This is a genomic window from Paraburkholderia sp. MM6662-R1 (assembly GCF_050436245.1).
In the GTDB taxonomy this organism is placed as follows: domain Bacteria; phylum Pseudomonadota; class Gammaproteobacteria; order Burkholderiales; family Burkholderiaceae; genus Paraburkholderia; species Paraburkholderia tuberum.
Window position 1 is genome coordinate 1,545,045 of record NZ_JBNDLV010000004.1, and the last position, 230,686, is coordinate 1,775,730.

203 protein-coding genes, 2 tRNA genes and 4 pseudogenes (1 of these 209 running past the window's edge) are annotated in these 230,686 nt (G+C 62.6%); 128 read left to right on the forward strand and 81 right to left on the reverse strand.

Going from position 1 to position 230,686, the window contains the following annotated elements; genetic code table 11:
* From OKW39_RS37015 to dhaL, 3 genes are all read left to right on the forward strand, one after another.
* Positions 1-1,323, forward strand: partial view of a M81 family metallopeptidase gene (locus OKW39_RS37015; RefSeq protein WP_429564880.1) — the 3' portion only. It extends 168 nt beyond the left edge of the window; only the last 1,323 of its 1,491 coding nucleotides appear in the window; the start codon falls outside the window, past its left edge; its stop codon occupies positions 1,321-1,323.
* A 78-nt stretch (positions 1,324-1,401) separates the two neighbouring features.
* Positions 1,402-1,478 (forward strand) — tRNA-Val (locus OKW39_RS37020).
* 283 nt (positions 1,479-1,761) lie between these two features.
* On the forward strand, positions 1,762-3,465 hold the full coding sequence (dhaL, locus tag OKW39_RS37025) for a dihydroxyacetone kinase subunit DhaL (protein ID WP_429564881.1): 1,704 nt from the start codon (positions 1,762-1,764) through the stop codon (positions 3,463-3,465).
* Between the two features lie 76 nt (positions 3,466-3,541).
* Here the strand turns inward: dhaL and OKW39_RS37030 are convergent, their stop codons facing one another.
* The 4 genes from OKW39_RS37030 to selD all read right to left on the reverse strand — a co-directional run bounded on the left by OKW39_RS37030 (position 3,542) and on the right by selD (position 7,037).
* Complete coding sequence (locus OKW39_RS37030) at positions 3,542-3,676, reverse strand: hypothetical protein (protein ID WP_143037237.1); 135 nt, start codon at positions 3,674-3,676, stop codon at positions 3,542-3,544.
* A 36-nt stretch (positions 3,677-3,712) separates the two neighbouring features.
* Positions 3,713-4,768, reverse strand: coding sequence for a permease (locus OKW39_RS37035; RefSeq protein WP_429364938.1), 1,056 nt, complete (start codon positions 4,766-4,768; stop codon positions 3,713-3,715).
* Between the two features lie 25 nt (positions 4,769-4,793).
* On the reverse strand, positions 4,794-5,861 hold the full coding sequence (gene mnmH / locus OKW39_RS37040; protein ID WP_429364939.1) for a tRNA 2-selenouridine(34) synthase MnmH: 1,068 nt from the start codon (positions 5,859-5,861) through the stop codon (positions 4,794-4,796).
* 117 nt (positions 5,862-5,978) lie between these two features.
* Positions 5,979-7,037 (reverse strand): selenide, water dikinase SelD, encoded by a 1,059-nt coding sequence (selD, locus tag OKW39_RS37045; protein ID WP_187613812.1) that lies wholly within the window; start codon positions 7,035-7,037, stop codon positions 5,979-5,981.
* Between the two features lie 248 nt (positions 7,038-7,285).
* Here selD and fdnG point away from each other — a divergent pair, with 248 nt between their 5' ends.
* The 8 genes from fdnG to OKW39_RS37085 all read left to right on the forward strand — a co-directional run bounded on the left by fdnG (position 7,286) and on the right by OKW39_RS37085 (position 17,550).
* Positions 7,286-10,354: a formate dehydrogenase-N subunit alpha gene (fdnG, locus tag OKW39_RS37050; RefSeq protein ID WP_429333004.1), complete on the forward strand. Its 3,069-nt coding sequence runs from the start codon at positions 7,286-7,288 to the stop codon at positions 10,352-10,354.
* Between the two features lie 9 nt (positions 10,355-10,363).
* The gene (gene fdxH / locus OKW39_RS37055; RefSeq protein WP_090808548.1) at positions 10,364-11,287 is read left to right on the forward strand and encodes a formate dehydrogenase subunit beta; all 924 of its coding nucleotides are present in this window, start codon (positions 10,364-10,366) and stop codon (positions 11,285-11,287) included.
* Positions 11,284-11,940, forward strand: a complete 657-nt coding sequence (locus OKW39_RS37060; protein WP_090808550.1) for a formate dehydrogenase subunit gamma — start codon at positions 11,284-11,286, stop codon at positions 11,938-11,940. Before fdxH ends, OKW39_RS37060 begins: the two co-directional genes overlap by 4 nt.
* 121 nt (positions 11,941-12,061) lie before the next feature.
* Positions 12,062-13,063: a formate dehydrogenase accessory protein FdhE gene (fdhE, locus tag OKW39_RS37065; protein WP_429333002.1), complete on the forward strand. Its 1,002-nt coding sequence runs from the start codon at positions 12,062-12,064 to the stop codon at positions 13,061-13,063.
* Between the two features lie 46 nt (positions 13,064-13,109).
* Positions 13,110-14,558 carry an L-seryl-tRNA(Sec) selenium transferase gene (gene selA, locus OKW39_RS37070; RefSeq protein ID WP_429564882.1) on the forward strand — a complete coding sequence of 483 codons (1,449 nt, stop codon included), beginning with the start codon at positions 13,110-13,112 and terminating at the stop codon, positions 14,556-14,558.
* Between the two features lie 13 nt (positions 14,559-14,571).
* Positions 14,572-16,485, forward strand: a complete 1,914-nt coding sequence (gene selB, locus OKW39_RS37075) for a selenocysteine-specific translation elongation factor (RefSeq protein WP_429564883.1) — start codon at positions 14,572-14,574, stop codon at positions 16,483-16,485.
* Positions 16,486-16,534: 49 nt separating this feature from the next.
* Positions 16,535-16,627, forward strand: a tRNA-Sec gene (locus tag OKW39_RS37080).
* Positions 16,628-16,794: 167 nt separating this feature from the next.
* The gene (locus tag OKW39_RS37085) at positions 16,795-17,550 is read left to right on the forward strand and encodes a tyrosine-type recombinase/integrase (protein WP_429564884.1); all 756 of its coding nucleotides are present in this window, start codon (positions 16,795-16,797) and stop codon (positions 17,548-17,550) included.
* A gap of 160 nt (positions 17,551-17,710) precedes the next feature.
* Here the strand turns inward: OKW39_RS37085 and OKW39_RS37090 are convergent, their stop codons facing one another.
* On the reverse strand, positions 17,711-18,697 hold the full coding sequence (locus OKW39_RS37090) for an aldo/keto reductase (protein WP_429564885.1): 987 nt from the start codon (positions 18,695-18,697) through the stop codon (positions 17,711-17,713).
* 324 nt (positions 18,698-19,021) lie between these two features.
* Here OKW39_RS37090 and OKW39_RS37095 point away from each other — a divergent pair, with 324 nt between their 5' ends.
* Together OKW39_RS37095 and OKW39_RS37100 are read left to right on the forward strand one after the other, a co-directional pair.
* Positions 19,022-20,308, forward strand: a complete 1,287-nt coding sequence (locus OKW39_RS37095; protein WP_429564886.1) for a methyltransferase — start codon at positions 19,022-19,024, stop codon at positions 20,306-20,308.
* 119 nt (positions 20,309-20,427) lie between these two features.
* Complete coding sequence (locus OKW39_RS37100) at positions 20,428-20,775, forward strand: hypothetical protein (RefSeq protein WP_176078868.1); 348 nt, start codon at positions 20,428-20,430, stop codon at positions 20,773-20,775.
* 92 nt (positions 20,776-20,867) lie between these two features.
* Here the strand turns inward: OKW39_RS37100 and OKW39_RS37105 are convergent, their stop codons facing one another.
* From OKW39_RS37105 to OKW39_RS37120, 4 genes are all read right to left on the reverse strand, one after another.
* Positions 20,868-21,173 carry a panthothenate synthetase gene (locus OKW39_RS37105; RefSeq protein ID WP_429564887.1) on the reverse strand — a complete coding sequence of 102 codons (306 nt, stop codon included), beginning with the start codon at positions 21,171-21,173 and terminating at the stop codon, positions 20,868-20,870.
* 406 nt (positions 21,174-21,579) lie between these two features.
* Positions 21,580-22,014, reverse strand: coding sequence for a hypothetical protein (locus OKW39_RS37110; RefSeq protein WP_429564888.1), 435 nt, complete (start codon positions 22,012-22,014; stop codon positions 21,580-21,582).
* A 72-nt stretch (positions 22,015-22,086) separates the two neighbouring features.
* On the reverse strand, positions 22,087-22,425 hold the full coding sequence (locus OKW39_RS37115) for a hypothetical protein (RefSeq protein WP_429334476.1): 339 nt from the start codon (positions 22,423-22,425) through the stop codon (positions 22,087-22,089).
* Between the two features lie 34 nt (positions 22,426-22,459).
* A complete protein-coding gene (locus OKW39_RS37120; RefSeq protein ID WP_429564889.1) occupies positions 22,460-22,780 on the reverse strand; it encodes a hypothetical protein in 321 nt (106 codons plus the stop codon).
* Between the two features lie 989 nt (positions 22,781-23,769).
* On the opposite strand from OKW39_RS37120, the gene OKW39_RS37125 reads away from it, so the two are divergent.
* Positions 23,770-25,257 (forward strand): RICIN domain-containing protein, encoded by a 1,488-nt coding sequence (locus tag OKW39_RS37125; RefSeq protein WP_429564890.1) that lies wholly within the window; start codon positions 23,770-23,772, stop codon positions 25,255-25,257.
* Positions 25,258-26,824: 1,567 nt separating this feature from the next.
* On the opposite strand, the gene OKW39_RS37130 is transcribed toward OKW39_RS37125, so the two are convergent.
* Positions 26,825-29,140, reverse strand: a complete 2,316-nt coding sequence (locus OKW39_RS37130) for a LamG-like jellyroll fold domain-containing protein (RefSeq protein WP_167368749.1) — start codon at positions 29,138-29,140, stop codon at positions 26,825-26,827.
* Positions 29,141-29,417: 277 nt separating this feature from the next.
* On the opposite strand from OKW39_RS37130, the gene OKW39_RS37135 reads away from it, so the two are divergent.
* The gene (locus tag OKW39_RS37135) at positions 29,418-29,663 is read left to right on the forward strand and encodes a hypothetical protein (RefSeq protein ID WP_425199364.1); all 246 of its coding nucleotides are present in this window, start codon (positions 29,418-29,420) and stop codon (positions 29,661-29,663) included.
* A 721-nt stretch (positions 29,664-30,384) separates the two neighbouring features.
* Here the strand turns inward: OKW39_RS37135 and OKW39_RS37140 are convergent.
* Together OKW39_RS37140 and OKW39_RS37145 are read right to left on the reverse strand one after the other, a co-directional pair.
* Entirely contained in the window at positions 30,385-30,648 is a 264-nt protein-coding gene (locus tag OKW39_RS37140; RefSeq protein ID WP_429564891.1) for a hypothetical protein, read from the reverse strand.
* Between the two features lie 305 nt (positions 30,649-30,953).
* Positions 30,954-32,015, reverse strand: coding sequence for an IS110 family transposase (locus OKW39_RS37145; protein ID WP_090812806.1), 1,062 nt, complete (start codon positions 32,013-32,015; stop codon positions 30,954-30,956).
* Between the two features lie 755 nt (positions 32,016-32,770).
* Here OKW39_RS37145 and OKW39_RS37150 point away from each other — a divergent pair.
* From OKW39_RS37150 to OKW39_RS37160, 3 genes are read left to right on the forward strand one after another with little or no spacing between them, the layout of a single operon-like run.
* The gene (locus tag OKW39_RS37150) at positions 32,771-35,950 is read left to right on the forward strand and encodes a bifunctional diguanylate cyclase/phosphodiesterase (protein WP_429564892.1); all 3,180 of its coding nucleotides are present in this window, start codon (positions 32,771-32,773) and stop codon (positions 35,948-35,950) included.
* A 56-nt stretch (positions 35,951-36,006) separates the two neighbouring features.
* Positions 36,007-36,276 (forward strand): hypothetical protein, encoded by a 270-nt coding sequence (locus OKW39_RS37155; RefSeq protein ID WP_429564893.1) that lies wholly within the window; start codon positions 36,007-36,009, stop codon positions 36,274-36,276.
* A gap of 43 nt (positions 36,277-36,319) precedes the next feature.
* Positions 36,320-36,667: an enoyl-CoA hydratase/isomerase family protein gene (locus tag OKW39_RS37160; RefSeq protein WP_429564894.1), complete on the forward strand. Its 348-nt coding sequence runs from the start codon at positions 36,320-36,322 to the stop codon at positions 36,665-36,667.
* Positions 36,668-36,674: 7 nt separating this feature from the next.
* On the opposite strand, the gene OKW39_RS37165 is transcribed toward OKW39_RS37160, so the two are convergent.
* The 5 genes from OKW39_RS37165 to OKW39_RS37185 form a co-directional block, all read right to left on the reverse strand.
* Entirely contained in the window at positions 36,675-38,255 is a 1,581-nt protein-coding gene (locus OKW39_RS37165; protein WP_429564895.1) for an AMP-binding protein, read from the reverse strand.
* Positions 38,252-39,100 (reverse strand): alpha/beta fold hydrolase, encoded by an 849-nt coding sequence (locus tag OKW39_RS37170; RefSeq protein WP_429564896.1) that lies wholly within the window; start codon positions 39,098-39,100, stop codon positions 38,252-38,254. The genes OKW39_RS37165 and OKW39_RS37170 overlap by 4 nt, the downstream gene beginning before the upstream one ends.
* A 48-nt stretch (positions 39,101-39,148) precedes the next feature.
* Positions 39,149-40,066, reverse strand: a complete 918-nt coding sequence (locus OKW39_RS37175; RefSeq protein WP_429564897.1) for an NmrA family NAD(P)-binding protein — start codon at positions 40,064-40,066, stop codon at positions 39,149-39,151.
* Positions 40,067-40,330: 264 nt separating this feature from the next.
* Positions 40,331-41,404 carry a phytanoyl-CoA dioxygenase family protein gene (locus tag OKW39_RS37180; RefSeq protein WP_244144845.1) on the reverse strand — a complete coding sequence of 358 codons (1,074 nt, stop codon included), beginning with the start codon at positions 41,402-41,404 and terminating at the stop codon, positions 40,331-40,333.
* Positions 41,355-41,783 (reverse strand): carboxymuconolactone decarboxylase family protein, encoded by a 429-nt coding sequence (locus OKW39_RS37185; protein ID WP_008917662.1) that lies wholly within the window; start codon positions 41,781-41,783, stop codon positions 41,355-41,357. The genes OKW39_RS37180 and OKW39_RS37185 overlap by 50 nt, the downstream gene beginning before the upstream one ends.
* A 229-nt stretch (positions 41,784-42,012) precedes the next feature.
* Here OKW39_RS37185 and OKW39_RS37190 point away from each other — a divergent pair, with 229 nt between their 5' ends.
* The 4 genes from OKW39_RS37190 to OKW39_RS37205 all read left to right on the forward strand — a co-directional run bounded on the left by OKW39_RS37190 (position 42,013) and on the right by OKW39_RS37205 (position 45,193).
* Entirely contained in the window at positions 42,013-42,912 is a 900-nt protein-coding gene (locus OKW39_RS37190) for a LysR family transcriptional regulator (protein ID WP_429564898.1), read from the forward strand.
* Between the two features lie 151 nt (positions 42,913-43,063).
* Positions 43,064-43,849, forward strand: coding sequence for an SDR family NAD(P)-dependent oxidoreductase (locus tag OKW39_RS37195; protein ID WP_429564899.1), 786 nt, complete (start codon positions 43,064-43,066; stop codon positions 43,847-43,849).
* A gap of 475 nt (positions 43,850-44,324) precedes the next feature.
* Positions 44,325-44,639, forward strand: a complete 315-nt coding sequence (locus OKW39_RS37200; protein ID WP_090808732.1) for a hypothetical protein — start codon at positions 44,325-44,327, stop codon at positions 44,637-44,639.
* A gap of 11 nt (positions 44,640-44,650) precedes the next feature.
* A complete protein-coding gene (locus tag OKW39_RS37205; RefSeq protein WP_429564900.1) occupies positions 44,651-45,193 on the forward strand; it encodes a nuclear transport factor 2 family protein in 543 nt (180 codons plus the stop codon).
* Positions 45,194-45,284: 91 nt separating this feature from the next.
* Here OKW39_RS37205 and folE read toward each other — a convergent pair whose 3' ends face one another.
* On the reverse strand, positions 45,285-45,920 hold the full coding sequence (folE, locus tag OKW39_RS37210; protein WP_187611726.1) for a GTP cyclohydrolase I FolE: 636 nt from the start codon (positions 45,918-45,920) through the stop codon (positions 45,285-45,287).
* A 194-nt stretch (positions 45,921-46,114) separates the two neighbouring features.
* Here folE and OKW39_RS37215 point away from each other — a divergent pair.
* Positions 46,115-47,093: pseudogene (locus OKW39_RS37215) on the forward strand (NAD(P)H-dependent flavin oxidoreductase).
* A gap of 87 nt (positions 47,094-47,180) precedes the next feature.
* Here the strand turns inward: OKW39_RS37215 and OKW39_RS37220 are convergent.
* Complete coding sequence (locus tag OKW39_RS37220) at positions 47,181-47,345, reverse strand: hypothetical protein (RefSeq protein ID WP_244168806.1); 165 nt, start codon at positions 47,343-47,345, stop codon at positions 47,181-47,183.
* Positions 47,346-47,668: 323 nt separating this feature from the next.
* Between OKW39_RS37220 and OKW39_RS37225 the strand changes: the two genes are divergently transcribed.
* The 5 genes from OKW39_RS37225 (at position 47,669) to OKW39_RS37245 (ending at position 53,531) form a co-directional block, all read left to right on the forward strand.
* On the forward strand, positions 47,669-49,600 hold the full coding sequence (locus OKW39_RS37225) for an AMP-binding protein (protein ID WP_429564901.1): 1,932 nt from the start codon (positions 47,669-47,671) through the stop codon (positions 49,598-49,600).
* Between the two features lie 19 nt (positions 49,601-49,619).
* Positions 49,620-50,831, forward strand: coding sequence for an acyl-CoA dehydrogenase family protein (locus OKW39_RS37230; protein ID WP_429564902.1), 1,212 nt, complete (start codon positions 49,620-49,622; stop codon positions 50,829-50,831).
* Between the two features lie 77 nt (positions 50,832-50,908).
* Positions 50,909-52,069: an acyl-CoA dehydrogenase family protein gene (locus tag OKW39_RS37235; protein WP_429564903.1), complete on the forward strand. Its 1,161-nt coding sequence runs from the start codon at positions 50,909-50,911 to the stop codon at positions 52,067-52,069.
* 19 nt (positions 52,070-52,088) lie between these two features.
* Positions 52,089-52,826, forward strand: a complete 738-nt coding sequence (locus tag OKW39_RS37240) for an enoyl-CoA hydratase (protein ID WP_429564904.1) — start codon at positions 52,089-52,091, stop codon at positions 52,824-52,826.
* A 69-nt stretch (positions 52,827-52,895) separates the two neighbouring features.
* The gene (locus OKW39_RS37245; RefSeq protein WP_429564905.1) at positions 52,896-53,531 is read left to right on the forward strand and encodes a hypothetical protein; all 636 of its coding nucleotides are present in this window, start codon (positions 52,896-52,898) and stop codon (positions 53,529-53,531) included.
* A 68-nt stretch (positions 53,532-53,599) separates the two neighbouring features.
* Here the strand turns inward: OKW39_RS37245 and OKW39_RS37250 are convergent, their stop codons facing one another.
* From OKW39_RS37250 to OKW39_RS37270, 5 genes are read right to left on the reverse strand one after another with little or no spacing between them, the layout of a single operon-like run.
* The gene (locus tag OKW39_RS37250; protein WP_429493317.1) at positions 53,600-54,376 is read right to left on the reverse strand and encodes an enoyl-CoA hydratase-related protein; all 777 of its coding nucleotides are present in this window, start codon (positions 54,374-54,376) and stop codon (positions 53,600-53,602) included.
* Positions 54,377-54,419: 43 nt separating this feature from the next.
* A complete protein-coding gene (locus OKW39_RS37255) occupies positions 54,420-55,184 on the reverse strand; it encodes a glucose 1-dehydrogenase (protein WP_429564906.1) in 765 nt (254 codons plus the stop codon).
* Between the two features lie 38 nt (positions 55,185-55,222).
* The gene (locus OKW39_RS37260) at positions 55,223-56,476 is read right to left on the reverse strand and encodes a CaiB/BaiF CoA transferase family protein (RefSeq protein ID WP_429564907.1); all 1,254 of its coding nucleotides are present in this window, start codon (positions 56,474-56,476) and stop codon (positions 55,223-55,225) included.
* A gap of 2 nt (positions 56,477-56,478) precedes the next feature.
* Positions 56,479-56,955, reverse strand: coding sequence for a MaoC family dehydratase (locus tag OKW39_RS37265; RefSeq protein WP_429334462.1), 477 nt, complete (start codon positions 56,953-56,955; stop codon positions 56,479-56,481).
* A 49-nt stretch (positions 56,956-57,004) separates the two neighbouring features.
* Positions 57,005-58,168, reverse strand: coding sequence for an acyl-CoA dehydrogenase family protein (locus OKW39_RS37270; protein WP_187611767.1), 1,164 nt, complete (start codon positions 58,166-58,168; stop codon positions 57,005-57,007).
* Positions 58,169-58,555: 387 nt separating this feature from the next.
* On the opposite strand from OKW39_RS37270, the gene OKW39_RS37275 reads away from it, so the two are divergent.
* The 16 genes and pseudogenes from OKW39_RS37275 (at position 58,556) to OKW39_RS37350 (ending at position 73,872) form a co-directional block, all read left to right on the forward strand.
* A complete protein-coding gene (locus tag OKW39_RS37275) occupies positions 58,556-58,921 on the forward strand; it encodes a Zn-ribbon domain-containing OB-fold protein (RefSeq protein WP_429564908.1) in 366 nt (121 codons plus the stop codon).
* 59 nt (positions 58,922-58,980) lie between these two features.
* Positions 58,981-60,132, forward strand: coding sequence for a thiolase (locus OKW39_RS37280; protein WP_090808764.1), 1,152 nt, complete (start codon positions 58,981-58,983; stop codon positions 60,130-60,132).
* A gap of 105 nt (positions 60,133-60,237) precedes the next feature.
* Positions 60,238-61,038, forward strand: a complete 801-nt coding sequence (locus OKW39_RS37285) for an enoyl-CoA hydratase/isomerase family protein (RefSeq protein ID WP_429564909.1) — start codon at positions 60,238-60,240, stop codon at positions 61,036-61,038.
* An 11-nt stretch (positions 61,039-61,049) separates the two neighbouring features.
* Positions 61,050-61,856, forward strand: coding sequence for an enoyl-CoA hydratase/isomerase family protein (locus OKW39_RS37290; RefSeq protein ID WP_429564910.1), 807 nt, complete (start codon positions 61,050-61,052; stop codon positions 61,854-61,856).
* Between the two features lie 17 nt (positions 61,857-61,873).
* Entirely contained in the window at positions 61,874-62,689 is an 816-nt protein-coding gene (locus OKW39_RS37295; protein ID WP_429334459.1) for an enoyl-CoA hydratase/isomerase family protein, read from the forward strand.
* A gap of 44 nt (positions 62,690-62,733) precedes the next feature.
* On the forward strand, positions 62,734-63,588 hold the full coding sequence (locus tag OKW39_RS37300; RefSeq protein ID WP_429564911.1) for an SDR family oxidoreductase: 855 nt from the start codon (positions 62,734-62,736) through the stop codon (positions 63,586-63,588).
* Between the two features lie 3 nt (positions 63,589-63,591).
* Positions 63,592-64,734, forward strand: a complete 1,143-nt coding sequence (locus OKW39_RS37305) for a CaiB/BaiF CoA transferase family protein (RefSeq protein WP_429564912.1) — start codon at positions 63,592-63,594, stop codon at positions 64,732-64,734.
* Positions 64,735-64,777: 43 nt separating this feature from the next.
* Positions 64,778-65,977 (forward strand): acyl-CoA dehydrogenase family protein, encoded by a 1,200-nt coding sequence (locus OKW39_RS37310; RefSeq protein WP_429564913.1) that lies wholly within the window; start codon positions 64,778-64,780, stop codon positions 65,975-65,977.
* 61 nt (positions 65,978-66,038) lie between these two features.
* A pseudogene (locus OKW39_RS37315) lies at positions 66,039-66,860 on the forward strand (acyl-CoA dehydrogenase family protein); the annotation flags it as partial.
* Positions 66,861-66,954: 94 nt separating this feature from the next.
* Positions 66,955-67,164, forward strand: coding sequence for an acyl-CoA dehydrogenase family protein (locus tag OKW39_RS37320; RefSeq protein WP_429564914.1), 210 nt, complete (start codon positions 66,955-66,957; stop codon positions 67,162-67,164).
* Positions 67,165-67,198: 34 nt separating this feature from the next.
* On the forward strand, positions 67,199-68,365 hold the full coding sequence (locus OKW39_RS37325) for an acyl-CoA dehydrogenase family protein (protein ID WP_429564915.1): 1,167 nt from the start codon (positions 67,199-67,201) through the stop codon (positions 68,363-68,365).
* Between the two features lie 16 nt (positions 68,366-68,381).
* Complete coding sequence (locus tag OKW39_RS37330; protein WP_429564916.1) at positions 68,382-69,188, forward strand: enoyl-CoA hydratase; 807 nt, start codon at positions 68,382-68,384, stop codon at positions 69,186-69,188.
* A gap of 22 nt (positions 69,189-69,210) precedes the next feature.
* A complete protein-coding gene (locus tag OKW39_RS37335; RefSeq protein ID WP_090808783.1) occupies positions 69,211-70,080 on the forward strand; it encodes a MaoC/PaaZ C-terminal domain-containing protein in 870 nt (289 codons plus the stop codon).
* 139 nt (positions 70,081-70,219) lie between these two features.
* Positions 70,220-71,428 (forward strand): acyl-CoA dehydrogenase family protein, encoded by a 1,209-nt coding sequence (locus OKW39_RS37340; RefSeq protein WP_184062012.1) that lies wholly within the window; start codon positions 70,220-70,222, stop codon positions 71,426-71,428.
* Positions 71,429-71,437: 9 nt separating this feature from the next.
* Positions 71,438-72,571, forward strand: a complete 1,134-nt coding sequence (locus tag OKW39_RS37345; RefSeq protein ID WP_429564917.1) for an acyl-CoA dehydrogenase family protein — start codon at positions 71,438-71,440, stop codon at positions 72,569-72,571.
* Between the two features lie 71 nt (positions 72,572-72,642).
* On the forward strand, positions 72,643-73,872 hold the full coding sequence (locus OKW39_RS37350; RefSeq protein ID WP_429564918.1) for a cytochrome P450: 1,230 nt from the start codon (positions 72,643-72,645) through the stop codon (positions 73,870-73,872).
* 141 nt (positions 73,873-74,013) lie between these two features.
* Here the strand turns inward: OKW39_RS37350 and OKW39_RS37355 are convergent, their stop codons facing one another.
* Positions 74,014-74,673 (reverse strand): TetR/AcrR family transcriptional regulator, encoded by a 660-nt coding sequence (locus tag OKW39_RS37355; RefSeq protein ID WP_429564919.1) that lies wholly within the window; start codon positions 74,671-74,673, stop codon positions 74,014-74,016.
* 1,210 nt (positions 74,674-75,883) lie between these two features.
* Between OKW39_RS37355 and OKW39_RS37360 the strand changes: the two genes are divergently transcribed.
* From OKW39_RS37360 to OKW39_RS37375, 4 genes are all read left to right on the forward strand, one after another.
* Positions 75,884-77,581 (forward strand): DUF1302 domain-containing protein, encoded by a 1,698-nt coding sequence (locus tag OKW39_RS37360; RefSeq protein WP_429334450.1) that lies wholly within the window; start codon positions 75,884-75,886, stop codon positions 77,579-77,581.
* 14 nt (positions 77,582-77,595) lie between these two features.
* Positions 77,596-78,945, forward strand: coding sequence for a DUF1329 domain-containing protein (locus OKW39_RS37365; protein ID WP_090810376.1), 1,350 nt, complete (start codon positions 77,596-77,598; stop codon positions 78,943-78,945).
* Positions 78,946-79,126: 181 nt separating this feature from the next.
* Positions 79,127-80,191, forward strand: coding sequence for a WD40/YVTN/BNR-like repeat-containing protein (locus OKW39_RS37370; protein ID WP_429564920.1), 1,065 nt, complete (start codon positions 79,127-79,129; stop codon positions 80,189-80,191).
* A 13-nt stretch (positions 80,192-80,204) separates the two neighbouring features.
* Positions 80,205-82,688, forward strand: coding sequence for an efflux RND transporter permease subunit (locus OKW39_RS37375; protein WP_429364974.1), 2,484 nt, complete (start codon positions 80,205-80,207; stop codon positions 82,686-82,688).
* A 128-nt stretch (positions 82,689-82,816) separates the two neighbouring features.
* Here OKW39_RS37375 and OKW39_RS37380 read toward each other — a convergent pair whose 3' ends face one another.
* Together OKW39_RS37380 and OKW39_RS37385 are read right to left on the reverse strand one after the other, a co-directional pair.
* Positions 82,817-83,599, reverse strand: a complete 783-nt coding sequence (locus tag OKW39_RS37380; protein ID WP_187611699.1) for an SDR family oxidoreductase — start codon at positions 83,597-83,599, stop codon at positions 82,817-82,819.
* Positions 83,600-83,630: 31 nt separating this feature from the next.
* Positions 83,631-84,641: a zinc-dependent alcohol dehydrogenase family protein gene (locus OKW39_RS37385; protein WP_429564921.1), complete on the reverse strand. Its 1,011-nt coding sequence runs from the start codon at positions 84,639-84,641 to the stop codon at positions 83,631-83,633.
* Positions 84,642-84,778: 137 nt separating this feature from the next.
* Here OKW39_RS37385 and OKW39_RS37390 point away from each other — a divergent pair, with 137 nt between their 5' ends.
* The 15 genes from OKW39_RS37390 to OKW39_RS37460 all read left to right on the forward strand — a co-directional run bounded on the left by OKW39_RS37390 (position 84,779) and on the right by OKW39_RS37460 (position 99,973).
* Positions 84,779-85,528: an electron transfer flavoprotein subunit beta/FixA family protein gene (locus OKW39_RS37390; RefSeq protein WP_184032221.1), complete on the forward strand. Its 750-nt coding sequence runs from the start codon at positions 84,779-84,781 to the stop codon at positions 85,526-85,528.
* Between the two features lie 2 nt (positions 85,529-85,530).
* A complete protein-coding gene (locus tag OKW39_RS37395; protein WP_429564922.1) occupies positions 85,531-86,463 on the forward strand; it encodes an electron transfer flavoprotein subunit alpha/FixB family protein in 933 nt (310 codons plus the stop codon).
* A 140-nt stretch (positions 86,464-86,603) separates the two neighbouring features.
* On the forward strand, positions 86,604-87,962 hold the full coding sequence (locus OKW39_RS37400; RefSeq protein ID WP_429564923.1) for an aromatic ring-hydroxylating oxygenase subunit alpha: 1,359 nt from the start codon (positions 86,604-86,606) through the stop codon (positions 87,960-87,962).
* A complete protein-coding gene (locus tag OKW39_RS37405; protein WP_429564924.1) occupies positions 87,962-89,671 on the forward strand; it encodes an FAD-binding protein in 1,710 nt (569 codons plus the stop codon). The genes OKW39_RS37400 and OKW39_RS37405 overlap by 1 nt, the downstream gene beginning before the upstream one ends.
* Positions 89,672-89,687: 16 nt before the next feature.
* Complete coding sequence (locus OKW39_RS37410) at positions 89,688-90,674, forward strand: thiamine pyrophosphate-dependent dehydrogenase E1 component subunit alpha (RefSeq protein ID WP_090808816.1); 987 nt, start codon at positions 89,688-89,690, stop codon at positions 90,672-90,674.
* On the forward strand, positions 90,671-91,663 hold the full coding sequence (locus tag OKW39_RS37415; protein WP_429364978.1) for an alpha-ketoacid dehydrogenase subunit beta: 993 nt from the start codon (positions 90,671-90,673) through the stop codon (positions 91,661-91,663). Before OKW39_RS37410 ends, OKW39_RS37415 begins: the two co-directional genes overlap by 4 nt.
* Before the next feature lie 43 nt (positions 91,664-91,706).
* Positions 91,707-91,937 carry a biotin/lipoyl-containing protein gene (locus tag OKW39_RS37420; protein ID WP_018425497.1) on the forward strand — a complete coding sequence of 77 codons (231 nt, stop codon included), beginning with the start codon at positions 91,707-91,709 and terminating at the stop codon, positions 91,935-91,937.
* A gap of 51 nt (positions 91,938-91,988) precedes the next feature.
* A complete protein-coding gene (locus tag OKW39_RS37425) occupies positions 91,989-92,804 on the forward strand; it encodes a 2-oxo acid dehydrogenase subunit E2 (RefSeq protein ID WP_429564925.1) in 816 nt (271 codons plus the stop codon).
* 33 nt (positions 92,805-92,837) lie between these two features.
* Positions 92,838-94,370 (forward strand): class I adenylate-forming enzyme family protein, encoded by a 1,533-nt coding sequence (locus OKW39_RS37430; protein ID WP_429564926.1) that lies wholly within the window; start codon positions 92,838-92,840, stop codon positions 94,368-94,370.
* A gap of 32 nt (positions 94,371-94,402) precedes the next feature.
* Positions 94,403-95,296: a crotonase/enoyl-CoA hydratase family protein gene (locus tag OKW39_RS37435; protein WP_429564927.1), complete on the forward strand. Its 894-nt coding sequence runs from the start codon at positions 94,403-94,405 to the stop codon at positions 95,294-95,296.
* 48 nt (positions 95,297-95,344) lie between these two features.
* Entirely contained in the window at positions 95,345-96,124 is a 780-nt protein-coding gene (locus OKW39_RS37440) for an enoyl-CoA hydratase/isomerase family protein (protein ID WP_429564928.1), read from the forward strand.
* Between the two features lie 77 nt (positions 96,125-96,201).
* The gene (locus tag OKW39_RS37445; RefSeq protein ID WP_429564929.1) at positions 96,202-97,404 is read left to right on the forward strand and encodes an acyl-CoA dehydrogenase family protein; all 1,203 of its coding nucleotides are present in this window, start codon (positions 96,202-96,204) and stop codon (positions 97,402-97,404) included.
* Between the two features lie 2 nt (positions 97,405-97,406).
* Positions 97,407-98,549 (forward strand): acyl-CoA dehydrogenase family protein, encoded by a 1,143-nt coding sequence (locus tag OKW39_RS37450; RefSeq protein ID WP_429564930.1) that lies wholly within the window; start codon positions 97,407-97,409, stop codon positions 98,547-98,549.
* Between the two features lie 15 nt (positions 98,550-98,564).
* Positions 98,565-99,398 carry an SDR family oxidoreductase gene (locus tag OKW39_RS37455; RefSeq protein ID WP_429564931.1) on the forward strand — a complete coding sequence of 278 codons (834 nt, stop codon included), beginning with the start codon at positions 98,565-98,567 and terminating at the stop codon, positions 99,396-99,398.
* Positions 99,395-99,973, forward strand: coding sequence for a nuclear transport factor 2 family protein (locus OKW39_RS37460; protein WP_090808832.1), 579 nt, complete (start codon positions 99,395-99,397; stop codon positions 99,971-99,973). Before OKW39_RS37455 ends, OKW39_RS37460 begins: the two co-directional genes overlap by 4 nt.
* Positions 99,974-100,110: 137 nt before the next feature.
* Here the strand turns inward: OKW39_RS37460 and OKW39_RS37465 are convergent, their stop codons facing one another.
* The 3 genes from OKW39_RS37465 to OKW39_RS37475 form a co-directional block, all read right to left on the reverse strand.
* The gene (locus tag OKW39_RS37465) at positions 100,111-100,431 is read right to left on the reverse strand and encodes a 2Fe-2S iron-sulfur cluster-binding protein (RefSeq protein WP_184050275.1); all 321 of its coding nucleotides are present in this window, start codon (positions 100,429-100,431) and stop codon (positions 100,111-100,113) included.
* 30 nt (positions 100,432-100,461) lie between these two features.
* Positions 100,462-101,715, reverse strand: coding sequence for an NAD(P)/FAD-dependent oxidoreductase (locus OKW39_RS37470; RefSeq protein WP_429334436.1), 1,254 nt, complete (start codon positions 101,713-101,715; stop codon positions 100,462-100,464).
* Between the two features lie 100 nt (positions 101,716-101,815).
* A complete protein-coding gene (locus tag OKW39_RS37475; protein WP_429564932.1) occupies positions 101,816-102,622 on the reverse strand; it encodes a TetR/AcrR family transcriptional regulator in 807 nt (268 codons plus the stop codon).
* 88 nt (positions 102,623-102,710) lie between these two features.
* Between OKW39_RS37475 and OKW39_RS37480 the strand changes: the two genes are divergently transcribed.
* From OKW39_RS37480 to OKW39_RS37505, 6 genes are all read left to right on the forward strand, one after another.
* Complete coding sequence (locus OKW39_RS37480; protein ID WP_429564933.1) at positions 102,711-103,955, forward strand: cytochrome P450; 1,245 nt, start codon at positions 102,711-102,713, stop codon at positions 103,953-103,955.
* A gap of 40 nt (positions 103,956-103,995) precedes the next feature.
* Entirely contained in the window at positions 103,996-105,597 is a 1,602-nt protein-coding gene (locus tag OKW39_RS37485) for a GMC family oxidoreductase (RefSeq protein WP_429564934.1), read from the forward strand.
* Complete coding sequence (locus tag OKW39_RS37490) at positions 105,594-106,364, forward strand: enoyl-CoA hydratase/isomerase family protein (RefSeq protein WP_429555650.1); 771 nt, start codon at positions 105,594-105,596, stop codon at positions 106,362-106,364. Before OKW39_RS37485 ends, OKW39_RS37490 begins: the two co-directional genes overlap by 4 nt.
* Before the next feature lie 37 nt (positions 106,365-106,401).
* Positions 106,402-107,568, forward strand: coding sequence for a serine hydrolase domain-containing protein (locus tag OKW39_RS37495; protein WP_429564935.1), 1,167 nt, complete (start codon positions 106,402-106,404; stop codon positions 107,566-107,568).
* A gap of 8 nt (positions 107,569-107,576) precedes the next feature.
* Positions 107,577-108,434: an FAS1-like dehydratase domain-containing protein gene (locus OKW39_RS37500; protein ID WP_429565489.1), complete on the forward strand. Its 858-nt coding sequence runs from the start codon at positions 107,577-107,579 to the stop codon at positions 108,432-108,434.
* Positions 108,435-108,496: 62 nt separating this feature from the next.
* Complete coding sequence (locus OKW39_RS37505) at positions 108,497-109,318, forward strand: HpcH/HpaI aldolase/citrate lyase family protein (protein ID WP_429564936.1); 822 nt, start codon at positions 108,497-108,499, stop codon at positions 109,316-109,318.
* A 74-nt stretch (positions 109,319-109,392) separates the two neighbouring features.
* Here the strand turns inward: OKW39_RS37505 and OKW39_RS37510 are convergent, their stop codons facing one another.
* Positions 109,393-110,298 (reverse strand): SDR family NAD(P)-dependent oxidoreductase, encoded by a 906-nt coding sequence (locus tag OKW39_RS37510; protein ID WP_429564937.1) that lies wholly within the window; start codon positions 110,296-110,298, stop codon positions 109,393-109,395.
* A 152-nt stretch (positions 110,299-110,450) separates the two neighbouring features.
* On the opposite strand from OKW39_RS37510, the gene OKW39_RS37515 reads away from it, so the two are divergent.
* Positions 110,451-111,653 (forward strand): cytochrome P450, encoded by a 1,203-nt coding sequence (locus OKW39_RS37515; protein ID WP_429564938.1) that lies wholly within the window; start codon positions 110,451-110,453, stop codon positions 111,651-111,653.
* A 33-nt stretch (positions 111,654-111,686) separates the two neighbouring features.
* Positions 111,687-111,857 (forward strand): rubredoxin, encoded by a 171-nt coding sequence (locus tag OKW39_RS37520; RefSeq protein ID WP_429364992.1) that lies wholly within the window; start codon positions 111,687-111,689, stop codon positions 111,855-111,857.
* 49 nt (positions 111,858-111,906) lie between these two features.
* Here the strand turns inward: OKW39_RS37520 and OKW39_RS37525 are convergent, their stop codons facing one another.
* The 5 genes from OKW39_RS37525 to OKW39_RS37545 all read right to left on the reverse strand — a co-directional run bounded on the left by OKW39_RS37525 (position 111,907) and on the right by OKW39_RS37545 (position 117,513).
* A complete protein-coding gene (locus tag OKW39_RS37525) occupies positions 111,907-113,103 on the reverse strand; it encodes an acetyl-CoA C-acetyltransferase (RefSeq protein WP_429564939.1) in 1,197 nt (398 codons plus the stop codon).
* 49 nt (positions 113,104-113,152) lie between these two features.
* Positions 113,153-114,445: an acetyl-CoA hydrolase/transferase family protein gene (locus OKW39_RS37530; protein ID WP_429564940.1), complete on the reverse strand. Its 1,293-nt coding sequence runs from the start codon at positions 114,443-114,445 to the stop codon at positions 113,153-113,155.
* Between the two features lie 13 nt (positions 114,446-114,458).
* A complete protein-coding gene (locus tag OKW39_RS37535; protein WP_429564941.1) occupies positions 114,459-115,646 on the reverse strand; it encodes a CaiB/BaiF CoA transferase family protein in 1,188 nt (395 codons plus the stop codon).
* Positions 115,643-116,629: an NAD(P)H-dependent flavin oxidoreductase gene (locus OKW39_RS37540; protein ID WP_429564942.1), complete on the reverse strand. Its 987-nt coding sequence runs from the start codon at positions 116,627-116,629 to the stop codon at positions 115,643-115,645. The genes OKW39_RS37535 and OKW39_RS37540 overlap by 4 nt, the downstream gene beginning before the upstream one ends.
* Positions 116,630-116,736: 107 nt before the next feature.
* A complete protein-coding gene (locus OKW39_RS37545; protein WP_429564943.1) occupies positions 116,737-117,513 on the reverse strand; it encodes an enoyl-CoA hydratase in 777 nt (258 codons plus the stop codon).
* 218 nt (positions 117,514-117,731) lie between these two features.
* Here OKW39_RS37545 and OKW39_RS37550 point away from each other — a divergent pair, with 218 nt between their 5' ends.
* Together OKW39_RS37550 and OKW39_RS37555 are read left to right on the forward strand one after the other, a co-directional pair.
* Complete coding sequence (locus OKW39_RS37550; protein ID WP_429565490.1) at positions 117,732-118,526, forward strand: crotonase/enoyl-CoA hydratase family protein; 795 nt, start codon at positions 117,732-117,734, stop codon at positions 118,524-118,526.
* Positions 118,527-118,574: 48 nt separating this feature from the next.
* On the forward strand, positions 118,575-119,816 hold the full coding sequence (locus OKW39_RS37555) for a CaiB/BaiF CoA transferase family protein (protein WP_429564944.1): 1,242 nt from the start codon (positions 118,575-118,577) through the stop codon (positions 119,814-119,816).
* A 355-nt stretch (positions 119,817-120,171) separates the two neighbouring features.
* On the opposite strand, the gene OKW39_RS37560 is transcribed toward OKW39_RS37555, so the two are convergent.
* Complete coding sequence (locus OKW39_RS37560; RefSeq protein ID WP_429334421.1) at positions 120,172-120,936, reverse strand: SDR family NAD(P)-dependent oxidoreductase; 765 nt, start codon at positions 120,934-120,936, stop codon at positions 120,172-120,174.
* A gap of 248 nt (positions 120,937-121,184) precedes the next feature.
* On the opposite strand from OKW39_RS37560, the gene OKW39_RS37565 reads away from it, so the two are divergent.
* Positions 121,185-121,979 carry an IclR family transcriptional regulator gene (locus OKW39_RS37565; protein WP_429334420.1) on the forward strand — a complete coding sequence of 265 codons (795 nt, stop codon included), beginning with the start codon at positions 121,185-121,187 and terminating at the stop codon, positions 121,977-121,979.
* A gap of 109 nt (positions 121,980-122,088) precedes the next feature.
* Here OKW39_RS37565 and OKW39_RS37570 read toward each other — a convergent pair whose 3' ends face one another.
* On the reverse strand, positions 122,089-123,510 hold the full coding sequence (locus OKW39_RS37570) for an MFS transporter (RefSeq protein ID WP_429564945.1): 1,422 nt from the start codon (positions 123,508-123,510) through the stop codon (positions 122,089-122,091).
* 235 nt (positions 123,511-123,745) lie between these two features.
* Here OKW39_RS37570 and OKW39_RS37575 point away from each other — a divergent pair, with 235 nt between their 5' ends.
* The 3 genes from OKW39_RS37575 (at position 123,746) to OKW39_RS37585 (ending at position 126,571) form a co-directional block, all read left to right on the forward strand.
* Entirely contained in the window at positions 123,746-124,942 is a 1,197-nt protein-coding gene (locus tag OKW39_RS37575) for an amidohydrolase family protein (protein WP_184050312.1), read from the forward strand.
* A gap of 75 nt (positions 124,943-125,017) precedes the next feature.
* The gene (locus OKW39_RS37580; protein WP_429403712.1) at positions 125,018-125,812 is read left to right on the forward strand and encodes an enoyl-CoA hydratase/isomerase family protein; all 795 of its coding nucleotides are present in this window, start codon (positions 125,018-125,020) and stop codon (positions 125,810-125,812) included.
* A 63-nt stretch (positions 125,813-125,875) separates the two neighbouring features.
* The gene (locus tag OKW39_RS37585) at positions 125,876-126,571 is read left to right on the forward strand and encodes an SDR family NAD(P)-dependent oxidoreductase (protein ID WP_429493357.1); all 696 of its coding nucleotides are present in this window, start codon (positions 125,876-125,878) and stop codon (positions 126,569-126,571) included.
* Positions 126,572-126,632: 61 nt separating this feature from the next.
* Here OKW39_RS37585 and OKW39_RS37590 read toward each other — a convergent pair whose 3' ends face one another.
* The gene (locus OKW39_RS37590; protein WP_429564946.1) at positions 126,633-127,784 is read right to left on the reverse strand and encodes an NADH:flavin oxidoreductase; all 1,152 of its coding nucleotides are present in this window, start codon (positions 127,782-127,784) and stop codon (positions 126,633-126,635) included.
* Between the two features lie 108 nt (positions 127,785-127,892).
* On the opposite strand from OKW39_RS37590, the gene OKW39_RS37595 reads away from it, so the two are divergent.
* Positions 127,893-128,357: a PaaI family thioesterase gene (locus tag OKW39_RS37595; protein WP_429334416.1), complete on the forward strand. Its 465-nt coding sequence runs from the start codon at positions 127,893-127,895 to the stop codon at positions 128,355-128,357.
* A gap of 33 nt (positions 128,358-128,390) precedes the next feature.
* On the opposite strand, the gene OKW39_RS37600 is transcribed toward OKW39_RS37595, so the two are convergent.
* From OKW39_RS37600 to OKW39_RS37625, 6 genes are all read right to left on the reverse strand, one after another.
* On the reverse strand, positions 128,391-129,089 hold the full coding sequence (locus tag OKW39_RS37600; RefSeq protein WP_260321262.1) for a TetR/AcrR family transcriptional regulator: 699 nt from the start codon (positions 129,087-129,089) through the stop codon (positions 128,391-128,393).
* A gap of 115 nt (positions 129,090-129,204) precedes the next feature.
* Positions 129,205-130,569, reverse strand: coding sequence for a hypothetical protein (locus tag OKW39_RS37605; protein ID WP_429564947.1), 1,365 nt, complete (start codon positions 130,567-130,569; stop codon positions 129,205-129,207).
* Positions 130,570-130,598: 29 nt separating this feature from the next.
* Complete coding sequence (locus OKW39_RS37610) at positions 130,599-131,450, reverse strand: oxidoreductase (RefSeq protein WP_429564948.1); 852 nt, start codon at positions 131,448-131,450, stop codon at positions 130,599-130,601.
* Positions 131,451-131,486: 36 nt separating this feature from the next.
* On the reverse strand, positions 131,487-132,872 hold the full coding sequence (locus OKW39_RS37615; RefSeq protein WP_429564949.1) for a hypothetical protein: 1,386 nt from the start codon (positions 132,870-132,872) through the stop codon (positions 131,487-131,489).
* Complete coding sequence (locus tag OKW39_RS37620) at positions 132,872-134,116, reverse strand: acyl-CoA reductase (protein WP_429564950.1); 1,245 nt, start codon at positions 134,114-134,116, stop codon at positions 132,872-132,874. Before OKW39_RS37620 ends, OKW39_RS37615 begins: the two co-directional genes overlap by 1 nt.
* Before the next feature lie 292 nt (positions 134,117-134,408).
* The gene (locus OKW39_RS37625; protein ID WP_429565491.1) at positions 134,409-134,789 is read right to left on the reverse strand and encodes a MarR family winged helix-turn-helix transcriptional regulator; all 381 of its coding nucleotides are present in this window, start codon (positions 134,787-134,789) and stop codon (positions 134,409-134,411) included.
* 84 nt (positions 134,790-134,873) lie between these two features.
* On the opposite strand from OKW39_RS37625, the gene OKW39_RS37630 reads away from it, so the two are divergent.
* A complete protein-coding gene (locus OKW39_RS37630; protein WP_429564951.1) occupies positions 134,874-136,013 on the forward strand; it encodes a phosphotransferase in 1,140 nt (379 codons plus the stop codon).
* Between the two features lie 22 nt (positions 136,014-136,035).
* Positions 136,036-136,989, forward strand: a complete 954-nt coding sequence (locus OKW39_RS37635; RefSeq protein WP_429564952.1) for an SDR family NAD(P)-dependent oxidoreductase — start codon at positions 136,036-136,038, stop codon at positions 136,987-136,989.
* 103 nt (positions 136,990-137,092) lie between these two features.
* Here the strand turns inward: OKW39_RS37635 and OKW39_RS37640 are convergent, their stop codons facing one another.
* Together OKW39_RS37640 and OKW39_RS37645 are read right to left on the reverse strand one after the other, a co-directional pair.
* A complete protein-coding gene (locus OKW39_RS37640) occupies positions 137,093-137,239 on the reverse strand; it encodes a hypothetical protein (RefSeq protein WP_167368751.1) in 147 nt (48 codons plus the stop codon).
* A 21-nt stretch (positions 137,240-137,260) separates the two neighbouring features.
* On the reverse strand, positions 137,261-137,605 hold the full coding sequence (locus tag OKW39_RS37645; protein ID WP_090808886.1) for a BON domain-containing protein: 345 nt from the start codon (positions 137,603-137,605) through the stop codon (positions 137,261-137,263).
* Between the two features lie 493 nt (positions 137,606-138,098).
* Here OKW39_RS37645 and OKW39_RS37650 point away from each other — a divergent pair, with 493 nt between their 5' ends.
* Together OKW39_RS37650 and OKW39_RS37655 are read left to right on the forward strand one after the other, a co-directional pair.
* A complete protein-coding gene (locus OKW39_RS37650) occupies positions 138,099-139,655 on the forward strand; it encodes a methyl-accepting chemotaxis protein (protein WP_429564953.1) in 1,557 nt (518 codons plus the stop codon).
* Between the two features lie 66 nt (positions 139,656-139,721).
* On the forward strand, positions 139,722-140,828 hold the full coding sequence (locus OKW39_RS37655; RefSeq protein WP_410451312.1) for a lactonase family protein: 1,107 nt from the start codon (positions 139,722-139,724) through the stop codon (positions 140,826-140,828).
* Between the two features lie 346 nt (positions 140,829-141,174).
* On the opposite strand, the gene OKW39_RS37660 is transcribed toward OKW39_RS37655, so the two are convergent.
* The 3 genes from OKW39_RS37660 to OKW39_RS37670 are packed head-to-tail and all read right to left on the reverse strand — an operon-like array spanning position 141,175 to position 147,020.
* A complete protein-coding gene (locus OKW39_RS37660; protein ID WP_090808890.1) occupies positions 141,175-142,683 on the reverse strand; it encodes an efflux transporter outer membrane subunit in 1,509 nt (502 codons plus the stop codon).
* 29 nt (positions 142,684-142,712) lie between these two features.
* Positions 142,713-143,852, reverse strand: coding sequence for an efflux RND transporter periplasmic adaptor subunit (locus tag OKW39_RS37665; RefSeq protein ID WP_429564954.1), 1,140 nt, complete (start codon positions 143,850-143,852; stop codon positions 142,713-142,715).
* An 18-nt stretch (positions 143,853-143,870) separates the two neighbouring features.
* Positions 143,871-147,020, reverse strand: coding sequence for an efflux RND transporter permease subunit (locus OKW39_RS37670; RefSeq protein WP_429564955.1), 3,150 nt, complete (start codon positions 147,018-147,020; stop codon positions 143,871-143,873).
* An 87-nt stretch (positions 147,021-147,107) separates the two neighbouring features.
* Here OKW39_RS37670 and OKW39_RS37675 point away from each other — a divergent pair, with 87 nt between their 5' ends.
* From OKW39_RS37675 to OKW39_RS37700, 6 genes are all read left to right on the forward strand, one after another.
* Positions 147,108-147,767, forward strand: a complete 660-nt coding sequence (locus OKW39_RS37675; protein ID WP_429334405.1) for a TetR/AcrR family transcriptional regulator — start codon at positions 147,108-147,110, stop codon at positions 147,765-147,767.
* Positions 147,768-148,091: 324 nt separating this feature from the next.
* The gene (gene pdhA / locus OKW39_RS37680) at positions 148,092-149,180 is read left to right on the forward strand and encodes a pyruvate dehydrogenase (acetyl-transferring) E1 component subunit alpha (RefSeq protein ID WP_429334404.1); all 1,089 of its coding nucleotides are present in this window, start codon (positions 148,092-148,094) and stop codon (positions 149,178-149,180) included.
* Positions 149,173-150,150 (forward strand): alpha-ketoacid dehydrogenase subunit beta, encoded by a 978-nt coding sequence (locus OKW39_RS37685; RefSeq protein ID WP_090808901.1) that lies wholly within the window; start codon positions 149,173-149,175, stop codon positions 150,148-150,150. Before pdhA ends, OKW39_RS37685 begins: the two co-directional genes overlap by 8 nt.
* A gap of 7 nt (positions 150,151-150,157) precedes the next feature.
* Positions 150,158-151,273, forward strand: coding sequence for a dihydrolipoamide acetyltransferase family protein (locus tag OKW39_RS37690; protein ID WP_187611658.1), 1,116 nt, complete (start codon positions 150,158-150,160; stop codon positions 151,271-151,273).
* A 374-nt stretch (positions 151,274-151,647) separates the two neighbouring features.
* Positions 151,648-151,851 carry a cold-shock protein gene (locus OKW39_RS37695; RefSeq protein ID WP_012428559.1) on the forward strand — a complete coding sequence of 68 codons (204 nt, stop codon included), beginning with the start codon at positions 151,648-151,650 and terminating at the stop codon, positions 151,849-151,851.
* 275 nt (positions 151,852-152,126) lie between these two features.
* On the forward strand, positions 152,127-152,351 hold the full coding sequence (locus OKW39_RS37700; protein WP_429352462.1) for a hypothetical protein: 225 nt from the start codon (positions 152,127-152,129) through the stop codon (positions 152,349-152,351).
* 501 nt (positions 152,352-152,852) lie between these two features.
* On the opposite strand, the gene OKW39_RS37705 is transcribed toward OKW39_RS37700, so the two are convergent.
* Positions 152,853-153,137: a hypothetical protein gene (locus tag OKW39_RS37705; protein WP_090810391.1), complete on the reverse strand. Its 285-nt coding sequence runs from the start codon at positions 153,135-153,137 to the stop codon at positions 152,853-152,855.
* Positions 153,138-153,673: 536 nt separating this feature from the next.
* On the opposite strand from OKW39_RS37705, the gene OKW39_RS37710 reads away from it, so the two are divergent.
* The 3 genes from OKW39_RS37710 to OKW39_RS37720 all read left to right on the forward strand — a co-directional run bounded on the left by OKW39_RS37710 (position 153,674) and on the right by OKW39_RS37720 (position 155,532).
* The gene (locus OKW39_RS37710) at positions 153,674-153,961 is read left to right on the forward strand and encodes a hypothetical protein (RefSeq protein ID WP_090810393.1); all 288 of its coding nucleotides are present in this window, start codon (positions 153,674-153,676) and stop codon (positions 153,959-153,961) included.
* 1,053 nt (positions 153,962-155,014) lie between these two features.
* A complete protein-coding gene (locus OKW39_RS37715) occupies positions 155,015-155,254 on the forward strand; it encodes a hypothetical protein (protein WP_090808907.1) in 240 nt (79 codons plus the stop codon).
* A gap of 62 nt (positions 155,255-155,316) precedes the next feature.
* Positions 155,317-155,532, forward strand: a complete 216-nt coding sequence (locus OKW39_RS37720; protein WP_018424494.1) for a hypothetical protein — start codon at positions 155,317-155,319, stop codon at positions 155,530-155,532.
* 332 nt (positions 155,533-155,864) lie between these two features.
* Here OKW39_RS37720 and OKW39_RS37725 read toward each other — a convergent pair.
* A pseudogene (locus tag OKW39_RS37725) lies at positions 155,865-156,052 on the reverse strand (IS3 family transposase); the annotation flags it as partial.
* Positions 156,053-156,226: 174 nt separating this feature from the next.
* On the opposite strand from OKW39_RS37725, the gene OKW39_RS37730 reads away from it, so the two are divergent.
* Positions 156,227-157,348, forward strand: coding sequence for a sensor histidine kinase (locus OKW39_RS37730; RefSeq protein WP_429564956.1), 1,122 nt, complete (start codon positions 156,227-156,229; stop codon positions 157,346-157,348).
* A gap of 291 nt (positions 157,349-157,639) precedes the next feature.
* On the opposite strand, the gene OKW39_RS37735 is transcribed toward OKW39_RS37730, so the two are convergent.
* The gene (locus tag OKW39_RS37735; RefSeq protein WP_090808911.1) at positions 157,640-157,903 is read right to left on the reverse strand and encodes a hypothetical protein; all 264 of its coding nucleotides are present in this window, start codon (positions 157,901-157,903) and stop codon (positions 157,640-157,642) included.
* Positions 157,900-158,445 (reverse strand): response regulator, encoded by a 546-nt coding sequence (locus OKW39_RS37740; RefSeq protein ID WP_429564957.1) that lies wholly within the window; start codon positions 158,443-158,445, stop codon positions 157,900-157,902. Before OKW39_RS37740 ends, OKW39_RS37735 begins: the two co-directional genes overlap by 4 nt.
* A 143-nt stretch (positions 158,446-158,588) precedes the next feature.
* Here OKW39_RS37740 and OKW39_RS37745 point away from each other — a divergent pair, with 143 nt between their 5' ends.
* The 3 genes from OKW39_RS37745 to OKW39_RS37755 all read left to right on the forward strand — a co-directional run bounded on the left by OKW39_RS37745 (position 158,589) and on the right by OKW39_RS37755 (position 161,273).
* Positions 158,589-159,260 carry a hypothetical protein gene (locus OKW39_RS37745; protein WP_429564958.1) on the forward strand — a complete coding sequence of 224 codons (672 nt, stop codon included), beginning with the start codon at positions 158,589-158,591 and terminating at the stop codon, positions 159,258-159,260.
* 463 nt (positions 159,261-159,723) lie between these two features.
* Entirely contained in the window at positions 159,724-160,650 is a 927-nt protein-coding gene (locus tag OKW39_RS37750) for a Na+/H+ antiporter NhaC family protein (protein ID WP_429564959.1), read from the forward strand.
* 149 nt (positions 160,651-160,799) lie between these two features.
* On the forward strand, positions 160,800-161,273 hold the full coding sequence (locus OKW39_RS37755; RefSeq protein ID WP_090808917.1) for a hypothetical protein: 474 nt from the start codon (positions 160,800-160,802) through the stop codon (positions 161,271-161,273).
* Between the two features lie 124 nt (positions 161,274-161,397).
* Here the strand turns inward: OKW39_RS37755 and OKW39_RS37760 are convergent, their stop codons facing one another.
* The 8 genes from OKW39_RS37760 to OKW39_RS37795 form a co-directional block, all read right to left on the reverse strand.
* A complete protein-coding gene (locus OKW39_RS37760; protein WP_429564960.1) occupies positions 161,398-163,698 on the reverse strand; it encodes a molybdopterin cofactor-binding domain-containing protein in 2,301 nt (766 codons plus the stop codon).
* Entirely contained in the window at positions 163,695-164,177 is a 483-nt protein-coding gene (locus tag OKW39_RS37765) for a (2Fe-2S)-binding protein (RefSeq protein ID WP_429564961.1), read from the reverse strand. Before OKW39_RS37765 ends, OKW39_RS37760 begins: the two co-directional genes overlap by 4 nt.
* Positions 164,174-165,481: a c-type cytochrome gene (locus OKW39_RS37770; protein ID WP_429564962.1), complete on the reverse strand. Its 1,308-nt coding sequence runs from the start codon at positions 165,479-165,481 to the stop codon at positions 164,174-164,176. Before OKW39_RS37770 ends, OKW39_RS37765 begins: the two co-directional genes overlap by 4 nt.
* A 186-nt stretch (positions 165,482-165,667) precedes the next feature.
* Entirely contained in the window at positions 165,668-167,257 is a 1,590-nt protein-coding gene (locus tag OKW39_RS37775) for an aspartate:alanine exchanger family transporter (RefSeq protein WP_429564963.1), read from the reverse strand.
* A gap of 97 nt (positions 167,258-167,354) precedes the next feature.
* Positions 167,355-169,139 (reverse strand): PTS glucose transporter subunit IIBC, encoded by a 1,785-nt coding sequence (gene ptsG, locus OKW39_RS37780; protein WP_429564964.1) that lies wholly within the window; start codon positions 169,137-169,139, stop codon positions 167,355-167,357.
* Positions 169,140-169,161: 22 nt separating this feature from the next.
* A complete protein-coding gene (gene ptsP, locus OKW39_RS37785; RefSeq protein WP_429564965.1) occupies positions 169,162-171,702 on the reverse strand; it encodes a phosphoenolpyruvate--protein phosphotransferase in 2,541 nt (846 codons plus the stop codon).
* A 521-nt stretch (positions 171,703-172,223) separates the two neighbouring features.
* Positions 172,224-172,592 (reverse strand): hypothetical protein, encoded by a 369-nt coding sequence (locus OKW39_RS37790; protein ID WP_429334388.1) that lies wholly within the window; start codon positions 172,590-172,592, stop codon positions 172,224-172,226.
* A gap of 12 nt (positions 172,593-172,604) precedes the next feature.
* The gene (locus OKW39_RS37795) at positions 172,605-173,396 is read right to left on the reverse strand and encodes a hypothetical protein (protein WP_429564966.1); all 792 of its coding nucleotides are present in this window, start codon (positions 173,394-173,396) and stop codon (positions 172,605-172,607) included.
* A 415-nt stretch (positions 173,397-173,811) separates the two neighbouring features.
* On the opposite strand from OKW39_RS37795, the gene OKW39_RS37800 reads away from it, so the two are divergent.
* Positions 173,812-175,050 carry an MFS transporter gene (locus OKW39_RS37800; protein ID WP_429564967.1) on the forward strand — a complete coding sequence of 413 codons (1,239 nt, stop codon included), beginning with the start codon at positions 173,812-173,814 and terminating at the stop codon, positions 175,048-175,050.
* A 66-nt stretch (positions 175,051-175,116) separates the two neighbouring features.
* On the opposite strand, the gene OKW39_RS37805 is transcribed toward OKW39_RS37800, so the two are convergent.
* The 3 genes from OKW39_RS37805 to OKW39_RS37815 form a co-directional block, all read right to left on the reverse strand.
* A complete protein-coding gene (locus OKW39_RS37805) occupies positions 175,117-175,455 on the reverse strand; it encodes a ribbon-helix-helix domain-containing protein (protein ID WP_429564968.1) in 339 nt (112 codons plus the stop codon).
* A 131-nt stretch (positions 175,456-175,586) separates the two neighbouring features.
* Positions 175,587-176,165 (reverse strand): DJ-1/PfpI family protein, encoded by a 579-nt coding sequence (locus OKW39_RS37810; RefSeq protein ID WP_184032364.1) that lies wholly within the window; start codon positions 176,163-176,165, stop codon positions 175,587-175,589.
* A 253-nt stretch (positions 176,166-176,418) separates the two neighbouring features.
* Complete coding sequence (locus OKW39_RS37815) at positions 176,419-176,904, reverse strand: MarR family winged helix-turn-helix transcriptional regulator (protein WP_090808939.1); 486 nt, start codon at positions 176,902-176,904, stop codon at positions 176,419-176,421.
* 222 nt (positions 176,905-177,126) lie between these two features.
* On the opposite strand from OKW39_RS37815, the gene mhpT reads away from it, so the two are divergent.
* Entirely contained in the window at positions 177,127-178,356 is a 1,230-nt protein-coding gene (gene mhpT, locus OKW39_RS37820) for a 3-(3-hydroxy-phenyl)propionate transporter MhpT (RefSeq protein ID WP_429564969.1), read from the forward strand.
* A 58-nt stretch (positions 178,357-178,414) separates the two neighbouring features.
* Here mhpT and OKW39_RS37825 read toward each other — a convergent pair whose 3' ends face one another.
* Both OKW39_RS37825 and OKW39_RS37830 read right to left on the reverse strand, forming a co-directional pair.
* The gene (locus OKW39_RS37825; RefSeq protein ID WP_429564970.1) at positions 178,415-179,314 is read right to left on the reverse strand and encodes an amidohydrolase family protein; all 900 of its coding nucleotides are present in this window, start codon (positions 179,312-179,314) and stop codon (positions 178,415-178,417) included.
* A 33-nt stretch (positions 179,315-179,347) separates the two neighbouring features.
* Positions 179,348-179,761 (reverse strand): MarR family winged helix-turn-helix transcriptional regulator, encoded by a 414-nt coding sequence (locus OKW39_RS37830; protein ID WP_429493396.1) that lies wholly within the window; start codon positions 179,759-179,761, stop codon positions 179,348-179,350.
* Positions 179,762-179,975: 214 nt separating this feature from the next.
* Here OKW39_RS37830 and OKW39_RS37835 point away from each other — a divergent pair, with 214 nt between their 5' ends.
* The 4 genes from OKW39_RS37835 (at position 179,976) to OKW39_RS37850 (ending at position 186,048) form a co-directional block, all read left to right on the forward strand.
* Positions 179,976-180,803, forward strand: a complete 828-nt coding sequence (locus OKW39_RS37835; RefSeq protein ID WP_090810398.1) for a p-hydroxycinnamoyl CoA hydratase/lyase — start codon at positions 179,976-179,978, stop codon at positions 180,801-180,803.
* Positions 180,804-180,841: 38 nt separating this feature from the next.
* Positions 180,842-182,293 carry an aldehyde dehydrogenase gene (locus OKW39_RS37840; protein WP_429564971.1) on the forward strand — a complete coding sequence of 484 codons (1,452 nt, stop codon included), beginning with the start codon at positions 180,842-180,844 and terminating at the stop codon, positions 182,291-182,293.
* A gap of 72 nt (positions 182,294-182,365) precedes the next feature.
* Positions 182,366-184,246, forward strand: a complete 1,881-nt coding sequence (locus tag OKW39_RS37845; RefSeq protein WP_429564972.1) for a feruloyl-CoA synthase — start codon at positions 182,366-182,368, stop codon at positions 184,244-184,246.
* Between the two features lie 17 nt (positions 184,247-184,263).
* Positions 184,264-186,048 (forward strand): acyl-CoA dehydrogenase family protein, encoded by a 1,785-nt coding sequence (locus tag OKW39_RS37850; RefSeq protein WP_429564973.1) that lies wholly within the window; start codon positions 184,264-184,266, stop codon positions 186,046-186,048.
* Between the two features lie 27 nt (positions 186,049-186,075).
* Here the strand turns inward: OKW39_RS37850 and ppk2 are convergent, their stop codons facing one another.
* Positions 186,076-186,891, reverse strand: a complete 816-nt coding sequence (ppk2, locus tag OKW39_RS37855; RefSeq protein ID WP_429564974.1) for a polyphosphate kinase 2 — start codon at positions 186,889-186,891, stop codon at positions 186,076-186,078.
* A 231-nt stretch (positions 186,892-187,122) separates the two neighbouring features.
* Between ppk2 and OKW39_RS37860 the strand changes: the two genes are divergently transcribed.
* The 18 genes and pseudogenes from OKW39_RS37860 (at position 187,123) to OKW39_RS37945 (ending at position 209,231) form a co-directional block, all read left to right on the forward strand.
* A complete protein-coding gene (locus OKW39_RS37860; RefSeq protein ID WP_429564975.1) occupies positions 187,123-187,803 on the forward strand; it encodes a hypothetical protein in 681 nt (226 codons plus the stop codon).
* Positions 187,804-188,086: 283 nt separating this feature from the next.
* Positions 188,087-188,674: a BPSL1445 family SYLF domain-containing lipoprotein gene (locus OKW39_RS37865; protein ID WP_429334378.1), complete on the forward strand. Its 588-nt coding sequence runs from the start codon at positions 188,087-188,089 to the stop codon at positions 188,672-188,674.
* Between the two features lie 929 nt (positions 188,675-189,603).
* Positions 189,604-191,064 carry a PAS domain-containing sensor histidine kinase gene (locus OKW39_RS37870; protein ID WP_429564976.1) on the forward strand — a complete coding sequence of 487 codons (1,461 nt, stop codon included), beginning with the start codon at positions 189,604-189,606 and terminating at the stop codon, positions 191,062-191,064.
* The gene (locus OKW39_RS37875; RefSeq protein ID WP_018424532.1) at positions 191,061-191,684 is read left to right on the forward strand and encodes a response regulator transcription factor; all 624 of its coding nucleotides are present in this window, start codon (positions 191,061-191,063) and stop codon (positions 191,682-191,684) included. The genes OKW39_RS37870 and OKW39_RS37875 overlap by 4 nt, the downstream gene beginning before the upstream one ends.
* Positions 191,685-191,846: 162 nt before the next feature.
* A complete protein-coding gene (locus tag OKW39_RS37880; RefSeq protein ID WP_090808964.1) occupies positions 191,847-192,233 on the forward strand; it encodes a response regulator transcription factor in 387 nt (128 codons plus the stop codon).
* A 216-nt stretch (positions 192,234-192,449) separates the two neighbouring features.
* On the forward strand, positions 192,450-192,842 hold the full coding sequence (locus tag OKW39_RS37885; protein WP_090808966.1) for a hypothetical protein: 393 nt from the start codon (positions 192,450-192,452) through the stop codon (positions 192,840-192,842).
* A 16-nt stretch (positions 192,843-192,858) separates the two neighbouring features.
* Positions 192,859-194,106, forward strand: coding sequence for an efflux RND transporter periplasmic adaptor subunit (locus OKW39_RS37890; protein ID WP_429334376.1), 1,248 nt, complete (start codon positions 192,859-192,861; stop codon positions 194,104-194,106).
* Between the two features lie 13 nt (positions 194,107-194,119).
* Entirely contained in the window at positions 194,120-197,353 is a 3,234-nt protein-coding gene (locus OKW39_RS37895) for an efflux RND transporter permease subunit (protein WP_429564977.1), read from the forward strand.
* A gap of 1 nt (position 197,354) precedes the next feature.
* Positions 197,355-198,870: pseudogene (locus tag OKW39_RS37900) on the forward strand (efflux transporter outer membrane subunit).
* Complete coding sequence (locus tag OKW39_RS37905; RefSeq protein WP_429564978.1) at positions 198,867-200,147, forward strand: paraquat-inducible protein A; 1,281 nt, start codon at positions 198,867-198,869, stop codon at positions 200,145-200,147. Before OKW39_RS37900 ends, OKW39_RS37905 begins: the two are co-directional and overlap by 4 nt.
* A complete protein-coding gene (locus OKW39_RS37910; RefSeq protein ID WP_429564979.1) occupies positions 200,131-201,744 on the forward strand; it encodes an intermembrane transport protein PqiB in 1,614 nt (537 codons plus the stop codon). Before OKW39_RS37905 ends, OKW39_RS37910 begins: the two co-directional genes overlap by 17 nt.
* Positions 201,741-202,340 (forward strand): PqiC family protein, encoded by a 600-nt coding sequence (locus tag OKW39_RS37915; RefSeq protein ID WP_090808975.1) that lies wholly within the window; start codon positions 201,741-201,743, stop codon positions 202,338-202,340. The genes OKW39_RS37910 and OKW39_RS37915 overlap by 4 nt, the downstream gene beginning before the upstream one ends.
* A gap of 178 nt (positions 202,341-202,518) precedes the next feature.
* Complete coding sequence (locus tag OKW39_RS37920) at positions 202,519-204,855, forward strand: DUF3141 domain-containing protein (protein WP_429564980.1); 2,337 nt, start codon at positions 202,519-202,521, stop codon at positions 204,853-204,855.
* 94 nt (positions 204,856-204,949) lie between these two features.
* On the forward strand, positions 204,950-205,939 hold the full coding sequence (locus OKW39_RS37925) for a phosphate acetyltransferase (protein ID WP_090808979.1): 990 nt from the start codon (positions 204,950-204,952) through the stop codon (positions 205,937-205,939).
* A gap of 4 nt (positions 205,940-205,943) precedes the next feature.
* Positions 205,944-207,119: an acetate/propionate family kinase gene (locus OKW39_RS37930; RefSeq protein ID WP_429564981.1), complete on the forward strand. Its 1,176-nt coding sequence runs from the start codon at positions 205,944-205,946 to the stop codon at positions 207,117-207,119.
* A gap of 12 nt (positions 207,120-207,131) precedes the next feature.
* The gene (gene fabI, locus OKW39_RS37935; protein WP_429564982.1) at positions 207,132-207,914 is read left to right on the forward strand and encodes an enoyl-ACP reductase FabI; all 783 of its coding nucleotides are present in this window, start codon (positions 207,132-207,134) and stop codon (positions 207,912-207,914) included.
* 20 nt (positions 207,915-207,934) lie between these two features.
* On the forward strand, positions 207,935-208,192 hold the full coding sequence (locus OKW39_RS37940) for a hypothetical protein (protein ID WP_090808984.1): 258 nt from the start codon (positions 207,935-207,937) through the stop codon (positions 208,190-208,192).
* A gap of 19 nt (positions 208,193-208,211) precedes the next feature.
* Entirely contained in the window at positions 208,212-209,231 is a 1,020-nt protein-coding gene (locus tag OKW39_RS37945) for a hypothetical protein (RefSeq protein ID WP_429334368.1), read from the forward strand.
* A gap of 15 nt (positions 209,232-209,246) precedes the next feature.
* On the opposite strand, the gene OKW39_RS37950 is transcribed toward OKW39_RS37945, so the two are convergent.
* Together OKW39_RS37950 and OKW39_RS37955 are read right to left on the reverse strand one after the other, a co-directional pair.
* Positions 209,247-209,834 carry a hypothetical protein gene (locus OKW39_RS37950; RefSeq protein ID WP_090808989.1) on the reverse strand — a complete coding sequence of 196 codons (588 nt, stop codon included), beginning with the start codon at positions 209,832-209,834 and terminating at the stop codon, positions 209,247-209,249.
* A gap of 18 nt (positions 209,835-209,852) precedes the next feature.
* Positions 209,853-210,326, reverse strand: a complete 474-nt coding sequence (locus tag OKW39_RS37955) for a glycine zipper family protein (RefSeq protein ID WP_090810400.1) — start codon at positions 210,324-210,326, stop codon at positions 209,853-209,855.
* A 330-nt stretch (positions 210,327-210,656) separates the two neighbouring features.
* On the opposite strand from OKW39_RS37955, the gene OKW39_RS37960 reads away from it, so the two are divergent.
* The 8 genes from OKW39_RS37960 to OKW39_RS37995 all read left to right on the forward strand — a co-directional run bounded on the left by OKW39_RS37960 (position 210,657) and on the right by OKW39_RS37995 (position 219,782).
* Positions 210,657-212,135 carry a DUF3300 domain-containing protein gene (locus OKW39_RS37960; RefSeq protein ID WP_244144883.1) on the forward strand — a complete coding sequence of 493 codons (1,479 nt, stop codon included), beginning with the start codon at positions 210,657-210,659 and terminating at the stop codon, positions 212,133-212,135.
* 9 nt (positions 212,136-212,144) lie between these two features.
* On the forward strand, positions 212,145-213,104 hold the full coding sequence (locus OKW39_RS37965) for a DUF2950 domain-containing protein (RefSeq protein ID WP_090808991.1): 960 nt from the start codon (positions 212,145-212,147) through the stop codon (positions 213,102-213,104).
* Positions 213,105-213,186: 82 nt separating this feature from the next.
* Positions 213,187-214,938: a SulP family inorganic anion transporter gene (locus tag OKW39_RS37970; RefSeq protein WP_187611506.1), complete on the forward strand. Its 1,752-nt coding sequence runs from the start codon at positions 213,187-213,189 to the stop codon at positions 214,936-214,938.
* A 16-nt stretch (positions 214,939-214,954) separates the two neighbouring features.
* On the forward strand, positions 214,955-215,383 hold the full coding sequence (locus OKW39_RS37975) for an RT0821/Lpp0805 family surface protein (protein WP_429334366.1): 429 nt from the start codon (positions 214,955-214,957) through the stop codon (positions 215,381-215,383).
* A 137-nt stretch (positions 215,384-215,520) separates the two neighbouring features.
* Positions 215,521-216,393 carry a VOC family protein gene (locus tag OKW39_RS37980; RefSeq protein ID WP_429564983.1) on the forward strand — a complete coding sequence of 291 codons (873 nt, stop codon included), beginning with the start codon at positions 215,521-215,523 and terminating at the stop codon, positions 216,391-216,393.
* A 360-nt stretch (positions 216,394-216,753) separates the two neighbouring features.
* Positions 216,754-218,487: a pyrroloquinoline quinone-dependent dehydrogenase gene (locus tag OKW39_RS37985; protein WP_429334365.1), complete on the forward strand. Its 1,734-nt coding sequence runs from the start codon at positions 216,754-216,756 to the stop codon at positions 218,485-218,487.
* A complete protein-coding gene (locus tag OKW39_RS37990; RefSeq protein WP_429564984.1) occupies positions 218,484-219,104 on the forward strand; it encodes a c-type cytochrome in 621 nt (206 codons plus the stop codon). The genes OKW39_RS37985 and OKW39_RS37990 overlap by 4 nt, the downstream gene beginning before the upstream one ends.
* A gap of 15 nt (positions 219,105-219,119) precedes the next feature.
* A complete protein-coding gene (locus tag OKW39_RS37995; RefSeq protein ID WP_187611501.1) occupies positions 219,120-219,782 on the forward strand; it encodes an ankyrin repeat domain-containing protein in 663 nt (220 codons plus the stop codon).
* A gap of 9 nt (positions 219,783-219,791) precedes the next feature.
* Here OKW39_RS37995 and gph read toward each other — a convergent pair whose 3' ends face one another.
* From gph to OKW39_RS38020, 5 genes are all read right to left on the reverse strand, one after another.
* Complete coding sequence (gene gph, locus OKW39_RS38000) at positions 219,792-220,484, reverse strand: phosphoglycolate phosphatase (protein ID WP_429564985.1); 693 nt, start codon at positions 220,482-220,484, stop codon at positions 219,792-219,794.
* Positions 220,475-221,296 carry an HAD family hydrolase gene (locus OKW39_RS38005; RefSeq protein ID WP_429564986.1) on the reverse strand — a complete coding sequence of 274 codons (822 nt, stop codon included), beginning with the start codon at positions 221,294-221,296 and terminating at the stop codon, positions 220,475-220,477. Before OKW39_RS38005 ends, gph begins: the two co-directional genes overlap by 10 nt.
* A 146-nt stretch (positions 221,297-221,442) precedes the next feature.
* Complete coding sequence (locus tag OKW39_RS38010) at positions 221,443-221,865, reverse strand: ExbD/TolR family protein (protein WP_429352421.1); 423 nt, start codon at positions 221,863-221,865, stop codon at positions 221,443-221,445.
* Positions 221,856-222,623, reverse strand: a complete 768-nt coding sequence (locus tag OKW39_RS38015) for a MotA/TolQ/ExbB proton channel family protein (RefSeq protein ID WP_429564987.1) — start codon at positions 222,621-222,623, stop codon at positions 221,856-221,858. Before OKW39_RS38015 ends, OKW39_RS38010 begins: the two co-directional genes overlap by 10 nt.
* A gap of 58 nt (positions 222,624-222,681) precedes the next feature.
* Positions 222,682-223,437 (reverse strand): TonB family protein, encoded by a 756-nt coding sequence (locus tag OKW39_RS38020; protein ID WP_429564988.1) that lies wholly within the window; start codon positions 223,435-223,437, stop codon positions 222,682-222,684.
* Positions 223,438-223,616: 179 nt separating this feature from the next.
* On the opposite strand from OKW39_RS38020, the gene OKW39_RS38025 reads away from it, so the two are divergent.
* Entirely contained in the window at positions 223,617-224,732 is a 1,116-nt protein-coding gene (locus tag OKW39_RS38025) for a beta-propeller fold lactonase family protein (RefSeq protein WP_244144885.1), read from the forward strand.
* A gap of 243 nt (positions 224,733-224,975) precedes the next feature.
* Here the strand turns inward: OKW39_RS38025 and OKW39_RS38030 are convergent, their stop codons facing one another.
* From OKW39_RS38030 to OKW39_RS38055, 6 genes are all read right to left on the reverse strand, one after another.
* Positions 224,976-225,995 carry a phytanoyl-CoA dioxygenase family protein gene (locus OKW39_RS38030; RefSeq protein ID WP_429564989.1) on the reverse strand — a complete coding sequence of 340 codons (1,020 nt, stop codon included), beginning with the start codon at positions 225,993-225,995 and terminating at the stop codon, positions 224,976-224,978.
* 506 nt (positions 225,996-226,501) lie between these two features.
* Entirely contained in the window at positions 226,502-227,167 is a 666-nt protein-coding gene (locus OKW39_RS38035) for a DUF799 domain-containing protein (RefSeq protein ID WP_429334358.1), read from the reverse strand.
* Between the two features lie 10 nt (positions 227,168-227,177).
* Positions 227,178-227,549, reverse strand: a complete 372-nt coding sequence (locus tag OKW39_RS38040; RefSeq protein ID WP_429564990.1) for a DUF4810 domain-containing protein — start codon at positions 227,547-227,549, stop codon at positions 227,178-227,180.
* Between the two features lie 69 nt (positions 227,550-227,618).
* Positions 227,619-228,299: a CsgG/HfaB family protein gene (locus tag OKW39_RS38045; protein WP_184061842.1), complete on the reverse strand. Its 681-nt coding sequence runs from the start codon at positions 228,297-228,299 to the stop codon at positions 227,619-227,621.
* Between the two features lie 57 nt (positions 228,300-228,356).
* Complete coding sequence (locus OKW39_RS38050) at positions 228,357-230,120, reverse strand: ShlB/FhaC/HecB family hemolysin secretion/activation protein (protein ID WP_429564991.1); 1,764 nt, start codon at positions 230,118-230,120, stop codon at positions 228,357-228,359.
* Positions 230,121-230,247: 127 nt separating this feature from the next.
* On the reverse strand, positions 230,248-230,535 hold the full coding sequence (locus OKW39_RS38055) for a hypothetical protein (RefSeq protein WP_429564992.1): 288 nt from the start codon (positions 230,533-230,535) through the stop codon (positions 230,248-230,250).
* Positions 230,536-230,686: the final 151 nt, after the last annotated feature.

Genomic DNA, 230,686 nt, shown 5'->3' on the forward strand with positions numbered 1-230,686 from the left:
GTGGATGCCGAAATCGTGACGCCGATCTCCGCCATGGCGAATCCGAGCGGGCCGGTCGACGCCGCCGCCTACGATACGATCTGCGACGCGATCGTGGCAGCCGCGACGGGCTGCGACGCGGTGATGCTCGATCTGCACGGCGCGATGGTCGCCGAGAACTCGACCGACGGTGAAGGCGATCTGCTCGGGCGCGTGCGTGCGTCGCTGCCGCACGCGCCGATCGCGGTCGCGCTCGATCTGCATGGCAACGTCACGCAAAAAATGATCGACAACGCCGACGTCATCGTCAGCTTCAAGACCTATCCGCACGTCGACATGTACGAGACTGGCGCACATGCAGCGCGCTTGCTGTTCGACATGATCGAGGGCCACGCGAAGCCGGTGATCGCGTGGCGTCAGCCGCCGCTGCTCACGCACACGCTGCGCAGCGCGAGCGTTGACGGCGCGATGAAACGCGCGCTCGATGCCGCGCGCGCCGCCGAGGCCGACGGCATGCTCGCGGTGTCGGTGCTGGCGGGCTTCTCGCTCGCCGATATCGAAGCGCCATGCATTAGCGTCGTCGTCGTGGGCAATGGCGAGCGCGCGGATGCGGAGGCGGTCGCCGAGCGCATCGCGCGGCAGATCTGGGACGAGCGCGACGATTTTGTCTATCGCAGCGCGCCGCTTGCCGAATCGGTCGCGCGGGCGGCGTCGCTGGCACGCGCCGCCGATAAACCGGTGCTAATGCTCGATCACGGCGACAACTGCATGTCGGGCGGCACGTGCGACACGATGGATTTGCTCGAGGAAGCGTTGAGGCAGGGCCTCGAAGGCATCGTCAGCGGGCCGTTGTGCGATCCGCAGGCGGTCGCGGCCCTGGCGGCCTCGGGCGTCGGTAGCAGGGTCACGCTCGCGATCGGCAACAAGCTCACAAACGATGCATTGCCTTCGCGTTCGCCGCTTGCCCTGACCGGCGTCGTGCGCGCGCTGACCGACGGCGAATACGTGATCAGCGGCCCGACCTACACCGGCCAGCGCGCGTACATGGGGCGCGCGGCAGTGCTCGACACCGGCACGGTGAAACTCGTCGTGACCGAACGAACGCATGAGCCGTGGGATCTCGGCGTGTTCGAGAGCGTCGGCATCGATCCGCGCCGCGCGCGTTTTCTGCTGCTCAAATCACGCATGTATTGCCGGCCGGTTTTCGTGCCGATCGCGGAGGCACTCGTCGAATGCGATAGCCGCGGCGTCACGAGTTCGGACTATGGTCTGTTCAGCTTCGAGCACGTGAAGCGGCCGGTTTATCCATTGGACCCTCACACCGAATGGACCGCGACGAACTGATCGACATGCATGCGTTTCGATAAGTCGCGGCAAGGGCTTGTGCAGTCCGCATTGAGTCTCTATAATTCGCGCCTCTAAAGGCTCGTAGCTCAGTTGGTTAGAGCACCACCTTGACATGGTGGGGGTCGTTGGTTCGAATCCAATCGAGCCTACCAACGCATCTGTGACGTAGACGAAAGCGGTTCCGCTTTCGTCTACGGTCCTGTCAAATCGATCCAGTCGTTCCCTCAGTTTCGCCGTTCGGCATCACGTCCCCTTCGTTGTTGTTGTCCGCTCGTGGCCCGAAGCTCATGCACATTCACGCGCGCTCTCGCCGTTGCGTCGTCGTTCGACAATGCGCGGTACAGTTAGACCTTCCGCTTTCGCCGCCGACCCGACTGCCGTTCCCATCGCATCTTCGATCATGCGATGCCGGCAGCATCCAACGGAGCTGACGCAATGAAGAAGCTCATCAACGATGTGTCCACCGTGGTCCCCGAGATGCTCGACGGGCTCATCGCGCTCAATCCCCAACTCTCGCTATTGCAAGGCGGCACGATCGTCTTGCGCGCCGATGCCCAGGCCGTGGCCGCGCGCGGCGAGGTCGCGCTGATCTCGGGCGGCGGCTCGGGCCACGAGCCCGCGCACGGCGGCTATGTGGGCCACGGCATGCTGAGCGCGGCGGTAGCCGGCGAGATCTTCACCTCGCCCTCCACCGACGCCGTGCTCGACGCGATACGCGCGGTGGCCGGCCCCGCGGGCGCGTTGCTGATCGTCAAGAACTACACGGGCGACCGCTTCAACTTCGGCCTCGCGGCCGAAATCGCGCGCGCCGAGGGCATCCTCGTTGAGATGATGATCGTCGCCGACGACGTCGCGCTGAGCGCGAGCGGCGATCACGCGGGCCGTCGCGGACTCGCGGGCACAGTGTTGGTTCACAAGATCGCGGGCGCGGCGGCCGCGCGCGGTTTGCCGTTGGCCGAGGTCGCGCGGCTCGCTCGGGAAGCGGCCGCGTCGCTCGGCACGATGGGCGTCGCGCTGACGCCGTGCACGGTGCCGGCCGCGGGCAAGCCGGGCTTCGCGCTGGGCGATGGCGAAATCGAATGGGGCCTCGGCATTCATGGCGAAGCCGGCGTGGCGCGCGGCGCGCTGGAGCCGGCCGACGCGATCGTCGGCAAGCTGCTTGCAAAGATCGTCGACGATCTCGCGTTGCAGGCGGGCGAGCGCGTCGCGCTGCTCGTCAACAATCTGGGTGGCACGCCGCCGAGCGAACTCAACGTGGTGGCTGGTGCCGCGCTGCGCGAGCTTGCCGGGCGCGGCATCGCAGTCGCGCGCGCGTGGGCCGGCACGTTCCTGAGCGCGCTCGAAATGGCCGGCGTCTCGCTGACGCTGCTGCGTATCGATGACGAACGGCTGAGCCTGCTCGACGCCGCCTCACAGACGAGCGCATGGCCTGCGCTGAGCGGCCGCGTCGCGCAGGTCGCGGTGCGTGCGGCGCCACCCGCGCCGCAAAGCGCGAGCGGCGCGACGCTCGCGCGTGACGCGACGCTGCGGCGCGCGCTCGAAGCGGTCTGCGAGTGCCTGCTGGCAGCCGAGCCGACATTGACCGAAATGGACCAGCGCGTCGGCGACGGCGACCTCGGCATCAGCCTCGCGCGCGGCGCACGCGCGGTGCAGCTCGAGCTCGATTCCTACGCGTGCGCAACCACGCCGGGCGCGGTATTGCGCGGCATGTCGGCGACGCTGCGGCGCGTGGTGGGCGGCACGTCGGGTCCGCTGTACGCGGTGATGCTGCTGCGCGCGGCGGCCGCGCTCGAACAGTCGGGCGGGACCACCGCACGGCAATGGGCGACGGCGTTCAGCGCCGGTGTCGATGGGTTGATGGAACTGGGGGGCGCGCGGCCGGGCGATCGGACGATGGTCGATGCGCTGAGGCCCGCTGCCGACGCGCTGCATGACGCGCTCGCTCAGGGAGCGTCGACGGATGCCGCATTGCAGGCCACCGTCGCTGCGGCATGCGACGGCACGTCTCGTACCGCATCGATGCATCCGCGGCGCGGGCGTTCGAGCTATGTCGGCGAGCGCGCGCTCGGTCATATGGACCCGGGCGCGCATGCGGTCGCGTTGTGGCTCGCGGCGATTCGCGACGCGCTTCCCGGTTAGGCGCAGCCTGACGCGAACGATACGGCGAACGCAAGGGACGAGCGCACTTTCGCAGCAGGGAAAAACTACGCCGCCGTCACGGCCGCAGGAGATCGAATCCCGCGAACGCCACGACGCCGCTCAGTGCGATCAGCGCCACCGAGTGCTGTCCAAGGTACAGCAGCCCGGCAGCGGACCAACACGTGACAGCGAATGCGGCAATACGTTTCATGCTTTCTTCTTCTACGACTCGAACTCAAAAACCGACTCAGAAGCCCAGCGTAACGGCCAGCAGTCCACTGACGACACCGCCCACCACCACTGCACAGGTCACCACCGTCAGCACGCGCCGCGGAAACGACCGCGCGAGCATCGCGAGCGACGGCACGCTGACGAGCGGCAGCGTCATCAGCAGCGCGCCGGCGGGGCCGGCGGCCATGCCGAACGACAGCATAGCCTGAATGATCGGCACTTCACCCGCGGTCGGAATCACGAACAGCGTGCCGGCGATCGACAGCGCGATGATCCACAGCAGGCTGTTGTCGACGTCCGGGCCGATGTGCGGAAACAGCCACGCGCGCGCCGCGCCGAGAATCAGCACGAGCGCGATGTATTCGGGCACGAGCCGCAGCGTCATGCGCCCCAGAATCGTGATCCAGCGCGAGAACGCGGTGCCTGGATCGTCGGCGCTGACCAGTTGCGCGACGGCCTCTCGCGACGCTTGCGCTTCCTGTGGCGTGACCATGCGATTCACGACGTAGCCAAGGCCGAGCACCATCACGATGCCGAGCGCGAGGCGCAGGCCCATCCACTGCCAGCCGAGCACGAAGCCCATGAAGATCAGCGTAGCGGGATTCAGCGCGGTATTACCGAGCCAAAAAGCAATCGCCGCGCCCGGCGCCGCTTCACGCGCGCGCAGGCCCGCGACGACCGGCGCCGCGCAGCAGGTGCACATCATGCCCGGCAACGACATCAGGCCGCCTTTGACGACGCTGTTGAAGTCGGCACGGCCGAGAGCGCGCGCGACCCATTGCGGTGGAATCAGCGCCTGTACCGCGGAGCCGAGCAGCAGGCCGAGCACCATCGCCTGCCAGATTGCCTTGCCGTAAGCGAGCGCGAAGTCGATCGCGGCCTGCCATGAGGCCGCCGGCGCGCTCGCGGACGTGCCCATCAGGATCGACTTGCCGATCGAATGCTGGCTCGCGGCGACGAACGCGCGGTTGTAGTACGGAAACCACTTCACATAGAAGAGGCCGACGACGGCGATCAGCAGGAACACGATCCAGCCAAGCGTGACGCGGGGTTGCCGAAGGGTTGATTGCATGATGGTTGTTGAATGTCGTTGTGGATCAACCGACGACTAGCGTGCGGGTATCGAGCTGCGCGAGCAGCGTTTTCGCCTGCTCGACGATGTCGGCGTCGTTCGGGCGGAAATCGAGTTGCAGCGAGTTGGGCAACTGCTCGAAATGCTGGCCGCTGCTGCGCGCGTATGCGGGATCGTAGTGCCGTTCGATCAGTTCGCGCGCGAGCTCGGCGCGCCGGTTCTCGTCGACGAGCCGCAGCCAGCCCGTGACCCGCTCGCGGCTGTGCAGACCGATCAACCGTTCCAGCTGTCCCTTGAAGTAATCGGGATGCTCGAACAGATGCGCGTAATCCTGCAAAAGAAACGCCGCGCGGTCCTCGCTGCTCGAGCGCACCTCGACGCACGCGCCGCGATGAAACGTTTCGAGCAGCGCGAGCGGCAGCGTGACGGAGCCGATGCGCCGGCTTTCCGCCTCGACGAACACCGGCCGGTTCACGTCGAAGTCGCGCAGCGCGGTGACGAGCAGCGTGTCGAAACGCTTTTGCGACGGCTGCGCCACGCCCGCATACGCGCCGAGCAGCGAGCCGCGATGCGCGGCGAGCGCCTCGAGGTCGAGCGTCTGCGCGCCGGCCTCATGCAGCGCCGACAGCAGCCGGGTCTTGCCGCTGCCGGTCGGGCCCACGAGCGCGATATAGCTGAAACGACGCGGCAGGGTTTCGAGCCTCTCCAGCGTGGCGCGCCGGTAGCTCTTGTAGCCGCCGTCGAGCTGCCGCGCCGACCAGCCGATCATGTTGAACAGCGTCGTGACCGAGCCCGAACGCTTGCCGCCGCGCCAGCAGTAGATCAGCGGGCGCCAGTTGCGCTGCCGGTCGGCGAACGTGGTTTCCAGATGATGCGCGATGTTGCGCGCGACCAACGCCGCGCCGAGCCGCGTGCCCTCGAACGGCGACACCTGCGTGTAGGTCGTGCCGACCAGCACGCGTTCCTCGTTGCTCAGCACTGGCGCGTTGGTCGCGCCCGGAATATGGTCTTCCTCGAACTCTAGCGGAGTGCGAACGTCGACGATTTCATCGAAATCGCCGGCTTTGTCGAGGCTGACTAGAAGACTTTTCAAGGGAGTAGGGACCAAACGGACCGCGGGAAGACCGAAATTATCGCATGGGCGGCTCGTTCGGGCCGGTTATATGCGTCCTTCCCGGGGTTCTCCAGTGACGTCCTTCGGCCGCCTACCTCAGATGACTTCGACCCGCGCTTCCCCGCTCACCAGCTCGCCGATCACCCGTGCGTCGGCAAAGCCATCGGCGCGGAACAGCGCGAGCACTTCGTCTACCGCTTCGGGCGAGCACGACACCAGCAGCCCGCCCGACGTCTGCGGATCGGTCAACAACGCGCGGCCGGCGGACGGCAAGGTGGCGGGCAGCACCACGTCGTGGCCGTAGGCATCCCAGTTGCGGCCCGATGCGCCGGTGAAAATGCCTGCTTGCGCGAGGCTCGCGACGTTCGGCAGCCACGGCAGGTCCGCGTAGCGCACACGCGCGGTCAGCTTCGAGCCGCGTGCGAGTTCCAGCGTGTGGCCGAGCAGGCCGAAGCCGGTGATGTCGGTCAGCGCATGCACGCCGTCGAGCCGCGCCAGCTCGGCGCCCGGCCGGTTCAGCTTGGTGGTCGCGCCGATCATTGCCGCGTAGCCGGCCTCGTCGAGCCGGTCTTTCTTCAATGCCGCGGACAGAATCCCGACGCCGAGCGGTTTGCCGAGGATCAGCACGTCGCCGGCCTGGCCGCCCGCGTTGCGCTTGACGCGCTTCGGATCGACGATGCCCAGCGCGACGAGGCCGTAAATCGGCTCGACGGAATCGATCGAATGGCCGCCCGCGAGCGGGATGCCTGCTTCCGCGCAGACCGATTCGCCGCCTTTCAGCACGGCCGCGATCACGTCGTGCGGCAGCACGTTGATCGGCATGCCGACGATCGCGAGCGCCATGATCGGCTTGCCGCCCATCGCGTAGACGTCGGAGATCGCGTTGGTCGCGGCGATGCGGCCGAAGTCGAATGGATCGTCGACGATCGGCATGAAGAAATCGGTGGTCGCGACGATCGCCTGGTCTTCGTTGAGCTTGTAGACGGCGGCGTCGTCGGCGGTGTCGTTGCCGACCAGCAGGTCGGGGAAGAATGGCAGCGGCGCGCTGCGCTTGAGCAGATCGGCGAGCAGGCCGGGCGCGATCTTGCAGCCGCAGCCGCCGCCGTGCGACAGGCTCGTCAGGCGGGGCGACTGGCTTGCTTGGACTTGGGTCATGGGGGCGAGAGTTGGGGTTCGTCGAATGACCGCATTATGAGGGTTGTTTTCACCCTGTGCAGCGTCGGCACGGGCACAAACCGGCTCTATGCCGAACCCGTTTCGCCCCCCGTTTTGCCGAGCGATAAACGGCCCCTTTCAAGTGACTTTCGCATGCCCCATCTACCGGGGTGGCGAATGCACTATGCTGCATGTCGCGAAACGGCATCTATAATCAATTTTGTCCCCAAAAGAGCCGAGGCCATGCAATGACGCAAATGACTCGGCGACAATTCCTGAAGGTCTCTGCCACGACACTTGCCGGATCGAGCCTGGCCCTGATGGGCTTCTCGCCGACACCCGCGCTGGCCGAAGTCCGTCAGTACAAATTGTCGCGTGCGACTGAAACCCGCAACACCTGCCCCTACTGTTCGGTGGGCTGCGGCATCCTGATGTACGGTCTTGGCGACGAGGCCAAGAATGTGAAGACGAGCATCTTCCACATCGAGGGCGACCCCGACCATCCGGTCAATCGCGGCACGCTGTGCCCGAAGGGCGCGAGCCTGATCGACTTCATCCATAGCTCGAGCCGTCTGCGCTATCCCGAGTACCGCGCGGCCGGGGCGAACGAGTGGAAGCGCATCTCGTGGGAAGACGCGCTAGACCGCATCGCGAAGCTGATGAAGGAAGACCGCGACGCGAACTTCGTCGAGACGACTGCGGACGGCAAGAAGGTCAACCGCTGGCTGACTACCGGCATGCTCGCGGCATCGGCCGGCAGCAACGAGGTGGGTTATCTGACGCACAAGACTATTCGCAGTCTTGGCATGCTCGGATTCGACAATCAGGCGCGTGTCTGACATGGCCCGACGGTGGCAGGTCTTGCCCCGACGTTTGGCCGTGGAGCGATGACGAACCATTGGGTCGACATCAGAAACGCGGACGTGATTCTCGTGATGGGCGGCAATGCGGCCGAGGCACACCCATGCGGTTTCAAATGGGTCACCGAAGCCAAGGCGCACCGCAAGGCGCGTCTGATCGTGGTCGACCCGCGCTTTACGCGTACGGCGTCGGTCGCGGACTACTTCGTGCAGATCCGCACCGGTACGGACATTGCGTTCCTCGGCGGGGTGATCAACTACCTGCTGACGAACGACAAGATCCAGCACGAGTACGTGAAGAACTACACGGACGTGCCGTTCATCGTGCGCGAGGATTTCGCGTTCAAGGACGGCCTGTTTTCCGGCTACCACGCCGACACGCGCAGCTACGACAAGGCCTCGTGGGACTACGTGCGCGGCGACGACGGCTTCGCCAAGGTCGATCCGACGCTGCAGGACCCGCGCTGCGTCTATCAGCTGATGAAGCAGCACTACTCGCGCTACACGCCCGAGCAGGTCGAGAAAATCTGCGGCGTGCCGAAGGAGAAGTTCCAGCACGTGTGCGAGATGCTCGCGTCGACGTCGGTGCCGAACCGCGCGGCCACGATCATGTACGCGCTCGGCTGGACGCATCACTCGGTCGGCTCGCAGATCATCCGCACCGGCGCGATGGTGCAGCTGCTGCTCGGCAACATCGGCATCGCGGGCGGCGGAATGAACGCGCTGCGCGGCCATTCGAACATCCAGGGCCTGACGGATCTCGGCCTGATGTCGAACCTGCTGCCGGGCTACATGACGCTGCCCATGGAAGCGGAGCAGGACTTCGACGCCTACATCGCGAAGCGCGCCAAACAGCCGCTGCGGCCGAACCAGCTGAGCTACTGGCGCAACTATCGCGCGTTCCACGTGAGCTTCATGAAATCGTGGTGGGGCGACAAGGCGACCGCCGACAACAACTTCGCTTTCGACTATCTGCCGAAGCTCGACAAGTCCTACGACCTGCTGCAGGTCTTCGAGCTGATGAATCAGGGCAAAATGACCGGCTACATCGCGCAGGGCTTCAATCCGCTTGCCGCCGCGCCGTTCAAGGCGAAGAACGGCGCGGCGCTGGCCAAGCTGAAGTGGCTCGTGATCATGGATCCGCTCGCGACCGAAACGTCGGAGTTCTGGAAGAACTACGGCCCGTTAAACGACGTCGACAGCGGCTCGATCCAGACAGAGGTGTTTCGTCTACCGACCACCTGCTTCGCCGAGGAACGCGGCTCGCTCGTTAGTTCGAGCCGGGTGCTGCAGTGGCATTGGCAGGGCGCGGACGGTCCCGGCGAAGCGAAGAGCGACCTCGATATCATGGCGGGGCTGTGGCTGCGTATTCGCGACGCTTATCGCAAGGACGGCGGCAAGTATCCCGATCCGATCCTGAACATGAGCTGGCCGTATGCGAACCCGGAAAGCCCGACGCCCGAAGAACTCGCGATGGAGTACAACGGCAAGGCGCTCGCGGACGTCACCGATCCGAAGGACACGACCAAGGTGCTCGCGAAGAAGGGCGAGCAGCTCGCGAGTTTCGCGCTGCTGCGCGACGACGGCTCGACCTCGAGCGGCTGCTGGATCTTCTGCGGCGCGTGGACCCAGGCGGGCAACCAGATGGGCCGCCGCGACAACTCGGACCCGACCGGCATCGGCAACACGCTGAACTGGGCCTGGGCATGGCCGGTGAACCGGCGGGTTCTGTACAACCGCGCGTCGTGCGATCTCAGCGGCAAGCCGTTCGATCCGACGCGCAAGCTGATCGCGTGGAACGGCAGCAGGTGGTCGGGCGCCGACATTCCGGACTTCAAGGTCGACGAGCCGCCCGAAGACGGCATGAATCCGTTCATCATGAATCCGGAAGGCGTGGCTTGCTTCTTCGCGCGCGAAGCTTTGGTGGAAGGGCCATTCCCCGAGCACTACGAGCCGTTCGAAACGCCGCTCGGCTACAACCCGCTGCATCCGGACAACAAGTTGGTCGTCAGCAATCCTGCGGCGCGCGTGTTCCCGGACGACAAGGCCACGTTCGGCACGCACGAGAACTTCCCGCATACGGCGACCACCTATCGTCTGACCGAGCATTTCCACTACTGGACCAAACACGCGCGTCTGAACGCGATCATCCAGCCCGAGCAGTTCGTCGAGATTGGCGAAGACCTCGCGAAGGAGATCGGCGTGGTAGCCGGCGACCGGGTCAAGGTGAGCTCGAACCGCGGGCACCTGGTGGCCGTCGCGGTCGTGACGAAGCGGATCAAACCGCTGATGATCGAGGGCAAGAAGGTGCAGACCGTCGGGCTGCCGCTCCATTGGGGCTTCAAAGGGATCGCGAGGCCGGGCTATCTCATCAATACGCTGACGCCCCCGGTGGGCGACGGGAATTCGCAGACACCGGAATTCAAGTCGTTCCTCGTCAAGGTCGAAAAGGCATAAGGAAAAGAGATGGCACTGCAATCACTGGACATCAGACGCGTTTCGGCCACCACCACGCAGCCGCCGGTGATTCGCGAGCCGGCCACGGGCACGGTCGCGAAGCTCATCGACGTGTCGAAGTGCATCGGCTGCAAGGCGTGTCAGACGGCCTGCATGGAGTGGAACGATCTGCGCGACGAGATCGGCGTGAACGTGGGCGTCTACGACAACCCGCCCGATCTCACCGAGCATTCGTGGACCGTCATGCGGTTTGCCGAGTACGAGAATTCCGCCGGCGATATCGAATGGCTGATCCGCAAGGACGGCTGCATGCACTGCGAGGACCCGGGCTGCCTGAAGGCCTGTCCGGCGCCGGGCGCGATCGTGCAGTACACGAACGGCATCGTGGATTTCCACCAGGAGAACTGCATCGGCTGCGGCTTCTGCATCGCCGGCTGCCCGTTCGACATCCCGCGTATGTCGAAGAAGGATCACCGCGTGTACAAGTGCACGCTGTGTTCGGATCGTGTGGCGGTCGGCCAGGAGCCGGCGTGCGTGAAGACCTGCCCGACCGGCGCGATCATGTTCGGCACCAAGGAGGACATGAAGCAGCAGGCCGAGGACCGCATCGTCGATCTGAAGGAGCGCGGTTTTCAGAACGCTGGCCTGTATAACCCGGACAAGGTCGGCGGCACGCATGTGATGTACGTGTTGCACCACGCCGACCGGCCGTCGCTGTATCACGGCCTGCCGGACGATCCGCGCATCAGTCCGCTGGTCTCGTTGTGGAAGGGCATCGCCAAGCCGATCGGGCTCGCCATTATGGGGATCGCCGCGCTCGCGGGCTTCTTCCACTACACGCGCGTCGGCCCGAACGAGGTGTCCGAGGCCGACGAAGCCGCAGCCGTCAAGGAAGCCGAAGAAGCACGCCGTTCGCGGGAGGGTAGGCAATGAACCACTCTGAGCACACCGACTTCACGGACGTAAAGGGCAACCGACTGATCGTGCGCTATACGCCGAACGAGCGCACGAATCATTGGATCACCGCGATCTGTTTCATCCTGCTTGCGCTGTCCGGTCTCGCGCTGTTCCATCCGTCGATGGCGTTTCTGTACGTGGTACTCGGCGGCGGGCAGTGGACGCGGATTCTGCACCCGTTCATCGGCTGCGTGATGTTCATCTCGTTCCTGATTCTTGCGTTGCGCTTCTGGCATCACAACTATCTGGACCAGGCGGATATCCAGTGGATGAAGCAGATCGGCGACGTGCTGAACAATCGCGAGGAACGCCTGCCCGCAATCGGCAGGTACAACGCCGGGCAGAAGCTGCTGTTCTTCGTGATGGTGATCTGTATGCTGCTGCTGTTGCTGAGCGGCATCGTGATCTGGCGGCGCTACTTTTCGTTCTATTTCCCGATTGGTGTGATCCGGCTCTCGGCGCTCGTGCATGCCGTGACGGCATTCCTGCTGATCGTCGGCATCATCGTGCATATCTATGCGGCGCTGTGGGTCAAGGGCTCCATAGGTGCGATGACGCGCGGCACCGTTACCTATGGCTGGGCGCGCAAGCATCATCCAAACTGGTTCAGGGAAATCATCGGCAAGTAAACGCTCCATAGACGCTGCTCCGATGCGGACTCTAATGCACTGGACGCAGCGCCCCTCGCACCGGGCCGCCGCGCCTCGTCGATGACGGGCGGCGGCCTTTCAGTTTTCAGAGGTCGATATCTTGACTCAACGCATTCTCGAAGCCGCCGACATCGAGTCGCTCGATCCCTCGGCAATACCCCGCATCCGCATGCCCGAGCGGCTCGCGGTGTTCGCGCCGCGCGCCGCGCGCCTGCGTCAGCTCGCCTCGCGCGGCAATCCGATCGCCGGCTACCTGCGGCTGATGGCGGCGCTCGCCGATGCGCAGCAGGCGGTGCTCGCGCACTTCAAGGCCCAGCCACCGAGCCCCGAGCTGATCGCGAGCGCGCAGCAGTATTCGATGCCGCTGATTCCGGCGCTGTCCGGCGCGCGCGATCCGGCGTGGCGCGACGTGCTGCTACAACTGCTCGACAGGATCGAAGCGGCGGCTCCCCCGTTGACGCCGCCGCTCGTGGCGTTGTTCGCGCGCCTGCGCTCGCTCGACGTCGCCGCGCTCGAAGCGCAGGCCGACGCGATCTTCGCGCAGCGCTTCGCCGACGTCGAGCCGGCGAGCGCGCCGTTCATCATGGCCGCGCTGCAGGTCGTATGGACCGACCTCGCCGCCGACATCGACAAGCGCGCCGTACCGTACCTCGACACACCGGGCCTGTGCCCGGTGTGCGGCTCGCATCCGGTGGCGAGCACGCTGCGCATCGGCGGCGCGTACGACAACTATCGCTATCTGCAATGCGGATTGTGCGCGACCGAATGGCATATGGTCCGTAGCAAATGCTCGAACTGCGATTCGACGAAGGGCATCGCGTACCAGGTAGCCGGCTCGCCCGACGCCGACGCAGCCGCGCGCGAAGCCGAATCGAAAAACGCCGCGCTGAAGGCGGAGTCGTGCGACGAATGCCATACTTATCGCAAGATCGGCATTCAGGCGAACGACTACGAGTTCGATCCATTCGCGGACGACCTCGCGAGCCTCACGCTCGATCTGCTGATGGGCGCGGAAGGTTACCGGCGCGCGTCGCCGCATCCATGGCTGTGGCCGGAGCAGACGGCCGGCGCGGCCGAAACGGAGGGCGACGAGTCGGCCTGACGGCGACCTGACCGGAGCCAAGTTCAAAACGACATAAGGATTGCTCGTGAGCGATGTGAGCAGCTCGGCATTGCGCGCGCTGATGGCGCGCGTGCCGTCGGTGGACAAGGTGTTGGCGTCGGAAGAGTTCGTGCCGCTCATCGGCGCATACGGCCGCACCCAGGTACTCAACGCGCTGCGCGACGCGCTCGATGCGTGGCGCATCAGCGCGCAATCGGGCGATGCGGCGGCCAACCCGGCGGTGAGCGCGCTCGATACCGCGCAGCTGCATGCGACGGTCGCCGCGGCGCTGCTCGCGCGTAATGCGTCGCGGCTGCGCAGCGTGTTCAATCTGACCGGCACCGTGTTGCACACGAACCTCGGCCGCGCGCTGCTGCCCGATGAGTCGGTGCGCGCGGTGATGAGCGCGCTCACGCAACCGGCCAACCTCGAGTTCGATCTCGCCACCGGCGCGCGCGGCGACCGCGACGATCTGATCGACGATCTGATCTGCGAGCTGACCGGAGCCGAAGCGGCGACCATCGTCAACAACAACGCCGCCGCGGTGCTGCTCACGCTCTCCGCGCTCGCGGCGAAGAAGGAAGTGGTGGTGTCGCGCGGCGAACTCGTCGAAATCGGCGGCGCGTTTCGCATTCCCGACATCATGAGCCGCGCGGGCGCGAAGCTGCGCGAAGTCGGCACGACGAACCGCACCCATCTGAAGGACTATGAACAGGCGATCAACGCGCGTACCGCGCTGCTGATGAAAATCCACGCGAGCAACTATGCGATCAGTGGCTTCACGAAGGAAGTCGGCATCGAAGAGATCGCGCCGCTCGCGCACGCGCGCGGGCTTGCGGTCGCCGTCGATCTCGGCAGCGGCACGCTCGTCGATCTCGCCGAATGGGGCTTGCCGCGCGAGCCGACGGTGCGCGAGACCGTCGCGGCCGGCGCCGATCTGGTCACGTTCAGCGGCGACAAGCTGCTCGGCGGCCCGCAGGCCGGGTTGATCGTCGGGCGGCGCGACCTGATCGCGAAGATCAAGAAGCATCCGCTGAAGCGCGCACTGCGGGTCGGCAAGCTGACACTCGCGGCGTTGGAGCCTGTGCTCCAGCTGTATCGCGCGCCGGAGAAGTTGACGGAGCGGCTGACCACGCTACGGCTCCTCACGCGGCCCGCCGAAGATATTCACGGCGCCGCGCAGCGCATGTTACCGGCGCTACAGCAGGCGATCGACGCGCGCTACACCGTGGCCGCGGAGCCGATGTTCAGCCAGATCGGCAGCGGCGCATTGCCCGTCGACGTGCTGCCGAGCTATGGCCTCGTCATCAGGATGAGCGACGGCAAGCGCGGCGGCCGTCATCTGCTCGCGCTCGAAAAGCAGTTGCGCGAGATGGTGCGGCCGGTGCTCGGCCGGATCGCGGACGACGCGTTGCGGCTCGATCTGCGCTGCCTCGAAGCCGCCGACGAGGCGCAATTGATCGCACAGCTGATCGCGCAACCGAAAAGCAACTGAAGGACGGGCACGCATGATCGTCGGTACTGCTGGGCATATCGACCACGGCAAAACGAGCCTCGTGAAGGCACTCACCGGCGTCGACACGGACCGGCTCAAGGAAGAAAAAGCGCGCGGCATTTCGATCGAGCTCGGCTACGCGTACGTGCCGCTCGACAATGGCGACGTGCTCGGTCTGATCGACGTGCCGGGCCACGAAAAGCTCGTGCATACGATGACCGCGGGCGCGAGCGGCATCGACTTCGCGCTGCTCGTCATCGCCGCCGATGACGGCGTGATGCCGCAAACGCGCGAACATCTGGCGATCGTCGAACTGCTCGGCATCCGGCGCGGCGCAATCGCGTTGACGAAAGTGGATCGCGTCGACGACGAGCGCCTGCGCGAAGTGCGCGATGAAGTGAGTGTGTTCGTCGCTGGCAGCGTGCTGCGCGACGCGCCGGTATTCGATACCTGCGCAACGCGCGCGGGCGATGCGGGCGTCGCCGCGCTGAACGCGCATCTGCGCGAGCAGGCCGCCGCATGGCGCATGAAGCGCGACGACGGCCTGTTCCGCCTCGCCGTCGATCGCGTGTTCACGCTCGCGGGGCAGGGCACGATCGTCACCGGGACCGTGGTGGCGGGCAGCGTGAGCGTCGGCGACACGATGCTGCTCGCGCCGAAAAACGAATCGGTGCGCGTGCGCAGCATCCACGCGCAGAATCGCCCCGCCGAAACCGGTCGCGCCGGCCAGCGTTGCGCGCTGAATCTGGCGGCCATCGAGAAGAGTGCGATCGAGCGCGGCGACTGGATCGTCGATCCGCGACTGTCGCAAGCGAGCGAGCGCATCGACGTCGCGTTGACGCTGCTCGCCGACGCGCCGCACGCGCTCGAACATTGGGAGCCGCTGCACGTGCATCTCGGCACGCAGCATCAGGTTGCGCATGTCGCGCTGCTCGAAGGCGACACGCTCGCGCCCGGTCAGCGCGCGCGCGTGCAACTCGTGTTCGAGCTGCCGCTGTGCACGGTGCCGGGCGATCGCTTCGTCGTGCGTAACGCTCAGGCCAATCGCACGGTGGGCGGCGGGCACGTGCTCGATGCGTTCGCTCCGGCGCGCAAGCGGCGCTCGCCGGAGCGCTTCGGCTGGCTCGACGCGATGCAGTCGCTGCTCGACACCGGCTCACTCGACGCGCTGTTCGCGCGCGCGCCGCACGGTTTGTCGCGGGCGTTGCTGGAGCGCCTCACTGGGATGCCGGCAGCCGCGCTCGCGTTGCCCACCGCGACACGCACGATCGAACTGCCGGGCCATGACGCGCTGCTGGTCGCGGACGCGACATGGCACACGCTCGAGGGGCGCCTGACGAGTGCGCTCGCGCAATATCACGAGCGCTCGCCCGACGAACTCGGCCCGGACGTGTCGCGCTTGCGGCGCATCGCGGCGCCACTGGTCGACGACGCGCTGTGGCGCGCGCTGGTCGACGATGCGGCGGCGCGTGGCGAGCTCGTCAGACTCGGACCGTGGCTGCATTTGCCTGGCCACGCCGTGACGCTCGACGCCGCCGATCAGGCGCTTGCCGCGACGCTGCTGCCCGAGATCGAGGCGGGGCGTTTCGATCCGCCGTGGGTGCGCGAGCTCGCGAACGCGCACGGTGTGCCGGAGGAGCGCGTGCGTCAGTTGCTGCGCAAGCTCGCGCGTCAGGGCGAGCTGTTCCAGGTCGTGCATGACCTGTTCTACCACCAGCAGGTGATTCGCGAACTTGCGTCGATCGCGGCGGCGGAGGCGCACAAGAACGGCGGCACCGTGGCGGCCGCGCCGTTTCGCGACGCGACCGGGCTCGGCCGAAAACGCGCGATCCAGCTTTTGGAGTTCTTCGACCGGGTTGGGTATACTCGCTTCCACCGTGGCCTGCACCTCGTGCGCACGGATAGCCGCTGGCTCGATCTGCCCTGATCTGGCTGGCGGTCTGTTTCTATCGGGCTCGCGTCATTCAATCACCGTAGGAAGGCATTCGTATCCGGTGGTGCGGCTGGGCTTCAAACCCAGTTGGGGGCGTCAGACGCTCTCGGGTCGGTTCGACTCCGGCTGCCTTCCGCCCCATAGGCCTTCCCGGGCATTCCGATATCTTCCGAAAACGTCCTCTAGGCGGCTGATTTTAAAGCGGTTTATGGGTAACGGCGTGCTTGCTGATTCCGGTAAGGTCCCACACAATTTACACACGAAGTATGGGTAGGAAGATGGGTAAGTGGGTAGGAGGGAATCATGTCAGGACGACAGTTGCACCGGCTCAGCGCACTGCGGATCGCGAAGGAGGTGGCCCCGGGCCATTACGCCGACGGCGGTGGTCTCTACATGCAGATCGCGGACAGTGGCGCGCGTTCGTGGGTGTTCCGGTTCAGGCTTGACGGCCGCCTGAGGGAGATGGGCCTCGGTCCGGTTTCGCGAGTCTCGCTTGGCGAGGCGAGGAAACTGGCCGCCAGCTACCGCGAGATGGTCAGGGACCAGATTGATCCCATCCTCGCGCGGCGCGAGCAGCAGCGCCGACAGTTGCTCGATATCTCGGCGGATGCCAACGTGTCGTTCCGTGAGGCAGCCGAAGCGTTCATCTGCGCGCGGGAGCCCGAGTGGCGAAACCGCAAGCATGTCCAACAGTGGGGTCATACGCTCAAGAGGTACGCATACCCGGTGATCGGCGAGGTCCGGGTGCGCGATATCGACACCGCGATGATCGTGCGGATTCTCCAGCCGATCTGGACGAAAAAGGCGGAAACCGCGCGCCGGGTGCGCGGCCGTATCAAGGCCATCCTCGACGCCGAGACTATCATGGGCCACCGCACCGGCAGCAACCCGGCACGGTCGGCTCGCCGACAGGCGAAGGTCGACCCTGAACCGACGTTCGACATGGCGAGCCATCTACGGCTCTTCCCCAAGGTAGAGCAGACGTTCACGGTGTACGAGTCAAGCACGCTTGGCCAAGGCTGCTATTTGCGTAGTCGCTCGTCAGGAGCGACTGGATGACCTGACGATCATCCAGCGCCAATGCATCAGAATGTGGAACTGCCGAAGGTACTACAAGGCGCTCAATAAAAACAAACCAAACCTCTACGACTGACGTCGACCGCCTGATCGCCACCCTCGAGGCTTGCCTCGCGGAGCTCGCCTGATCGTCCGCGCTGCGCTACCGATCGAGATTCGATAGCATCGCCGGCAGGTAGCGCGCACCCGCCGTCTTGTGCTGCGAGAGGAAAGCGCGAATGCTTTCCAGCTCGGCGGCCGTGAGCGTCACTGAAGCCGCCCCAAGGTTTTCCTCGAGGTACCTGCGCCGCTTGGTGCCCGGGATCGGCACCAGATCGTTGCCTTGATGAAGCAGCCATGCGAGGGCAATCTGGCCCGGCGTCACGGACTTGTCCTTCGCCAGCGCCTTGACGAGGTCGGCGAGCTTGATGTTCGCGTCGAAATTGCTGCCCTGAATGCGCGGATCGTTGGCAGCACGCCAGTCATCGGCGGGCAACTCTTCCGCCCGCTTCGCCGCGCCGGTTAGAAACCCGCGGCCAAGCGGACTATATGGCACAAAACCAATGCCGAATTCACGAAGCGCCGGCAAGACCTTGTCTTCGACACCGCGCTCGAACAGCGAATATTCACTCTGCAGGGCGGAAACCGGTTGCACCGCGTGCGCACGCCGGATGGTATCGACGCTCGCTTCGGACAAGCCAAAAAAGCGCACCTTGCCGGCCGCGATCGCATCCTTCACCGTGCCCGCAACATCTTCGATCGGCACATCGGGATCGACCCGATGCTGATACAGTAAATCGATGTGATCGGTCTGCAAGCGCTTTAGCGAAGCATCAATCACTGCCTTGATGTGCGCGGGGCGGCTATTGAGGCCGCGCACACCATTTTCAAAGGCAAAACCGAACTTGGTCGCTATCGTGACCTCGTGCCGGCGCCCCTTCAACGCACGGCCGAGCAGTTCTTCGTTGGTGAACGGGCCATAGATTTCCGCAGTATCGAGAAACGTACAACCCAGTTCGATCGCCCGATGGATCGTTGCGACCGATTCCTCGTCGTCCGGCGTGCCGTATGCAAAGGACATGCCCATGCAGCCCAGCGCGATCTCCGACACCACAAGTCCTTCACGTCCAAGCTTCCGAGTCTTAAGCATGCTGCTCCTCCATCGAAAAGTGCTCCGTTTACGATGGCACATGCAGGAAGGGGATGTTAGTCAGATCCTCTTGATTCGTTGCCTGATTGTTCCGGACAGGCGCGCAATGAGAGTCGTAACTTCTTCTCGACCAAGACAGACCTTAAACCCAGCCGGTGTTTAGCCTATCGACTCCGGCAGCGCACTCAAGCCGTGTGTTAACCGCGCGCGATTACATGCCGGCGTGCCTGCCTTGATCTCGGGGTAATCGTTCGATCAATGGCTACGAGTTACATGATGGCCGGCCGGCGAGCCTCCGATGTCCGGCTCCGAGCCGACATCCGAATGTCCGCCACGGCGCGCGGTCGAAGGGCTGAAGACGGCCGAACCCAGAAATTCGGGTTCCGGCCGAGACTAACGGAGCGCGCCAGCGCCACGAAATCGGGATTTCGCCGAATCCGCGCAGGCCCGCGGAGTGGCCGCTCGCCCCCGCTCCAATCAGAGGTTCGACGCGCAGCCATTATTCGACTAGGCTTATCAGAAGCCCCATGCTGCACAAACGCGTTGAAAACCGCCAAGAAAGATTCGATTCAAACACCTGTTTGCAGGGTATCTCACGATAGGCTACCGACCATGGACGACATCTCTCCGCAGGCCTTCGTCGATGCCGCGATGGCCTATCAGAAGACTGCCGCGGTGAAAGCCGCCGTCGAGCTCGATCTGTTCACCGCGATAGCGGACGAGCACGGCGACCTGAAGCGTATAGCCGAGCGGGTAAAGGCCGCCGAGCGCGGTGTGCGCATACTCTGCGACTTTCTGACTGTGCACGGGTTTCTGCAGAAGGAAACGGGACAGTACCGATTGACGCCGTCGACCACCGCATTCCTGACGACTTCCTCGCCGGCCTGGATGGGGAGCATCGTGGATTTCCTGGCGGCTCCTGAAATGACGGCACTGTGGCTGGACGACCCCGCCGCGTTCGTTCGCAACGGAGGAGCCGTGGGGCTGGGCAACATCGCGCCCGAGCATCCCGTCTGGGTGAAGTTTGCGCGTGCGATGGCACCGTTCGTGACACAAACCGCACAGAGCATCGCGCAACACGTGAGTGCGCGGCCTCAGGCACCGAAGCGCGTGCTGGACATTGCAGCCGGGCATGGGCTGTTCGGAATCGCGATCGCCGAAGCGATCCCCGGCGCGGAAATCGTGGCGACCGACTGGCAACCGGTTCTCGAGGTCGCGACGCAGAACGCCGCAGCGGCCGGTGTCAGTTCGCGTTACCGCACGGTCGCCGGCAGTGCGTTCGAAGTCGATTGGGGTACGAATTTCGATCTGGCGCTGATCACGAACTTCCTGCACCACTTCGATCCGCCAACCTGCGTGGAATTACTCTCGAAAGTCCGGAGGAGCCTCAGTCCCGCAGGGCGAGCGCTCGCGGTGGAATTTGTTCCCGACGAGGATCGCGTGTCGCCGCCGTTCGCCGCCGCGTTTTCCTTTATGATGCTTGCGTCCACGCCGCAAGGCGACGCGTACACCGCGCGCGAACTCGAGCAAATGGGCCGCGAAGCCGGCTTTTCCAACGTAACGGTGACGCCGCTGCCACCTTCGCCGCAAGCCCTCGTTGCATTCGAGTAGCGCACATCCCTCGCGCTCCAGGCACCGCATTTCGTAATGGAGACGGCGTTCAGACGATGTCGATCGCGACGTCGATGTTGTAGGTTGCGCTGCCGGCCGACCTGACGGTCGACGCCGAGGTGGATCTCGGCACGGGCGCGGGCGGCTATCTTTCGCCGTCGCGGACGCCCGACGACGTACGCGTCTTGCTGGTGTACAAAACCTTGTCGATCTTGCTCATCCTGCGGGTCGATGCCGCCCGCAGCCTCGTCGATACCGGGGAACTCTCACTTGCGGTGATCGCCAGAGAGACCGGATTTGGCGATACCGAAAGAATGCGCAGAGCATTCGTCAGGACGCTCGGGCACCCCCTCATTGCTTCATGGGATTTTCAGGAAGGGTTCCGCACCTTGTCCACGGCTCAGTCCCTGCACATGGTCGCCGCGCGATTGGTAGCGAACTTGTACTCGGCGATCCGTCAGCGTTAGGTTGGTAAGAGAGCCTGTTCTTGACGCGACAAGGCGGACCGCAAGGCTTCATTGGCGGTGCTGCGGCCTGGCTCCGCGGCATGCAGCGCCTGCTATTTCCACTTCGATCCGAGCATCTCCAACCCGGCTTTCTGCAGGTCTTCCGGTAGCAGCACAACGCGAAACTCGCAGTCGGCGTTGAACGTGAGAAACCACGGCTCAGCAAATGCGGGAATCTGCGATGGCTCATCAGGGTTGATGACGAGGATGACTTCGCGTCCTCCGCTTTGCTCCGTAAAATAGGCTGCTTCCGGTTTCATCGCTTCAAGTATCTTTGCCATCACTTCCTCGATGGTGCCATCGCGCACAAAAGCATTGAATGGCTCGTGGGAAATCCGTATGTTGAGAAGCATGCGCATGGTCATTCTCCTTGCCTAAGGCCCTGAAAGAACTCTTCAAGCATAAGAGATCTCCGATGTTGCTTTCGTGGGCTCGGCAATATTCCCGCGTATGGGTGCGGAACGGTACTGAGCATCGGAAACCAGTGAATTGACGCGGAGCGGCAACAATTGGCGACGGCAGCCATTCGCAACGGGCGCAACGTGTGCCAATCTCACCCTTCTGCGAATCCAACAAATTCGCGTCGCAAATCCGGCAAGTCCAATTTATTCGGTTCCGCGTCATCAAAGGTTTTATCGAATTCGTTCGCAAGTCTCTGAGCACTAGGCAGGCCGTTATGGGGCTGAGCGGCGAATCGCCTGAGCGCGAGACGAAGACTGCAAGCGTCCGCGCGTACGGCGCGCAGAACACCTTTCGCCGTAGGTTTTATGCGGCCACGGAGAGCGCGGCGTCCTGCCGGAGTGGCACGACGTTCGACGGGATATCCATCAGGAGTTCCAGGCGTGCGCCGAGCAGGCGCCATGCGTCCGCCTGTTCCTGCTGCCGGACCGCCCGTTGATAGGTGCGTTTGATCTTGTTCTGTTCGAGGTGGTTCAGGCACTTCTCGATCACGTGGCCATGGACGCCGAGCTCGCCCATCAGCGTCGTGCCCGTTCGGCGCAGATCGTGAGGGGTCCACCGTCCGCCTGGCAAGATGAGCGCGTCGATGTGCTGGCTGCGGTGCTGCAACGGCGTGCCGCTTGCCGCGCCTTGGCGGTCATAGATCTGCTTCGTAATGGACTTGGAACACACTGGCCCGTCGTGCCGGGCGGCCGGGAAGCGCCAGACTTCATCGCCGCCGAGTTCGAGCAGCGCCCGCATGTGGGTCTTGGCAAACTCGCTTAGGTAAATCGTGTGCTCCTTCGCGTTTTTCGAGTGGTCCGCCGGAATGATTCAGGTGCCCGCTGCCAGATCGATGTCGGCACGGCGCGCGCGGGTCAGTTCGCCGATCCGCGTGAGCGTCGCGAGCATGACCCATACAGCGTGCTGCGTCGACTTGAGCAGATTGGCGTCGGCGAGTCTGGCTGACAACGCGCGGATTTCGGCCTCCGACAGCACACGTTCGCGTTCCTCCTCCTGACCACCAACGTGTTTCTTTTCGATGCCGGTCGTCGGATCGGCCGCCACAATCTCGCGCACCAGTGCAAAGCCGAACATCTGCCTCAGTTCGGCGAGCAGCCGGTTGGCCAGACGCGCGGCACCGCGCGCCTTGACGGTATCCAGCACGGACATGATGTCGGCCCGTCGGATGCTGTCAGCGTGACAGTCACCCACCTTTCCCGGCCTTTGCGGCGTCTGTTGCACCGAGCGCCCGCAGCTCTTTGAACTGGATGCTGTCAGTGACGTTGGCGCGATCCTTTGCGCGGCGCCACATCGAATGAAGCCCGGTCTTCGAATACGCCCCGCCTTTCTGCGTGGGGAACAGGTATGGGCTGGTGATCAAGTACTTCTTCTTGATCGCCTTCGCGCGATCGATCACCGTGCGGATCTGCAGCGTGATCTCAACGTCCAGCACCTTGCCACTCGTGCCGGCCGTCTTTGACGGCTTGAATCGGATCGTGTTGTCGGTGATCTGCGTCTCGAGCAACATGCGAATGTCGATTGCCCGCTGGCGGAAAATGCCACACTGGACAACAGATCTGACAGGCCCAAACATCAAGATCGGCAACCACGTCGCCTTCAGACTTCGTGAGTGGCATGCTGTCTCCCGGCAACGTCGACACGGTCACCTGCGTATGACTGGCTCCCGGTACATCGCCGACTCGAACACTCACTTCCTGGATGCCATCGAGGTATCCAAACGTATGAATGCGCTATGCCAACGGAGGATTGCAGCGACCGTTCGTAGAATGGTTTTCTTTGGGTCGTCCGTCTATCTTGATTCCATGGACCTGTATCCAGTGAGAGCCACGATGAGCATGAACGCAAGAGATTTACTCGAGCTGCACCGAGATGATCCAACGTCGTCAGAACTGCGGAAGATGGCCGCGAACATCATCGCCGTCGGCGTCGCAGATCAACACGAGGGCTGCTGACATGAACGCGCTCGAACAGTGGCGCTCCCGACCGCTGCAGGTCAGTGTCCTGGATCGCTGCGATGAATGCGGCGAGTTGAAGGAAGACGTTCAGAAGCGCGTGAACTATTGGCCGAATATTACTGCCGTCTGCTGTGGGAAGTGCTTCACTGCAATGACCGGCCAATACAGCGGATCTTCAGCCCTATCAGGGGTCAGCGAGGAATGGCGCGCAACGCAATGCTGTCGCGACCGAGCCAGATAAATCAGTGTTTCCTTAGTTCCTTTGGAATTGACGGTAAGGCCGGCTGGGCCTGGGGGGCCGTTTTGGGTTTGCGTGGCATACATGCTCCTTGAGCTACATGTTATGCCTTGAACACAAAATTTATGAAAGGCCCCTCAAGTCCGGCCCGCGGATGACGATAAACCGCTTGATCGCGACGACGCATCAAGCACGAAGCATGGCTCTTGACGGTCCCAATCGTGCTCCTTCTCCTGGCCTCTTCTGCCGCCACCCCACGGCGCCTCCATCTCAGTACGTCGATTTTTTTCAGAACTCTCCATGAAAAGTGAACGATGGTCAATTAGTCTAGTAACGTCTCTGGCTCTCTCTGCTTTGTTGCCGACGCAGGGCGCGCACGCGCTGGACGCCACCGTTCAGCCCGGGCAGAGCATTCAGAGCGCGCTTCAATCGGTAGCGGCAGCGGGTGGCGGCACCGTTACGCTCGGCGCGGGCGTCTGGACCTTGAGCAGTTCGATCCAGATCCCGGGCAGCAACATCACGTTGACGGGCCAAGGTGCCGCAACGGTGATTCAAGGACCATCGACGCCCTATGTATGGAACCTGATCCTTGTGAATGGCCAGAGGAGCCTGCACGACATTACCATCTCGAACCTTGTGCTTGACGGACAGGTTCCGAAATCGGCGGCTTTTGATCCTAACAACGCCTACTCGGTGGCGGGCGGTGGCCTCAACGAAGCCGCGAAGGGTTTGGAGCTTGTCGACGCGAGCAACCTGAAGATTCTGAACGTCGAGGTGAGGAACACGGCGGAAGGAATGGCAACCGGGTCCATCAATGGACTGACCATCGATCGCTCCTACTTTCACGATAGCGGCATTATGGTGCACGGTAACGACGGCCTTGCCTGGCACAATGCGTATTTATGGGGCTCGACGAATGTGACGATTACCAACTCGCGCTTCTTGAACTCGTGGGCGGGCGATGGCTTGCATATCAACGGACCGGGGAGCAACGCGATCACTGTCGATAACTCGACATTCGTCGGCAACTATCGGCTGGGTATTCATGCCCAGCAAACTCCTGCCAATCTCACCGTCTCGAACAACGACCTGAGTTTCAACGGCTCGACCGCGCCCGGCACTGCGAACTACAACGGTCTGTCCATGAGCGGTCTCGACATGGAGTCCACGACTGGAACGATAGTCGGCAATACAGCCATCGGCAACACCAATGAAGGCATCATCACCCGCAGTGGAACCGGCACGCTCGCCGGCAATACGGCGCTCGCCAATAGCTGGTGGCAGATCGACAATTTCGGCTCCTACACGGTCGGTGCGAACTATTCAGTGCAGGGTCATGGTAGTGCACGAGGCGTCGGGCCGATTCCGGACGGGACATATCAGATCGTATCCCGATCGAGCGGGCTGGCGCTGGCACCGGCCGGCCAGGCAAACGGCAGCTTGCTGACGCAAACTCCTTATACGAGGTCGACAAGCCAACTGTGGAGCTTCGTCAATCTGGGCAATGGCGAATATGAGGTCGCCGCCGCCAGTAGCAGCCTGGCGATGGACGTGAGCGGAGCGGGTACCGGAGACGGGGCGCAGGTTCTGGTGTGGAATTACCACGGTGCCGCCAATCAGATCTGGCGTGTCATCTCGACCGGCTCGCAGTATTACCGTCTGTGTCCGGCCCACGCGCCCGGTTCGTGCCTCGATGTCAAGGGTGGCTCGACGGCTTCTGGTGCAAATGCAGACCTTTGGCAATACGAAGGTTTGCAAAGCCAGCAGTGGCAAGTTCTCGCCCCCTGATCGCAAGCTGCCAGGCAAATCTGAAGATGCGGGCGTTCCACGCGGGGCTTTATAGCTCCGCTGCCGGGTGAGTCGACACGGAAAGTTGTTGCAGCTTCCGTCTCCCCACCCGCATCCGATTCTGTCAGGACTCGTATTCGGTAAGCGTCAGTGCATCCCGTCTTGAATATGGCAAGCCCGAGTGTGAATGTATTGCTTTCGTGAGGATGACAGTGCGCCAACTCACGCTCATTGAACACGACCACCTCCGCGATGTAGGGCGCCCCCTGATACCAGTTCGGGTCGTCCTGACGTCGGGACCGCATTAGTTGAGAATCTCGCCGTACTCCGGACCCCATTCGATGAGAACGGGCCCACACTGGGTGAGAACAGCCCGATTACATCGGCGCGGAACCGCGTTCAGCAAGAATGTCCGAGCGGCTCAGCCAAGGTGCGTGTCAAAGTCAGCTAACGACCCACTTCTGCCCCTCGACCGACGGTATCTCAACGGGAGCTTTAGCTGCGGAGCAGACAGTCGGAAAAGTCGTTCGGAGGGAGGCGCGAGCGATGCGCCGGCGTGGGCGCTACACTCATATCTGTACTCCGACTGCGATGACGATGGAGACGGCGAGGATCCACAGCTCGATGGCGGTGAAGCGGGGGTATCCGATCTTTTTCATCGTCTTCCTCTCCTTATGACCCGCAGCCCGAACTTCATTGGGCATTCCCGGCCGGCAAGTACCTGGCTCTGGCCGTCGTCGATGTGCAACAAATCAACGGCTTGTACCTCAGCCGACGGTGAAACCTCGGCCCGAGGTCGAGGTCGACGCGCCGTACTTGGCCGGGGTCTGCGCCTGGCTACCGGTGGCAGGCGCGTTCCGCCGCTCGCTGACCGCTCGGTAAAAAAAAGCCGGCGGAAGCCGGCTTCGAAGCAGGTTCCGTTTTTCCCAGGGGTGCGGAGGTAGGAACCTGAGGAGACTCATTGTGTCAACGCGTTGGCCGGGTGATGTCCTACAACAGTTCACAAGCGTCCAAACTAAGACCTGCCGATTCGATCCTCGCCTCCTAAATGACAATCGCACCGTCCATGGAACCATGGTATGCGGATGCTCCCAAGACGGCCATTCTACGAACGGTTGCCGCAGTCGTACGCGAGCGTCGGGCTCTTATACTCGTGTATATCATCGAGACGATGAAGCGGGTCGGGCGTCGAACAAACATATTGCAGTACAACAAGACGGAGCGTGCCTGCCCGAGCGGCGGGTAATGCGGGGTAGCAGACGTCGGAACGTCCGCGAGAAGGTGCCGACCAACGTCAGTAGCTGGCCGAGAGCACCAGTTCAATCAAGGTCCTGTAGAGCGACCGTTGAAAATCGTCGACGGCCGCTTTCGGGCGGCTTCTGTGGATGAGTACTGTCGGCCAGGAAGCGCCGTTCGCCCGGTCTTGCACGAGGACATTCGTACGTCCGCTACTGTTTAGGTTTGTAGGATGCCTGCCCTCGACCACGGATATGAGCGCACGCCACAGGCGCATGCTCCTGAAGCCGATCGCACCGGCTCGCGAAAAGCCGGTGCGATGCTACCTACCTCAGGACGAGGCGAGCGTGACGATGTCGCTGGCGCTCATGGCGCCGTTATAGACACGGAAGTCGTCGATCAGACCGCTGAAATACGGGTCATTAGATTGTGAACGTCCGAGCCAGTTGTTCGTCGTACCTCGCAATTGGAACGGCGAAAGGAACATCGAGGCATTGGTTCCGACAACGGCTCCATTGACGTACAACGTGCCAGTCGCACCGGACAGCGTCACCGCGACATGCACCCATTGCGACATCGGCAGCGCCGCGGTGCCGTTGATACGTTGCTCGGCATTCCCAGTGCCGCTCTCCGTGATCGCAAACCGCACCGTGCCGAGATTGCTTCGCGGTGTCAAAAACATGTAACGAGTGGTGTTGTTGCCAAAGTCGAAAATACGCTGCCAATTCGAGGAGCCATTCCAGTACACCCAGGCCGCGATGGTGAAGTCGTTGATGTCTGAGATGAAACCGGCCGGCAGGGTGACATAGGCGCCGCTCCCGTTGAGCTGCACGGCGGTGTTGTGCTTGCCGGCCGCCCATGTTGCGCCGCCGAGCAGCGTGCCGTTATTGCCATTGCCCGTCGCATCGGAGGCGGTGGTGCCGCTCCCCTCGTCGAAGGTGAGGTTGGTATACATCCGCGTGCCGCTCACGCCCATCGCTTCGTTCGACTGCGTCGTTTCGCCGGAGGGCGTGATCGCGGTCACCACGTAGTAGTAAGCGCCTGCGGGCAGGTTGGCGTCGGTATACGTCAGAAGATCGGAAATACCGCTCGCGGCAAGCGTGTAGGGGCCGCCGGACGTCGTGCTCCGGTAGACGTTGTAGCTGGTCGCATAGGCGGTTCCCCACCAGGACAGGACGATCTGGCCGGCAATCGTTGGCGCGATCAGGCCGGAAGGCGGAGTCCCTTGAGCAATGGGGTCGCGCTGGAAGGTCAAGGTGCCATAGCCCAACTGATCAGAATTGCCGCCAGTGCCAAGTCCGCCTTCCGGTGAGTGCGACGTCGCAAATTTCTGGCAGTATGGAGCGGCTATACCTTTCCGGTTGACGTAATGGTTGTAAATGAGCGCCCACTGCGGCCGGAGGTTGCCCTGAGCGGAGGTCGAAAAGACGTTGTCGTACGCACCGGTGGTAGGGCAGTAATAGGGAGTGAACGGCACGGAGTAGTAGGTCGTGCCTGACTGGATGAGGTTGCCCTTCGCGACGTATTCGCTGGCGGCCAAGGCCCGGTTGTTGTCGTAGCCGTACAGATCGGTGCCCTGGTTCCACGCCATTTCACAGATCGAACCTAACAGGGCAATGCTGAGTGTATCGTGTCCCTGGTCGCGCCCAGCCTCCTGGGTCTGGCCCAGATAGCCAGGATGAAGGTGAACGACCAGATTCTCGATAGCGCCGTTGCCAAGGCCTTGTTTGAAATAGCTGATCGCCTGGTCGAAGATCGTCTGGTTGTCGCATAGGACACCCACCGCTAGAACCATTGCGGCGGTCATGAGATCCCAGTTTGAGTAGACAGCGAGAGCCCAGCCAGTCCCGTCGGCGATGCCCTCAACTAATTGCGCACCCGAAGCCACCTGCATCGGATAAAACACGTTGAGCATCATGTTCTGGAACGCCGAGAAGTCCGCCGGCGCCCAGCCCGGGTAGTCGCGCATCAATTCTGCGGCGTTAGCGAACGTGTAACCCTGGAGCCCCGCCCGCAAGAAACCGCCGTAGTTACCGTTGGACCAGGCGATTTGCGTCAGCTTCGACGCCCAGGCGTTCATGATGGCCACCGCCGTATTGGCAGCCGTCGTGTCTCCGGTAATCTTCCAGCGCAACGCGTTGGCATAGGCGGCGGCGATGTCGTTATAGAGATACCCGCAATTGTCCGAGTAGCCGGGCATGGCATTGTAAATGACCGCTTGGGGACTGGGCTTCCATGATGTGCTGGCGTACGGGCTTGTGAGCATCAAGTTCCAGGTGTCGATCCACGGCGAAGCCTTGGTTGCCACCTTCTGGGCCATCCGGTTCAGATCGTCCTGTGTGTGGAGCAGCCCGGGATGGACGAATGAACTGCTTCCAGACTGTGCGTTTACGATTGCCTGTGCGTTTGCGACTGCCTGCTGGCTGCGCGCTGCACTCGCTGCTCCCGTACCGCTGTCGGACCCCGAGCCGGCTCCGCATCCCGTCAGAGCAAGCGCTCCGAGTCCCTGCAGGAAGTTGCGGCGCGACATGTTGCTTTTTAGGGACGACAACACGTCGAAAAGCGCGCCTCCCTCGTCGCCCCGACCGATTTCTGCCGCTGCGTATTCCGTTATCGTTTGAGTCGCGTCTTGATTCGGTTTTTTCATAGACACCTTCCTTGTGGTGATGCAGTGGGACAGCGATAGATAGAGTTCAAAGCTCGCCTGGACTTTGATGTTGGAGCCGGCGCATGCCGGGCACGAAAGGACGTGTGAGACAAACCGACCCGAATGTTGACCTCACCAATCGACGCACAGCACGCACAAGCGCGCTTCTCGACGAGATAAGGCGCACATCGCGCGTGGAAAGATTTGATGGCGCTGATTGCACCGCACGCGCAAGCCTGGGCGAAGGGCCACCCCGCCGTTTGCCGTCGGAGCGTTGATGCGCATAAATGAGCACACGCCACTGAGCCCTGACGCCTATACGCTTAAGGAAGGCACGGCGGTTGATGCGATGCTGATTGCCACGCCGTGTTCGACGACGAACAAGGGCGGCGAGCGCGGCCCTGAGATGCATCAGACCAAGACCTGGCGCTTCGGCGCGACGTGCCGTATTGACGTGGACGCCGACTTGGGGCTGGCGCATACGGTCGTGGGCACGACTGCCAACGTTCGCAAAGCGACTTAAACTCATGCGCCGGTGCGGCGATGGTGCGCAGATCGCAGAATGACACCTCGCTTTGCTCATCGGCGCAAGGCGATTTCCGAGCGCGGCGCCAGGGGAGCCGCATATAACCGGACGGAACTCCAAGGAATGCTCTAAGGTTCGGTGAAGCGTTAAGCAAACGTTTGCATATGTGCTTACGGCACATTGTTACGTTTCTGAAGGTTTGCGGTTGTAAGGATTTCCTGCTTGTTGAGTAGCGTGCGGGATCGGCAGTGGGTGAAAGTGTCGGCGCCCATGTCCCCCTTGTAGCGCCACCGCTTGTGTCAAACCCTCCTGTCGCAAGATCTCTGCGCGAATCGGGTCGAGCTGCGTTTTGTGTGGAAACTGTATTTCATCGGGAGGTGATTACGGCATCGCTAAGCAACTGATTCCATTGGGTGCGTTGTGTCAGACTCTGTTGTTCGTTTACCTGAGTACGTAGCGAGGAATTCCTTGTGCAGTGTGCGACGAATTAGGTAGCCACATTCGACGCCGGCCGCGTAGAAGACGCTGGTCGCTACCGCCGACATCCGATCGTCTCGACGCAGCTGGACCAACTCTCCTTCCGCTCCTGCTCATCGTGAACTTCACGGGATACAGATGCGAAATGAAATCTCAAATTCCATGGAATCAAGGTAGACGGACGACGAAAATAAAACCATCGTACGAACGGTCGCTGCAGTCCTCCGTGGGCATAACGCGCTCATACTTCGGATGCATAGAGGCGTCCATGGGCGAGTGTTCGAGTCTTGGCGGCGATGTGACGGGAGCCGTCACGGTAAGCGTGTCGTACGCAGGCATGAGACAGCATTTCTAATGGTTGATGGATGGAGCGGCGGCGAGGTACTTTAGCGTCATGAGCGCCGAGCACTTGCCGTGCGACGAGACCGCGCACATGGCCGTTGTACCCTTCAAAGCTGCCTATAAGGACTTCCCTTTTTTTGCAAGCTGGGGTTGATTTATCCATCCATCCTCGTCCATCCATTCGATTGCCATGTCATCGGGGTACACATTCGGCATTCAGCGGCGAGACAGACTGCACACCTATAAACGGCCTTGTTGAGCACTATCATTGCGGGTGCCCGGGCCCGGATAGTAACCGCGCAGCAGGACTCCATCCGTTGGACGGCGAATACATTTCGTGTAGCGCCTCACAGCTTTTCGAGTTCGCCCGCTGCCGGTCTGACCTGTCGCTATCCTTGCCTTTGCGTCCTGGATTACGAAGTCACGCTTTTAGGTGACGCTGCGAATTTACCTGTTCATGCTGTTGTCCTACCGTGGCTGGGCCGGTGTTGAGGGAGTGGAGACATACGAGGGATCGAAGCGCTCGCCCTTGGCCAGAATTGCCCAGAGGATGCGCGCGTGCTTGTTGGCGACAGCCACCAGCGTTCGATACCAACCCACGCGTGCCTGGAGCTGAACGATCCAGCGCGAGAGCCGGTCGGTTCGTCGATGGGCGCTCGTTACTGCCGAGCGCGCGCCTTGGAACAGCAGCGTGCGCAGATACGTGTTGCCCTGTTTGGTGATGCGGCCCAGGTGGGTCTTGCCGCCGCTGCTCTTCTGTTTGGGCACCGTGCCGATCCAGGCGGCAAATTGGCGGCCGTTTTTGAACAGGCGAGCGTCGCCGACGGTAGCCACCGTGGCCGACGCGGTGAGCGGCCCGATGCCGATGACCGCCATCACGCGCTGCGCGTTGCTGTCGTGCTTCACGTGCGTGGCGACTTGCGCGTCGCACCAGGCGATTTGCTGGTCGAGGCCCTGCAGGTGCTCCCAGCCTCGCAGCAGCGCAGTGCGCGCGACACCGTTCAGTTCGGTGGCCCCGTCCTCCAGTGCCTCGACGAAGTGGGCACGAAATGCATTGATGCCTTGCGGCAGGAACACGCCGAACTCGACCAGCTCACCGCGCAGCCGGTTGACGAGCGCGGTACGCTCCTCAACGAAACCGTCCCGCATCCGGTGCAGCAGCAGCACGTTTTGCTGCTCTGCCGTTTTGACGGCCACGAAGCGCATGTGCGGTCGGCCCGCGGCCTCGCAGATGGCCTCGGCATCGAGCCTGTCGTTTTTCACGTGTTTGCCGCCCTTGCGGTAGGGCGCGGCGAGCTGCGGCGCGATCAGCCGAACCTCGTGGCCGAGCGCGCGCAGCTTGCGCCCCCAGTAGTGGGCTGCGCTGCACGCTTCCATTGCGACCAGGCACGGCTCGAGGTTGGCAAACCATTCGAGAAACTTCTGCCGTGAAATGGCTTTCCTGACCACCACGCGTTCCATGCTGTCCACGCCGTGTACCTGGATGATGTTCTTGGCCAGATCCACGCCGATACGAGTAATCTTGTCCATGACTTTCCCCTTCCCAGATGAGTTGTCTAGCACCAACCATCCTGGCATATCGCTATGCCACGAGATCGGGAAAGTCCTTACTAATTCGTTGAGATAACGCGGGATCCAAGGGCCGGAGTGGGTCGTTAAGACTCAACCGCGGTGCTGGGAAGCTGACATTCGACCGCACCGCTTCGCGAATGACAGCAAAGGGACGTGCAGCCGCCGCACGGTTCCTGAAGTACGAGCGTCGGCTTAAGCAGAGATTTTTTTGATTACCGATCGCGGACTGGCCCCGACCAGCCTGTACACGCGTCGGCAGCCGCGATCGCCAACCAAAAAATCTCTGCTTTATGGAAAGCTTCGCATAAGGCCGATGAAGGACCGTCCGTCTTTCACAATCGAACGTACGGAAGCAGAGGCGGATTCAACGTCCGAATGGTCGCCCCCTTGGCCGCGGAAGCGAAAAGTTCGCATATTGACTGCTGCCCTGCCAAAGGCACTCGCCATGACAAAGTCCTGGCACCATTGCACGACTGCCCAAAAGGCACCCTCCTTCGAAATGTTCGCACCGTGTTGCCGCTTTTCTAGCACCGTTATGGGGCGTTTTAAGCAAAGACTAAAGAAGTTCTTCAACCGGTCGATAGCTTGATCAGGGGCTCTTCCCGCCGTGGGATCTAAACCAGAGGTCCGACGTTCCCTGCACGGAGAAACTCAGTGAAACGCCTGGCTTGCCGCACGTGGGACGAAAACTTTGCGATAGAGCGACCACGCCCATGAAACGCAACCTGTTCTTCCGGTTTCTCGGACGTCTCCGCGTCGGCCGAAAGCTGCTGCTGATTTATCTGCTCGACTTGAGCGCAGTCCTTTACATCAGCGGCATCCTGATCCGCGAAAAGTACATCGCAATTGACTTCTCCGACAAGGAGCTGATCGGGAATGCCTACGTCGCGGCCGTGCATGACGCGCTTATCGACTTCGCACTCGCGGGGGCTGGGCAGCCGCAGACTGCGGTCCAATTGAAGAGCACTGCTAGCAGACTCGACGACGCAGAGCGCCGCTTTGGCGCGAACATGCAAAGCGCAGTTATTAACGAACGGGTCCGCGATGCACTCGAAGCAAGTTCGGCGCCGCATGCGAGCGCATCGACGGTGGACCTCGGCCTCGACGCGACGCGCGCACTGGTGACCCGGGTCGGTAACCAGTCGAACCTGATTCTGGATCCGGACCTGGACAGCTACTATTCAATGTCACTGTCGATTCTGCGCTACCCGGAGCTGCTCGGCGACGTCAACCGGATCGGCCGCCACCTGCACGATGCCGGCGCGAACCCTCACGCCGCATCGATGAGCCACGATGAGATGCGTACCCGCTACCTCGTGCTGGAGGGACAGCTCGACGCAGTATTGCAGGGGCTGCGCTCGGACTATGCGGAAGCTTCGGCCGCGAACGGCACACTGACCGGCACGATTGGACCGTCGGTCGAACGCATGCTCGCCGCCGTCGAAACGTATCGCCGCATGGCTGGAGCCGCAGTTGACGCTGGCGCGGATGCGGCCGCGCTGAACCGGCTCGATTCCGCACAGCAGCGCCTGGTAACGAGCGTAAGCGACGCGTGGAGTAACACCGGCAGCCAGCTCGAAAGTCTTCTGCATAAGCGCGTGCGCGGCCTCTTTGAGCGAATGTGGCTGCACCTTGGAACGGCATTCTTTCTGCTATGCGCGATCCTGAGCATGGTGTACTTCGTCGCGCAGCAGATTTCCCGCCCCTTGCGCCAGCTGGCGCGCGTGATGGATACCGTGCGCCGCACAGGAGACCACTCGCTGCGCGCCAGGTGGCATAGTCAGGACGAGATCGGCCAGCTCGTGAGCGGCTTCAACGACATGCTCGCGCAGCTTGACCGCGAGCGCGTCGTGCAGAAGGAGCTTGCCGCGACAGCGCGTGCGTCGGCCGCGCAATACGCTCTTGTAGAGGCGACTCCAGTGCCGATGGTCGTCACGTCAATCCCGGGGCATGAGATCCTGCACGCAAACCGGCCAGCGCTTGCCTGGCTCAACGGCTGCACGGTAGACCCCTGGGGCTTCGGTCTCGACTCGGAGGTACGCGCGCGGTTTTTCCAGCAACTCTCGGACCGAGATGCCGTAGACGAATTCGAGGTGCGCTGGAAGGCCGGCAGCGAACCTACGTGGGCCATGCTGTCGGCGCGACGCCTCGACTTCCAGGGGCGCGACGCAGTATTGACTGCATTCACTCCAATCAACCAGATCAAGCTGATGGAGCAACGCCTCGAATTGTGGGGCAAGGTGTTCGAGGCATCATCCGAGGCGATTCTGATTCTGGATGAGCAACGACGGCTCGTCACTGCCAATGCATCGTTCTATCGAGCGACTGGATATTGCGCTGACGACGTGGCGGGCAAGAAGCCTGCTTTCCTCTTTGGAACGCAGGAGCAAGATGACATTTTTCCGGCCGTCATCGATTCTGTCGATCGCCTCAGCGGGTGGCATGGCGAAGCGCAGGTGCGAAGGCGGGCCGGCAACGACTATCCGGCATGGCTAATGGTGAGCGCGGTGCGCGACCGGCGGGCGAACCTGTCGCACTATATCTGCACGTTGATCGACATCACGGACCGCAAGAAGAGCGAGGCGCGCATTCAGTTCCTAGCCGAACACGACGTGCTAACGGAACTGCCGAACCGCGAGCTGTTCACCAAGCGCCTTGGCGTCGCACTCGGCAATGCGCGCCACTCCGGCCAACGCGTCGGCGTGCTTTTCATTGATCTGGACCGGTTCAAGAACATCAATGATTCGCTTGGCCATCACATCGGCGACAACCTGTTGCGCTCGGTCGCGCGGCGCCTTCTGCAAGCCGTGCGCAGCAATGACACCGTCAGCCGCCTCGGTGGCGATGAGTTCACGGTAATCCTCAACGGTGTCAGCAATGTGGCGGATGTTACCCGTGCGATCGAGGATCGTCTGTTGCCGCTCGTTCGTCAGCCGCATGAACTAGGCGGCGCCGCATTGCCGGTGTCATGCAGTGTCGGCGTGGCACTTTTCCCGGACGATGGCGAGGACATCGATACCCTGATGCAGAACGCCGACGCCGCGATGTACCAGGCGAAGGCCGCGGGACGTAACCTCGTCAAGTTCTTCGCACCTGATATGGCCGAACGCGCGCGCTACCGGTTGACGCTCGAAGCGTGCCTGCGCACGGCGATCACCAGGCAGGAGTTCCGGCTCGCGTACCAGCCGTGTGTCGATGCCCGCACGGGCGAACCGGTTGCCGTTGAGGGGCTCTTGCGCTGGAACAGCCCGCAGATCGGCACGGTGTCGCCTGCGCAGTTTATTCCGGTCGCCGAAGACACACGACTCATCATTCCGATCGGTGCCTGGGTAATCGACGAAGCATGCCGACAGGTCGCCGCGTGGGACGCTGGCGGGCTGATGCATTTGCGCGTCTCGATCAACGTGTCCGCGATCCAGCTGCGCGATCCAGACTTGATAAGCTCGCTCGCAGACAGTCTCGAGCGGTACCGCGTGGCTCCCGATCGGCTCGAACTCGAGATCACTGAGACGGTGTTGATGGACAACGCGGAGAACTATCTCACCACGATCCAGGCGATCCGCAAGCTTGGAGTCAAGCTATCCCTCGACGATTTCGGTATCGGTTACTCAAGCCTCAGCTATCTGAACCGATTTCCGCTTGATCGCCTCAAGATCGACCGCGCGTTCGTGCAAGACATGCTCGATGCGCCGGCCGACCTCGCAATTATTCGGGCAATCATCGAGCTCGGCCACGAACTGGGCCTCCGAGTGGTCGCCGAAGGAGTCGAGAGCGAGCATCAGGCTCAGATCCTGCGAAACATTGGTTGCGACGAACTGCAAGGTTTCCTCTTCTCGAAAGCATTGTCGCCTACCGAATTGCGGTCCTGGAGTAGCGTACGCAAGGTGGCTTGAGCGCCGCAGTAGCTTTCTTCGCGCGATAGTATTCTCCGGGGCTGGAGCGGCCACGCGTGATCACAACTGGCTGCACTCGGACCCTCAAGCGACCTCCGAAAAACCTCGACCAACGGCGGAAATTAACGGGCGGATATACGGCCATCGAGCGAGGTGTCGATCGTGTCGGTTGCCATCCGCCGGTGCGCACGGCGCTTCGGGTGCTGGCTTTCATCGCGTTTTGCAACATATTGAATCTGGCCTACACGAGCGCGATGGGTGTGCACGCGGTGTATGCCGATCCGTGGCCGGCGGATATGCCGAGTTGGCTTGCTAACAACCGTTAGGCGAACAGTGCCCGCCATCGTCAAACGCCACAGCGGATAACCGATGACGCATTGCAAGCCGCATCGCTTCGCCGACGTCGAGTATCGTGTAGAAGACGAAATCGCTATCGTCACGATGAGCCATCCGCCAGTCAACGGATTAGGTCTGGGAATCCGTCGCGGACTCGTTGCCGCGTTTGAAGCGGCCCGGTGCGACGTGCGGGTTCGCGCGATCGTACTCAATGGCAGTGGACGCGGCTTTTCCGCGGGAGGTGATATTCGCGAGTTCGGCACTTCCGCTGCCACAGCTTCGCCGGCATTGTCGCTGCACGTTCATCCGGTGATCGAGGCGAGCGACAAGCCGGTTTTTCAAGTCGCGCCGGGACGGCTCCGCTCGATAAGCACCAGCTGATTTGCTACTACGCGGAAAGTTGCTTGCGCAGATCGCCTTTTCGCACCTTTCCCGAAGGCGTGCGCGGCAGCTCTGCAACGATGCAAAGTTGCTCGGGCGTCTTTTGCTTCGCCACGCCCGCGCCGGCAAAGTGGGTCTGGACTGCGATCAGGTCGAGCGACGTGCGTTCGTGCAAGACGACGATCGCACAGACTCTTTCTCCATATCGTGCGTCTGGCTGCGCCACGACGGCGACATCGCGCACGGCCGGGTGAGTGGCAAGTACTCGCTCTACTTCGAGCGACGATATATTTTCTCCTCCGCGAATCACGATGTCCTTCTTTCGGTCCGTGATGGTCAGGCAACCGTCTTCGTCGAGACGGCCGATATCGCCGGTCCGGAACCATCCGTCGTGAGTGAACGCGGCCGCATTGAGCGCCGGGTCGGTGTAGCCGACAAACAGCTCCGGTCCTTTGATCAGAATCTCGCCGTCGCGTCCGGCAGGCAGGTCGCTGTCCAACTCGTCGACAACGCGCACCTGCGAGCCGGGTTGAATGCGACCGTCCGTGCAGGCCCGGATATCAAAAGGCGAATCGGCCCAGCCGACACTCACTGTCGATTGCTCGGTCAGCCCGTACGCGCGGGTTCCCGCGAAGCCGGCCCGATCGGCCATGGCGACGTGCTCCGGCGTGACACCCGTGCCGCCCAGACTGTAAGAAGCGAGGGACGCCAGGCTGCGCCCGTCGCGGCGGGCGGCTTCGAGGAGCCCCTGGAGATGAAACGGTGTGCCGCCCGAAAGGCGCACGCGATACTCATCGACCAGTCGCGCGGCAAGCGAGGCGTCCCATCGGTCCATGAACACCATCTCGGTGCCTGTAATGAATGGACGCAACAGGAAATTGAAGCCTGCAATATGGCCAGCAGGGAAGGGCGTGAGATACGGCCCAGGCCCGTCGATGAACGGAATCTGCCACTCTGCGCCTACTGTGCGATGAGAGTGCTGCACGCCTTTGGGCGAAGCTGTCGTTCCTGACGTGTACAGCAGCAGGCAAATGTCTTCCGACGTTGGCGGGTCGGCAGGGCGGTGTTCATGCGTTGTCGCGGCGAGTCGTTGCAGCGCGCCAAACGTGATGCCGTTCGAGGGCGCCCGATCGCCAACGACGATCACGCGCTCGAGGTCGGGCGTGTCGCCGAGCGCGGCGACACGCTCCAGGTAGTCGGTTCGGGACCAGAAACCGGGCACGCACAGAACGCGGGCGCGGGATTGTCGAAGGATGAAGCCGACTTCGGCGGGACCGTAGATGTGTACGATCGGCACGAGTACCGCACCGATCTCCAGTGCAGCCAGATACAGAAGCGCAGTCTCGCGCTGTGTGGGAAGTTGTATCGCGATCACATCGCCTCGACGCAGACCGAGGGCTGTGAGTGCCTTGCCAATCTCTTGCGCGTCGTGCAGCAGGGACTCGGTGGTGCAAGTGTAGGCGCCGGCCTGGGTATGAAAATGGAGTGGCGTCGCGCCGTGCTTTGCGACGGCGCGCGCAATCAGGGCCGCAAGAGGCAAACCGCTCGACCACGGCGCAGTTTTCGATTCGCGCAGATTGGAATTCATGCTAGCAAGGCTCGCAAGAGACTCACCAGCGCGAGTGGCTGGTCAAGCATCATGTGATGGCCTGCGCGTGGCATCGTGATGGGACCCTTCGCGCCGGGAATCGCAGCTACGATGCGGCGCGCGCGATCGGCGCTGACCACGCTGCTGCACTCGGCGTGAACGTAGCTGACCGGAACCGCGATGCGGGTCAGCAGGTCTTCTTCGCCTTCGACCGGCTGGAGATTCCGCAACTTCGGGTCGAAGCGCCATACCCAGCCGTCGGCGGTTTGACGAAGTGATGTCCGCGCGAGATGCTCGAGCAGCCACGGCTCGCAATCTTGTTCCGGGATGAGTCGAAAGCGACTGAGTGCAGTATGCCAGTCCGGATAGGGGCGGGGCGGCGGGCGTCGTTCCACTGCAGGCAAGGTTTCGCCGCGTAGCATGAAATACGAATCGAGCACGACTGCATGCGAGAGACGATCGGGAAAGGTCGCGCACGCCTGGAGCAGACGCGATCCGCCGAAACTGTGGCCCACCGCGACGCACGGTCCAGAGCCGATTGCATCCACGACAGCGACGAGGTCGCGCACGAAAACGTCGGCGCTGTATTCCTGCCTGTAGGCGCTGTCGCCCATGCCGCGGAAATCCAGAGCAAAGACGCGAAAGCGATCGGTAAAGAAGGGCGCAATGAAGTCCCACCAGTGCGTGTGCCCGAGAAAACCGTGTGCGAAGACAAGTGGCGGCTTACCGGTGTCTGCGGCGTTCCACGAGACATAATGGACAGTCACCCCGCCGCCTTCGGTGAAGTGAGATCGACGCGGCTGGACCATGGCGTGATCGAACCATGAGGGGACACGATCATTCATTGCGGATTTTCCATTACTTGAGGCTTGCACACGCGGTCCACCGACCAGCTATACGAGTACGATGTGCTGTCGATTCGCATCGATCCAGTCCACCATCGGGGTGAGCTGGACACCACGTTTGGAAAGCGAATCGATATCGACGCGGTACCCGACCGCGTTGATCCATTCTTGTGCATTCACCCATCCGGGTGCGAGACCCTTTGCTCGGGCTTCATCCGGTGACACGTGCGAAACGTTGATCTGTGCGCCCAGAACGTTGTTCAGGCGATTCGCAACTTCAGACATCGTGAGCTTTTCCGACGCCAGCGGCACGGTCTCACCGTGCCAGCGTTGCGGATCGTTTAGCGCGCTGGCCGCGAGCGCGCCCACGTCGTCGGCGGCAATCCAGTCGAGTCGGGCGTCGGGTAGCAACGCGCTGAGCAACAAGCCTTCGCGCAGGTGCGGAAACATCGCGCCCGCTTTCGGCTCAGCGAGATTGTCCATCATGAATGCAGGCTGCAAGACCGTCCACGATTCGAAACCCGCGGCGCGAACGGCCTCTTCCACTTCCCATTTGTCCGTCCAGTATTTTCGGTTCCAACGTTTCTCACTCCAGCCAGGAAACGTCTCATGATTGCCGGCCTGCGCCACGGAGGTGTGAACGAACTGCGGGACCTCCGCGTTGCGCGCTGCGTTGACGAGCGCAAAACCCTGGCGGCGCTCCCTGTCGCTGCGATCAAAATCAGTCAGGAGAACGGAGAAGACGGAACCGACGCCCTCCATCGCTTTTGCGAGCAAGTCGCGGTCGTCCAGATCTCCCCGTAGCGCCTGCGCATCCATGTCGACGAGTGCCCGCGCAGCCGGCGAGTCTGGATTTCGTGTCAGGAAGCGTACCTTGCGTCCAGCCGCAAGAAGATGGCGAGCCGCGGCGCCTCCTTGTGCGCCAGTGGCGCCGATGACGAGTACCGCGGCGGATGAATCGATCATGACTTGTCCCGAGGTCGAATGTAGACGTTGGCCAGGCGTGTCACGCCTTGGCGGCTTGCGCGCGATGCCGCTAACCCTGTGACAGCCATTGCAGGCTCGCGGCCTGGTTGTTCACAAGCGTATCGTTCCGATATTAGCGCGATGTTCATAACGCCGCGAGCAAAGGATGCCAGTGATCGATGCTTCAGAGTTGCCAGGCCAAAGGGCAAGGCGAATGGCGCGAGGCGCAAAGACGAAGCTTCGTCTTTGCGCCTGACACCACGATCAATGCTGCGGGCGCAGCGTTTGAACGAGGCCGCCTTCATGTGCAACGATCACCTCGGATCCCGGCTGATAAACCCCGGCAATTTCGTCTGCGCGCAGGCGGTTGCCCTGGAGGCCGCGCAGATAACTCGTGTCGTCGAGTCGCAACACATGTTCACCATGCGCGTCGCGCACGACGATCTGGTCCGATGCCATCGACGTCAGCGTGCCCACATAGGGCAGGCGGGGCTCAAACGGGAAACTTCCGCCGTGCGGCAGGATGCGCGTGTCGAGTGACAGACGAAAACGGTCCGAATGATTGCTGAGACCAGAGTGCGGCGTGCGTCGGCTCATCAACAGGACGTCGCCCAAGCGGTAGTTCGTGCGGCGCCATGCGTCTTCTGGCACGCTCGCGAGATCGATGGGAACGATCTTGTCGCCGTCCTTCCTGTGCAGGCACGGGAGCTTATGCAACCCTTCCGCGATGGCCAATCCGCCGACTTGCGCATCGATATCGCTGAGCGGAATCCAGCAGATGATGAAATCGAGGCGGTCGCTGTAGATCGCATCTTCATGAATGAAGTCGAACCGTGTGCGGCTTTTGTCGATAGCGGGCGGCGACGTGCGGTATTCGGTGAAAGGTACCCAATAAAGCGGTACGCCGAAGAGCCGCTGAAAGAATGCACGAACTGCGGGGTCTTCCATCACGGTGCGTGCCGCACGCTGCTCGTTCATCGCCTTCACGGGAAAAAAGCTGAAATTTTCGCGGTCTTTGCCAGTCCATCGCACGTCTCGGTCGTTGCGGTCCACGAAGCCGTTGCTGTCGAGGTGATCGACAAGCAGACCGCGCATGCGCTCCAGCGGCTCGTGGTCGAGAACGTCGCGAAAGAACAGGTAGCCGTCTTCGTTCCAGCGTTCTTGCAACTCGGCGTGATTGTCGAGAAGGTCATTGGAAACGTTGAATTCGCGCATCGTCGGCACGATATCCACGCCTGGTGTGCTCATAAATTGTCTCCTTTGGTCGCGGGGGCGCTCTGATGTCGGCTCACAGCAATCCGCGTTCTTCCGAAGTGCGGGTCGTGGTGTCGATGCCAAGTTCCCGCAGTGTCTCCAGAACGGCCGTGGTAGCGGAGGCGACGGCTGGAAACCCGGCATACGGAAGCGCCTGAATCAGCACCCCTTCGAGTTCGCGTGCGCTCAGACCGTTGCGCACGGCAATGCGGACGTGGTTCTTCAGTTCGAGCGTCTGCCGGCTCGCGATGAGAATGCCCAGCGTGACGAGGCTGCGCTGCTTGCGCTCGAGTTTGTCGTCGCCCCAGACATCCGCGAACGCGTAGTTGATGGCAAGGCGTGAAATGTCGGATCCGAAGCCGGTGGACTCGCTTGCGGCCCGTAAGCCGGCTGCCTTGTCTTCACCCATGATTTCGCCGAATACCTTTAAACCATAGGCAAGTTTTTCTTCGAGGCTCTTCACTTGTGTCTCCTGTTTAACCGCGGCGGCGCGGCTATTGATAGCGGATGCGACTCACCCGAGCCGCCGTGGTCGGTATTCGTATTGTAGAACGACATTCTAAAATGTATGTTGAACGGTGCTGGACGTCAAGATAGTGCGCACCCGATATGACCAGGGTTCGTCCGTAGTGCACCGCAACGGGACAAAGGCAATATGCTGGGGACACCCGATATCAAAGCCATATCACGTCATGGAATTGCGGCATCTCAGACACTTCGTTGCGGTCGCGGAGACCCAGCACTTTGGCCGTGCGGCTGCGCGCCTGGGCATGGCGCAGCCGCCGCTCAGCCAGTCGATCATGCGGCTGGAGGAGCAGCTCGGTATCAAGCTGCTCGAACGTACACCGCGAGGCGTTTCGCTCACAGCCGCCGGAGCCGCGTTGCTCGCGGAAGCGAAGCCGCTGATCGCGCAAGCGGAGTTGGCCGAACGGCGCGTGCGGCAAGCCGCCGACGAACTGGCGAGCCTGAGCGTAGCGTTCGTGCCGATGTGTGCACTGCGAATCATGCCGCTAGCCATTCAGGGGCTTCGCAAGCAATGGCCGGGCGTTGACGTTCGGTTGATCGAGCGCGGCAGTGCTTTGACCGTCGCCAGCGTGAAAAACGGCAGCATCGACCTGGGCGTGGTAGTCACCAGTTCGGCGGACGTCTCCGGTTTGGAAAGCGTGGTCATCGAGCGTCTGCGTGTGGTGGCCGCGGTTCCGGCGAAGTGGCCCGTGGCGGCGCAGCCTTCAATTCGTATCGCGGATCTCGCGCGATACCCGCTCATCATGTTCCCTCAGCAGATGTCGCAGCCGCTGTTCGCTGCGTTCGAGACAGCGCGCCGCGAGGCGGGGCTGTCGCCGCGGGTGACCCAGCAAGCGCGCCATCCATACACGATGCTCAACCTCGTGTCTCATGAACTGGGCATCGGTCTGATGCTGGATTCGGCGCGATACCTGCCCGTGGAGGGTGTCGCCTTCGTCGACATCGAGGATGTTCCGGCTTCAGGCGAAACTGAGGTGTCGCTGGTGTGGGCCGATAGACCTCACAAGCCCTACCACCGTTCGATGCTCGACATCATGCGCGATATCGCGTCGCCGACGGCGGGGTGATACGCGCAATCGCACTGCTCGACAGCTTCGTCCATGCTGCTCCTTCCGTCATCCGCTTCTCGTTCATCTTGACACGCCAAAGTGGTGTGTTTATCTTTGCGAATGACGTTCAGAAAATAACCCGCTCGCGCGGCGAGCCAAAGGAGGAGCAATGAGCACGAATGTGGCGAGTCTTTTCAATCTCGATCAGAAAGTGGCGGTGGTAACAGGGGCAGGCTCAGGCATCGGCCGCGAGACGGCTTTGCTGCTGGCGTCGGCCGGCGCGGCGGTGGTCGCGGCGGACCTGAATGAGGAAGCGGCGCAGCAGACGGCCAGCCAAATCGAAAGTGCGTCTGGCAAGGCTATCGCGATCAAAGTGGACATCAGCGATGAATCGTCGATTCTTGCGATGTACGAAACGGTGCAGGCCAAACTTGGGCGCCTCGACATTCTCGTGAACAACGCGGGCATCTATCCGAAGACGAGATTCGTCGAGACGTCGGTAGAAAAGTGGGACAAGGTGCTCGGCATCAACTTGCGCGGCACCTTCCTCTGCATGCGCGAAGCGATCAAGCGAATGCAAGGTGCCAAAAACGGCGGTTCCATTATCAATATTTCGTCGGTGGCTTCGCTGCAGCCGGTGATTTTCGACAACGGTGACTACGGCGCGTCGAAGGCGGGCGTCAACAACCTCACCAAGGTGGCAGCGCTCGAATTCGCAGCAGACGGAATTCGCGTGAACGCAGTGCTGCCCGGCGGCGTGGCAACCGAGGGCGCGGCCGCATCGACGAAGGTTCATCAGGCTCACGGGCCGATCACCCAACCTGGCCGCATGCCGCTGGGCCGCATCGGCGTTGCCTCCGATATCGCCAGGGCAGTGTTGTTTTTCGCGTCGCCGGCATCGGACTACGTCACCGGTCAGCTTCTCGCTGTCGACGGCGGCTTCCAGGTCTCCTGATCACTCGTCTGCGTGTCATGTTCGAATCGCCAAGCTGCGTCGAGAACGCGGCTTAGCGCTGCCATTCCCTTTCCCCGATTGATTGCCGACCCGTTCGCACACACGTCCATGTGTGCCGCGGGCGCTCGCGCATGCGCGTCGGTCTGTGCCTTGTCGGGTAGTGAAAACACCGACGCCATTAATTGAACGACTTGTTGCATAACCATATTCCATGGCCTAGGATGTCCATCAAGAGGCGCCACGCAAGCGCCCGAGAGCATAAGCCTGATCGGAGACATGCGATGTACTTTCTCGACAGCGATTTACGTGGTCCTCTTGCAGACTATACGTACGACTATCGTCGCCAGCGCGCTGAAAAGGGCGCTCCGTCGTCGGACGAATCGGCTCGCGCAAAACAATCGAATTGGGCGGCGCGCGTGTTGGGCGCAGTGGCGCCTCGTGCTCTGGGCAAGCTGCGGACGGAGGGCCGGGCGCGATGAAAACGCTGACTCGCGAGAGCGCTCGGGAAGCGCGTAGAGTATGGCTCCCACTCATTCTCCTGTCGATTTCGGCGGCGGCAGTCTGGCTGCTGCAACGCGATCTGCGCATGGAAGAGCTAGGCCGGTCCGCACTCTTCGACATCGTGATGATGTTTGCCGTGCTCGGGGCGACGGCATTGGCGGGCATGATCGGATGTGCGATTGCGAGCCGTGCGCGAGCGCAGGAAGCCGATTTGTCGACAGGCGAGGGTTGTTGCTTCATTGGCGCCGTGATCGGTGCGGTCGTCTTTTTTGTCGCCATGACTATCTAACGGTAGAAGCCATGAATGAAGAACTGAGCGCGCGCGTCGAAGCACTGTTGGATAAGCAGGACATACTCGAATGCGTACACTGCTATTGCCGCGGGGTCGATCGCATGGACCGGAAGTTGACGCTGTCGGCGTACCATCCGGACGCAATCGACGACCACGGCGCATTCGTCGGGGATGCAGAGGAATTCGTCGACTGGGCCTTTGCGTATCATACCGAGCATCAGTTGTCGCACCACCATATGGTGTTCAATCACAGCGTCGAATTGCAGGGCGACGAGGCGCACGGGGAGACGTACTGGCTTTTCTTCGGAGAAAATCGCGTCAAGCCAGACACGCTAGCGGTGGGGCGCTATATCGACCGCTTCGAAAAGCGTGATGGCGTGTGGGCGATTGCCGCCCGTGTCTGCATCTCCGAAGCGATCAACGAACTGACCCCTGCGGAAGTGCCTACTGCGTGGCGAGAAATCCTGATGGGCAATGGCGTCAGTGCACGAAATCGTGAAGACGTCTCTTACGAACGGCCTTTAAAGACGCGCCAACCCAGCGAGGTTTAAGGCCAGACGCAAGCCGGCAACGACGCTTGCCACGGATACCAGCATCGATTTGCCATGAAAGCCAACGTCGGCAGCAAGCCGACGTTGGCATTCAGCTATTGGGTAATGGAGCAATCGTGCTGTGACCGACAATCGACAGAAACTCGCGGCGGGTGGAAGGATCGTCACGGAATGCGCCCAGCATTCGGCTCGTCACCAGCGATGCGCCGGGCTTGTGCACGCCTCGCGTACTCATGCACTGATGCGCAGCTTCGAGAATGACAGCGACTCCCTTCGGCTGCAGCACGGTGTTCAGCGCATCGGCGATCTGAACGGTCATCTTCTCCTGAATCTGTAGGCGCTTGGCATAGACATCGACGAGGCGGGCGAGTTTGGAGATGCCGACCACGCGATGCTCGGGCAAGTAGGCAACGTGCGCACGTCCGATGATAGGCACCATATGGTGTTCGCAGTAGCTCTCGAAACGGATGTCCTTTAGCACCACCATCTCGTCGTAGCCATCCACTTCGGAAAACGTGGTGGCGAGAATCTGCATCGGATCGGAGTCATAGCCCGAGAAGAACTCGCGGTATGCGCGCGCGACGCGTGCAGGTGTTTGAATGAGACCTTCCCTTTCGGGATCGTCACCGGCCCATCGGATCAGCGTGCGCACGGCTTGTTCCGCCTCGTCCGGCGTGGGGCGAATCGACACTTCCTCAGCGCCAATCTGATTGTCTCGCTTGTTCATCAACTCTCCTGATCATTCATGCCTCGTGCAATCGCATCGGCGTCCGCGAGTGCGGCACACGAGTGTCGGCGATGTGGAGGAAGTGTATATAATTGCACAGTGTTCGTAAATACAAACTACCGGCGCATCTTACACGCGGCGTTCGACCCATTGCCGGTCGAAAGATCAGGTTGCACTTACACAGGGATCAGCACATGAAAACGCGCATTACAGAGCTGCTTGGGATTCGATACCCCATTGTTCAAGGGGGCATGATGTGGGTGGGTCGCGCTGAACTTGCCGCCGCCGTCTCGAACGCCGGTGCGCTCGGCACCATCACTGCTCTGACGCAGCCCACGCCCGAGGCGCTGCGCAACGAGATCGCTCGGGTTCGCTCAATGACGGATCAGCCGTTCGCCGTCAACCTGACCATTCTGCCGACCATCAAGCCAGTGCCGTACGACGAGTACGTGCAAGCGGTCGTGGAGAACGGTGTGAAGATCGTCGAGACGGCGGGAGGCAATCCCGAGCCATATATGCCCGCATTCAAGGCTGCGGGAATCAAGGTCATCCACAAGTGCACGTCGGTGCGTCACGCGCTGAAAGCGGAGGCGTTGGGCTGCGACGCCGTGAGCGTGGACGGATTCGAGTGCGCCGGACATCCGGGCGAGGACGACGTGCCCAATCTGATCCTGTTGCCGGCCGCGGCCGCGAAACTGCATATTCCGATGCTTGCGTCAGGCGGCATTGCCGATGCGCGCGGCATGGTCGCCGCGCTCGCGCTCGGCGCGGATGGGATCAATATGGGTACGCGCTTCATGGCAACGCGGGAGGCGCCGATTCACGAGAACGTCAAGCGCAGGCTCGTAGAGCATGACGAGCGCAATACGGCGTTGATCTTCCGCACGCTGAAGAACACGTCGCGTATCTTCAGGAATTCGGTAGCGGAGCAGGTGTTGGAACTCGAGCAAAAAGAGGGTGTGACGTTTGCGGATCTCAAGCCGCTGGTGAGTGGTGAGCGCGGTAACGCGAGTGTACGAGACGGGTGACACCGAAGACGGAACGTTTCCGGCTGGCCTCGCAATCGGGCTTATCGAGGATATTCCCACCTGCGCGGAACTCGTGAGTCGGATGGTCGGCGAGGCGCGCGCACTCATTCATGGCCGGCTGGCCGCGCTTGTAGAAGAGAGCTGAGTCCGCAACAAGACGGCCGTCGAACAAGGCCGCCCGCGCCCTCGGTTTTAGCGGGCGTGGCAGCCGATGCATGCATGACGATCGCAATCAGGCCTGCGAAGTCGGACGACGTTGTTCGTCGAGTCGTTCGAGATGCGCCAGCAGCGACCGGGATGCCGCTGGCCAGAGCCTTTCGGGAACATCGGTATAAGCAAGACGCAGCCAGTCGTCGATCGAACCGGTCGGCAGTGTCAGCAAATCGCCATCGAGCAATTCCGGTGTCGTGTTTAACAATGAGAATGGCGTTCAGAAATTAGCGCAATTTTTGTTTTCTGTCCACGTTGTTGTGCGATGCGCAAGGCTGCGATCGTGCCGGACATTGCGCGCGTCATTCGCGCCAGATTGCGTGTGTGCTATCAGGCCTTCCTCGTGGGTGACAACGGATAGACGTGGTTGGGATTTCGCGTTATTCTGGTTCAGAAATATGATCGACGTTCAATTATTGGTTGAACTTGGCCCGCAACATTTCCAGGTATCGGAAGGCGATGCGAGCGCTCGCGGGACATGACTTGCCAGATAACAACAGGACGACTCAGATGGATGCAGGTACGGCTTCGCACGACGCCCTGATGGATGTGCCGTTTCGCCCGATTCGCGTCGGCAGCATGGATGCCATCGTCGAGCGAAGGCCAGACGGAAGCGTTGTGTATGAACTGAAGGAACCGCTCCAGGCGTATCCGATCCGCTTGACGGAGCGGCTCGAACACTGGGCGAGCGTCACGCCCGAGCGCGCGTTGCTCGCGCGGCGGACGTCGGACGGCAAGTCATGGGAGTCTCTGACCTACCGCCAGGCGTTCGACGGTGCGCGTGCGCTGGGGCAGGCGCTGCTCGATCGAGGATTGTCGCCGTCTCGTCCGTTGATGATTCTTTCCGATCGAAGCTTTGAACACGCGCTCTTCGCGCTCGCCGCATTGCACGTCGGGATTCCCTATATCCCGGTGACACCCGCGTATTCGCTGTTATCGCAGGACTTTTCGAAGCTCAGGCAACTCGCGGCGGTATGCACGCCCGGCCTCGTCTTCGCGGAGGACGGCGCGCAGTATGGCCGTGCATTGCGTGAGGTGTTCGGCGACGTGGAATGTGTCGTCGTCGGTCCGTTGCCGGAGGGTCGTGGCGGTTCGCGCGTCGCGGAGTGGCTGAAGACGCCGGTTACAGCCGACGTCGACAAGGCGTTCAAGGCAGTCGGCCCGGATACGGTGGGCAAGATCATGTTTACTTCGGGAACGACAGGCGCACCGAAAGGCGTGATCTACCCGCAGCGCATGTTGTGCAGCAATCGACAGCAAGTCGCCCAGGTGTTCGCGTTTCTTCAGGACGGGCCATCGGATCTCGTCGACTGGCTGCCTTGGCATCACACTTTTGGCGGCACGCATAACTTCGGCATGGTGCTGTACGGCGGGGGGACTTACTACCTGGACCCAGGCAAGCCAACGCCGGAGGAAATTGGCCCGACGGTGCAGGCATTGCGTGAAATCGCGCCGGCGGTCTACCTCAATACGCCGCAAGGGTTGGCTTCGCTCATTCCGCATCTGCAGGCGGACAAGGCACTGCGCGAGAAATTCTTTAGCAAACTCGCGCTCATCTACTACGGCGGCGCAAGTCTGCCGAAATACATCTGGGCTCAACTCGACGAGCTCGCGGTGCGTACCATCGGCCAGCGTGTGCTCATCATGTCGGGCATCGGCAGCACGGAAGCAGGCCCAACGCCGCTATCGGCGGCCTGGGATCCGCGACGGGAAGCGATTGCGGGGTTGCCCGTGCCCGGCGTCAAAGTGAAGGTGGCGCCGGTCGGCGCGAAGCTGGAAATCCGTTTCCTCGGCGACTGTGTGACGCCCGGCTATTGGAAAGATCCCGAGCGCACCGCCGCCGCGTTCGACGAGGAAGGCTATTTCCGCTCCGGTGACGCAGCAACGTTCATCGACCCGCAGCGCCTCGAACTGGGACTGCGCTTCGACGGACGCATTGCGGAAAATTTCAAGCTGTCCTCGGGCACCTGGGTCAACGTCGCCGAGTTGCGACTGTACGCGCTGAACGTGTTGGGCCCGTATGCGCGGGATATCGTGATTGCCGGGCACGACCGCGACTACCTGAGCGCGCTCGTCTTCCCTGACATCGAAGCGTGCCGTGCGCTTTGCGACGACCTTCACGATCCGACGCCGGGCGTCGACCAGATCATCAACAGCCGCGGCGTGCGCGCGTTCTTCCAGACCGGACTCGACCAGCTCGCCGCGCGGCCTGGCGGCAGCTCTACGCGCATTGCGCGCATCGTGCTCGAAAGCGAGCAGCCGACGCTCGATAACGGCGAGTTGAGTGCAAAGAGCGCAATCAGCCAACGCAATGTGCTCGAGCGACGGCGCGATGTCGTGGACGAGCTTTATTGCGTGCCGCCCACGCCGCGCACATTGGTCGGCAACGCTGGCGCAGCAGCGGGCGCAGATCGAGGCGCGCGCCGCGGTTCAACGTACTGAAAACGCTGGAAGCTAAACCATGGATTTTCGCGTAGATCCCGCGGACATCGCGTTCCGCAAAGAAGTTCGTGCGTTCCTCAACGAGCATTTGCCTGCCGACCTGGCCTTTCGCGGGCAGCAGGGCTTTCTGGCAGGTGACGACGATTCACAGCGCTGGACTCGCATCTTGCACGAAACGCGCGGCTGGTCAGTGCCGCATTGGCCGGTTGCTGACGGCGGCACGGGGTGGACCGCGATGCAGCGTTACATCTTCGAGGAAGAATGCTATCTGGCAGGCGCACCGATACAGAATCAGGCGGGCGTGTCGCTCGTCGGACCCGTGATTTGCGAGTTCGGCAACGAAGAGCAGAAGCGCCGCTTTCTTCCTCCTATCCAGCGTGGTGAAGTGTTCTGGGTACAGGGTTTTTCAGAGCCGGGCTCGGGTTCCGATCTTGCATCGCTACGTACGACGGCGGTTCGCGATGGAGACCACTACATCGTCAATGGACAGAAGATCTGGACCAGCTTCGGCGCCTACGGTCAATGGAATTTCGTGCTGGTCCGCACGGATAGCGAAGCGAAGCCACAAAAGGGCATTTCCTTCCTGCTGCTCGACATGTCGTCGCCGGGCGTTACCGTACGGCCGATCGCGTCGCTCGATGGCTGCCATCACCTGGCGGAAGTCTTCTACGACAACGTGCGTGTGCCCGCTGAAAACCTTATCGGCGAGGTCAACAAGGGGTGGGGATACACCAAGTTTCTGCTGTTTAACGAGCGGGCGTTTCTTGGCGCTGAAGCGCCTGCCCTCAAGCGCTATCTGCGCAAGATCCGGCACTACGCCTCGCGCGAACGGATGGCCGGCAAGCCATTGATCCAGGATCCGACGTTTGCGGCACGTTTGGCGCAGCACGAATTGGAGGTTCGCGCTATCGACATGGCGGTGCAGAAAATCCTGCATCAAGGGATCGACGAGCGCAGTGGCGGTATGGCGATCGGATCCATGCTCAAAGTGCGCGGATCTGAACTCCATCAGAAGCTCACGGAGATGCTGCTTGAGGTGATCGGCGATTACGGCGCCGTGTTCTATCCCGATCCGAATGAAGAGCGAGAGCTGCGCGAGGCCCGGTTCATCGGACCTGAATACGCGCCAGGCCTGGCGGCAGAGGTCTTCTATCGACGGGCTTGCTCGATCTATGGCGGGACGGCCGAAATTCAGCGAAACATCATCGCCAAAGCACTGTTCGATCTTTGACGCCGTATCGAGTCACGACGGTCTTCGATCCCCGAGACGTGGGATCGCATCAATTGCCGGCATAAAGAGGGTGCAGCATGGACTTCGAGTTGAGCGACGAACAGCGGATGTTGCAGGAAAGCGCGCAACGTTTCTTGCAAAAGAGTTATACGTTCGAACATCGCCGCAATCTTGCTTCGCAAGGAGGCGGATTTTCGCGCGAGACGTGGCATACGTTCGGCGAAATGGGTTGGCTCGGTGTCGCGGTGCCGGATGAATTGGGCGGGCTCGGTTTCTCGTCAGTCGAAAGCGCCATCGTGGCCGAGCAGATCGGGCGCGCGCTGGTGCTGGAACCATACGTGATGTGTGGTGTGTTTCCTGCGTCGCTTGTCACGCGCTGCGGGCGAGACGGGCAGCGCGAGGCGATACTTGGCGAGATCGTTTCGGGCGAGACTGTCTACGCAGTCGCGCACAGTGAACGTGAAGCGCGGGGTCAGGTGCATTACGTGACGGCCGCCGCGAAGAAGACAGAGGACGGGTCTTGGCGGCTGGACGGCTATAAGACGCTCGTGGTTGGAGCGCCCGTTGCAGACCGTCTGCTTGTTGTCGCGCGCGCGGCGGGTGCAGCCGATGCCACGGACGGCATCGGGGTTTTCGTCGTCGATCCGAAGCAGGCAGGCGTGACGCTGAAGACTTGCGCGTTGCTCGACGGCACGCCATCTGCCGACTTGCTGCTCGATGGTGTGATCGTCGCGGAATCGAATGTTCTGGGTGAGGCTGGGCGAGCGTTCGAAGGACTGCAGGCCGCCGTTGACGAAGCGGTCGTTGCGATCTGTGCCGAACTGGTGGGCGATATGGAAGACGCTATCGAGCTCGCGGCGGAGTACTTGAAAACGCGCAAGCAGTTCGGGGTGGCGATTGGCAGCTTCCAGGCGCTGCAACACCGGATGGCCGACATGGCGATCGAAGCGATGCAGGCGCGCGCAACACTGCACCGTGCGTTGCTCTCTATCAGCGAGGACAGGGAGAACCGGAGCGTCGAAATCTCGGGCTGCAAGGCACAGACCACTCGTGGCGCGAAGTTCGTCACGCAACAGGGTATCCAGTTGCACGGTGGCTACGGCATCACGGATGAATACAAGGTGGGCCATCACTATCGCCGTCATCTGGTGCTCGACGCATTGTTCGGCAACGCGGACTATCACCTGAATCGCTACGCACGCCAGATTCAGCACGAGGCAATGGTCGCGGCGGCGTGAACCCTTTCGAGGCATTGCCATGAACGCAAAAGCAACCGATCTGCTCGGCGTGCAGAGTGACGGAACGGTTCTCACGTTGACACTGAACCGGCCCGCGGCCCGCAACGCACTGAACCTCGCATTGACCGAAGCGCTGGTCGACGCATTGCATCGTTTCGAAGCGGACCAAAGTCTGCGCGTCCTTATCGTGACGGGCGCCGATCCGGCCTTTTGTGCTGGGCTCGACCTGAATGATTTTTCCGTGCCCGATGCGCCGCGCCCGCGGGTCGCGGACATGATCGATATGTGGCCACGCATCACCAAGCCGGTAATCGCGGCGGTCAACGGCGCTGCCGTTACAGGCGGGCTGGAACTTGCAATGGGGTGCGATTTCATCATCGCGTCCGAGCGTGCGCGCTTTGCCGACACGCACACGAAAATCGGCGCGCTCGCGGGGGGCGGCATGACCGCGAGGTTGCCGTATATCGTGGGTCCGCGGTGGGCGAAGCAGTTCAGCTTGACGAGCGATCCGATTGACGCGGCCACCGCGTTGCGCATCGGCCTCGTGAACGAGGTGGTCAGCCACGAGCAACTGATGGAGCGGGCAGCGTCACTAGCGAAGACGATTGCGAGCCGCCGACCCGAGCTCGTCGCGACGGTCAAGCGCGTGATCGATCAGGGTGCGCTAGCTTCGCTGGAAGAGGCGTTGCGGATCGAGAAGGCGGCATTGGCGCAAAGAAAGCAAAGCGGCGGCATGGCGTGGCAGGTGGGGAAATAATCGCTTGCCCGAGCGAAGCGCGCGACGCGAGGGCTTTCATCGACAAGCCTCCATTTTTGTGGAGTACGTATGCCCTCATCGCTTTTTGACCTCACGGACAAGGTCGCAATCGTCACCGGATCGAGTCGCGGCATTGGCTATGCCAGTGCGCTCGGCATTCGTCACCCGTTACTTTGCGGCGGTCTTGGGCCGCGCGTGTCCCACGCACGGTATGTCGCGGCAGTCGTCAACGCAGGCGGCGAGATCTACAAGACGAAAGATGCGCTGGTGCAGGAGAAGCTGGAACTCGTCTGGTACACGTGGGCGACGCGTTATAAGGATGGCAGCATCGACTTCGGGCACTTCACGCTCGGTAACGACATGTTCGGCTTCGCGATTCTCGGCAACGAGAAGGGCGAGGTGCGCTTTACCTATGACGTGACGGGCACCATCGATTTCGGCGCGAATGGGTATTGGCAGGAAGGCATCCGTTACTCAGCGTTCGGCGAAGAGTGGGAGTTCATGCCCGATCCGCGCGGGCGTCTGGTCGGTCTCGGGACGCTCAGGAATCCGCAGGTGGACGGCCGCTGGCGGCGCGTGGGCGACGCGCGCGAGCCTGACGTGTGGTTCGCATGGGGCGAAGCCGCCCCGGAGCATGGCAGCCGCCCCATCAACCGGCTCCCGGGGCTTGGCACGCGTGTCGGCGTGAACTTCCGCAAATACTGAACTTCGGCGCGCGTATGCGCAAAGGGCGACGCCGAAGCCGAGCGTCGCCCGGCCGGCATTTCCGCCGGTCACTTCACGTACTTGCGAAACTCCGGCTTGCGCTTTTCGCGGAACGCATTGCCGCCTTCCTTCGATTCGTCGGTGTCGTAGTACATCGCAAGCGCCTGCATCGCGAACGCGCCGATGCCGCGGATGTTCTCGGTATCGATATTGAACGAGCGCTTGGCGAGCGCAATAGCGGTAGGGCTCATCTGCAGAATCTCGTCGCACCACTTCTTCGTTTCGGCGTCGAGTTGTTCCGCGGGCACGACGGCGTTGATGAGACCCCAGTCGAGCGCCTGTTTCGCGCTGTATTTGCGGCACAGGTACCAGATTTCGCGCGCGCGCTTCTCACCGACGATGCGCGCGAGGTAGGCGGTGCCGAAGCCCGGATCGACCGACCCGACCTTCGGGCCGACCTGACCGAAGACCGCGGTCTCGGCAGCGATGGCGAGATCGCAGAGCGTCACCAGCACGTTGCCGCCGCCGATTGCATAGCCGTTCACGCGTGCGATCACGGGCTTCGGAATGTCGCGGATGATGCTTTGCAGTTCCTCGATCGGCAGACCGACGGTGCCGCGCCCGTTGTAGCCGTCGCCGGACTGGTCGCCGCCCGTGCAGAACGCCTTGTCGCCGGCGCCCGTGAGCACCACGACGCCGATATCCTTGTTCCATCCCGCGGCGGCGAAGGCCTTGATGAGCTCCTCGACGGTGTTGGCGCTGAATGCGTTGTACACCTTCGGGCGATTGATGGTGATCGTCGCGACCCCGTCCGCCTCCTGATAGCCGATGTCCTTGAATTCCATGTCGTATTCCAATGTTGTTGATTGATTGCGTTCGCGGAGCCGTTTATCCAGCCATCGTCAGACCGCCCGACACGCTGATGACCTGACCGCTGATGAACGCGGCGTCGTCACTCGCGAGAAAGGCCACCACGCCCGGGATGTCGCCAGGTTCGCCCATGCGGCCGAACGGCACGGCCTTCACGAGGGCGGCCTTGATGCGCTCGCCATTCTCGCCCTGCGCGAGGTTGTCGAGAAGCGGGGTCGCGGTCGGGCCGGGGCAAACGACGTTGACGGGAATCATCTGGCGGGCCATTTCGCGTGCCATCGTCTTCGTGAAGGCGATGAGGCCGCCTTTGCAGAACGAGTACACCGCTTCCATCGAGGAGCCCACGCGTCCCGCATCCGACGAGATATTGACGACGCGGCCACGGCCACGTTCGGCCATCCGTCGCAGCACGGCATGGTGCATGTTCAGCGGTCCGTACAGATTGATCGCCACCACTTTGTCCCAGAACGGTTTCTCGGTTTGCAGGAAGAACGCACCCATGTCCCAGCCGGCGTTGTTCACGAGAACCTCGATCGGTCCCAGTTCTTCCTCGACTCTCGCCACCGCAGCATGCACACCTTCGTGATCCGTGATGTCGACGCGGTAGGCTCGCGCCTTGCCGCCCGCCGCCTCGATTTCCGCCGCGACACGCACGGCGCCTTCTTCGTTCAGGTCGAACAGCGCGACGGTCGAACCTTCGTCGCCGAATCGTCTGCTGATGGCGGTTCCGATCCCACCTGCCGCGCCAGTGACGACGACGACCTTCTCCTTGAGCCCCTTCATTGATTCCCTCCGTGATGTGCGAGGCGCTGCCGCGCCAGTTAATCCTTGCTCAGCGCTTCCGATACGGCTTCGCCCCTTCCTGTGGCCAGGGCGAGGAGCGCGCTCGCTTCGTCCGCGCTATATCCCGCTTCGACCAGAACCTGGATGCTGTGCTCGCCGAGATTCGGCGGCAGATAGCGAACGTTGCCGGGCGACTCGGAGAAGTGCACCGGTATCGAGGTCATGACCATGTCGCCTTCGGTCGGGTGCTCGAAGCGCTGGAAGAACCCGGTCTCCTTGATGTACGCGTCGTGCATCAGGTCTTTCAGGTCGCGCACGGGACCGTGCGGCACGTCCGCCGAGGCGAAGATCACATTCCATTCCGCAGTCGTCTTGTTGCGGATGGCGTCGCCGACGATGCGATACAGCTCGCTGATGTTGCGCATACGCTCGGCCATGTGCTGGAAGCGCGGGTCGTCGAGCAGATGCGCTGCACCGATTGCGCACAGCACGCGGCGCCATTGCTCGTTATTCACGGCGAGCAGGCAGATATGCCCGTCTTTTGTCGCGTAGGGCCGGCGGTGCGGCGAGAACATGCGCGGATAGCCCAGGCCGGTTCCGTCATTGGAGCCCAGCGCACCTTCCCAAAGATGCTCGAACAGATTGAATTGCAGCATCGTTTCGAACATCGGCACATGGACGAGCTGGCCGACACCGGTCCGCTCGCGGTGATAGAGCGCCATGCCGATTGACGACGCCAGCACGTAGCCGCAGAACTTGTCGACGATCACGGTGGGGAAGTATCGCGGCGAGCCGTCCGCGTCGCGGTTCATCGCGGCAATGCCGGTTTCACCCTGAATCACGTCGTCGAAAGCGGGGCGGTCCTTGTAGGGTCCGTCGATTCGATAGCCGGCACCCGACGCGTACACGATGCGTGGGTTGCGCGCCCGCACGGTTTCATAGTCGATGCCGAGGCGCTCGGCGGCACTCGGGCGCATGCTGTGCACGATGACGTCGGCGGTCTCGACGAGCTTGAGCAGCGCTTCGCGGCATTCGGCCTGCTTCAGGTTCAGGATCACGCTGCGCTTGTTGCGGTTCATGATCGTATAGAACACTGCCATGTCGGGATTGCGGCCAGGGCCATTCTTGCGGTTCTGGTCGCCTTCGGGCGGTTCGATCTTGATGACGTCCGCGCCCATGTCGCCGAGTAGCTGCGTGGCGACCGGACCGAGCACGTTGATGGTCAGGTCGATCACGCGGACACCGGCTAACGGGCCGGTCGCCGGTTCGAGGGGTTGTTGGGGATTTTCCATGCTCAGGCCTTGTAGTCCTTGCCTTTAACGAGTCTGAGCGGCGTGTACACCATCACTTCCGTGCCGTCCTGCCTGATCACGCGGTTACGGGTGCGCACCAGCCCAAGTCCGGGGCGCCCCTTGCTAGGCCTGCATTCGATCACCTCGCATTCCACGTGAATCGTGTCGCCCACATAGGTCGGGCCTTTGATGTCGAGCTCCATGTTGAGGAACGCGAAGCCGACGCCCTGCATGGTGGCCTGCGTGAGCAGCCCTTCCATCAACGTGAAGACCAGCGCGCCCGGCGCGACGCGTCCCTTGATGGCCGACTGCTCGCGAAGAAACTCGGTGTTGGTGAACAGAACTTCCAGCATGCCTGTCACCGAAACAAAATTCACGACATCCGTTTCGGTCACCGTGCGGCCCACGGTCTTGAACTTGCGTCCAATGGGCAGGTCCTCCCAGTGAATTCCCAGACCAACCGTTTCGATTTCTTCCATTGCCTGTCCTCTGTCGTTGTCGGCTCGGCTGTTAGCTGAGCTGTCGTTGTCAGTTCTTCTTGATGCGGCCTAGCACGCTGTCCGCGACGATGTTGCGTTGGATCTGGTTGGTGCCTTCGATGATCTGCACCACCTTCGCGTCGCGGAAATAACGGTTGATCGGGTACTCGTTGGAGATGCCTGCGGCGCCGAACAGCTGCACGGCATCGGTCGCGACCTTCATGGCGACATCCGACGCGAACATCTTCGCCATCGCCGCCATTGGGGCGAGTTCACGGCCGCTAACGCCCGCATCGACGAGCGACGCCGTGCGATAGACGAGTTGGCGCGCGGCCTCGGTCTGGGTGACCATGTCAGCGATCATCCAGCGCACACCCTGAAAGTTGCTGATGCTCTGGCCGAATGCAACGCGGTCCTGAATGAATTTGACGGTGTGATCGATCGCGCCCTGCGCGATGCCAACCGCGCGCGCGGCCACGATGGGGCGGCTCGTGTTGAGCGCCTCCATTGCCACCTTGAACCCCTGGCCGCCTTCCGGCCCGAGACGGTCTTCCGCGCGGATGAAGGCATCGTCGAAATAAAGGGGGCACGACGCCACGCCGCGCGCGCCCATCTTGTCTTCTTCGTTGCCGATCGTCAGGCCCGGCGTGTTGCGATCGACGATGAAAAGATTGATCCCGAGCGCCTGTCCTTCCTCGTCGAGCGTCCTGGCGGCGACGAGAATGAAGTCGGCGATATGCGAATTCGTGCACCAGATCTTTGAGCCGTTGAGCACATAGCCGCCGTTCTTGCGGCGCGCTGTCGTGCGAATGCCCGAAACGTCGGAGCCGCTTTGTGCTTCGGTAATGGAGAGAGCACCGCGTAAGTCACCGGAGGCGAGCCCCGGCAGAAGGCGGGCCTTCTGCTCTTCCGTGCCGCCTTCAAGAATGGCTCCGAACGGTGTCCATTGCACGACCAGCAGATAGCCCGTGTTGTAGCAAACCCGCCCGAACTCCTCGACCGCGATGCACGCCGACATCACGCTGCCGGCACCGCCATACGCTTCAGGAAACGGCAACGTGAAGAGGCCGAGTTCCTTGAGCAGTGCGTACATGTCGTGCGGATACCCGGCCGTACGGTCGATCTCGTCGGCCCGCGGCGCCACGCGCTCCCGTGCGACGCGACGGATGAGGTCGCGGATCTGAAGCTGGTCGTCTGTTAGTTCGTATGTCACTTCGAGCTCTCTTGCTAACGGTTTTTTCGGGCCGGCCCTGCGGATTCGTCTCCGGAGTAGGGATACGTCGCCCCCGCCGACCACTTCCTGATCACATTCGAAGTCTTCACTTTTATGAACGATGTTCGATAAATTAAACGAAGGGCCGGGTGATCGTCAAGCGCTGAAACCGGCTCCCGCGGGTTTGTCCGAGGTGCGTCGGGAATTTGGTCGGGATGTAGTTTCAGCCTTGCGCGGCGGGGCACGGCAGGGCTTTCCCGCCGTTGACAGCGCGCTCCCAGTGCGTTTAAGATTTGGAACAGTGTTCGGTTATTTGTTCCATTTTGGCCCGACAGAACGGCTCGATTCGGCGCGAGCCCATGGCAAAACAATTTGGAGGAGCGGGGAATGGACTCTCTTTGTCCTGAAGTCGATTATCAGAAATTCCTGGCCGAGGGCCGCTTGATGATCCAGCGCAGCCGCGGCACCGGCCGCTATGTCTTCTACCCGCGGGTGGCTGAGCCGGTTACCGGGATGCGCGATCTGGAGTGGGTCGAAGCCTGCGGGAAGGGTACGGTTTATTCCACTACCGTGGTGCGCCAGAAATCGCCCACGCCCAGCTACAACGTCGCAGTGATCGATCTGGAAGAAGGTGTGCGCATGCTGAGTTGTGTGGAGGGCATCGAGCCGGAGGCCGTGCGCATTGGCATGCCGGTGCAGGCGAAGATCGTGTACCGAGGGGAAGCGGCATTGCTTGTGTTCGAACCAGCCTGACGCCCGCTAACCCGCAGCCGGCCGTCAACAGCCGGTCACACCGATGAAAGGTAGATCGAATGGAATTCAACTTGCGCGGGCGTACCGCACTGGTGGCGGGCGCCACCTATGGGATGGGGGAAGCACCTGGCTTGTCGTCGCTGGACCTTGCTGCGCGTGCGTCCGTTGACGCGCTCGCCCAGGTGGGACTTACGCCTGGCGATGTAGACGGCCTTTTCGTGTGCACGCCGGACGACATGCTGTCGGGTCTCACGTTTGCCGAATACCTCGGTATTAACCCGAAGTTCACCGACAACAACCGAAGCGGCGGATCGGCGTTCGAAATCTACGCGCACACGGCGGCCATGGCGTTGTGTACGGGACAGATCGATGTTGCCTTGATTGCATATGGGAGCAATCAGCGCAGCGCGGCGGGCAAGCTCGTGCAGTCGTCGCGTCCTTCGCCGTGGGAGAGCCCGTATAAGCCGATGAATCCGGTGTCGTCGTATGCGCTTGCGGCGGCGCGTCATATGCATCAATACGGCACGAAGCGTGAGCATCTGGCCGAGGTGGCCGTCGCCGCGCGCAAGTGGGCGCAACTGAATCCGGATGCGTATATGCGCACGCCCATGTCGATCGACGACGTGATGGGCGCGCGCCTCGTGTCGGATCCGCTTTCCGTGCGCGATTGCTGCCTCGTGACGGATGGCGCGGCAGCGATCGTCATGGTGCGCGCCGATCGAGCGCGTGATCTCACCGACAAGCCGGTGTATCTGCTCGGCGCGGCCTCGGCCACTTCGCACCGCGAAATCGCGAGCATGCCGGATCTCACGGTGACTGCCGCAGCGGAATCGGGCAGGCGTGCGTATCAAATGGCCGGCGTGAAGGCGAATGATATCGATGTCGCGATGCTGTACGACGCCTTCACGATCAACACCATTCTGTTTCTCGAAGACCTCGGCTTTTGCCCTAAAGGCGAAGGCGGCCGCTTCGTTTCGGACGGCGGCATCGCGCCGGGCGGCCGGCTCGCGGTCAATACGAACGGCGGCGGTTTGTCGTGCGTTCACCCCGGCATGTATGGGCTGTTCCTGATGGAAGAATCGATGCGGCAATTGACGGGCCGCGCTGGTGAGCGCCAGATACCCGGTGCGAAGCTGGCAATCGCGCACGGTAACGGTGGTGTGCTCTCGAGCCAGGCCACGGTGATTCTCGGGACGCAGGAAACCCTGTAAAGACACGCTGTGAGACACGCCGCCCGCCAGGGTCACTGTCAACAGCTTTGCATGGGATCGGAGTAAGCGCTAAAACGCTAACCCCGATCGACAGGAGACGGACAGATGAGCGAAGAGACCAGCAGCGATGCAGCAGAGATCGTACAGGTCCGGCAAGACGGTGCAATCGCGATCGTCACATTGAACTATCCCCAACGGCGAAACGCGTTTTCGCTAAAGATGCGCGAGACGTTGTACGCGCAGCTCTATCGCCTGATGCATCATGAGGAAGCCTGCCGTGCGATCGTACTGACCGGCGCGGGCAATACGTTTTGCGCGGGTGGCGACATCTCGGAGATGCAGACGCGCAAGGTGCTCGAATATCGACAGCGCAATGAACTGCCGCTCGATATTTTTAGACTGATGGTGGAAGGCCCGAAAGCGATCGTCGCCGCCGTCGAAGGGTTTGCGTTTGGCGCTGGTCTGTCGCTCGCCGCTGCTTGCGATCATGTCGTCACATCGTCGGCCGCGCGCTATGCGAGCGCGTTCGTCAAGGTCGGGCTGCTGCCCGATACGGGGCTCTATTGGTCGTTGTCGCAGCGCGTGGGCGGTGGCCTTGCACGCGAGCTCATGTTGAGTGCTCGTGAGTTCAACGGCGTCGAAGCGGGCGAGACCGGTTTTGCCAATCAGGTCGTCGAGCCTGGGGAGGCGCTGAACGCGGCCTCGAAGGTGGCGCAACAGTACGCGGAACTGCCCTCGGTGGCCACCGCGCACCTGAAGGCCGCGCTCGCGACGGGCATCCGTACGCTCGACGACGCCATCGAAGCGGAAGTGAACCTGCAGCCCATCCTGCGCCGCAGCCGCGAACACCAGGAGGCCGTGAGCGCCTTCATGGAAAAGCGCAAGCCGGTGTTCGTGGCCGACTGAAGGAAGCCAACATGAGCGAAAAAGAAACGGCAGAAAACGATACGACGTCGCTGATCGAGGTGACCCGCGAGGGACCGGTCGCGATCGTGACGCTAAACAATCCTCGACGCCGCAACGCGATGGGACGTCAGATGCGTCAGTTGTTGCGCGACACGATGCATCGGCTGATGGTGGACGATCCGGACTCGCGGGCAATCGTCCTGACGGGCGCGGGCGAGCACTTTTGCGCCGGCGCCGACATCTCCGAGATGACGCAGCGCACGATCCTGCAAAGCCGCGAGATTCTGGCGGAGTCGTGCGTGGTAGTGCGTGAAATGCAGGCGGGACCCAAGCCGGTCGTGGCGGCCGTGGAAGGCGTAGCCTTCGGCGCCGGGCTGTCGCTCGTGGTCGCGACCGACTATGTCGTGGCTGCGTCGAATGCACGCTTTTGCGCGGCGTTTCTGCGCGTCGGCCTGATTCCGGACACCGGTATTCTGTGGACGCTTCCGAAGCGCATCGGCATGGCTCGCGCGAGGGAGATGCTCTCGCTCGCCACTGAAATCGATGGGGAGAAGGCCGGCACGATTCACCTTGCCAACGAAGTCGTCGGGCCGGGTACTGCGCGCGCAAAGGCAATCGAAGTTGCGCGCGGTCTTGCCGACTTGCCGCCGCTCGGCGTGGCGCTGCTGAAGGACGCGCTGACCAACGCCGCGACGACGATGGAAGGCGCGCTGCGAGCCGAGATCGACTATCAGCCCATCCTGCGTCGGTCGAAAGACCATCAGGCTGCCTGTAAGGCGTTTATGGAAAAGACCAAACCGGTCTTCACGGGTGAGTGAGCGCGGGGAGCAATGCGATGAGTATCGAGCAGAAGGAAAAAGCCGCGGGCGCCGACGAGATCGTGCAGGTGCGCCGTCAAGGCGACGTGAGCATTGTCACGATGAACTATCCCGAGCGCCGTAACGCGTTCTCCATGAGGATGCGCGTTGCGCTGACCGAGGTCTTGCACCGGCTGATGCACGACGATCCGCAAACGCGCGCCATTGTGCTGACAGGCGCGGGCGGCCATTTTTGCGCGGGCGGCGACCTGTCCGAAATGCACGCGACCACTCTACAGTTGCTGGCGCTTCGTGAGCGCATCGCGGTGGGCGTGCGTCTGTTCAAGCTGATTTATACGGGCACGAAGCCGGTCGTCGCGGCGGTGGAGGGCACGTGCTATGGAGCGGGGCTGTCGCTGGCGGCTGCATGCGATGTCGTGGTCGGTGCCGATACCGCGAAGTACTCATGTGCGTTCGGCAAGGTCGGACTGCTTCCCGACACGGGAATTCTATGGACGCTGCCGCAAAAGGTCGGCGGCAGCAAGGCGCGTGAGTTGATGCTGAAAGGCGATGTCATCGACGCGGCCACGGCGCGCCGCATCGGCCTGGTCAGCGAGGTGGTCGCGAGCGGCGGCGCGCTCGATGCGGCGATCGAGGCCGCGGCGCGCTTCGCGAGCTATCCGCCAGTGACGCTGGCGCTCCTGAAGGCGAGCCTCGTCAATGCGGGCAATTCGATCGAAGACGCATGCCGCCTCGAAACTGACCTCAATCCGCTGACCCGTCAAACGAGCGACCACGCGGAGGCGGTGACGGCCTTCATGGAAAAACGCAAGCCGGTTTTCACGGGTGCCTGACGCCGCCATTCTCCGTTGCTGTCCCTACTGGAAGTTCAACGCATATGTTTACGCCTGACCTGCTGAAGAACAAACGAATCCTCATCACCGGGGGAGGCACCGGCCTTGGTAAGAGTATCGGCCTGCGCTACCTCGAACTGGGCGCCGATCTCGTCATCTGCGGTCGCCGCAAGGAAGTGCTGGACGCGACGGCCGACGAGTTTCGCGGCGTCGTGCATGGCGCGCGTGTCACGACGGTGCAGGCGGACGTGCGCAGCGCCGAGTCCGTCGAGTCGATGATGGAGACGATCTGGCGGGATGGTCCGCTCGACGTATTGCTGAACAACGCGGCGGCCAACTTCATCGCGCGCACGGAAAGCCTGTCGGCGCGCGCGGTGGATGCGGTGCTCGACATCGTGCTGCACGGCAGCTTCTATTGCACGATCGCGGCGGGCAAGCGCTGGATCGACGCGGGTCACCCGGGCAACGTGATCAGTACCGTATCGACGCCCACGATGACCGGCTCGGCCTTTACCGTGCCGTCCGCGGCCGCGAAGGCGGGTATTCTCGCCATGACCCGCAGCCTTGCGGTCGAGTGGGGCCCGAAGGGCATTCGCCTGAACGCGGTGGCGCCCGGACTGTTCCCGACGCCGGGCGCATGGGAGCAGTTGTACCCGCCGGGCTCGCAGGTCGAGCCGCAGGAGCGCTCGGTGCCGCTGCGGCGCTTCGGCGATCACGCGGAACTTGCCAATCTCTACGCTTATCTGGCGTCCAATGGCTCCGGCTACATCACCGGCGACATGATCGTGATCGACGGCGGCCGCTGGATGCAGGGGGTGGGCGGCCCGACCTTCCGCGCGATGCAGGACTGGACCGACGAGCAATGGGACGCCATGCGCGCCCACGCTCGCAAGGGTTGAACCATGGGTCCGCTTGCAGGAGTTCGCATCATCGAGCTGGCCGGCATCGGCCCGGGGCCCATGGCGGCGATGCTGCTCGCCGATCTGGGTGCGACGGTGTTGCGCATCGAACGTCGCCAGCCGGTCAAGCTCGGTATCGAGCGTCCGCTGCGCTACAACCTGTTGCTGCGCAACCGGAAGACGATTGCGCTCGACCTGAAAGACCCGGAGGCCGTCGAACTCGTGCTCACGCTGGTGGAGCGCGCCGATGCCCTGATAGAAGGTTTCCGACCCGGCGTGACCGAGCGACTCGGGCTAGGTCCGCAGGCCTGCCTCGAACGCAATCCGAAGCTCGCTTACGGGCGCATCACGGGATGGGGCCAGCAAGGTCCGCTCGCGCAGTACGCCGGGCATGACCTGAACTACATCGCGATCACCGGCGTCCTCAACGCAATTGGCCGCCGCGATCAGCCGCCGTCGATACCCCTGAATCTGATCGGCGACTATGCGGGCGGTTCGCTGTACCTTGCAATGGGGCTCCTGGCGGCGATCCTGCATGCGCGCAACGGCGGCGCGGGACAGATCGTGGATGCCGCGATCGTCGACGGCACGGCCAACCTTGCTACCACGTTCTTCGGCATGCAGGCTGCCGGCATCTGGCGCGACGGGCGCGGGACGAATATCACGGATTCGGGATCGCACTTCTACGACGTTTATGAATGCGCGGACGGCAAGTGGATTACGGTCGGTCCCATCGAGGACAAGTTCTATCTCGAACTCCTCCGCCTGCTCGACATCGATCCGCAAACGCTGGGTACGCAGCTCGACGCAAGCAACTGGCCCGCCGCGCGCGCACTGTTCGCGCTGAAATTCAAGCGACGCACACGCGAGCAATGGACCACCTTGCTCGAACACACGGACGCGTGCTTCGCACCGGTTCTGTCGTGGACCGAGGCACCCGAGCATGCGCATCTGAAGGCGCGCGGCACGTTCATCGAAGTGGACGGCATCGTGCAGCCCGCGCCGGCGCCGCGCTTCTCCGCCACGGTGCCCGCGAAGCCGACGGCGCCCGAGGCGCCCGACGCGACCACGATCGACGCCGCGCTGGCGGCATGGCTCGAACCGGGCCGCATTGGCGAGTTGAAAGAAGCGGGAACGCTGGCCTGAGCCGCACCCGACAGGTGACCCATAAAGACGAAACGAGACACTCATGGATCTGCGATATACCGACGAAGAGCTGGCGTTCCGCAATGAGGTCAGAGCCTTCTTCAAGGAAGCGCTGCCGGCCGACATCCGACGCAAAGCTACCTTGGGGCAGCGCTATTCGGCGGCCGACCTGCGCCGCTGGCAACGCATGCTCTACGAGCGTGGCTGGGCGACGCCAGCGTGGGACAAGGCGTGGGGCGGGACGGGCTGGAGCGCGGTGCAGCAATACATCTTCAAGGAAGAGCTGCACATGGCCCCGGCGCCCGAGACGCTGTCATTCAACGTGAACATGATCGGTCCGGTGTTGATCGCGTTCGGCAGCGAAGAGCAGAAGCGCCATTTCCTGCCTCGCATCGCGAGCCTCGAATACTGGTTCTGCCAGGGATTCTCCGAGCCCGGAGCCGGTTCGGACCTGGCCGCGCTGCGAACCCAGGCGGTGCGCGACGGGGACCACTACGTGATCAACGGCCAGAAGCTCTGGACTTCGACGGCGCATCACGCGGACTGGATGTTCTGTCTCGTACGCACGGATTCGAGCGGCAAGAAGCAGCAGGGCATCACATACCTGCTGATCGACATGAAGGCACCGGGCCTGACCGTCCGCCCGATCGTCACGATCGACGGCCACCATGAAACCAACGAGGTGTTCTTCGACAACGTGCGCGTGCCGGTTGCGAACCGAATTGGCGAGGAGAACAAGGGTTGGGACTACGCGAAGTATCTCCTTGGCAACGAACGCAGCGGCATTGCGCGCGTGGGCGTTTCGAAGATGCGCGTGCGTCACGCGAAGGATCTTGCGAAGCGCGTGCCCTGCGGCGACGGTGTGCTGTGGGACGACTCGCGTTTTCGTGAACGTGTCGCGGCTGTCGAGGTGGAACTGAAGGCCTTGGAGATGACGCAGATGCGCGTGATCGCCGAGAGCAGCGCGCAGCAGAGCCACGTGCCCGACCCGAAGACTTCGATCCTGAAGATCAAGGGTTCGGAGCTGCAGCAACTCGCAGCTGAATTGCTCCTCGAGGTGGCAGGGCCGGATGCTCTACCGCTCGACCTCGACTTCCTGCGTGGGCTTGCCGATCCGGTTCGCGAACCCGAATGGGCGCTCACCGTTGCGCCGAATCACTACTTCGCGCGCCACGTTTCGATCGTGGGCGGCTCCAACGAGATTCAGAAGAACATTCTCGCCAAGTCCGTACTCGGACTTTGAGCGACGGGCGAACTGCGGAGAAGCATCAGATATGGACTTTGATTTCACCGATGAGCAACGCATGCTCAAGGACAGCGTCGACCGGCTCGTCAAAGACGAGTACGGGTTCGAGCAGCGCGCGAAGTATCTCGCTGAGCCGGACGGTTTCAGCCGCGAGCTTTGGGCGCATTACGCCGACATGGGTCTGTTGGGCCTTTCGTTTGACGAGGAATACGGCGGCAGCAACTGCGGCCCTGTCGAAACGATGATCGTGATGGAGGCGTTGGGCCGCGCTCTCGCGGTCGAACCGTATCTCGCGACGGTCGTGCTGGGCGGCGGCTTGGTGCGGCTTGGCGGCAACGCGGCGCAACGCGCGGCGATTCTGCCGCAGATTGCGCAGGGTGAGTTGCAGATGGCGTTCGCACACAGCGAGGCGCAGGCGCGGTACGACCTCGCGGACGTTGCGACCACCGCACGACGCGAAGCCGCCGGCTGGGTGCTCGACGGCGCCAAGCGCGTCGTGCTCCACGGCGGCAGCGCCGACGTTCTCGTGGTGTCGGCGCGCGTGTCCGGTGGTAGGCGCGAGCGTGACGGCATCGGGCTGTTCGTGGTCAGGGCCGACGCGCAGGGCGTGACGCGCCACCCGTATCCGACGCAAGACCGGCTGCGTGCGGCCGACGTCGAGTTGTCGCGGGTGCGCGTTCCAGATAGCGACGTTCTGGGCACCGCGGGCGCCGCGTTGCCGCTGATAGAAACGGTCGTTGCGCACGCGATCGCGGCAGTGAGCGCGGAAGCCGTAGGTGCAATGGCAGCTGCGCACGAAGAAACCGTGGAGTACCTGAAGGTCCGCAAGCAGTTCGGGGTGCCTATCGGATCATTCCAGGCGCTCCAGCATCGTGCAGTCGACATGCTCGTCATGGTGGAGCAGGCGCGCGGCATGGCGCTCTTCGCGACCATGATGAGCGAGGAGCCCGGACGCGGCGGAACGCGATCGCAGTATGTCGGCGGCGAAAGTGCAGATCGGGCGCTCGGGCCGCTTCGTCGGTCAACAAGGCGTGCAATTGCACGGCGGCATCGGGATGACCGAGGAGTGCAAGATCGGTCACTACCTGAGACGCCTGAGCGTGATCGATATCCAGTTCGGCTCGACCGAACATCATCTGACCCAGCTCGCCAATGCAGGCGGACTGATCGATGCAGCAGCGTGAGCCGCGCGTCCAGCCAAGCAAACGGAAACCATTCATGAGCCGAATTTCCCCACCCGATCAATATCAGGAACTGCGCGACGCCTTGCGCGACCTCTCGAAGGCGTACCCGGACGAGTACTGGCGCCGTATCGATCATGAGCGCGTCTATCCCGAGGCGTTTGTGGACGCGCTGACGAAGGCCGGCTGGATGGCCGCGCTGATCCCTCAGGAGTATGGCGGTTCAGGTCTCGGGTTGACCGAGGCGTCCGTGATCATGGAGGAGATCAACCGCAACGGCGGCAACTCCGGCTTTTGTCATGGCCAGATGTACAACATGAATACGCTGCTCAGAAACGGCTCGGAGGCGCAAAAGCGCAAATACCTGCCGAAGATCGCGCGCGGGGAATTGCGTCTGCAATCGATGGCTGTGACCGAACCGACCACCGGAACGGACACGACGAAGCTGAAGACCACTGCTGTAAAAAGAGACGACCGGTACGTGGTGAACGGCCAGAAGGTGTGGATATCACGCGTGCAGCATTCGGACATGATGATCCTGCTCGCACGCACCACGCCGTTGTCGGACGTGAAGAAGAAGTCGGATGGGCTGTCGTGCTTTCTCGTGGACCTGCACCAGGCTATCGGCAATGGCCTGACCGTGCGGCCGATTCCGAACATGGTCAATCACGAGACGAACGAGCTGTTCTTCGACAATCTGGAGATTCCTGAAGAGAACCTGATTGGCGAGGAAGGCAAGGGCTTCAAGTACATCCTCGACGGACTCAACGCCGAGCGCGCACTGATCGCGGCCGAGTGCATCGGCGACGGCTACTGGTTCGTCGAGCGCGCGTCGAAGTACGCCAGCGAGCGTATCGTGTTCGACCGGCCCATCGGTGTGAACCAGGGCATCCAGTTCCCGATCGCCGAGGCCTACATCGACGTGCGCGCGGCGGATCTGATGCGCTACAAGGCCTGCGAACTGTTCGACAACCATCAACCGTGCGGCGCGGAAGCGAACATGGCGAAGCATCTTGCGGCCACGGCTTCGTGGAAAGCCGCGAATGCCTGTCTGCAGACCCATGGCGGCTTCGGTTTCGCTTGCGAATACGATGTCGAGCGCAAGTTCCGCGAGACCCGGCTCTATCAGGTGGCGCCGATTTCGACGAACCTGATTCTGTCCTACGTCGCCGAGCACGTGCTCGACCTGCCGCGTTCATTCTGAGCTTTGGAGGGATCTGATGCGCTTCGAGACCGTTCTGTACGACGTCAAGGACCGGGTAGCGACGATCACGCTGAACCGCCCGGAACACATGAACGCCTGGAACGACCAGGTGGCGACCGAGGTGTACGAGGCAATGCAGGCGGCCGGCTCGGACCGTGGCGTGCGCGTCATCGTTTTCACCGGCGCGGGCAAGGCGTTTTGCGCGGGCGGCGATATTCACAGCTTCGGCGGTGATCCCGCCGCGCTCATGACGAAGCTCCCGCGTCCGTTCGATATGCGCGAGCGCGCCGACTGGCAAACGCGCTGCTCTTACTACCCGGCCATTCCGAAGCCGGTGATCGCGATGCTCAACGGCGCCACGGTCGGCATTGGCCTGATCCACGCCCTTTTCTGCGACATCCGCTTTGCGTCCGAAGACGCGACCATCACGACGGCATTCGCGCGCCGCGGCCTGAGCGCGGAATACGGCATGGCCTGGATACTCGCGCGTCACGTCGGCCAGGCGCACGCGCTCGACCTGCTGCTGTCGGGACGCAAGATCAAGGGGCGCGAAGCCGAACGTATGGGACTCGTGAATCGGGCAATCCCGGCGGACAAGCTGGTCGAGCAGACCTATGCGTACGCGCGAGAAATGGCGGAGTACTGCTCGCCGCGCTCGATGCGCATCATGAAGGAGCAGGTCTGGGAGGTGCCGTTCCAGACGCCCCACGAGGCGGTGATACACGCCGGGTTGGACATGCCGCTCGCCAACCAGTGCGATGACTACAAGGAAGGCATGGCGAGCTTTCTCGAGAAGCGCAAGCCCAACTTCACGGACTACTGAGCACACATAGGACTACCACCTCATGCTGAACTACGAAGTCGTCAAGAACTGGCCGATCGAAGATGTCACGCAGACATATAGCGAGCGCGACGTGATGCTGTATTCGCTGGGTCTCGGGTTGGGCGCAGACCCGCTGGACGCAGAACAGCTGCGCTACGTCTATGAAAAGGACCTGCAAGCGATGCCGACTTGCGCGGCCGCGTTCGCGTGGCCGAAATCGTGGATGCGCGATTCGCGTACGGGCATCGACTACCTGAAGCTCGTGCACGGTGAGCAGGACGTTCGCTTCATGCGCCCGATGCCGGTTGCAGCGACCATCGTCAGCAAGACGCGGGTGAGCCGCATCTCGGACAAGGGCGCGGGCAAGGGCGCGATCGTCGAGCTCAAGCGTGACATCATCGACGCCTCGACGGGCGAACAACTTGCCGAAGTCCGGCAGGTGTCCTTTCTGCGCGGCGACGGAGGGTTCAGCGCCGGGTCGGGCGCGAGCGACGCGCCGCCCGAAGCGCTTCCGGCTGTGCCGGAGCGCGCCCCGGACGCGGAATACGTGTTTTCGACCGGCGCGCATGCAGCGTTGATCTACCGCCTTTCGGGCGACGCCAATCCCCTGCACGCGGACCCGGAGGTGGCGTCGAAAGCCGGATTCAACCGGCCTATTCTTCACGGCCTCGCGACCTATGGCATGGCGGGTTACGCCGCGATTCGCACCTTCGCGGGCAACGACGCAAAGCGTCTGAAGCGACTCGCCTTGCGCCTGACTGCGCCGGTGTACCCCGGCGAAGAAGTGCGCTTCCAGTTCTGGCGGGACAGTGACACGCGTCTGCATCTGCGGGCGCGCGTCGACGCACGCGATGTGGTGGTGCTGAACAACGGAATCGTGGAGATTGCCTGAAACCGCGCCCGGCAGCGCCGACGTGCTTTGCCGGGCCGCGACTGGAGCCTGAAATGAAACGACCCCCATGCTCACTGTTGTTCGCGGCCCCCCGGGGGGGCTTCAGCCTCCCTTGGGGGCGGCCCGGCGGGAGGCTGAAATGGACCTGAAAGAGAGTCCCGCCGACAAGGAATTTCGCGCCACGGTGCGCGAATTCGTAGCGACTCATTTGCCCGACGACATTCGTGAACGGGTGCTGAACTTCCGCCATGTGCCGCGCGAAGACTACGTGCGCTGGCAACGCATTCTGGCCGGGAAGGGATGGGGCGCACCTGCATGGCCCGCGCAATTCGGCGGCGCCGCCTGGAATGCCGCGCAGCGCAACATTTTCGACGAGGAATGCTTTACCGCCGGCGCGCCGCGCCAGATGCCGTTTGGCCTTTCGATGGTTGGACCTGTAATCCAGAAGTTCGGCACCGACGCGCAGCGCGAACGGTTTCTGCCGCGCATCATCTCGATGGAGGACTGGTGGTGTCAGGGTTACTCCGAGCCGGGTGCGGGTTCCGATCTGGCGTCGCTCAAGACGCGTGCGGACCGTGTCGAGCGCGACGGTCAACCGTTCTACGTCGTCAACGGCCAGAAGATCTGGACCTCGTTTGCCCAATGGGCGAACTGGATTTTCTGCCTGGTCCGCACGGACGGCAGCGGCCGCCCACAGGAAGGCATCTCGTTCCTGCTGATCGATATGTCCACGCCCGGCATTACGGTCAGACCCATCCGCACGCTTGACGGCGGCCACGACGTCAACGAAGTGTTCTTCGACAATGTGGCAGTGCCAGTGAGCAATCTCGTCGGCGAGGAGCATCGCGGCTGGTCGATCGCCAAGTATCTGCTCGGCCACGAGCGGACCAATATCGCCGGCCTCGGCAACTGCAAGCGTTTCATGCGACGTCTGAAGGAGATTGCCAGCACCGAGCGTAAGCACGGCAAGCCTCTCATCGAGGACGTTCGCTTTCGCGATCGCATCGCCAGGGTGGAAATCGATTTGATCGCGCACGAATGGTCGCTGCTGCGCGTCGTCTCAGCCGAAACTGCAGGACGTCCGATCGGACCGGAGGCTTCGGTGCTGAAAATCCGCGGTTCGGAGATTCAGCAGGAGCTTACGGAGCTGATCATGGAATGCGCAGGCCCCTATGCGGTGCCTTTTGTAAGCGAAGCGCTGGAGGCGCACTGGCGCGGCGAAACCGCGAACGGCGAGCTGCTCAACGCGCTGGCCGCGCACTACCTGGACTGGCGCAAGATTTCGATCTACGGCGGTTCGACTGAAGTGCAGAAAAACATCATCGCCAAGCAGGCGCTCGGCATCTGAGGACACGCCATGGACTTCACGCTGGTTGAAGAGGAACAGATGCTGGCCGACGTGGTCGGCCGTTTCGTCGAAAAGGAATACGACTTCGAGGCGAGGCGCCGTCTCGCCGCTACTCCCGAGGGCTGGTCGGCTGCGCACTGGACGACGCTGGCCGAAATGGGCGTGCTGGCACTGAACGTGCCGCAGGATCATGGCGGCCTTGGCACGGGCCCGGTCGAGACCATGCTCGTGATGGAGGCCTTCGGCCGTGGGCTCGTACTGGAGCCGTTTGTTTCGACGGCCGTGATCGGCGCGAAGCTGATCGGGCGCGCAGGACACGAGTCGCGCAAGGCGGAGTGGCTGGCCGGTATCGCCGACGGCAGCCTGAAGACCGCGCTCGCGACGCTCGAACCTGGTGCGCGTTTCGATTTGTGGAACGTCGCGACGAGGGCCGAGCCAACGCGTGACGGGTTCATCCTGAATGGACGCAAAGGCGTTGTACTGCACGGCGACAGCGCGGACATTCTGCTGGTTTCGGCGCGTACCGCAGGCGAGCAGACCGACAGGCACGGCATCACACTCTTCGCCGTCGATGCGCGAACGCAAGGCGTGAGCGTCAAAGGATTTCCGGCACTCGACGGGCAGCGTGTTGCCGAGGTAGTGCTGGACGACGTACACGTCGGTGTAACTGCTGTCATCGGCGCCGTCGATCAGGGCTACCCGTTGCTCGAATGGGCCGTCGATCAAGGCATTTTCGCGCTGTGCGCGGAAGCGGTCGGCGCGATGTCGCGGCTGAGCGATCTGACCTTTGAATACCTGCGCACGCGAAAGCAGTTTGGTTCGCCGATCGGCAAATTCCAGGCGCTGCAGCATCGCGCCGCCGATATTTTGACCGCGGTAGAGCAGGCGAAATCGATGGTCTTCTTTGCTGCCGCGAAACTTGGCGAGGACGATGACCTGGAAGCCCATCGTGCTGTTACAGCCGCAAAGGCGCTGATTGGCCGTAGTGCACGCTTCGTCGCTCAGCAAGCGGTGCAACTGCACGGCGGAATGGGCATGACGGACGAACTGGCGGTGGGGTGGTACGTGAAGCGGCTCACCTGCATCGACATGACTTGGGGAAACACCGAACACCATCTCGAACTGTACGGTGCGTTCCTGTAATTACAGTTAATCAGACGACGAGAATGGTCCCGACCGCCCATGCCGGTCGATTCGAAGAAAGGAGACAACTAATGTCAGTAGCTGCTCATGGCGGGACTCCGGATCTGGCGCCAATTCCCGCGCACGTATTGCCTGAACGGGTGTTCGACATCGATATCTACAATCCGCCGGGTGCCGAAGACGACTACCATCTCTCGCTCAAGCAGTTGCACGCCGAAGGCATTCCCGACATTCTCTGGACACCCCGCAACGGCGGACACTGGATCGCGACGCGCGGCGATGACATCTATCACATCCTCAAGGACTACGAGAATTTCTCGTCGAAGCAGCTGACAGTGCCGCTCGTCGAGCATCAACCGTTGCCGCCGATCTTCTTCGATCCTCCGCAGCACACCGCCTATCGCGCGCTGATCGCGCCCGCGTTCATGCCACAGGCAATCGGCAAGCTCGAGGAGAAGGCGCGCGAAATGGCGATCGAACTGATCGACGGCTTTTATCCTAAGGGCGAGGTGGAATTCGTATCGGGGTTTGCGCAGCATCTTCCGATCGGCATTTTCATGAACATGGTGGCGCTGCCCGCCGAGGATCGCGAGTACTTGCTCGGCCTCGCTGACAAGATGGTCCGCCCGGTCGATGCCAACGAGAAGCTCAAGGCGCTCGGTGCGATTTTTCAGTACCTGGGGGTGAAGATTGCGGAACGCCGCGCGAACCCGGGTGACGATCTCATCAGCAAGATTGTCCATTCGAAGATCGACGGGCGCGCGCTCACCGACGAAGAAGTGCGGGGGCTCTGTGGTCTCGTGCTGATTGGCGGCCTCGACACGGTTGCCTCGGCAATGGGCTTTATCGCGCGATTCCTCGCCGGCAGCCCCGCCCACCGCAAGCAGCTCATCGACAACCCCGAACTGACGCAGAAGGCCGTGGACGAGCTTCTGCGGCGCTTCCCGGTGGTCAATCAAGGGCGGCGGATCACACACGATTTCGAGTACAAGGGCGTGCAGATGAAGGCGGGTGACATGATCATCATGCCGACCACACTGCACGGTCTGGACGAGAGGAAGTTCGACGATCCGCTGAGCGTCGATTTCGCTCGGCCCACGCCGATTCATTCGACGTTCGGCAATGGCGCGCATCGTTGTCCCGGCTCGTTCCTTGCGCGCGTGGAGTTGAAGGTTTTCCTTCAGGAATGGCTTAAGCGGATTCCCGATTTCCAGATCAAGCCTGGCGAGAAAGCGGGTGTCCACGGAGGTGTGAACGGCACGCTATACCACTTGCCTCTTGTCTGGGACGTGGTCCGCTGAGGATCGATCACGATGGCCTGAGCTGGCAATTGTGATCATGTGCGTCTGTAGAAGGCGATCTGCGGCTCGGTGCGCCCGCCACATGGCGCGCCGACCGCTCCATCCGGGCGCGATTCTGGCACAAGAACCTGCCTTGCAGTTCTATGGAGATGCCTTGCTCAACGCTCGCCAGACGACCTTCATGGCGTGACGGAACGAGTCCGCATTCACTGTGTCCGCGCCGGACCGGCGAAGAAAGACGACCAGACCGTGCAGATGTGAAAGGAGCAGGGCGCCGCGCAACGTGCATTCTCCCGAGGGCAAGGTTGGGTTGATCTGCGCGATCAGTTCCGCCAGGAGACCCTGAAAATCCGCGGTAGATTTCGCCATCAGGGCATGCAGAAAGGGCTCGTGCTCTGCGAGGCTCCAGCATTCCAGCACGAAGGCGCTAACGCGGTTTCCGCCACTCGCCGTCAGTACGGAGAACGCCTCGTCGACGATGACATCCAGTCGCGCTTCCGGTGACCGGGATTTGTCTTGGGCGATCGCCCGATAGTGCTCGAAATAGCGATCCGTGTATGCCTCGATCGTGGCCCGCAATAGTTCTTCGCGGGTGCTGAAGTAGTGCTGCAAGGTCCTCAGTCGAATCCCTGCCTCGCTGGCAATTCGGCGTTGAGTGAAACCAGCGTTACCTTCGGCTGCGAAGACCTCGATCGCCACTTCGATGATGGCGGGCACGCGGGTCGTTCTGTTCCCGCGCCGTTTGGGCCCGTCTGCTGCCGTGTTGCCGAGGTCTGCCGATGAGATGGTCAGGTCTTTCATCTGTTGTGCTCTCCTTGGCGTCTGCTGTCCTCTCGCTCGTTGTCAGTCCGGGATGTGTATCTGCGGGCTATACCCCGCCTGATACGAGCGCCGTTCGATCCTGATCGGGCAGCGCCGGCATTAATCTGATGATAGTCAGATGACGAATAAATATGCGTCTGCTGACTAATTATCTTTTAGATAAAGTCTGATCCAGTCACTCGCGACATCACATATCCTACCCGAATAAAGGGTAGATTTGTCCATACCAGCATTCCCCCACTTCCCCTAGTGTCATCTGGGCTTGATAATGGGTCGGCTGACTACTACTATTTAGTCAATCGACACATTACGCCCGAACCCGACCATTCCCGCTGTATCGCAAGCCGAAGCAGCGGATTCGCAGGGTTTGGGGTTGGCCCGTTAGAGTCGCCAATTTGCGTTCGTGGTTGTGATGTCAGCAGCGCGCACAGGTCGTAGAAGGAGCTGGACATGAAGGTTGGGGAAGGTTCTTTGCGTTGGCTGATCGACAAGTGGATTGCGCCCACTGCAACCAGCTCGGTGCACATCACCCGATGTACTTTCGCAAATTCAGGCCAGACGAGGTGTGTACTTGCGCGGTCGTCCGCCGCTGAGAACTCCCTCGCGATATTCTTCTTTCGGCACGACGACGGGGCATGGCGCGTGTTCCCGCCTCCTCCCCGCAAACCAGAAAGGCACTTCTACGCAGGAACGGGATAAGGGATTCGTCTGATCGCGGTCCATGACCAGCCTATACAAAAGGACTGCAAAGGAAACTGATCCGATCGCACAAGCTATTGATTCATCATCGGCTCGGACGGTTTTCCGAAAGCCATCCATGGTTTGCATCGTCAATCTGCGCAGTCGAATCGGACACCTCGCAAATGCAAGCGTCGCCACTGTCTCGTCAGCGTCACGCGGCCATGCGCGGACCGCTTCGAGTTCATCACCAAACTCAAATCCACGTTTACCCCGCGTTTTGAACGTCGTTCGGAAAATTGCATCACTTAGGGGTGAGCGAGCGTTGACAGTCGAGTTTCGAGCGTTTATCTTTCCGAACAGCATTCGCATTCTGGTGACGCTGTCGGAGGTATCCGAGGCGCGATGCTGACGAGGTAGGGAGGCCGGTTTCGCTTCATTGCAAAAGTCTGCGGCAGTCCAACGGCCTGGGCCTTTTCTGCGGCAGCGCGACAAAGACAAGAGGAGACGCATGAAACAGAAGAGTCTAAAGCCAAGTGCGATCAGCCTTGGCGTGCACGCGACCTGCATCGCTGCAGCGTGCGGGTTGTGGAGCGCGAACGCCAACGCCTTCCACTTCGATGTGCCGAACCCGGACATCGACATGGAATGGGACAACACGGTGCGTGCGGACTACGGCATCCGGCTTCAGAACCCGAGCCACTTCTACACGAACAGCCCGACCTACGACGAAGGCGATCTATCGACGCCGAAGTTCAGCACGATCCAGTCGATGCTGAACCTCTACAGCGAATTCGATTTCAAGTACAAGGACACGTCCGGCTTCCGCATCAGTATGGACGCGTGGTACGACCCGACGTTCAAGAATCACAATACGAGCAATCCTGCATTTCCTCCGAACTATCCGAACAACGAGTACACCAGCTACATCAAGAAGTACTACCAGGGGCCGAGCGCGGAGCTGCGTGATGCGTTCGTGTTCCACACTTTTGACCTCGGTGGTCACTCTGTCAACGTCAAGCTCGGCCGGACGGCAGTCACCTGGGGGCAGTCGGCGTTTGCTACGCTGGGTGGCGCGAACTCGGTGGCCATCGGTCAGCAGCCGCTCGACCTGATGAAACTGACGCAGAGCCCGAGCGCTTCGCTCAAGGAAATCGTGTTGCCGACGGCTCAGGCCGACGTGACGACGAACATTACCGACACGTTCTCTCTCGGCGCGCAGTACACGTTCGAATGGAATCACGATCGGCTGCCTGAAGGCGGCACGTATTTCGGCGGTGCCGATCCTATTCTTTACGGCCCTCCGATCGCCAGCTACCAAAACATTCCGGGGCTGGGCACATTCGCGATTCCGCGCATCGCGCCGACGAAAGGCCAGATCGGCGATATCGGCATCGACGGCAAGTGGCGTGTCGATTCGATCGCAACGACCTATGAATTTACGTACCGTCACTTCGCCATGAAGATGCCGTGGGCGGCGGTGCTACTCCCGGGTGCCGGACCCGAACTCTTCCCGGGCACCAACCTTCCCGGTGTTACGGCGAAGTACGGCAACGACGTGAACCTGATCGGCGCTGGCTTCAACAGTGCGATCGGCAGTTCGGCAGTGGCAGGCGAGCTGTCATATCGCTGGAACATGCCACTCAATGCCGTCAACACGACGACGGTCAACGATGCGCCGACGGGTCGCACGCTGCATGGTCTGCTGAACGTGACGCAGTCGTTCGGCAAGACGCCCATGTGGGACAACATGTTCCTGCAGGCGGAATTCGCGTTCAACCAGCTGCTAAGCGTGCAATCGAATGCGCGGAATTTTGCCAACTCCAGTTATGACACCACGGGCCAATGTTCGGCATCGGGCAACTCCGCGTTTAACAACTGCTCGACGCGCTTCTGGGCCGGGATCGGCATTGGTGCGAGCCCGCAGTGGTATCAGGTATTCCCTGGGGTTGATTTGACGATGCCGCTGTTCGTTAATCTGAATCTGAAGGGCTACTCATCTGTCATCGCGCCAGCGGCCGAAGCACAGGGGCAGAACACTTTCGTGGTCGGGCTTGATTTCACGATCTACAACAAGCATGAGGTGGACATTACCTACACCTACTACATGAACAAGAAGGGGTACTCGACGGCGGGAGCCGCGACGGCGCTCGGTGCACCGTACAGCGACAAGTCGTGGATCGGCATCACCTATCAGACAACGTTTTGATGATGGAGGCACGTGTGAAAAGATTCCCAAAGCTTCTTAAGGCGCTGGCGATACTCGCCGCGGTTTGGGCCTCGCCGTATACGCTGGCAATCGAGAGTGGGATCACGCCGTTCGGCGCGGAAATTGCCGGCAACAAGGACGGCACGATTCCGGCATACACGGGGGGCATCAAGGACTTTCCGACCGGGTTCAAGGCCGACTCCGGAAAATGGGCCGACCCGTTTCCTGGTGAAAAGCCGGTTCTGCAAATCACGGCTCAGAACTATCAGCAATACGCCGACAAACTGAGCGCCGCCTCGATCGAGCTGTTCAAGCGCTATCCGACTTACCGGATGGACGTTTACCCGACGCACCGCTCGGTTTCGTATCCGGACTGGTATCTCCAGAACTCGGAAAAGGACGCGGAAAGTGCCAAGCTCGAAAAAAACGGCCTTTATATCGATGGGGCGTTCGGCGGCAAGCCGTTCCCGGTGCCGAAAAACGGTCAGGAGGCGCTGTGGGACTGGGAATTACGCTACGTCGGAACGGCCCAGAAAAACAACGTGAAGACGTGGCTCGTCGATTCGAGCGGCACGCCGATTCTTGCTGCGCAGTTCAAGAGTTCGCTGCTCTATCCGTATTTCGAGCCGAAGGACGAAGCGGAGTTTCGCAAGAAGGGCCCCCTCGCGATCTGGTATGAGGTATATAACGACTACGCGTCACCGGCCCGCCTGATTGGCGACACGACGCTCTTCTGGTACTTCACGGATTCGGCCGATCACGATCAGCAATCGTGGGAATACAACCCGGGCCAACGCCGCGTGCGCGTGGCGCCCGATCTCGCCTACGACACGCCGAACCCCGGCTATTCGGGCGCGATCACGATGGACGACATCCAGTTGTTCTACGGCAAGATCGATCGCTGGAACGCGAAGCTGGTCGGCAAGAAGGAAATGTACATTCCGTACAACGACTACAAGCAGCAGTACGACACGCCGGCCAGCAAGATCACCACGCCGCATTTCGTGAATCCCGATTATGTCCGGTGGGAACTGCACCGCGTATGGGTCGTGGATCTGACGCTCAAGCCGGGCGCGCGTCACATCTACAGCAGGAAGACGCTGTACTTCGACGAGGATGGCGGCGGGGGAATGATGGATGCCTACGACCAGTCCGGCAAGCTCTATCGCGCCGGCTTTGAGACCACGGTTCCAGCGTACGACTACAAGGTGCCGTATTCGCTCGGTAACTGGTTCTACGACTTCAACAGCGGCATTTATATCTTCGGCAGCCATCCGGCGGACTCGCCCGGGATTTTCTTCAACGTGAATTTCCCAAATGACTACTTCACGCCGGAGCGTATGCAATCCGCGGGTGTGCGCTAATTGCGGGCCGAGTTGAGGATGAGGTATTGAGTGATGCGTCCTGCCGGGCTTGCCTGGCGGGCACAAGGAAGGGCGCAGCACGTGCGCCGTGCCGGCTATGGCATGGCGCACAAAGAAGTTTTCATAAAAAAGCTCAGGACTGTTCGCGTGATCGATCGCCAGTTACTGTGAAGGAGACACAATGCGCAAGACTCTGTTTCGTTGGCTGGCAATCGTCGCCGCGGCATGCGCCGCGAGCGGGTCGGTCTACGCCGAATTCGCCGACCCGATGCGCTCGCCCGCCGTCATCAACCCGCAGGCCGCGCATGAACCGCTGATGGCGCTGGCGCAGGCCGGACAGCGCCTGGTCGCGGTAGGTCCGCGCGGAGCAATTCTCGTATCGGACGACGCCGCCGTGCACTGGCGCCAGGTACAGGTGCCGGTGAGTTCCGATCTGGTGGCCGTTACGTTCAAGTCGGCCGCGCTGGGCTGGGCGGTCGGACACGACGGCGAGGTGCTCCATACCACCGACGGTGGCAATAGCTGGACGCGACAGCTCGACGGCCAGCAGGCGGCCAGGCTAATGAGCGAGTACTACGCGAAGCAACAAGGCGATTCACCTGATCTCAAGGCATCGCGCGAAGAGGCCGAGCGCTTTGAAGCAGACCAGGGAGGCCGTCCGTTTCTCGACGTCTGGTTCGATGACGAGCGTTCCGGCTGGGTCATCGGTTCGTTCAACATCATTTTTCATACCGACGACGGCGGCAAGAGCTGGGTGCCCTGGTTCGACCGCGTCGACAATCCCAACGCGTTGAACCTGCATGCGATGCGCCGTATCAACGGCACGCTTTATATTGCGGGCGAACAGGGGCTGCTGCTCAAGCTCGATCCCGACAAGCAGCGTTTCGTCGCGGTGCCGACGCCTTCGAAGGGCAGCTTTTTCGGTCTCGCTTCGTCGGGCGATGCGCTGATCGTCTACGGTCTGCTCGGCAACGCGTATCGCTCCACCGACGGCGGCGCGACGTGGGACAAGATCACGCTGCCGACCGGCGCGAGCATTCTCGCTTCGGCTGAACTGCCGAACGGCCACCTTATTCTCGCGACCCAGGCGGGCGAGCTGCTCGAGAGCGTCGACCAGGGGGCAACGTTTCATACACTCGGCGCGAGCCAGCCGGGCGGCATCTTCGCCATGGCGCTGCGCGGCGACACCGCGGTGCTGGCCGGTGCGGCCGGCCTGTCGCGGATCGCATTGTCGAAGTTGCACTAAGGGGGAGCAGGACATGGCTGGCGGCAACAATGCCCAATTCGACAAGATGCCCGTGGTGGCGGATCTTGCCAGCTTCGATACGCGCTCGGGTAACGCGCTCGAGCGGTTGATCTTCAACCGGCGTCCGTGGCTCATCATCATCTGCGCGATCATCACGGCGGTGCTGGGATTTCAGGCGCTGCGGCTCGATGTGAATGCGAGCTTCGAGAAGATGATTCCGCTGTCGCATCCGTACATCAAAAACTACCTCGCCAACAAGGCGGATCTGAAAGGACTCGGCAATTCGCTGCGGATCGTCGTCGAGAATCCGTCGGGTGACATCTACGATCCGAAATATCTCGCGGCGCTGCGGCGTATCAACGACGCGTTGTTCCTGATTCCGGGCGTCGACCGGCCTGGCGTGAAGTCGCTCTGGATGCCGATCGTGCGCTGGAACGTGGTCACGGAGCGCGGCTTCGCAGGGGGACCGGTGATGCCGGACGGCTTCGACGGGTCCGCGCAGGCAGTCGAACAGCTGCGCACCAACGTTGCCCGCGCCAACATCGCGGGCAGCCTCGTGTCGAACGATCTGCATTCGAGCATGATCCAGCTGCCGCTGCTCGATCATTACGCCGATACCGGCAAGCCGCTCGACTACGCGAAGCTCTCGCACCGGATCGACGAGGTCATCAAAGCGGAGGGCCGCGGCGAGGTCCGGGTTCACGTGGTGGGCTTCGCGAAACTGATCGGCGACCTGATCGACGGACTCAAGCTGGTAGCGATGTACTTCGGCGTGGCCGCGGGGATCGCCCTCGTCGTGATCTTTCTCTATACGCGCTGCTATCGCAGCACGCTGCTGGTGGTGGGGTGTTCGCTGATTGCGGTGGTCTGGCAGCTCGGCATCATTCGCACGCTCGGCTATGTGCTGGACCCGTACTCGGTGCTCGTACCGTTTCTCGTTTTCGCGATCGGCGTCTCGCATGGCGCGCAGAAGATGAACGGGATCACGCAGGACATCGGGCGTGGCACGCATCGCTACGTGGCGGCGCGCTACACGTTCCGGCGGCTTTTCCTCGCCGGTCTCACGGCGTTGCTCGCGGACGTGGTTGGCTTTGCCGTGCTGATGGTGATCGACATTCCGGTAATCAAGGATCTGGCATTTACCGCGAGCGTTGGCGTCGGCGTGCTGGTCTTCACCAACCTGCTGCTGCTGCCGGTACTACTGTCATACATTGGTGTGAGTCCGTCGGCTGCACGACGCAGCGTGCGTGGCGAGCAGAACGACGCGCGCGGCACCTCGTCGGCGGGCGCGCTGTGGAATCTGCTTGATCGCTTCACCGAGCGCCGCTGGGCTGTCGGTGCGATCGTTTGTGCGGCGGCGCTCACGGTGTTCGGCTGGTCGATCAGTCAGCACCTGCAGATCGGCGACCTCGATTCGGGCGCGCCGGAACTCAGGCCGGAGTCGCGTTATAACCTCGACAACGCGTACACCAACGCGCACTACGGTCTGTCGAGCGACCTGTTCGTCGTGATCGGCAAGTCGTCGCACGGCACCTGCGACGCCAACAACTTCCCGCTGGTGCTCGAGGCGGACCGGCTCGAAACCGCACTGCGGGGCGTGCCGGGGGTGCAGACCACCACCTCGGTCGGCGGTCTCGCGCGCTGGGTGACGGCCGGGTTCTACGAGGGCTACCCGAAGTGGTACACGATCGACCGCGTGCCTTCGATCGTGAACAAGACGGTGTGGCAGATCCTGCTCGATCATCCTGATCTGCTGAGCCAGACCTGCGGCACCGCACCGGTCATCGCCTATCTGACCGATCACAAAGCGGCGACGCTGTCGCGCGTGATGGAGGCTGCAGAGGCGTTCGCGAAAACCCATAGCGACGCCGATCATCAGTTCCTGATGGTCGCCGGGTCGGCGGGCATCGACGCGGTGACGAACGTCGTTGTTGCCAAGGCGAACCGCACGATGCTGTTGATGGTGTATGCAGCGGTGATCCTGCTGTGCTTCATCACGTTCCGCAACTGGCGCGCGGTCGTGGTGGCGGTCGTGCCGCTCGGGATCACGTCGGTGCTGTGCGAGGCGCTGATGGTCAAGCTCGGCATCGGCGTGAAGGTGGCAACGCTGCCGGTGATCGCGCTGGGCGTGGGCATCGGCGTCGACTATGCGCTCTATCTGCTGAGTGTGCAGCTCGCGTATCAGCGCGCTGGGCAGCCGCTGCGTGTAGCCTATCGGCACGCGGTGCAGTTCACCGGGAAGGTCGTGGCGCTGGTCGGTGTGACGTTGGCTGCCGGCGTCATAACGTGGGCGTTCTCGCCGATCAAGTTCCAGGCCGATATGGGCATCCTGCTCACGTTCATGTTCCTGTGGAACATGATCGGCGCGCTGATCCTCATTCCGGCGCTGTCGCATTTCCTGCTGCAAGGCATTTCGCGTAAAGCAGTGGCGAAGGGCGGCGCCGCCGGTTCCACGAAGGTCGAGGCCTGTAGCGGTGAGGCAACGCTGCGGTCGTGACCGCGGAACGGGTGCCGCTCTTCGCGCGGCACCCTGGCAGGACAAAAGAATTGGCCCGCTATGTGTGGAGATAGCGGGCCGGTTTGCCTGCAGGTCACGCGGCGCGTTGGGGCGAACCGCTCGTTGCGCTACACCACGGACATCGAGAAGCTCAGGATTTCCGAGACCCCGCCATCGACCATCAGCATTTGCCCATTCATGTAGGAACTCGCTTCGGAGGCGAGAAAAACCGCGACGCCGCCGAGTTCCTCGGGGTTCCCCCAGCGTCCCACCGAGATATGCGAGCGCACGATTTCCTTCATCCGCGGGTTGGACGTGACAGGCTCGGCCATTTCGGTGAGGAAGTAGCCGGGGCAGATGCCGTTGCAACGAATGCCGTGTCGGCCCAGTTCCGCGCCGAGCGATTTCGTCAGTCCGGCAATCGCGTGCTTGCTGGCCACGTATGCCTGCAGCTTCTCGCGACCGAGCACCGACACATAAGACCCGACGTTGATGATGCGTCCGTGTCCGCGTTCGATCATCTGGCGCGCAACTTCCTGCGCGAGCACGTAGGCGGCCGTAACGTTGGTATCCATCGTTCTTTGCCACATGTCGAGGTTCGACTGCAGAAAATCACTCCACTCGCAAATGCCGGCATTGTTGAGCAGGACGTCGATGCGTCCGTGGCGTGCAAGGACGTTGCGAACGCCGTTTCTGATTGCGCCCTGATCGGTGAGGTCGAACGGTTCGATATCGACGTCGCCGCCCGCTTTACGAATCGATTCCGCAGCGGTTTCGAGGCTCGCGCGCGAACGCGCGCACAGTATTACCGTCGCACCCGCTGCCGCCAGCGCGTTAGCCATGGCGAAACCGAGGCCGCGCGACGCGCCGGTGACAAGCGCAATCTGTCCTTCCAGTGAAAAGAGTTTCATAGTCTGACTCCGTGGATCATGCGAAGGCTGGTTACCGGTGGCGAATGACGATCTTGCCGAAATGCTGCTGGCTTTCGAGGTGCCGCAGCGCATCCGGTACGCGCGCAAAGTCATAAACCGAGTCGATGACGGGCTTGAGCTTGTGCAGTCCGATCGCGCGGTTCATCGCTTCGAAATCCTGACGGGAGCCGACGCGGATCGGCGCGATCGACAGTCCGCGCGTGAAGAATCCTTCGCCGGGAGAAGGGGCGCCGGTCAGCAGTCCGACCACGCTGATGCGCCCGCTGTCGCGAGTGGCGGCAATGGACTTGCCGAAGGTTTGGGCGCCGCCCACCTCGACGACCAGATCGACCCCAAAGCCATCGGTCAGGCGCAGCACGGCGTCATCCCAATTCGGCGTGTCGCGGTAGTTGATCGTGGCGTCGGCGCCGAGTTCGGCAAGCCGTTTGAGCTTCGCTTCGCTCGACGAAGTCGCGATCACGCGCGCGCCGAACAGACGGGCGAGCTGCAGAGCGAACAGCGATACCCCGCCAGAGCCCTGTACGAGCACGGTTTGGCCCGGCAGCAGCGGCGCATGCTGGCACAGCGCGTTCCATGCGGTGAGCGCGGCGCAAGGCAGCGTTGCGGCCTCCTCGTCGGAAAGATGATCCGGAACGCTAACCAGTTCTTCCTCGCTCAGCACCGCCTTGTCGCGCAGCATGCCTTCGACGATAGCGCCGCGGCCCAGCGTATCCGCGTGTTGCGGGCGGGTGCCGCCGTGCCAGTTCTGCGTGAAATTGGCCATCACCCGGTCGCCGGGTCGGAAGCGCTGCACGCCTGGGCCGACGGCAAGCACGACGCCCGCGCCGTCCGAGGCCGGAATGAAGTTAGGCGCCATCCAGTCGCGATACGCACCGTTGATCAGCAGCAACTCGCGGAAATTCAACGAACTCGCATTGACCTGTACCAGGACCTGATGAGCGTCGGGCGGCGCCGGATCGGGTTCCTCGCGTAGTGCCAGACCCGCAATACCTTCAAACCGTTCACATCGATAGAGCTTCATTGGTCGTCTCCATGGTGTCGAACGAGGGCGTCGAATTGAGCGACAAGCGACGTTCTCCTCATTCTTCTCGTTGACAGCTATAAAAAGATGAGTTCAGAATATAGAACATTGTTCAACAAAGCGTTCGGAGCGTCAAATTGAAAATACTGGTCGCGGTGAAGCGCGTGATCGACTACAACGTGAAACCTCGGGTGAAGTCCGATGGTTCGGGCGTCGATCTGGCCAACGTGAAAATGGCCATGAACCCGTTCGATGAGATCGCGGTGGAGGAGGCGGTGCGCCTCAAGGAAGCGGGCGTAGCGAGTGAAGTCGTCGTGGTGTCCGCGGGAACCGCGCAATCGCAGGAGGTGCTGCGTACGGCGCTCGCGATGGGGGCTGATCGCGCGGTGCTGGTGGAAAGCGATGCGGATCTGCAGCCGCTCGCGGTCGCTAAGCTGCTGGCAGCCGTGGCCGCGCGGGAAACTCCGCAACTGGTGCTGCTCGGCAAGCAGGCCATCGACAACGACGCGGGACAAACCGGCCAGAAGCTCGCCGCGTTGCTCGGCTGGCCGCAAGCCACGTTCGCGTTCAAGACGGAAGTGGACGGTCAACAACTACTCGTCACGCGTGAGATCGATGGCGGACTCGAACGTGTCGCGCTCGATCTGCCGGCGGTGGTCACGACGGACTTGCGTCTGAACAGTCCGCGCTACGTGACGCTGCCCAACATCATGAAAGCGAAGAAGAAGTCGCTGGAGACGCTGAGCCCCGACGCGCTGGGGGTCGACGTTGCACCTCGTCTGAAGGTTCTCGAAGTGACCGAGCCGCCGGCGCGTAAGGGCGGCGTGATGGTTCCCGATGTTGCGGCGCTGATTGAAAAGCTTCGTAATGAAGCGAAGGTGATCTGATCATGACTATTCTCGTTATCGCCGAACACGACAACGCAAGCCTCAAGCGCGCCACGCTCAACGCCGTCACGGCGGCGGGCGCTGCGGGCGGCGACATTCATGTACTGGTCGCAGGCCACGGCGCGTCGGCGGTGGTAGAGCAGGCCGCGAACGTTGCCGGCGTCGCCGAACTGCTCGTCGCGGATGCACCCGAATACGCGCATGGGCTGCCGGAAAATCTGGCCGCACTCGTCGTTTCGCTGGCTAGCGGTTATACGCACGTGATCGCGGCCTCCACGGCCGTGGGCAAGAACTTCATGCCGCGGGTAGCCGCGCTGCTCGACAGCGCGCAGATTTCCGACGTGATCGCTTTCAAGGCCCCCGATGTGTTCGTGCGTCCGATCTACGCCGGCAATGCACTCGCCACGGTCCAATCGTCCGACGCAATCAAGGTCGTCACGATTCGTCCGACCGCCTTCGATGCGGCCGCTACCGGTTCGGCCGCCGCGCCGTCGCGCGCCGTCGCATCCGCAGCGTCTTTCGACAAGGCCCGTTTCGTCGGCCAGGAACTGACGAAATCGAGCCGGCCGGAGCTTGCGGCAGCCAACATCGTGGTGTCGGGAGGCCGAGGCATGCAGAACGGCGACAACTTCAAACTGCTCGACGCGCTTGCGGACAAGCTTGGCGCCGCGGTCGGCGCGTCGCGCGCCGCGGTCGACGCCGGCTTCGTGCCGAACGACTATCAGGTCGGCCAGACCGGCAAGATCGTCGCGCCTCAGTTGTATATCGCGGTGGGTATCTCAGGCGCGATTCAGCACCTCGCCGGTATGAAGGACTCGAAAGTCATCGTCGCGATCAACAAGGACAGCGAGGCGCCGATCTTTCAGGTGGCCGACTACGGTCTGAGCGCCGACCTTTTCGACGCTGTCCCGGCACTGACCGCGGCGCTCGATTGACGTTCGCCCGGATTGACACCGACCAGAACGCTGTTCAAGATAATTGAACAGCTAGTTGCAATAAGGCCGTCGACCGCGCGGCCGCCACATAAAAAGCGGGAACCGGTGCCTACGCCGGCCATATGACGAAGGAGATAACAATGGGTAACACCAGTCCCGATTCGTGTGAGCACACTGTCCGCCTCGATTTTGTCCCGAAGGACAGTTACCTGTCGAAGCAGTTTCTCGAGCGCGAGAAAGAGCGCCTCTGGCCGCGAATCTGGCAGGTCGCCTGCCGTCCGGAAGAGATTCCCAACGTGGGCGACTTCGTGACCTTCGACGTGGCCGGCGAATCGATCATCGTGGTGCGAACCGCGGGAGATCAGATCAAGGCCTTCTTCAACGTCTGCCAGCACCGTGGCCGGCGCCTGACTAATGGCTGTGGCAAGGCCGCGAAATTTCACTGCGCCTATCACGGCTGGCAGTGGAATCTGGATGGCAGTCTTGCGCGTGTGCTCGACAGGCAAGATTGGGAAGGTTGCCCGGACATGGCTGACGGGGACCTTCGTCTCACGGACGTGCTGGTCGATACGTGGGGCGGGTTCGTGTTCATCAATATGGATCCGGCTGCAGAGCCGCTCGCGAAATTTCTCCACCCGGTGCCGGAGATCACGAACTGCTTCGAGTTCGAAAAGATGCGCTACCGCTGGTACAAGTCGATTCGTCTGCCGTGCAACTGGAAGGTTGCACTCGAAGCGTTCAACGAGGGTTATCACGTAGCGGCAACCCATCCGCAACTGCTCGACGTCGCCGGCGATGACGTGACGCGCAGTTTCTCCTATGGCCGCCATGGGATGTTTGGTTATTCGACGGCGACGCGGATGATCGGCGCGCCCTCACCGCGGACCGGCAAGCCGATGCCGGAAGACGTCCGCCAGGGGCTCGTGAACTTTTTCCGGGTAATGGAAGAGACTCTGAAGGCGATCAATACCGCGCGCGATTACGAAGCCGCGAAGCGCCTGATGACCGAAATGTCGCCGTCGGGTAACCAGTTCGAAGTCCTTGGGAAGGCGATGGAATTTCAGCGCGAGGCGGCCATCGCCGAGGGTGCGGGCTGGCCAGAGGTCTCTTTCGAGCAACTGGGTCGCGCGGGAGCGGACTGGCACGTCTTTCCGAATCTGGTGTTCCTGCCGTACCCGGACGGCGCGTTGTTCTATCGCGCGCGGCCGGATGGCGACAACCCGGATTCGTGCATCTACGACATCTGGTCGCTGCAGCGCTTCGCGCCTGGGGCGGAGCCGCCGTTGAAGCGCGAGTTCTATTACGGCGTGGACGACTGGAAGGAGAACGCGCAGGAAAACTTCGGCCTGATCCTGTGGCAGGACTTCCAGAACATGACCAACGTTCAGCAGGGCATGAAGTCGCGCGGCTTCAAGGGTTTGCGCACCAATCCGCTGCAGGAATCGTCGGTTTCGAACTTCCATCGCGCGCTGCGCGAATTCATCGCGCGGGATGAGTGATGTCGACGAACTGGGACGCAACCTACGACTTCGTGGTGGTCGGCAGCGGCGGGGGTTCGATGTGTGCGGCGCTTGCCTGCAAGTCGGTCGGCAAAGAAGCACTGATCATCGAGAAGCAGGCGAAGGTCGGCGGCTCGACCGGATATTCGGGCGGGGTCTGGTGGCTTCCGAACAATCATGTGATGAAGCGTCACGGCGTCAGCGATTCCTATGAGCGCGCGCGCCAGTACTTCGATGCGGCGGTTACTTATCAAGGGCCGGGGACTTCTGACGCGCGACGCGAGGCTTACTTGCGCACCGGCCCGAAGATGGCCGAGTTTCTCGAGCAGCAGGGGATGCAGTTCGTGTACGCGGACGGCTGGTCCGATTACTACGACACGCTGCCCGGCGGCGAGCCGCGTGGCCGGTCGCTGCTGGCCAGGTTGTTCGACGTGAAGGAACTGGGCGAATGGGCGCCGCGTCTGTCGCGCTACAAGGGCCCGTCGATGCCGGCCAACTCGGACGAGTATCCGCAACTGTTTCTGATGAAGCGGACGTGGGGCGGCAAGCGCAAGGCGATGCAACTGGGTGGCCGGATGCTCTATCAGAAGATCACCGGCAAGGAGCTCGTGGCCAACGGCGCGGCGATTCAGGGGCGCATGCTGCAGATGGCGCTGCGCGCGAACGTGCCGATCTGGACGGACACGCCGGTGCGCGAGTTCATCGTCGAGGACGGACGCGTGACCGGCATCGTCGCGGTACGCAGCGGCCGCGAGTTGCGCGTGCGCGCTCGCGAAGGCGTCCTGCTGAATACCGGCGGCTTTTCACACAACGCGGAAATGCGCCGCAGGTACCAGCCGCAGCCGTCGTCCGCGGACTGGACCAATGCGAATCCGGGCGATACCGGTGAAATCCTGCAAGCCGCGATTGCGCTCGGCGGCGCAGTGGACTGCATGGAGGAAGCGTGGTGGGTCGTGACGTCGCTCGGTCCCAACGAGGAATTGCCCGAAGGTGCACGGGCGCCGGATGGTTCGTCGTTGCCGTTCATGCATCACCTCGACCTGTCGCTGCCGTTTTCGATCATGGTCGACCAGGACGGCGAGCGCTTTTGCGACGAAGCGGGAGCGTACATGGAAATCGGTCAACGCATGTACCAGCGCCACAAGCAGACGGGTAAGGCCGTTCCCGCATGGGTCGTGATGGACAGCCGGCAGCGTAAGTACTACCCGTGGGGCACGGCGATGCCGGGCCAGATTCCGCAGAAGTGGCTCGACAGCGGATACATGATCAAGGCTGACACGCTCGAAGAACTGGCCGCGAAATGCAGTATCGACCGTGCTGGGCTGCTCGAGACCGTCAAGCGCTTCAACGGCTTCTGCGAAACGGGCGTCGACGAAGACTACGGTCGCGGCTCGCGCGCATTCGATCGCTGTCATGGAGACCCGACCATCAAACCGAACCCCAATCTCGGGCCGATCGAGGAGGGGCCGTTCTACGCCGTGCGCATGTATCCAGGCGATGTGGGCACGGCAGGCGGTCTCGTGACCGACGAATACGGGCGCGTGCTGAAGGACGATGGTTCGCAAATCCCTGGACTGTACGCCACCGGCAACTGCACGGCATCCGTGGTTGGCCGGTGTTATCCGGGCGCCGGCAGCAGCATCGGCGCATCGTTCGTGTTCGGTTACATCGCGGCGCTGCATGCGAGCGGCGCGCAAAAGATCTGGTGACACAGGAGAGTGACGAATGAATGCCTATCAGCCGCCCAGCAGCGAAGTCCTGGTCGACATCTACAGGCGCATGGCTCTCATCAAGCAGAACGATGAGCGCTTTCGTGCCGTTATCAAGGCCGGCAAGCTGGTGATGCCGTACTACTCGCCGCGCGGCCAGGAAGTGATTCCGTCGGCGATGTCGGTGTGTCTCACCGACGACGACTACATCTGCACGATCTACCGCGGCGTCCACGACATGATCGCCAAAGGTGTGCCGCTCAAGGAACTCTGGGCCGAGCTCGGAGGGCGAGTGACGGGCACCTGCAAAGGCAAGGGCGGCCCGATGCACGTCACGCATCCCGCGTCGGGCGTCATGGTGACGACCGGCATTGTCGGCAGTTCGATGCCGATCGCAAATGGGCTTGCGCTCGCCGCGCAGATTCGTGGTGAATCGCGCGTGGCCGTGGCCTACTTCGGTGACGGCGCATCAAACATTGGCGCCTTCCACGAGTCGCTGAACATGGCGTCCGTGTGGAAGTTGCCGGTGATTTTCGTCTGCCAGAACAACGGCTATGCCGAGCACACCAAATACGCGTATGGCACGTCCGTGCCGAACATCGCCCAGCGCGCCGTCGCGTACCAGATGCCGGGCATCACGGTGAACGGCAACGATCCGATTCAGATGCACAAGGCGGCGCACGAAGCGGTCGAACGCGCGCGCAACGGCGGCGGCCCGACGCTGATCGAAGCGAACACGTTCCGCTTTCAGGGGCACGTGTTCGGCGACCCGGACGCCTATATGGACAAGCACGAAAAGGCCGCCTGGCTCGCGAAGGATCCGGTGCCGCTGTTCCGTCAGTGGCTCATCGATGCGAAGCATGCGACCGAGGAGCAACTGGTTGCGATGGAAGCCGACCACGAGGCGCAGATCGACGCTGCGGTCGAATTCACGCTGTCGAGCGAATATCCCGATGTCGCGGAGCTTCGGCGCGACATCTTCAAGGACGAGGTGCTTGCATGAGCCAGCAGCCAACCAACATCAACACCATCCAGGCGGTCAACTTCGCGCTCGACGACGCGATGGCCGCCGACGCCAACGTAATCGTGCTGGGCGAAGACGTTGCCGACGGCCAGGAGGGCGGCATTGTCGGCGTAACGAAGGGACTGTCGTCGAAATACGGCACGTCGCGGGTGCGTTCGACGCCGATTTCGGAGCAGGCCATCATCGGTGCGGCAATCGGCGCTTCGATGGTCGGGATGCGTCCTGTGGCGGAAATCATGCTGATGAACTTCACGACCGTCGCGATGGACATGATCGTGAATCACGCCGCGAAGCTGCGGTTCATGTCGGGCGGACAGACCCATGTGCCGATCGTCATCCGCACCATGACGGGTGCGGGCTTCGGCACGGGTGGTCAGCACGCCGACTACCTCGAGGCCTGGTTTGCGCACGTTGCCGGCATCAAGGTCGTCACACCGTCGAATCCTGCCGATGCGTATGGCTTGATGCTGTCCTGCATCCGTGATGACGACCCTTGCCTATTCATCGAGAACATGCCGACCTACTGGAATCCGGGCAGTGCGCCGGAGCGCGGCGTGGCGATTCCGCTTGGCAAAGCCAACGTGATTTGCGCGGGTACCGACGTGACGGTGATCAGCTACAGCCGCCGCGTGCAGGAAGCCATGGCTGCTGCCGAAGTGCTGGCCAAAGATGGTGTCGCCTGCGAAGTGATCGATTTGCGCACCGTCTCTCCGTTGGATACCGAAACTATCCTGACTTCGGTTGCAAAAACCGGGCGCGCCGTTGTCGTGCACGAAGCCGTCAAACCGTTCGGCGTGGGTGCGGAAATCGCATCCCGTATCTACGAAGCCCTCTTTCGCGAGCTCAAGGCGCCCGTGCAGCGCGTAGGCGCGCAATTCTGCCCCGTGCCGTTCTCGAAGCCGCTCGAAGACGCGTTCGTACCGGGCGTGGCCGAAATCGAATCGGCGGTTCGCGCGACGCTGAAATGACCAGCACGAACACCCGGAATTCCATCATCAATAGAGCAAGGTCATGACCACACAAGTGCTGCTTCCCAAACTGGGCTTTTCCATGAACGAAGGCACGCTAGCCGAATGGCTGGCGGACGACGGCGCAACCGTGAGCGAGGGGCAGATTCTCTACGCGCTCGAAAGCGACAAATCGATTCAGGAGGTCGAGTCGCCCGCGTCGGGCACGCTGCGCATCGTTGCCCAGGTTGGCGAAGTGTATCCCGTCGGCACGGTGCTGGCGGAAATCGTCTGATTGGCCGTAGGCCGTCACGCTGTCCAACAGTCGTTCGAAGAGGCATCCGCGATGAGTGTCGAATCCGTTGCTACGCGACCGCAGTCCAATGTGAATACCGGCCCCGGCGAGGCTGCAGTCCCCGCTTTCGGCGCGAATCTGCCGCCTTGGCCGCAGGTCGATTTCGCCGAATTCGGCGAGGTGGAAGTCAAGCCGGTGTCGCGCATCCAGAAGCTCACAGGAGCCTTCCTGTCGCGCAACTGGCTGACGATCCCGCATGTGACCCACCACGACGACGCTGATATTACGTCGCTCGAAACTTATCGCAAGGCCCGTAACGAGGCGGGCACGGCGGTTAAGCTGACACCGCTCGTCTTCCTTATCAAAGCCGTGGTGCGGGCTTTGCAGGAGTTCCCGCAATTCAACGCGTCGCTCGACGGTGACGGCAAAAACATCGTTCTGAAGAAGTACTTCCACATCGGGGTCGCCGTGGACACGCGCTTCGGATTGCTCGTGCCGGTGCTGCGCGATTGCGACAGGAAGAGCGTCGAAGAACTCTCGGTGGAACTTGCAGCAATTTCGCAGAAGGCTCGCGAAAAGGGTTTATCGATGGCAGAGATGTCGGGCGGTTGCTTTTCGATCAGTTCGCTCGGCGGCTTTGGCGGTACCGGTTTTACGCCTATCGTCAATGCGCCGGAGGTGGCGATTCTCGGCGTGACTAAAACCCGGCTGGTAGCCGCGCCGGCGGACGACGGCGGCGTCAGCTGGCGCAAGATGCTGCCCCTGTCGCTCAGCTACGACCATCGAGTGATCAACGGAGCCGACGCGGCGCGGTTCGCCGCATTCATTGGAACCGTGTTGGCCGATCCGCAGACGCTCGCTGGCTAACAGTCGATCTGACAAAACAACGACAGGATTGAGATGAGAACCCTTGGCGAGATGATCGAGCGAAACGCTCGCTTGCATGCCGACCACACGGCGCTCGTGTACGCCGACCGGCGTCTGACGCACAGTCAGTTGGCGGAGCGCGCACGCCGCTTTTCGGGAGCGCTATATGAGCGCGGCCTGCGGCGTCAGGACCGGGTTGCGATCCTCGCGATGAATTGCGCGGAGTACTACGAGAGCTACCGTGCATGCGAGTGGGCCGGCTTCATTCTGGCAACCGTCAATTTCAGGCTGGCGCCCGCGGAGATTCTTTATATTCTTAAGGACGCGGCCCCTAAGGCGCTCGTATTCGAGGCTCAGTATGCCGATGTCGTGAACGGACTGCGTTCGCAGCTGCCCGAAATCGAGCAGTACATCTGCATTGGCGACGCACCGGATTGGGCCGTTTCGTTCGAGGCGGTGATGAAAGCCGGCCCAGTGGAAGGGCCGCCGATCCGTTCGAAACCGGAAGACTACGCGTACCTGATGTACACGAGCGGCACCACGGGGCGTCCCAAGGGCGTCGTGCGCACGCACCATGCCATGTGCGTCACCGCGGAAAGCTGCGCGCTGGTGACGGAGTTTTCGGGCAATACCCGCGTGCTACAGACGACCCCGGCGTTCCACGTCGGTGGAATTGGCTTCGTTAATTCGGTGGCCTGGATGGGCGGCACGACGGTCGTGCATCGCGCCTTCGAGCCGAAGCAAATGCTCGAGACGATCGCCGAAGAACGCATCACCTTCACGTTCATGGTTGCCGCGATGCTTCAGGCGGTCCTCGATGTGCCCGAACTGTCGAGCTATGACGTGTCCAGCATCGAAAACATCGTCACGGCGGCAGCCCCGGTGCCTGCACCGCTGCTGTCGCGCGGCATTCAGGTGCTCGGCCCGGTGTTTTCGGTCCAGTACGGCATGACCGAGAGCAACGCCTGCTGGTTGCCTGCGCACGAGGTCAAGCCCAAAGGGTCTCCGGAACAGCTACGGCGTCTCGCATCGGTAGGGCGCCCGTGCCCCGGCATCGAACTGCGCATCGTCGACGATCACGGCAACGAGCTGCCGCAAGGTCAGACCGGCGAGGTCTGGCTGCGCTCGCAGACGCAGTTGAGCGGCTACTGGAACAACAGCGTGGCGACGGTGGAAGCACTGCGCGATGGCTGGTATCGCTCGGGCGACATGGGCTACCAGGACGAGGACGGCTACATTTTCCTCGTCGACCGCAAGAAGGACATGATCATTTCCGGCGGCGAGAACATCTACAGCCGTGAAGTCGAAGATGCGCTGCTCCAGCATCCGGCAGTCATCGACGTGGCGGTGATCGGCGCGCCGCACGAGAAGTGGGGAGAGTGCGTCAAGGCGATCGTCGTTTTGCGCCGTGGCGAGCAAGCGGGCGAAGCCGAATTGATCGAGTTCTGTCGCGGCTTGATCGCGAGCTACAAATGTCCGAAAGCCATTGCATTCATCGACGAATTGCCGAGGCTGCTGACGGGCAAGATCAGCAAGGTCAGTCTGCGCGCGCAGTTTGCCCGGTGAACGGCAATCGCCTCAATTGGAGGGAATCGACCATGGCCAAATGGCTGAAAACATCGGAGTGCGTGAAGTTTGAAGTGGCGCAACGCGTTGCGCGCATCACGCTGAGTCGTCCGGACAAGCGCAACGCCATCAACAATCCGCTTCTGCAGGAACTCAAGGCCGCGTTGCTCGAAGCCGACGACCTCAAATCGGTGAACGTGATCGTGCTGTCGGGAGCTGGCCGCGACTTCTGCGCAGGCTACGATCTGGTGACGACGTATTCGGATCGGGCCGCGGACGCCGCTGATCCGGGTGACTATCGTGGAACGATTCGCAGCTTCGACGACGACTGCTGGTCGATGGAGCGGCAATCGGAGACGGTCAATCTGATGGCCGATATCCACAAGCCGATCATCGCGCAGGTGCATGGCAACTGTCTTGCGGGCGGCACGGATCTCGCGCTGGCGTGCGACATGGTGATCGCCGCCGACAACGCAAGGATCGGCTTTCCCGCCACGCGCGCGAACGGCTCGCCACCTGCGCACATGTGGTTCTATCACGTCGGCCCGCAGTGGGCGAAGCGCCTGCTGCTGTCTGGCGACTCGCTGACGGGCCGCGATGCCGCGAAGATCGGGCTCGTGATGGATGCGGTGCCGGCAGAGCAGCTCGAAGCGGAGGTGGGCGAGTTGGCACGCCGTCTGTCGTTTGTCGATGCCGATCTGCTTGCGGCCAACAAGCGCATTGTCAACATCGGGCTGGAGCTGGCCGGTTCGCGCACGCTTCAGCGGCTCGCGGTGGAAAACGACTCACGGGCTCACCAGAGCCTGGGGCCGCGCCGCGCGCAGTTCAAGGCGGACATGGAAGCGGTTGGCCTGAAGGAAGCGCTCAGGCGCCGCGACGAGCCGTTCGGCGACGGGATGATCCGCCTGCACGCTCGCGGCAGTTGACCAGACCGTCGAACGGACGAACCAAACTCAGACGAAGAGCCGAACATCATGGATGTTGAACTCACTTTGAACGGCGCGGTTGCGACGCTGTGTCTGAACCGCCCCGAGAAGCTCAACGCGCTGACGCCGGAAATGCTTGATTCGATTCTCGGCCACCTCGATCGCATCGACAAGGATCCGGAGATTCGCGCGGTGATTCTCACTGGCGCAGGCCGCGCATTTTGCGCCGGTGCCGACATCAAGGGCAGCGGCGCCGCGCCACCGCAGATGAGCGTGGCGCACGCGCGCGCATCGATGGCGGTGTATCAGAAGATCGCGCTTCGGTTGTACAACCTGAACAAGCCAGTGGTCGCGGCGGTACGCGGGGTTGCCGTGGGAATTGCCTGGAGCTTTGCGCTGTGCGCGGACCAGCTCATCGTTTCCGATACGGCGCAGTTCATTCCCGCCTTCCTGATGCGCGCAACCTTACCTGAAGGCGGCATGGTGTATCTGCTTGCGCGTCATTGCGGCGAGTTTCGCGCCAAGGAAATCATGTATCTGAATCGCCGGCTGAGCGGCAAGGAAGCGCTCGATATGGGTCTTGCCAGCCATCTCGTCGAGGACGGCGAGCTTGACGCGGCCGCCGAAAAGCTGGCTGGCGAGCTGGCGGCTGGCCCGACTTTCTCGCTCGGGCTGACCAAGCAGTTGTTCAGGTTGAACCCCGGTGGCATGGAAGAGTTTCTTGCGCAGGAACTGAACGCGGTGGCGCTCGCGGTGAACTCCGAGGACGCCGCGGAGGGCCGGCTCGCCGCGAGAGAAAAACGCGCCCCGGCTTTCAGAGGCCGCTAGGCGGAGCACCCGCACAAGCGCGGCGCAGTGGCGCGACAGAGCAGACAACGAGGGCGCAAGAGATTCAGGAGTCAGGCATGCATTTGGGCTATAGCGAGGAAGACGAATCATTTCGTCGGGAAGTCAGAACGTTTTTCAGTGAGCATGCGCCGGCCGACATTTCACGCCGCTGGCGTGTCGGCGTGCATCCGCCTGCGCGCGATGACATCCGCAGATGGCAGCGCATTCTGTACGAGCGCGGCTGGGGTGCGCCCCATTGGCCCGTCGAACATGGCGGCACCGGCTGGAGCGCGCTTCGCAAGCATATCTTCATGGAAGAGCTGTACAACGCCGATGCCATGGACTATGGGTGGCAGTCGACGCAGATGGTGGCGCCCGTCATCATCGCGTTCGGCTCGGACTGGCAGAGGGAGCGTTTTCTCGGGCCTATTCTGCGTGGCGACGAGTTCTGGTGCCAGGGCTTTTCGGAGCCGAACGCGGGCTCGGATCTGGCTGGACTGAAGACCACGGCCGTGCTCGACGGTGACGAGTACGTGATCAACGGCCAGAAGATCTGGACCAGCGACGCAACGATTGCCGACTGGGGCTTCTTCCTCGTCAAGACCGATACGAGCGTCAAGCCGCAACGAGGCATTTCCTTCCTGCTGGTCAACATGGACACACCGGGCATCACGGTGCGTCCGATCGTTTCGATCGAGGGCGGCAAGGGCCTGAATGAAGTGTTCCTCGAAAACGTGCGTGTGCCGAAGTCGCATCTCGTGGGCGAGGCCGGCATGGGATGGACCTATGCGAAGTACCTCCTGGAGAAGGAGCGCACGGCGAGCGCGTTCCTGTACTTCAACAAACGCGAGCTGCAGCGCGCGAAAGATATCGCGGAGCAGGAGCGGGAGGACGGCGTGCGGCTCATCGATACACCCAGGTTCGCGCGCAAGGTCGCGGAGGTCGAAGCGGACCTGATGGCGCTCGAATGGTCGGTGCTTCGCATCCTTGCGGAAGAGAAGAGCGAGCGCAATCTCGATGCGGTCGTCTCTGCGCTGAAGATCAGCGGGTCGGAGATGCAACAGCGCGTGACGCAGCTGCAAATGGACGCACTCGGTCCCCGCGCGATGCGTTTCGACGACCACGGCGAGCCGCAGGGTGATCTGGCGGTCGACGAAAACTGGCCGGATTACATGGGCGGCCGCACGTCGGGCTATCTGATCGCTCGCGCCTCCACGATCTATGGCGGCGCGCGCGAAGTGCAGAAGAACATCATTGCCAAGCTGGCTTTTGGACTGTAGCCATGGACTTCAACTTCTCCGAAGAACAATCGATGCTGAAGGACGGCGCAGAGCGCTACGTTCAGCAGGAGTATGGATTCGAGGCGCGCACGCGCATCGCATCGGGGCAAGAGGGTTTCAGCCGCGAACATTGGCGCGCCTATGCCGAACTTGGCTGGCTCGGGCTGACGATGCCGGAAGACGTCGGCGGTCTCGGGTGCTCGTTCGTTGAAACGGCGATCGTGATGGAGGCGCTCGGCCGCGGTATGGCGCTCGAGCCGGTCGTGCAGACGGCGCTGCTTTGCGCCACGATCATCGAACGAGGCGATGCGCGGCGCCGGCGTGAGACGCTGCTGCCCGCCGTCATCGACGGCACGCTGCTGCTGTCGCTCGCGGACAGCGAAGCGGGCAGCCGGTACAAGCTGGGATGCCACGCGCAAACGCACGCGCTCAAGAGCGCCTCGGGTTACCTGATCAGCGGCGCGAAGACGCTGGTGATCGCCGGCGCGTCGGCGGACCAACTGCTCGTGACCGCGCGAGTCGAAGGCGCGGCGCAAGGCGTGGGCGTTTTTCTTGTCGATCGCCGGGCCGCGGGCGTAACGTGCCGGTCGTACCGCTTGCTCGATGGATCGCGTGCCGCGGATATCGACCTGCACAACGTCGAACTCAGTGACGATGCATTGATCGTCGGACCTGAACGCTCGCTGCAGGTGCTCACGCAGGCAACGGAACTCGCTAGTCTCGCGAGCGTGGCCGAGAGCCTTGGCATGATGGAAGCCGTGATGGCGATCACCTCGGAGTACATCAAGGGACGCTCGCAGTTCGGCCAGCCGATCGGCAAGTTCCAGGCGTTGCAGCATCGCATGGCTGAGATGTTCGTCGCCACGCAGGAGGCGCGTTCGATGCTGTACTGCGGGATCGCGCACCTGAACGGCCCGGTGGCCGAACGCAGCCGCGTCATCTCGGCGGCCAAAGCAGTTGCCGCACGCGCCAATCGCTTCGTTTGCGCGCAGGGCATCCAGTTGCACGGTGGCATGGGGCTCACCGAGGAATATCCGGTAGGGCACTACTTCCGCAAGATGACAATGATGGAGAAGATGTTCGGCGATATCGACTTTCATCTCGACCGCGTTGCGGCAGGCGGCCGGACACCGATAACGGCCTGAGACAGGGAGCAGATCATGCAACGCGTGAAGCAAAAGATTGCCATCGTGACCGGGGCCGCATCCGGTATCGGCGCTGCCTGTGCCGCCAGGCTCGCGCAGGAGGGCGCCTTGCTCGTCGTGGCGGACCTGAATTTCGAAGGCGCGCAGGAACAGGTTCGTCGTATTAACGAAGCGGGGGCGCACGCGGTCCCGGCGCAGGTCGATATCGGCGACGAAAGTTCGATCGATGCATTGTTCGAGCTGACGCTCAAGACTTGGGGCGGGCTCGATATCCTGCATAACAACGCCGCGGCCACATCGCTTTCCAGTACGGTCGATGCGGCAGTCGAGGCACTCGACGTCGGGGTCTGGGACGACACGATGCGCATCAATCTTCGCGGCACCATGCTGGCCTCGCGGTGCGCGCTGCCGCTGATGCGCGCACGAGGCGGCGGTTCGATTATCAATACCTCTTCCGGTGCCGCTCAGGCGGGCGCGCTGGGGTACAGCGCGTACGGCGTCTGCAAGGCCGGTATTGAGGCGCTGACGCGCTACGTCGCCGCGCAGCACGGCAAGGAGGGGATACGCTGCAACGCGATCGCTCCCGGCCTGATCGTCACGCCGGTGACCCAGGCGTACTACTCGGGGGAGACCGGAGAGATGATGCTGAGCCACCATCTCACGCCTCGCCTCGGGCAGCCCGAAGACATTGCACACGCGGTGGTGTATCTCGCTTCGGATGAGGCGGCGTTCGTCACGGGCCAGGTGTTCAACGTCGATGGCGGACTTCTTTCACACCAGCCTTACTATGCCGACGAAATCCGCGCGCGCCCGGCCGCAATGGCCAACGCTACGAAGGGGAAGGCATGACGACGGATTCAGCGCTGCTCGCGCGTATCGAGCGCATCGAGGCGCAGCTCGCCATCCAGCAGTTGCCCGTCCGATACGCGCTCGCGGTCGATTCGCGCGATCTGGACAGCCTGGTGCAACTGTTCGCCGAAGACGTCGATTGCGGCCGATGGGGCGTAGGGCGCGCGGCATTGAAGACGTTCTACGGGTCCGAGCATATTCTGCGCGGCTTTTATCGCAGCATTCACCAGATCTGCGGCCACGTCGTCGATTTCATCGATGCCGACCATGCGACGGGAAGCGTCTATTGTCGCGCGGAGCACGAGGACAACGGAGCGTGGGTGGTGATGGCGATCTGCTACTTCGATCACTATGTGCGGCGCGACGGGCAGTGGTGCTTCGAGCGTCGCGACGAACAGCATTGGTATTCGACGGACTGGCTCGCTCGCCCCGGTGCGCCACGCTTGCAGAACTGGCCCGGCAAGTATGAAGGCGATCGGTATCAGCCGCGTCTTCCGCAAGGATTTCCGACGTGGGCGGCGTTCTGGAGCAACAGCGAACAACACGCGATTGACGCGTTGACGAAAGCGCCGTAAGCGCGGTCTCGTCTTCGGCTCCTGGCCCGCCACGTAGCCATTCGTGGGACTGGCGAGGAATGCAAGGAGTGAGGTCCGCGCAAACTTCCGCATCGTGGAGATCGACGTCGTGCGGCAGGCCTCCCTGCTCCTCGCGCTTACGCCGTCAGATCGGGCAGACGCACCACCAGCCCGTCCAGTTCCGGCGTCATGAAGATCTGGCATGTCAGACGGCTGTTTTCGCGCACGTCCATCGCGCAGGTGAGCATGTCGACTTCATAGGATTCCGCCGCTGGCATGTGGCTGCTCCAGGCGTCGTCGACATACGCGTGACAGGTTGCGCAGCTGCAGCTGCCGCCGCAATCGCCGAGAATGCCTGGGATCTGATTGTTCACCGCTGTTTGCATGACTGAATCGCCAACGTTGGCGCTTACGGCGGCCTCGCTGCCGTCCGGCTGGATGAATCGAATGAGCGGCATGGCTTGTGAACCTCCGAAAAATGAATTGGACTAGGGAAGCAGACTTTTCAACGGGATCGATTCGTTGGCGAGATCGGCGGCGCGGACCGGAATTTTCTCGGCAACGAAACGCTTGGCCAGCACGAATTCGGGTACACGGCTGACCGTATCGGCCGCGAGCATGACGCCGTCCTTGAGATAAAACGCCGAGAAAGAGCGGGCTTTGGGATCGCCGCGCAGGACGAACTCGTCGTAGCCGAAGGACAAGCCGACCATCTTGAGCTTCAGATCGTATTGGTCGGACCAGAACCACGGCACGCTGTTGTAGACACGCTCCTTGCCGCACAACGACGCAGCGGCGGTGCGGGCCTGCTCCAGCGCGTTAGGGACCGACTCGAGACGCAGGCGCCGTCCAAGGGAAGGGTTGGGGTGGTTGGTGCAATCCCCGACCGCAAAAATGTCCGGGTCGGACGTGCGCGTGTGTTCGTCGACCATGATGCCGTTGTCGACAGCAAGGCCGGCCGCTTGCGCGAGTTCGGTGGCGGGCTCCAGTCCCACGCCGACGATGACGAGATCCGCGGCGACGCGCGTGCCGTCCGCGCAGCACACGGCGGCAACGGCGTCGCCGGATGCGTCGAGTTCGAACCCACTCACGATCGCGTTGGTACGGATGTCGACTCCGGCTTCGCGGTGAACTTCCTCGTAGAACCTGGAAAGCTCGGGAGCCGTGACGCGCGCGAGGACGCGCGGCAACGCTTCGAGCACGGTGACGCGCAAGCCGCGCTTCACGGCTACGGCGGCCACTTCCAGCCCGATATATCCACCGCCGATGATCACGAGGCGCGAGCCGGCATGAAACTGGTTTCGAATCCGCGCGACGTGATCGAGCGTGCGAAGGTAGTGAAAATTCTGCAGCTTCTCGGTCGCTTCGATACCCGGCAACGCGAGGCGCCGCGCGCGGCCGCCGGTGGCCAGAACCAGTTTCGTATAGCTGATTTCGCTGCCGTTGGACAGCGTGACCCGTTTCGCGTCACGGTCGATGTGCTGCGCGCGCGTGTTCGGGATGAACTCGACACGCGCTTTGTCGTACGTCGACAGCGGTTTCAGGTACAGCTGCTCGGCGGTCGATTCGCCCGACAGGAATGCCTTGGAGAGCGGCGGCCGTTGGTAGGGCAAATGCGGTTCCTCTCCCACCATCACGATGCGTCCCGTCCATCCCTGTTCTCGGATCGCGGTCGCGCATTCTCCTGCTGCGTGACCCGCCCCGACGATCAGCGCGATGTTCTCTGCGTCTCCAGCTGTCATGAGGCTAACTCCATCTCGCACGGCCGCAGGCTCGCTGCGGCCACAGTAAGTCTGAATAATGTTCTAAATTGTGAACGACGGTCGCTGCGCCTGTCAATGCTCATGAACCCCGTTGGGCCGAGCCGGAGCTGACCATCGCCTCGATGCCGCCAACCGCGAAACGAATCAAATAGGTGCGCATGCGCTCGATATGTGCTGTCGTAAGTGCCTTGGCTCCGGAGCGCGCTTCCTGCGCGTAAAGCTCGTTGAGCACGAGATGAAACACGGACTCGACGAAATGCTGCACCAGTTCGACGGTCTCCCGCGTGACGCGGGGAAGTGCCTTGGCGAAGGCGTCACGGTAGCGCGCGGCCGCAGGTGCGTATTGGTCATAAAACGGCGCCGTGAGATCGGGGCGCTCCAGAAGACAGCCAATCTGGGTCAGCAGGCGCAAGTAATTTCGCCACCCCGGATCGCCGCTCTTCAGATGCGCGAAGGCTGGTGCGGAAAGTGCGGTCACGATTGCTTCCGCGTTGGGACGCTTGCCTTGCAGCGGTGCCAGTTCGGCCTCGAGCGATTCGATCACCTGCCGGCTGATCACCGCGGCGCGACGGCCGATCGCCTGCTGAAACAGCGCGTCTTTGCTGCCGAAGTGGTACCGCGCGAGGCTCAGCTCCATGCCACAGCTCTGCATGATGTCGCGAATCGACGTGCCGAAGTAGCCGTGCATCGCGAACAGCCGCTCGGCCGTATCGAGAATGCGCTCTGGCGTCGTGCTGCGCGCCGTGGCACGCGGCTCATTGTCGGCAGTTGCCCGTCTGCTGGCGGCGTGCGTAGTGCTGGACGGCATGGTTTCCCTTTGATGGCGGGCGCGAGCCAGAAAGCGCGCAACATCCCCTTCCGCGAATGATAAATCGATCTTGCACACTTGTGCAAAGTAGAACATAGTTCAACTATTGGTACCTCGCGCAAAAGCAGAGGTGCCTGCAAACCAACGATCAACGGAGACAGGAACCATGGCCGGCGCGCTGCGACTTGAGGACTTCGACGATCCTGAGTTCAACCCCTTTTTCGAGGATTCACTCGCTTACGGTGCCGATGCGGACCCTTATCCACGCATTGCGGAACTGCGGGAACAGGCTGCGGTTCAGGAAGGTGACTACCGTGTGCTGATGGGCGGCGCGGCGGACCTGACCATGTCCGATGTCGCGCACTATTCCGTATTCGGATACGACGAAGTCTCGAAGGTGCTTGGCGACCCGGCAACGTTTTCAAACAAGTCTTACGAGCGCAATCTCGGTATCAGCTTCGGGCGCAGTATCTCGACGATGGATGCGCCCGAGCACCCGCGCTACCGCCGCATCTTCCAGAAGGCCTTTTTGCCGCACACCGTCGCGGCATGGGGCGATACGCTGGTCGACCCGGTGGTGAGCGAGCTGATGTCGAAGTTCATGGATCGCGGACATGCGGATCTCGTCAACGAGTTCACGCTTCACTACCCGTTCAACATCATCTATCGGCAACTGGCATTGCCGCCGGAAGACGTAAAGATCTTTCACAAGCTCGCCATCGCACAGACGCTGGTTTCGATCGATGTCGAGCATGGCGTGGAGGCATCGACGAAGCTGGGCACCTATTTCGCGCGGCTCGTCGACGAGCGCCGCAGTAATCCCGGCGACGATCTGGTGAGCTCGCTGGCCACCGCGGAGGTGGACGGCGAGCGGCTACCGGACGAGGTCGTCATTTCGTTTCTTCGCCAGCTGGTGAATGCGGGCGGCGACACGACCTATCGCGCGACCAGCGTACTGTTGCTTGCGTTGCTGCGCGATCCGGTACAGCTCGAAGCGGTGCGCCAGGATCGCACGCTGGTCGCGGCGGCGATCGAAGAGGCTCTGCGCTGGGACGGCCCCGTGCTGATGCAGTCGCGTATGGCGACGCGTGATGTCACGCTCGGCGGTGTCGAGATTCCTGCCGGCGCATTTCTCGACGTGGTGGCGGGCAGCGCCAATCGCGACCCCAGCCGTTTCGCCGATCCGGACAGGTTCGACATCTATCGCAAGGCGGGTCACCGGCACTTTGCATTCGCCTATGGCCCGCACGTGTGCATCGGCCAGCACCTTGCGCGCGTGGAAATGACGCGCGCGCTCAACGCGATTCTCGATCGCCTGCCCAAACTTCGGCTCGATCCGGCCGCGCCAGCTCCACCGATCAACGGGATCATGATGCGCGTTCCGCATTCGATTCCCGTCATCTTTGGCTAACAAGGTTCGCTGGTCTGCACGGACGGTGGAGAACGCATAGATGACCGAGTTTGACTTTATCGTGATTGGCGCGGGTGCGGCGGGTTGCGTGCTAGCCAATCGTCTTTCGGAGAGCGGGCACCATACCGTGCTACTCATCGAGGCAGGTCCGGAAGATCGCAATCCGTTGATCCGGATGCCAAAAGGCTTTGGCAAGCTGCTGGGCGACCCGGCTCATGCCTGGTTCATTCCGGTGCAGCCCGATCACGGCAACGGGCATCGCAACGAAATCTGGCTTCGCGGCAAGATGCTCGGCGGTTCCAGCAGCATCAACGGCATGGTGTATATGCGAGGTCATCCCGAGGACTACGACGGATGGGCCGAACTGGGTGTCGAGGGCTGGAGCTGGCAGAACCTGGCGCCTTGCTTCCGGCGCATCGAAGATCACGCGCTCGGCGCCGATGAGCTGCGTGGAGAGGGCGGCCCGCTGAAAGTGTCACCGTACGCGCAGCGCAATCGAATCGGCGAGGCCGTACTCGAAGCGTGCCGGTCGCTCGGCGTGCGGCGCGTGGAAGATATCAACAGGCTCGATCATGAGGGCGTGGCCTATCTGATCTATACGATACGCAACGGTCGTCGGCAAAGCTCGGCCGAAGCCTTCCTGAAGCCTGCGAGGGCGCGCAAGAACCTCACAGTCGCTACCGGCACGCAAGCCGCGCGAATCGTGTTCGACGGCACGCGCGCCGTCGGCGTGCAGGGCGAAAGCGCGGGGCAGCAGATCGCTTACCGTGCGCGTCGCGAGGTGGTGCTCTCGGCGGGCGCGATCGAGTCGCCGCGGCTTTTGCAGTTGTCGGGCGTTGGCGATCCCGGCCATCTGCGGTCGCTTGGCATTCCTGTCGTGGCGGCGAGTCCGGGGGTCGGACGGAACCTGCGCGAGCACTATCTATATATGCTGCAGGCCCGCCTGCGGCACTGGCGCGATTCGCAGAACCGGCAGTTCAGCGGCATGCGCTTATGGCGCAACGCGATGCAGTATCTGCTGTTCCGCCGTGGCGTGATGTCGCGCGGCTCGTACCAGGTGGGCGGCTTCGTCAAGACCGCGGCGGATGCGATGCGTCCCGATGTTCAACTGATGATGGCGCCGTACTCGATGGATTTCGGCGCGGCCGGTTACGCGTTCGAGTCGTTCCCAGGCATGCAGCTCTTCAGCTACCCGCTGCGCCCGCGCAGCGAAGGGCACGTCAGGATCCAGTCCGCGGACCCCCGCGTGCCGCCCGAAGTCGTCGCGAACTACCTTGCCGATCCGTACGACCGGCAGACGGCTGTCAACGCATTCCGGTTCATGCGCAGCGTGCTGGCCGCCGAGCCGCTTGCCAGCCTGCTGGCAGGGGAGACACGCCCAGGCCCCGCCGTCCAGACCGATGACGAGATTCTCGACCTCTACCGGCGTGAAGGCCAATCCGGATATCACGCTTGCGGTACCTGCAAGATGGGATCGGACACGCTTGCCGTGCTCGATTCGCGGCTGCGCGTGCGCGGTGTCGAACGCCTGCGCGTGATGGATCTCTCCGTAACACCCACGATGATCTCCGGCAACACGAATGGCCCCATGATGGCGATGGCATGGCGCGCCGCCGGCCTGATCCTGGAGGACGCGCGATGAGCCGCCTTGAAGACTACAGTGGGCGCTTTACGAACATCGACTTCGAGCGACGCGACGGTGTTTTGCAAGTGCGCCTGCATACCGATGGCGGCCCGCTCAAGTGGGGCGCGCTCGATCGCAGCATTCACAGCCAGCTAGGCGAGGCGTTCTACCAGATCGCACGCGACCTCGATAATCGCGTAGTCATCCTGACCGGTACCGGCGATTCGTTCTGCGACGCGATGAATGACGCCGAGTTGCCGGCGGAGCCGCTTGTGCAAGTCTGGCCGCGCCTGCAGCGCGAGGGGCAGGACCTGCTGATGCAACTGCTGGACATTCCGGTTCCGGTTATCGGCGCGATCAACGGGCCGGCACTCATTCATGCCGAGTTGCTCGTGCTGTCGGATATCGTGCTGGCCTCCAGTCGCGCCGAAATCTCGGACCAGGCGCACTTCGTTCACGGCGTCGTGCCGGCGGACGGCGTGCAGATCGTCTGGCCGATGCTGATTGGCCACAACCGCGCCCGCTACTTTCTTCTCAGCGGCGAGCGCATCACGGCGCAGCGCGCGTGGGAGCTCGGCGTCGTCGGCGAAGTCGTCGCGCACGACACCTTGCTCGAACGTGCGTGGCAAATGGCGCACGAACTCGCGGCGAAGCCGATCGAAACGCTGCGATACACGCGCGCGGTCTTCACGCAGCCGTTCAAGCGCCGCATGGTCGACGAACTGGGCTACGGGCTCGCGCTCGAAGGACTGGCCGGCATTGCCGCGCAGTCCGGCAAGAGGTAGCCCGTCAACGCGAATGTTCACGAATCGGAGACACGATATGACCTTGGTAGTGCAAGCATCAACGGAGCGCAACGCGATCGTTCAGCAGGCGCTCGACCGCGCCACGCGGGAAGGCGGTGAGGTCGGCGTGCAGGTGGCGGCCTATCTGAACGGCAAGCTGATGATCGACGCATGGAGCGGCGTGGCCGATCCGTCCACCGGCCGTCTGGTCGACGGCGAAACGCTGTTCAATGTGTATTCGGTGACGAAGGCGGTTGCAGCAACCGCGTTGCATATCCTGGCCGACCGCGGGCTCATCGAATACGACGCGCCGGTGACGCGCTACTGGCCAGAGTACGGTGCCCACGGCAAGCAGAAAACGACGGTGCGCGATGTGCTGACTCATCGCGCGTGTGTGCCGCAAATGCCCGAAGGCGTCACACCGGAGCTGATGTGTGACTGGCAGTGGATGACCAGCGCCATCGCCAACCTTGAGCCGCTTGCGGAGCCGGGGACGAAGACGCTGTACCTCTCGATGACGTTCGGCTGGATCGTTGGCGAACTGGTGCGGCGCGCCGATCCGAAGAAGCGCTCGCTGGGCCGTTTTGTCCGGGAGGAGATTGCAATGCCACTCGGCATCGACGATCTATGGATCGGCATTCCCGACGAAGTCGAGCCGCGCATCGCACGTCTCACCGATGCAATGGTGCCGGTTCCCGCGGAATACCTGCCGCCGCTGTTCCTGCGCTCGATGCCGCAACAGGTCGCATTGGCGCCGCAAGTGTTCGAGCGCCCGGACGTGCGGCGCGCGGAAGTGGCGGGCGTTGGCGGGATCTTCAATGCACGCAGCGAGGCGCGCTTCTGGGCAATGCTGGCATGCGGAGGCGAGTTGGGCGGCGTGAGGATCCTCTCCAAGGAGCTCGTCGCCACGCTGAACACGCCACGCGCCAATAGCGAGGAACCCGACCCGGTGATGTTCGGCTTTCCGATTCCAATCACGATCGGTGGCTTCTGGTTCGGCGGCAACCATCCGCCGGTGACGGCGGCACGTTCACCGCGCGCTTTGTGCCATCCGGGGCAGGGCAATTCGATCGGCTGGGCGGACCCGGATACCGGGCTCGCCGTCGCGATCTGCCATAACAAGCTGTTCAACCCGGCCACGCCGGAAGAAGATCCGCTGCTTCCGATCGCTGCGGCGATTCGCGACGCACTGGATCTGAAGTGATTGGCACGATGCGCATGGATATCGAGTATTTGCAGCAATGGACTGGGCGCACTGAGGAAGTGCAGGACCAGGTCACCTCCACGCCGATGGCGGCTCTCAGCGCCATGCTTGACCACGATGACGCGCTTTCAGCACGTGGCGATGACTTGCCGCCGTTGTGGCACTGGCTTTATTTTCTGCCGGTTCATCGCCAGTCGATGGTGGGGACGGACGGTCATCCGAAACGCGGCGGCTTTCTGCCGCCGGTCGATTTGCCTCGCCGCATGTGGGCGGGCAGTCAACTCGAGTTTCTGCGGCCGCTGAAAGCGGGTAGCGCGATCACGCGTCTTTCATGCATCGAGAGTGTTACGCACAAGCATGGACGTACCGGCGATCTCGTGTTCGTGAAGGTCAAGCACGAGATCAGCGACGCTGCCGGCCTTGCGATCGTCGAACGCCAGGATATCGTGTATCGCGATCATCCGGCTGCCAGCGAAAAGCCGGCAGCATTCCAGGCCGCGCCGATGGGCGCTCAATGGGCACGCGAGATCAATCCCGATCCGGTGCTGCTGTTTCGCTACTCGGCGCTTACGTTGAATGGTCATCGCATTCACTACGATCGGTCTTACGCGATCGGCGCAGAGGGATACGAGGGACTCGTCGTGCATGGCCCGCTGCTCGCCACGCTACTGATGGACTCGCTCGGATCGGAGCTGCCGCGCGCGCGCGTCGGAGCGTTTTCGTTCCGCGCGATCAAACCGGTGGTGGACACTTCGCCTTTCTATGTTTGCGGAAAGCAACACGAATCGGACCAAAGCAAGGTGAGCTTGTGGATCGCCGGCAGCGACGGATCGTTGCGCATGGAAGCCACGGCTACTCTGATCTGATCGTCGAGCCGGTCCGCTGGCGGGGTCGCCATAGCCGGACCGGACGCTGAATGGGAGACTTTATGCGTTCGTTTCTTTTTGTGCCGGGCAGCAAGCCTGAACGATTCGCCAAGGCGCTCGCGGCAGGCGCCGATGCGGTGATCGTGGACCTCGAGGACGCTGTTGCAGATGCGGACAAAGCATCGGCGCGTGCATATGTTGCCGACGCGGTACGTACATTTTTGGCATCGACGGTTCGGGTACTTTTGCGCATCAATGGCGCGGGGACGCAGTGGTTCCAGCGGGACCTCTCGCTAGCAGCGTTCGATGGTATCGATGGCGTGGTGTTGCCCAAGGCAGAGAACCCGGCTGCTTTGACCGCTGTCGCGGCGGCAACGGCGAAACCCATATTGCCGATCATCGAATCTGCCGAGGGCGTCTGGAACGCACTGGACGTGGCGCGCACGCCCGGCGTCGAGCGACTCATATTCGGCTCGGTTGACTTCGAGCTCGATCTGGATTGTGACGGTTCATGGGACGCGTTGTTGCTCGCGCGTTCGCGTATCGTGCTGGCCTCCCGCGTAGCGGGCATTCAGTCTCCCGTGGATGGCGTTAGCGTGGCAATCGATGACGAACGACAGCTCGCGCACGACTCGTCGAAGGCGCGATCGCTGGGCTTTGGCGGGAAGCTGTGCATTCATCCGCGCCAGGTTGCAGCGGTCAATGCGGCGTTCAGCCCGAGTGCGAATGAAATTGCCAAGGCGCGGCGAATCGTCGACGCGTATGAGCGGGCAGAAGGCGGGGCGGTGTCCGTAGATGGACGGATGGTGGACTTGCCGGTATTGCTCAAGGCAAGACGCATCGTCGGCTTGTCTGAAAGCGTGCGAGGTTCAGAGGAAGGGTGAGTGGTGTGGCGGGTGAACGCCGCACCGCCCGCGCCACCACCGCATCATGTGGCGCGGGCGTGACACGGTATCGCTTACACCGGATCCCAGGGCGTGAGTGCCATGGACGGCACGTTCGGGAAGAAGCTCGATTCGAACGCCGGCATGACCTGCTCGGCAATTGCTTCGGGCGTCCAGCCGCCGTCGCGATGCAGCGAGCGGATCATGCGGATCTGGTTGAAGAAGTAGATCTCGTTGGCGCGCACGCCGAAGATCTGACCCGAAACCTTTGCGGCCTGGTCGGACGCAAGGTAGACGGCGAGCGGCGCGATCTTGCGCGATTCCATGCGCTTGAGAATTTCGACGCGTGCTTTTTGCTCAGGCGTCTCCGAGGGGATCGAGGCCGTCATCGCGGTCCATGCCCACGGCGCAATGCAGTTCGAGCGCACGTTGAATTTCGCCATGTCGAGGGCAATCGACTTCGACAGACCGACGACCCCCATTTTGGCGGCGGAGTAGTTGGCCTGTCCGATGTTGCCGATCAGACCAGAGGTGGAGGTCATGTGAACGAAGCTGCCGCCGTTTTGTGCCTTGAAATGCGGAGCCGCCGCGCGTGCCACGAAAAACGACCCGTTCAGATGCACGTCGACTACGGCCTTCCACTCGTCGAGGCTCATGTTGAAGAACATGCGGTCACGCACGATGCCGGCGTTGTTGACCACACAGTCGATGCGGCCGAACGTATCCAGCGCGGCCTGCACGATCTTCTGCGCGGAATTCCATTCGGCGACGCTATCTGTCGAGGCAAGCGCTTGCCCGCCGGCCTCCTTGATTTCTTCGACGACGCGCTCTGCGGCGAACTGGCCGGATTCGGCGTTGCGACCCAGGTCGTTGACGATGACCTTTGCGCCGTTCGCCGCGAATTGCAACGCAAAATCGCGCCCGATGCCGGCACCCGCACCCGTTACCACTACCACCTTGTCCTTGACGAAATCGCTCACTCTTGTCTCCGTTCGATAGGCGTTGATGTAAAAAAGCTCGCTTCGGTATAATATCAAAACTGAACGGCGTTGCATAATATGAACGCTGGCACGTTGATGCAAAGTGTGACGACTCATCCATTCGAAGACGACCAAATGATAGGAGACGCGAGATGAACCCTACGAAAGACTGGACCGTGCCGGACCATGTTCCGCGAGAACTCGTGGTCGATTTCGACTATATGAATCCGCCAGGCGTGCAAGACGATGTTCATATGGCGTGGAAGACGCTGCACACCGGGCCCGATATCGTCTGGTCCCCGTACCATGGCGGCCATTGGATCGCCACGCGCGGCGAAGACATCGAGGCGATGCAGAAGGACCACACCCATTTTTCGCATCGCAGTGTCAACATCCCGCCGCTCAACGAGACGCAGCTCGTGCCGCTCGAGCTTGATCCGCCCGAACATACCGCGTACCGCAACCTGATTACGCCCGCTTTCCTGCCGCAAGCTATCGCCTCGCTGGAAAGCGACGTGCGCAGCCTCGCAATCGAGCTGATGGAGGAAATCGCTCCACGCGGCGAATGCGAGTTCGTCTCGGAGTTCTCGAAGATCCTGCCGATCGTGATTTTCCTGCGTCTTGCCGATCTTCCGTTGAGCGATCGAGCACAATTGCTCGAATGGGCGGAATGGGCCGTGCGCGGCAACGTCGAGCAGCGCAACGAATCCCAGCACCGGCTGATTGGCTATATCTCCACCTGGGTGGAGCAGCGCAAGGCAGAGGCGGGCGGCGATCTCGTGAGCCTCATCGCCAACGCGCAGATCGACGGCAAGCCGATCAGCCCCGAGCGCATGTTCGGGATGTTTATCGTCGTGCTGTTTGGCGGCCTCGATACCGTCGCGTCGATGATGGGTTTCATCGCGCGCTTTCTGGCGGAGAATCCGGCGCACCGGAGGCAGCTGATCGAGAATCCCGATCTGATGGTGTCGTCGGTCGACGAACTGATCCGGCGCTTTGGCGTGGCGAACACCGCGCGGCTCATCACGCAGGACATGGAATACAAGGGCATCCAGTTCAGGAAGGGTGACCAGATTCAATTGCCGAACTCCCTGTTTGGCCTCGACGAGCGCAAGTTCAGCGATCCGCTCGCCGTCGACCTGACGCGCAAGCCAGTGCTGCACGCAGCGTTCGGCAACGGCCCGCATCGCTGCCCGGGGTCGTTCCTTGCGCGTACGGAGATCAAGGTTTTTCTCCAGGAGTGGCTCAAACGCATTCCCGATTTTCGCATTCGCGAGGGCGACAAGCCCCGATGCGGCTCGGGCTCCGTCAACGGCATGCTCTATCTGCCGCTCGTCTGGGACGTAGCGCCCTGAAGTATCCCCACCCTCAACGACTCATCGACGATCATGAAAAAGTGGCAATGCATTTTTTGCGGTTTTTACTACGACGAAGCAGCGGGACTTCCCGCGGAGGGCATCGCGCCTGGCACTCGCTGGGAAGACATCCCCGATGACTGGGCATGCCCCGAGTGCGGTGCGACCAAGGCCGACTTCGTGATGTTCGAAGTGGAGGTCTGAGCGTGCGGGCGCGCGCACGGCGCAAGGCCGTGCGCTTCATCGCTCAGGATCAGGCGCGCTCGAACACGGCGGCAATACCCTGGCCACCGCCGATGCACATGGTCTCGAGCGCATAACGTCCTTTCCGGCGCGTCAGCTCGTGCAACAGCGTTGTCATGATGCGCACGCCCGTTGCGCCAATCGGGTGGCCCAGCGATATGCCAGAGCCGTTCACGTTGAGCCGGTCGGTATCGTGCCAGTTCCAGCCTTTGAGGACTGCGAGCACCTGACACGCGAATGCTTCGTTTACTTCGACAAGATCCATCTGCTCGAGCGTAAGCCCGATGCGCGTCATCAGCTTCCGCACTGCGGGCACGGGCCCAATGCCCATGCGTGATGGCTCGCATCCGGCTGCGGCCCAGCCGGTCAGCCAGGCCATGGGTTCGAGTCCGAGCGCGTCGAGGCGGTCTTCCGCGACGACGAGGCAAGCGGCAGCGGCATCGTTTTGCTGGCTGGAGTTGCCTGCGGTGACTGTGCCGCCCGGCATCAACGCGCGAAGCTTGCCGAGGCTTGCCATGCTGGCGTCGGCGCGGAATCCTTCATCTTTGGAAAACAGAAGCGGCTGGCCTTTTTTCTGAGGAACGCTGACCGCCACGACCTCTTCGGCCATATGGCCGGACTCCCATGCGGCGGCCGCGCGCTGATGGCTGCGCAGCGCGAACTCGTCGGCGGCCTCGCGGCTGATGCCATAGTCGGTGGCCAGATTTTCCGCGGTCTCGATCATGCCGGAGATAAAGCCGAAGCGCGATTCCGGCTGTGAGCGCTCGCGGCCCCGCGCGAGCCGGTCGTGAAACTGGACGGAGCCCGACCGTGCGCCCCAGCGCATGTCCGTGCTGTAGTACTCGATATTGCTCATGCTTTCCACGCCGCCGGCCAACACCACGTCGGCGGCGCCGGTCTGCACCATCATCGCGGCGGTGACGAGCGCCTGCAGGCCGCCGCCGCAACGTCGGTCAAGCTGCATGCCCGGCACCTCCACGGGCAGGCCCGCCTGCAGCGCAATCCAGCGGCCCACGCAAGGTGTTTCGCTGTTCGCGTACGATTGCGCGAAGACGACGTCGTCGATGCGAGCGGGATCGAGTCCTGCGCGCCGGATCGTTTCATTCGCGACGAGCGCGCCGAGATCTTCGACGCAAACGCCGCGCAGGCTACCGCCAAAGGTGCCGACGGGCGTTCGTACAGGGGAGACAATTGCCGCGCGTTTCATTGGACGTTTCCTTGCAAAGTTTGAAGTTCTGATTCGGGTGCGGTTGCAATCAGCCGACGAGCGTCGCGCTTCTTAAGCGATTGGAAGGCGGGACGCCCGCCATCTGATCGAGAGCGCTGCGATGGTCCGGATGGGCGATTGCCAGCATGCGTTCGCGCCTTTGGCGCAGCGTCAGGCCGCGCAGATCGGCCACGCCGTATTCGGTCACCACGATGGCGGCGTCGCTGCGCGGCGTGCTGACCGGTCCGTTCAACGACGCGACGATGCGGGTCGCGCCCTTGCCCGCTGTGGACGGCAATGCGATGACAGGAACGCCGCCACGCGAGCGCCGCGCGCCGCGCAGGAAATCCAGTGCGCCGCCCACCGCGCCCACATACACGCCACCGGCAATTTCGGCGTTGATCTGGCCACTCAGATCGACCTCGACCGCCGAATTGATGGCGACGAAGCGGTCGATGCTTGCGAGCACGTTCGGATCGTGCGTGTAGCGGGTCGAACGAAACTGCACGGCGTCGTTTCGATGCGCGAACTCGTGTATGCGGCGACCCCCCATCATCACGCCAGCAATGGTCTTGCCCGTGTCGATGGTCTTGCGCGCATTGTTGATCACGCCGCTTTCCATCAGATCGGCGACTTTGTCGCCGATCGTGCCGGAATGGATGCCAAGGTCTCGCCGATCGCCGAGGCAAGCGAGGATCGCTTCTGGAATCGCGCCGAGGCCGACTTGAATGGTGGCGCCGTCTTCGATCAAACCGGCCGTGTGCCGTGCAATCGCCAGCTCCGTCGGGCTGACGGCGCTGGGCGAACTCTCGGGCAAAGCGCGCGACGTCGGGACCATGAAGTCGAGGTCGTCGTCGCGAAGATATCGCTCGCCGTAAGTCCAGGGTGCCTGTTCGTTGACTTCCGCAATGATGACGCGCGCGCGCTCGAGCGCCGGGATCAGATACTCATGCGCGACGGACAAGCTGTAGCGGCCGTGCGCGTCGGGTGGCGCCAACTGCAGTAGCAGGACGTCGATCGATAGCTGAGCCGACTCCATCATCTCTGGCAACTGCGAATAATGGCAGGGCAGGATATCAAGCGCGCCAGCCTTGGCCAGTGCGCGGTTGGAGCCGCTCCCGCAGTACGAAACGAAATCGATGCAGTCCGCGTGCTCAGGCCGGCACGTGTCGTAGTTGCCGGCGCCGAGAAAGACCCGGAACGCGCCGATGCTGTGCCGCTGCTGAAGTAGAGTGCGCGTGAGCGCAACGGGCTCTGCGTTCGATTGGCCCCATGCGACGGTATCGCCGGGGCGGATGATGGACGCGAAATCGACGGCGTCCGCCTCTAGCTGTAAGGGCATGGTGTTGTTTGCGTCAGGTGGCGGGTTGCGCAAGGGCCTGGGCTTCGTCGTGCTGCCCCCGTACTGCGCCTGTCGCGACGAGTTCCGCAATCCGTTCTTCGCTGTAGCCGAGGCTCCGCAGCACGAGTTCTGTGTGTTCGCCAAGGTGTGGAACGGCGAGCGGTGGCGACCCAGGCTCCAAACGGAAGTGAATCGGGCTTGCAACGTGGTTGCGTCCGGACGGATCCGTCTGGACCATCCCGCGCTCGTGCGCATGCGGATGGTCGAGCGCTTCGGCGAGCGAGAGCACCGGCGCCACACTGATGTTTCGGCCTTCGAACCAGCAGAGCCATTCATCGAGTGTGCGAGTCAGGAAGATTTGCGTCAGGCACGCCCGGACGCGTATCTGGCCTTCACCGGCTGGGCCGATCGCGTCGGCGACGAGATCCGGACGGCCGAGTGGTGTCAGCAGGTTGGTTGCAAAGCTGTGTTCCCGGCCGCCAAGGCAGAGCCACTTCGAATCGGCGGTCTCATAGGTGTCGAGCAACGCGAGCCCGCTGTCGCCTTCAGTCGGCCCTCGCAATTGGCTGTCCGGCGCGTTGAGCAAGCGGCCGCTCAGATACGGCTGCGAGGTGAGCGCCGCATCGAAAAGCGCCATGTCGATGTAGTCGCCGCGCCCCGTTTCCCGCGCGCGCAGCAGCGCCATCAACACGGCGGACAACGCCGTCAATGAACCGGCCAGCGCAGCGAGCGATGGTCCCGTGGCAATTGGGATTCCCCGGCCATCGCGCGGCAGCGTGCCTGCAAGCGATTGAACTACCGGATCGTGTGCGGGCAAATGAGAGAGCGGGCCGGTTTGGCCGAATGCGGTAATCGCACAATAAACGACTCCCGGGTTCGTCCGGCTGATCGTGTCGTAGTCGATGCCAAGCCGAGCGGCCACGCCCGGCCTCGACGATTCGATCACGACGTCGGCCTCGTTCATCAGCTTGAGCGCGACCTCGCGTGCGTCCGGATGTTTCAGATCAAGCGCGATGCTGCGCTTGCCGCGGTTGATCGCGGCGAAGAACGCGCCGTCGGTGCAGGGTGCGCCGCGGGTGGGGTCGCCGGTGACCGGTTCGATCTTGACGACGTGCGCGCCGTGATCGGCGAGGTTGGCGGCGAGGAACGGACCCGGCATGAATTGCGACAGGTCCACGACGCGAAGGCCGGTCAGTTTCATGCCAGAGCAGCGCCGAAGCCGAGCTGGCGTTGCGCAATCGCGGCGGCTTCCTTCACGATGCGACCGATCAATTCCGCACAGGTCGGCAAGTCGTGAATGAGGCCGGTCACGATACCGGCGGGGAAGGCGCCGCCTTCCACTTCTCCTGTCACGAATGCGTCCATCCAGCGCTGTGCTCCGGTCAGCGCGTAGAGGTCCGAGCGCGTCACGTTGCCGGCGCGCTCGAGTTCGAGCGCGGCGAGACTCACGCTGTTCCTGACCACCCGGCTTGAATCGCCGATCGAGCGGCCAACCAGCACCGTATCGCGCTCGCTCGCTTCCAGCAGCCGTTGCTTGATCGCAGGGTGGACGGGGGACTCCTGCGTGAGCATGAATCGGGTTCCCATGTTGATGCCGTCCGCGCCGAGCGCGAGAGCCGCCATCAGCCCGCGCCCATCGGCAAAGCCGCCGGACGCGAGAATCGGCACCTTCAGCTTGTCGGCGGCGGCGGGAATCAGGATCAGTCCAGGGATGTCGTCTTCGCCAGGGTGCCCCGCGCATTCGAACCCGTCGATGCTGACGGCGTCCGCGCCGAGCGATTCGGCCTTCATCGCGTGGCGAACCGTCACGCACTTGTGCACGACCTTGACGCCGTGCGCCTTGAACTCGGCGATGTATTTCGCCGGATTGCTGCCTGCTGTCTCGACGACCTGGACGCCTTGAGACACGATCGTGCGCACATACGCGTCATAGTCGAGACCGACATTGGCGCCGAGAACGGTCAGGTTGACTCCAAAGGGCTTGTCGGTGAGCGAACGCACCCTGTCGATTTCGCGCGCGAGTGCATCGGCGCTTGCATGGGTGTGCGCGGAGATGAAGCCGAGACCGCCCGCATTGGCCACGGCCGCCGCCAGTTCGGCTCGCGCCACCCAACGCATGCCGCCTTGAATGATGGGATATTGAATGCCGAGTAATTCAGTAATGCGATTGACATACGGTTTCATCGCGCGCCTGTAGCCTGGATAGGAAGTATGGGTGCCAGAGAAATGCGCGTGACGCGCGTGACCTGGCGGGCTTTGTTCGCCACGACAGCGTGGCGCTTTTGAGCAATTCAACAATCGCGAAACTGGGGTTTGCGCTTTTCGGCGAAGGCCGCCATGCCTTCCTTTCGATCTTCTGTGGCGAAGGTCGAATACGCCATACGCCGCTCGAACAGGATGCCTTCTGCCAGGCTCGATTCGTAGGCGCGGTTGACGCACTCTTTGGCCATCGCTACGACGGGTTGCGAGTATCGCGCGATCTCGTCGGCCGTTTTCAGCGCTTCCTCGACGAGCGTGTCGGCGGGCACGATGCGGCTCACGAGGCCGCATCGTTCGGCTTCAATGGCGTCCATCCCGCGGCCGGTGAGGATCATTTCCATCGCCTTCGATTTGCCGAGCGCGCGCGTAAGGCGCTGCGTGCCGCCGGCGCCGGGAATGGTCGCGAGCGTGATTTCGGGCAGGGCGAAACGGGCGTTGTCAGCGGCGAGAATGAAGTCGCACATCATGGCCAGTTCGCAGCCTCCGCCTAACGCAAGACCCGCGACCGCGGCGATGACCGGCTTGCGGCAACGCGACGTGCGTTCCCAGTTCGACGTGATGAACTGATTCTTGTACACGTCCATGTACGTCCATTCGTTCATCATCTTGATGTCGGCGCCGGCGGCGAACGCCTTTTCGCTACCGGTCATCACGATGGCGCCGATGGCAGGGTCGGTTTCGAGGTCGTCGAGTGCCGCCGTCAGCTCGTCCATCAACTGATTGTTCAGTGCGTTGTAGGCTTGCGGACGGTTCAACCTGATCAAGCCGGTTTTCCCGTGCGTTTCGACGATGATCGTCTCGTAGGCCATGGTTCTTCCTTGAACGAATGAGGGTGAACACCTAGACCCGGATGGGGCCTGCTCGCCGATGATTTGTGTGTCTGCGGTGCGCCGCGCGGCAGCGTCGGAGCGTATCGTGCGTTGCCAATTTTATGAACGACGTTTATGATTCTGAATGTGTGACCCCGCTTTGTCAATTGAGCGCGAGGTCAGAATTGCTAACGGAAAACACCGCGAGGAGACACTGCATGACCACTCGTCACGAGGACGGACAGATTCGCGTTGAGCAGCGTGGGAACCTGCTCTTGATGGGCATTGACCGGCCGGAAAAGCGCAATGGTTTCACGCCGAAAATGTTCGGAGAGCTTGCCATGGCTTACACGCAGCTCGAGAAGAGCAGCGATATTTTTTGCGGGCTGGTATACGCCGAAGGCGATCACTTTACGGCAGGGCTCGACATGCCAAAGGTCGCGCCGTTGCGCCGCGAAGGGAAACCGCTGCTTCCTGAAGGCGAGGTCGATCCGTTCAACTTGCGCGCGCCGCTGCGTACCAAGCCGGTCGTCATTGCGCTGAAGGGAATCTGCTTCACGGTCGCGGTCGAATTGATGCTTGCATCGGAAGTGGCTGTTGCGGCCGACAACTGCCGTTTCTCCCAGCTTGAAGTCAAGCGGGGGATCATGGCAGGTTGTGGTGCGACGTTCCGCATGGTGCAGCGAGCCGGCTGGGGCAACGCAATGAAGGTACTGCTTACCGGCGACGAATTCACCGCAGACGAGGCACGGCACATGAACTTCGTGCAGGATGTCGTGCCTGCGGGGCAGGAGTTCGACCGGGCGCTCGCGATCGCCGAGCGAATCGCGGCGCAGGCACCGCTAGCCGTGCAGGCCACGATGCAGAACGCGCGCGTTTCGCTGGGACAAGGCTGGCAGGATGCTTACGCGACGATTCAGTCGACCCAGCAGTTTCTCTACAACACTAAAGACGCGAAGGAAGGCGTTCAGTCCTTCATCGAAAAACGTACGGCGAAGTTCGTCGGACGCTGATGCAAGGCTTCCGGCGCAGCCGGTGTGAATTCAAGGGGACCGTTTGCTATGACAAAAGGCGCGTTGGCGGGTGTTCGCGTACTCGACCTGAGCCGTATTCTCGCCGGGCCTTGGGGGGCTCAGATGCTGGCGGATCTCGGCGCGGAGGTCATCAAGGTCGAGCGTCCCGGCAAGGGCGACGATTCGCGGCAATTCGGCCCCCCGTTCCTGATGGATCGGGAGGGAAAGGTCACGCGCGAGTCGACGTTTTTTATCAGCGCGAACCGAGGCAAGAAGTCGATCACGTGCGATATCTCCACGGCCGAAGGCCAGGCGCTGATCCGCTCGTTGGCGGCGCACTGCGACGTGTTGATCGAGAACTATAAGGTTGGCGACCTCAAGCGTTACGGGCTCGACTACGACAGCCTCAAGGTGGTCAATCCGCGCCTGATCTACTGTTCGATAACCGGATTCGGTCAGACCGGACCGTATAGCCCGCGCCCCGGCTACGACTCGATTTTCCAGGCGATGGGTGGCCTGATGAGCGTGACCGGAAACGGCGACGACGTGCCGGGCGGCGGCCCAATGAAAACCGGGCCCAGTCTTGCGGACATCCTGTGTGGTCAGTACGCCGCTTCGGCGATCATCGCAGCGCTTTATCATCGCGACGCGGCGCAAGGCGGTACCGGGCAGGGGCAGTACATCGACCTGGCGTTGCTGGACGCGGTGATTGCTGCCACATCGCACTATGCAAGCCAGTATCTCGTTTCCGGCCAGATTCCCATTCGGCGCGGTACCGAGGGCAACGGTGGTATGCCGTCCCGCATGTTCCGCTGCGCCGATCGCGACATCATGATCGTGGCGGGCAACAACGAGCAATATGCGCGGATGTGTAACGTTCTGGGGCACCCCGAGCTCACTAGCGATCCACGATTCAGCGAGATTGCGCTGCGCGTGAAGAATCGTCGCGCGCTGGGCGAAGTGTTCGAGCCGCTGATCCTTCAATGGCAGAGCGATGAACTGCTCGCAGCACTCGACGCCGCCGGGGTGCCGGCCGGACCGATCAACAATCTGGAGCAGGTGTTCGCAGATCCGCATGTGCAGGCACGCGCGATGTGCGTCGAAGTTGCGCACCCGCTCACGGATAAGGCGGTTCGGATGGTCGCCAACCCGGTCAAGATGTCGGGCACGCCTATCGATTCGTACGGGGCGCCGCCGATGCTCGGACAACATACGGACGACGTGCTGCGTGATGTGCTGAGTATGTCGCAGTCGGATATCGATATCCTGCGCGAAAAGAAAATTCTATAGAAAGGGCAAAGCCTGCGACGCGCAACTTGCCTGGACGCGCTTTTCGTTCGACGGTTGAATGATTGCCGCATCCCGTAGCGGCCTCGTCGGTATTTTCGTATCACGCTTATGTAATCAGAGGTTCTTTGATGCACATCGGAATACCCGCGGAAACGCGGGCGCCGGCGCGAGCTATCCCGACGACGCGTACACCGCCGTGGGCGCACACGCTCTCGCGAAGTGTGTGAGAGGAGAAACGCCTGATCGCTCTTCAAGCTTCGTGGTACGCGCCCGGCGGGAAGCTCACTCCTCGGATCGAGGCTCGCGATAATGCAACTGGACGTTTCATATGTTGCACCGTGTTCAAACAGACGCACTAGAGCATTGACTGTCCGCCGTCCACACTGATAGTCTGCCCGGTTATGAAATTAGCGTCGTCACTACATAGAAATGCAACTGTTCGTCCAATATCGCGCTGAGGATCGCCGAAGCGGCCAAGCGCAATTTCAGAGAGATAGCGAGTGCGTTCCTGAGGATTGGCTTCGAGGTAGGCTTCGGCGGCAGGTGTGAGCGCTGCCGGGCAAATGACGTTGACGGTAATGCCGTAGACGCCCCATTCGCGCGCGGCAACACGCGAGAGCCCACGAATGCCCTCCTTGGTTGCGGCGTACGCGCCGAATCCCTTGAGGCCTTCGATGCCGGTGCGCGAGCCGAAGTTGATGATGGCGCCGCGGCCCTGCGACTTCATCCGCGGCAATGCGGCCTGCATGAAATACAGCGTGCCGTACAAGCCCGATTCGAGCGTGTTGCTCCAGTCATCGTCGGTAACGGATTCGAGCGGCACCCCCGGGTTGCTGCTTTGGGCATTGTTGATGAGTGCGTCCACACGTCCGAATCGCTCGACGGCCAGCTCGACCGTCCGCACGGCGTCGGCGCGATTGCGCGTATCGCCGGGCACGACCAGCACTTGCGAACCGAGGGCGCTCAGTTCCTCAGCAGCCCGCGTGAGTTTGGCCTCCGTGCGACCAGTGAGGACCAGACTCGCCCCCTCGGTGGCAAGCGCAAGGGCGATGCCGAGTCCAACGCCTTGGCCGCCTCCGGTCACGATGGCGACCTTTTCTGCCAGTTTTTTCGTGTACATGAGTGAATCCAGAAGTGAAGGTTGATGTTGCTGTTCGACGCGCGAGCGTATTGCGTAAATGGTCTGGAAGATGATGCTTCTGCATTTCAGATTTGCGAACGATGTTCAAATATATCTCAAGCTGTGTGAGGGAGCGCCCTGGCGTATTCCCGAATTCGGGTGGTGCAAAAGTGTGCCAAATTTTGATCGATGTAAAACTATGTGAATAGTTCACGTATAATCGATACAGTCAATTCATGGGGAAAATCATGTTGAAAGAGACCTCAGCGCCGGCGGACCGGGACGTCAGCGGGCCGCGCTCGCTGACCCGACTCCTCGGAATTTTCGATGTGCTGGCGAAGTCTCCGGACGGGATGTCGCTAGCAGAACTGAATGTCGCTCTCGAGTCACCGAAGAGCAGCCTGCTCAATCTGCTGCGACCTCTGGTGGCGGAAGGGTACTTGATGCACGACGTAGGCCGCTATCGCCTGGGACCGTCGATCTTCCGGTTGTCGGCAGGCGTGATGGCCGCGTGGAATTTTTCGAAGATACTGCGCCCGTTCCTGGTGGATCTCTCGAAGAGCACCAATGAAACCGTGTATGTCGGTGTCCTTGACGTCGAACACAAAGAGATCACCTATGTCGACGTGATCGAGAGCGAGCAATCGGTGCGCTATTCAATGCACATCGGTTTGCGTCGCCCGCTCTATTGCACGGCTGCGGGCCGCGTGCTGCTCGCCCATGCACCGGACGCTTTCGTTACCGACTACATGAAGACGGTCAAATTGGAGCGCCGCACCCCGCAAACGATCGCAACGAAGAAGGCGTTGCGTGACGAACTCGACCACATCCTCGAAAGCGGCCTATCGGTGAGTCGCGGTGAACTACTGCCGGATTCGGCCGGCGTGTCGTCGCCGATCTTCGGACCGAATGGCAATGTCATCGCGGCGATGGCAATTGGTGCGCCGCTCGAACGCTTCGACCGCGAACGTCACCGGCTCGAAGAGAACATGATCAGAGTCGCCCAGCGGGCGTCTGCGTTGGGTCAGGCAGACGAGGAGTGACTCGCCAGTCGGCCGGCGGCGCAGTGAAGCGGGTGCTTCAATGCGCCGCGGTCGCGGTGCGGTCGAAGAAGCGTCGTACCCGCGCGCCACGGATCGGTCGCAACGACCGTCAGTGTGTACGACGCTTCGGCAGCAGGAAGGCGACCAGCAGTCCGGCGATCGAACTGCAGGCGATGTAGACGAATACCGAAACATAGCCACTCTCGGCCGGAAACGATGCACCGTCGTGTCCCGCCGTCGCGCTGCGCAGCAGCGCAAATACCGCCTGGGCGCCTACCGCGAAGAAACACGAGAAGAAAACGTAGAGCATGCCCGTTGCCTCGCCTGTCTGATGTGCAGGCGTCGCTTCCACGATCTGGTTGTACAGCGCCGTGCTTGCGAAGGCGAGGCCGAACGAGCACAGCACCGCACCTGGAACGAAGAGCAGCAGGCTGCGATGAAGCACGATCAGCGAGGCCCAGCCCAAGGCCAGTATGAGCATGCCAATCAAGGCAGCGGGCCGGGCCTTGTAGCGGGCCGCAACCCGGCCGCTCCATGGGCTCGCGACCAGCGCGACGATGTTGACGCTGAACATCAGTAATCCGGCCGCCGTCGCGCTCAACCCGAATCCGGCGTGCGTGCCGGCAGGTTGCTGGGCGAGCAGCGAGAAGACCTGTCCTAGTTGCATGGCGCCTGCCGCGAGGAATGCCATGCATGCATTGGCCAACACGACCTCGCGCGTCTTCAGCAGACGCACATTGATGAGCGGATGACGCGCCCCGTGTTGATGGCGTGCCCAGAGTCCGAGCACGATCATCCCGCCAGCGATCAAGCCCCACAGCCGCGGATCGCCGAGCCCCCACGTGCGGATTTGCTGCACGGCGAAGAGGATGGCGCAAAGTGCCGGAGCGAACGCGAGACCTCGAATATAGTCGATCCGCACGCCGGGATTCGGTGGCGACGGCGGTGCCCACGCGCGTAACGCCGCGACGGCCACGACGCAAAGCGCGACTTTCAACCAGAAGCCGCCCTGCCACGAATAGTGATCCACGACAACGCCCGCGCAGATGTAGATCAGCCCCGCCGACACCATGCCTGCTGCACTGATCAACCCCACCGCGGCAGGCAGCCTGGCGGGTGGCAGATTCTCACGGACCAGCCCGATGGAGAGTGGCGTAATGCCTGCCGCGATCGATTGCATCGCACACCCCGCGACGAGCATGCCGACATCGGTCGCGCATGCGGCCACGACTGCGCCGGCCGCAGCGACCGACATCACCACGAGCAGGATGCGGCGGTAACCCAACAGGTCGCCGAGTCGCCCGCTCACGGCGGCAAAGACGGCCGAGCCGAGCCAGTACGCGGTGACGGTCCAGCTCACGGAGTTCGATGCAGGAAAAGCCTTGTAGAGCGTGACCAGCACGGTGTAGATGACGGTGATGCCGGACGAGGCCGCTACCGCGGCAAGCAGGATCGCCATCGTGAACCCGCGCGGTGGACCCGCCACGGGTTGCGCTCGGTGTGCCGGCTGGGAGAGTACTTCGGCTTGCATAAACGTCTCCGGTTGCGTGTCTTCGTTTCGATTATACTTATATACGAACGGCGTTCGTATTGATGTTTTTGGAGAGTTCGATGCCGACCGCAAGGATCGCGAGGCCACCGCCCGATATCAAATCGATATCGACGTTTTCGAGTTCGATATGAGAGTTTTTTGGTCGATGGCTTGACCCCATACTTCTCTCAAGGGCGCACGTTCTGAAGCGCTCCCCACAATCAGGAGCGAGACCATGCAAACGTATCAAGGGAAGATCTACGACGCCGACACGCACTTCTACGAAGTCGAGGACGCGTTCAACCGTCATTTGCCCGAGAAGTTCAGGAAGGACTGGTCGTTTACCAGCCGTGTCACGGCAGACGGCAACCGCTGCATGTATGTGGGCGACCGGAAGGTGGAAATCAGCGAGGGCTACACTTCGGCCGAGGGGCACGTTCCGCCGCCGGGCAAGCTGCATGAATGGCTGCGCGCGATGAAGGATGGCAAGGATAACGTCGATATGCGGGTGTCGCCGACGCCGGACATGTTCAACCGCGACGCGCGCCTTAAGAAGATGGACGATTTCGGTGTTGAAGCCTGCACGATGTACATCGGCGAAATGGTCGCGTGTATTTCCTACCTCAACGAGCCCGTTGCGGCAAATGCGGTGTTGCATGCGTATAACCAGTGGATGCTCGACGACTGGGGCTTCAACTACAAAGACCGCATCTACACGACGCCGGTCGTCACGCTCGACGATCTCGATGCGGCTGTCGCCGAGGCCAGGTGGCTGGTTGCGAACGGTGTGCGGGTGATCCTGATGCCGATGGGGCCGTTCAATGGCCGTGCACCTGCGGATCCGTACTTCGATCCGTTCTGGTCGGTCCTCAACGAAGCGGGCGTGCGCGTCACCTTCCATGTGTCGGAAGCGATCTACATGAAGGATCATATGGCGGTGTGGGGCGAGCCCGTGCAGCAGTCGCGCCAGCGTCAGACCGCCTTTGTCTGGATGCACGGTTACGGCGAGCGGCCGGTCATGGAAACGCTGTCGTCGTTCATCTTCTACAACTTCTTCGAGCGTTTCCCGCGGGTCAAGCTGTGCAGCGCCGAAAACGGTGCCGAATGGGTGCCTTCCCTGCTGGTCAAAATGGACAAGTGCCGGGGGATGGCGAAGAATGGCTACTGGCCGTGCGGTCAGCTGAAGAAACGCCCGAGCCAGATCTTCAAGGAAAATGTCTTCGTGGTCGCGTATCCGGAGGACGACATCGCCCAGATCATCGCTCAAACGGGATCGTCGGACTTCCTGTTGATGGGCTCCGACTATCCGCACGCGGAAGGCGTGCCCGAACCGAAGGACTTCGCGTCGGAAGCATGCAATGAGCTCTCGGAAGAAGACACGCGCAAGATCATGTACGACAACGGCCGCCGGTTCATTCCGCTGCACGTGTGATCGGCCTTGCACCGGTCGACGGCGGCAGAAGGTCTGTCGGTCCCGCGCGATTTCTTCATTATGAACAGGTTAGCCATGAATATTTCGGACTATCAGGCGCTATTGCTCGAACGCGAAGGCGGCGTCTTGACCGTTACGCTCAACCGCCCGGAAACGTTGAACGCGTTCGACGAGCAAATGGACATTGAGATGTCACGGCTTTTTCTGGATGTCGCCGAGGACGTTGAGACCCGTGTCGTGGTGTTGACGGGCGCAGGGCGGGCTTTTAGCGCGGGCGGCGATATCGAGCATATGCAGCAGGTCATCGACAACCCCACGCTGTTCCTCGAAGGCATGCAGCGTGCAAAGAAAATTGTCTTCTCGATGCTGGATTGTCCGAAGCCGGTCATCGCCAAGATCAACGGTCATGCAATTGGTCTCGGCGCGACGATCGCACTGTTCTCGGATCTGAGCTATGCGGCCAATCACGCAAAGATTGGCGATCCGCACGTGAAAGTCGGCTTCGTGGCGGGCGATGGCGGCGCGGTGATCTGGCCGCAGCTCGTGGGCTATGCGAAGGCCAAGGAATACCTGTTGACGGGGGATCTCGTCACCGCGGAAGAGGCGGCACGACTGGGTCTCATCAATCATGCCGTACCGGCCGACCAGCTGGATGCCGTGGTCGATGCGATGGCGAAGCGTCTCGCAACCGGCGCTTCGCGCGCCATCCAGTGGACCAAGGCGTCGATCAACATCGGCCTGAAGCAACTTGCGCATGCCATTCTCGACGCGTCGATTGCATACGAGGCGCTGTCGAACCTGACGGAAGACCATCAAGAGGCGGTCAACGCGTTTCGCGAGAAACGCGAGCCGGTGTTCAAGGGACGTTGAGCTTTTACAGTGTCCGGCGCCAGCGGTACAGGCGGCGCCGGGCGCGGCGAGGGAGAGATGCACATGCAACGGGTAGTGGCGATAACGGGCGGATTCGGCACGCTTGGGCGCACGGTTGGTCGCGTGTTTGCCGAGAACGGCTGGAAGGTCGCGCTGATCGACAAGGCGCTCGAACCGGAGAACGCGAGCGCGGAGCAGCTGCACGCTTCCTGGTGGCGAGGAGGCGTCGAGCTGACTGATCTCGATGCGGCGCGCTCGGCGCTTTCCGCGGTCGTCGAGCAGCTTGGCAGGCTCGATGCGATCGTCAATGTAGCGGGAGGCTTTCGCTGGGAAACGCTGGCGGACGGCAGTCTCGACACCTGGGATCTGATGTACCGGACGAACGTGCGCACGGCGGCGACTGCGTCGAAAGCGGCACTCGACCATATTGCCGACAGCGCGGAGGGCGGACGCATCATCAATATTGGAGCCGGCGCTGCGCTGAAGGCGGGCGCGGGCATGGGAGCGTATGCGGCCTCGAAGTCAGGGGTGATGCGTTTGACTGAGGCGCTGGCCGAAGAACTCAAAGGCCGTTCCATTACCGTCAACGCTATCTTGCCAGGCATCATCGATACGCCACAGAACCGCAAGGATATGCCCGACGCTGACTTTTCCCGCTGGGTACGGCCTGAAGAAATTGCCGAGGTGATTCTCTTTCTCGCGTCTGGCGCCGCGTCGGGGGTGACCGGTGCGTTGATTCCTGTCACCGGGCGTACGTAAAGATTCCGAACCGGAAATAGCAGTTGATGCCCGAGTCAAGGCGCCAACTGCAAATCGCGTTTCAGGTGAGGTGTGCGAGCGAGTCGTTGCTGAACCCGAGGAACGGCTCGCCAAGCCGTACGCGCCGCGCCCAGTTCGGATCATGTAGAAGCGAGCGTCCCACGCCAACAAGATCGAACTCGCTGCGTGAGAAACGATCGAGCAGGGCAGTGAGGTCGGGCTGCGCCGCTGTCGCGGCCCCGGCCATTGAATCGTAGTAGCCCTTGTTAATGCCGATCCCACCAACAGTCATCGAAAGCTTGCCGGTTACCTTCTTCACCCAACCGGCGAGATTCATCTCTGAGCCCGCGAATTCCGCCCGGTTGAAATAGCGGGTGCTCGCCTCGAAGATGTCGACGCCAGCATCCGCGAGCGGCGCGAGAATGTGCTCGAGTTCGTGCGGGTCGTTGGCGAGACGCGCGCGGAAATCCTGCTGCTTCCACTGGGAGAAGCGGAACGAGATCGGCATCGTCGCGCCGATCGCTTCGCGGATTGCGCGGACAACTTCGGCGGCAAAGCGGCTGCGCGCGGTGAGATCCTTGCCCCATCGATCCGTGCGTTGATTGGTTTCCGCCCACAAAAAAGCGTCGATCAGATAGCCGTGAGCTCCGTGAATCGCGATGCCGTCGAAGCCGGCGGCCGTCGCATAGCGCGCGCTTCGACCATAGGCTGCAATGACGTCCGCGATCTCGGCATCGGTCATCGGGCGCGTTGGCGGCATGACGCGCTCCATGTAACCTGCGTTGAGCGATGTCGTTCGTCCTTCCGGTCCCCACAGTCCCGTTGGGCGCAGTGGCGAGGCGGCCGGGAAGGGGCCCGTATTCGCCTCTTTCATGGGCCCCATATGCCACAACTGAGGAAAGATGATTCCGCCGCTAGCGTGAACTTCGTCCGTCACGCGTCGCCACGCGGCAACTGATTCCTCTCCGGCGAGCATGGGAATCGAATTTTCCCCGAGTCCGGCTTCGCCGAGCGCCGCGGGGTGATCGACGCCGACGCCTTCTGTGATGATCAGGCCTGTCTCGCCCTGCGCACGCCGCTTGTAGTAGGCGGCGACGTCACTACCGGGCAATCCGTTCGGCGAAAAGCCGCGAGTCATGGGTGACATGACGATACGGTTGGCAAGCGTGACCCCGCGCACGGTGAGGGGTGAAAAGAGCGAAGCGGTATCCATGGGCATTCACATATTTGACTTGTGTGCGGATAATGATACGCTATGTTCTATCGATGAAAAAGCAATATTGGCGCCGTCTCGCAGGCGGCGTTGAACAGGAGGATTGCATTGGAGCAAGCAGACTCATTGGCGGTAGACGCGCTCGAAGAGAGCGGCGCAAAGCTCATCCCGGAAAGCTTTGCATTGATGCCGGAGTTCGGTCCCTTCCATCGGATGTTCGGACCTACCTACTTTCGCAAGAGCGAACGCGGACACGTCGTCGGCATGTACGTTCGCGAAGCGCATCGCAACCTTGGCCAGATGATGCACGGGGGCGCTGTTTGCATGCTGGCAGACACCGCCATCACGTGGGCGAGCAAGTATTCGCGTCAACCAGCCGTCAGGGTGTTGACGACGGGCTTGACGGTCAATTTCATGGGGAACGCGGAGCCGGGCGACTGGGTGGAAGCACACGTCGACGTTCTACGTTCGGGAAAGCGGGTGATTTTCTCCGACTGCCGGATCTGGGCGAATGCGAAATGCATCGCCCAGGCGTCGGGGCAATTCCAGGTGATGGGTGAAATTGACAGCTAGTGCGTCGGCGAGACCTGGATGGCCGCACGAACGTTACGGCATTGACCGGGCTCGAACCTTATCCAGTGCCGCACGGTACCTCCACGCGGTCAACAGAAGGCGATGAATCCGCTCAGCCCGGCGTTTCCGTTCGGAACGAGTGGTCTGAACCGCGAGGTGCACTTCGGGCGCGCCTGTGACCAGTGTGAGAAGATCGCGCGCCGCGTTCGAGGGATCGTCGATGGCGATTACGCCGCTGAGCGCGGCGGCTTCCAGAACGCCGGTTAGCGGCTCCAGCATCGTCACCACGAACTGCAGAAACTGCTTTGCGACATCGGGAAAGCGAATCGCCTCGCCAATGACCATGCGTGAAGTGTGCATGCTGTCCGGTATTGCCATGTGTTCGACGAGAGCATCGATAAGGGATGCCATGTTCGTCGAAAAATCGCGGCCCGGTTCCAGGTGCTCCGAGATCTTGCCCCGCAGATCGGCCATCCCGCGCCAGACGATGGAGCGAAAAAGCTCTTCCTTCGTGCCGAACTGGCGATACACGGTTGTTTTGCTGACGCCAGCCAGCGATGCGATTTCCTCGACCCTGGCGGCGCCGAAACCTTCTCTGATGAACACGGATTTGGCGGCGTCGAGCAGCCGCTCGCGCAACTGAACTGCATCGTCGTGGGTGGGCCGGCCAGCCGTTCGAGGTTTGTCCGCCGCAGCGAGCCGCGAGGCTCCGTTGGGAGCCTGAACTGACATAGGTTTGTACATCGGGGAGTGTTGGATGTCGGAATCAGGACATCAGTATACTCATGAGCCCAGGGGGGCGCCAGTAATGGCGCCCCCCTGGGGCTCGGACCGAGCGCAGCAGGGCTCAAACGTTGATCATGCCACGTACATACGACTCCATCGTGCCTGCGCACGAGAGCTTGTCTTCGCCTTCCTCGAGATCGGCATAGCGGCCGACTTGACGGACCAGCGGCCCCTGCAGGCCGTCGGTGTTCCCCGCTGGTGAAAAGTCGACCACGACCTTGTCGCCAGTGATGAAACCACCCCAGTATCCTTCGGCCAGCAGATCGAAAAACGCGAAGCGCCCCTCAACGACGCCCAGTCCATCCGCAGGATTCAGCAGTTGCTCTCCCGCCTTGTCGAGGACGAACGGGACGATCCACGGGCAGATTGCATAGCCCTGCGCAACTTCCGACCAGGGGCCGGTCCCGATCATCTCGGACATGCCATAACTGTTCTGGACGTTCTCGGCACGAATACCGTAGAAGCGGATGATTTGCTCCCGATAGTCGGCGGGTGCCGAGGTGCCCTTCAAGCCGCCACCGGTGGTGATTACCGTATCCGGATGGCAGATGCCATCGGCGCTGCCGCGCTGACGGGCGCGCTCGACGAGCGTCCAGTGCAACGACCAGTTGCCCTGGACGAGCACCGGAACTTCGCGCTGCGCGGTTAGCTTGTCGAGAAACCGGTCGATCATCTTGCCGGTATGACGTTGGCGCGCCACCGCCTGCTCCTGAAACGCCGCGACCTCGCTCGGTTTCGCGGAGCCGTCGGCGATTGCGCGGCGCATGCGGCCCATCGAAATCGTTGCGGATGCGAGCACCGGTTCGTCGAACATCAGCGTGGTTTCCGCGCCGAGCCGTTGCGCTGCGTTCAGTACCGGTTCGATATGCCGATGCGCGCCGGCAGGTGGCATCATGAGGAAAGCCGGGCGCTTGCCGAAATCTCTTCGGATCATTGCGTTGCCATAGACGCCCAGCTTCACGCACGACTCGGTGACATTGTCGAGATCGGCTTGCGTCTGACTGATGAAGCTGCACTTGCCGGATGTGCCGCTCGAACTGAAAACATGGTGTCCCGCTGTGCGCAGACGGTCCATCCATGCGTCGACGTTGTCCAGGCCGTCCAGATCGACTTCGGCCACCTGTTTGCTCGATAGCGTTTGCAGCCATGTCGAAAGATGCTTCCAGCGGCCGTTGTCGATGAATGACTCGGGGTAGCTCTTGTAGATCTGATGCGCGAACAGCAGGGGCACCATATCTTCATGGCGGGTCACCTCGTTGACGCCGACATCTTCCGCTCTGCGACGCAGTAGCCTGATCTGTTCGCGGCGCTCGGCGAAGCGCTCTTTCATGGCAGCGAGCTGAAGCTCGCGAAGGTTCTCGGGGTGCTTGCGAAACGGGTCGCTTTCACCGCGCAGCATTGCATAGAACGGGTCCAAAGCGGACATGTCGTCTCCAGGGCTTGAGTTGCCAGGCGTCAGTGGTCGAAGTCGGTGGAACTCGACACGTCGAGCCAGGCTTCGAGGTCGTGTTGCACGGACGAAAGTTTCTTCCGAACGAGGTCGACGGCGTCCGGACCTAGCGGTAGCCGCAGCGGTGGGACGTCTGCGGAAACCGCGCGCACGATGGCGTCGGCAGCCTTGGCCGGATCGCCCGTTTGCGTGCCGTGGTAGCTGCTCATGTAACGACGCATCTTGCCCACGGTCTCCGTATAGACGGGTGATTCGACCTCGCTCCACTTCAGCGATCCGCCCGCGAAATTGGTGCGGAAGCCGCCCGGCTCGACCACGGTCACACGAATCCCGAACGGGCTCAGCTCACGAGCGAGCGATTCCGAAAGCCCTTCGATCGCATGCTTCGAAGCGCAATAGAAACTGCAGCCCGCAATGCCGATCACGCCGGCGACCGACGAGAAGTTCACGATATGACCGCGGCCGCGCTCGCGAAAATGAGGCAGTACGGCGCGTATCACGTTGACCGTTCCAAACACGTTGGTATCGAACAGCTGACGTGCTTCCGCGTCGGAGACCTCTTCAAATGCGCCGAACAGACCGTAGCCCGCATTGTTGACGAGTACGTCGATCGGTCCCGCGCGCTCGATGGCCTGCGCGACGGCGCGAGGCACGGCTTCCGCGTCGGTCACGTCAAGCAGCACACCGTGCGCGCGTCCGGGTGCGAGATTTTCGAACGGCGTGATCTGTGCGTCATTCCGAACGGTCCCGACCACTTTGTCGCCACGGGCGAGGACCGCCTGCGCAAGGGAACGGCCGAAGCCGGACGAAACGCCGGTAATGAACCACACGGCTGGGCTTGTCTGTGTTTCAGTCATTGTCGATTGGCCTTCAGATGAGTAGCAAACATCGATTTAGTTGGCGGTCCGGGCCTCGGTCATGTCGGCGATCTCTCCGCGGACGTAGGCGTCGATCGTTCCCGCGCAGGACAGCTTGTCGTCGCCGCCGGGCAAATCCTTGTAGCGCACCACGTCGCGAATGATGGGCGTGCGCACGCCGTCGATGCCGTGACCGAACTCCACGGTGACCTTGTCGCCGCTGATCACGCCGCCCCAGCGCCCATCCGCGAGCAGGTCGATCATAGCGAGCCGTCCCTCGACGATGCCTTTCCCGTCCGCAGGATTGAGCAGTTGTTCGCCGGTCGAGTCGAGCACCAGCGGGACGAGCCAGGGCGGGACCGTCCACGCCTTCGCTTCGTGAAACCACGGGCAAAAGCCCGATACTTCGCCCATGCCGTAGCCGTCGTTGAAGTTGGTCGCGTTGAAGTTGAAGAAGCGCTCGCACCGTTGCTGGAAATCTTCTGGCAGGTTCGCACCTTTCTTGCCGCCGCCGATACTAATGATCGTGTCGGGATGAAAGTCGGCGTCGGGAATGCCACGCTGGCGCGCCGTGGCGACGATCTGATAAAGCATGCCCATCATGCCCATGATGAACATGGGCTCGTGACGCCGTTCGAGCAGTTGGTCGATGAACTGCCGGAAATCGGCTTGTACGCGTTCGCTGCGTTCTCGACTTTCGTTCTGGAAGGCTTCGATTTGACTCGGGAGCACGGTGCCGTCCGCGATGGCCCGCCGCATGCGCGCCATGCGCGTGGTGTGCGCGGCGCTTTGCGGCACATTCGACATGTAATGAAGGTCGCCCGGCGTCGCAATCGATTCGGCGAATTTCGCCATGCGCTCGGTTCCGGTGTAAGAGCCGGAGGAGGGCGTCAGAAGGAACACGGGATAGCGACGCGACGGATCGCGCATGCCGCTCGCCGCCCAGCGAATGCCTTGGGAGAGGAGGCGCCAGCCGAGATCGCGGTCGGCTTCGCTCTGGTAAATGAAGGACTGCTTGCCCGAGGTCCCGCTCGAACTCATCACATAGTGGCCGTTTCGACGCAGGGCATGGATCCAGTCGTCGAGATCGGCGATCGTGCCGTAGTCGAGTCCGTCGATCTTGCGGGTTGTGAGCGTTTGAAGCCACGCCGTGAGGTGGCGCCATTTTCCCTGCTCGATGAACGAATCGGGATAGCTCTTGTAGACGGAGTCGGCAAAAAGCAATGGCACGGCATCGCTCATGCTCTTCACTTCCGTCACTCCGGCCTCGCTGGCTCGCTTGTCGAGAATGCGAATCTGCTGCCGGCGCTGCGCAAAGCGCTCGCGCACGGCTTGCAGTTGCGCGGCATGGAGGCTTTCCGGCGCGTTGCGGAAGGGGTCTTGAAGATCCGTGAGTTGAAGCAGCGTGGCAAGGGCTTGCATTATTGCGTCTCCTCCGGATTCGGGCCCGATTCCTCTGAGACCCATTTCATGAATCGATGGATCGGGAACATGCCGTCGTGCGGATAGCCGCCAACCCCATCTGAAATAGACTCGCCCAGCGCCACGATGCGTTGGACGCCAGCGCACGCGAGCGCGTCGCGCACCTCTGTGACCCGGTGCGGCGGATAGATGCCGACCGTTTGCGTGGCGACGGTCGCATAGCGCGCACCGTCGCGCAGGCTTGCCACGGGAACGACGTTGACGGTCTTGCAAATGGGATGAAAATCGACCATTTCTTCCGAGCGAATGACGAGCCCCTTGCCGTCGTATCCGCCGAACACCCGGTAGAGCGGCTCCATCTCACGCAGCACATCAACCGCTTCGCGAATGTCGCTGGGCACCAGCGGGCCCTGGCCGTCGCCATAGCGAAAGTCCTGGCCGAGTGCCAGCGCCAGTTGCTCGGCATAGCGGTCGGCGTCGTCTTCGTCGCCTTCGATGAATTGATACCGGCTCGCATTGCACGCGTCCTGGTTGAACGACAGCACATCGGCTGCGCCGGCACGCGCGACGTTGCGCAGCGCCTCGTCGGATGCAAAGGCTTCACGGCCGACCAGCGAGACAGATACCTTCGGATCGAACGCGACCAGCTCGAGCCCGGGGCCAGCGTAGCGCATCACGTGCCGAACCGCGCTGTCGCCGCCCCATACGACAATCTTGTCGAAGTACTGCGGACGATAAAGAATCGACTCGACATTTTCGTCTCCACCGCGCCAATACGCAGCCGAAAACGACTGGGTGACCGGATGATCCGGGTCGATGTCGGCCATCGTGCGCAGAATTGCAGTGGCCGTGAAAAGATCGTTCGAAGGCAGCTTGAGCAGGTGGACGCCTTTCGTCAGCGCCGCGCGCATGACCGTCATGGCTGCCACCATCGGCGAGTTGCCTGCGAGCACATGTACGAGGCGCGGAGGAAACGCGCGCAGACGACTCGGGCGCCCGCGCAGCGTGCGTGCCACCCAACCGTCGACGAGGCGCGCGTCGCCAAGACTTACGCGCAACTCGTCCTCGATCACCTCGCGTGCGAAAAGGTTGGGAATGTCGCGATAACAGTTTTCAAGAATCCGTCGCCCGAGCGGACTCACTTTGATCATCGACTCGAGCGCGGCCTGCATCAGCGGATTGACGTCCAGATGCAAACGCGGCCCCAGCTCGACAAGAAAGTCGATAACCTTCGCAATCGGCATATCGAAGGCGGGACCTGACTCAGCTCGCGGCCACACGAGGTCGTCAAGGTCTATCCTGGGCGTGCAGAAACCTTGGCCAAGATCACGCGACACGTGCCTGATGGCGCTTCCGGTGACAGTGCGACCGCGGTATACGTGAGGAACCGGCAGCGGCACGAGGCTGGGCTCCTGCGCCGGGTTCCCGCGTTGCCTTTCCGTTGTTTCGGGGTGCTCCATAAAAGCTCCTTTCAAATATCGATACGCGTTGACCTGGGGCGCAGACGCTGGTCCATTCCGAGCTTGCTATCGCTAGTCAGCTCAGATTGACGATCATCCGATCGAGTAAATGTTTGACGGTTCGGACTTCTTCGACCGTGAAGCCGCGAAGCTGCCGATTGCTTGCATCGACGATGTGCGGCAGGGTTCCGCGCAACAACTGGCGGCCGTTCGCAGTCAGTGTGAGCTCGACACAGCGTCGGCCGGAAGTGCTGCGAATTCGTTCGATCAATCCTCTTTTTTCAAGCGAATCGAGCTTGCGGGTCATGATGCTGCTGTCAGCGAGCAGCACCCGGCACAAGGCGGTAGGTGTGCGAGCACGTCCGTCGTACAGTGCTTTCAGGATTCCCCACTGTATTGCTGAAAGCTCGCTCGCAGCGAGCTTTGCGTCGATTTCCTGCCAAAAAAGTAGCTGCATTTGCAAGCAACTATATGCACGGCATTCAAAATATGCAACGATAGGCGAGGTGTGGTTTTCCCCATGTTGCGACGGGGAGCAGGTATGCGCGACGATGCGCATGCGTCTTTTTGTTTGCAATCTTCGGGAGGAACCTTGTCGGAATCTGGTGTGGTAAGTGACATGGCGTTGCCTGTCGCTGTTGAGGAAGTGACCGCAAAGTGGCTAAGCTCCGCGATCGCGTTCCGCTTTCCCGGCGCCGAAGTAACTTCGTGCCGGCACGTGGAGGTATTGCCGGGTACGTCGACCAAGGTACGCGTCGTACTCGAGTACAACGAGGCGGGACAGGCAATGGCGCTGCCGGCGCGCATGATCGTCAAGGGCGGTTTCGAGGATCACAGTCCTTCGATGAGAGACATGTACCGCAACGAAATGCGGTTTTATCGCGACGTTCTACCGTTCATCAACATGAACGCGCCTAGATGCTTTTTTGCAGGCACGGATCCTGACGCCTGGCAATCGGTCGTAGTGATGGAAGACCTGAGCGAGCGTAACGTTCAGTTTTGCCGTGCCCAGCAATCGCAGGGCTACGAACAAGTCGCCCTACGGTTGAGTGCGATGGCGCGCTATCACGCGCAAACATGGAACAGCCGGGAGTTCGACAAGGGCGGTCGGCTCGAATGGGTGGGAGAGCGCTTTTCGGACTGGTCGCTGGAATACCAGAACCGATACCTCGAACCGGACGTCTGGGCCCACTACATATCGCTGCCGAGAGGAGCGGCAGTAAGCCGGTATCTGCACGATCGGGACTGGATGATGGCATCTCTCGCGCGCATTGCGCGCGAACATAAGAGCAAACCGGTATGCCTTATTCACGGCGATACGCATCTGGGAAATCTGTACGTCGAAGCTGACGGGACGCCAGGTTTTTTCGATGCCCAGGTCAGTCGGGCACCTTGGAGCCTCGAGGTTGCCTATCACATAGGGTGCGCACTCGATATCGAGGACCGTCGCTCATGGGAGCGGTCGCTGCTCGAACACTATCTTTCGCAGCTGGCGATTGGCGGGGTCGAGGCGCCCGATTTCGACGAAGCGTGGAACGACTATCGACGCGATCTCGCGTATGGATACTTCATCTTTGCGATTAACGAAACCCGCTTCCAGACCGAAGCAGTGAACACCGCGTATGCGGCACGCTTTGGCGCGGCATTGTTGGATCACGGCACGGTGCGCGAATCGACATGATCCAGGCCAATAATGCAACCATATGTTGCATTATTGGCTTCGCGAGACTAAGCTCGACCATCGGCAGCCTCCTGGCGGGTTACGGCTTGAACGTGAACGTGCAGGTGCTCGCTCGAACGTTCAAGATGACAGTCGACTTTCATCAACCGATTACGGCATGCCTGTTCCGAAAATCTTTCATCAACGTTTAAGCGGCAAGATCGCGATCGTGACCGGCGCAGGATCGCTCGGTCAGGGATTTGGCACGGGCAAGGCCATTGCCTGTCTTTTTGCGGCGGAGGGCGCGTCCGTCTGCCTCGTCGATCAGCAGTACGAGCGGGCGGCGGAAACGCTCGCGCTGATCACGGAAGCGGGCGGCCGAGCGTTCGTATCGACCGGCGATATCACGCACGGCGCTGTCTGTGCGCGCATTGTCGAAGAGACCGTTCAGCGGTATGGAGGCCTGGACATTCTCATCAACAACGTCGGTATCTCGGGCGCGCCGGGGAGATTGCAGGACGTCGACGAAGCGTCCTGGGACCGTGTGATCGACGTCAATCTGAAAAGTGCGTTCTTGATGAGCCGAAGTGCGGTGCCGAAGATCGTGGCGCGCGGGGGCGGGGCCATCGTCAACATCGGTTCGGTCGCAGGCAGCCGCAGCCACGGGTCGGCCGCGTATGGCTCGTCAAAGGCGGGAATGGTCGGCTTTACGCGTGAACTCGCGGTGATGTACGGCCGCGATCAGGTTCGCGCCAACGCGATTGCTCCGGGGCATATTCTTACGCCAATGGTGGAAAGCATGCTTGACGATAAGGCTCGCGAACGTCGCCGCAAGATCGCGCCCCTCCCATTGGAGGGAGATGCATGGGACGTCGCGGCCGCCGCGCTGTTTCTCGCCAGCGACGAATCGCGATTCATTACTGGCACGTGCTTACCCGTGGACGGTGGCGTGACGCAGATTGCGGCGCTTGCAGCGTACGATCTGGTCCAGCAATAGCCACCGTATCGGGCGGGGTACGTCGGGCAGCAAAGCGTCACTTTCCGCTGTGCTTTCCTGGCCAAATCTTCTGGTAACTTAGCGGGGCCGAATTTGACCCGCGCTACAGGAAACGGCATCTGTCTGGCACTGGCATGGCCGTCGAATTGCGGTTCATGCCAATCGCCCCTTTGCTCGGCCCTGGATAAATATCGCGCTCGATCCGAACGATCTGTCGATGTTCGTCCAGGTCGTCCGCGCCTTGGTTCATCTGCTTTCCGGCAAACGCGCGTCATTGCGGCCTGAGGTGCAGATCGTTGCTCACGGATTGCACCCCCGGCACGCCGCGCGTCACGGCAAGCGCTTTCTGAATCTGTGCCTCCGAATCCACGTATCCTGACAACTGCACGACGCCTCGATACGTCGCGACGCTCATCGGCAAGGATCTCAGTTCCGGGTTCGCGACGAGCGCCTGCTTCACCCGGGCGGCGAGCGCAGCGTCGTCAGCGGCGATCTTCCCCGGCGCTGTCAAGGGCGGCGTCACCGTGGACTTACAGCCGCTGGTGAACACGAACGCTGGCAATGCGAACGCCGCGACGATCAGCAATCGGCTTTTGATGTATGGCGCGTTTCGCATGTCGGCTATGAAATCCTGATTCGATAAGCGCTAAATGGTGGGCTGAAAAGCGCGCCGAGTGGCGAAGGGATACGGCGCATCTCGGCTTACAGGCTACCTGTATTGGCAGGGCAACCCTTCGCGTCGATTTGGCGAGGCGAATCAGGCGTAGCAATTGCGCAGGTACGAGAGAACGAGTATCTGACTGTCGCCATCGCAGTTTCCCACGAACTGCATACGTTAGCCGAAGACGGTATCTGAAGAAGTTTTCCCATGTCTGAGCCTGTCAATCCTCCCAATACCCGGGCGAGCGGGTTTCAAGGTGTCACGCGGAGGGTCGCACTGTCATCGGTCCGCTGGTCAAAGCGCCGCACGGGGGCAACGAAGACCCTTGAAGCGCCCCACCAGAAGTCTGATGTCCCGGCATAAAGCCTATCTGCATGCCCATTTTCTAAAGAGATCGCGGAATCTGCCGATAAAGAGGTCATCGTACAACACCGGGTTGAAAAGCGGCATGAGAAACGTATCGGTTCGAAATAGTCTCCTGACTGTCTTCCTGATCTTTGCGGCGATGATTTTGCTGGGCGGCGTAATTGGTGTCGCCACGCTCAGCCGCGCGAACGCCAGTCTCAACCGCATCCATCAGATTGCGACGCAGGAAATTCTCGTCAACGACGCATACAAGGACTCCACACGCACTCGAGCCGCGTTGACACGAGCCTACTCAGCTCTAAAGGAGCGCAACGACGAGACGACGCGAGACTCGGCATTGAAGAGCGCCGAAACGACGATGAACCGGGCGGCTGCGGAAACCGAGTCGTTTCGAAGCGCCGCCGTTTTTCGTGGCCAGGACGACGGGTTGAAGCAGCAGTTGATCGAATCGTCAGTCAACCTCGCCGCGATTCTGAAGAAAGCCTCCGATGCTCTGCGTGCCGGCGATACGAACGCCTACGCCGCTATCAACGATCACGACATTACGTCAACCGGTGTGGCGTATTCGGTGAATGTCGAGAAATTCCAGAGCATGGCTAACAGGTTGTCGAACGATGCCATCGCGCAGGTCGATCGCGAATATACGTGGGTCGTCAGCCTGGTCATTTTCGGAGTGAGCGCGGCGTTGGTCCTGATCGTCGCTGCGCATTTCGCGCTGCGGCGCATCGTGACGACTCCGCTGAACGACGCCGCCAATCTGCTCGATCGAATCGCGGCGAATGATCTGACAGCGCGCATCCCCGAGGCGAGCGGCAACGAGATCGGTCAGCTATTCGCGGCGATGCAGCGGATGCAGCGTGGTTTGGCTCGGACAGTGGCGAACGTGCGCAACAGTTGCGAGGCCATTTACGGCGGCGCGCGCGAGATTGCCGCGGGCAATGTGGATCTGTCGAGCCGCACAGAGCAGCAATCAGCGGCACTGGAAGAAACCGCGGCCAGCATGGAGCAATTGACGTCCACCGTCAAACAGAACGCGGATAACGCGCAGCAGGCAAGTGCACAGGCTTCGAGCGCAGCCGATGTCGCCGAGCAGGGCGGCGAAGTGGTCGAGCGCGCCATCGAGACAATGAATTCAATCAGCCAGAGTTCGCGGAGGATCGCCGAGATCACCGGGATGATCGACAGCATCGCATTTCAGACCAATATCCTTGCGCTGAATGCGGCGGTCGAATCGGCACGGGCCGGTGAGCAGGGACGCGGCTTCGCCGTGGTCGCAAGCGAAGTTCGCAGTCTAGCTCTGCGCAGCGCGGACGCCGCCCGAGAGATCAAGACCTTGATCGGCGCCTCGGTCGAGGACGTGGCTAACGGCAATAGCCTGGTCGCGCAGGCGGGTCAGTCGATGAAGCAGATTGTTAGCGCCGTGCGCGGCGTGGCCACCATCATGAATGAAATCAAGGCAGCAACGATCGAGCAGGGCACGGGCATCGAACAGGTCGGCCAGGCGGTTACGCAGATGGACCAGGTGACTCAACAGAATGCGGCACTCGTCGAAGAAGCCGCCGCTGCCGCGAGCGCGCTCGAACAGCAGGCGCAGTCAATGACGGATGCAGTCTCGGCATTCCGCCTCGCCGCGCAATAGAAGCTCCGATTGACCGACGCAAAGCGCTGGTCGATTCAGACAATCTAAATCATTTCTAACTGGGGTATGAATATGAACGTTAAAGGCGTGCTGGGCGCCACCGCAATTCTGATTGCCGGTGCTTCCCTCTCCTGCATGTCACAGGCCGCGACGTACGCATATGTATCGAATGCAGATAGTCAGAATATCTCGGTTTTCAGTCTCGACAAGTCGAACGGCTCGCTTGCGCCCGTGGAGACTGTGTCTGTCGGTGCAACGGTGATGCCGATGGCGTTTTCGCCGGATCACCTTCGGCTCTACGCAGGACTGCGTTCGAAGCCTTATCGCGTGGTGAGCTTTGCGGTCAATCCGCTCGATGGCCGGCTGATCGAACTCGGCAGGGCGCCGCTTGCGGATAGCATGGCGTATATCTCGACGGACGCAAACGGCCGTTACCTCTTTTCCGCGTCATATGGCGGCAACCTTCTGGCGGTGAACCAGATCGGCGCGGATGGTGTGGTCGGCAACGTACAGCAGACCGTCAAGACCGGCCCGATGGCTCATGCGATCCGCAACGCTCCGGACAACCGTTTCGTATTCGCGTCGGTTCTCGGCGCGGATGCCTGGCTCCGTCTCAAGTTCGACGCCTCGAATGGGCAGTTGACCGAGGACACCGCGCCCGCCTATTCGTTGCCGCCGAAATCGGGACCACGTCACTTCGTATTCTCGCCGGATCATCGCTTCACGTACCTGATCGATGAACTCGACGGCAAGCTGCACGTACTCGCCTTCGATAGCACCCGCGACACCGTCAAGCCGGTCGAAACGGTCTCGATCCTGCCGCCCGATTTCTCCGGCGACAAGCCATGGGGGGCCGATCTGCACCTGACCCCGGACGGGCGATTCCTGTTTGCATCGGAGCGCACATCGAGCACGCTCGCGGCGTACAAGGTGAACGCTGCCTCTGGCAAGCTGACGCGTATCGGTACGTACCAGACGGAAAAGCAACCGCGTGGATTCAATATCGATCCGTCCGGCAAGTACTTGCTGGCTGTCGGGCAATTATCGACGAGCCTTAGCGTTTACAACATCGATCGCAAGACTGGCAAGCTGAGTGCGATCGGACAGTATCCGGTCGGCAAGGGCGCGAACTGGGTTGAACTCGTCGAGTTTGATGGCACGAACGCCGATTGAGGTTTGATTCCCGGATCGCCGTGCGGTGAGCATGGCGTTCCTGCTTCGGCTTTCACTGGGCGCCACGATTTGCTTTTTGTCCGCGGTGATGCGTCCAGTCTTCCGAGAGGTGGGCGCTGCCTTGGAAAGCACCCGGCGCCCCGTTGCAGAACGTCAGGCTTTCGTGGCAGCGAACGGCCGCTATAGAGAAGGTCGACCCTCCACTTACGGCACTCGAACCAGATTTGCCACGGTCTCATTGCGGGCCGACAGGATGTCAATCCGAGCGGTCCGCAATGGCTTGCCAGGACCATGACTGTGCCGCATGGTTCCGGGCGACGGAAGGGCATGCCCGCGATGAGGATCATTAGCCGCGCTCACGCACCACATCGCTGCGGTTCCACCATCCGCCGCCGACAGCCTGAAAGAGTGCGACGGTATCGGAATACCGGGTGGCCTGAGTCTGGACGAGGCTGATGCGGGCCTGCTGGTACGTCCGCTGCGCGTCGAGCAGCGCAAGATAGCTGATCGCGCCAACGTGGAACTCGCGCTGGGACACAGCGAGGCTGTCCGCCGCCGCCCGCTCGGCTGCTGCCTCGGCCACCACTGCGTCCGCATCCGATTGCAGCGCTCGCAACGCATCAGCCACGTTCTGAAACGCCGAGATGACGGTGTTGCGATACTGCGCCGCTGCTGCATCGAAAGCGTCAATTGCGGCGCGGCGCCGGTGCAGCAACGTTCCACCTTCGAAGAGGGGCTGCGTGAGTCCCGCTCCCAGGTTCCAGATCGCGCTTCCCGGCGAAAACAGCGCATCGTTGGTCTCGCTGCCATAGGCGGCGCTGAGCGTGAGTTGCGGCAACATATTGGCGGTGGCGACGCCGATCTCTGCGCTTGCGGCGTGCAGTTGCGCTTTCGACGCGCGAATGTCCGGACGCTGCTCGACGAGTGTCGACGGCAGGCTGACCGGCAACGTGTCGGGCAACTGCAGCGACGCGAGATCAAACGTCTCGACCAGCTCGTCACTCGGGAAGCGGCCAAGATAGGCCGTGAGCTGATTGCGGGTCAGCGCCAGTTGCTTTTGCAGCGGCGGCAACTGCGCGCGTGTTTGCGCCAGCGTGGCCGCCTGCGCGAGTACCGCCGCATTGGCGACGGCGCCGATCGCGAATTGCCGTTTCAATCCCGCGAGTTGCTGCGTCTCGATGTCGACGATCTCCTCTGTGGCTGCAATCTGCGCCCGCAACGAAGCCTCCTGTACGGCGGCCGTGGCGACGTTCGACGTCAAGCTCAGATAGCTCGCCTCGAGTTCGAAGCGTTCGTACTCGGCTTGCGCGGCGAGCGATTCGATCTGCCGGCGCGTACCGCCCCAGATGTCGAGCAGGTAGGTGACGCTCACCGAGGCGTTGTTGAGCCTGAAGACCGGCACCGCGGTCGAGATCCCGAACGGCGAGCCCGAAATCTTCTCGCGAGCAGTCGAGATGTCCGCACTCACCGTCGGGAACAGCGCCCCTTGTGCTGCGTAAAGCGCTTCGTTGGCCTCGCGAAGGGTGGCCTGCGCCGCCTGCAGGCTCGGGTTGGCCTCAAGCGCACGTTCTACGAGTGCGTTCAGCGCAGCCGAGTGGAATAGCGTCCACCATTGCCCCGGAATGTCGAGAGCTTGCACGAAGCGCTGCGCCTCGCCGCCGTGGACGTCCGACGCGACGGTTCGCTCCGGCAGCGGCTCCCGCGTATAGCCGCTGACCTGCGGCGGCCCGGGTGGCGCGAAGTCAGGTCCGACTTCGCAGCCGCCAAGCAGCGTCGCCGCCGAAAGCGCCGCGCAGGCGGCGCTGCGGCAACATGCTGCCCGGGGGTGACGCGCAAAGCCGGGGTTCGATGTCATTGCTGCGCGCTCGTCATGTTACGGGCCGTTTAGGAAGGCTTCGCCGCAACCGGTTTCACGGCCATGCCGGGGCTGAGCTTGAGGAGATTGCCGACCACGACCGAATCGTCCCGAACGACGCCCTTCCTGACCACGACAAGTGGCCCGTAGTCCGAGCCGAGGGTCACGTAGCGCTGCTCGACCCGCTTGTCTGCGCCGACGACGTAGACGTATTTGCCAAGCTGGTTGGAGCCGACGGCCACTTGTGGCACCAGCAGCGTGTTGGGTGCGTCCGCGACGTGCAGGCGCACGCGGATGAATTGCCCCGGCAGCAACGTGTGATCCGGGTTCTCGACGGTCGCGCGCGCGGTGATGGTGCCGCTGCTGCGCCCCACGTTGTTGTCGAGAAACGTGAGCCTGCCACGGTACTGCGGGCTCGCGCCCTGACCGACGATGACCTCGGCCGCGATGGTCCCCTTTGCCTGATCCTGCTGGATAGTGGCGAGATCGGTGTCCGGCGGATTGAAGGTGGCATAGATCGGGTCGAGCTGCACGAGGGTGTTGAGCTGGGTCCCCGTGCTGCTGACGAGCGCACCTTCATGCACCTGACTCAGGCTGAGACGCCCGGAGAACGGCGCGCGGATCTTCGTAAAGTCGAGATTGAGCCGCGCCGTCTCGATGAGCGCACGATCCGCCGCGAGCGCGGCCAGGTCCTGATGCTCGGTGCTCGCGGACTGCTGCAGCGTATCGATCGACACGTCGCCCGTCTCGCTCATCAGCGTATTGCGGCGATGGCTGGCGATGGCATATTCGAGCGCCGCCGCATCCTTTGCCGCCTGCGCCCTCGCCTGATCGAGCGCCGCCTGATAACTGCGCGGATCGATCTCATACAGGAGTGTGCCCTTGCTCACGTCCGAGCCATCGGACACCCCCTGCTTCGCCAGGTAGCCGGTCACCTGCGCCTGAAGCGTGACGGTGCGGATCGCGTCCGTGGTGCCGACATATTCGAGGTAAACCGGCACGGTCTGCTCGACCACCTGGGTTACGGGCACCTCGGTGGGGGCGGCTGGGTCCGGCGCGGGCGGGCTGCCGGTAGCCTGTCGCGCTCCGCCACCCGTGAACGACAGGACGCAGACGACTACGGCGATCGCCAGGCCCGTGGCTACAACGCGAAGTTTGCCGACTCTCATTGCGCCGTTGCTCCCCGATCAATCCCCGGACGCCGCCTCGCCGCCATCGCGAGGCGCGCGACCGATACGTTTGAGCACGGCCTCACGCAAGTGCTCGATCACCGTGTAGAAGATCGGCACGAATCCCAGGCTGAGCAGGGTGGCGGCGAGCATGCCGCCTACCACCGTCGTCCCGATCGAGCGGCGGCTCGCGGCGCCCGCGCCGGAGGCGATCATCAATGGGACGGCGCCAAAGATGAACGCGAACGCGGTCATGAGGATCGGGCGCAGACGCAGGCGGGCCGCCTCGGTCACCGCCGCGACGATATCGAGGCCGGCTTCGCGGCGCCGCTTGGCAAATTCGACGATCAGGATCGCGTTCTTCGCCGCCAGCCCGATCAGCAGGACGAAACCGATCTGCGCATAGATGTCGACCTGCATGTGGCGCAGCCACAGCAGCCCCAGCGCGCCGAACAGGGCTAGCGGCACCGTGAGGATGATGGTGAACGGCAACGTCCAGCTCTCGTATTGCGCGGCGAGGAACAGGAACACGAAGGATAGCGCGAGCGCGAAGACCAGGCCCGCGACCGAGCCGGCCTGCAGCTCCTGATAGGTAATGCCCGTCCAGTCATAGCCGAAATCCGCCGGCAAAACGCGCGCCGCGCGCTCCATCGCCGCGATCGCCTGGCCCGAACTGTAGCCCGGCGCCGCACTGCCGGTGATCTCCGCGGCACCGTAGAGGTTGTAATGAGGCACCGTGTCCGGCCCCACCGTCGGTTCGAGCCGGCCGAGCGTGCCCAGCGGCACCATGCTTCCCGCGGCGTTGCGCACGTAGAGCCGCGACAGGTCGCTGCGGTTCCCGCGGGCGTTGTCGTCGGCCTCGAGCAACACCTCGAAGGTGCGGCCGAACAGCGTCACATTGTTCACGTACAGCGAGCCGAGATAGATCTGCATCGTATTGAACACATCGCTCAGGTTGAGCCCGAGCAGCTTCGCCTTCACGCGATCGAGATTGAAATCGTATTGCGGCGTCGACGTGTTGTAGCTGGTGAGCAGGGTGCGCCGTTCGAGTTCAGACTGTTGCCGCGCCTGGGCGAGAAAGGCCTGGGTCGCCTCGCCGAGTGCGGCACTGCCCCGGCCGCTCAGGTCCTCGATTTCGAAATCGAAGCCGCCGAAGGTGCCGAGGCCGGCAATAGTCGGTGGAATCAGTGCAAGCGCCACCGCCTCCGGAATCTGATTGAGCTTCGGCTGTACCGTGGCGATGAGGTTGGCGACGCTCTGCTTCGCACCTCGCTCGTCCCACGGCTTGAGGATCACAAACTGGGCCGCACTGTTCGACGTCGTGCTGCGAGTGATGAAATTCAGACCGCTGATGGACAGCACGTTCGCCACGCCGGGCGTCGCCCTCAGGATCGCGCGGGTCTTCTCCATTACGGCCTCGGTGCGTTGCAGCGAAGCGCCATACGGGAGTCGCGTAATCACATAGAAATAGCCGGGATCTTCAACCGGCAAAAAGGCGGAAGGGATCGTCGAATGGAGCAGCCAGGTCACACCCAGGCCACACGCGAAGACCGCCAGCGCGAGCCAGCGCAGCCGGATCAAGCCGCGCAGCGAATTCGCGTAGTGGCTGCGCGCCCAGTTAAAGCCTTGATTGAACTTGCGAAACAGGATGAAGCGTGGCGGCCTGTCCCGTCGCAACAGCAACGCGCAGAGCGCCGGACTGAGCGTCAGGGAATTGAACGCCGAGAGCGCCACCGAAATGGCGATGGTCAACGCAAACTGATTGTAGAGGCGGCCCGTCACGCCCGGCAGGAAGGCGATCGGCACGAACACGGCGCCGAGCACTGCCGAGGTGGCAACGATCGGCCCCGTCACTTCCCGCATCGCCGCCTTGGCCGCAGCCATGGGCGTCAGCCCGCTCTCGAGTTGGCGTTCGACATTCTCGACCACGACGATCGCATCGTCGACGACGAGGCCGATAGCGAGGACCATGCCGAGCAGGCTGACCGTGTTCAGCGAAAAGCCGAGCACCAGCATGATCGCGAGGGTACCGATGAGCGCCACTGGAATGGCGATCATCGGAATGAACGTGGTCCGCCAGCTCTGCAGGAACAGGAACACGACGCCCAGCACCAGTAGCAGCGCAAAGCTAAGCGTCTTCATCACCTCGACCATCGAGGCGGATACGAACATGGTGGTGTCGTAGGTGATGCCCCACGCCATCCCTTTCGGGAAGCGCTTTGCAAGCGTCTGCATCGTGGCCTTGACACGCTGGTCGAGGTCGAGCGCATTAGCGCTCGGCAACTGGAAGACGGCGAGCAGCGCCGCCGGGTGTTCGTTCACGGAGGCGCTAGAGGTGTACTGAAGTGCGCCCAGATCGATGCGCGCCACGTCGCGCAGATACACAGTTGCGTCGCTCGCCGTGCCGGCGCGCAGCACGATATTGCCGAATTGCTGCGCGTCCGCCAACTGGCCGTGGGTGTTGATCTGGTATTGAAACGTCGTGCCCGCCGGCGCCGGCGCCTCGCCGAACTTGCCTGCGGCGACCTGCACATTCTGCTCGGCGATCGCTTGCTGGACATCGCTGGCTGTCATGCCGAGCGCGGCGAGCTTGTTGGGGTCGAGCCAGATGCGCATCGAGTAGCGACGCTCGCCGAAGATCGTGACATCGCTCACGCCGGGCAGGCGCTTGAGCGAGTCGACGAGCTGGAGATAAGCGTAGTTGCTGAGGGTGACAGGATCGATCGAGCCGTCTGGCGAATAGAGATTCACCGCCAGAACAAAGTTCGGGTTCTGCTTCTGGATGGTGATGCCGGCCTGATTGACGATGCTGGGAAGCTGCGCCGTCGCCTGCGAGATGCGGTTCTGCACGTCGACCGCGCCGATGTCGATGTTGTAGCCGACGTTGAACGTGACGGTGATCGTGGACGTGCCATCGTTGGCACTCACCGACGACAGGTAGCTCATACCCGGCACGCCGTTGATCTGCTCTTCGAGCGGCGCGGTGACGGTGTCCGCCACGACCTGCGCGCTCGCACCCGTATAGGTCGACTTGACCAGAACCTGTGGCGGCGTGATCTGCGGAAACCGCTCCACCGGCAGGTTGAACCAGGCAATGAGCCCCGCGAGCACCATGATGATGGCGATCGACGATGCGAAGATCGGACGCTCGATAAAGAAATCGACCATTGACCTCGCCCCGAGTCCCAGGTAGCTTGACGGAAACGCGCCGGTATAGTTTCCGCCGTCGGTAGACATTGTCAATAGGCCTGGATCGTGACGCGCGAAACACAGACTCAACCTATCCGATCAGGCGGGCGTCCTACGCTGCGAGAGTCCGAAATTCGTCTGCAGCGCCTGCTCGATGTTGCGCAGCGCCATTTTCTTGCCGCTGGATATCGCGAGACCAGCCTTGAAGGCATCGCGCGAGAGGCGGGTATTGCAAAAAAAACGCTGTACGATCGATTCGGCAGCAAGGCGGGCCTGTTCAGCGCAATCGTCGAGACGCTGCGTCGTTCATGGATCACGCAGCTCGGCGATATCGTGCTCGATGCGCGCCGTCCGGAGCACGTCCTCGAGAAGGTCGCGCTCCATCTGCTGGATGTGTGCACGCGGCCTGACATGATCGCATTGCATCGCCTGCTTCTGACCGAGGCCTATCGTTTTCCCGAACTCATCAGCGGGTATTACAACAAGGCGGGTGGACTACGCGGCATGGAGCCGCTTTCGGACTATCTTCGTTCGGCAGTCGCCGATGGCGCATTGCAACTCGATGACGTTGCGCTGGCTACCGAGCAGTTTCTACACCTGGTACTCGGCGGGGTCCGCGCGCGGCTGCTGCTTGGCGCCACCAGGAGGCGCCCCGGCGCATCGGAGCGCAACAGAATCGCGCGTCAGGCGGTCCGCATCTTCCTCGCTGGATGCAAGGTGCTTTGAGCGAGCGCGTTCCGGTCTTCGTCCGATTCTGCCCGGCCGATATTCGCCTGGAGCGGCCGCGGCCGGCGGGATGCCGGCCCAATTCCCGTCTGCTTCCGGGGCCGCGCAACCAGCCACCCGCTGCTGCATTGCGACAATCGGGCGTTCGTATTCCTGGTTGCCGTGCCGCGTGTGGTTGAGGCGGCGAGGAATTGGCCCCCTGTACGTGTTTCCCTTGCCTAAACTCAAGTTGGTACGCGCCGAACTCTGACGGCACGAGCGCGGTAGCGCTCGCGCGCGAACTCCGGCACGTATTTGAAATCTGAAAGAACATGGGGGGCGGACATGACGACGGCTGTCAGCTTTCATATCGGCTATACGCAATACCTTGGCCCCGATGGCGAGCCTGTCCAGTCATTGCCAGCCTTCGCACGTGACCCGGCGGCGCTGATTGCGCTCTATCGCGCGATGGTGCTGACACGGGCGTTCGACACGAAGGCGGTCGCGCTGCAGCGTACCGGCAAGCTCGGCACCTTTGCGTCGTCGGTCGGCCAGGAGGCGATCGGTGTCGGTGTCGCCAGCGCGATGCAGTCCGACGACGTGCTGTTCCCTTCGTATCGCGATCACGCTGCGCAATTGCTGCGCGGCGTCACGATGACGGAAAGTCTCCTGTATTGGGGCGGCGACGAGCGCGGCAGCGATTTCAGCGTGCCCCGTAACGATTTTCCGAACTGTGTGCCGATCGGCACACAGGTGTGCCATGCGGCCGGCGCAGCCTACGCGTTCCTGCTGCGTCACGAGCCGCGCGTTGCGGTGGCGATCTTCGGCGACGGCGGCACATCCAAGGGCGATTTCTACGAGGCGATGAACATGGCCGGTGTCTGGCAGGCGCCGCTTGTGCTCGTCGTCAATAACAACCAGTGGGCGATTTCGGTACCACGCAGCCACCAGAGCGCTGCGCAAACGCTCGCGCAAAAAGCGATCGCTGCAGGAATAGAGGGGCTGCAGGTCGACGGCAACGACGTGATCGCCGTGCATCAGGTTGTCCACGCGGCGCTCGCCAAGGCTCGCCGCGGCGATGGCCCGACGCTGATCGAGGCGCTCAGCTATCGCCTTGGTGATCACACGACGGCCGATGACGCGACGCGCTATCGCGACGCCGAGGTCATCGGCAAGCAATGGGAATACGAACCGCTGCTTCGTTTGCGCACCTACCTGATGCACGTGAACGTCTGGACCAAGGCGCAGGACGAGGAACTCGGTAAGGCGTGCCGTGCGCAGGTCGAGCAGGCCGTCGACGCGTACCTGGCGATACCGCCTGCGGGCCCATCCGCGATGTTCGATCACCTGTATGAGGCGTTGCCCCCAGCGATGCGTGAGCAACTGGCGATGGCGCAACGTTTCGCGCCGGCTAAGGGGAACGGCGATGGCTGACCTCAATATGGTCGAGGCCCTCAATCAGGCGCTCGCATATGAACTGGCGCACGACCCTGCCGTCGTGCTGCTCGGAGAGGACATTGGCGTGAACGGCGGCGTATTTCGCGCGACCGTCGGGTTGCAGACGCGCTTTGGCGCTCAGCGGGTGATCGACACGCCGCTGGCCGAAACCGCCCTCGCCGGCTGCGCGATCGGCATGGCGGCGATGGGCGTTAAGCCCGTCGTGGAGATCCAGTTCGCCGGATTTGTCTATCCGACCATCGATCACATCCTGAATCATGCGTCGCGTCTGCGGCATCGAACGCGCGGACGACTGACGTGTCCGCTGGTGATCCGTGCGCCATGCGGCGCAGGCATTCACGCACCAGAGCACCATTCCGAAAGCCCTGAAGCGCTGTTCACCCACATACCCGGGCTGCGCGTCGTGACGCCGTCGTCGCCAGCACGCGCGTACGGCTTGCTGCTGGCGGCGATCCGGGACCCGGACCCGGTGATCTTCTTCGAGCCGACGCGGCTGTACCGGCTCTTCAGGCAGCCGGTGGAGGATGACGGCGAAGCGCTGCCGCTCGACAGTTGCTTTACGTTGCGCGATGGGGCAGACGTCACACTGGTGAGTTGGGGCGGGGCGTTGCAAGACGTGCAGGCCGCGGCCGATCTGCTCGCGCAGGAAGGCGTAATGGCCGAGGTGATCGACGTGGCGACGCTCAAGCCGCTCGACATGAACACCATTCTCGCGTCGGTGGCGAAAACCGGACGCTGCGTGATCGTGCACGAGGGCTCGCATGCCGGAGGGGTCGGCGCGGAGATCGCCGCCAACATCGCCGAGCGCGGACTGTACTCGCTGCTCGCACCGGTGCAGCGCGTCACTGGCTACGACGTGGTGGTGCCGCTGTACAGACTCGAGAATCAATACATGCCAGGCACTGAGCGCATCGTTGGCGCGGTCAGGCAGGCGCTGGAAGCGTAGGGATGCCATGAAAATCTTCAAACTGCCTGATCTCGGCGAAGGTTTGCAGGAAGCGGAGATCGTCGAGTGGCACGTCAAGAGCGGCGAAGACATTCGCGCGGATCAACGGCTGCTGTCGGTGGAAACGGCGAAGGCGATCGTCGATATTCCGTCGCCTCAATCCGGCCGAGTCGCGAAGCTGTTCGGCCAGCCCGGCGATATCGTGCATCTGGGGGCGCCGCTCGTCGCATTCGAAGGAGCGGCCGACGAAGCCGATGCCGGTACCGTGGTCGGTCATATGGAGGTCGGCCAGCATGTGGTGCACGAAGCGCCGGCGGCGCTCGGCGGCAGCCCCGGCACGGGTGTCGGCACAATCAAGGCGATCCCGGCGGTGCGGGCGCTCGCGCGCAAGCTTGATGTCGATCTTGCGATGGTGACACCGTCGGGGGCGGAGGGTGTCATCACGGCGGCTGACGTGCAGCGCGTCGCGAAGATACTCGCTCAGCTCGGTCCGCCCGAAGTGCTGCGCGGCGTGCGGCGCGCGATGGCGCAGAACATGGCGCGCGCGCAGAGCGAAGTGGCGGCCGCGACCGTCATCGACGACGCCGACATTCATGAGTGGCCGCCACATACCGATGTGACGATCCGCCTGATCCGTGCGCTGGTAGCAGGATGCAGCGCCGAACCCGGGCTCAACGCATGGTTCGACGGACATGCGGGACGGCGGCACGTACTGGAAAAGATCGACCTCGGCATCGCCGTCGATCTACCGGATGGCCTCTTTGTACCGGTATTGCGCGACGTTGCGCACCGCAACGCAGCGGATCTGCGTGGCGGCCTCGACCGGATGCGTGTCGACATCCGGGCACGCAAGATTCCACCGGAGGAACTGCGCGGCAATACGATCACGTTGTCGAACTTCGGCATGATCGCCGGCAAATACGCAGCTCCCGTGGTCGTGCCGCCCACTGTCGCGATCCTCGGAGCGGGGCGCATTCACGAGCAGGTCGTGGCGGTAAGTGGCGTTCCGGCCGTGCATCGGATCTTGCCGCTTAGTCTGACGTTCGACCATCGGGTCGTCACGGGCGGCGAAGCAGCACGGTTTCTCGCCGCGGCGATCGTGGATCTGCAGATGGCGCAGTAGCTGTGACTGCGCGAATTCAAAAATTCAGAAGGTGTATGCGTTGTGTCCAGCTTGGGACGTTCGCAGATTTAGGCACAGCGAAATCGTATGCCAATCCGTAAATCGATCGAGGCGTGCCGGTTCGCAGCTTCGTGCAGCGCACCCGGTCTTTGGATCGCTTCGTCTGCAAAACGGCCCCGCCCCGTGGAACAGTTACAAGATAAGTATTGACGCTGGTACCACTTGGCGGTTAAGGTGCCGCATGAAGTTCAAGAAGTTCGATTGCTGTTCATCAATTGCTCGCTCCTCAGCGGTATTCGTTGTCCTCTCCCTCCTTGACGCTTCATACGCTCTTCAACGGAGCACATTTTCCCGTTTTTTCTCAAGGATTCTTCATGGATACCGGTACTGTTAAGTGGTTCAACGATAGCAAAGGTTTTGGCTTCATCACCCCGGACAAGGGCGGTGATGACCTTTTCGCTCACTTCTCCGAAATCAGCGGCGACGGCTTCAAGACGCTGGCTGAAAATCAGAAGGTGAGCTTCGAAACGAAGCAAGGCCCGAAGGGTCTGCAGGCAGCTAACATCAAGCCGCTGTAAAGTTTGAAGAGCCCGGCGTTCCGCGACGGACGCCGGGTTGCAGGGACTTCCTTACGGAGCGTTGTTTCCTGAAGTGGCGCGTTCGCTCCTGGCTGCATCGGTTTCGCCGGCAGCTTGCCAAGCGCCATACGTCTCATTGCGCTCATTTTCCCCTCTGGCATTAGCGCCACGTCTTCGCTTTCCGAGTGCTTCAGATTCGGCCTGAGATGCCTTTGAATCGGCGTACCTGTGCACATTTCGCAAGGCACGCGCGCACTCGACATTATTAAAATAAAATGCAGAACAAACAAATTCAACAATACAACGGCTATGCCGTCCAGCCCTCGGCGCATCGTTTGCCCGACGGCAGTTTTTCCTCCAACCTGCTGCTAGAACGCGCCGATAGCGGGCGCGCGGACGGCCGCTACCAGTTCTATTCGCTCGATTACTTCACGAGTGAGGAGCAGGCGTTGCAGCACTCGACACGCTGGGCACGCAACTGGGTCGACACGCGCGGTTAACGGCGACGCCCCAGATCTGCACGCTCAACGCATCTCAGGCATCAGGACGCATGCGATAAGGCGCGCGCAAACATCACGCGCGATCGATCGGTTACCTTTCGGTTTGAGCCGCGCTCAGTGCGAACTTCTGGATTTTCTCTATCGACGTCTTCGGCATTCTACGCACGGCATGGAAGTCGACGACGCTCTTGAGCTTTCAGAATGGGTCGAAGTGTGAACGCAGGCGCGGGCGGACGGCAATCACCCATCGGTCACTATGCGGCCGAGATGGAATGGACATGGCTTCCCTTCGGGCATGACGGTATCTACTTCGTGGTCGACGCCTGAGGAGGCGATGACCGGAACTGGCAGCAATGCGGTCGCACTGGCATAGCCTGCCGAGCATGTGGCGACTGACGATCAGAAGGTCAACTTCTTTATCACACACATTGTTGATGGCGTGCCGCTGGCGCGCGCGAACACGGGTACCTTCCGCATAGACTCGGGTTCCGGCTCTAGCGCTTAGGGGGATTCCAGGATGGCGCGATCAAAGCCGTCAGTATCAATCAGCATTTCGGCGTAGGCCACCGACGCGCGCCTTGCGTCGCCGGCATTCACGAAGGGCCTCTTGCCGGGCACACGGAATAAGCGGCTTCGCGGGTTGTCCGTCATGGAATCCGGGTCGCTGATGCGAATCGACGCATCGAATCCTTCCTCGTAATTGTGACCATATCCTGGTTGAGTCGTGCGATGCGGATACACGAGTAGGGAAATATCGAGGCCGCGATAATGGCGAATGGTTGTCATCAGGTCACTCCTTTTGGCCGCAGCAAGCAGCACGTTTTTGATCGTTGTGCAGGTTTGGCCGAAGGAGATACGCCCCCGAGCCACACCGACGAGGCGACCGGAACGAAGTTTCCTGGCTAGCTGTCCGGTACGCGGATACCCGAGCTTCGTGCTTAACATCCGCAAGCGTTTCCTCACCCGGCATTCCGCTCACGTTTGTCCGATCGGGCACCACACTGTCCCGAACTCACGAAGTGGGTCGCTCCCGTATCCTTGGCCAGCCTCATCGCGCGTGGCAAGCAGACGCTGTTGATCGTGGTGTTCTTGAAGGGTTTGCAACGTAAGCGCAGAGGTGGAACCAGGCAGACAGCCGTCGCCGGCCATCCAAGCCAACGCTATGACAATCCGGGCAGTGCCCCGCTTTGCCGACCCCACGTTTCAAGGTACGCGCGACAGTACTATCGGTCAATACAATTCTGGTAACAGCCTCTGCGTCTGCGCCGCCCGATGTAACCCGTTCCAGCGTATAGTGAGCCATACCCTGTGGAGTGACCATCATGTCGACACACCCGATTCTTCTCTACAAGGGGTACGAACTTCATCCCCTTGTCTTTCCCCGCACATTCAGTCGCTTTGACGGACATTCCCGTTACGCGGAAGGTTACGAAATTGCAGTACGGATATGTCGTCCGGCGGCGACAGCAATTCCCTCCGCAAGCCGGGTCTTCAGGCTGAACCAAACGCATACATTCTCTGACTTCGGTACGGCAAGGCGAGCCGCCCGGCAGCAGGGAAAGGACATCGTCGACGGAAAGGTGAGCGGCGCTTCGGTCATCGACATATGAAAACGCCGCTGACGGACAGCATCCATCGATGTGCTCGATCGTGCGACGAATTGCTGTCTGCCTGATGGCCGATCTGATCGCCGCTCGCACATAAAAGGCGGCTGCCGCAATAGCGGGACAGGGCTGCGATCGACGTGCTGCTCGGGACGCTCGCCGGCGATCACCCTCCTGAACGATTCGCGATTTGGCCTTCCCCGAAGATTCGATGTGGCCGGCTGCAAAAACGTACCGCAGACCTGCAAGTCGAGCAGCAATTGGCGTCGCTGGCTCACGCCGTCTCGTCGCCCAATCGGGCCACGCGTTCCCAACTGTTCCGCGACGAACACGTACCCCCGAAATGAAGCCGGTCCGGATAGCCGTTGCGTGTCACGCTCGGCAATCGGGTGGTTGCGGGTGCGTCCGCGTCGAGCCAGAGGCGCAAACACCGCATCGGTCTCCTCGCAGGCGGTCGGGTAACGCTGGAACTCCTTATTACCTGACGAAAGGGTGAATCGATTTCCGCCAAAAAGGGCGGACGGGGCTGCAATGCAGTTTCGCGCGCTTCGTTTCGCCGTGGTTGAATTGTTGACGTCGAGACTGCTTGCCGCGCATGTCGGAGGCGCATTCTGCGTTGTCACATGATGAACCGGAGAAGAAAGGCAGTCCGATGTGGATCTTCGGATCGCCGCCGCCTACCGGCGCTGCGGTACGTAAGTGCCGGGTTGACTTGCATGTTCCCTGTGCTTCTCTGACGGCGCCTGGAGCACGGGTTTTTCTGTACAAATCCATCAATGGGCGTAGCATGAAATGGTCACTCGACCTGCGACCGGTCCTCGCGTCCTTAAGTTGCGTACCCGACGGAACCGGAGATACGCTTTCACCCAAAACCGAAACGTGGCCCACCTCCTGAAGGGCCGCGGACGCAGTGGCCACGTCGCTACGCTTCGTCTTTTCCGCTACACAATGAGACGGCCTCAAAGGTACCGATCACAACCGGTTCCCCGTCTCTACCGCGGGCTCGAACTTCATCCGCTGGTGGTTGACTCAGAGCCGTTGCAATCATTGGAGTGTGGTATGGAAAGAAACGACCTGCTGAAATGGATTCGGTGCGACGGTGCTGACATCGTCGATCGGTTTCTGCCGCCCGGCGCGCAGGGCGAACTGGATAGTCTCATCCATGACCGCCGTCACGAGATCGATGCGGGCGCGTTTCTGATGTTCATGTCGATTCGTGCGCTTCTATGCGAACGCGGCATGGAAAGCTGCGATTCGGATCGCGAGGCCGGACAAATCATGGCCATGCTGAGCACCTAGGTCGCGCTTTTCGACGCCCCTCTGCGACAGTCGCAATCGAGCGATAACCCCAAAGGAATACCATGCGCTTCAATTCCACCCTGATCGTTATCGACCCGACCCCCCGGCGGGCCGACGGCGAGTACATGGCCCACGCACGGATCAGCGGCAGCCGTGCCGACGGCACCGGGTACGAGATTCATTCGAGTGGCGATCTGGCAGGCTTCGACGCACGCGAGGACGCGATAGCCTATGCGAAGAACTGGGCGCAAGACTGGCTGCACGCGCGCTTCGGGTGACAGACGTCGCACCTACGGAAGCAACGAGAGACGGATTGGCGTGCAGGCCGGCCATTCGCGATCAGAGGAAGATGCAGCGGGATGTTGGTCACGCGTTTCGATCCAATCGCTTGCCCATCGGTTCTGGTAAACCGGTGCCTCCGCTTGACGGCCACAGTACCCGAGAGAGTAGAACTCGAAAAGCAGGGGGCCGTACGGACATCGGACCACCTAAGCGGTCTAAAGAGAAAGAGCCGTCGGAGACTGCGTGGGCCACATTGTCGGGCGAGCACCCTTTGCGCGACATCGACCGAATCAGTTTCGCCTCGTGCATACATGAGAGCCACCCCGGCCAGCAACGTCTTCTCCCGGTTGGTCAGGAGTTGCAGGTTGACGCCCAGGTCTCTTTTAGCAATTGATTGGTCTTCTCCAGGATGTCGTGTTCAAGCTGCAATTGGCGGATATCGCGTCGAAGCGATTCGACCTGCCGCTCCAGTTCTCCCCGCTCAGGGGCGTGCGGCGAATCGTTGTGGCGTTTCATGAAAGGCCGGACAGGAACGCTCACCACTGTCCAGAAAATCCAGGCGGTTCATTACAAGTACATGGACTACCTCCAGGTAGTCCAAGACGGTGTAAACCCGATGGATCCCGCGACGAACTGACGCGTAATATCGGTTCGGCTAAAAATCTCCTCAATTTCTTCGCCGGAGTAGGCATGCGACTGTCCGATTTTATCGTGCAGGAAATGGAGCCCATTCTGGCGCAGTGGGAGGCGTTTGCCGCCACGCTGCTGCCAGCCGCTGGCAACATGGGCACCCTCGCGTTGCGCGACCACGCGCAGCAGATTCTGGAAGCAGTAGCCAGGGATTTGCAGACTTCGCAGACCAGGGAAGCGCAGCACGAAAAATCCTTGGGGAGGGCACCCCGGCTGACGGATGCGCCGGAGACAGCTGCGCAATCCCATGCGGTCCTGCGCGCTCGAGGCGGTTTCAACATCAACCAGCTGGCCGCGGAATACCGCGCTTTGCGTGCAAGCGTGCTGCGTTTGTGGATGGATGAGTGTCAGCCCGATGCGCCTCATCTGGATGACATCATCCGCTTCAACGAGGCCATCGATCAGGCGCTGGCCGAATCACTCAGTTTTTTCAGCACACAAGTCGAGCAGGCTCGCAATCTGTTGCTTGGGATGCTCGGACACGACATGCGGAGCCCGCTGCAGACGATCCAGGTGACAGCTTCATATCTGTCCGCGCTCAATGCGGGGCAGCGCGTTTCAGAAGCTGCAGCCCGTCTGGTGCGCAGCGGCGCCCGGATGCAGGCACTTCTGGATGATCTGTGCGATTTCAACCGAACAAGGCTCGGGCTAGGTATTAACGTCATACCCGCTCCCGTTGATCTGACGAACGTGTTCACCGATGAGCTGGACCAGTTGCGCGCAGTCCATCCAGACCGGCAGATCGAGCTCGAGGTGCACGGTGACGTTCAGGGTGTCTGGGACGGTCCGCGTCTGCAGCAACTGCTCGGCAATCTCGTTCTGAATGCGCTCAGATATGGCGCGCGAGACGCGCCCGTTCGCGTCGTGGTGACTGGCGACGAGGCCGAGGTGCGCTTCGAAGTCTGCAATAGCGGACCAGCCATCGAGGGACTGTTGCTGGAGCGCATCTTTGATCCTCTTCAGCGAGGTCCAGAGCGAAAAATCAACGAGGACGCGCAAGGCAGCCTTGGGCTCGGGCTGTATATCGCGAGCGAAATCGCCAAGGCGCATCACGGCGCGATCGAGGCGCGGTCGGATAAAGAAGAGACCGCATTCGCCGTACGTCTGCCGCGCCGGGCGTAGCAGGCGAGCCAGGCTTGGTAACGGGCATGCCACGAATTATGTGGGGATCTGCTGGTGGTTTTACACCTGCCGAGACGCGCCTGTTCCATCGCCGGTCCTCACAGACCGACCACGACTGCATGAAGCAAATCTGCAGCATCGTGGCAACAGGAAGGGCAGGATGGAGTTGCGCGGACGAACTCGGGCTCACGGCGTTCGGCCCGGAAGTGCCCGACCGCGCAGCAAGGATCGCAACGGCTGAAGCGGGAAGAACCAAGGTGACAGTCGCCGCCATGGGGTCTCGCGTCGCCATTATTGTTTCATCGCGCCAGTTGCGTTCGAGTTTGACGCGCCTTGAGGCGACATCGCCTGCTCACGCTTCTGCATCAATGTGCCACTGGCGGGCTTGCTGTTGCCGGCGTCCGCAGCACGTCCCATGCTCTGGCCAGCGGCACCCGGCTGCGCGTTTTGAGTATCGCGGTGTGCTGGCGCAGCGTTGCCGGTGTTGGTCTGCGCAAATGCGCAAGTGCTAGCGATGATGGAAATTGCGCTGATTCCTGCCATTATCAACTTCATGATCGTCTCCGGTTCGGGAACTGCTTTCGCATCTCTGACCCGCGTGCAGCATGAGGCATGCCCGGAGGAAGTGGCGAACAATAAGCGAGCGCTGTTGCCGCCCGCGCATAGGTCAGGCGCGCTGCAATGAACCTGTCGACGGCGTCAAGCAACGCCGCTATCGAGGCCGGCTTTCGCAGGAACGCTGTCCAGCAGCGAATCTCTTCCGTAGGTTCCGGCATAGCCGACCGCAGCACCACCGGTAAGCCGGAAAACACCGCCTGACACTTCAGACGCCGACAAAGCTCCTTGCGGTCCATTTCCGGCATCTCCAAATCGGTGATAACGAGTTCCGGAAAATCCGTGTGGGCCTTCTGCAGTGCGTCCCATTCGTTCTCCGCGAGCACAACACGGTGTCTGCGACTCTCCAACGCCAGCTGCAGCGCGCATCGGTTTGGTGGAAGGGATGGATATTCACGTCTGCCGGTGAAAAAACGGTCGTTTTTTCTCGAATTAGTGTCGGATTCTTCCGTCGTTGTTCTGTCTACGCGGGGTAGACCCACACAATCAGCGCACAGTTAATTAACGAAAAACCATAATCCTTGCAAGGCATGAATAACCACGATCGGTTATGAAAAGTTGAAACCTCGGTTGGGTGGTGTAGCGGCGGCAAGCCTTGGACTTGCAGTCGGAAGGGAGTCCGCAAATGCCGTTTATGTCTGCGGCCGGTCACGACTCTGCGGCAAAAGAATTCGCTCCGGCCGTGCACGTAAATGCAGGGAACTACGTTTGTACAGTATCGCGTGATCGGTTCGGCGTTCCAGGCGGAACATTCATCGTGCCGACAGGTGCGAACGTTACATTGAGTGGCCTTTTTGCTGGTTTTGCAGCCAACAGTAGTGGCCTCAAAACCGTGAATAGCGGAAACATTACGACGACAAACCCGCAGTCGCAGTATTACATCGGTTTTAACGGATCGGGAACGCTGAACGTCAGCGCCGGCGGCACGGTCTTCAGCGCCTCTCAGAGCTACGTCGGTTACAACCCGGGCAGCAGCGGTGTACTCACCGTTGCCGATGAAGGATCGATGTATACGAACGCGGGCTTTTTTATTATTGGGAACAGCGGACCTGCGCAACTGAGCGTGACAAATGGCGGTGCCGTTTCCAGTTCGAGCGGGACTGCGGATTTGCAGATCAAGTCCAACGGCACTGTGACGATCAGCGGGAAGACGATTGTCGGCGCCATCGCGGGGACGAGCTCGCCCGAGATCAGCAGTCCCGGAGCGTCTGGGGCGACGTCGGTTTTCGCTACGCCTGGTGAGCTGCCGTTGACTGCAGGTCTCGCGCTGAGCGAGAGTAGGTACGGCAGCCTGTAACCGCAGGCGGGATGTTCGGCACGAATCCTGCAATTCTTCACGCAGCAACGATTCTTTCCTATGATTTAAGCAACGGCGAGCCCGCCGGAGCTGCCATTGCCGAGTCGCAGGACCGGGGGCCGCACGCCTGCGCCGTGACATCGAATCAAAGCAGCCGTTCGCGCATGTTTCGATGATTCACCGGCTACCGGGCGGTCTGGATGGCAACGTTTGGACTACCTGGCAAACGAACGGAGCGTGGCGATGAAGCGGAGCGAGTCGCCCCAGCCGGTCACGATGCTCGAAGCACTGATACCGATCGCTGGCCTCGTCTTTCTCGTCAGTCTGTCCTTCTACCTGTTCGGCGATGGTGGTGCGAACGGGCCGAACCAGGTGGCACTCGTCGTGGCGACCATGCTGGCCGTATTTGTCGGTTGGCGTCGCGGTCATTCGCTCGCTTCGCTGCGCGAGGCCGCGAATGCCAGTGTCAGTTCCGGTATTGGCGCGACTCATCCTGTTCGCAGTCGGCGCGCTGATCGGCACGTGGGCGCTCAGCGGCACGATCGTCGCCATGGTCTATTACGGGCTGAAATTGCTGAGCCCGGATTACTTTTACGTCACGGCGGCTGGAATCTGCGCGGTGATCTCGTTCGCCATTGGAACCTCGGGGACCGTCGCGGGTACGATCGGAATCGGCCTGATGGGCATTGCGCACAGCATGGGCCTGAGCCCCGCCATAACGGCCGGTGCAGTGATTTCCGGCGCGTATTTCGGCGACAAGTCTTCGCCGCTCTCGGACACCGCGAATCTTGCGGCCGCTGCCGCGGGTGCCGATCTGTATCAACACGTGCGCGAGACGCTGCTGACATCGCTCGTCGCGATTGTCATCACGCTGGCCGTGTTTTATCTGCTTGGCCGCCCGGGCGCCTTCGATGCGAGCGCGGAGGTTGCTGCAATGCAGAGCGCATTCTACATATCGCCCGTGCTGTTCCTGCCGCTCATTCTTGTCGTCGTGCTGACGCTGTTCCGGCTTCCGCCATTTACCACCATCTTTCTTGGCGCATTGGCGGGTGGCGTGGTTGCCGTTTTCGTCGAGCCAGCGCGAGTCCTCGCATTTGCCGCCGCGCGAGAGGGCGTGCCGATCCCGATTGCGATGCTCAAAGGTGTATGGCTTGCGCTTGGGAGCGGCTACAGGTCCACGACTGGAAATCCAGTGCTTGATACGCTCCTCACTCGCGGCGGTATGGACAGCATGTTGAATACTATCTGGCTGATCATCACGGCACTGGCATTCGGAGGGGAGTCCGCTGCTGACGGTGGCGATCGCCTACGCGGGTATCCGCATGCCACGCGTCCCTCCAGCCCAAGCCGGGACCTCAACGGCAGGCGGCCCCCCAACTCCGGTCCATGAAGACGCCAAACAGAATTGACGGGTATTCTTACTCGAGTCGTGAGGCACCCTCGCTCGTGGCCGATACCCGGCGCGCGATGTGTTTCCAACCTATTGCAAGCGTTCTTCCGTCCGACGAACCGTCGGCAATACTGTAAGGAGCAGTCAAGATGAAAATGCAACGAAACGCTCCCCGGATCGCGTCCATGATGCTCGCCGCGGCGTTCACACTGGCTCAGGCAGGCGTCGCGGTGTCGCAGACGGCTGCTCCGCAGAGCGCCAGCGATATGCATAGGACCGGCATGCCCGAGACGCAGCAGCAGGGCGACATATCGTTCGTGACCGGCGGAGTCGGTCGCGACGAGTCGACTGCGCTGCGGCAGGCACGAAGGCAGTGGCCGTTGTCTCTGCAGTTCACCGGTCCGGGGGCGAGCTATGTGGCCGACGTCCAGGTGAAGATTGCCAAGGCTGGCGGCGCGGCCGTGTTCGAGGCCACGTCGAAGGGGCCGTACATGCTCGTGCGGCTGCCTCAAGGGCGCTATACGGTCAACGCCACTTACGGCAGCGTGACCAGAAGGGAGACCGTGAACGTCCGCGGCAATGGCAGCGCGCGTGCGACGTTCGCGTTTCCGTCCACCCACTGAGCGCGGTCCCGACGCCGCGCCGAAGGTCGCGCGCGTCGCGTTCGTTTGGCAAGGGGCCTAGACCCAGCCATAGGCTTATTTGGCTTTTACACGCCAGTATCTGTACTTTTGCGGAACGAAAGCCTCATGCCTTGAGCACGTTCTTCCCCTTCGTCCCGAGCAACGGCAAGTCGCGGATCCGCACACCGGTCGCGTCGTCGATCGCATTCGCGAGCGCCGCGGCGGCCGGGCCTTGCGCTGCTTCTCCGACCCCGAGGAATGGCAAGCCCGGCCGGTCGATCAACAGCACGTCCACGCGTTTGGGTACGGACGAGAAACGCATGATCGGATAAGTGCTCCAGTCATAGCTCGTGATGCGTTGCGGGTCGAAATGCGTTTCTTCATAGAGCGTCCAGCTCGTGGTTTGCAAAATGCCGCCTTCGATCTGATTGCGCACGCCGTCCGGATTGACGATCTGTCCGCAATCGACGGCTGCTACGACACGCTCGATGCTGAGCTCGCCGGTATCGCGCATGACCGTCACGTCCATCGCGACGGCAAGGTAGGCCATCAGGTTCTTGTATTGGGCAAACGCAAAGCCGGTACCGTGCGAGCGCGGGCTCGAGTCGCCCGTTCGCGCGCTGCGGGCTCGCCAGCCGAATTGATCGACTACGGCGCTAATGACGCCATGCGCGCGCGGATCATCGAGATGTTTGAGGCGAAACGCCACGGGGTCGGCGTGCGCGGCTCTGGCGAGCTCGTCGATGAAGCTCTCGATCGCGAACACGTTCATGTGCGCGCCGAGCGAGCGCATGGCAGAGACACGTATCGGCATCGTCGGCACGAAATGATGCTGCACGTGCAGGCTGGGCACGCGGTAAAGCGGAATGCTGTTGCGGTCGCCTCCGCCTTCCGGCATCGGAATCGGCTTCGGCGGCGCGGGGGTGAACGGTCGCGCAAGGAGCTGCGCGGGCAACAGGCGGCCCGCATTCTCGATGCGGTTGTTATGCGTGTTGCTCCATAGCTCGTAACGCCAGTCGGTAAGCGTGCCTGCGGAATCGAGCGTTGCATTCGCCTCGACTGTCATGGCCGGGCCGAACGGCTCCCACATGTGTTCCTGTTCGCGCATCAATTGCACGCGCACCGGGCGGCCAGGCAGCTCGCGTGCAACGAGGGCGGCGTCGGCCGCGACATCGTCCGCGCCGTTGTGTCCGTAGCAGCCCGAACCTTCCACATGGACGCAGCGCACCTTGTCGGGTGGCATCGCGAGCATTTCGGCGATGCCCGCACGCAGCGGATAGACGCCTTGCGTGTGCGTCCACACGGTCATCACATCGTTGTCGAGCTGCGCGACAGCGCACGATGGCCCAATCGAGCCATGCGTCAGATACGGCCTCGAATAGCGCGCCCGCAGCGTCGCCACAGGCGCGGCCGCGCCCGGCGCCGCGCCCTGATCGGCCACCGCGATTTCCTGTGAAGGCAGACTCATCAGCAAGGCGTGAACGTTCGCGGGATCGGGCAGCGGCGGCCCGGCCTGCCATTGCGCGGCAAGCGCAAGCTCACGCATCGCGAGGATCGCGCGCCATTCGTCGTCGGCGACCACCGCGAGGTAGTTGCCGTTGCGCACGACCTTGATGACGCCGGGCAGCGCTTCGACGCGCCCGCTATCGACTGCGACGAGGCTCGCGCCATAAGACGGCGGCCGCACGACGCGGGCATGCAGCATGCCGCGCGGCCGCAGGTCCTGGACGTAGCTCGCGCTGCCCGTCACCTTGCCCGGTATATCCACGCGCGGCAGCATATGCCCAATCAGCGCGTAGGCCGATGGCGGCTTTTTCGGCGCGTCGGGCTGCGCGTTCTGATGGAGGTCCGCGTATTGCACGGCTTCGCCATAGCTCACGCGTCTTCCGTCGGCGGCAATGACGGCGCCGTCGCGCGTCGTCAGGACCGCTGCGTCGACGCCCAACTGCGACGCCGCGCTCGCGACCAGCAGCGCGCGTACCTGAGCGGCGGCGTTGAGGATCGCGGTGCCGCTGTCCGCCATCGTGTGACTGCCTGCGGTGTAGCCTTCGTTCGGCGTTGCGGCGGTGTCGGCGGTGATCAGCTCGATCGCATGAGGCGCGAGATCCAGCTCTTCCGCGGCGACCTGCAGCAGCGCGGTGCGAATGCCCGTGCCAAGCTCCGCCTTGCCCGTGAATACGCTCACGTGGCCGTCAGGGGCGACCTTGATCCACGCATCGAGCAACGGCGTGCTCTTGAGACTGCCCGGCAGCTTCGGGGCGCTCGCGTTGAAGGTGCCCGCTTCGGTGGTGGTTTGCGCAAGCGCGGCCATGCCGGGCACGATCGCGAAGCTCACCATCAGCGAGCCGCCAACGAGGAAGCGGCGCCGCGCGGGGTCATCGGGGCCGCTGCCGTGAGCGACGGAGGACGGGCGGCCGTCGCTCACGACTGCGCTCCCTCGTCCGTTCGCGGCGAACCCGTCGCGACTTGCCGGATCGCCGCGAGAATGCGCATGTGCGTGCCGCAGCGGCATAGGTTCGGCTGCATGTAGCGGCGGATCTGTTCATCGCCCGGGTGCGGGATTCGCTCCAGCAGCGTGTGCGCGCGCATGATCATACCGGCGATGCAATAGCCGCATTGCGCGGCTTGCTCGTCAATGAAGGCTTGCTGAAGTGGTCCCGGATGTTCCGCGCTGCCAAGTCCTTCGACGGTTCGCACTGGCCGGTCGCCAACGGCCACGACCGGCATGAGGCACGATAACACCGGTTCGCCGCCGATGCTGACCGTGCATGCGCCGCATTGACCGAGACCGCAGCCGAACTTCGCGCCAACGAGCTGCAACTGGTTGCGCAGCACGTAGAGCAGCGGCGTTGACGGGTCGACATCGACCGTATGACTGACTCCGTTGACGTTGAGCGTGATCATCGTGGCAGGCCGTCCTTGCGAAAGTGCGCGACCGCGCCGGCGTCGAGCGAGGGCCACGCGTCGCGTGCGGTGAAGCGTTCGCGCGTGTAGTTGGCGAGCTCCGCTATCTGCGCATCCGTGAATGTGTTGGCGAATGATGGCATGAAGGGCGCGCTATCGCTTTCGTGCCAGTCGATTCCATCGAGGATGATACGGACCATGTTGCGCGGGCTGTCGGCGTTGACGGCCGTGGAAAGGGACAGCGACGGTCGAGCGCCCCCGCTCGACATCGGGGCGCCTTCGGCATGGCACGATGCACAGGCCGCGGAGAATAGATTCGCGCCGCCGCCGGGCGCGGTGGACACGGGCGCGGCGGAAGCGGAGGGCGAGGCGACCGGATGCTCCGGCATGCCTGGGCCCCCGGACGACAACGCCAGCAGATACGCGGCAATCGCCTCTACGTCGGAGGCGGACGCGTCGGCGAGCATGCGCGTGACGGGGCGCATCGGACCCGCCGCCGCCCCATGGGCGCTCGCGAGGCCCGTGCGCAGATAGCTGACGAGTTGTGCCTGCGTCCAGGGCGTGGGGCGTGAAGCGAGGTCCGTCAGCGCGGGCGCATCCCATCCTTCGATCGTGCCGCCTTGCAGCGCGCGGTCGCGGCGCTCGGCACCGAGGCGGTCGAGCGGCGTGTGGCACGCACCGCAATGACCGAGGCTTTCGACCAGGTATCGTCCGCGTGCGACGTCCGGCGCTTCGGGCGGGGCCGGCGCTGCTTCGGTACCGGTATGCAGGTAAAAAAGATTCCACACGGCGATGAGGGGCCTGAAGCCGAGCGGGAAGATCAGCTCGTTGTGCGGTGCAGGCGCCTTGACGGGAGCGCGGCTCATCAGCCACGCATACAGCGAGCCCATATCGGCATCGCTGATGTGCGTGAAGTACGGATAGGGGAACGCGGGATAGAGCAGATGGCCGTCGCTGGACACGCCGCGCCGCATCGCGCGGGCGAACGCGTCGAGCGACCAGCCCCCGATACCCGTCTCGTTGTCCGGGGTGATGTTGGTCGAGTAAATGATGCCGAAGGGTGTTCGCAGTGGCAGTCCGCCCGCGAGGGGCAGGCCGCCCGTCGCGGTGTGGCACGCGACGCAATTGCCAACGGCCGCGAGCTTCGCGCCGCGCGCCGCGGCCGCGGTATCGCTGCCGGCCGCGATGGGCGCGGTGACGGCAGCCGGCGCGGGCTCCCCAGCATGCGCGGTGGGTCCGCCGTATGCGGCCATGAGGGCAACCAGAACAACGGCCACGCCTGCACTCGCCACCCGTCCTTTCATCTAGCCTCCATCGCCGAGGCGTCCGCGCATCATGGTTCCAGACTACGTCGCGCGGCTCCAGGTGGCGCAAGCGGCGTTCCTGATATTCGCGGAAGTCTGCGGCTGTCCGCCGCTCCGCGGTTCGCCGCTGTCTACGATGACGAAGCTTTAGGGTCGAACAGCGGCAGGTCGCGATAACGGTCTCGCCTAGCCGGCTGCGATCGCGATGGCGATCTGCACGAAAAGCACCTTGACGATGGTCATCGACGGAAAAATCATCGCGTACATGACGTCGGGCTGATCCGTCGGCGCGATGCGGTTGGCGAAGGCGAGAATCGCGGGATTGCCGGTCGCCCCGCAGATCACGCCGACCGATGTATCGAAAGACAGTCTGAAGACCCACAGGCAGCACACAGCCGTGACGCCGACGAGCACCAGCAGCGTGATCACGCCATAAAGCAGCAGCAGCGGTCCGGCAGTGCCGACGGTCGCGACGAACTTCGGTCCGCAAGACAGGCCCACCTGCGCGAGAAAAATCGTCAGCCCGAGATTGCGCAGCACGAGATTTGCAGAGAGCGGCATCACCCACACGAACGGTCCGCTGCGGCGCGCCTTGCCGAGGCACAGCGCGACCAGTAGCAACGCCGCGAGACCCAGGCTGAACACGCCGAGACCGGGCGCGCGCAGCGGGATCGCGCCGACCAGCAGCCCCGCTGCCGCGCCGATGCCCAGACAGATGAAACTGAGGTCGGCCGTGCCCTTGATCGAATCGCCGAAAAACGCGCGGACCCTCGCGCGATGCGCGCTACTGACGAGCAGGCCGACGCGGTCGCCAGCTTCGAGAACGAGGTCTGGCGTCGACAGTAGATCGGCGTCGCCGCGCCGCACGTGCGCGACCGCGCAGTTCACGCCATCCGGAAAGCGCAGATTGCCGAGCGCCGTGCCGACGACCGACGGACTCGACGCGAACACGCGCATATAGTCCAGGTCTTCCCGATGACTCGAGATACGCCCGGGCTGTAGCTCGCCGCATAGCGCCGTTGCCTCGTCGAGCGGGCGGCGCTCGGTGGCGGTGGCAAGGAGGACGTCGTCGGCGCGCAGCGTGAAGTCGTCGCTGGGCAGCTGATTGTGATGCGCGCGCCGCACGGCCGCGATCACTACGCCGGCAGGCAGGCGAGTCGAGAGCTCCGACAGCTTGAGACCGAAGAGACTGGCATTGCGCAGCGCGATTTCCGCGGTCTCCAGCATCTTCGCGGGCGGTTTCGGTATTTTGGCTTTCAGGACCGAGTTCAGCACATAGAGGAATAGGATCGGCCCGGCCACGCCGAACGGATAGGTGACGCTATAAGCCACGGCGGCATCGCTGCTTTTCATCGATGCGATGGCAACCTGCAGGCTCGCCGTGCTGGTGCCGCTGCCGGCGAACATGCCGAGCGCATCGGCGAGCGTGATGCCGAAATGGATGAAGGCGCACGCCACCAGACCCGAAACGATCACGCCCAGACATGCGGCCGCGTTGGCCTTCATGCCTTCCCGGCTCGTGAGTCCGCGGAAGAACTGCGCGCCGTACTGAATGCCGATGCCATACAGAAACAGCAGCAGACCGAGCGTGCCCAGCAACGCCGGCGGCGCGGATTTCGGCGCGAACGCGCCGAGCGCCAGTCCAACGAACAGCACGGCCCCCGAGCCTAGAGCCACGCCCTTGATAGTGATTTCGCCGACCAGGTAGCCAAGCGCGATGGTCAGAAAAAGCGCGAACAGCGGCTGAGTTTCGAGGAAAGTTCTGGCTGCTTCCATGCCGCCCCCTATAGGTGGACAAAGCAACGCGACCGAGCGCTTCCACCGGCAGGCCTCGCGTTCGACGCGCGGCAGTTGCTGACGATACTCGTTGCTGCTATCGCATTGCGCCTGCGAGGTTGCCCGAGCCGAGACCCACGATCAGATCGAGTGCGCCGTTCTTCAACGCTTGCGTCGCGACCACGCCCGCCGCTTTCAATGCGGCCGCGTCGATGCGCGACGCGTCCGATAGCTCGACACGCAACCGCGTGGCCGCCAGCGCGTCGAGCTTCCTGATGTTGGCCGCGCCGCCCAGCGCCGCACGAATCTTTTCCGCGCGCTCCGTTTCCTGCGGCGAGCTTTGCACCGAGGCGGCCACAGCCGCTGGAGCCGCCGCCGCTGCGCCTTCCACACCAGGCACCCCCGCCGCCGGCAAATCCGCTTCGGCGCCCGCTGTCTTCAGATAGTCCTGCATGTCGGTTTTCATGTTCTCCGACAACGGCCCGAAGATCGCCTGCACGCCGTTGCCCACGCGCACCACCCCCGCGGCGCCGAGCGCCTTGAGCTTGGGTTCGTCGACGCCCGCCGGGTCCTTCACGGAGATTCGCAGCCGCGTGATGCAAGCGTCGAGACTCGTGATATTGGAGCGGCCGCCAAAGGCGAGCACGAGTTCGCGCGAACGTCCTCCCGCGCCGCTCGCGGCAACCGCCGCTGTTTCCGCCGTGTCGTCCTCGCGGCCGGGTGTCTTGAGGTTGAAGCGCGTGATGACGAAGCGGAACACGCCGTAATAGATCACCGCGTAAATTGGACCAAGGATGAAAACGTACCACGCGTGCGTGGCCTTCCCGCCGATCAGGTTGAACATCAGAAAATCGATGCCGCCTTGCGAAAACGTGAAGCCCATGCGCATGCCCAGTGTGTTCGCCACGAACTGCGCCGACGCCGCGAGGCATGCGTGAATCAGGTAAAGCACCGGCGCGACGAACAGGAACGCGAATTCGATCGGCTCGGTGATGCCGGTGAGGAAAGAAGTCAGCGCGGCCGAGACCATCATGCCGCCGACGGCCAGCTTCTTCTCCGGCTTCGCGCAATGCCAGATCGCGATCGCCGCGGCCGGCAGGCCGAACATCTTGAACAGGAACGCGCCCGCCAGGATGCCCGCGGTCCGGTCACCCGCGAAAAAACGGGTGATGTCGCCGTGAACCGTCCTGCCGGTCGTCGGGTCGAGGTAGCTGCCCATTTCGAAGAAGAACGGCACGTTCCAGATGTGGTGCAGGCCGAACGGAATCAGCAGACGTTCGACGAAACCGTAGACCGTCGCGGCGGTGCGCGGGTCGGAAACCGCCGCCCAATGCGAAAAAGCCTTGATTGCGCTGCCGATCGGCGGCCACACGAAAGACAGGATCGCGCCGAGCACGATCGAGCCGATCGCGGTCACGATCGGCACGAAGCGCTTGCCGGCGAAGAAGCCGAGATAGGGCGGCAACGTGATCCGGTAGTAGCGGTTGAACATCCATGCCGCAAGACCACCGGCGAGGATGCCGCCGAACACGCCGGTCTGGATCGACGGTATGCCCATGATCGTGTCGGTTTCGACGCCCTGGAGCTTGCCGATCACACCCAACGTGGCCGTCATCACCAGATATCCGATCGTTGCGGCGATGCCCGAGACGCCATCGTTCTCGGTGAAGCCGAGCGCGACGCCGATCGCGAAGATCAGCGGCAGGTTGCCGAAGATCACGTCGCCCGCATTCTTCATCAGCGCGAGCACGACGACCGGCACGTAACCGTGAAAGTCCGTGGCGCCGAGACCGAGCAGCAGGCCGGCCACCGGGAGCACGGCGACGGGCAGCATCAGCGATTTGCCGATCTTCTGCAAGACTCCGAAGGCATGCGAGAACATGGCTGATCTCCTGTTGATCCGCTCACTCGGCAAAGCGCGACAGATGCGCGCGGACTTCCGCGGCGGTGCCCAGACACAGCACCTCGGCGGCGAGCTTCCTGGCTTCTTCGGTCGTCACGCGTGCAAGCTGAGCCTTGATCGAACCGACCGCCGGAATGCTCACCGACAGCTCGTCGATGCCAAGGCCGACGAGCACCGGCACCGCCATCGCATCCGACGCGATGCCGCCGCAAATGCCGACCCATTTGCCATGCTTGTGCGCACCGTCGACCGTCATGCCGATCAGACGCAACACCGCCGGGTGCAGCGCGTCGGCCTGCTTCGCGAGTTGCGGATGGCCGCGGTCCATCGCGAGCGTGTATTGCGTGAGATCGTTCGTGCCGATCGAGAAGAAGTCGACTTCGCGTGCGAGCGGCTCGGCGATCAGCGCGGCCGCGGGGACTTCGATCATGACGCCGACTTTCACGCTCGCCGCGCGATCGCCGGCTTCTTCGAGCAGGATCTTGCGCGCTGCCCGCACCTCCTCGATCGCGGCGATCATCGGGAACATCACGTGCAGATGCCCAAGCGGCGCCGCGCGCAGGATCGCGCGCAGTTGCGTGCGGAAGATGTCGGGACGCTCCAGGCTCACGCGCACACCGCGCAGGCCGAGAAACGGGTTGTCTTCCTTCGGCAGCGGCAGATACGACAGCGGTTTGTCGCCGCCGACGTCGAGCGTGCGGACCACGAGCGGCCGCTCGCGGCCAAGCGCTTCGGCGACGGCGCAATATTCGGCGGCCTGTTCGTCTTCGGTTGGCGCGGTGTCTCGCGCGTCGAACAGGAACTCGGAGCGCAACAGGCCCACGCCTTCGGCGCCGGCCGCGACCGCATCGCGTGCTTCCTGCGCATTGCGGATGTTCGCGACGACTTCGACGCGGTGGCCGTCGGCCGTCATTGCGAGTTTGGTTGCCGCGAGCTTTTCGTCTTCGCGTTTGGCGGCCTGGCGGCTGATGCGTTCGCGCGCCTTCTCGAGTTCCTCGGCGCTCGGGTTGCGCCGCAAGCTGCCGCGCGAACCGTCGAGCACGACGGGCGTGCCGTCGGCGAGTTGCAGCGCGCGCGCGTCGATACCGCAGATCGCCGGAATGCCGAGCGAGCGCGCGAGGATCGCGACGTGGCTCGTCGCGCCGCCGCTCGTCGTGCAAAAGCCGAGCACCTTGCTGCGATCGAGCGACGTGGTGTCGGACGGCGAGAGCTCCTCGGCAATCAGGATCGATTCGCCAGGCACGTCGATCTGCGCCTGCTTCACGCCGGCGAGCAGCGCGAGCACACGGCGGCCGACGTCGCGGATATCGCCGGCGCGTTCGCGCAGCAGCGGATTGTCGAGCTTTTCGAGCGTGCTTGCCTGGTGCTGGAACGCATCGCGCCACGCGAACCCCGCGCCCTTTCCCGCGCTGATGCTGCTGATCGCGGCGTCGTTGAGGCCAGGATCGTCCAGCAGTTCGAGATGCGCGTCGAGAATCTGCGCTTTCGACGGATCGGTGAGCGTCGCCTTGAGCGCCTCGATCTGCTGACGCGCCTGATGCTGGGCCGCTTCGAGTTGCGCCCGTTCGCGTGGCGGCGACTCGCCCGCTTCGTTCACCTCGATGACCTGCTGGCGGAACTGCACGATCCTGCCGACCGAAAGCCCTGGCGAAGCGGATACGCCGATGAATTCGTTGGTGTCGGCGGGAGCCGCTTCGGTCGGTGCTGGCACCGGCGCAGCCGGTGCGGTTGGCGCAGCCGCCGCGGGCGCATCGCCGGGCTTTTCGCCCGATCCCTCGCCAAGCAGACGCGCGACGGTGTTGGCCGCCTCCGCCGCGTCGGGACCGCGGGCCTCGACGCGCAGCTTGTCGCCGAACTTCGTTGCGAGCCCCATGATCGCGACGACGGACTTGGCATTTGCGCTGGCATCGCCGCGCAGCAGCCGGATCTCGGACTTGAATTTCTTCGCCTCGACCGCGACGACCGCGGCGGGCCGTGCATGCAGGCCCGCCGGATTCGGCAGCGTGATCTCGTCGGAGAAGATCGCGCCGGTGGCGCTGGCCGTGTCCTTGTCCTCCATGCTGCCGACCAGCTCGACGTACAGCGCGACGTCGGTGCCGGCGACGACGAGCCCTTTCGCGGGAACGTAGCGCGTGACGAGATCGCCATTGGCGATCACCATTTGCGTGAGCAGGCTGGTTGCTTTTGCGCCGACCGCGATTGGGTCGAAGCGGATCAGCGGCGTGCCCGTCGCGACGGCGTCGCCTTCCTTGACCAACGGCATGAAGCCCTCGCCGCGCAGCAACACGGTGTCGAGCCCGATGTGCAGCAGCACTTGCAGACCGTTGTCGCCGGTGATCGTCGTGGCGTGGCCAGCGCTATGGAGTTGCGTGACCTTGCCGGCAAGCGGCGACAGCAGTTCATCCGAGGTCGGATCGATCGACACGCCATCGCCGACCATCTTCTGGGCGAAGACCGGATCGGGCACGCTCTCGAGAGGAACCAGTACGCCCGACAGTGGTGCCATCAACCCGATGCGCAGAGGACGCTGAGGAGCTTTCATCGCCAACACTCCTTGTACATTGACGCTCGCCTCGGGTGGCTCGACTCGAGCCGCATGGGCGCGACATTCACACGTGCGGTCGGCACCATTGCCGCTCACGCCGCTCACCCACTTGTGAGCGGCGCACGTTACAAAAGCGTCGGTGACAAAAACTCGGGAAACCAGACAAGGTCGCGCACGTCGCCCGTGTGCGCCCGCGCAGCCTCGACCGGGATGAATGGAGAAACGTCAGGCGCGCTCCGACGACGCTGTTTGCGTTTGCCGGGCCGCCTCGCACCCGTGCGCAACCCTTTGCACCGTGGTCCCGGAAAAAAGGACCCGGAAAGCGCTCTGAAAAAGAGCATATGTTACTGAGCGCAGATTGCAAGACAAGACGATTTCGGACGGGAACGCCTGAAATTTGCAATTTCCTGGCGGGAGATGGAGCGGTCTTTATTAGTTGGCGTGTGACGCGTTCATTGATCTGTGTTTTATCCGTTTAGCGAAAGGCGGCGGCCCGACAAGACGCTCACCCTTAATGTTCAGAGTAGATCCGTGACGACATCCACCGTATCGAACTCGATGAGCAATTCCGCGCCCAACGAGGCGGCTACGGATGCAATCGGCATATTGGGGCGGTTCTCTTTCCCGAAATATGATTTTTCTAGCGCATGGAGGGCGCGCTGATAATCAGGGGACTGGAAATCCGTGAGTACCTTCACTTCATAAATAACGTTCTGGATGAGGAAATCGTTCGCAAGACAGCGCGTCGCGCCCTTGAATTGAACGCGAACCCGGTCTTTCCTATTGTCGAACATCAAGGCAAGCTCAACGATGCTTGCCTCACGGTCCGCGGATACGCCCATCAAATACCAGTCGTGGAACGCATTGAATTTCTTGATAAGGTCCATCGCGTAATTCCTTCAGGGACTCCAGGGGCTGAATGGAACAACATAATCGCCGCCATCTCGCACACCGTTGTCCCAATTGTGCGCGTGGGGCTTCAATCCGTTGTGTACATGGTCAAAGTCGAGATCAACGACCGGCTTTCTATCATCCCCGTACAGCCGCATTTGCCCGCTACCTGGGTTTGTGTACCAGGTTCCCGGGTCTCCGAGGTTCGGAGTCTTGGCTACATCGAATGAACCTTCGTCAACCTGGTTGGGCGAGTACTCGAACGGCTGCGCATCGCCCAGCGGCGTTGAGACCGGCGTGGCGATGGTCCCATCGGGTAGCACGTCGCCGGGGCGAGCGTACCAGATCGCGAGACCATCGTCGGCGGCCAGCCGCGGCAGTATGGGACGCTCGAATGACCGCGCGGCAGGCACGGCGGCCAGCGCGCGCCGGAAGAGCTGCGACGGCGTGACGGTCGCATAGTACGGCCGGACCGTCTGCTCAATGGGCGAACTGCGTGCGCCAGAGGCTCGCGGCTTAGGCACGACAGCAATCACATCGCCGCTCTCGACGGCACACTGTAGCGCTCGAACGAGTTGCTCAGGCGCGGGGCCGCTTGCATATGCGCCGCCCTGGGCATGGCGCATCAACGTGGCGAGCCGGGCTAGCTGGCTCGCGTCGCGCGTGAACTCCCATGCACTTGCCGAAGTAATGAACTGGCGGCCGGTGCGCACGTCGTCGCTGGACGTGTTGCCGCGATATTCGTGCCGCGTATAGAGCGTGCAGCTCCGACGGGCCCCCACTTTCAAGTCAATCGCCATCCGCCTCCCTCGTGCGATCAGATCAGTTGATATACCTATCACGGGGCTCCATTGCACGCTGCAAAAAACGAAGCCCTCAAACCGCCGCGAACGCTGCAATACCTCTATGGCGGCCCTGAGAACGCACGGCGGCGCGACTTACGAGACCTCGTAACATTGTGGAAGACTGTCAAGAAAACAGTAGGAGCGTCGATGGTTTGGCCAATGCGCATCACATTGCTGATGGCGAACGCTTCCGTGCCGACGTATATGGAAGAGCCGTACGGGTCGTTTCGCGGGACTAGCTGACTCATAGCGAGATATCGCCGCAGAGGCATTGTTCAGCCACACCTTCTAGTCTTTTCATCGGACGACTCTTTTTCGGACATGAGACCCAGCCTAAAGTACGAGCCTTCAATCTGGCATCAAGGTCATCATGCAAATCGATACACCTGCAATCCCGGCATCGTTGGAAGGACATTCAACCTCCGCGGGTCAATGGCTCTCCGTCATAGCGGTAGCAGTAAGCGCATTCGCCTTCGTCACGGCCGAGTTTTTGCCTGTCGGGCTATTGCCACAAATCGCACACGACCTCGGCGTGTCGACCGGTGTCGCTGGCCTCATGGTCACCACGCCCGGCGTGATGGCCGCGATATCGGCGCCGACGCTGATAGTCAGCGCGGGCCGCATGGACCGCCGATACGTTTTCCTGCTCCTCACTGCGGTACTGTTGATCGCGAACGTCGTGTGTGCCATCGCACCGAACCTCGCGATCATGCTCGTAGGACGGGCTCTGCTTGGCGGCGCGCTGGGTGGCTTCTGGACTCTGGCGACGGCGGCGGCTCCTCGACTCGTGCAAGCAAAGGATGCCGCCAAAGCGACCGCGACCATTCTGACCGGCGTGACCTGCGCAACCGTGATCGGCGTGCCGCTCGGGACGTTCATCGCGTCGTTTGCATCGTGGCGCATGGCGTTCGCCGCCACCGCGGGCCTCGTGTCGCTCGCCTTACTGGCGCAGGCGTTCCTCGTGCCTTCGTTGCCGTCGGCATCGGCGTTGCGGATCGCCGATTTCAAAACCCTGCTTGTCCGGCCTCATACGAGGTTGAGCATGGTGATGGTCGCGCTCGTCTTCGGCGCGCATTTCTCGACCTACACGTATATTGCGCCGCTGCTCGAACACGACTTCTCGTTGAGCGCCATCACGCTGTTGCTGTTCGGATTCGGTCTGATCGGCTTCTTCTCCAATGCGTTGACATCGATGGTGATTTCGGACCATCTAAAGAAATCCGTCGCCGCGATGGTTCTGCTGCTATTGGGCGCGATGTCGTCGATGTTGCTGCTCGAACATTCGCCGATCGGCGAGACCGCGGGGATGCTGCTGTGGGGAATCGCGTTCGGAGCGCTTCCGCTTTGCTTCAGCGTGTGGATTCAGCGCGGCACGACAGACCTGCCCGAAGCGGGGTCGGCCATGTTCGTCAGCATCATCCAGGTGGCGATTGCGGTGGGCTCGGCAGTGGGGGGCACCATTGTCGACCGTGCGGGCGTTCACGCTGACTTCCCGCTGGGACTTGGACTCGCGCTACTGGGCCTCGTGGCACTGCAACGGCTTGCTGTACTGGAACGGCCGGCCACGGCGGCTTCCCTTGATTGCGCCTGCGATGCGTCGGTTGACTGACGCGTCGAGACAGTGCGTCGCGTGACTGGACCGCACCGCGCTAGCCAGCCGTGGCGACCGAATCCGTCAAACAGCCGTCTTCACGACTCTGGGTTGAAACGGGGCGTTGAGCGGCACGTCGCCAGCGGCCTCGTTGCGGGCGGCGCTCGTCGATAGATAGCGCAAACAGCACACGCGCAAAAAAGACGCGAAATTCAACGGCTCTTCGCCGCGCAAGGCGACCAGTTCGTCGTGAAGCTTCACGACGAACTGGGTCGTCGTCACGTTCTCGCGGTTGGCGATTTCCCGAAGCACGTCCCAGAAGAGATTTTCGAGCCTCAGCGTGGTCACGACGCCATGAATGCGCAGCGCGCGCGTACGCGACTCGTAGAGGATCGGATCAGCGTTGACATAGACGTTGCACATATGTTCAGCCTTTCTCGCGAATGATGACGTCGCAGGACGCGAAGCGCGCGGCGCGGGCGCTCATGCCGTCGCGATCGAGCGTAACACGGTTGGTCGCCCGCGATGCCGCGCCTCGGTCGAGGCGCGCTCCTTCAATGCGCGATGCGCGTGCCCAGCAGCGCAAGGAACTGCGCGAGCCAGTTCACGTGCGAGGTCCATGCGGGCGCGGTGACGAAGTTCTCGTCCGTGATCGCGTCAGGCCAGTCGAGCGCCACGTACTGCGCGCCCGCGAGCTTCACTTCGGGCGCGCAGGCCGGATACGCCGAGATGCGCCGGCCTTCGATCACACCTGCCGCAGCCAGCAGTTGCGCGCCGTGGCAGACCGCGGCAATCGGCTTCTTCGCTTCGGCGAATTGGCGTACCCAGCCGATCACCTCGTCGTTGAGCCGCAGATATTCGGGGGCGCGGCCGCCTGGCACGAGCAGCGCGTCATATTGTGCGGGGTTCACCGACGCGAAATCGGCGTTCAGCGTGAAGTTATGGCCACGCTTTTCGGTGTAGGTCTGATCGCCTTCGAAGTCGTGGATTGCGGTGCGAATCGCGTCGCCCGCGCGCTTGTCGGGCGCGACGACGTCCACCGAATGCCCGACTGCCGCCAGTGCCTGAAACGGCACCATCAGCTCATAATCTTCGACGAAATCGCCGGCGATGATAAGAATTCGCTTTGACATGCTTCGTCTCCTCTCGAATGGGGTGGGAAATGGCGAGGCGGACGCGCTATCGCGGTGTGAAGGCGGCGGCCGTTGAGAAGCAATATAGCGATCGACGCAGTGGGCCAGGTAATACGCGGCTAAATGCCGACCAGGGATTTCACTGAGCTGAACGGAATTCAGCCCGAATGCGGCAGACGATCGCGGTAGGTGGAGCAAAGAAAAGAGTCGCGCTCCATTCGAGTGCGACTCTTTTATCATTGGGAACGTCGATTCAACCGCGCAGATTCGACACACATCGCTGCAGCACCTTGCGCAGCGTATCGACCGGGATTTCCGTTACTCCGTCCAGCATGGACGCTTCGAGCGCGTCGATCGCCGAATCGCATTCCTGTAGTACCCGACGCCCTTCGTCGGTCAGAAACAGATGAATCAGTCGACCGTGGGTAGGATGCCCCACGCGTCCGACCCAACCGTTGGCTTCCATCGTCTTGACAACTTCGTTGGCCGACTGCGGCGTGATGAACGAGCGTTCGGCGAGTTTCGCATTGGTCATCGCGCCGCTGGCGCTGATGACGGAGAGTGCGGTGAACTGAGGCAAGGTCAGCCCGAATTCACCCAGTACATCGATCAAACTGCGTTTGAGCAGGCGGTCGAGTTGGCCGACCACATAGGAAACGCGGGAAGGTGGCGCACCGGTTTTCGTTGAACCGGCTTGTTTGGCAAGGGGCGTTCGCCGCTTCTCCATTGTCTTGATCATTATCAGGTTGCCTTAGGTGTTTCTACCAGGCATATCATATTCTACTTTCAATATCAGGCCTCCTGAGAATAGACTCATCATCAATTCCGGGGGCGCTGTGGGAAGGATTCTGATAAGTGGCGCAAGATCATTGTCAGAAATCTTCTCCTTCCCATGGCCGCTTCGTCGAAGAACGAAGCGTGGCTCGTCTCTGGCAATTCAATCAAAGATGAAGGAGACGTCATGTCAAGTGTTGCTAATCGGTCGAGTGCGGTGGGCTCCAGTACTGCACTAACGTTGGCATTGTGCTTTCTCGTCGCGGTGCTGGAGGGTATCGACCTGCAGTCCACTGGCGTTGCGGCGCCTCGAATGGCGCACGAGTTCGGCTTGTCGGTCAGCCAGTTGGGGCTCGCTTTTAGCGCCGGCATGTTGGGGCTTTTGCCGGGCGCGATGATCGGTGGCAGACTCGCCGACCGGATCGGCCGCAAGCGCGTTCTGATGATCTCGATGGCGATTTTCGGCATCTTCTCGATTGCGACCGCGCAAGTCTGGAGTTTCGAAAGTCTGCTGATTGCTCGCGTGCTGACGGGCATCGGGCTCGGCGGCGCGATGCCGAACCTGATCGCGTTGTCGTCCGAGGCGGTCGATGCGCGTCACCGCAACACGGCGGTTAGCGTCATGTATTGCGGTATGCCGCTCGGCGGCGCGCTTGCTGCATTGATCGCCGTACTGAGCGCGGGTGCTACCGCGTGGCGTCATATCTTCTACGTGGGCGGAGTCGGACCGCTGATCATCATTCCGCTGCTGATGGCATTGCTGCCTGAGTCGCGCGAATTCGCCACCGAATCGCGGGAATTCACGACGGCGGACAAGCCGCTCCTTTCGACGCGCGAAGTCCTGTTCGGCGAGGGGCGCGCCGCCGCGACGATCGGTATCTGGATCAGCTTCTTCTGCACGCTGATCGTTCTTTACTTCCTGCTGAACTGGCTGCCTTCGTTGACCGTGGGGCGCGGCATGAGCCGTTCGCAGGCCGGGATTGCCCAGATCTTTTTCAACCTCGGCAGTGTGATCGGCGTACTCGGCATCGGTCTGCTGATGGACCGCTTCAGACAAGGCCTGTCAGTCACGGCAATCTACGCGTGCATCGTCGGTGCATTGGTCGCGCTTTCGCAAGTCGCCAGCATCGAGACACTGTCCGTCGCCGTGCTGTTTGCCGGAATGGGCGTCGTCGGTGCGCAGTCGATGCTGTATTCGCTGTCCGCCGCCAGCTATCCGACCAGCGTGCGGGGTACGGGAGTCGGCGCCGCGGTGGCGGTGGGACGCGTCGGCTCGATTGTCGGCCCCGTAGCCGCCGGGCAATTGCTTGCGATGGGAAAGAGCTCGGCGCTCGTCATCGGCGCGAGCGTGCCGGTGACGATCATCGCGGCGATTACGGCATTGCTCGTCATTCGCTCCAACGCCGCGAAACGCTAACTCTTCGTTGATGGACCCAGCTGGCCCGGCGTTTTCGCGCCGGGCCATTTTTCATGTGTCATTCGTGATTCGTCGTGCCTCGGGCCCGCAGATCAAGCAACCGGACGGCGTTCTCCTTCAGAACGAGCGGCTTTACTTCGGGCTTGATGTCGAGCGTATCGAAGTCTTCGAGCCAGCGGTCCGGGCGGATCAGTGGGAAGTCGGACGCGAACAGCACCTTGTTGCGCAACAGCGTGTTCGCATACTTGACCAGCTCGGGCGAAAAGTACTTCGGCGACCAGCCCGACAGATCGATATACACGTTCGGCTTGTGCAGCGCGATCGACAGCGCCTGCTCCTGCCATGGCCAGGAGGGATGCGCGATCACGATCTTCATGTCGGGGAAGTCGGCGGCGACATCGTCAAGGTAGATCGGCTCCGAATACTTGAGGCGCAAACCGCCGCCGCCGCGCATGCCCGAGCCCATGCCCGAGTGTCCACTGTGAAAAACCGCCGGCAGCTGGTACTCGGCAATCACTTCGTAGAGCGGGTATGCCATGCGGTCGTTGGCGAAAAAACCCTGCATCGTGGGGTGAAACTTGAAACCGCGCACGCCGTGCTCCTCGATGAGCCGCCGCGCTTCGCGCGCGCCGAACTTGCCTTTGTGCGGATCGATGCTGGCGAACGCGATCATGATGTCGGCGTTTTTCTGCGCGAACTCCGCGACCTCTTCGTTCGAAATGCGACGGCGCCCGATGTTCGCTTCGCAGTCGACGGTAAACATCACGAAGCCGATATTGCGCTCCCGATAGTGCTCGATCGTTTCGGGAATGGTCGGGCGGCGCCCTTGTTTGAGCACGGTGCCGAAGTATTTGTCGGCGGCTTCGTCGAATTCTTTGGCAAACAGGTCCGGTGGTTGGCAGCACGACACCTCGGCATGCACGTGGGTGTCGATGGCCTTCAGTTGATCGATGTTCAATGGGGTCTCCTATGTGTAATCAAAGCTGATGCGTCAGGCTGCGCGAAGATTGCGCACGCACGTCGACAGCAGGTTTTTCAGCATCTGTGAATCGTGTTCATCGATTTCGCCGAGCATCGATTGCTCGACCCTGTCAGCGGCACCGTCGCACTGAGCCAGCAATGTTTCGCCGGCCTTCGTCAGCGACAGCAGCCCGACGCGACGGTTGAGCGGACCGGCCACGCGCGTCACCCATCCATTCGCTTCCATCGATTTGACGACCGCGCTGGCCGCTTGCGGCGTGATCAACGAGCGCTGCGCGAGCTGTGCGTTCGACGAACGTGCGCGCGCCCGCAGCACCGACAGCGCAGTGTATTGCGGCAACGTCAGACCATGCGAGGCCAGCGCTTCGGAAAGCTGCCGCGTGAGAATCTTGTCGAGCTGCCCGGCCAGGTAGCTGAGACGCACCGGAGCGGCAGCGTGCCTTTGATCGCGCAGGTTGCGCAGGTTGCGCCGCGCCGTGGCGCGCGCTGTCGATTCAGACCCTGACGGCTTTCTCGTGATCGTCGGCATAGGCGGTTAGGGGTTTGTACCAAGACTTCGATATTGTACTTTACTTATCAGGTCGCCTGATATTAAATTGAGTTCAGGCCGCGAGGGCGGCATTGATACGGAGAAGCAGATGAGTTACGAAGGACGCTGGAAAACGGTCAAGGTCGCGGTCGAAGGCGGAATCGCCTGGGTCACGTTCAATCGTCCGGATAAGCGCAACGCGATGAGCCCGACGCTGAACAAGGAAATGATCGACGTTCTCGAGACGCTCGAACTCGACGCCGAAGCCCAGGTTCTCGTGTTGACCGGCGAAGGCAGTGCATGGACGGCCGGCATGGACCTGAAGGAATATTTCCGCGAAGTGGACGCGGGCCCGGACGTGCTGCAGGAGCGGATTCGCCGCGACGCGAGCCGCTGGCAATGGCAATTGCTGCGCATGTACTCGAAGCCGACGATCGCCATGGTCAACGGCTGGTGCTTCGGCGGCGGCTTCTCTCCGCTCGTCGCCTGCGATCTCGCGATCGCCGCGGATGAAGCCGTGTTCGGCCTGTCCGAAATCAACTGGGGTATTCCGCCGGGCAACCTCGTGAGCAAGGCGATGGCCGATACAGTCGGTCATCGTGAAGCGCTGTACTACATCATGACGGGCGACACCTTCACGGGTCCGCAAGCCGCGAAGATGGGTCTGGTGAACAAAAGCGTGCCGCTCGCGCAACTGCGCGACGAAACGATCGCTCTCGCGGCGAAGCTGCTGAACAAGAACCCGGTCGTGCTACGCAACGCGAAGCATGGCTTCAAGCGTTCGCGCGAACTCACATGGGAGCAGAACGAAGACTACCTGTACGCGAAGCTCGACCAGGCGAACTATCGCGATCCGGAAGGCGGCCGCGAACAGGGCCTCAAGCAGTTCCTCGACGACAAGAGCATCAAGCCGGGCTTGCAGACCTATAAGCGCTAAGCGGCGCACTTCAGCAGGACGACCGAGGAGACGAACACATGCATCAAACGAACCTGTTGATTGGCGGCGCGAAACGTGCCGCGTCGAACGGCAAGACCTTCGACCGCATCAATCCGGCGACGGGCGCGGTGGCCACCCGCGCCGCGGCGGCCACCGTCGAGGATGCCGATGCGGCCGTCGCCGCGGCGGCGCGCGCGTTCCCGGCATGGGCGGCGCTTACGCCTACCGAGCGACGCAGACGCCTGCTAGCCGCCGCCGAGCGCATGGACGCGCGCACGGCCGAGTTCATCGAGATCGGCGCGGCCGAAACGGGTGCGATGGCGAACTGGTACGGCTTTAACGTCATGCTCGCGGCCAACATGCTGCGCGAAGCCGCGGCGATGACGACGCAGATCGACGGCGCGGTGATTCCGTCCGACGTGCCGGGCAGCCTCGCAATGGCCGTGCGCCAGCCGTGCGGCGTCGTGCTTGGCATTGCGCCGTGGAACGCGCCCGTGATCCTCGCGACGCGCGCGCTCGCCATGCCGCTCGCGTGCGGCAACACGGTCGTGCTGAAGGCATCGGAAGGTTGTCCCGGCGTGCATGCGCTGATCGGCGAAGCGCTGAACGACGCGGGTCTCGGCGAAGGCGTCGTCAACGTGCTCACGCATGCGCCGGAAGACGCGCCCGCGATCGTCGAGCGTCTGGTCGCAAATCCTGCCGTGAAGCGTGTGAATTTCACCGGTTCGACGCGTGTCGGCCGCATCGTCGCCGAGCTGTCCGCGCGCCATCTGAAACCCGCGCTGCTCGAACTGGGCGGCAAGGCGCCGGTGCTCGTGCTCGACGACGCGGACCTCGACGCTGCCGTCGAGGGCATCGCGTTCGGCGCGTTCTTCAATCAAGGGCAGATCTGCATGTCGACGGAACGCGTGATCGTCGATCGCAGGGTTGCCGATGCGTTCGTCGAAAAGCTCGTCGCGAAAGCGCGCACGCTGAAGGCAGGCGATCCGACACAGCCGGGCTCGATCCTCGGCACGCTCGAGAGCGAAGCCGCCGCGCGGCGCATTCGCGCGCTGGTCGAAGACGCTCGCGAAAAGGGTGCGAAGCTGCCGCTCGGTTGCGAGGTGAAAGGCGCGATCATGCAGCCGGTGATCGTCGAGAACGTGACGCGCGAGATGAAGCTTTATGCCGATGAATCGTTCGGCCCCGTAGTGACGGTGCAGCGCGTGGACGGCGACGAAGAGGCGCTGACGGTCGCCAACGATAGCGAGTACGGCTTATCGGCCGCCGTGTTCAGCCGCGATATCGCGCGCGCGATGAACGTCGCGAAACGCATCGAGTCGGGCATCTGCCACATCAACGGCCCGACCGTGCACGACGAGGCGCAGATGCCGTTCGGCGGCGTGAAGGCGAGTGGTTATGGGCGCTTCGGCAGCAAGGCGTCGATTCCCGAGTTCACCGAGTTGCGCTGGATCACGGTGCAGACGAGTCCGCGTCATTATCCGATCTAGGCGTCGGCTCCCGGCCGCAACGATTGCGGCCGCCCCATCCTTGCATGAAATGGCACAATCAGGAGACAGGTTTTGGAATCGGAGCACAGCCACGCAAGCTCTCTGGCGACCGGATACCGGAGCGTCGCCATCGGAGCACCTTCATCGCGGATCGAGAAACGCGGCGACTGCTGGTACCTCGAGACACTTGAACCTCTGGGTCCGTTTCCGGAGCGCTTTACGGACCGTCTGCTGAGCGGCGCACGCGCGCATCCCGACCGGCTGCTCGTCGCACGACGCGATGCCGGTGGCGCGTGGCAGGGCATCACGTATGCGCAGATGCTCGAGCGCGCGCGTGCGATCGGGCAGGCGCTGCTCGATCGCGATCTCAGCGCGGAACGCCCGTTGGTGATCCTGTCGGGCAACAGCGTCGAACATATGCAACTCGCGCTCGGCGCGATGTGGGCGGGTATCGCTTATGCACCCGTTTCGCCGGCCTATTCGTTGATGTCGGGCGATTACGGAAAGCTGCGCCATGTCCTCGAACTGCTCAAACCGGGTCTGGTCTACGCGGACGATATCGGCGCATACACAGCGGCGCTCGATGCCGCGCTGCGAAGCGACGTCGAACGTGTCAGCGCGGTGCCCGCGCCAAACGCGTCGAGAGTGACGCGCTTCGACACATTGCTCGACACGGCCCCGCGCGACGTCGACGCTGCCAACGCGCGCGTGAACGGCGACACGATTGCGAAGTTCCTGTTCACGTCCGGCTCGACGAACCTGCCGAAAGCCGTGCCGACGACGCATCGCATGCTGGGCGCAAACCAGCAGATGCTGCTCGAAACCTTTCCGCAGTTCGGCATCGAGCCGCCGGTCCTCGTCGACTGGCTGCCGTGGAATCACACGTTCGGCGGCAGCCACAACGTCGGCATCGTGCTGTACAACGGCGGCACGCTCTATATCGACGACGGCAAACCCGTGGCCGGTAAATTCGACGAGACGCTGCGCAATCTGCGTGAGGTCGCGCCGACCATCTACTTCAACGTGCCGAAGGGTTGGGAAGAACTGACCATCGCGCTGGAAAAGGATGCGGCGCTGCGCGAGCGGTTTTTCTCGCGCGTGAAGATGTATTTCTTCGCGGGCGCCGGTCTGTCGCAGGCGGCGTGGGAGCGTCTCGAGCGCGTAACGCTCGAACATTGCGGAGAACGCATCCGCATCATGGCCGGGCTCGGCATGACCGAGACCGCGCCGTCGTGTCTGTTCACGACGGGACCGGTATCGTGCGCCGGCTATATCGGCTTGCCGCCGCCCGGGTGCCAGGCCAAGGTCGCGCCCGTCGATGACAAATTCGAAGCGCGCTTTCGCGGCCCTCACGTGATGGGCGGTTACTGGCGAGCATCGCCGGCGCTTCAGAGCAGCGTGTTCGACGATGAAGGCTACTACCGCACAGGAGACGCCGTGCGTTTCGTCGACCCGCAACGTCCCGAACTGGGCCTGATGTTCGATGGCCGCATTGCGGAGGACTTCAAGCTTGCGTCGGGAACGTTCGTCAGCGTCGGGCCGATGCGCGCGCGCATCATCAGCGAAGGGGCGCCCTACGTTCAGGATGCCGTCATTACGGGGATGAATCGCGACGAAGTGGGCGCGATGATTTTTCCGCGCCTCGACGCGTGTCGCTCGTTGGCGGGTTCGCCCGCGGATGCGAGCGCCGAGGACGTGCTCAACACGGCCGCCGTGCGCGACTTCTTCAGCGATCTCGTCGCGCGGCTGAATCGGAGTGCGACAGGCAGTGCCTCGTTCATTGCCCGCATGCACCTGCTGAGCGTGCCGCCGTCGCTCGACCTCGGCGAGATCACCGACAAAGGCTCGATCAATCAGCGCGCCGTGCTCCAGCACCGGGCCGCGCTCGTGGAAGCAATGCACGAAGCCGACGTCGCCGACGCGACCGTGATCCATGCGCGCAGAGGCAGCTAGTCCAGGGACAGGAACAAATGACGCTGACTTATAAGGCGCCGCTACGCGACATGCGCTTCGTGATGGACGAGTGGCTCGGCGCGGCTTCGTGGTGGCGCGACGTGCCCGACTGGCAAGACCTCGACTCGCAGACCGCGCAGCAGGTGCTCGAGGAAGCGGCGCGTTTCGTCGAGGAGCGCATCGCGCCGCTCAACGCGAGCGCCGATCTCGAAGGATGTCGTTTCGACGCGGGCAAGGTGACGACGCCCGCGGGCTTTCGCGAGTCCTACGCGGAATTCGTCGAAGCGGGTTGGCCGACATTATCGCTCGACACCGGGCACGGCGGACAGGGCCTGCCGCAGCTTCTCGACGTCGCACTTCAGGAAATGCTCGCGGGCGCCAACCATGCATGGTTGATGTCGCCCGGGCTCACGCACGGCGCGACGGCATGCTTGCAGACGTATGGCAGCGAACGCGTGAAAAAGGCATTGCTGCCGAAAGTCGCGAGTGGCGAGTGGCTATCGACGATGTGTCTGACCGAGCCCCAGGCCGGCAGCGATGTCGGGCTGATCCGTTCGCGCGCGACTGAAGCACCGGGCACCGACGGGTATTTCATCGACGGCAGCAAGATCTTTATCAGCGGCGGCGCGCACGATCTGACGGAGAACATCGTTCATCTGGTGCTCGCTCGAGTGCCCGATGCGCCGCCCGGCACGAAAGGGTTGTCGCTGTTCGTCGTGCCGGAATGGCTGGAAGACGGCGACGGTGGGCGTTCGTGCAATGGTGTGTATTGCGAAGGCATCGAAAAGAAAATGGGCCTGAAAGGCAGCCCGACCTGCACGATGCGCTTCGAACGCGCATTCGGCTGGCTCGTCGGTGAAGCGCATCGCGGTCTCGCGTGCCTGTTCGTGATGATGAACGCGGCGCGGCTGCAGGTTGCGATGCAGGGCCTCGGGCATGCGCACACCGCGTGGCAACGCGCGCACGCTTACGCGCAGGAACGCGCGCAGATGCGTGCAGTGAGCGTGCCGCCCGGTGCGAACGTCGCACCGGGGAAGGCTGCGCCGATCGCGTTTCATCCGGCCATGCGGCGGATTCTGATGGAGCTGCGCGCGATCGTCGAAGGCGAGCGCGCGATCGGTTACTGGACCGCGCATTGGCTCGACATCGCCGCACGTCATGCCGATGTCGCCGAACGGGAACAGGCGGCGCAGCTCGCATCGCTGTTGACTCCGATTGCAAAGGCGTTTTTTACGGCCAACGGTTTTCGCGCTGCATCGAACGCGCTGCAGGTGTTCGGCGGCTACGGCTACATCCACGAGTACGGCATTGAACAGACGTTGCGCGATAGTCGCGTGTCGATGTTGTACGAAGGCACCAACGAAATTCAGGCGATCGATCTGCTGATTCGGAAGGTGCTGCCCGATGGGGCGGTGGCGTTCGATGTGCTGCTTCGCCACGTGCGCGCGGAAGCGCGGCTGTGTCAGGAGTCCGATCCGCCGGTTCGTGCCGCCGGCGCGAAGCTCGCAGAGCTCGCACAGACAGTGGAGAGCACGACACGGTCGATCAAGGCACGCCACGCGCAAGACCCGGAGACGGCATACCGGGTCGCGGACGACTATCTCGCGATGCTTGGCTGGATGCTGCTGGCGTTCGCATGGGCGCGCGCGCTGCGAATTGCGACGCCGCAATGCGAGGCGGAAACGTTCTATGTGGAGAAGCGGGAGACGGGCCGCTTCTTCTTCGACTACCCGCTCGCGGCCTTCGCTTATCGCCGCAGCCTCGTTGAAGCCGGTTGCGAGGCAACGCTGCCGTACGTTTGAAAGTCAGCTTGAGCAACACCTGCCTGATCAATACCGCTCGGCCACGTATTTAAACGGATAGTCTGGTTCCTTGTATCCGTCGGGCTTTTGCCGTTTCGGCAGCGAGACCTTCTTGCGGGCAGGTTGCTTGTACGGAATCCTCTGAAGCATGTCGCTGATGATGTTCAGTCGCGCGCGCCGCTTGTCGTTTGAATTCGCTATGAACCACGAAGCATAGTCGGTGTCCGACGCCGCGAGCATCTCATCGCGGGCACGCGAGTAGTCATACCATCGGCTATAGGATTTCAGGTCCATCTCGGTCAGTTTCCAGATCTTGCGACCGTCGTGGATGCGTGCCTCGAGACGTCGGGTCTGTTCCTCGGGGCTGACCTCGAGCCAGTACTTGAGGAGGATGACCCCGGATTCGACGATCGCCCGCTCGACGAGCGGCACGGCCTTGAAGAACGTCTGCACGTCCGCCTCGGAGCAGAAACCCATCACGCGCTCGACGCCCGCGCGGTTGTACCAGCTGCGGTCGAAAATGACGACCTCGCCCGCGGCCGGCAAGTGCGGCACATAGCGCTGCACATACATCTGGCTTTTTTCACGTTCGCTAGGCGCGGGCAATGCAACGACGCGAAAGACGCGCGGACTGACGCGCTCGGTCATCGCCTTGATCGTGCCGCCTTTGCCCGCGCCGTCACGTCCCTCGAAGACGACGCAGACCTTGCTTCCCGTTTGCACGACCCATTCCTGCAGCTTGACGAGCTCGACATGCAGATCGAAAAGCGCCTTGCGATATTCCTTGTACGACAGCGTCCTGTCTTGCTCGGGCTGCTCGTTTTCCGACTTCGTTTTGGCCATTATCTTCTCCCCAGCGCGGACTGTTCCAGCGTACTACGCAATGATCCATTCCCACGGTAGAGCGCGACGCGAAGCAGGGCCATACGACCTTGGTCCAATATCGCCGGTACAGGGCGCGCAGTATGATGCGGGCGTCTGCTCGCGCCTGCCCGATCCGACTGTCCTCGTCGCACCTCATCCGTATGCCTGCAAAGGGCGGGCTCGGTTCACGTCATCGCCACGGGAGGCCTCATGGATGCCACGGGTCACACGGAGCAGGAAAACTTCGGCGATAGGGAGCCGGTTCTCGATGTCGTCGATCGAGTGTGCGAGTCGTGTTTCGGCCTCTTCATGGCGCTGACGTTCGTCGGCACCGTCTCGGCCGTCGGCGCGGGTGCCGACGCGGGGCACAAGATGTTCTACACCGCGCTCGGCTGCAATCTCGCATGGGGCCTCGCGGACGCGGTGATGTTCCTCGTGCGTACGCTGGTGGCTCGCGGCAGGCGTGTGACGCTTGCGCATTCCGTGCGAGGCCAGCCGAATGCGGCCGCGGGCGTTCGGACGCTTCGCGGCGCAATGGCCGCGTGGCTCAGACCGTTGATCGGCGATACGGAGCTCGAGTCCATCCGCAGGCGTGTTGCGGCGCGGCCGGATCTGCCGCAGCGAGCAGTATTCGTGCGCGACGATTTCACCGCCGCCGCGGCTATCTTTGTGCTCGTAGTAGCCGCAACATTCCCGGTCGCGTTGCCCTTCGTGCTGTTCGCGAACGTTCCGACGGCGCTGATCGTCTCCCGTGTCTTGACTATCGCGATGTTATTCGGCAGCGGCATGGCGCTGGGGCATTACGCGGGATTTCGCGGCTGGCAGGCCGGCCTTGCGATGGCGGCGGTCGGCGTCGTGCTCACCGTAGCGATCATCGCGCTCGGCGGATGATCGAGGTCGGCCCCGCCAATCAGCTTCGCTGGCTTCGCGTTTCATTCATCAGCGACACCGCGCTTCCTGTAAGACCAAGGTCCGATTCCGCGGCGGTTTCAGCGTGACATCATGTATCTGCAAGCGTTGTAGTCGTCGCATCCGGATACCGAAGAAAATCGACGCGCGGCGATGGCATTGATGGTTCCTTGGGCGGCTATGCCGCTTCACGGCGGAGAAAAAAGATCGAGGCTTCCAGCCATCAGGACTGGCGACTCGGATCGTAACCAGAACGGAGTCGATAGTGAACAGACGGAACTTTGTGCACACGCTCGCGCTTACATCCATGGCCGCGAGTCTGGCTTTGGCGGGTTGCACGACGACCGGAGGCAGTGGCGAGAGCGCCACTACCGACGCCGCCAAACGGCAGGAGATCGACGCGGCCGTGAACGGTGCGCTGTCGAAATTGTTCGATACGGTGCAAGGCTCGCACGAGCTCGTATCGAAGGCGCAGGGCGTGCTGGTGTTTCCTTCGGTGAGGAAGGCGGCGTTCATCGTCGGTGGCGAGTACGGTGAAGGGGCATTGCGCGTCGGGGGAGCGACGGTGGGCTATTACAGTACCACTGCGGCATCGTTCGGATTGCAGGCCGGCGCGCAGTCGACCGCCGTGTTCTTCCTGTTCATGACGAAAGATTCGCTCGATAAATTCCGCAACGCGAAGGGCTGGTCGGCGGGCGTCGATGCTTCGGTTTCACTGCTGAAAGTCGGCGCTACCGGCGCGATCGATACCTCGTCGGTGACCGCCGAGGTCGTCGCGATGGTCTTGACCAATACGGGCTTGATGGCCGACCTGTCGCTGGCCGGCACCAAGGTTACGCGCATGAATCTGTAGCAGGGCGCGGCAAGCAGCGGCATTCGATCGAATCGTCATGGCGCTGTCACACAGTGGCGCGTCTATCGCGTGTTGCGGTTTCGTTACAGCGAAGCCGCGCGACACGCTACGCATGCCTTGGCACGGCGACGCGCAGCGGGTAGTTTTTGGCGGACTCACCCCACTTAGCCTCCCTATCATCCCTCCCGTTGTTCCCACGAAACGCTGCGAGCCAGATGCGCTCGCGACTCGCAGCGACGCTGCCTGTAATCTGCACTGACCTTCCTGTTTATTCAATACCGGTAGAAAAGAGAAGCCGAAACACGCGTTCTCGCCGCGGTGCTGCGTTTAGCCATCTGCCTGGCATAATTTTATTTTTTTGTGATCGATGAATGCAAATGATTCGCACTGGAATGGCGGGCGATAAAAGCGTTGACTTGCGTCAAGAAATATCGCCGGCAGATTAATTAAATTGGAGAATTAGCGTTGGCTATACCCGCTGACTCTGCGATTCGCGATGCATGAAAGCTTTACGGTTGGAAGTTTCCATCTGAAAGCGCTATCGCGCCGGACTTCACGGGCTAGTGCAAATCCGTCACGGCGCAGGGGAACATGCGGCTCTACGGCGACGCTGCCAGTTTGCTAACTTTCCTGTGAGCGCAAACGGACGGCACGGACACTGCCCCGCCCGGTAATAATTAACTGCCTAACAAACTCTGTCGCCATTTTCCGATTGATGGCGGACAACGCAGAACACTATTGAGTAGTTTCCCGAGTAAGCGGCATAAATTAAGGTAACCCTTCGGTAAGTGATTCTGGATAGCCTATACTGACTTCCAGCCACCAGGCGTGCGAAGTACCGATTGTGAAGTCGATTATGTGGTTCGAAGCCCAAAGATAAAGACGTCGCAGTTGTACGGAATCCGTTCGCACTGGACCCGGAGGTGCCAATGATTAATCTGATCGTGTACGGCAGACACCTGGCGATCGGGGTAGCGGGAATTCTCACGGCGCTGCACGCGCAACCGCGCCACATGGGTCAATGCGGCCCGTCACAGATCGACAATGCGCGCAACGACGGTCCTCCACTATCCGGGCACGACCGTTCCAGACAGTTTTCACCCAGGCATCACCGGTTTCAGCGCGCTCGCAATATCCCCGGCGTGTCGAGCCGACAGAGTACCCGCGATACCCACGAGCCGCCGTACGCGTTGCCGGCATGGCGGCGCTGTGTCGCCGCTTGCGCGTCGTGGCTGCGAGGCGAAGGCGATAGCAGCACGCGGCGCATCCTCGACGCGAGCATGCCGCTGTGCGAGACGCTCGAAATGTTGCCGGTTCCGATCGTCACGATCGACCAGCGGGACCAGATCATCTTCGCGAACGCGCGGGCGGCGCAACTGTTCGGCTACACGAGGGAAGAGCTGATCGGCGTGCCGACCGCCAAGCTGTTTCCGATCGACGGCATCAATGCCGATCGGTCGGGCCCAGGCAATCGTGGCGCGAAGATACAAATCCCCAGCGTCACGACCACGCAGATTCTGATCGCGCGGCGGCGCGATGGCGGCGGCTTTCACGCGGAGGCGGAAACCACGCGATGCCGCGTGCACAATCAGGAATTGCGGATCACCGCGATATCGGATTGCAGTGCGTGCGGCGAAGTCGATGGAAATACGAGGGATCTCGCGCATCTCGCGCGCGTTTCTTCATTGGGCGAACTCGCCGGATCGCTCGCGCACGAGTTGAAGCAGCCGCTTACCGCGATCCTGTTCAACGCGCAAGCCGCACGCAAATTCATGGATGCGGAGACGACCAACGTAGTGGAGCTGCGCGAAGCGCTCGAAGACATCGTGGCCGACAATTGCCGCGCGAACGAGGTGCTGCAAAGGATTCGCGCATTGGTGCGCAAAGGCGATGTCGAGTTGCAGTTGCTGGACGTCGGCAACGTCGTGCGCGACATCGCGACGCTCGTGCACAGCGATGCATTGACGCGCAGCGTGCGCACGAACTTCGACATTCCGAACAATCTGGCGCTCATTTGCGGCGACAAGGTTCAGCTTCAGCAGGTGATCCTGAACCTGCTGCTCAACGCTTTCGACGCGGTCAAGGATTGCCCTGCCGCGGACCGCCTCGTCGAAACGACAGCGCGTGAGGAAGCGGACGGACTGATACGGATAACGGTAAAAGATCGCGGCCAGGGCCTCGACGTCGACAGCATGGAAAGGATTTTCCGGCCATTTTTCACCACCAAACCGCAGGGGCTCGGGTTGGGTCTTTCGATCAGCCGCACGATCGTCACGGCGCACCGCGGCCGGCTGTGGGCGGAAAACAACGAGGGCAAAGGGGCATCGTTTCACGTCACGCTTCCCGTCGCGACCGATATCCGACAGAGACTCGTGCCCCGATCATCATGAACCAGACCAACACTCGCGTCTTCATCGTCGACGACGACGACAGCGTGCGCAGCGCGCTCGCCCGCTTGCTGCGCGCCTCCGGCTACCAGGTCGAATGCTTCGACAGTCCTGAGGCCTTTCTCGAACGAGCCGATCTGACGAGCATGCCAGCCTGCCTCGTTCTCGATCTGCAGATGCCGGGCATGACGGGACTCGAAGTGCAGCGCAAGCTCGATCAGCTGCTGCCGATCGTATTCCTGACCGGGCACGGCGACATCGGCTCGAGCGTCGACGCGATGAAAGGCGGAGCGGTCGACTTTCTGCCCAAGCCGGTGCGCGACTCGCTGTTGCTCGCCGCGGTGGATCGCGCGCTCGCGCGCGCGTGTGTGGAAAGCAGGCGGCGCCACGAACGCGAGGAAATAGAAGAGCGGATGCGGCATCTGACCCGCCGCGAACGCGAAGTCATGGAACTCGTCGTGACTGGCCGCCTGAACAAACAGGTTGCGAGCGATCTGGGCGCGGCCGAAAAAACGATCAAGATTCATCGGGCCCGCGTGATGGAGAAGATGAAGGCCCGATCGATCGTCGACCTCGTTCATCTGGTGCGAAAGGGCGGCGTTTGTACGGCCGACGAAGAATAATCGCCCGAACCAGGCGCCGACTCCCGCGTTGCGCCGCCACTTTCAGCGGCGCTGGCCGATACCGCTAGTGGACCAAAGTCTTATATCTCATCGGGGTTTCAACCAGTACGCTAAGGCATCAGTGGTCCACTTTCCGGAGCGACTGCGCGTTCGCGCTGTCATATGGTCAACCCTAACCAATTCGTTGCGGTGGTCGACGATGACGAGTCGGTGTGCCGAGCCATCAAGCGTTTGCTGCATTCCGAAGGTATCAGGGCGGAGACGTTTTGCAGCGGTGACGAGTTCTTGAATGCGCTTGTGGCAATTCCGTCGTATCGGCCTGCCTGCGTGATTCTGGATGTCCAGATGCCGGGAACCAACGGCCTGGAAGTCCAGCGTCAGCTCGCGCAAATGGGCGTGCCGGTCATCGTGATTACCGCCTATGACGATCTCTCCGTCCGCCAGACCGCGCTCGCGGCCGGTGCGGCCGCGTATCTGCGCAAGCCTTTCACCAGCGCGATTCTGTTCAAGGCGGTCGAGGTGGCCATCGGCGGTCCGCCGACACCCTGAACGCGCGTCTTCGCGCCGGATGATATGAGACCAAGGTCCGATTGTCGCCGTTTCTTCGGACCACCAAACTGAACTCAGTCAACGCGTCGAACCGAACACCGGCTGCGCCGCACCGAATTCGAAACCGGACAGGTTGCGGCGCGTGCGTGCCTTTGCGCGTGCGATGCGCCGCGCGGAGTGCGGCAGCGTTCAAGGATAAAAGCGGGAGCGCACGTGATGAAATCAATTTCGGTTTGTCTCGCGATTCTTCTCGGTACCGCTGCGATGCAGGTGGGCGCGGCGGACTTCGACGGCAGCAAGCGGCTGATCTGCGCGACGATCGACGCGCACGCCTGCGATCCGGGCATCGCCTGCACGCGCGCGTTGCCCGCGGATCTCGGTCTGCCGAAATTCCTGACTCTCGATTTCGACAAACGCGCGGTCGTCGGTCCCGCGCGCACGACGCCGATGCTGTCGGTCACCAAGGAGGCGGATCAGCTCCTGATCCTCGGCAATGAGTTGGGCTTTGGCTGGACGCTGGTCGTCGATTCGACGGACGGCGAGATGACGCTGACGATCGCGAACAGAAACGATGCCTTCGTGCTGTTCGGCAACTGCACGCCTTTGTAATCAGGCGGAGTGCGCGATGAAAACCGTACCCGTTTCCCTGGCCTCGCCGCGGCCACATTCTCGCGGCGCCCTCCCATTGCTCGCCGTCGTCGCGGCGCTGACGCTGCTCACCTTGCTCGCGTCATGCAAGAAGGCGCCACCGCCGCCGGTCGCCGCCGCGCCGGAAGTGACCGTGATGACGGTGACGCAACAGGACACGCCGGTCGACTTCGAATTTACCGCGCAAACGCAGAGTTCGCGTGAAGTCGAGATCCGCTCGCGGGTCGACGGCTTCCTCGACAAGCGCATGTACACCGAAGGCGCGTTGGTCAAGACGGGACAAACGATGTTCCAGATGGACCGCAAGCCGTTCGAGGCCGCGCTGCAGACCGCGAAAGGGCAACTGGCCCAGCAGCAGGCGCGTCTCGAAGTCGCCAAGGCCAATCTCGCGCGCGTGGTGCCGTTGGCGGCGCAGAACGCGTTGAGCAAGAAGGATCTCGACGACGCGGTCGGCAACGAGAAGCAGAGCGCCGCCGCGGTGATCGCCGCCCAGGGCGAAGTCGACACCGCACTGCTGAACCTCGGCTACACGACGATCAAGTCTCCGCTGAACGGCCTGTCGAGCTTCGCGCGTCTGCAGGATGGCAGCTACGTGACGGCGACCTCGAACGGTTTGCTGACCTACGTGTACCAGCTCGATCCGATGTGGGTGAACTTCAGCATCTCCGAGAACGAGATGCTGAAGTACCGGGATGACATCGCGGCAGGACATCTGCGATTTCCCGCGCACGACAATTTCTCCGTGCATCTGATTCTCGCCGATGGCTCGCCCTATGCCGAGCAAGGCCAGATCAACTTCGCGAACCCGGCGTTCAATACCGAAACGGGAACCTTCCTCGTGCGCGCGACCTTCGAAAACCCGAAGGGCACCTTGCGCCCCGGCCAGTTCGTGCGGGCCCGCGTTTCCGGCGCGATCCGGCCCAATGCGACGCTCGTGCCGCAGCGCGCGGTGTTGCAGGGCGCGAAGAGCAACTTCGTGTGGGTCGTCGATAGCGACTCGAAGGCCCATCAGCGCGTCGTCGAAGTCGGCGACTGGCAGGGCGATAACTGGTTTATTTCCGACGGACTCAAGGCGGGCGAGCGCATCGTCGTGGACGGCGCGCTGCGCGTTACCGCGGATTCGCAGCTGAAAATCATCAAAACCCTGGCGGCCGGCGGGAAAAGCCAGGCGGCGGTGGCGACGGCTGCATCGCAAGGCGCCGCGGCAGCGCCCGCCGCCGAGTGACGGGGCAGTCGCCATGAACATTTCGCGCTACTGCATCGATCGGCCGATTTTCGCGTCAGTCATTTCGATCGTCATCACGCTCGGCGGCGCATTGGCGATGTTCTCGCTGCCGGTCGCGCAGTACCCCGATATCACGCCGCCGCAAATCACGGTGTCCGCCACCTATCCGGGCGCCAGCGCCGAGGTCGTCGCGAACAATGTCGCCGCACCGATCGAGCAGCAGGTCAATGGCGCGGACAACATGATCTACATGAACTCGTCGAGTTCGTCGACCGGCAGTATGACGCTTAACGTGTACTTCCAGATCGGCACGAACCCCGAACTGGCCCAGGTCGACGTGCAGAACCGCGTGAATCTCGCGCTGCCGCAACTGCCGCAATCGGTCCAGGCGCAGGGCATTCAGGTACAGAAAAAGTCACAGGCGTTCATGATGGTGATCGCGATCTATTCGCCCACCAACCGCTACGATTCGACGTATATCGCGAACTTTACGAACATCTATGTGCTTGACGCGATCAAGCGGATTCCGGGCGCGAACCAGTCGAGTATTTTCGGCAATCCGGACTACGCGATGCGCATCTGGCTGAAGCCCGACCGAATGGCGCAGCTCGGCGTGACGGCTGCCGATGTGCAACGGGTCGTCGCGAACCAGAACCAGCAGTTCGCGGTGGGCAGCATCGGGCAGTCGCCAACGGGTTCAGCGGTGCAGCAGTCGTTCGCGGTCACGACCACGGGACGCCTCGCCGAGCCGTCGCAGTTCGACAACATCATCGTGCGCGCCGCGAGCGGCGGCGCGGCGATCGTGCGGCTCAAGGACATCGGCCGCGCCGAGCTCGGCCAGAAAGACTACTCGATTCGCAGCCGCTTCCAGGGCAAGCCGGCCACCGTGCTCGCCGTGTATCAGCAGCCGGGCGCCAACGCGCTCGACGTGGCGAAGCAGGTGCGCACGACACTCGCGGAACTGAAGAAGTCGTTTCCGGAAGGCATGACCTACGAAATCGCGATGGACACGACCGAGTTCACGCGAGCGTCGATCTCGGACGTGATCCATACGTTCTTCGAAGCGCTGGTGCTCGTCGTGATCGTCGTGTTCGTATTCCTGCAAAGCCTTCGCGCGACGCTGATTCCGATCATCGCGGTGCCGGTGTCGATCGTCGGCACCTGCATGTTCATGCTGCTGCTGGGCTTTTCGATCAATATGCTGACCTTGTTCGGCATGGTGCTCGCGATCGGTATCGTCGTCGACGACGCGATCGTCGTGATCGAGAACGTCGAGCGCAACATGACGGTGTACAAGCTCTCGCCGAAAGAGGCCTCGAAGAAGGCGATGGACGAAGTCGCCGGCCCGGTCGTGGCGATCGTGCTGGTGTTGTGCGCGGTGTTCGTGCCGGTCGCGTTTCTCGGCGGCATCACCGGCCAGATGTACAAGCAGTTCGCGATCACGATTGCGATTTCGGTGGTGCTGTCCGGCATCGTCGCACTGACCTTGTCACCGGCGCTCGCCGCGTTGCTGCTTAAAAGCACGCACCACGAGAAGAAGGGCTTTTTCCGCTGGTTCGACAATCAGTTCGCTCGCATGACGTCGGGCTATACACGCGCGGTCAAGCTCATCATCAAGCGCTTTGTCATGGGGCTCGTGTTCTTCGCGGCGATGATCGCGCTGGCGGTGCTGATGGTGCGCTCGATTCCGTCGGCGTTCCTGCCGCCTGAAGACCAGGGTTATCTGCTCGGCGCGGTCATCATGCCGGACGCGGCTAGCCTCGACCGCACCGGCCAGGTGTCGCAAGTCATCACTGACTATTTCATGAAACAGGAGGCGGTCGGCAGCATCACCACGGTCGATGGTTTCAGCCTGCTCGACAACCAGAACAAGAACAATGCCGGCACCTTCTTCGTCGGTCTGAAGAGCTTCGACGAACGCTATACGCGCGCCAACCGCGCGACGCAGAACGCGCGCCAGGTGCTGCTCGACGCGTATCGCCACTTCGCGAACGTCCAGGAGGGCATTATTCTGCCGGTCAACCCACCGTCGATTCCGGGGCTCGGCACGACGGGCGGCACGGAGGTGTGGATTCAGAGCAAGGGCGACGCGACCATCACACAGCTTGCGGGCGTGGCCGACCAGTTCGTACAGAAAGCGCGGGCGCGCAAGGAGTTGACCGGCGTCACGATGACGTTCAATGCGGCGTCGCGGCAACTGCTGGTCAACGTGGATCGCGACAAGTCGGAGACGCTCGGCGTGCCGGTCGAAGACGTCTATAGCGCGATGCAGACGATGTTCGGCTCGCTGTACGTATCGCAGTTCAATCGTTCGAGCCGGCTGTGGCAGGTGATCCTGCAGGCGGAGCCGCGGTATCGCCTGAAGCCTAGTGATCTCGATCAGATCTTCGTGCGCAGCACGAACGGCGCGATGGTGCCGATCAAGTCGGTGGCAAGCTACCGCTTTACGACGGGCCCGGACCTCGTCACGCGATTCAATAATTTCCCGGCCATCAAGGTCACGGCGAACGCCGCGCCGGGCTACAGCTCCGGACAGGTGATCTCGACGCTGGAACAGATCGCCGCGCAGATGCCGGAAGGCTACGACGTGGCATGGAGCGGCGAAGCATTCGAGGAACGGCAGTCGGGCGGCACGTCCGGGCTCGTCTTCGTATTCGGTCTCGTGATGGTGTTCCTGATCCTTGCCGCGCAGTACGAGAAGTGGACGCTGCCGTTCGGCGTGCTGATGGCGGTGCCGTTCGCGTTGTTCGGCGCGCTGCTCGCGATCATGCTGCGCGGCCTGTCCAACGACGTCTACTTCCAGATCGGTTTGACGATGCTGGTCGCGCTCGCCGCGAAGAACGCGATCCTGATCTTCGAATTCGCGGTGCTCAATCGCGAGACCGGCGCCTCGGTGTTCGACGCGACGATGACCGCGGCGGAAGAACGGCTGCGCCCGATCGTGATGACCTCGCTCGCGTTCATTCTCGGCTGCGTGCCGCTCGCGATCGCGACGGGCGCATCGGCCAACAGCCGTCATTCGATCGGCACCGGTGTGATCGGCGGCATGTTGGGCGCGACGGCGATCGCCGTATTCTTCATCCCGATGTTCTATTACCTGCTCGAATCCATGTCGTCGCGCTCGAAGGGAGGCAAAAAGCCGACGCCGGGCGTGGAGCCCAGCGGCGGCGCAGGACGCGAACCCTCGGCGGTGTCGGGGCCCGGTGCGTCGAGCGAGGCGCCGTCCGCGCCGCAGGAAGGTGAATGAGATGCGCGGCACGGCACCGGCGCGTTTGCTCGCATCCGTCATGCTGCTCGCGCTGAGCGGATGCCTGCTAGGCCCCAACTACCAGCGCCCGGCGGTCGACGTGCCGGCCACTTATCGTTTCGCCCAGGGCGAGGCCGCGGGCATCGCCAACGCCGTGTGGTGGGAGCAGTTTCAGGACCCGGTGCTCGATCAGCTGATCGCCGCCGCGCTGCAGGACAATCGCGACGTGAAGGTCGCGGCCGCGCGGGTCGACGAGTTTCGCGGGCAGTTCGTGACCACGCGCTCCGGGCTGTTCCCGCAGCTTTCGGCAGGCGCCGACGCGTCGCGTCAACGGGTCTCGCAGGACGAAGGCGTGCCGGTGCCGACGGGCGTGAGCCCCGTCTACAACCAGTTCGACGCGACGCTGGCGGTGTCCTGGGAGCTCGATCTGTTCGGCAAGGTACGCCGGGAAACCGAGGCGGCACGCGCGAATCTGCTCGCAAGCGAAGAGGGCCGCCGCGCCACGATTCTGACGCTGGTGAGCTCGGTCGCGTCGGCCTACATTAATCTGCGCAGTCTGGACCGGCAGCTAGAGATCGCGAAGGAGACCGTGCAAAGCCGCGCGGAATCGGTGCGCGTGTTCGAGGCGCGCTTCCGCTACGGCGAGGTCTCGCAGATGGAACTCGCGCAAAGCCAGTCGGAGTATCAAGCCGCGCAAGTCACGATTCCGCAGCTCGAAGCGCAGATCGCCCAGCAGGAAGACGCGTTGTCGGTGTTGATCGGCAGGAATCCCGGCGCGATACTGCGCGGCCGTGAGCTGTCGCAGATGGGCACGCCGCCGATTCCCGAGGGGCTGCCGTCCGATCTGCTCGAACGCCGTCCCGACCTGCTGGAGGCCGAGCAGACGCTGGTCGCGCAAAACGCGCTGATCGGGGCGGCGCGCGCGCTGTACTTCCCGTCGATTTCGCTGACCGGGCTGTTCGGTTCGGTCAGCGCGCAGTTTTCGAATCTGTTCACCGGCCCGGCGCGCGTGTGGTCGTTTGCCGGCAGCGTCACACAGCCGATCTTCACGGCGGGCAACATCACCGGCCAGGTGCACCAGCGCCGAAGCGCGCCAGCAGGAATCGCTGTACTCGTACGAAAAGGCGATCCAGGTAGCGTTCCAGGAGGTCGAGGACGCGCTCATCTCCGTGCAGAAGACGCATCAGGCACTCGATGCGCAAAACCTCCAGGTCGAGGCGCTGCACACCTATGCGCACCTCGCGCGGCAGCGCTACGAAGGCGGCTATACGAGCTACATCGAAGTGCTCGATGCGGAGCGCAGCCTGTTCAACGCGCAACTGACCTATGCGCAAACTCAAGGCGCGGTGCTGGCCTCGTACGTCACGCTCTACAAGGCGACGGGCGGTGGCTGGGTGGCCGAGGCGGAAAAACTGACGGCGCCGCCGCCCGCGCAGCAAAACTCGCCGGCGATGGCGCCGGTCTCGCAGAACGCGCCCGCGCCGGCTGGAACGTCGGGTGCAGTGGAGGCGAGATGACGGGCAACGAGCTGATTGCGTGCGAAGAGTGCGACCTGCTTCAGCTCGGCGCGCCCCCGGCCGCCGGCAATGCGTTGCGCTGCCAGCGTTGCCGCGCGGAGCTCAGGCGCGGACGCTCGAACGGGCCGGAGTATGCGCTCGCGTTCTCGTGCGCGTCCGCGGTGCTGCTCGTGATCTCGAACGTGTTTCCGATCGTCGGTCTGTCGCTGAACGGCCATGTCGTGCAGACGACGCTCGCGGGTTCGGTGCGCATGCTGTACAGCCACGGCTCGTGGCCGCTCGCCTTGCTGGTCGGCCTGACGACGATCGTCACGCCGGTGCTGCAAACCGCGGCGATGCTGTGGCTGCTGCTGCCGCTGCGCTTCGGGCGCGTGCCGTGGCGGCCGGCCGAGTGCTTTCGTCTGTTTCAGTTCGCGCGGCCGTGGGGCATGACCGAGGTGCTGATCCTCGGCTTGCTGGTCGCGCTGGTCAAGCTCGCGCATATCGCCAAGGTGGTGCCGGGCACTGCGCTGTGGTCGTTCATCGCGCTGATGCTGCTGCTCGCGGCCGCGGCGGCGACCTTCGATCCGCATGAGGTGTGGGCGCGCATCACGGCAGCGCGTGGCGCGCGGGCGTGGCAGTTGCCGCCGATCCGCGTGCGCCGCAACGCCATCACGGCGTCTGCCTACGGGCTCGTGCTGTGCGAAGAATGCGGCCTGCTGCTCAAGCAGCCCAGCGGCGCGGTCAAGCACGTCTGTCCGCGCTGCAAGGCGCCGTTGCACCAGCGCAAGCCCGCGAGCCTGTCGCGCACGTGGGCGTATCTGGTGGCCGCGATGGTGCTCTACATTCCGGCCAACGTGCTGCCCGTGATGGACACGAGTTCGCTGTTCGGCACACAGAAGGACACGATCCTGAGCGGCGTGGTCTATCTGTGGGTATCGGGCTCCTGGCCGCTTGCGCTGCTCGTGTTCATCGCGAGCATCGTCGTGCCGATGCTGAAGATTCTCGGCATCGGGTATCTCGCGCTGTCGACCCAGCTTCGTTGGCAATGGCTGCCCGGGCAGCGCACGCGGATCTATCGCCTGATCGAGCTGATCGGTCGCTGGTCGATGCTCGACATCTACGTGATCACGATGCTGGTCGCGCTGGTGCAATTCCAGGCGCTGGCGACGATCAAGGCGGGGCCGGCGGCGATCGCGTTCGGCGCGGTCGTCGTGCTGACCTTGCTCGCCTCGATGGCGTTCGATCCGCGCCTGATGTGGGACGCTTTGGAGACCGAACGTGTCCACTCCGACTGAAGAGCCCGAGCTGCCCGCCGCGGAGCCGGTGCCGCGCTCGCGCTGGCGGATGCAACTGGTCTGGCTCGTGCCGATCGTGGCGATACTGATCGGCGGTTGGCTGGCGGTGAAGGCGGTGATGGAGCGCGGCGAGCAGATCAGCATCAGCTTCAAGACCGGCGACGGTCTCGAAGCCGGCAAGACCAAGCTCAAGTTCAAGGACGTCGATATCGGCGTGGTCGAAGCGGTCTCGCTGACGCCGGACCACAAGCGCGTGGTGGCCAAGGCCGAGGTGACGCGCGACGTGTCGGACCTGCTCGTCGACAACACGCGCTTCTGGGTCGTGCGTCCGCGCATTTCGGGTGGCACGGTGTCGGGGCTCGGCACGCTGCTGTCGGGCTCGTATGTCGACGTCGACGTCGGCAATTCGCCAAAAGCGCGCCGCAGTTTCGTCGGCCTCGAGGAGCCCCCCGTGATCGCGAGCGACGTGCCGGGGCACGAGTACACGTTGCACGGCACGGGACTCGGCTCGCTCGACGTGGGTACGCCCGTGTTTTTCCGCAGAATTCAGGTGGGCCAGGTCGCGTCGTACCAGTTGGACCCGGACGGCCACGGCGTCACGGTGAAGGTGTTCGTCAACGCGCCGTATGACCGCTTCGTCAGAACCGACACGCGCTTCTGGCACGCCAGCGGTGTCGACATGTCGTTCGACAGCAGCGGCTTGCGGGTCGAAACGCAGTCGATCGTGTCGATCATCATCGGCGGGATCGCGTTCGAATCGCCGCCCGATTCACAGGTAGAGACGAGCGCCGATACCAGCACCCGGTTCGAGCTGTACACCACGCGCGCCGACGCGATGAAGATGCACGATCGCATCGTCGTCAAATACGTGGTGAACTTCGCGGATTCGGTGCGCGGCCTGACAGTTGGCGCGCCGGTCGATTTCCGCGGCGTCGATATCGGCGAAGTGACGGCGATCTACACGCGCTTCGATCCGGACACCCGCCGCTTCAGCAGTCCGGTCGAGATCAATCTCTATCCGGAGCGGTTCACGTCGCGCTATCAGAACGACGGCGCCGGCGGACACGTCACCGATGACCCGCGCGCTCTCGCGAACTATCTGGTCGAGCACGGCTTCCGCTTCCAGTTGAGAACCGGCAATCTGCTGACCGGCCAGCAGTATCTCGCGCTCGACTATTTCCCCGACGCGCCGAAGGCGTCGATCGACTGGAACAAGACGCCGCCCGAAATGCCCGCGATTCCGCGCACGCTGCAATCGCTGCAGGAATCGGTCACGCGACTGCTCGCCAAGATCAACAACATACCGTTCGAGGATATCGGCAAGGACGCGCGCTCGACGCTGCGCACCACCAACGCGATGCTCGGGCAGCTCAACACGCAGGTCGTGCCGAAAGCGCGCGACACGCTGCTGTCCGCGCAATCGACGCTCGATTCGGCGAATGCCGCGCTGCAGCCCGACTCGTCGCTGCAGCAATCGACGGAGGACGCAATGCGTGAATTGACTCGCACCGCTGCCTCGTTGCGCACGCTGGCCGACTATCTGGCGCAGCATCCGGAATCGCTCGTGCGCGGCAAGTCCGAGGACAAGAAGCCATGACAGATGTGATGCGCCGCTTCGCGGCCGGCCTGATGCTCGCGCTCGCCGGCGCTCTGCTCGGCGCCTGCAAGTCGCCGGCGACGAACTTCTACACGCTGAGCCCCGACGAGTCGTTGAGCAGCACCGGCGCGAGCCGGCCGATCGCGGCGGTGATCGGTCCGGTCACGATACCCGAGATCGTGGACCGGCCGCAGATCGTCACGCGGATCGCTAACAACGAGGTCGCGGTCAACGAATTCGACCGCTGGGCGCAGCCGCTCGGTGGCGACATCGGCCGCGTAATCGCGGCCGATCTCGGCGCGCTGCTGAACTCGCAGCAGATTTCGGTATTCGATGCGGTACGCGATCCGTCCGTCGTCTGGCGCGTGCGGATCGACGTGATGCGCTTCGAGTCCGTGCCGGGGCGCGACGTCACCGTCGATGTGCTGTGGACCGTGCGGCCGCCCGGCAAGGTCCGCGCCATCACCGGCCGCTCGGTCGCGCGCGAGAGCGTGTCCGGTCCCGGATTCGAGCCGATCATCGCCGCCCACGATCTCGCGCTCGCCTCGGTGAGCCGCGATATCGCCGCAGCGGTGCAGGCAAAACCCGCTCAATGAGACGTCGCGCTGCGTCACGTCGACACGCGCCGCGCCCGAACCCGTGCGCTGCACCGGGTCGCGCGCACAATAAGACCTTGGTCCGATTGCTAGAGCTCTGGGCCAACTCCACGATTCAATCGATGCACGGCGCGTGCCTCGGCACCGATCGTGACGCGCACCTTTCAGGAGTCTTCCGATGGACGCTGAAACGCTGTTGTCACAAAGCCAGGACATTGCCTCAAAAATCACCCACGTGCTGCAGAAGCGCACGCAAATCGCCCAGCGGCATCTGAATGAACGGGTCACCGAAACGCTGGGGCTCGATCACGATGGCGCCCCGACCGCAAGCGCGATGCCCGCGCCATTCGATCCGCTCAGTGCGTGGCAATACACGGTAGATGCCGCGCAGCGCTCGCTGCTGTTCTGGGACACGCTGTACCGGCGCGGCAACGAGTTCGTCGAACGCAGCGTCAGCGGTCCCGCGCCGGTGCTGCATTTCGAGTACGACATGGTGCTGGACGGCCGCACCTTCGAACGGCCGGTCAACTATGCGCTGCTGCAACTTCGTCCGCTCGAAGGCGTGGGCGTGGACGTGCGCAAACGCCCGTATCTGATCATCGATCCGCGCGCGGGGCACGGCCCCGGCATTGGCGGCTTCAAGGACGATTCGCAGGCGGGCATCGCGCTGCGCGCGGGCTATCCCGTCTACTTCGTGGTGTTCTTTCGCGACCCCGAGCCCGGTCAGACCCTCCTCGACGTGTGCAACGCCGAGCAGCTATTCGTGCGCAAGGTGCGCGCGCTGCATCCCGACAGTCCGAAGCCCGCGATCATCGGCAATTGCCAGGGCGGCTGGGCGGCGATGATGCTCGCCAGCTCTGACCCCGAGGAGACCGGCCCGATCGTCATCAACGGTGCGCCGATGTCGTACTGGAGCGCGGCCTGGAGCGAAGGCGAGGGCGACAACCCGATGCGTTACGCGGGCGGCATGCTGGGCGGCGCGTGGCTCGCGTCGTACGCGGCGGATCTTGGCAACGGCAAGTTCGACGGCGCGTATCTGGTGGAGAACTTCGAGAACCTGAATCCCGCCAACACGTTCTGGGACAAGTACTACCACCTGTTCTCGAACGTCGATACCGAGCCGCCACGCTTTCTGGAATTCGAGCGCTGGTGGGGCAGCTACTACCTGATGAATCGCGAGGAGATCGAATGGATCACGCGCAACCTGTTCGTCGGCAACAAGCTGTGGTCGGGCGGAGTGACGAACAGCAGCGGCCAGGCTTTCGATCTGCGTGAAATCCGCTCGCCGATCATCCTGTTCGCGTCGATGGGGGACAACATCACGCCGCCTCAACAGGCGTTCAACTGGGTGGCGGACCTTTACGGCAGCACCGAGGAGATCAAGTCGCGCGGCCAGGTGATCGTCGGTCTGACGCACCAGAACGTCGGGCATCTGGGCATTTTCGTGTCCGGGAAAGTCGCGAAGAAGGAGCACAAGCAGATCATGTCCGTGCTCGAGACCATCGAAACCTTCCCGCCGGGACTCTACGGCATGACCATCAACGAGGCCAGGAACGCGGCCGGGGAGATCGAATACGAAGTCGAATTTCATGAGCGGCGGCTCGAGGAGATTTCCGCGCATTTCAACCGCTTCGGCCGCATCGACGAAAAGCCGTTCGAAGCGGTCGCCGCGGTGTCCAATCTGAATCAACGCATGTATGAACTGCTCGCGCGGCCGTTCGTGCAGGCGATGTCGAACGAAACGAGCGCCCGCCTGCTGCGCCAGTTTCATCCGCTGCGCTGGCAGCGCTGGGCCGTGTCCGCGATGAACCCGTGGCTTGGCTGGCTGCCGGCGGCCGCGCAGTCGGTTCGTGAGAATCGCCAGCGGGCCGCCGCCGATAACCCGTGGAGCAAGCTCGAACACAACGGCTCGCAAATGTTCAGCGCGTCGCTGGACTATTACCGCGCGATGCGCGACGCGGGGACCGAGGCCAGCTTCTTCAGCGTGTACGCGAATCTGTATGCGACGTATCTGAGCAAGCCGGGCGCCGATGGCGTGGCCGCGCAAGCCGGCGCGATCGATCCGCGCGAGCTGCCGTTCGTGCGCACGGCGTTGCAGGCGATCGGCGACGGCGGCTACACGGAGGCGCTCGGGCGCGCGGCCTTTCTGTTGTCGCGCAAGGGCGGGTCGTTGCCGCTCGCGCGCCTGGAGATGCGCAAGGAGATCGCCGAAAGTTACGTGGAGTACCTGCCCGACATCAGCCCCGATCACTGGCGGCGGATCCGGGGCGAGCAGGAAATCATCGTCAGCTTCGAACCGGACGAGGCGATAGCCACGTTGCCGAAGCTGCTTTCCCACAGCGAGGACCGCGAGCGCTTTCTACAACTGCTCGACAAGCTGGCGAGCGACGAGCGCGTGTTGAACACCGCGCCCGACGCCGCGCAAAAGGAGGCGTTCGAACGCATCCGCGCGGTGCTGGGTTCGCGCGAGAGCCGCAAGCGCAACGCACGTTTGCCGGACCCCACTCGCACGTGAGCAACCGGCGCGATGCGCGGCAGGACGCAAGCGTGACGGAACCGTGTGCACGGCGCCCGTATGCACGGCGCCCGTGTGCACGGCTCCCGTCAGCATGGCGTGCCACGCGTCACGAATCCAACGCACCGTACACACGAGGAATACGCAGATGGAAAAGCACGCGAAGTATCAGCGTCTGATCGATTTCTGCCGGACGCTGCCGGCGATGCCGACAGCGGTCGCGCATCCGTGCGACCAGAGTTCGCTCAATGGCGCGGTCGAAGCAGCCGGGATGGGACTGATCGCGCCGCTGCTGGTCGGGCCGCGCGCGCGCATCGAAGCGATTGCCGCCGAACACGGCATCGACATTTCGAACTTCACGATCGTCGATGCGCCGCATAGCCATGCCGCCGCGGCAGCAGCCGTGCAACTGGTGCGCGAAGGCAAGGCGGAGGCCCTGATGAAAGGCAGCCTGCATACGGACGAGCTGATGGCCGAGGTGATTCGCCGCGACATCGGCCTGCGCACCGAGCGGCGCATCAGCCACTGCTTCGTGATGGACGTGCCCGGGTACGAGAACGCGCTGATCATCACCGACGCCGCGATCAACATCTTGCCGACGCTCGAAGAGAAGGTCGACATCCTGCAGAACGCGATCGATCTCGGGCACGCGCTGAAATTTGACGAAGTCCGCGTGGCGATCCTGTCCGCGACCGAGAGCGTCAATCCGAAAATTCCATCGACGGTGGAAGCGGCGGCGCTGTGCAAGATGGTGGACCGCGGGCAGATCACCGGCGGGCTCGTCGACGGTCCGCTCGCACTCGACAACGCGATCAGCATTGAAGCCATGCGCATCAAGCAGATCGAGTCGCGGGTGGCCGGTCGCGCCAATGTATTGATGGTGCCGGACCTCGAAGCGGGCAACATGCTCGCGAAAAGCCTGTCGTTTCTCGCCGGCGCGGACGCGGCGGGCATCGTGCTCGGCGCGCGCGTGCCGATCATTCTGACGAGCCGCGCGGATTCTCTGTCGACGCGTCTCGCGTCGTGCGCGGTCGCCGCGTTGGTGGCCAAGGCACGGCGCGAGGCCGGCAAGGTGGTCGGGTGACGTCATGGCGGATGTGATCCTCGTATTGAACGCAGGTTCGTCGAGCCTCAAGTTCAGCGCCTTCGACGCGCAACAAGCGCAACTCGAGCTCATTTTGCGCGGTCAGATCGAAGCGCTGTACACGAGCCCGCGTTTTCGCGTGACGGACCGCGACGGTAATGCCAGCTCGCACGAATGGGGCGATGGCCATCGGCTCGGCCATCAGGGCGCGATCGAATATCTGGGCGGTTTTTTGCACGACCACGGCGGCGGCAATCAACTGAAGGCGGTCGGGCATCGCGTCGTGCACGGCGGGCAGCGGTTTGCCGGCCCCGTCCTCGCGACCTCCGAGGTGATCGATCAGCTGGACAGCCTGAGCCCGCTCGCGCCGCTGCATCAGCCGCATAACCTGACCCCGATCCGCATCCTCGCGCAGCTGCGTCCCGACCTTCCACAGGTCGCGTGCTTCGACACCACGTTTCATCGCACGCAGACCGAGACCGCGCAGGCCTATGCGCTGCCCCCGTCGATTACCGACCGCGGCGTGCGGCGCTACGGTTTTCACGGGCTCTCGTACGAATACATCGCGAGCGTGCTGCCGGAGATCGCACCGGCCGCGGCGGCGGGGCGCACCGTCGTCGCGCATCTGGGCAACGGCGCGAGCATGTGCGCGATGGTCGCGGGCAAGAGCGTGGCGAGCACGATGGGCTTCACGGCGGTGGAAGGCCTGCCGATGGGCACGCGTTGCGGCAGCCTCGACCCCGGCGTGATGCTCTATCTGCTCGACGAGCTGAAGATGGATACGCAGTCGATCGCGGACCTCATTTACAAGGGCTCGGGGCTGCTCGGCATGTCGGGCATCTCGGGCGACATGCGCGTGCTGCTCGACAGCGACGACCCGCGTGCCCGCTTTGCGATCGACGTCTACACCTACCGGATCGCGCGCGAACTCGGTAGTCTCGCCGCGGCGATGCAAGGTCTCGACGCACTGGTGCTGACGGCCGGCATCGGCGAGCACGCCGTCGCGATCCGCGAGCGCATCGTGCGCGATGCCGCGTGGCTCGGCGCCGAACTCGACGAAGCGGCCAATCGGGCGGGCGGCCCGCTGATCACCCGCACCTCGAGCAGGCTGCCGGTCTGGGTCGTGCCCACCAACGAGGAACTGATGATCGCCCGTCATACGCGCGCTATCGCCCCATAAAGGAGTATCACCATGACGATCGAGCAACCGCGTTTGATTCTGGAGGGAGCGAAGGCCCTCGTGACCGGCGTCGCCAACGAGCATTCGATTGCCTACGGATGCGCGAAGGCATTTCACGACCTCGGCGCGAGCGTTGCGCTCACCTGTGCGAACGACAAGGCGCTTCCTTATGTGGAACCGATAGCCAAAGCACTCGATGCCGAGATCTTCATGCCGCTCGACGTAACGGGCGAGGACGAAATGGAGGCCGTGTTCGACCGGATCGAGAAGACGTGGGGAAGCCTCGATATTCTCGTTCACGCCGTTGCATGGGCGCCGAAAGCGGATCTGCAGGGCGGCTTGCTGCAATCGTCGCGTGAGGGCTTCCTGAGCGCGATGGACATCTCCTGCCATTCGTTCGTGCGGATGGCGCGCCTCGCCGCGCCGCTAATGAAAGACGGCGGCACCATGCTGACGATGAGCTACTACGGCGCGAACAAGGTCGTGCCGAACTACAACCTGATGGGCCCCGTCAAGGCGGCGCTCGAAGCCTGCGCGCGCTATCTGGCGTTCGAGCTGGGACCGAAGGGCATCCGCGTGCACGCGATTTCTCCCGGGCCGCTGCAGACCCGCGCCGCTTCGGGCCTGAAGGATTTCGAGCTGCTGCTCAACGAAGCGGTGCAGCGCGCGCCGCTCGGCGAACTCGTCGACATCATGGATGTCGGCTATACCTGTGCGTTTCTGGCCACGCCGTATGCCCGGCGGGTGTCCGGTTCTACCTTGTATATCGACGGCGGATTGAACATCGTCGCATAGGGCCTGGAGGAGTAAGCATCATGGCAGAACTGTTTCTTGGAAACGTCGAGGAAAGCGTCTCCGACGAAGATATCGGCGAGTTCCTGATTCGCTACGGGTTCCCGCGCTTCAGCTCGATCAAGCGGGTGCTCGGCACGGGCTCGCGGCCAGGCGCGGTGGTCGTCTTCGACGACGTGCCCACGGACGGGCTGCGCATACTGCAAAACCGCGTCCATAACCTGTTCTGGAAGAACCACACGATCGTCGCGCAGCTGCTGCCGGAGCGCGACGAATCGTGACGGGCGACGGGAGCCGGACATGGGTCTGCTGTCGCGGTGGCTGACCAGGCGCAACGCTTCCGAAGAGAGCGACGATCAGCAGACGAAGGAAATCGTCGAGCGGATCGTCGGGCTCTGTCCGTCGTTGCGGCTCGCGCGCAACTATGCGTCGCGCCTGCGGCCCGCCGTGCAACACACGACCGCCTATCTGCTCCGGCTCGCCGATGAAGTGCCGCCGACGCGCGAAGCGAACGCGGCGGCGTGGGCGACAGACCCGTATATCCACGCCTTTTTCGCCACACCCGACGACGTCTGCCCGGTCTTCAACCGCTCACACGAGCTGAACACGTTCTTCAGCGACCATCCCGCTGCCGATCAGGTATTCGCGGTGCTCGGCATGGCCATGGACGAGCGGCGTATTTTCGGCGTCGGGCAACACGGCGAAACGACGCAAACCGATCTCGCGCAGACGACCATCAACTTCAGCGATCACCAGGTGCGCGTGTGCGAAGAATCCGAAGCCGCGTTGCGGCGCCAGATCGTGTTGCGGATCGTCGATCAGCTCGTGCTCGAAGCCCTCGGCAAGATCGAGGCCGACACCTCGCGGCAGGACGAATTGCAACGCGAAAGGGCGCTGCTGAAAACGCGCCTGACGATTCTCGAACGGCAAGGGGCGGGCGTGCGCTCGCTGCTTGGTAGCGACGCGACGTCGAATTACGCGGAAGTGGCGAAGCTGCAGGCGCAGATCGAAGAGAACGATCAGGCTCTGGCGCAGTTGGGCCTGAAGACAGAGGCGCTGGAGCGGCATCTCGACGTGATGTGCGGTGTACTGGGGGCGCCGGATGCGCATTTCTACGTGCGCAGGAGCGTGTACCGGCTCGACCGGATGAACGTCGTCCTGGAAGAGGGAGATACGCGGCCCGCGCACGAAATCGAGTTTCGCCTTGCGCGTCTGCCGGAGAGTCCCAATGCGATACGGGTTTTCTCGACGGTGCGTTTTCGACGCGCGGACTTTACGCCTCCCCTTAGCGGCCTCGCGCAAGCGCACCGCCTGATCTGACGCGAGCCATGCCTGCTATTTGCCGGCGACCGGCTCCACGGAGATGGCCACGGCCTCGGTATAGACCGCTTGTATCTGGTCGCCTTTTTTGATCCGCTTGAGCTGTTCGGGATCCTGCACGATCAGATCCACCGTGTTGCCTTGCGGGCCTTTAAGCGTGACCGCGCCGCTCTGGTGATTGACCGCGATGACGTTAGCCATGATCGTGACTTCGCGCGAGGCCGAGCCGCCGGGTTTCGCGCCCGCCGGTGTGCGTTCGAGCGTCTGCGTTTCGTTGGCGGTCAGCGGCGCGTTGCCTTTTTTCAGCATGATGGTCAGAGCCTGAGAATACTCGGCCTTGACCACGTCGCCGACCTTGATCTGATCGAAGTTGCGCGCTTCCTCGCCGACCACGACCTGCACGACCTTGCCCTTCGGGTCCTTGAGCAAGACGGTGCGCGTTGCCGGCTCGATGCCGACGACCGTCGCGGTCGTTTTGACCATGCCCGACATAGTGACTTTGCCGGGCTCGCTCTTGACCGTGACGGGTGTCTCCGTCTGAGCGAATCCTGTATTCGCGAGACACACGAGCGCCGCCGCGATGATCAGTTTGCGGTTAATCATTTTGCTCTCCTTGCGCGATCAATTGACCGTGTAACCCCGCCCCGACATGCAGGCGGCGAAAGCGCGATTGAACGTGTCCATCGAGCCCTGCGTTTGCGCCTGCGATTGTGTCGCGGCCGCGCGCCGGTTCTGCCGCGCGCGTGACCCGCCGACCATCGTGCCGGTCGCCGCGCCGATCGCCGCGCCCTTGCCGGCGTCGCCCGCAATCGCGCCGATGATCGCGCCGCCGGCCGCGCCGCGCGCGGCGCCCTGCACGCGCTCGCCGCCTCCCACCGCGGGGCCGGAAGGCGGGGGCGGGGCATTGGCGACCATGGTCGGGTCGATGCCGGTATTGCTCTTCGCCCACGAATAGCAGGCGCCTTCGTCCTGCTGCTGTTGCTGCGGGCTTTGCCCTCTGGCCGGATAGGCAATCGGCCTCGATTGCGCCAGGCCTTCCAGCGATAGCGACGCGCTCAACGCGGCGATCACGGCATATTTCGTAGACTTGTTCACGACAGCTCCTTGCGTGGGCACACGCGGGTGCGAGTCGCCGGCTTCCTGTTTGCTCAGGCGTGAGGGCGCAACCGGCACCCGTGAATGGGAATTCTGGTGGGACCGGTTGCCGCGCGGTGGATGCGCAGCAATGGCAGGTTCGCGTTCATCATGGTGTCGCGGGCCTGTCGCGCGCAATCGGACCAAGGTCGTATTTGCAATTTCGTCCATGGTTTCCAAACTGTATTCATGCGACAGGTGCAGGTCGTTTTCATTGCTTCGGACAACTGTCTGTCAAAGATCATGGCCATGCCGCCCGGGGCCGCTGACAAAGCGCAAGGGGAAGCATCGATGGACCGCGATTCGCGTGCTCGTACACGCATCATCCCGTTTGCAACGGCGCTCGACGACGAGGCGAAGCGCGCGCGACGCATCAGCCATGTACTGGGCGCCGCGCTTCTGGCGTGCTGCGGCGCGTTCTCCACTGCGGTGTCGCTGGCGCAGGCGCCGGCCGCGAACGCCCCGGCGAACGCGGCCTCGAACGCACCCGTTTCCGCGGCGGCGCTCGACAAGCTCGTCGGACCGATCGCGCTATATCCGGACGATCTGATCGCGATCATTCTTCCTGCCTCCACCTATCCCGTCGAAATCGTGCAGGCCGATCGCTTTCTCGACCAGTACAAAAACGATAAGTCGCTCAAGCTCAACGACGCGTGGCACGATCCGGTGAAGGCGCTGCTGAATTACCCCAGCATCGTCAAGAACATGAGCACCGATCTCGACTGGACGATCAATCTCGGCGAGGCCGTCGTTGCCGACCAGGGCTCGGTGCTCGAAGCGATTCAGCGCTTCCGGCGGCAAACGCAGTCGGCGGGGCATCTGAAATCCGACGACAAGCAGGTCGTGGTGGTCGAGAAGGAAGTGATCAAGATCCAGCCGGCCGATCCGCAGGTGATCTACGTGCCGCAGTACAACCCGCAGACCATCGTGGTGGCCAGCGCGCCCGTGACCTACGCCTACGCGCCCACGCCCTATCCGGCCTACTACTATCCGTACGCGCCCGGCGCCGCGCTCGCGACGGGGCTGATCTGGGGCGCGGCGATTACCGCCGCCTGGAACGGCGGGCACTATGAAACGCATTACGGAGGCGGCGGCAACAACAACATCAACATCAACCGCGAAAGAAACGTCGAGCGGGGCGATAGAAACGTCGAGCGCGGCGATAGGAACGTCGAGCGCGGCAATATCAACACGGGCGACATCAACCGCGGCGGTGGACGCGGGCAGGGAGGGGGCACCTCCGCGTGGACCTCGGACAAGAAGCCGGGCCAGGTCAGCGGTATCTCGGATCGCTCGGCGCGCACGCAACGGGTCGGCGATCCGCCGTCGCGCGGCGGCGGCGCGGGTGCAGGCGCGGGCGCGGGCGCGGGCGGTGGGTTGGCGGGCGGCAACCGCGGCGGCGCGGGCGGCGGCGCAAACTATGCAGGTGGCGGCGCGGGTGGCGGCGCCGGCGCAAACTTCGCGGGCGGCGGTGCTGGCGCGCAAGGGCGGCCGCAGGCGTCCCAGCGTCCGACGGCGTCGGCGGGCACACGCGAGGTGAGTCAGCGCGCGTCGCCTGGGGGCGGCGGCGATGCGTTCAGCGGCTACGGCTCGGCGCGCGACGCGCAAGCCAACAGCGCGCGCGGCGCGGCGAGCCGTCAATCGACGCGTGGCGGCGGAAATTCCGGTGGCGGTGGGTTCTCCGGCGGTGCCGGCCGTGGCGGCGGCGGTGGTGGATTCTCGCCGCGGCCCAGCGGTGGCGGTGGCGGCCGCGGCGGCGGACGGCGATAAGGAGCAGCCATGAGCGGACAAAGCATCACCGGAAAGCGCCCACGCGACGATTCGCGGCGACGTGTGGCCACATCGCGTCGGCTGTGCGCGATGGTGCTCGCGCTGTCGATTCCGTTGGCCGCGCTCGCCGCGGGGCAGCGCACTTTCGCCACCCCTGAAGACGCGGTCGCCGCGCTGTCCAGCGCACTGAAGACCGACGACGAAGCGTCGCTCGTCGCGATCTTCGGCGAAGCGCACAAGAGCCTCGTGGTATCGCCGGATCAGGCGGAGAACGAGGCGAACTGGGCCAAGGCGAGCAAGGAGATCGAGGCCTATCACCTGCTCGACGACAGGGGCCCGAACCGGCGGATTCTGCTGGTCGGCGACGAGGCGTGGCCGATGCCGATACCGATCGTCAAAGAGGACGGCACCTGGCGCTTCGCCACCGAGCAGGGCGAAGAAGAACTGATCAATCGACGGATCGGCGCCAACGAACTCGAAGCGATCAAGGTGCTGCAGGCTTATATCGGCGCGCAGCGTCAATACGCGTCGCGCGACCGGAACCACGACGGCCTGCTCGAATACGCGCAGAAGCTGGCCAGCACACCCGGCAAGCAGGACGGTCTCTACTGGCCCACCGACGAAAACAGTGACGAAGAAGAGAGTCCGTTCGGACCGCTCGTCGCCGCGAGTTCCGAATATCTGAAAGGCCACGCGGCGGGCGATCCTTACCGGGGCTACCATTTCCACATCCTGACGCGGCAGGGCAAGAACGCGCCGGGCGGCGCGTTCAGCTACGTAATCAACGGCCACATGATCGCGGGTTTCGCGATGGTCGCTTACCCGGCGCGGTACGGCACGAGCGGCGTGATGACCTTCGTGGTCAACAACAACGGCGTCATCTACCAGAAGGACCGTGGCGCGCACGCGCCGCCTGTGACCGAGTTCAATCCGGATCACACGTGGCAGCGCGTCAAGGATTCGCTCTGAGCCGCTCCGGGTTGGCTGAGGCGAAGGCCGTACAGCGCGCCCGTGCTTCCGTCAGGTCCGCTTCCGTACTCGAGGCGCTACGTTGAACCATCCACAGAGCGTCACCGGCCGCGCGTCTTCCACGCCACCCGCGCGCGGGTGGCGCTGCGCGTTTCCTCCCGCGCAGTGGCTGCGAAGCTATCAGCCTCGATGGCTCGCGAAGGATGCGGTCGCCGGCGTGACGCTCGCGGCTTATGGCATTCCGGTATCGCTCGCCTATGCGTCGCTCGCGGGCTTGCCGCCGCAATACGGCATCTACGGCTATCTGGTCGGCGGCCTCTGTTATGCGCTGTTCGGCTCGTCGCGCCAGCTCGCGATCGGCCCGACCTCGGCGATCTCGATGCTCGTCGGCGTGACGCTCGTGCCGATGGCCGGGGGCGACCCCTCGCGCTGGGCTTCGATCGCGGCGCTCACGTCCGTGCTGATCGCGTGCATGTGCGTGATCGGCTGGCTGCTGCGCTTGAGTTCGCTCGTCAGCTTCATCAGCGAGACGATCCTGCTCGGCTTCAAGGCGGGCGCCGCGCTGACGATCGCGATGACCCAGCTACCGAAGCTGTTCGGGGTGAAAGGCGGCGGCGAATTCTTCTTCGAACGGATCGCCGTGCTGTGGGGGCAGCTTCCGCTGACCAACCTCGGCGTGCTCGGTTTCGGCCTCGTTTGCATCGCGTTACTGCTGCTCGGCGAAAAGTTTTTGCCGGGGCGTCCGGTGGCGCTCGCCGTCGTCGCTGCCTCGATCGTCGTGTTGTCCGTCACGCCGCTGGCCAGCCGCGGCTTCACGCTCGTGGGCGCGCTCCCTCAAGGCTTGCCTGAATTCCGTCTGCCCGGGCTGCGGCTGCGCGATGTCGACGGCATCGTTCCGCTGGCGTTCGCGTGCCTGTTGCTGGCATACGTCGAGAGCGTTTCGGCCGCGCGCGCGCTCGCGCAGGCACATGGTTACGAGATCGACGCCCGCCAGGAATTGCTGGGTCTCGGAGCGGCCAATCTGGCCGCGGGATTGTTCCAGGCTTTTCCGGTTGCGGGAGGGCTTTCGCAATCGTCGGTGAACGACAAGGCCGGCGCGAAAAGCGCGCTTGCGCTGGTATTTGCGTCGCTCGCGATCGGCTTCTGTCTGATGTTCCTCACCGGACTGCTCGCGAATCTGCCCAACGTCGTGCTGGCGGCGATCGTGCTCGTGGCCGTGAAGGGCCTCGTCGACGTCGGCGAACTGCGTCATGTGTGGCGCGTGAGCCGCTTCGAATTCGCGATTTCGATGGTGGCGTTCGCGGCGGTGCTGTTGTTGGGCATCCTGAAGGGCGTCATCGTCGCGGTGCTCGTGTCGATGCTGCTGATCATCCACCGCGCTGCGCATCCGCATGTCGCGATGCTCGGGCGTATTCCCGGCACGCGCTATTTCTCGGATCTCGAACGTCATGCCGAGAACGAGACGATTGCGCATGTGCTGGCGGTGCGTGTCGAGGCGTCGTTGCTGTACTTCAACGTCGAGCACGTGCGCGAGACGATCTGGCGCATGATCCACGCCGCACCCGAACCGGTCCGGCTCGTGATTTGCGATCTGTCCGCATCGGCGGTCGTCGATCTGGCGGGCGCGCGCATGCTCGAAGCGATGCACGGCGCGCTGGAGGCCGCGGGCGCCGCGATGAAGGTCGTCGGCGCGCACGCGGACGTGCGCGACATGCTGCGCGCCGAGGGGCTCGAAGTTCGTGTCGGCCACATCGGCCGACGCGGCTCGGTGGCCGACGTCGTCGACGCGTTCCAGCAAAACGGCGATTTCGCGGACGACGCGGATCGCGGATGAACTCGAGGAGAAACCCATGTCACGTCAATTTCGTCCTGGCGCGGGCGCGCCCGCACTCGACGCCGCGTACGCCCACACGATCACGCAGTGGCTTGCGGCAGCGGCGCTGCTCGCCAGCCCCATGTTGTGTTACGCAGCGAACCTGAACTTTCTGAAAGACACGCCCATTACTTACATGCGCGAGGCCGACCGTAAAGCGCTCAACGACGCGGCGCAAAAGGCGCTCGATACAAAAAAGGATGGCGAATCGTACGAGTGGAGCAATGCGGGCACCGGCAATTCCGTGTCGATCAAGGGCACGGTCACGCCGCAGGACACGACGAAGGACGGCGATCGAACCTGCCGGACCGCGACGCTGACCGCGGTCGCGAAAGGACAGACCCAAACGTGGACGCCGATCGTCTGCAAAACCGGCAATGGGCCGTGGAAGATTCTGAAGCAATAAACGCATGCGTGTCGCTTCATACGCCTCCGAACATGGCGCCGCCGCCGCGCCGCGCCCGAGTTGCACGAGCACGTACCATTTGCCCTGTTGATGCATAACTTGTCCAGCGTTTCGCGGCTCATGCACAAGGCAAACACATGGAACACTCTTACGCTAACGACGATACCGGCAATCTGATCCTGCTCGAACACGTCAACCTGAAAATCCCCAACCAGATTCTCGCGACCGCCTTCTACGTCACCGGCCTTGGGCTCACGCGCGATCCGTTCGTGATGACCGGGGTCGAGAATATGTGGATCAACGTCGGCCGGTCGCAGATTCACTTGCCGCACGGGGCGGCGCAACGTCTGCGCGGCAGTGTCGGTCTCGTGGTCGGCGAGCTCGAAGCGCTGGTGAGGCGGCTGCGCTCGGTCGAACCGCTGCTCGCCGGCACCGCGTTCGGCTGGACGGAGCGCGCAGGCAGTGTCGAAGTGACGTGTCCGTGGGGCAACCGCTACGAGTGCCTCGATCCTCTCCATCGATCCGCGTCGGCTCCGTGGTCGGACATCGATCTGGGCATCGCGTTCGTGAAGATGGATGTGCCGGTCGGCAGCGCGTTGCCTATCGCGCGCTTCTACCGCGATATGTTCGATGCGACCGTCGACATCGAAGAGAAGCATGGATTGCACCGCGCGGTGATCGATATCGGCACGCATCAACAACTGCTGTACGCGGAAACGACCCAGCCCATTCCTGAATACGACGGACACCATATCGCCATTTACACCGCTGCTTTTTCGGGGCCGTTCACACGGCTCGCCGAAAAAGGTCTGGTATATGGAGAAGAGCCGCATCAATACCGGTTTGCCGACCTGCTCGATCTGTCATCCGGAGAGCGTTGCTTCCGGCTCGAACACGAAGTACGGAGCCTGCATCACCCACTTTACGCGCGCCCGCTGGTGAACCGGAATCCGGAACAGACCAACCGGAACTATCAGCAGGGGGCCGATTCGCGCGGCGGCCGGTTCTGATCGGCTCAACGAGCGGCGGCAACGCGAAGCGACCCAGGTGAAAACGCGACGATCAGGGCGGCGGTCAGCGACCACAACGGTGCACGCTGATCGCTCGCCACTCCTTAACGATTTAATCTAGAAAATCCACAACACATCGCCTACCCTTAAACGAGCCGGTTTTCCGCGGACCCGTGCATCACTTCTCCCCTCTCTGCGAAGCCGACCCGTCCTGACAAAGCTAACAACGATTCGAAGTCGTACGCTTTTGTCGTCTGCGAGGGTTGCGCCATCGTGCTCTTTCACGCTGTCGTCCGCGTGGATCCATGTCGCACTCCTGCGCTGCAATTCATAGGAACAATAAAAAGCTAGGAGACGCTCATGCCATTCAACCGTATTCAGGGAATTGTCGGCCTGCCACTGCTCGCCATCGCGTTCGGCTTGCCTGCGGCTCATGCCGCCGACGAAGTACAGAACAGCTCGACCACCACCGCCGCGCCGGTGCCATCGAGGCTTCAGCCTGTGACCCAGGATCAGCTCGATCGCGCCGGCAGCATGACGGCGGTCTGGCTCCATCCGAACGGCTCGTACGCGCAGACGCGCTATTACCCCGGCTCGCAGATCAACCGGACGAACGTCGCGAAGCTCAGGCCGGCGTTCATCTTCCAGACGGCCGTCAACGAGTCGATGGAAACGGCGCCGATCGTGAAGGACGGCGTGATGTTCCTGACCACGTCGTTCGATCACGTGTACGCGATCGATGCGACGACGGGCAAAGAGTTCTGGCATTACAAGCACAAGATGGGTCCGGTCACGACGTTCTGTTGCGGGCCGAACAATCGTGGCGTCGCGATTTCGGGTGACCGGCTCTATATGGGCACGCTCGACTCCAAGCTCGTCGCGCTCGACGCCAAAACCGGCAACGTGCTGTGGCAAAGCCAGATCGCCAATCCCGACGAGGGCTACTCGGAAACGATGGCGCCGACGGTCGTCGACGGCAAGGTTCTGATCGGCACGAACGGCGGCGAGTACGGCATTCGCGGCTTCGTGAAGGCGTACGACGCGAATTCCGGCCAGTTGCTGTGGACCTTCTACACGATTCCGGAAACCGGCCAGGAAGGCGTGTGGGCCACCAAAGACGCGACCGGCCGCGACGAGAAGCGCGACATCGACGCGGAGAAGAAGCAGTTGGCCGACAAGGGCGGCGACTTCTACAAGACGCTCGGCGGCGGTGTGTGGATGACGCCGGCGGTCGACCGGAAAACCCACACGGTGTACTTCGTGGTCGGCAACCCGTCGCCGGACCTGTATGGCGCGATCCGGCCGGGAGACAACCTCTATACGGATTCGCTCGTCGCGATCGATCTCGACACCGGCAAGTACAAATGGCACTACCAGTACGTGCCGCACGACGTCTGGGACCTCGACGCAGTGAGCCCGCCGGTGCTGATCGACGTGCGCGACAACGACGGCAAGATGATCCCCGGCATCGTGCATGCGGGCAAGACCGGTAACGTGTACGTGCATGATCGCGCGACCGGCCGTCTGATCCGCTTCTCGCAGGCGATGATTCCGCAGGAAAACATGTGGACCCTGCCGACAGCAGCCGGCGCGCGCATGCTGCCGGGCGCGAACGGCGGCGTCGAGTGGTCGCCGATCGCGTTCGATCCGCAAACGCGCCTCGTCTACGCGGCCAACCTGAATCAGCCGATGACGTACCAGGTCGAGGACGCCGCCTATCCGGGCGGCAGCAAGCTGTGGCTGGGCGGCGCCTTCAAGCTGATTCCGTCCGAGGCGCAATGGGGCAAGCTGTCGGCCGTCAACGTCGACACCGGCAAGATCGCGTGGGACTACAAGACCGACCAGCCGCTGATCGGCGGCGTACTTGCAACGGCGGGCGGTCTCGTGTTCAACGGCGAGGGTAACGGCCTGTTCCGCGCGTTCGATGCGGCCACCGGCAAGAAGCTGTGGGAGTTCCAGTGCGGCGCGGGCGTCAACGCGCCGGCCGTGTCGTACATGGTCAACGGCAAGCAGTACATCGCGGTCGCGGCGGGCGGCAATACCCAGATCGACTTCAAGCGCGGCAATAGCGTCGTCGTGTTCGCGGTGCCATGAGGCGGCCGGCGCCGCGAGGAGCGCCGGGTGGGGCGCGCGCTGCATGGGTGGCGCTGCTGTGCGGCGGACTGAGCGCCGCATGGCTGCCGTCGGGCGCGCGCGCCGACGCCGAGGCGGGCAAGGCGAAAGCGCAGGTGTGCGTGGCCTGTCATGGGCCGATGGGCAATTCGACCAATCCGGACTATCCGATTCTGGCCGGGCAAACCGCGCGCTACCTGTATCTGGAGCTGAAGGACTTCAAGCAGGGACGGCGCAGCGATCCGCGCATGTCGCCGATGGCGGCGAACCTGTCGAGCGAGGACATGCAGGACCTCGCCGACTACTTCGCCGCGCAGAAGCCCGTATCGGTGCCGTTCAACGCGGATGGCGCGAGCATCGAGGCGGGCCGCAAGAAGGCCGCCGAGCTGTTGTGCACGATGTGCCACCTGGGTGGCTTTTCCGGGCAGAACGAGATTCCGCGCGTCGCGGGCCAGCAGTATCAGTACATCGTCAAGCAATTGCAGGACTTCCGCTCGCACACACGCACCAACGATGCGGGCAACATGACCAGCGTGACGCGTAATCTGTCCGACGACGACATCCATCATCTGGCCGCTTATATCAACAATCTGCATTAGCACGGGGAAGACACCATGACAGACATGTTCACTCGGCAGCTTGCGGCCGCCGTTCTGCTCGCCAGCGCATTCGGCGCATGGGTGCCGGCGCTCGCCCAGGACCAGGGGGAAATCAACCGCCAACTGCTCGCGGCCGCGAAGGACGACGATCAGCAGTCGGTCGTCGCGGCGCTGCAGCGCGGCGCGTCGGTCGATGCGATGAACCGGATCGGCGACACCGCGCTCGTCACCGCGTGCAAGAAGGGCGATACGGCGATGGCGCGCACGCTGATCGAGCGCGGCGCGAACGTGCAGCATGCGAACGCGCCGGGCGATACACCGCTGATGGCCGCTGCCTACGGCGGCTTCGACGAGATCGTCGCGCTGCTGCTCGCGCATGGCGCCGAGCCGCTCGCGACCGATCGCGTCGGCAAGACCGCGATGGAATACGCAGCGGGCCAGGGGCAAACGAAGGTCGTCGGTCAGTTGCTCGATGCGGGCGTCGACGTGAACCGGACCTACAAGAACGAACTGACCGCGCTGATGTGGGCGGCGGGATACGATCGCGCGGAGACCGCCCAGTTGTTGCTCGCGCGCGGCGCGAACCGGTCGTTGAAGGACAATCGCGGGATGACGGCGAAAGATATCGCGGTGCAGACGAAGTCGGAGCGCGTCGCGGGGTTGTTGTCGGCGGGTTAGCGGCTCGAATCACGCCCGCAATGCCGGCCGCGCTTGCGCCAGAATCGCCGGCAATGTCTCGAACGAATCGATCAGCGCGTCGCAGAGCGGCAGGTCGGCGCCGCTCGCGCTGCCATAGCCGTAGCTGACGATGAAGACCGGCAGACCGGCCGCGCGCGCCGCCGCGACATCGACCGATGAATCGCCGACCAGCACGCAACGTTCGGGCTCGACGTCGAGCAGCCGGCACGCGTGCCAAAGCGGCTCGGGCGACGGCTTCATGCTCGCCACGGTGTCGCCCGCGACCAGCCCGTCCAGATAAGCGGCAAGCCCCGTTTTGTCGAGCAGCGCCGCCGCCAGCGCCTGCGGCTTGTTGGTCACGCACGCGCAGCGGTACCCGTGCTGCTGCAACGCGCGCAGCCCGGCCATCACGCCAGGAAAAACCCGACCCAGCTTTGCGTTGGTCACCGCGTAGTGCCGCTCGAACACGGCCTGCGCGTGCTCCAGTTCGACGTGCTCGCCGAGGCCCGCCGCATCCAGCGAGCGTTGCACGAGCTTGCGCACGCCGTTGCCGATGAAGCCGGTCACCCTGTCGTAAGGCAGTGGCGTGGCGCCGAAGTCCGTCAGCATCAGGCCGGCAGCCGCGACGATGTCCGGCGCGGTATCGACCATCGTACCGTCGAGATCGATCAGGACAGCGTGGTAGTCGCGGTTCATTGCCATGACGCGCTCGCGTTCGCCTGGTCCGCGTTCAGTGCGCCGTGCGCGGCCGAATCGGGACGACGCGTGGCGTCTTGATGCCAGCGGCGCAGTGTCGCCAGGTCCACCCAGCGATGCCATTCGCCGCGCACCATCGCAACGATCGGCGCGTGCGGATCGCCGAGATGAGGCAGCACGGCCAGCGCGCCATCGAAGTCCTCGCGCGCGGTAAAAGCGCTCGGCGTGACCACGACGGGCACGCGCGCGGCGCGCGCCGCCAGCAGGCCGTTGCGCGAGTCCTCGAAGGCGAGACAGGCCGCGGGCTGCAAGCCGAGCTGTTCGAGCACGTGGCGATAGACGTCGGGGGCGGGCTTTTTCGCCGGCGTGGTGCCGGCGTCGCCGATTGCCGCGAAGCGATGGCGCCAACTGGCGCCGAAATGCGCTTGCAGCAGCGCGTCAAGGTTGGCGGGAGTCGTGGTCGTCGCGATCGCCACGCGTAGACCGGCCTCGTTCGCCTCGTCGATCAGACGCGCGATGCCGGGTCGTAGCGGCACGCCGCGCTCGCGCATGCGCTCGGTGTAGTGGCGCGTTTTCAGCGCGTGCAGCGCGTCGACGGCCTCTCGCGCTCGCGGGCCCCCAGCTTCCTCGCACTCGACCGTGCGCCAGTAATGCAGCAGACGCTCCTTGCCGCCCGCCACTTTCAGCAAGCTGGAATAGAGCGCTTCGTCCCAGAACCAGTCGAGGCCCGCTTCGGCGAACGCGGCGTTGAATGCGTGCAGATGAGCAGTCTCGGTGTCGGCGAGCGTGCCGTCGACGTCGAAGATGAGGGCTTGCATCGTGCGGTCCTCGCAAGGGTGGGGTGCCGTTCAGACACGCACCACGATAGCCGAGCCGTCCGCCGATTCAAATTCAGAGATTCTTTCGCCGCCGATAAGCGGGACTTTGTGTGCCGGCACGCACCGAACACGCACGCCGCGCCGCGTCATTTGCCCAACTGCGGATCGGTCACGAAGCCCAGCTTCGTCAGCCCGCCACGCTGCGCCGCCGACATCACGATCGCGACACGCTCGTACGCCACCTTGCGATCGGCGCGCAAATGCAGCTCCGGCTGCGGCGTCGCGAGGGCGGCTTGCGCGATGCGCGCGCGCAAGGCGTCGTCGGTCACGGGCTGACCGTCCCACAGCACCGTACCGTCCGCCTGCACCGCGACGTCCACGTGCGCGGGCTTGAGCGCTTCCGGCTGACTGCTCGCGTGCGGCAGATCGATCCTGACCGCGTGTTGCAGCGCCGGAATGGTGACGAGAAAAATGATCAGCAGTACCAGCATCACGTCGACGAGCGGCGTCATGTTGATCTCGTTCATCAAACCTTGATCGTCGTCGTCGGAGAAAGGGCTCATTGCCATTCGAGGTCTCCGTCGCGGTTTGCGTTCGTCGCGTTGGTGCCGCGCGGCACCACGCGCGTCTGCGGCCCGGCGCTCGACGGCAACTGCGAGCCGGTCACGAAGTACGCGTGCAAGCCGTGCGCGAAGCGCTTCAGGCGCGCGACGATCGAGCGGTTCGCGCGCGTCAGGCCGTTGTAGCCGAGCACGGCGGGAATCGCGACGAAGAGCCCGAACGCCGTCATGATCAGCGACTCGCCGACCGGGCCGGCGACATGATCGATCGAGGTCTGACCGGTCTCGCCGATCACGATGAGCGCATGGTAGATGCCCCACACGGTGCCGAACAGCCCGACGAAAGGCGCGGTGCTGCCGATCGACGCGAGAATCGCGAGGCCGCTTTGCAGGCGCGCGATCGTCTCGTCCATCGTGTCCTGCAGACGCCGGGTGATCCAGTCGGACACGTCGATGCGGTCGTGCAGATGCTGCTGCGTCTGCCGATGGTGCGTCGCGGCTTCATGGCCCGCCAGCGCGAGCGCGAGCAGCGGATTGTCGTGCGCGCCCGATTCCGGATGGCCGAGGCTGCGCAGCCCGTCGTCGAAGCGGTCCGCGCTCCAGAAGCGCGCGTCGCTCCGGGTTGCGCGTCTGAGGCGGATCAGTTGCCACAGCTTCACGATGATCACCGTCCACGACAGCACCGACATGATCACGAGCACGCTCAGAATGCCGCGCGTGACGATATCACCTGAATCCCAGACGTTTGCGAGTCCGTAGTGTTGCATGGCGAGTTCCTTCGTTTGGTGTCCCTGGTCTGTTTGGCGGTGCGCTCACCCTGTCGCGTCACTCGGTCAGTCCGAACACGAACGACTGCGAGTACGCGGCGCGCACCGGCGTGCCGTTTTCGGTGTACGGCTGGCAGGCGCCCGCATGGACGGCGGCGAGCGCCGCGTCGTCGAGCCGCGCGGAGCCGCTGCTGGTTTGCAGTCGCGCCGTTTCGATATGCCCGCTCAGCCCGACGACGAAACGCACGATCGCTGTGCCATGCTCGCCGCGCCGCTTCGCGATGTCGGGATAGTCGGGCTTCGGAATCGAGCAGTCGACGTGCGACACGTTGCGCGGCTCGGTCGACGCGGGCACCGCCGGATGGACGGCGGAAGCCGATGCCGCCGACGGCGCGGCGGCTGTTGGCACGGCGGCTTGCGTGACGGGCTGCGCGGTGCTTTCGCGTGTCGGAGACGGTGTCGGCACAGGCTTTTCCACACTGCGCGGCACCTGCGCGCGAGGCTGCGGCGCCGGTTTGACGCGCACGGCGGGGTGCGTGACCGGCGGCGTTGGCGCCGTCGGAACGACAGCGGCGGGTGGGGGCGGCGCGGGAGGTGAAACAACCGGAGCGGGAGGCTCGGGGCTCAGCAGCGACGCGGTGATCGTGCGCGGCTCGACCGGACGCTCGACGATCCGGTTACGCGCGCTCAACGCGATGGCGAGCAGCACCAGATGCGCGGCGATCACGGCGCCCAGCACGATGGCCGCGCGACGGTAACCGGCCGCGGCATTCGTAGGGCTTCCTGGGTTCACCATGGCAACTTGCAGCATCATCGCCACCTCCGCGCTCATTGTCCCCCGCCGACCCCGCTTTTCAAACCCGCGCCGGCCGGCGCGAAGCAATTCGGGAAAATCTCCCGCCGATCCGCGTTGTCAAACAATCGCCCGGTGGGCTACCTTGAAACGATGACGCGAACCATCGCGGCGCCGCCATATCAACCCGGAGTACAACGATGCTGGAGACACGGATTTTCCCCCGACCACCACGCCGTTCCCTCGCGCTGGCCTGCGCGCTCGTGCTGGCCGCGAGCGCCGCGCATGCCGCGGCCGCGCCGCTCGCCTACGTGACGAGTGAGAAGGCCGGCGTCGGCGTGATAGATCTCGACCAGATGACGCTCACGCAGACCTTTCCGGTCGGCGCCGGTGGCCCGCGCGGCCTGAGCCTGAACGCAGACGGCACGCGTCTGCTGGTCGCCAACAAGAACACGAACGATCTCGCGGTGATCGACACCGCCACGGGCAAGGTGGTCCAGCGCGTGAAGATCGGCAAAAACCCTGAATATGTGCGGGTGCGCAACGGCTACGCATACGTGACCTACGAGCCCGGCGAGGACGGCGGGCCGCCGGGAGCCAAACCCGACGCGAAGGGGGACAATAAGCCCGCAGCGAACGCGGGCAACAAGCCCGGCGCGGACGACGACGACGCGAACAAGCCGCCCGCCGAAATCGCGATCATCGATATGAAAAACTGGCACGTGATCCGTTCGGTCACGAGCGGCCACGAAACCGAAGGCATCGAATTCTCGCGCGACGGCCAGATGATGCTGGTCACCAACGAAGGCGACGATACGGTGTCGATCTATCACACACGAACCGGCGCGCCGATCCGAACCGTGAAGCTCGCGGCGGGCGGGCGGCCGCGCGGCATCCGGCTGTCGCCTGACGGCAAGCATTATGTTGTCACGCTGGAGTCGCTCAGCAAGTTCGTCGTGATCGACGCGCACACGTTCGAGGTAGTCAAGACCGTCGACACCAAACTCGGGCCCTATGGCGTCGCGTTCGGTCCCAACGGTCAGCGGCTTTTCGTGGCCGCCGCGCGCGACAAGGTGGTGCAGGTGTTCGACGGCCACACGTACGAACATGTCGCCGATGTGCCGGTCGGCCAGCGCTGCTGGCATTTCAGCTTCACGCCGGACGGCTCGAAGCTGATGGTCGCGTGCGGTCGCTCCGACGCGGTCTACGTGCTCGACGCGAAGAGCTATCAGCCGCTCAAGCAGATCGGCGAGCTGCCGCTCGCGTGGGGCATCGTCACGTATCCGCACAGCGACGGCTCGATCGAATCGTATTGAGCGAAGCGGGCGAATGAGCTGTTATCGGGTCCTGCCATACCAGCACGTTCGCGCGCGGCACCGCCGCCGCGAGTGCCCGGTCGATGAACCAGAAGGTCACCGTCCCGCTAAAAATTTCCATGTCACTTGACGTTCAGATGAGATTCGTCGCATCCGCAAGCGATGCAACGAGCTCGTTCAAGAAGAAGGACTCCCTAAGTCGGCAACCTATATAAGAGAGCAGGCGAGCCGCGGCGCAACCGACTACCTTTTGATGAGCCGCCTGACGGCGAGTCGGACAGAATGCGGGAGCCTGGAAAAAGCCCCGCGGGAGAGGCGATACAAAACATATCTCGTCATCACGCGGATAATCTTCTTGTCGAGGGGCAAGGAGTTCAGCGTGGTTTTTGGAAAGACCTCATAGTCGGACGGTTGCCCAAAGCCCAAAAACATCGAGATCTGGTCATTCAACCGGGTGATGAATTCGGTGTTGACGATAATCGGCTCGGACCTTTGGATTTCGCTGTCTACCTGGAGGAAGACGCTTTTCCTGACGAAATTCTTGTTGTTGACGGGCCTCGCTCTGTGTATGCCGTATGTGTTGTAGATCAGCAAGGAGCCACTGGGCATCTTGAAGCTTCTGATCGCGGACTCGTAGTTCGCTTCGATAAACTCGTCGGTATAGTCGCTATATGCCTTTTCGCCCGACCAAAGGTGAGAGCCTTCGATATATTGAAACTCGCCATCCTCGACATCCGAGACATAAAAAATAAAGATGATTCCAGGAATATGAGCGAATGCTTTGTCAGTCTTGTTGTCGGTGTGCCACTGCATATGGTGTCCACCATATGTTTCATAATAACGCAGCGCTTTCAGCCGGAATTCGTTGCCCAGATATCGCTCGCAGATTTTGAGCACTAACGACGAGGTGGCAAAGTTGTAGAAGGTCTTCGAAACTGCGAGAAGATTGGTCAGGTAGTACTGTTTCTCGGAGTAGACGCCGCTGATGGAGTTTTCATTCAGCCCAATTCTCGTTTGTGTCGCGTCGCGCTCGATGGTTTTCAGCGTGTATTGCGATATCGCCGAGGGGAAGGCGTAATATCCATTTACATTTAGATCGCTGACGATCTGATCGATGTCGACAGAGAGAAACTCACTGCAAAATAATGCTGCTTCATTTTGCTTGTCACCGGCCCGGACACGACGTGAGCTTGCCGCTGTCTCGTCGACGCTGATTTCAAGGCTGCAGCCCGAATCGTCAATATTGAGGGGCGCGCTTGCCATTGTTTTCTCCCATGGTTTATTCGACCTCTCACTGCCCGTTTGTCGAATCGAAATGGACAAATGGATGTTAGTTGCAGGGACGTCGTCGAAATCGCGGAGTCGGAAGACGACAAGATTTTGGCCAGCCGAGACCCGAGGCTGCGCCAGTTAGCGAAAAGATCACGAGCCGTGATCTCTGATCGTCTCCCGTTTGTGTGACGAGAACCGCGCCTGGCGCCGCGAAGCCGAAACCGGAGCTGCGGCAGCTGAAGAGGCACCGGCGCCTCTGTTTCATTTGCAACACTCGCGCCGCTCATGAGACGTTCATTGTGTTGCATCGACCGGTTGGATCCGCCGAGCGGAGCCGACTTTCGAATGTCCCAGCTATGGTGCGGGCGAATGACGCTTCATGGCCGCACTGAGACCGACGATCTGACATCGTCTGTCCGACCAGGTCCTACTTTCTACGCAGTAGTACCGTACGAGCCATCTGCCGCCACAGCCAGTCCCTGCTGATCGAGGATTGTTCAATCAGTGCCGTATTGAGGTGACCGTGGCCCGTAAAGCAGCCCGTTCGGCGGCCCGGCATGCAGAAGCCGATAGCTCGCCACTCCGGCAATATCGTGCCCCCTGTCCGTCAGCGAATTCGCAACCTGCTTGATCGCTGCCATGACCAGCATGCCGATCAGGCCACCGCCAGCATTGTTGTTGCCCTCATTGCTGTTGGCGCTCGCACTACCCTGCCATAGCACGTCACCGGTCTTGAGATCGACCAGCCTGGCGGACGCCGTTACTACTGTTGCACTGTCGACGATGTGGTACACGGAGCCGTACTGTGTGATCTTCGAATACAGCGCGGCGTCAGCACCGAAGATCTCCCGAAGCTTCGCGGGGGAGGTTGCCTGAATATCGGCCGGGACGGTCAGGCCGTTCTGGCGGAATGTCTCATCCATCACCGCCACTGGCACCACGTAGTAACCCGATTCGGCGAGTGGCATCGTCATCTGCGAAAGCATGCTGTTCGTCGCCTGCACGTCGGTCGTCTCGTTTTCTGGCGGTAGAACGAGGATTGAGTGCGGCCGGCTGTTCCTGAAAGCGGTGTAATCGGCATGCTTGACGGGTTGCGCACACGCAGCTAACAACGCGAACGTCGAGAGGGCAAACCAAAGTCTGAAAGAAAGGAATCTGGACATGACGGCTCGCTTAAGGCTGTTTCGTTTTATGTTTCATCAGGAAGTCCATGTAGGTCGAGGACTCCGGAAACAGTTGCTTCTCGGACTCGAACTCCTGCATGGCCTGGGTGTCGTTCCCGACACTCGCGTACAGCATGCCCAGTTGCGCATGAAATCCCGGCGGCGGCGTGTGCCCCTTGCCGCTGATGTCCTGGAGGGCCTTTTCCAGCGCATCGATCTGCTCCTGCGGAGCCTTTTCTCCCTTGAGATAGTCGTACACGGCCGGCTGGTAGCCGGTCCACTGGTAAAGCGGCTGGGGGCGGTTCGCCGCGCATCCCGCGAGGAGCATGGCTGTCGCCATTACTGGCAGACAGATTCCCCGCATCATGCGGCTATGTTTCATCGTGAATCGCGTCATCATATTTATGGCAGATGCGGTTGAAAGTGGATGGAACGCAATGGCCCGGCACACTTACTGTGCGGCCTTGAGCGTGCCTGCATCGACCTGCTCGACCAGGTGATTGACGGCCTCCTGAATCGCCAGATCGAGCACCTTGCCGTTCAGTGTCGAGTCGTAGCCGGCGGTTCCGCCGAAGCCGATGACTTCACGGTTCGAAAGGCTGAACTCGCCCGCTCCCTGGCTCGACGCCACGACTTCCGATGTCGTCGTGTCGACGACGTTCAGGCTGACCTTTGCGTAGGCCACCTGACTCTTGCCACGGCCGAGGATGCCAAATAGCTGCCGGTCGCCAACCTCCTTGCGACCGAACTCCGTTACGTCCCCGGTGATGACGAAGCGCGCCCCCTTGATCGATTGTGCTTTTTTGAGGAAGCCTGCTTCCTGGCGGATTTCGTCGAGGTTGTCGCGATCGAGCACATTGAAGCGCCCAGTCTGCTGGAGCGCCGTGATCAGGATGGTTTTGGACTGACCACCGAGACGGTCAACGCCATCCGAGAAGATGCCGCGCATATAGCTCGACCGGTTGTCGAACTTGCCGACTGAAATGCCGATGGGTTGGCCCACTGCTGGCTTCTGCGCACTGGCGACGGGGGGCACCGGCAGCGAGCGCGACGACTCGGTTGCACATCCGCCCAGCGCCACCACAACGGCAACAGCAACGGCTCCAAGCCCATTCGTTTTCGATAACTTCATTTTGTTTTCCTCTTTGTTGAAACGCCGAAAACCCGGATAGCGTCGGCGGGGTAAATATCAGAATTGAGCGGTCAACTGGAAACCGAGCGTCACGCGCGCAGTGGGAAAATCTGACGGCTTGTAGATTGGCGTCCCGGCGAACAGGTCATAGGCGAGCGCGCCAGCCTTTGCTGATGCACTACCGCGCACACCGATCACCGCACCTGCCAGTTGCGTACCGGCGAGATATGCGGCGTTCGGTCCGAACACTTGCCCGTAATCGATGCCTGCGTAAAGTGACTGCCCCGTCGATCCAACCGATAGCTGCAACTCGTTGCGCCAGAAGAAACCGCGTTCGGCCGCGAGCATCGTTTCGCCGTCGAAGCCGCGCACCGTGTAGCGGCTGCCGATGGTCAGGTCATCGATATAGTTCAGCGTGTTGTTCGTGAACTGCCCATGCACGCTCGTCACGTAACGCAATGGCTGGCTTGCTATCCTGAACGGCATTGACAGGTTCGCGTCGAGGACGGCCATGCGGAAGCGGTAAGTCGGGCCATTCTCGTAGAAGTCTGGTGTCGCCCCGAGTCCGCCCACGCCCTGACGGTACGCGAGACTACCGTCGAACTGCGAACTGCCGAAGTAGTGGCGATCGGTCAGGCCGGCCTCGATGAACGTGTTGTTGCGCCGCTGCTGCGGGATATCGGTGTCTTCAATGAAGCTTTCACCGAAGCGCTTCGTCAGGCGGAACTGCGCGCCAAGTACGTTGTTCTGGCTGCGCATGAGCACGCGCTGTAGCCTGAAGTCCGCCGTCTGTGCATTGCCGCTCGAAACGAAAGTCGCGTTAGCGCCCGCGATCTGCTGGTAGTACGTGTTCGTGTAGGCCGATAGCGTGCCGGTCCAGTAGCCCCACGGAATCGAATACGAGCCGTTCCAGCCGTGCGAACCGAGACCTTTGTCGCCGAATTCGAGATCCTGACTCACACCGACGTTGAAAATGTCGTTTAGCCCGAGCGGGTTGTCGATGCCAAGGCTCAGGTTGCCTTGCAGCTTGCCGGTGGCCCGCGTGCCTGAGTTGTCCACTGAGGTGACCACCTTCCAGGGCTTCGCGCGCTTTACCGTCACGACCACATCGCTTTCGCCCGGTACGTCAGTGGGTTCGACTTTCATGTCAACGTCCTGACTGCTGACGCGCTTCATCTGTTCGAGTCCCTGTTCGAGGTCACGCAGGTTCAGCATGTCACCCTCGCGGGCCGGGAAGGCGGTTTTCCATGTGCCGCGCGTGGCGGGATCGGCAAAGCGGATCGTCCGCACGACACCCGGCACCAGTGCGAACTTCAGCACGCCGCTTGACAGGTCCTGCTCAGGCAGCAGTACGCGTGTGGTGATGTAGCCGCGACCGAGAATAGCCTGCTGCAATCCCTTGGTGAGCGTGTCGAGTCCCGCCTTGCCGATGCATTGCCCCCGGTAATGGTCGAGCCATTCGCGGGCGAAGGCGAAGCGGTCGAGCGGCAACGCAGATGCGCCCTGTTTGCGTACTGCATCCGGCAGCGTCGCGGGCACGTCGAGCACGAACGAGTCGATGCGAAAGCACGGCGTTTCGACTGGCAGTTCAGGCCAGTTCGATGCGCGTTCGACAGTCGAGCGCACGGCCGGCGCTTTGACTGTCGCGTCGCGTTGCTGAGCTTCGTGCTGTTCCTTGACCTGCTGGATCTGTTCGGCGTTCGCGCGTGCCGCTGCCGCCGTGTCGGCTGGGGTCGGGGCCTGCTGTGCGTGGACAGCCTGTCCCGCGAGCGAGGCAGAGGCTATCAACGGCAGAAGCGATAGCCGCTTGCTGACTTTCATTGTTCTTCAATTCCTGATTCTGATAATTATGCGGGCGAAGCGGACGTTCGCCACTCAGCGGGCAGTTGCCGGTTGAAGCGATACGCGTTCGCGCCTTCGAACATGCCCACCGTGCTGCTCGATCGTCTCAGCGATGTGGGTGACTCGCCTTTGGGGCAAAGAAATAAATACCAAGCGCAACAACGATGAGAATCGTCAGCATAACGAGCAATAGATTTCGCCAACCTCTGCGAGTTGTTGGAAGGTCGCTTAAGCTCCCACCTGCGCCCCCACTGAAAATTTCGAGAACAGCAAGAAGCAAAACGGCGATGACCATTGTCGCCTTCGCGATCGTACCGAAGAACAATTCGGCGAAGCGGTAGGGCCAAGCGGAACGGCGCGGCCCTACCGGGGGACGGCGAAATTCTGGATGCATGATATTTCCGCAATAATGCGGCCTCGTAGAAATGTCAAGCGGCTGTGCAGCCAGCTTGGCCTCCTTCTTTGCCAGCGTATCTTCATTAGGATACGATAGGAACCGCCAAACATCGACATCTTCTATCGTTTGCTAGAGTCTCGTTTATCTG

Bases quoted from the DNA above. Each gene is read 5' to 3' on its own strand.
- OKW39_RS37980 (WP_429564983.1), top strand. From the start codon at position 215,521: ATGGAACACTCTTACGCTAACGACGATACCGGCAATCTGATCCTGCTC.
- OKW39_RS37160 (WP_429564894.1), top strand. From the start codon at position 36,320: ATGACGCATTGCAAGCCGCATCGCTTCGCCGACGTCGAGTATCGTGTA.
- OKW39_RS37920 (WP_429564980.1), top strand. From the start codon at position 202,519: ATGGACGCTGAAACGCTGTTGTCACAAAGCCAGGACATTGCCTCAAAA.
- OKW39_RS37720 (WP_018424494.1), top strand. From the start codon at position 155,317: ATGCGCTTCAATTCCACCCTGATCGTTATCGACCCGACCCCCCGGCGG.
- OKW39_RS37965 (WP_090808991.1), top strand. From the start codon at position 212,145: ATGAGCGGACAAAGCATCACCGGAAAGCGCCCACGCGACGATTCGCGG.
- OKW39_RS37520 (WP_429364992.1), top strand. From the start codon at position 111,687: ATGAAAAAGTGGCAATGCATTTTTTGCGGTTTTTACTACGACGAAGCA.
- OKW39_RS37550 (WP_429565490.1), top strand. From the start codon at position 117,732: ATGACCACTCGTCACGAGGACGGACAGATTCGCGTTGAGCAGCGTGGG.
- OKW39_RS37690 (WP_187611658.1), top strand. From the start codon at position 150,158: ATGAAAATCTTCAAACTGCCTGATCTCGGCGAAGGTTTGCAGGAAGCG.
- OKW39_RS37385 (WP_429564921.1), bottom strand. From the start codon at position 84,641: ATGAAGCTCTATCGATGTGAACGGTTTGAAGGTATTGCGGGTCTGGCA.
- OKW39_RS37540 (WP_429564942.1), bottom strand. From the start codon at position 116,629: ATGAAACCGTATGTCAATCGCATTACTGAATTACTCGGCATTCAATAT.
- OKW39_RS37130 (WP_167368749.1), bottom strand. From the start codon at position 29,140: ATGAAAAAACCGAATCAAGACGCGACTCAAACGATAACGGAATACGCA.
- OKW39_RS37705 (WP_090810391.1), bottom strand. From the start codon at position 153,137: ATGACAACCATTCGCCATTATCGCGGCCTCGATATTTCCCTACTCGTG.
- OKW39_RS38010 (WP_429352421.1), bottom strand. From the start codon at position 221,865: ATGGCAATGAGCCCTTTCTCCGACGACGACGATCAAGGTTTGATGAAC.
- OKW39_RS37485 (WP_429564934.1), top strand. From the start codon at position 103,996: ATGACCGAGTTTGACTTTATCGTGATTGGCGCGGGTGCGGCGGGTTGC.
- OKW39_RS37655 (WP_410451312.1), top strand. From the start codon at position 139,722: ATGAATATGAACGTTAAAGGCGTGCTGGGCGCCACCGCAATTCTGATT.
- OKW39_RS37660 (WP_090808890.1), bottom strand. From the start codon at position 142,683: ATGACATCGAACCCCGGCTTTGCGCGTCACCCCCGGGCAGCATGTTGC.
- OKW39_RS38050 (WP_429564991.1), bottom strand. From the start codon at position 230,120: ATGAAAGTCAGCAAGCGGCTATCGCTTCTGCCGTTGATAGCCTCTGCC.
- OKW39_RS37985 (WP_429334365.1), top strand. From the start codon at position 216,754: ATGCCATTCAACCGTATTCAGGGAATTGTCGGCCTGCCACTGCTCGCC.
- OKW39_RS37470 (WP_429334436.1), bottom strand. From the start codon at position 101,715: ATGACAGCTGGAGACGCAGAGAACATCGCGCTGATCGTCGGGGCGGGT.
- OKW39_RS37715 (WP_090808907.1), top strand. From the start codon at position 155,015: ATGGAAAGAAACGACCTGCTGAAATGGATTCGGTGCGACGGTGCTGAC.
- OKW39_RS37380 (WP_187611699.1), bottom strand. From the start codon at position 83,599: ATGAAACTCTTTTCACTGGAAGGACAGATTGCGCTTGTCACCGGCGCG.
- OKW39_RS37585 (WP_429493357.1), top strand. From the start codon at position 125,876: ATGCAACGGGTAGTGGCGATAACGGGCGGATTCGGCACGCTTGGGCGC.
- OKW39_RS37150 (WP_429564892.1), top strand. From the start codon at position 32,771: ATGAAACGCAACCTGTTCTTCCGGTTTCTCGGACGTCTCCGCGTCGGC.
- OKW39_RS37775 (WP_429564963.1), bottom strand. From the start codon at position 167,257: ATGGAAGCAGCCAGAACTTTCCTCGAAACTCAGCCGCTGTTCGCGCTT.
- OKW39_RS37635 (WP_429564952.1), top strand. From the start codon at position 136,036: ATGTTGCATTATTGGCTTCGCGAGACTAAGCTCGACCATCGGCAGCCT.
- OKW39_RS37565 (WP_429334420.1), top strand. From the start codon at position 121,185: ATGTTGAAAGAGACCTCAGCGCCGGCGGACCGGGACGTCAGCGGGCCG.
- OKW39_RS37770 (WP_429564962.1), bottom strand. From the start codon at position 165,481: ATGAAAGGACGGGTGGCGAGTGCAGGCGTGGCCGTTGTTCTGGTTGCC.
- OKW39_RS37630 (WP_429564951.1), top strand. From the start codon at position 134,874: ATGCGCGACGATGCGCATGCGTCTTTTTGTTTGCAATCTTCGGGAGGA.
- OKW39_RS37885 (WP_090808966.1), top strand. From the start codon at position 192,450: ATGAAATCAATTTCGGTTTGTCTCGCGATTCTTCTCGGTACCGCTGCG.
- OKW39_RS37205 (WP_429564900.1), top strand. From the start codon at position 44,651: ATGAATGAAGAACTGAGCGCGCGCGTCGAAGCACTGTTGGATAAGCAG.
- OKW39_RS37455 (WP_429564931.1), top strand. From the start codon at position 98,565: ATGCAACGCGTGAAGCAAAAGATTGCCATCGTGACCGGGGCCGCATCC.
- OKW39_RS37305 (WP_429564912.1), top strand. From the start codon at position 63,592: ATGGGTCCGCTTGCAGGAGTTCGCATCATCGAGCTGGCCGGCATCGGC.
- OKW39_RS37310 (WP_429564913.1), top strand. From the start codon at position 64,778: ATGGATCTGCGATATACCGACGAAGAGCTGGCGTTCCGCAATGAGGTC.
- OKW39_RS37905 (WP_429564978.1), top strand. From the start codon at position 198,867: ATGACGGGCAACGAGCTGATTGCGTGCGAAGAGTGCGACCTGCTTCAG.
- OKW39_RS37710 (WP_090810393.1), top strand. From the start codon at position 153,674: ATGTCGACACACCCGATTCTTCTCTACAAGGGGTACGAACTTCATCCC.
- OKW39_RS37420 (WP_018425497.1), top strand. From the start codon at position 91,707: ATGACCACACAAGTGCTGCTTCCCAAACTGGGCTTTTCCATGAACGAA.
- OKW39_RS37440 (WP_429564928.1), top strand. From the start codon at position 95,345: ATGGATGTTGAACTCACTTTGAACGGCGCGGTTGCGACGCTGTGTCTG.
- OKW39_RS37755 (WP_090808917.1), top strand. From the start codon at position 160,800: ATGAAAATGCAACGAAACGCTCCCCGGATCGCGTCCATGATGCTCGCC.
- OKW39_RS37870 (WP_429564976.1), top strand. From the start codon at position 189,604: ATGATTAATCTGATCGTGTACGGCAGACACCTGGCGATCGGGGTAGCG.
- OKW39_RS37465 (WP_184050275.1), bottom strand. From the start codon at position 100,431: ATGCCGCTCATTCGATTCATCCAGCCGGACGGCAGCGAGGCCGCCGTA.
- OKW39_RS37685 (WP_090808901.1), top strand. From the start codon at position 149,173: ATGGCTGACCTCAATATGGTCGAGGCCCTCAATCAGGCGCTCGCATAT.
- fdxH (WP_090808548.1), top strand. From the start codon at position 10,364: ATGGCACTGCAATCACTGGACATCAGACGCGTTTCGGCCACCACCACG.
- OKW39_RS37325 (WP_429564915.1), top strand. From the start codon at position 67,199: ATGAGCCGAATTTCCCCACCCGATCAATATCAGGAACTGCGCGACGCC.
- OKW39_RS37605 (WP_429564947.1), bottom strand. From the start codon at position 130,569: ATGTCCGCTTTGGACCCGTTCTATGCAATGCTGCGCGGTGAAAGCGAC.
- OKW39_RS37030 (WP_143037237.1), bottom strand. From the start codon at position 3,676: ATGAAACGTATTGCCGCATTCGCTGTCACGTGTTGGTCCGCTGCCGGG.
- OKW39_RS37560 (WP_429334421.1), bottom strand. From the start codon at position 120,936: ATGTACACGAAAAAACTGGCAGAAAAGGTCGCCATCGTGACCGGAGGC.
- OKW39_RS37265 (WP_429334462.1), bottom strand. From the start codon at position 56,955: ATGGAAGAAATCGAAACGGTTGGTCTGGGAATTCACTGGGAGGACCTG.
- OKW39_RS37060 (WP_090808550.1), top strand. From the start codon at position 11,284: ATGAACCACTCTGAGCACACCGACTTCACGGACGTAAAGGGCAACCGA.
- OKW39_RS37835 (WP_090810398.1), top strand. From the start codon at position 179,976: ATGAGTTACGAAGGACGCTGGAAAACGGTCAAGGTCGCGGTCGAAGGC.
- OKW39_RS38005 (WP_429564986.1), bottom strand. From the start codon at position 221,296: ATGCAAGCCCTCATCTTCGACGTCGACGGCACGCTCGCCGACACCGAG.
- OKW39_RS37175 (WP_429564897.1), bottom strand. From the start codon at position 40,066: ATGATCGATTCATCCGCCGCGGTACTCGTCATCGGCGCCACTGGCGCA.
- OKW39_RS37815 (WP_090808939.1), bottom strand. From the start codon at position 176,904: ATGATCAAGACAATGGAGAAGCGGCGAACGCCCCTTGCCAAACAAGCC.
- OKW39_RS37975 (WP_429334366.1), top strand. From the start codon at position 214,955: ATGTCACGTCAATTTCGTCCTGGCGCGGGCGCGCCCGCACTCGACGCC.
- OKW39_RS37600 (WP_260321262.1), bottom strand. From the start codon at position 129,089: ATGTCAGTTCAGGCTCCCAACGGAGCCTCGCGGCTCGCTGCGGCGGAC.
- OKW39_RS37765 (WP_429564961.1), bottom strand. From the start codon at position 164,177: ATGATCACGCTCAACGTCAACGGAGTCAGTCATACGGTCGATGTCGAC.
- OKW39_RS37195 (WP_429564899.1), top strand. From the start codon at position 43,064: ATGAGCACGAATGTGGCGAGTCTTTTCAATCTCGATCAGAAAGTGGCG.
- OKW39_RS37995 (WP_187611501.1), top strand. From the start codon at position 219,120: ATGACAGACATGTTCACTCGGCAGCTTGCGGCCGCCGTTCTGCTCGCC.
- OKW39_RS37335 (WP_090808783.1), top strand. From the start codon at position 69,211: ATGCTGAACTACGAAGTCGTCAAGAACTGGCCGATCGAAGATGTCACG.
- OKW39_RS37570 (WP_429564945.1), bottom strand. From the start codon at position 123,510: ATGCAAGCCGAAGTACTCTCCCAGCCGGCACACCGAGCGCAACCCGTG.
- OKW39_RS37460 (WP_090808832.1), top strand. From the start codon at position 99,395: ATGACGACGGATTCAGCGCTGCTCGCGCGTATCGAGCGCATCGAGGCG.
- OKW39_RS37645 (WP_090808886.1), bottom strand. From the start codon at position 137,605: ATGCGAAACGCGCCATACATCAAAAGCCGATTGCTGATCGTCGCGGCG.
- OKW39_RS37165 (WP_429564895.1), bottom strand. From the start codon at position 38,255: ATGAATTCCAATCTGCGCGAATCGAAAACTGCGCCGTGGTCGAGCGGT.
- OKW39_RS37800 (WP_429564967.1), top strand. From the start codon at position 173,812: ATGCAAATCGATACACCTGCAATCCCGGCATCGTTGGAAGGACATTCA.
- OKW39_RS37840 (WP_429564971.1), top strand. From the start codon at position 180,842: ATGCATCAAACGAACCTGTTGATTGGCGGCGCGAAACGTGCCGCGTCG.
- OKW39_RS37790 (WP_429334388.1), bottom strand. From the start codon at position 172,592: ATGGACCTTATCAAGAAATTCAATGCGTTCCACGACTGGTATTTGATG.
- OKW39_RS37880 (WP_090808964.1), top strand. From the start codon at position 191,847: ATGGTCAACCCTAACCAATTCGTTGCGGTGGTCGACGATGACGAGTCG.
- mhpT (WP_429564969.1), top strand. From the start codon at position 177,127: ATGTCAAGTGTTGCTAATCGGTCGAGTGCGGTGGGCTCCAGTACTGCA.
- OKW39_RS37495 (WP_429564935.1), top strand. From the start codon at position 106,402: ATGACCTTGGTAGTGCAAGCATCAACGGAGCGCAACGCGATCGTTCAG.
- OKW39_RS37990 (WP_429564984.1), top strand. From the start codon at position 218,484: ATGAGGCGGCCGGCGCCGCGAGGAGCGCCGGGTGGGGCGCGCGCTGCA.
- OKW39_RS37530 (WP_429564940.1), bottom strand. From the start codon at position 114,445: ATGCCCTTACAGCTAGAGGCGGACGCCGTCGATTTCGCGTCCATCATC.
- OKW39_RS37670 (WP_429564955.1), bottom strand. From the start codon at position 147,020: ATGGTCGATTTCTTTATCGAGCGTCCGATCTTCGCATCGTCGATCGCC.
- OKW39_RS38045 (WP_184061842.1), bottom strand. From the start codon at position 228,299: ATGAAGTTATCGAAAACGAATGGGCTTGGAGCCGTTGCTGTTGCCGTT.
- OKW39_RS37640 (WP_167368751.1), bottom strand. From the start codon at position 137,239: ATGAACCAAGGCGCGGACGACCTGGACGAACATCGACAGATCGTTCGG.
- OKW39_RS37525 (WP_429564939.1), bottom strand. From the start codon at position 113,103: ATGAAACGCGCGGCAATTGTCTCCCCTGTACGAACGCCCGTCGGCACC.
- OKW39_RS37275 (WP_429564908.1), top strand. From the start codon at position 58,556: ATGGACTCTCTTTGTCCTGAAGTCGATTATCAGAAATTCCTGGCCGAG.
- OKW39_RS37480 (WP_429564933.1), top strand. From the start codon at position 102,711: ATGGCCGGCGCGCTGCGACTTGAGGACTTCGACGATCCTGAGTTCAAC.
- OKW39_RS37555 (WP_429564944.1), top strand. From the start codon at position 118,575: ATGACAAAAGGCGCGTTGGCGGGTGTTCGCGTACTCGACCTGAGCCGT.
- OKW39_RS37370 (WP_429564920.1), top strand. From the start codon at position 79,127: ATGCGCAAGACTCTGTTTCGTTGGCTGGCAATCGTCGCCGCGGCATGC.
- ppk2 (WP_429564974.1), bottom strand. From the start codon at position 186,891: ATGGCCAAAACGAAGTCGGAAAACGAGCAGCCCGAGCAAGACAGGACG.
- OKW39_RS37250 (WP_429493317.1), bottom strand. From the start codon at position 54,376: ATGGAATTCAAGGACATCGGCTATCAGGAGGCGGACGGGGTCGCGACG.
- OKW39_RS37940 (WP_090808984.1), top strand. From the start codon at position 207,935: ATGGCAGAACTGTTTCTTGGAAACGTCGAGGAAAGCGTCTCCGACGAA.
- OKW39_RS37425 (WP_429564925.1), top strand. From the start codon at position 91,989: ATGAGTGTCGAATCCGTTGCTACGCGACCGCAGTCCAATGTGAATACC.
- OKW39_RS37860 (WP_429564975.1), top strand. From the start codon at position 187,123: ATGGATGCCACGGGTCACACGGAGCAGGAAAACTTCGGCGATAGGGAG.
- OKW39_RS37115 (WP_429334476.1), bottom strand. From the start codon at position 22,425: ATGTCCGTGCTGGATACCGTCAAGGCGCGCGGTGCCGCGCGTCTGGCC.
- OKW39_RS37925 (WP_090808979.1), top strand. From the start codon at position 204,950: ATGGCGTGCCACGCGTCACGAATCCAACGCACCGTACACACGAGGAAT.
- OKW39_RS37295 (WP_429334459.1), top strand. From the start codon at position 61,874: ATGAGTATCGAGCAGAAGGAAAAAGCCGCGGGCGCCGACGAGATCGTG.
- OKW39_RS37535 (WP_429564941.1), bottom strand. From the start codon at position 115,646: ATGAAACTGACCGGCCTTCGCGTCGTGGACCTGTCGCAATTCATGCCG.
- OKW39_RS37135 (WP_425199364.1), top strand. From the start codon at position 29,418: ATGCGCATAAATGAGCACACGCCACTGAGCCCTGACGCCTATACGCTT.
- OKW39_RS37730 (WP_429564956.1), top strand. From the start codon at position 156,227: ATGCGACTGTCCGATTTTATCGTGCAGGAAATGGAGCCCATTCTGGCG.
- OKW39_RS37400 (WP_429564923.1), top strand. From the start codon at position 86,604: ATGGGTAACACCAGTCCCGATTCGTGTGAGCACACTGTCCGCCTCGAT.
- OKW39_RS37405 (WP_429564924.1), top strand. From the start codon at position 87,962: ATGTCGACGAACTGGGACGCAACCTACGACTTCGTGGTGGTCGGCAGC.
- OKW39_RS37125 (WP_429564890.1), top strand. From the start codon at position 23,770: ATGAAAAGTGAACGATGGTCAATTAGTCTAGTAACGTCTCTGGCTCTC.
- OKW39_RS37095 (WP_429564886.1), top strand. From the start codon at position 19,022: ATGTCCGCCACGGCGCGCGGTCGAAGGGCTGAAGACGGCCGAACCCAG.
- OKW39_RS37280 (WP_090808764.1), top strand. From the start codon at position 58,981: ATGGAATTCAACTTGCGCGGGCGTACCGCACTGGTGGCGGGCGCCACC.
- OKW39_RS37700 (WP_429352462.1), top strand. From the start codon at position 152,127: ATGCAGAACAAACAAATTCAACAATACAACGGCTATGCCGTCCAGCCC.
- OKW39_RS38035 (WP_429334358.1), bottom strand. From the start codon at position 227,167: ATGTCCAGATTCCTTTCTTTCAGACTTTGGTTTGCCCTCTCGACGTTC.
- OKW39_RS37410 (WP_090808816.1), top strand. From the start codon at position 89,688: ATGAATGCCTATCAGCCGCCCAGCAGCGAAGTCCTGGTCGACATCTAC.
- OKW39_RS37445 (WP_429564929.1), top strand. From the start codon at position 96,202: ATGCATTTGGGCTATAGCGAGGAAGACGAATCATTTCGTCGGGAAGTC.
- OKW39_RS37810 (WP_184032364.1), bottom strand. From the start codon at position 176,165: ATGTCAAAGCGAATTCTTATCATCGCCGGCGATTTCGTCGAAGATTAT.
- OKW39_RS37695 (WP_012428559.1), top strand. From the start codon at position 151,648: ATGGATACCGGTACTGTTAAGTGGTTCAACGATAGCAAAGGTTTTGGC.
- ptsP (WP_429564965.1), bottom strand. From the start codon at position 171,702: ATGAAAGCTCCTCAGCGTCCTCTGCGCATCGGGTTGATGGCACCACTG.
- OKW39_RS37355 (WP_429564919.1), bottom strand. From the start codon at position 74,673: ATGAAAGACCTGACCATCTCATCGGCAGACCTCGGCAACACGGCAGCA.
- OKW39_RS38025 (WP_244144885.1), top strand. From the start codon at position 223,617: ATGCTGGAGACACGGATTTTCCCCCGACCACCACGCCGTTCCCTCGCG.
- OKW39_RS37110 (WP_429564888.1), bottom strand. From the start codon at position 22,014: ATGCGGGCGCTGCTCGAACTCGGCGGCGATGAAGTCTGGCGCTTCCCG.
- OKW39_RS37235 (WP_429564903.1), top strand. From the start codon at position 50,909: ATGGACTTCGAGTTGAGCGACGAACAGCGGATGTTGCAGGAAAGCGCG.
- OKW39_RS37650 (WP_429564953.1), top strand. From the start codon at position 138,099: ATGAGAAACGTATCGGTTCGAAATAGTCTCCTGACTGTCTTCCTGATC.
- OKW39_RS37430 (WP_429564926.1), top strand. From the start codon at position 92,838: ATGAGAACCCTTGGCGAGATGATCGAGCGAAACGCTCGCTTGCATGCC.
- OKW39_RS37515 (WP_429564938.1), top strand. From the start codon at position 110,451: ATGAACCCTACGAAAGACTGGACCGTGCCGGACCATGTTCCGCGAGAA.
- OKW39_RS37735 (WP_090808911.1), bottom strand. From the start codon at position 157,903: ATGAAGTTGATAATGGCAGGAATCAGCGCAATTTCCATCATCGCTAGC.
- OKW39_RS38030 (WP_429564989.1), bottom strand. From the start codon at position 225,995: ATGGCAAGCGCGCCCCTCAATATTGACGATTCGGGCTGCAGCCTTGAA.
- OKW39_RS37330 (WP_429564916.1), top strand. From the start codon at position 68,382: ATGCGCTTCGAGACCGTTCTGTACGACGTCAAGGACCGGGTAGCGACG.
- gph (WP_429564985.1), bottom strand. From the start codon at position 220,484: ATGGCAATGAACCGCGACTACCACGCTGTCCTGATCGATCTCGACGGT.
- OKW39_RS38055 (WP_429564992.1), bottom strand. From the start codon at position 230,535: ATGCATCCAGAATTTCGCCGTCCCCCGGTAGGGCCGCGCCGTTCCGCT.
- OKW39_RS37895 (WP_429564977.1), top strand. From the start codon at position 194,120: ATGAACATTTCGCGCTACTGCATCGATCGGCCGATTTTCGCGTCAGTC.
- OKW39_RS37395 (WP_429564922.1), top strand. From the start codon at position 85,531: ATGACTATTCTCGTTATCGCCGAACACGACAACGCAAGCCTCAAGCGC.
- folE (WP_187611726.1), bottom strand. From the start codon at position 45,920: ATGAACAAGCGAGACAATCAGATTGGCGCTGAGGAAGTGTCGATTCGC.
- OKW39_RS37490 (WP_429555650.1), top strand. From the start codon at position 105,594: ATGAGCCGCCTTGAAGACTACAGTGGGCGCTTTACGAACATCGACTTC.
- OKW39_RS37960 (WP_244144883.1), top strand. From the start codon at position 210,657: ATGGACCGCGATTCGCGTGCTCGTACACGCATCATCCCGTTTGCAACG.
- OKW39_RS37035 (WP_429364938.1), bottom strand. From the start codon at position 4,768: ATGCAATCAACCCTTCGGCAACCCCGCGTCACGCTTGGCTGGATCGTG.
- OKW39_RS37245 (WP_429564905.1), top strand. From the start codon at position 52,896: ATGCCCTCATCGCTTTTTGACCTCACGGACAAGGTCGCAATCGTCACC.
- OKW39_RS37625 (WP_429565491.1), bottom strand. From the start codon at position 134,789: ATGCAGCTACTTTTTTGGCAGGAAATCGACGCAAAGCTCGCTGCGAGC.
- OKW39_RS37620 (WP_429564950.1), bottom strand. From the start codon at position 134,116: ATGCCGATTGCGAAGGTTATCGACTTTCTTGTCGAGCTGGGGCCGCGT.
- OKW39_RS37890 (WP_429334376.1), top strand. From the start codon at position 192,859: ATGAAAACCGTACCCGTTTCCCTGGCCTCGCCGCGGCCACATTCTCGC.
- OKW39_RS37435 (WP_429564927.1), top strand. From the start codon at position 94,403: ATGGCCAAATGGCTGAAAACATCGGAGTGCGTGAAGTTTGAAGTGGCG.
- OKW39_RS37240 (WP_429564904.1), top strand. From the start codon at position 52,089: ATGAACGCAAAAGCAACCGATCTGCTCGGCGTGCAGAGTGACGGAACG.
- OKW39_RS37145 (WP_090812806.1), bottom strand. From the start codon at position 32,015: ATGGACAAGATTACTCGTATCGGCGTGGATCTGGCCAAGAACATCATC.
- OKW39_RS37945 (WP_429334368.1), top strand. From the start codon at position 208,212: ATGGGTCTGCTGTCGCGGTGGCTGACCAGGCGCAACGCTTCCGAAGAG.
- OKW39_RS37915 (WP_090808975.1), top strand. From the start codon at position 201,741: ATGACAGATGTGATGCGCCGCTTCGCGGCCGGCCTGATGCTCGCGCTC.
- OKW39_RS37285 (WP_429564909.1), top strand. From the start codon at position 60,238: ATGAGCGAAGAGACCAGCAGCGATGCAGCAGAGATCGTACAGGTCCGG.
- ptsG (WP_429564964.1), bottom strand. From the start codon at position 169,139: ATGTTCTCGCATGCCTTCGGAGTCTTGCAGAAGATCGGCAAATCGCTG.
- OKW39_RS37340 (WP_184062012.1), top strand. From the start codon at position 70,220: ATGGACCTGAAAGAGAGTCCCGCCGACAAGGAATTTCGCGCCACGGTG.
- OKW39_RS37225 (WP_429564901.1), top strand. From the start codon at position 47,669: ATGGATGCAGGTACGGCTTCGCACGACGCCCTGATGGATGTGCCGTTT.
- OKW39_RS37090 (WP_429564885.1), bottom strand. From the start codon at position 18,697: ATGCTTAAGACTCGGAAGCTTGGACGTGAAGGACTTGTGGTGTCGGAG.
- OKW39_RS37375 (WP_429364974.1), top strand. From the start codon at position 80,205: ATGGCTGGCGGCAACAATGCCCAATTCGACAAGATGCCCGTGGTGGCG.
- OKW39_RS37590 (WP_429564946.1), bottom strand. From the start codon at position 127,784: ATGGATACCGCTTCGCTCTTTTCACCCCTCACCGTGCGCGGGGTCACG.
- OKW39_RS37170 (WP_429564896.1), bottom strand. From the start codon at position 39,100: ATGAATGATCGTGTCCCCTCATGGTTCGATCACGCCATGGTCCAGCCG.
- OKW39_RS37850 (WP_429564973.1), top strand. From the start codon at position 184,264: ATGACGCTGACTTATAAGGCGCCGCTACGCGACATGCGCTTCGTGATG.
- OKW39_RS37105 (WP_429564887.1), bottom strand. From the start codon at position 21,173: ATGCGCATGCTTCTCAACATACGGATTTCCCACGAGCCATTCAATGCT.
- OKW39_RS37795 (WP_429564966.1), bottom strand. From the start codon at position 173,396: ATGGCGATTGACTTGAAAGTGGGGGCCCGTCGGAGCTGCACGCTCTAT.
- OKW39_RS37190 (WP_429564898.1), top strand. From the start codon at position 42,013: ATGGAATTGCGGCATCTCAGACACTTCGTTGCGGTCGCGGAGACCCAG.
- OKW39_RS37320 (WP_429564914.1), top strand. From the start codon at position 66,955: ATGTCGGCGGCGAAAGTGCAGATCGGGCGCTCGGGCCGCTTCGTCGGT.
- OKW39_RS37745 (WP_429564958.1), top strand. From the start codon at position 158,589: ATGCCGTTTATGTCTGCGGCCGGTCACGACTCTGCGGCAAAAGAATTC.
- OKW39_RS38040 (WP_429564990.1), bottom strand. From the start codon at position 227,549: ATGAAACATAGCCGCATGATGCGGGGAATCTGTCTGCCAGTAATGGCG.
- OKW39_RS37290 (WP_429564910.1), top strand. From the start codon at position 61,050: ATGAGCGAAAAAGAAACGGCAGAAAACGATACGACGTCGCTGATCGAG.
- OKW39_RS37360 (WP_429334450.1), top strand. From the start codon at position 75,884: ATGAAACAGAAGAGTCTAAAGCCAAGTGCGATCAGCCTTGGCGTGCAC.
- OKW39_RS37500 (WP_429565489.1), top strand. From the start codon at position 107,577: ATGCGCATGGATATCGAGTATTTGCAGCAATGGACTGGGCGCACTGAG.
- OKW39_RS37580 (WP_429403712.1), top strand. From the start codon at position 125,018: ATGAATATTTCGGACTATCAGGCGCTATTGCTCGAACGCGAAGGCGGC.
- OKW39_RS37615 (WP_429564949.1), bottom strand. From the start codon at position 132,872: ATGCAAGCCCTTGCCACGCTGCTTCAACTCACGGATCTTCAAGACCCC.
- OKW39_RS37230 (WP_429564902.1), top strand. From the start codon at position 49,620: ATGGATTTTCGCGTAGATCCCGCGGACATCGCGTTCCGCAAAGAAGTT.
- OKW39_RS37505 (WP_429564936.1), top strand. From the start codon at position 108,497: ATGCGTTCGTTTCTTTTTGTGCCGGGCAGCAAGCCTGAACGATTCGCC.
- OKW39_RS37610 (WP_429564948.1), bottom strand. From the start codon at position 131,450: ATGACTGAAACACAGACAAGCCCAGCCGTGTGGTTCATTACCGGCGTT.
- OKW39_RS37200 (WP_090808732.1), top strand. From the start codon at position 44,325: ATGAAAACGCTGACTCGCGAGAGCGCTCGGGAAGCGCGTAGAGTATGG.
- OKW39_RS37575 (WP_184050312.1), top strand. From the start codon at position 123,746: ATGCAAACGTATCAAGGGAAGATCTACGACGCCGACACGCACTTCTAC.
- OKW39_RS37345 (WP_429564917.1), top strand. From the start codon at position 71,438: ATGGACTTCACGCTGGTTGAAGAGGAACAGATGCTGGCCGACGTGGTC.
- OKW39_RS38020 (WP_429564988.1), bottom strand. From the start codon at position 223,437: ATGATGCTGCAAGTTGCCATGGTGAACCCAGGAAGCCCTACGAATGCC.
- OKW39_RS37665 (WP_429564954.1), bottom strand. From the start codon at position 143,852: ATGAGAGTCGGCAAACTTCGCGTTGTAGCCACGGGCCTGGCGATCGCC.
- OKW39_RS37950 (WP_090808989.1), bottom strand. From the start codon at position 209,834: ATGATTAACCGCAAACTGATCATCGCGGCGGCGCTCGTGTGTCTCGCG.
- OKW39_RS37805 (WP_429564968.1), bottom strand. From the start codon at position 175,455: ATGTGCAACGTCTATGTCAACGCTGATCCGATCCTCTACGAGTCGCGT.
- OKW39_RS37255 (WP_429564906.1), bottom strand. From the start codon at position 55,184: ATGAAGGGGCTCAAGGAGAAGGTCGTCGTCGTCACTGGCGCGGCAGGT.
- OKW39_RS37875 (WP_018424532.1), top strand. From the start codon at position 191,061: ATGAACCAGACCAACACTCGCGTCTTCATCGTCGACGACGACGACAGC.
- OKW39_RS37545 (WP_429564943.1), bottom strand. From the start codon at position 117,513: ATGGCCTACGAGACGATCATCGTCGAAACGCACGGGAAAACCGGCTTG.
- OKW39_RS37140 (WP_429564891.1), bottom strand. From the start codon at position 30,648: ATGGATAAATCAACCCCAGCTTGCAAAAAAAGGGAAGTCCTTATAGGC.
- OKW39_RS37300 (WP_429564911.1), top strand. From the start codon at position 62,734: ATGTTTACGCCTGACCTGCTGAAGAACAAACGAATCCTCATCACCGGG.
- OKW39_RS38015 (WP_429564987.1), bottom strand. From the start codon at position 222,623: ATGCAACACTACGGACTCGCAAACGTCTGGGATTCAGGTGATATCGTC.
- OKW39_RS37450 (WP_429564930.1), top strand. From the start codon at position 97,407: ATGGACTTCAACTTCTCCGAAGAACAATCGATGCTGAAGGACGGCGCA.
- fabI (WP_429564982.1), top strand. From the start codon at position 207,132: ATGACGATCGAGCAACCGCGTTTGATTCTGGAGGGAGCGAAGGCCCTC.
- OKW39_RS37415 (WP_429364978.1), top strand. From the start codon at position 90,671: ATGAGCCAGCAGCCAACCAACATCAACACCATCCAGGCGGTCAACTTC.
- selB (WP_429564883.1), top strand. From the start codon at position 14,572: ATGATCGTCGGTACTGCTGGGCATATCGACCACGGCAAAACGAGCCTC.
- OKW39_RS37085 (WP_429564884.1), top strand. From the start codon at position 16,795: ATGTCAGGACGACAGTTGCACCGGCTCAGCGCACTGCGGATCGCGAAG.
- OKW39_RS37260 (WP_429564907.1), bottom strand. From the start codon at position 56,476: ATGGAAAATCCCCAACAACCCCTCGAACCGGCGACCGGCCCGTTAGCC.
- dhaL (WP_429564881.1), top strand. From the start codon at position 1,762: ATGAAGAAGCTCATCAACGATGTGTCCACCGTGGTCCCCGAGATGCTC.
- selD (WP_187613812.1), bottom strand. From the start codon at position 7,037: ATGACCCAAGTCCAAGCAAGCCAGTCGCCCCGCCTGACGAGCCTGTCG.
- pdhA (WP_429334404.1), top strand. From the start codon at position 148,092: ATGACGACGGCTGTCAGCTTTCATATCGGCTATACGCAATACCTTGGC.
- OKW39_RS37930 (WP_429564981.1), top strand. From the start codon at position 205,944: ATGGCGGATGTGATCCTCGTATTGAACGCAGGTTCGTCGAGCCTCAAG.
- OKW39_RS37350 (WP_429564918.1), top strand. From the start codon at position 72,643: ATGTCAGTAGCTGCTCATGGCGGGACTCCGGATCTGGCGCCAATTCCC.